This window comes from Burkholderia sp. L-4 (genome assembly GCF_056856535.1).
This window is the reverse complement of the sequence record NZ_JBXEOX010000002.1, coordinates 2,153,655-2,376,825: the sequence shown is the minus strand read 5'-3', so window position 1 is coordinate 2,376,825 and position 223,171 is coordinate 2,153,655. Positions and strand designations below refer to the sequence as shown.

General features: G+C 66.1%; 229 protein-coding genes, 4 pseudogenes and 1 riboswitch (2 of these 234 only partly in view). Of the genes and pseudogenes, 107 read left to right on the top strand and 126 right to left on the bottom strand.

Annotated elements, in window-relative coordinates:
- The 8 genes from AC1VVG_RS27625 to AC1VVG_RS27590 form a co-directional block, all read left to right on the top strand.
- Positions 1-131 carry the 3' end of an ABC transporter ATP-binding protein gene (locus AC1VVG_RS27625; RefSeq protein ID WP_226227475.1) on the top strand. The gene continues 784 nt to the left of window position 1, outside the view, so the window shows 131 of its 915 coding nt (coding positions 785-915); its start codon lies off the left edge, out of view; it ends in the stop codon at positions 129-131.
- A gap of 2 nt (positions 132-133) precedes the next feature.
- Complete coding sequence (locus tag AC1VVG_RS27620; RefSeq protein ID WP_059556583.1) at positions 134-1,264, top strand: ABC transporter permease; 1,131 nt, start codon at positions 134-136, stop codon at positions 1,262-1,264.
- Positions 1,265-1,270: 6 nt separating this feature from the next.
- Complete coding sequence (locus AC1VVG_RS27615) at positions 1,271-2,740, top strand: efflux transporter outer membrane subunit (RefSeq protein ID WP_482836872.1); 1,470 nt, start codon at positions 1,271-1,273, stop codon at positions 2,738-2,740.
- A 425-nt stretch (positions 2,741-3,165) separates the two neighbouring features.
- A complete protein-coding gene (locus AC1VVG_RS27610) occupies positions 3,166-3,414 on the top strand; it encodes a hypothetical protein (protein ID WP_049036319.1) in 249 nt (82 codons plus the stop codon).
- Between the two features lie 216 nt (positions 3,415-3,630).
- Positions 3,631-3,930 carry a hypothetical protein gene (locus tag AC1VVG_RS27605; RefSeq protein WP_034191297.1) on the top strand — a complete coding sequence of 100 codons (300 nt, stop codon included), beginning with the start codon at positions 3,631-3,633 and terminating at the stop codon, positions 3,928-3,930.
- Positions 3,931-4,097: 167 nt separating this feature from the next.
- A complete protein-coding gene (locus tag AC1VVG_RS27600) occupies positions 4,098-4,742 on the top strand; it encodes a DUF1326 domain-containing protein (protein ID WP_049036321.1) in 645 nt (214 codons plus the stop codon).
- Positions 4,739-5,530, top strand: coding sequence for a DUF2182 domain-containing protein (locus AC1VVG_RS27595; protein WP_034191299.1), 792 nt, complete (start codon positions 4,739-4,741; stop codon positions 5,528-5,530). Before AC1VVG_RS27600 ends, AC1VVG_RS27595 begins: the two co-directional genes overlap by 4 nt.
- Positions 5,531-5,615: 85 nt before the next feature.
- A complete protein-coding gene (locus AC1VVG_RS27590; RefSeq protein WP_124669953.1) occupies positions 5,616-5,963 on the top strand; it encodes a copper-binding protein in 348 nt (115 codons plus the stop codon).
- A 90-nt stretch (positions 5,964-6,053) separates the two neighbouring features.
- On the opposite strand, the gene AC1VVG_RS27585 is transcribed toward AC1VVG_RS27590, so the two are convergent.
- A complete protein-coding gene (locus AC1VVG_RS27585; protein ID WP_482836870.1) occupies positions 6,054-6,773 on the bottom strand; it encodes a hypothetical protein in 720 nt (239 codons plus the stop codon).
- Positions 6,774-6,795: 22 nt separating this feature from the next.
- Here AC1VVG_RS27585 and AC1VVG_RS27580 point away from each other — a divergent pair, with 22 nt between their 5' ends.
- Positions 6,796-7,602, top strand: coding sequence for a collagen-like triple helix repeat-containing protein (locus tag AC1VVG_RS27580; RefSeq protein ID WP_059556579.1), 807 nt, complete (start codon positions 6,796-6,798; stop codon positions 7,600-7,602).
- A 120-nt stretch (positions 7,603-7,722) separates the two neighbouring features.
- Here the strand turns inward: AC1VVG_RS27580 and AC1VVG_RS27575 are convergent, their stop codons facing one another.
- Complete coding sequence (locus tag AC1VVG_RS27575) at positions 7,723-8,184, bottom strand: Lrp/AsnC family transcriptional regulator (RefSeq protein ID WP_034191303.1); 462 nt, start codon at positions 8,182-8,184, stop codon at positions 7,723-7,725.
- A 114-nt stretch (positions 8,185-8,298) separates the two neighbouring features.
- On the opposite strand from AC1VVG_RS27575, the gene AC1VVG_RS27570 reads away from it, so the two are divergent.
- Positions 8,299-8,931, top strand: coding sequence for a LysE family translocator (locus AC1VVG_RS27570; protein WP_034191304.1), 633 nt, complete (start codon positions 8,299-8,301; stop codon positions 8,929-8,931).
- On the opposite strand, the gene AC1VVG_RS27565 is transcribed toward AC1VVG_RS27570, so the two are convergent.
- The 8 genes from AC1VVG_RS27565 to AC1VVG_RS27530 form a co-directional block, all read right to left on the bottom strand.
- Complete coding sequence (locus AC1VVG_RS27565; protein ID WP_482836869.1) at positions 8,928-9,335, bottom strand: DUF6331 family protein; 408 nt, start codon at positions 9,333-9,335, stop codon at positions 8,928-8,930. The genes AC1VVG_RS27570 and AC1VVG_RS27565 overlap by 4 nt on opposite strands.
- A 7-nt stretch (positions 9,336-9,342) precedes the next feature.
- Positions 9,343-10,338 (bottom strand): alpha/beta hydrolase, encoded by a 996-nt coding sequence (locus AC1VVG_RS27560; RefSeq protein ID WP_482836867.1) that lies wholly within the window; start codon positions 10,336-10,338, stop codon positions 9,343-9,345.
- Between the two features lie 22 nt (positions 10,339-10,360).
- Positions 10,361-10,933: a TetR/AcrR family transcriptional regulator gene (locus tag AC1VVG_RS27555; protein ID WP_069704728.1), complete on the bottom strand. Its 573-nt coding sequence runs from the start codon at positions 10,931-10,933 to the stop codon at positions 10,361-10,363.
- A 130-nt stretch (positions 10,934-11,063) separates the two neighbouring features.
- The gene (locus AC1VVG_RS27550; protein WP_226252185.1) at positions 11,064-12,992 is read right to left on the bottom strand and encodes a TonB-dependent receptor domain-containing protein; all 1,929 of its coding nucleotides are present in this window, start codon (positions 12,990-12,992) and stop codon (positions 11,064-11,066) included.
- 215 nt (positions 12,993-13,207) lie between these two features.
- Positions 13,208-13,400, bottom strand: a riboswitch (cobalamin riboswitch).
- Positions 13,401-13,816: 416 nt separating this feature from the next.
- The gene (locus AC1VVG_RS27545; protein WP_034191309.1) at positions 13,817-14,065 is read right to left on the bottom strand and encodes a hypothetical protein; all 249 of its coding nucleotides are present in this window, start codon (positions 14,063-14,065) and stop codon (positions 13,817-13,819) included.
- A gap of 116 nt (positions 14,066-14,181) precedes the next feature.
- A complete protein-coding gene (locus tag AC1VVG_RS27540) occupies positions 14,182-15,156 on the bottom strand; it encodes a threo-3-hydroxy-L-aspartate ammonia-lyase (RefSeq protein ID WP_482836865.1) in 975 nt (324 codons plus the stop codon).
- Positions 15,157-15,206: 50 nt separating this feature from the next.
- Entirely contained in the window at positions 15,207-15,845 is a 639-nt protein-coding gene (locus tag AC1VVG_RS27535) for a helix-turn-helix transcriptional regulator (protein ID WP_049034881.1), read from the bottom strand.
- The gene (locus tag AC1VVG_RS27530; RefSeq protein WP_049034883.1) at positions 15,842-16,363 is read right to left on the bottom strand and encodes a YbaK/prolyl-tRNA synthetase associated domain-containing protein; all 522 of its coding nucleotides are present in this window, start codon (positions 16,361-16,363) and stop codon (positions 15,842-15,844) included. Before AC1VVG_RS27530 ends, AC1VVG_RS27535 begins: the two co-directional genes overlap by 4 nt.
- 404 nt (positions 16,364-16,767) lie before the next feature.
- On the opposite strand from AC1VVG_RS27530, the gene AC1VVG_RS27525 reads away from it, so the two are divergent.
- The 3 genes from AC1VVG_RS27525 to AC1VVG_RS27515 all read left to right on the top strand — a co-directional run bounded on the left by AC1VVG_RS27525 (position 16,768) and on the right by AC1VVG_RS27515 (position 21,162).
- Positions 16,768-18,354: an isocitrate lyase gene (locus tag AC1VVG_RS27525; protein ID WP_034191313.1), complete on the top strand. Its 1,587-nt coding sequence runs from the start codon at positions 16,768-16,770 to the stop codon at positions 18,352-18,354.
- Positions 18,355-18,509: 155 nt separating this feature from the next.
- Entirely contained in the window at positions 18,510-18,677 is a 168-nt protein-coding gene (locus AC1VVG_RS27520) for a hypothetical protein (RefSeq protein WP_420913111.1), read from the top strand.
- Between the two features lie 619 nt (positions 18,678-19,296).
- Entirely contained in the window at positions 19,297-21,162 is a 1,866-nt protein-coding gene (locus AC1VVG_RS27515; protein ID WP_482836862.1) for a phosphoenolpyruvate carboxykinase (GTP), read from the top strand.
- Between the two features lie 287 nt (positions 21,163-21,449).
- Here the strand turns inward: AC1VVG_RS27515 and AC1VVG_RS27510 are convergent, their stop codons facing one another.
- Positions 21,450-23,114, bottom strand: a complete 1,665-nt coding sequence (locus tag AC1VVG_RS27510) for an acid phosphatase (protein WP_034191315.1) — start codon at positions 23,112-23,114, stop codon at positions 21,450-21,452.
- Between the two features lie 479 nt (positions 23,115-23,593).
- Here AC1VVG_RS27510 and ftsH point away from each other — a divergent pair, with 479 nt between their 5' ends.
- The 3 genes from ftsH to AC1VVG_RS27495 all read left to right on the top strand — a co-directional run bounded on the left by ftsH (position 23,594) and on the right by AC1VVG_RS27495 (position 26,119).
- A complete protein-coding gene (gene ftsH / locus AC1VVG_RS27505; protein ID WP_367188446.1) occupies positions 23,594-25,567 on the top strand; it encodes an ATP-dependent zinc metalloprotease FtsH in 1,974 nt (657 codons plus the stop codon).
- 85 nt (positions 25,568-25,652) lie between these two features.
- Positions 25,653-26,030 (top strand): OsmC family protein, encoded by a 378-nt coding sequence (locus AC1VVG_RS27500; protein ID WP_482836859.1) that lies wholly within the window; start codon positions 25,653-25,655, stop codon positions 26,028-26,030.
- Positions 25,997-26,119 carry a hypothetical protein gene (locus AC1VVG_RS27495; protein WP_343727147.1) on the top strand — a complete coding sequence of 41 codons (123 nt, stop codon included), beginning with the start codon at positions 25,997-25,999 and terminating at the stop codon, positions 26,117-26,119. Before AC1VVG_RS27500 ends, AC1VVG_RS27495 begins: the two co-directional genes overlap by 34 nt.
- 15 nt (positions 26,120-26,134) lie before the next feature.
- Here AC1VVG_RS27495 and otsA read toward each other — a convergent pair whose 3' ends face one another.
- The 3 genes from otsA to AC1VVG_RS27480 all read right to left on the bottom strand — a co-directional run bounded on the left by otsA (position 26,135) and on the right by AC1VVG_RS27480 (position 32,119).
- Positions 26,135-27,541, bottom strand: a complete 1,407-nt coding sequence (gene otsA / locus AC1VVG_RS27490) for an alpha,alpha-trehalose-phosphate synthase (UDP-forming) (RefSeq protein WP_034191319.1) — start codon at positions 27,539-27,541, stop codon at positions 26,135-26,137.
- A gap of 420 nt (positions 27,542-27,961) precedes the next feature.
- Positions 27,962-29,581 (bottom strand): methyl-accepting chemotaxis protein, encoded by a 1,620-nt coding sequence (locus tag AC1VVG_RS27485; RefSeq protein ID WP_367188444.1) that lies wholly within the window; start codon positions 29,579-29,581, stop codon positions 27,962-27,964.
- A gap of 459 nt (positions 29,582-30,040) precedes the next feature.
- On the bottom strand, positions 30,041-32,119 hold the full coding sequence (locus AC1VVG_RS27480) for a TonB-dependent receptor (RefSeq protein ID WP_226227486.1): 2,079 nt from the start codon (positions 32,117-32,119) through the stop codon (positions 30,041-30,043).
- A gap of 401 nt (positions 32,120-32,520) precedes the next feature.
- Here AC1VVG_RS27480 and adhP point away from each other — a divergent pair, with 401 nt between their 5' ends.
- The gene (gene adhP / locus AC1VVG_RS27475) at positions 32,521-33,549 is read left to right on the top strand and encodes an alcohol dehydrogenase AdhP (protein ID WP_059556564.1); all 1,029 of its coding nucleotides are present in this window, start codon (positions 32,521-32,523) and stop codon (positions 33,547-33,549) included.
- A 69-nt stretch (positions 33,550-33,618) separates the two neighbouring features.
- On the opposite strand, the gene AC1VVG_RS27470 is transcribed toward adhP, so the two are convergent.
- The 3 genes from AC1VVG_RS27470 to AC1VVG_RS27460 all read right to left on the bottom strand — a co-directional run bounded on the left by AC1VVG_RS27470 (position 33,619) and on the right by AC1VVG_RS27460 (position 36,865).
- Positions 33,619-35,064, bottom strand: coding sequence for a sialidase family protein (locus AC1VVG_RS27470; RefSeq protein WP_034191323.1), 1,446 nt, complete (start codon positions 35,062-35,064; stop codon positions 33,619-33,621).
- A gap of 455 nt (positions 35,065-35,519) precedes the next feature.
- Positions 35,520-35,951: a MarR family winged helix-turn-helix transcriptional regulator gene (locus tag AC1VVG_RS27465; protein WP_034191324.1), complete on the bottom strand. Its 432-nt coding sequence runs from the start codon at positions 35,949-35,951 to the stop codon at positions 35,520-35,522.
- Positions 35,948-36,865 (bottom strand): alpha/beta hydrolase family protein, encoded by a 918-nt coding sequence (locus tag AC1VVG_RS27460; RefSeq protein ID WP_049035347.1) that lies wholly within the window; start codon positions 36,863-36,865, stop codon positions 35,948-35,950. The genes AC1VVG_RS27465 and AC1VVG_RS27460 overlap by 4 nt, the downstream gene beginning before the upstream one ends.
- 319 nt (positions 36,866-37,184) lie before the next feature.
- Between AC1VVG_RS27460 and AC1VVG_RS27455 the strand changes: the two genes are divergently transcribed.
- Both AC1VVG_RS27455 and AC1VVG_RS27450 read left to right on the top strand, forming a co-directional pair.
- Positions 37,185-38,132, top strand: coding sequence for an ABC transporter substrate-binding protein (locus AC1VVG_RS27455; protein WP_049035346.1), 948 nt, complete (start codon positions 37,185-37,187; stop codon positions 38,130-38,132).
- Positions 38,133-38,193: 61 nt separating this feature from the next.
- On the top strand, positions 38,194-39,288 hold the full coding sequence (locus tag AC1VVG_RS27450) for an LLM class flavin-dependent oxidoreductase (protein WP_301740960.1): 1,095 nt from the start codon (positions 38,194-38,196) through the stop codon (positions 39,286-39,288).
- A gap of 70 nt (positions 39,289-39,358) precedes the next feature.
- Here AC1VVG_RS27450 and AC1VVG_RS27445 read toward each other — a convergent pair whose 3' ends face one another.
- Genes AC1VVG_RS27445 through AC1VVG_RS27420 form a run of 6 tightly spaced genes read right to left on the bottom strand, consistent with a single transcriptional unit; the run spans position 39,359 to position 46,210 of the window.
- Positions 39,359-40,291 (bottom strand): ABC transporter substrate-binding protein, encoded by a 933-nt coding sequence (locus AC1VVG_RS27445; protein ID WP_059556561.1) that lies wholly within the window; start codon positions 40,289-40,291, stop codon positions 39,359-39,361.
- A gap of 34 nt (positions 40,292-40,325) precedes the next feature.
- On the bottom strand, positions 40,326-42,122 hold the full coding sequence (locus tag AC1VVG_RS27440) for an amino acid ABC transporter permease/ATP-binding protein (protein ID WP_124609821.1): 1,797 nt from the start codon (positions 42,120-42,122) through the stop codon (positions 40,326-40,328).
- A 59-nt stretch (positions 42,123-42,181) separates the two neighbouring features.
- The gene (locus tag AC1VVG_RS27435; protein ID WP_482836854.1) at positions 42,182-43,534 is read right to left on the bottom strand and encodes an LLM class flavin-dependent oxidoreductase; all 1,353 of its coding nucleotides are present in this window, start codon (positions 43,532-43,534) and stop codon (positions 42,182-42,184) included.
- Positions 43,535-43,541: 7 nt separating this feature from the next.
- Positions 43,542-44,591, bottom strand: a complete 1,050-nt coding sequence (locus tag AC1VVG_RS27430; RefSeq protein WP_482836853.1) for an LLM class flavin-dependent oxidoreductase — start codon at positions 44,589-44,591, stop codon at positions 43,542-43,544.
- A gap of 52 nt (positions 44,592-44,643) precedes the next feature.
- Positions 44,644-45,591 (bottom strand): ABC transporter substrate-binding protein, encoded by a 948-nt coding sequence (locus AC1VVG_RS27425; protein WP_482836851.1) that lies wholly within the window; start codon positions 45,589-45,591, stop codon positions 44,644-44,646.
- A gap of 58 nt (positions 45,592-45,649) precedes the next feature.
- Positions 45,650-46,210 (bottom strand): GNAT family N-acetyltransferase, encoded by a 561-nt coding sequence (locus AC1VVG_RS27420; RefSeq protein ID WP_124609823.1) that lies wholly within the window; start codon positions 46,208-46,210, stop codon positions 45,650-45,652.
- Between the two features lie 528 nt (positions 46,211-46,738).
- Between AC1VVG_RS27420 and AC1VVG_RS27415 the strand changes: the two genes are divergently transcribed.
- Both AC1VVG_RS27415 and AC1VVG_RS27410 read left to right on the top strand, forming a co-directional pair.
- Complete coding sequence (locus AC1VVG_RS27415; RefSeq protein WP_482836849.1) at positions 46,739-47,140, top strand: hypothetical protein; 402 nt, start codon at positions 46,739-46,741, stop codon at positions 47,138-47,140.
- 257 nt (positions 47,141-47,397) lie between these two features.
- A complete protein-coding gene (locus AC1VVG_RS27410; protein WP_482836847.1) occupies positions 47,398-48,468 on the top strand; it encodes a hypothetical protein in 1,071 nt (356 codons plus the stop codon).
- 96 nt (positions 48,469-48,564) lie between these two features.
- Here the strand turns inward: AC1VVG_RS27410 and AC1VVG_RS27405 are convergent, their stop codons facing one another.
- From AC1VVG_RS27405 to AC1VVG_RS27395, 3 genes are all read right to left on the bottom strand, one after another.
- A complete protein-coding gene (locus tag AC1VVG_RS27405; protein WP_049030612.1) occupies positions 48,565-49,488 on the bottom strand; it encodes a recombination-associated protein RdgC in 924 nt (307 codons plus the stop codon).
- A gap of 156 nt (positions 49,489-49,644) precedes the next feature.
- Complete coding sequence (locus tag AC1VVG_RS27400) at positions 49,645-50,523, bottom strand: SDR family oxidoreductase (RefSeq protein ID WP_185732937.1); 879 nt, start codon at positions 50,521-50,523, stop codon at positions 49,645-49,647.
- Positions 50,524-50,548: 25 nt separating this feature from the next.
- The gene (locus tag AC1VVG_RS27395) at positions 50,549-51,265 is read right to left on the bottom strand and encodes a GNAT family N-acetyltransferase (protein WP_049030610.1); all 717 of its coding nucleotides are present in this window, start codon (positions 51,263-51,265) and stop codon (positions 50,549-50,551) included.
- 112 nt (positions 51,266-51,377) lie between these two features.
- Between AC1VVG_RS27395 and AC1VVG_RS27390 the strand changes: the two genes are divergently transcribed.
- The 3 genes from AC1VVG_RS27390 (at position 51,378) to AC1VVG_RS27380 (ending at position 54,076) form a co-directional block, all read left to right on the top strand.
- A complete protein-coding gene (locus tag AC1VVG_RS27390) occupies positions 51,378-52,349 on the top strand; it encodes a GlxA family transcriptional regulator (RefSeq protein WP_059556559.1) in 972 nt (323 codons plus the stop codon).
- A 333-nt stretch (positions 52,350-52,682) separates the two neighbouring features.
- Positions 52,683-53,090, top strand: coding sequence for an MAPEG family protein (locus AC1VVG_RS27385; protein WP_482836845.1), 408 nt, complete (start codon positions 52,683-52,685; stop codon positions 53,088-53,090).
- Between the two features lie 11 nt (positions 53,091-53,101).
- A complete protein-coding gene (locus AC1VVG_RS27380; protein ID WP_241510309.1) occupies positions 53,102-54,076 on the top strand; it encodes a PLP-dependent cysteine synthase family protein in 975 nt (324 codons plus the stop codon).
- A gap of 117 nt (positions 54,077-54,193) precedes the next feature.
- On the opposite strand, the gene AC1VVG_RS27375 is transcribed toward AC1VVG_RS27380, so the two are convergent.
- Together AC1VVG_RS27375 and AC1VVG_RS27370 are read right to left on the bottom strand one after the other, a co-directional pair.
- On the bottom strand, positions 54,194-55,228 hold the full coding sequence (locus AC1VVG_RS27375) for a succinylglutamate desuccinylase/aspartoacylase family protein (RefSeq protein ID WP_034191340.1): 1,035 nt from the start codon (positions 55,226-55,228) through the stop codon (positions 54,194-54,196).
- 77 nt (positions 55,229-55,305) lie between these two features.
- Complete coding sequence (locus AC1VVG_RS27370) at positions 55,306-56,211, bottom strand: LysR family transcriptional regulator (RefSeq protein WP_034191341.1); 906 nt, start codon at positions 56,209-56,211, stop codon at positions 55,306-55,308.
- 118 nt (positions 56,212-56,329) lie between these two features.
- Here AC1VVG_RS27370 and AC1VVG_RS27365 point away from each other — a divergent pair, with 118 nt between their 5' ends.
- Together AC1VVG_RS27365 and AC1VVG_RS27360 are read left to right on the top strand one after the other, a co-directional pair.
- A complete protein-coding gene (locus AC1VVG_RS27365) occupies positions 56,330-56,911 on the top strand; it encodes a flavodoxin family protein (RefSeq protein ID WP_482836842.1) in 582 nt (193 codons plus the stop codon).
- An 81-nt stretch (positions 56,912-56,992) separates the two neighbouring features.
- The gene (locus AC1VVG_RS27360; RefSeq protein WP_124669975.1) at positions 56,993-58,048 is read left to right on the top strand and encodes an aldo/keto reductase; all 1,056 of its coding nucleotides are present in this window, start codon (positions 56,993-56,995) and stop codon (positions 58,046-58,048) included.
- A 208-nt stretch (positions 58,049-58,256) separates the two neighbouring features.
- Here AC1VVG_RS27360 and AC1VVG_RS27355 read toward each other — a convergent pair whose 3' ends face one another.
- Positions 58,257-58,532 (bottom strand): hypothetical protein, encoded by a 276-nt coding sequence (locus tag AC1VVG_RS27355; RefSeq protein WP_034191344.1) that lies wholly within the window; start codon positions 58,530-58,532, stop codon positions 58,257-58,259.
- A gap of 263 nt (positions 58,533-58,795) precedes the next feature.
- Positions 58,796-60,343, bottom strand: a complete 1,548-nt coding sequence (locus AC1VVG_RS27350) for a sensor domain-containing diguanylate cyclase (RefSeq protein ID WP_069704746.1) — start codon at positions 60,341-60,343, stop codon at positions 58,796-58,798.
- Between the two features lie 470 nt (positions 60,344-60,813).
- Between AC1VVG_RS27350 and AC1VVG_RS27345 the strand changes: the two genes are divergently transcribed.
- The 3 genes from AC1VVG_RS27345 to AC1VVG_RS27335 are packed head-to-tail and all read left to right on the top strand — an operon-like array spanning position 60,814 to position 65,647.
- Entirely contained in the window at positions 60,814-63,693 is a 2,880-nt protein-coding gene (locus tag AC1VVG_RS27345; protein ID WP_482836840.1) for a xanthine dehydrogenase family protein molybdopterin-binding subunit, read from the top strand.
- The gene (locus tag AC1VVG_RS27340; protein WP_482836838.1) at positions 63,690-64,391 is read left to right on the top strand and encodes a (2Fe-2S)-binding protein; all 702 of its coding nucleotides are present in this window, start codon (positions 63,690-63,692) and stop codon (positions 64,389-64,391) included. The genes AC1VVG_RS27345 and AC1VVG_RS27340 overlap by 4 nt, the downstream gene beginning before the upstream one ends.
- The gene (locus AC1VVG_RS27335; RefSeq protein WP_034191348.1) at positions 64,388-65,647 is read left to right on the top strand and encodes a cytochrome c; all 1,260 of its coding nucleotides are present in this window, start codon (positions 64,388-64,390) and stop codon (positions 65,645-65,647) included. The genes AC1VVG_RS27340 and AC1VVG_RS27335 overlap by 4 nt, the downstream gene beginning before the upstream one ends.
- A gap of 85 nt (positions 65,648-65,732) precedes the next feature.
- Here AC1VVG_RS27335 and AC1VVG_RS27330 read toward each other — a convergent pair whose 3' ends face one another.
- On the bottom strand, positions 65,733-65,888 hold the full coding sequence (locus tag AC1VVG_RS27330; RefSeq protein WP_034191349.1) for a hypothetical protein: 156 nt from the start codon (positions 65,886-65,888) through the stop codon (positions 65,733-65,735).
- Positions 65,889-65,953: 65 nt separating this feature from the next.
- Here AC1VVG_RS27330 and AC1VVG_RS27325 point away from each other — a divergent pair, with 65 nt between their 5' ends.
- On the top strand, positions 65,954-66,565 hold the full coding sequence (locus AC1VVG_RS27325; protein WP_482836836.1) for a hypothetical protein: 612 nt from the start codon (positions 65,954-65,956) through the stop codon (positions 66,563-66,565).
- A gap of 147 nt (positions 66,566-66,712) precedes the next feature.
- Here the strand turns inward: AC1VVG_RS27325 and pal are convergent, their stop codons facing one another.
- The 5 genes from pal to AC1VVG_RS27300 all read right to left on the bottom strand — a co-directional run bounded on the left by pal (position 66,713) and on the right by AC1VVG_RS27300 (position 71,249).
- Complete coding sequence (gene pal, locus AC1VVG_RS27320) at positions 66,713-67,204, bottom strand: peptidoglycan-associated lipoprotein Pal (protein WP_034191351.1); 492 nt, start codon at positions 67,202-67,204, stop codon at positions 66,713-66,715.
- A gap of 373 nt (positions 67,205-67,577) precedes the next feature.
- Entirely contained in the window at positions 67,578-68,789 is a 1,212-nt protein-coding gene (locus AC1VVG_RS27315) for a porin (RefSeq protein ID WP_082744611.1), read from the bottom strand.
- Between the two features lie 239 nt (positions 68,790-69,028).
- Positions 69,029-69,370 (bottom strand): hypothetical protein, encoded by a 342-nt coding sequence (locus AC1VVG_RS27310; RefSeq protein ID WP_482836835.1) that lies wholly within the window; start codon positions 69,368-69,370, stop codon positions 69,029-69,031.
- 264 nt (positions 69,371-69,634) lie between these two features.
- Positions 69,635-70,081, bottom strand: a complete 447-nt coding sequence (locus tag AC1VVG_RS27305) for a VOC family protein (RefSeq protein ID WP_482836834.1) — start codon at positions 70,079-70,081, stop codon at positions 69,635-69,637.
- A 97-nt stretch (positions 70,082-70,178) separates the two neighbouring features.
- Positions 70,179-71,249 (bottom strand): AraC family transcriptional regulator, encoded by a 1,071-nt coding sequence (locus AC1VVG_RS27300; protein ID WP_482836832.1) that lies wholly within the window; start codon positions 71,247-71,249, stop codon positions 70,179-70,181.
- A gap of 158 nt (positions 71,250-71,407) precedes the next feature.
- On the opposite strand from AC1VVG_RS27300, the gene AC1VVG_RS27295 reads away from it, so the two are divergent.
- The gene (locus AC1VVG_RS27295) at positions 71,408-72,205 is read left to right on the top strand and encodes a hypothetical protein (protein WP_482836830.1); all 798 of its coding nucleotides are present in this window, start codon (positions 71,408-71,410) and stop codon (positions 72,203-72,205) included.
- Between the two features lie 231 nt (positions 72,206-72,436).
- Here the strand turns inward: AC1VVG_RS27295 and AC1VVG_RS27290 are convergent, their stop codons facing one another.
- Entirely contained in the window at positions 72,437-72,748 is a 312-nt protein-coding gene (locus AC1VVG_RS27290) for a hypothetical protein (protein ID WP_367188430.1), read from the bottom strand.
- Between the two features lie 738 nt (positions 72,749-73,486).
- Here AC1VVG_RS27290 and AC1VVG_RS27285 point away from each other — a divergent pair.
- Complete coding sequence (locus tag AC1VVG_RS27285) at positions 73,487-73,774, top strand: hypothetical protein (protein ID WP_080288006.1); 288 nt, start codon at positions 73,487-73,489, stop codon at positions 73,772-73,774.
- Positions 73,775-73,805: 31 nt separating this feature from the next.
- On the opposite strand, the gene AC1VVG_RS27280 is transcribed toward AC1VVG_RS27285, so the two are convergent.
- The 3 genes from AC1VVG_RS27280 to AC1VVG_RS27270 form a co-directional block, all read right to left on the bottom strand.
- Positions 73,806-73,952 carry a hypothetical protein gene (locus AC1VVG_RS27280; protein WP_154233829.1) on the bottom strand — a complete coding sequence of 49 codons (147 nt, stop codon included), beginning with the start codon at positions 73,950-73,952 and terminating at the stop codon, positions 73,806-73,808.
- 354 nt (positions 73,953-74,306) lie between these two features.
- Positions 74,307-74,621 carry a hypothetical protein gene (locus AC1VVG_RS27275; RefSeq protein ID WP_034191355.1) on the bottom strand — a complete coding sequence of 105 codons (315 nt, stop codon included), beginning with the start codon at positions 74,619-74,621 and terminating at the stop codon, positions 74,307-74,309.
- 244 nt (positions 74,622-74,865) lie between these two features.
- Complete coding sequence (locus AC1VVG_RS27270) at positions 74,866-75,729, bottom strand: SDR family oxidoreductase (RefSeq protein ID WP_034191356.1); 864 nt, start codon at positions 75,727-75,729, stop codon at positions 74,866-74,868.
- 111 nt (positions 75,730-75,840) lie between these two features.
- Between AC1VVG_RS27270 and AC1VVG_RS27265 the strand changes: the two genes are divergently transcribed.
- From AC1VVG_RS27265 to AC1VVG_RS27255, 3 genes are all read left to right on the top strand, one after another.
- A complete protein-coding gene (locus tag AC1VVG_RS27265) occupies positions 75,841-76,740 on the top strand; it encodes a LysR family transcriptional regulator (protein WP_482836828.1) in 900 nt (299 codons plus the stop codon).
- Positions 76,741-76,996: 256 nt separating this feature from the next.
- Entirely contained in the window at positions 76,997-78,292 is a 1,296-nt protein-coding gene (tcuC, locus tag AC1VVG_RS27260) for an MFS transporter (protein ID WP_034191358.1), read from the top strand.
- Between the two features lie 52 nt (positions 78,293-78,344).
- A complete protein-coding gene (locus tag AC1VVG_RS27255) occupies positions 78,345-79,127 on the top strand; it encodes a substrate-binding domain-containing protein (protein WP_482836826.1) in 783 nt (260 codons plus the stop codon).
- A gap of 40 nt (positions 79,128-79,167) precedes the next feature.
- Here the strand turns inward: AC1VVG_RS27255 and dctA are convergent, their stop codons facing one another.
- Both dctA and AC1VVG_RS27245 read right to left on the bottom strand, forming a co-directional pair.
- Positions 79,168-80,484: a C4-dicarboxylate transporter DctA gene (dctA, locus tag AC1VVG_RS27250; protein WP_473376063.1), complete on the bottom strand. Its 1,317-nt coding sequence runs from the start codon at positions 80,482-80,484 to the stop codon at positions 79,168-79,170.
- A gap of 30 nt (positions 80,485-80,514) precedes the next feature.
- On the bottom strand, positions 80,515-81,438 hold the full coding sequence (locus AC1VVG_RS27245; protein ID WP_034191665.1) for a LysR family transcriptional regulator: 924 nt from the start codon (positions 81,436-81,438) through the stop codon (positions 80,515-80,517).
- Positions 81,439-82,098: 660 nt separating this feature from the next.
- Here AC1VVG_RS27245 and AC1VVG_RS27240 point away from each other — a divergent pair.
- On the top strand, positions 82,099-83,247 hold the full coding sequence (locus AC1VVG_RS27240; protein WP_034191366.1) for a porin: 1,149 nt from the start codon (positions 82,099-82,101) through the stop codon (positions 83,245-83,247).
- A 303-nt stretch (positions 83,248-83,550) separates the two neighbouring features.
- On the opposite strand, the gene AC1VVG_RS27235 is transcribed toward AC1VVG_RS27240, so the two are convergent.
- A complete protein-coding gene (locus tag AC1VVG_RS27235) occupies positions 83,551-84,009 on the bottom strand; it encodes an Lrp/AsnC family transcriptional regulator (protein WP_482837224.1) in 459 nt (152 codons plus the stop codon).
- 183 nt (positions 84,010-84,192) lie between these two features.
- On the opposite strand from AC1VVG_RS27235, the gene AC1VVG_RS27230 reads away from it, so the two are divergent.
- Together AC1VVG_RS27230 and AC1VVG_RS27225 are read left to right on the top strand one after the other, a co-directional pair.
- Positions 84,193-85,290, top strand: coding sequence for a branched-chain amino acid aminotransferase (locus AC1VVG_RS27230; RefSeq protein WP_482836824.1), 1,098 nt, complete (start codon positions 84,193-84,195; stop codon positions 85,288-85,290).
- A 100-nt stretch (positions 85,291-85,390) separates the two neighbouring features.
- The gene (locus AC1VVG_RS27225) at positions 85,391-87,352 is read left to right on the top strand and encodes an FUSC family protein (RefSeq protein WP_482836822.1); all 1,962 of its coding nucleotides are present in this window, start codon (positions 85,391-85,393) and stop codon (positions 87,350-87,352) included.
- A 132-nt stretch (positions 87,353-87,484) separates the two neighbouring features.
- Here the strand turns inward: AC1VVG_RS27225 and AC1VVG_RS27220 are convergent, their stop codons facing one another.
- The 8 genes from AC1VVG_RS27220 to AC1VVG_RS27185 form a co-directional block, all read right to left on the bottom strand.
- Positions 87,485-89,017 carry a mannitol dehydrogenase family protein gene (locus AC1VVG_RS27220; protein ID WP_260435874.1) on the bottom strand — a complete coding sequence of 511 codons (1,533 nt, stop codon included), beginning with the start codon at positions 89,015-89,017 and terminating at the stop codon, positions 87,485-87,487.
- 24 nt (positions 89,018-89,041) lie between these two features.
- On the bottom strand, positions 89,042-89,770 hold the full coding sequence (locus AC1VVG_RS27215; protein ID WP_069704755.1) for an HAD family hydrolase: 729 nt from the start codon (positions 89,768-89,770) through the stop codon (positions 89,042-89,044).
- 55 nt (positions 89,771-89,825) lie between these two features.
- Positions 89,826-91,232 carry a sugar porter family MFS transporter gene (locus AC1VVG_RS27210; RefSeq protein WP_482836821.1) on the bottom strand — a complete coding sequence of 469 codons (1,407 nt, stop codon included), beginning with the start codon at positions 91,230-91,232 and terminating at the stop codon, positions 89,826-89,828.
- Positions 91,233-92,042: 810 nt separating this feature from the next.
- The gene (locus AC1VVG_RS27205; protein ID WP_034191370.1) at positions 92,043-92,618 is read right to left on the bottom strand and encodes a DUF308 domain-containing protein; all 576 of its coding nucleotides are present in this window, start codon (positions 92,616-92,618) and stop codon (positions 92,043-92,045) included.
- A 191-nt stretch (positions 92,619-92,809) separates the two neighbouring features.
- The gene (locus tag AC1VVG_RS27200) at positions 92,810-93,109 is read right to left on the bottom strand and encodes a hypothetical protein (RefSeq protein WP_069704756.1); all 300 of its coding nucleotides are present in this window, start codon (positions 93,107-93,109) and stop codon (positions 92,810-92,812) included.
- 131 nt (positions 93,110-93,240) lie between these two features.
- Entirely contained in the window at positions 93,241-93,549 is a 309-nt protein-coding gene (locus AC1VVG_RS27195) for an EthD family reductase (RefSeq protein ID WP_482836819.1), read from the bottom strand.
- Between the two features lie 50 nt (positions 93,550-93,599).
- Complete coding sequence (locus tag AC1VVG_RS27190; RefSeq protein ID WP_059556539.1) at positions 93,600-95,081, bottom strand: MFS transporter; 1,482 nt, start codon at positions 95,079-95,081, stop codon at positions 93,600-93,602.
- Positions 95,082-95,131: 50 nt separating this feature from the next.
- Complete coding sequence (locus AC1VVG_RS27185; protein WP_482836817.1) at positions 95,132-95,728, bottom strand: TetR/AcrR family transcriptional regulator; 597 nt, start codon at positions 95,726-95,728, stop codon at positions 95,132-95,134.
- 200 nt (positions 95,729-95,928) lie between these two features.
- Between AC1VVG_RS27185 and AC1VVG_RS27180 the strand changes: the two genes are divergently transcribed.
- The 6 genes from AC1VVG_RS27180 (at position 95,929) to AC1VVG_RS27155 (ending at position 100,927) form a co-directional block, all read left to right on the top strand.
- On the top strand, positions 95,929-97,413 hold the full coding sequence (locus tag AC1VVG_RS27180; RefSeq protein WP_482836815.1) for an HD domain-containing phosphohydrolase: 1,485 nt from the start codon (positions 95,929-95,931) through the stop codon (positions 97,411-97,413).
- 218 nt (positions 97,414-97,631) lie between these two features.
- Positions 97,632-98,177: a thioesterase family protein gene (locus AC1VVG_RS27175; RefSeq protein WP_482836813.1), complete on the top strand. Its 546-nt coding sequence runs from the start codon at positions 97,632-97,634 to the stop codon at positions 98,175-98,177.
- 29 nt (positions 98,178-98,206) lie between these two features.
- Entirely contained in the window at positions 98,207-98,377 is a 171-nt protein-coding gene (locus AC1VVG_RS27170; RefSeq protein ID WP_482836811.1) for a hypothetical protein, read from the top strand.
- Between the two features lie 484 nt (positions 98,378-98,861).
- A complete protein-coding gene (locus AC1VVG_RS27165; protein ID WP_069704761.1) occupies positions 98,862-99,455 on the top strand; it encodes a cytochrome b/b6 domain-containing protein in 594 nt (197 codons plus the stop codon).
- A 2-nt stretch (positions 99,456-99,457) separates the two neighbouring features.
- On the top strand, positions 99,458-100,249 hold the full coding sequence (locus tag AC1VVG_RS27160) for a molybdopterin-dependent oxidoreductase (protein ID WP_034191378.1): 792 nt from the start codon (positions 99,458-99,460) through the stop codon (positions 100,247-100,249).
- A gap of 63 nt (positions 100,250-100,312) precedes the next feature.
- Positions 100,313-100,927, top strand: a complete 615-nt coding sequence (locus tag AC1VVG_RS27155; RefSeq protein WP_034191379.1) for a hypothetical protein — start codon at positions 100,313-100,315, stop codon at positions 100,925-100,927.
- A gap of 124 nt (positions 100,928-101,051) precedes the next feature.
- Here the strand turns inward: AC1VVG_RS27155 and AC1VVG_RS27150 are convergent, their stop codons facing one another.
- On the bottom strand, positions 101,052-101,882 hold the full coding sequence (locus AC1VVG_RS27150; protein WP_049031687.1) for an oxidoreductase: 831 nt from the start codon (positions 101,880-101,882) through the stop codon (positions 101,052-101,054).
- 142 nt (positions 101,883-102,024) lie between these two features.
- Positions 102,025-102,771 carry a glucose 1-dehydrogenase gene (locus AC1VVG_RS27145; RefSeq protein ID WP_482836808.1) on the bottom strand — a complete coding sequence of 249 codons (747 nt, stop codon included), beginning with the start codon at positions 102,769-102,771 and terminating at the stop codon, positions 102,025-102,027.
- 138 nt (positions 102,772-102,909) lie between these two features.
- Here AC1VVG_RS27145 and AC1VVG_RS27140 point away from each other — a divergent pair, with 138 nt between their 5' ends.
- The gene (locus tag AC1VVG_RS27140; protein ID WP_034191382.1) at positions 102,910-103,779 is read left to right on the top strand and encodes a LysR family transcriptional regulator; all 870 of its coding nucleotides are present in this window, start codon (positions 102,910-102,912) and stop codon (positions 103,777-103,779) included.
- Between the two features lie 160 nt (positions 103,780-103,939).
- Here the strand turns inward: AC1VVG_RS27140 and AC1VVG_RS27135 are convergent.
- The 8 genes and pseudogenes from AC1VVG_RS27135 to AC1VVG_RS27100 form a co-directional block, all read right to left on the bottom strand.
- A pseudogene (locus tag AC1VVG_RS27135) lies at positions 103,940-104,404 on the bottom strand (helix-turn-helix domain-containing protein); the annotation flags it as partial.
- Positions 104,405-104,693: 289 nt separating this feature from the next.
- Complete coding sequence (locus AC1VVG_RS27130; RefSeq protein ID WP_034191383.1) at positions 104,694-106,139, bottom strand: NAD-dependent succinate-semialdehyde dehydrogenase; 1,446 nt, start codon at positions 106,137-106,139, stop codon at positions 104,694-104,696.
- Between the two features lie 150 nt (positions 106,140-106,289).
- Positions 106,290-107,588 (bottom strand): c-type cytochrome, encoded by a 1,299-nt coding sequence (locus tag AC1VVG_RS27125; protein ID WP_482836805.1) that lies wholly within the window; start codon positions 107,586-107,588, stop codon positions 106,290-106,292.
- Positions 107,589-107,602: 14 nt separating this feature from the next.
- On the bottom strand, positions 107,603-109,822 hold the full coding sequence (locus tag AC1VVG_RS27120) for a xanthine dehydrogenase family protein molybdopterin-binding subunit (RefSeq protein ID WP_034191385.1): 2,220 nt from the start codon (positions 109,820-109,822) through the stop codon (positions 107,603-107,605).
- A gap of 1 nt (position 109,823) precedes the next feature.
- Positions 109,824-110,279 (bottom strand): (2Fe-2S)-binding protein, encoded by a 456-nt coding sequence (locus AC1VVG_RS27115; protein ID WP_021162722.1) that lies wholly within the window; start codon positions 110,277-110,279, stop codon positions 109,824-109,826.
- A 134-nt stretch (positions 110,280-110,413) separates the two neighbouring features.
- Entirely contained in the window at positions 110,414-110,713 is a 300-nt protein-coding gene (locus AC1VVG_RS27110) for a putative quinol monooxygenase (RefSeq protein WP_034191386.1), read from the bottom strand.
- Positions 110,714-110,806: 93 nt separating this feature from the next.
- Positions 110,807-111,865 carry an NADP-dependent oxidoreductase gene (locus AC1VVG_RS27105; RefSeq protein ID WP_059556529.1) on the bottom strand — a complete coding sequence of 353 codons (1,059 nt, stop codon included), beginning with the start codon at positions 111,863-111,865 and terminating at the stop codon, positions 110,807-110,809.
- A 222-nt stretch (positions 111,866-112,087) separates the two neighbouring features.
- The gene (locus tag AC1VVG_RS27100; RefSeq protein WP_034191388.1) at positions 112,088-112,708 is read right to left on the bottom strand and encodes a TetR/AcrR family transcriptional regulator; all 621 of its coding nucleotides are present in this window, start codon (positions 112,706-112,708) and stop codon (positions 112,088-112,090) included.
- 296 nt (positions 112,709-113,004) lie between these two features.
- On the opposite strand from AC1VVG_RS27100, the gene AC1VVG_RS27095 reads away from it, so the two are divergent.
- Complete coding sequence (locus AC1VVG_RS27095; protein WP_482836804.1) at positions 113,005-114,576, top strand: hypothetical protein; 1,572 nt, start codon at positions 113,005-113,007, stop codon at positions 114,574-114,576.
- 132 nt (positions 114,577-114,708) lie between these two features.
- On the opposite strand, the gene AC1VVG_RS27090 is transcribed toward AC1VVG_RS27095, so the two are convergent.
- Positions 114,709-115,728 (bottom strand): DNA-binding protein, encoded by a 1,020-nt coding sequence (locus AC1VVG_RS27090; RefSeq protein WP_482836803.1) that lies wholly within the window; start codon positions 115,726-115,728, stop codon positions 114,709-114,711.
- A 372-nt stretch (positions 115,729-116,100) separates the two neighbouring features.
- On the opposite strand from AC1VVG_RS27090, the gene AC1VVG_RS27085 reads away from it, so the two are divergent.
- On the top strand, positions 116,101-116,766 hold the full coding sequence (locus AC1VVG_RS27085; protein ID WP_482837222.1) for a cation diffusion facilitator family transporter: 666 nt from the start codon (positions 116,101-116,103) through the stop codon (positions 116,764-116,766).
- 263 nt (positions 116,767-117,029) lie between these two features.
- Here AC1VVG_RS27085 and AC1VVG_RS27080 read toward each other — a convergent pair whose 3' ends face one another.
- A complete protein-coding gene (locus AC1VVG_RS27080) occupies positions 117,030-118,157 on the bottom strand; it encodes a 4-hydroxyphenylpyruvate dioxygenase family protein (protein WP_482836802.1) in 1,128 nt (375 codons plus the stop codon).
- A 356-nt stretch (positions 118,158-118,513) separates the two neighbouring features.
- On the opposite strand from AC1VVG_RS27080, the gene shiA reads away from it, so the two are divergent.
- A complete protein-coding gene (gene shiA, locus AC1VVG_RS27075) occupies positions 118,514-119,821 on the top strand; it encodes a shikimate transporter (protein WP_034191393.1) in 1,308 nt (435 codons plus the stop codon).
- A gap of 202 nt (positions 119,822-120,023) precedes the next feature.
- Positions 120,024-121,325 carry a UDP-N-acetylglucosamine 1-carboxyvinyltransferase gene (locus tag AC1VVG_RS27070; RefSeq protein ID WP_034191394.1) on the top strand — a complete coding sequence of 434 codons (1,302 nt, stop codon included), beginning with the start codon at positions 120,024-120,026 and terminating at the stop codon, positions 121,323-121,325.
- A gap of 92 nt (positions 121,326-121,417) precedes the next feature.
- Here AC1VVG_RS27070 and AC1VVG_RS27065 read toward each other — a convergent pair whose 3' ends face one another.
- Entirely contained in the window at positions 121,418-122,032 is a 615-nt protein-coding gene (locus tag AC1VVG_RS27065; protein ID WP_175027504.1) for a hypothetical protein, read from the bottom strand.
- A 115-nt stretch (positions 122,033-122,147) separates the two neighbouring features.
- Between AC1VVG_RS27065 and AC1VVG_RS27060 the strand changes: the two genes are divergently transcribed.
- Entirely contained in the window at positions 122,148-122,918 is a 771-nt protein-coding gene (locus tag AC1VVG_RS27060) for an IclR family transcriptional regulator domain-containing protein (RefSeq protein ID WP_034191396.1), read from the top strand.
- Positions 122,919-122,942: 24 nt separating this feature from the next.
- On the opposite strand, the gene AC1VVG_RS27055 is transcribed toward AC1VVG_RS27060, so the two are convergent.
- From AC1VVG_RS27055 to AC1VVG_RS27035, 5 genes are all read right to left on the bottom strand, one after another.
- The gene (locus tag AC1VVG_RS27055) at positions 122,943-125,243 is read right to left on the bottom strand and encodes an ATP-dependent DNA helicase (protein WP_482836800.1); all 2,301 of its coding nucleotides are present in this window, start codon (positions 125,241-125,243) and stop codon (positions 122,943-122,945) included.
- Positions 125,240-126,937 carry a VRR-NUC domain-containing protein gene (locus tag AC1VVG_RS27050; RefSeq protein WP_301740893.1) on the bottom strand — a complete coding sequence of 566 codons (1,698 nt, stop codon included), beginning with the start codon at positions 126,935-126,937 and terminating at the stop codon, positions 125,240-125,242. Before AC1VVG_RS27050 ends, AC1VVG_RS27055 begins: the two co-directional genes overlap by 4 nt.
- A 95-nt stretch (positions 126,938-127,032) precedes the next feature.
- Entirely contained in the window at positions 127,033-127,914 is an 882-nt protein-coding gene (locus AC1VVG_RS27045; protein WP_034191399.1) for a MipA/OmpV family protein, read from the bottom strand.
- Positions 127,915-128,117: 203 nt separating this feature from the next.
- Positions 128,118-128,429, bottom strand: coding sequence for an ATP-binding protein (locus tag AC1VVG_RS27040; protein ID WP_034191672.1), 312 nt, complete (start codon positions 128,427-128,429; stop codon positions 128,118-128,120).
- A 304-nt stretch (positions 128,430-128,733) separates the two neighbouring features.
- Positions 128,734-129,033 carry a hypothetical protein gene (locus AC1VVG_RS27035; RefSeq protein ID WP_482836799.1) on the bottom strand — a complete coding sequence of 100 codons (300 nt, stop codon included), beginning with the start codon at positions 129,031-129,033 and terminating at the stop codon, positions 128,734-128,736.
- Between the two features lie 143 nt (positions 129,034-129,176).
- Here AC1VVG_RS27035 and AC1VVG_RS27030 point away from each other — a divergent pair, with 143 nt between their 5' ends.
- The 3 genes from AC1VVG_RS27030 (at position 129,177) to AC1VVG_RS27020 (ending at position 130,729) form a co-directional block, all read left to right on the top strand.
- Complete coding sequence (locus tag AC1VVG_RS27030) at positions 129,177-129,425, top strand: hypothetical protein (protein WP_482836797.1); 249 nt, start codon at positions 129,177-129,179, stop codon at positions 129,423-129,425.
- A 338-nt stretch (positions 129,426-129,763) separates the two neighbouring features.
- Positions 129,764-130,195: a CBS domain-containing protein gene (locus AC1VVG_RS27025; protein WP_034191673.1), complete on the top strand. Its 432-nt coding sequence runs from the start codon at positions 129,764-129,766 to the stop codon at positions 130,193-130,195.
- A 30-nt stretch (positions 130,196-130,225) separates the two neighbouring features.
- On the top strand, positions 130,226-130,729 hold the full coding sequence (locus AC1VVG_RS27020) for a PRC-barrel domain-containing protein (RefSeq protein ID WP_034191402.1): 504 nt from the start codon (positions 130,226-130,228) through the stop codon (positions 130,727-130,729).
- 6 nt (positions 130,730-130,735) lie between these two features.
- On the opposite strand, the gene AC1VVG_RS27015 is transcribed toward AC1VVG_RS27020, so the two are convergent.
- Genes AC1VVG_RS27015 through AC1VVG_RS27005 form a run of 3 tightly spaced genes read right to left on the bottom strand, consistent with a single transcriptional unit; the run spans position 130,736 to position 133,844 of the window.
- Positions 130,736-131,359, bottom strand: a complete 624-nt coding sequence (locus AC1VVG_RS27015; protein WP_124608348.1) for a DUF4142 domain-containing protein — start codon at positions 131,357-131,359, stop codon at positions 130,736-130,738.
- Positions 131,360-131,411: 52 nt separating this feature from the next.
- The gene (locus AC1VVG_RS27010) at positions 131,412-131,819 is read right to left on the bottom strand and encodes a BON domain-containing protein (RefSeq protein WP_124608349.1); all 408 of its coding nucleotides are present in this window, start codon (positions 131,817-131,819) and stop codon (positions 131,412-131,414) included.
- A gap of 36 nt (positions 131,820-131,855) precedes the next feature.
- Positions 131,856-133,844: a hybrid sensor histidine kinase/response regulator gene (locus AC1VVG_RS27005; RefSeq protein WP_482836794.1), complete on the bottom strand. Its 1,989-nt coding sequence runs from the start codon at positions 133,842-133,844 to the stop codon at positions 131,856-131,858.
- 381 nt (positions 133,845-134,225) lie between these two features.
- On the opposite strand from AC1VVG_RS27005, the gene AC1VVG_RS27000 reads away from it, so the two are divergent.
- On the top strand, positions 134,226-135,263 hold the full coding sequence (locus tag AC1VVG_RS27000) for a sigma-54 interaction domain-containing protein (protein ID WP_034191405.1): 1,038 nt from the start codon (positions 134,226-134,228) through the stop codon (positions 135,261-135,263).
- A gap of 28 nt (positions 135,264-135,291) precedes the next feature.
- On the opposite strand, the gene AC1VVG_RS26995 is transcribed toward AC1VVG_RS27000, so the two are convergent.
- A complete protein-coding gene (locus AC1VVG_RS26995) occupies positions 135,292-137,091 on the bottom strand; it encodes a methyl-accepting chemotaxis protein (RefSeq protein ID WP_034191406.1) in 1,800 nt (599 codons plus the stop codon).
- 245 nt (positions 137,092-137,336) lie between these two features.
- Entirely contained in the window at positions 137,337-137,591 is a 255-nt protein-coding gene (locus tag AC1VVG_RS26990) for a DUF3562 domain-containing protein (RefSeq protein ID WP_034191407.1), read from the bottom strand.
- A 561-nt stretch (positions 137,592-138,152) separates the two neighbouring features.
- Here AC1VVG_RS26990 and AC1VVG_RS26985 point away from each other — a divergent pair.
- A complete protein-coding gene (locus AC1VVG_RS26985; protein WP_473376408.1) occupies positions 138,153-138,587 on the top strand; it encodes a hypothetical protein in 435 nt (144 codons plus the stop codon).
- A complete protein-coding gene (locus AC1VVG_RS26980; RefSeq protein WP_482836792.1) occupies positions 138,563-138,748 on the top strand; it encodes a hypothetical protein in 186 nt (61 codons plus the stop codon). The genes AC1VVG_RS26985 and AC1VVG_RS26980 overlap by 25 nt, the downstream gene beginning before the upstream one ends.
- A gap of 391 nt (positions 138,749-139,139) precedes the next feature.
- Here the strand turns inward: AC1VVG_RS26980 and AC1VVG_RS26975 are convergent, their stop codons facing one another.
- The 5 genes from AC1VVG_RS26975 to AC1VVG_RS26955 all read right to left on the bottom strand — a co-directional run bounded on the left by AC1VVG_RS26975 (position 139,140) and on the right by AC1VVG_RS26955 (position 144,607).
- Positions 139,140-140,075 carry a universal stress protein gene (locus tag AC1VVG_RS26975; protein ID WP_482836791.1) on the bottom strand — a complete coding sequence of 312 codons (936 nt, stop codon included), beginning with the start codon at positions 140,073-140,075 and terminating at the stop codon, positions 139,140-139,142.
- 208 nt (positions 140,076-140,283) lie between these two features.
- On the bottom strand, positions 140,284-141,666 hold the full coding sequence (locus AC1VVG_RS26970; protein ID WP_124669336.1) for an amino acid permease: 1,383 nt from the start codon (positions 141,664-141,666) through the stop codon (positions 140,284-140,286).
- A gap of 442 nt (positions 141,667-142,108) precedes the next feature.
- A complete protein-coding gene (locus tag AC1VVG_RS26965; protein WP_034191410.1) occupies positions 142,109-143,134 on the bottom strand; it encodes a DedA family protein/thiosulfate sulfurtransferase GlpE in 1,026 nt (341 codons plus the stop codon).
- 187 nt (positions 143,135-143,321) lie between these two features.
- Positions 143,322-143,828, bottom strand: a complete 507-nt coding sequence (locus tag AC1VVG_RS26960) for a cupin domain-containing protein (RefSeq protein ID WP_482836788.1) — start codon at positions 143,826-143,828, stop codon at positions 143,322-143,324.
- Positions 143,829-144,136: 308 nt separating this feature from the next.
- Positions 144,137-144,607 (bottom strand): universal stress protein, encoded by a 471-nt coding sequence (locus AC1VVG_RS26955; protein WP_034191412.1) that lies wholly within the window; start codon positions 144,605-144,607, stop codon positions 144,137-144,139.
- Positions 144,608-144,928: 321 nt separating this feature from the next.
- Between AC1VVG_RS26955 and AC1VVG_RS26950 the strand changes: the two genes are divergently transcribed.
- A complete protein-coding gene (locus AC1VVG_RS26950; protein ID WP_226227529.1) occupies positions 144,929-147,043 on the top strand; it encodes a PAS domain-containing sensor histidine kinase in 2,115 nt (704 codons plus the stop codon).
- A complete protein-coding gene (locus AC1VVG_RS26945) occupies positions 147,040-147,687 on the top strand; it encodes a response regulator (RefSeq protein ID WP_006483707.1) in 648 nt (215 codons plus the stop codon). Before AC1VVG_RS26950 ends, AC1VVG_RS26945 begins: the two co-directional genes overlap by 4 nt.
- Before the next feature lie 39 nt (positions 147,688-147,726).
- Here the strand turns inward: AC1VVG_RS26945 and AC1VVG_RS26940 are convergent, their stop codons facing one another.
- Positions 147,727-148,131 carry a lysozyme inhibitor LprI family protein gene (locus AC1VVG_RS26940; RefSeq protein ID WP_034191414.1) on the bottom strand — a complete coding sequence of 135 codons (405 nt, stop codon included), beginning with the start codon at positions 148,129-148,131 and terminating at the stop codon, positions 147,727-147,729.
- A gap of 325 nt (positions 148,132-148,456) precedes the next feature.
- Between AC1VVG_RS26940 and AC1VVG_RS26935 the strand changes: the two genes are divergently transcribed.
- From AC1VVG_RS26935 to AC1VVG_RS26925, 3 genes are read left to right on the top strand one after another with little or no spacing between them, the layout of a single operon-like run.
- Entirely contained in the window at positions 148,457-149,059 is a 603-nt protein-coding gene (locus AC1VVG_RS26935) for a DUF1326 domain-containing protein (protein WP_034191415.1), read from the top strand.
- 23 nt (positions 149,060-149,082) lie between these two features.
- The gene (locus AC1VVG_RS26930) at positions 149,083-149,871 is read left to right on the top strand and encodes a DUF2182 domain-containing protein (RefSeq protein WP_059556514.1); all 789 of its coding nucleotides are present in this window, start codon (positions 149,083-149,085) and stop codon (positions 149,869-149,871) included.
- A gap of 8 nt (positions 149,872-149,879) precedes the next feature.
- Positions 149,880-150,773 (top strand): DMT family transporter, encoded by an 894-nt coding sequence (locus AC1VVG_RS26925; RefSeq protein WP_051701101.1) that lies wholly within the window; start codon positions 149,880-149,882, stop codon positions 150,771-150,773.
- A gap of 100 nt (positions 150,774-150,873) precedes the next feature.
- Here the strand turns inward: AC1VVG_RS26925 and AC1VVG_RS26920 are convergent, their stop codons facing one another.
- The 6 genes from AC1VVG_RS26920 to AC1VVG_RS26895 form a co-directional block, all read right to left on the bottom strand.
- Positions 150,874-151,203, bottom strand: coding sequence for a DUF4148 domain-containing protein (locus AC1VVG_RS26920; protein ID WP_034191417.1), 330 nt, complete (start codon positions 151,201-151,203; stop codon positions 150,874-150,876).
- 224 nt (positions 151,204-151,427) lie between these two features.
- A complete protein-coding gene (locus tag AC1VVG_RS26915; protein ID WP_124608356.1) occupies positions 151,428-152,303 on the bottom strand; it encodes a PilZ domain-containing protein in 876 nt (291 codons plus the stop codon).
- Positions 152,304-152,382: 79 nt separating this feature from the next.
- Entirely contained in the window at positions 152,383-154,959 is a 2,577-nt protein-coding gene (locus AC1VVG_RS26910; protein WP_482836784.1) for a penicillin-binding protein 1A, read from the bottom strand.
- Between the two features lie 173 nt (positions 154,960-155,132).
- A complete protein-coding gene (lhpH, locus tag AC1VVG_RS26905) occupies positions 155,133-156,140 on the bottom strand; it encodes a trans-3-hydroxy-L-proline dehydratase (RefSeq protein ID WP_049033612.1) in 1,008 nt (335 codons plus the stop codon).
- Between the two features lie 69 nt (positions 156,141-156,209).
- Positions 156,210-157,331, bottom strand: a complete 1,122-nt coding sequence (locus AC1VVG_RS26900) for a branched-chain amino acid ABC transporter substrate-binding protein (RefSeq protein WP_059556510.1) — start codon at positions 157,329-157,331, stop codon at positions 156,210-156,212.
- A gap of 126 nt (positions 157,332-157,457) precedes the next feature.
- A complete protein-coding gene (locus AC1VVG_RS26895; protein ID WP_034191422.1) occupies positions 157,458-158,195 on the bottom strand; it encodes a FadR/GntR family transcriptional regulator in 738 nt (245 codons plus the stop codon).
- A 262-nt stretch (positions 158,196-158,457) separates the two neighbouring features.
- Between AC1VVG_RS26895 and lhpI the strand changes: the two genes are divergently transcribed.
- From lhpI to AC1VVG_RS26880, 3 genes are all read left to right on the top strand, one after another.
- Positions 158,458-159,393 (top strand): bifunctional Delta(1)-pyrroline-2-carboxylate/Delta(1)-piperideine-2-carboxylate reductase, encoded by a 936-nt coding sequence (gene lhpI, locus AC1VVG_RS26890; protein WP_482836782.1) that lies wholly within the window; start codon positions 158,458-158,460, stop codon positions 159,391-159,393.
- A gap of 151 nt (positions 159,394-159,544) precedes the next feature.
- A complete protein-coding gene (locus AC1VVG_RS26885) occupies positions 159,545-159,949 on the top strand; it encodes a response regulator transcription factor (protein WP_034191423.1) in 405 nt (134 codons plus the stop codon).
- A gap of 16 nt (positions 159,950-159,965) precedes the next feature.
- Positions 159,966-160,742, top strand: a complete 777-nt coding sequence (locus AC1VVG_RS26880) for a helix-turn-helix domain-containing protein (RefSeq protein ID WP_034191424.1) — start codon at positions 159,966-159,968, stop codon at positions 160,740-160,742.
- A 14-nt stretch (positions 160,743-160,756) separates the two neighbouring features.
- On the opposite strand, the gene AC1VVG_RS26875 is transcribed toward AC1VVG_RS26880, so the two are convergent.
- The 6 genes from AC1VVG_RS26875 to AC1VVG_RS26850 form a co-directional block, all read right to left on the bottom strand.
- Positions 160,757-161,083: a hypothetical protein gene (locus AC1VVG_RS26875; protein WP_034191425.1), complete on the bottom strand. Its 327-nt coding sequence runs from the start codon at positions 161,081-161,083 to the stop codon at positions 160,757-160,759.
- 155 nt (positions 161,084-161,238) lie between these two features.
- Entirely contained in the window at positions 161,239-161,478 is a 240-nt protein-coding gene (locus tag AC1VVG_RS26870; RefSeq protein ID WP_034191426.1) for a hypothetical protein, read from the bottom strand.
- Positions 161,479-161,494: 16 nt separating this feature from the next.
- Entirely contained in the window at positions 161,495-161,785 is a 291-nt protein-coding gene (locus AC1VVG_RS26865; protein WP_034191427.1) for a DUF1488 family protein, read from the bottom strand.
- 111 nt (positions 161,786-161,896) lie between these two features.
- Complete coding sequence (locus tag AC1VVG_RS26860) at positions 161,897-162,295, bottom strand: DUF488 domain-containing protein (RefSeq protein ID WP_034191428.1); 399 nt, start codon at positions 162,293-162,295, stop codon at positions 161,897-161,899.
- A 169-nt stretch (positions 162,296-162,464) separates the two neighbouring features.
- Positions 162,465-163,667 carry an amino acid aminotransferase gene (locus AC1VVG_RS26855; protein WP_482836779.1) on the bottom strand — a complete coding sequence of 401 codons (1,203 nt, stop codon included), beginning with the start codon at positions 163,665-163,667 and terminating at the stop codon, positions 162,465-162,467.
- 45 nt (positions 163,668-163,712) lie between these two features.
- A complete protein-coding gene (locus AC1VVG_RS26850) occupies positions 163,713-165,098 on the bottom strand; it encodes an amino acid permease (protein WP_034191430.1) in 1,386 nt (461 codons plus the stop codon).
- Between the two features lie 322 nt (positions 165,099-165,420).
- On the opposite strand from AC1VVG_RS26850, the gene AC1VVG_RS26845 reads away from it, so the two are divergent.
- Both AC1VVG_RS26845 and AC1VVG_RS26840 read left to right on the top strand, forming a co-directional pair.
- A complete protein-coding gene (locus AC1VVG_RS26845) occupies positions 165,421-165,894 on the top strand; it encodes an Lrp/AsnC family transcriptional regulator (RefSeq protein WP_049032428.1) in 474 nt (157 codons plus the stop codon).
- Positions 165,895-166,293: 399 nt separating this feature from the next.
- A complete protein-coding gene (locus AC1VVG_RS26840; protein WP_482836777.1) occupies positions 166,294-166,926 on the top strand; it encodes a type VI secretion system amidase effector protein Tae4 in 633 nt (210 codons plus the stop codon).
- Between the two features lie 458 nt (positions 166,927-167,384).
- Here AC1VVG_RS26840 and AC1VVG_RS26835 read toward each other — a convergent pair whose 3' ends face one another.
- A complete protein-coding gene (locus AC1VVG_RS26835; protein WP_034191678.1) occupies positions 167,385-168,242 on the bottom strand; it encodes an EamA family transporter in 858 nt (285 codons plus the stop codon).
- 404 nt (positions 168,243-168,646) lie between these two features.
- Between AC1VVG_RS26835 and AC1VVG_RS26830 the strand changes: the two genes are divergently transcribed.
- Both AC1VVG_RS26830 and AC1VVG_RS26825 read left to right on the top strand, forming a co-directional pair.
- On the top strand, positions 168,647-170,320 hold the full coding sequence (locus AC1VVG_RS26830; protein ID WP_034191434.1) for a phospholipase C: 1,674 nt from the start codon (positions 168,647-168,649) through the stop codon (positions 170,318-170,320).
- Positions 170,321-170,415: 95 nt separating this feature from the next.
- The gene (locus AC1VVG_RS26825) at positions 170,416-171,837 is read left to right on the top strand and encodes a cytochrome-c peroxidase (protein ID WP_034191435.1); all 1,422 of its coding nucleotides are present in this window, start codon (positions 170,416-170,418) and stop codon (positions 171,835-171,837) included.
- Between the two features lie 24 nt (positions 171,838-171,861).
- Here AC1VVG_RS26825 and AC1VVG_RS26820 read toward each other — a convergent pair whose 3' ends face one another.
- From AC1VVG_RS26820 to AC1VVG_RS26800, 5 genes are all read right to left on the bottom strand, one after another.
- Entirely contained in the window at positions 171,862-172,593 is a 732-nt protein-coding gene (locus tag AC1VVG_RS26820; RefSeq protein ID WP_482836776.1) for a class I SAM-dependent methyltransferase, read from the bottom strand.
- A 79-nt stretch (positions 172,594-172,672) separates the two neighbouring features.
- On the bottom strand, positions 172,673-173,983 hold the full coding sequence (locus tag AC1VVG_RS26815) for an NAD(P)/FAD-dependent oxidoreductase (protein ID WP_059556506.1): 1,311 nt from the start codon (positions 173,981-173,983) through the stop codon (positions 172,673-172,675).
- Positions 173,980-174,735: an amino acid ABC transporter ATP-binding protein gene (locus AC1VVG_RS26810; RefSeq protein ID WP_059556505.1), complete on the bottom strand. Its 756-nt coding sequence runs from the start codon at positions 174,733-174,735 to the stop codon at positions 173,980-173,982. The genes AC1VVG_RS26815 and AC1VVG_RS26810 overlap by 4 nt, the downstream gene beginning before the upstream one ends.
- The gene (locus tag AC1VVG_RS26805; RefSeq protein ID WP_034191439.1) at positions 174,732-175,388 is read right to left on the bottom strand and encodes an amino acid ABC transporter permease; all 657 of its coding nucleotides are present in this window, start codon (positions 175,386-175,388) and stop codon (positions 174,732-174,734) included. The genes AC1VVG_RS26810 and AC1VVG_RS26805 overlap by 4 nt, the downstream gene beginning before the upstream one ends.
- An 88-nt stretch (positions 175,389-175,476) precedes the next feature.
- Complete coding sequence (locus AC1VVG_RS26800) at positions 175,477-176,253, bottom strand: ABC transporter substrate-binding protein (protein ID WP_034191440.1); 777 nt, start codon at positions 176,251-176,253, stop codon at positions 175,477-175,479.
- Positions 176,254-176,414: 161 nt separating this feature from the next.
- Here AC1VVG_RS26800 and AC1VVG_RS26795 point away from each other — a divergent pair, with 161 nt between their 5' ends.
- Positions 176,415-177,206, top strand: coding sequence for an IclR family transcriptional regulator (locus AC1VVG_RS26795; protein WP_034191441.1), 792 nt, complete (start codon positions 176,415-176,417; stop codon positions 177,204-177,206).
- Positions 177,207-177,386: 180 nt separating this feature from the next.
- On the opposite strand, the pseudogene AC1VVG_RS26790 reads toward AC1VVG_RS26795, so the two are convergent.
- Positions 177,387-177,434 (bottom strand): annotated as a pseudogene (locus AC1VVG_RS26790) (hypothetical protein); the annotation flags it as partial.
- 180 nt (positions 177,435-177,614) lie between these two features.
- On the opposite strand from AC1VVG_RS26790, the gene AC1VVG_RS26785 reads away from it, so the two are divergent.
- The 3 genes and pseudogenes from AC1VVG_RS26785 to AC1VVG_RS26775 all read left to right on the top strand — a co-directional run.
- On the top strand, positions 177,615-178,325 hold the full coding sequence (locus AC1VVG_RS26785; protein WP_034191442.1) for a GntR family transcriptional regulator: 711 nt from the start codon (positions 177,615-177,617) through the stop codon (positions 178,323-178,325).
- A gap of 58 nt (positions 178,326-178,383) precedes the next feature.
- A complete protein-coding gene (locus tag AC1VVG_RS26780) occupies positions 178,384-179,190 on the top strand; it encodes an SDR family oxidoreductase (protein WP_034191443.1) in 807 nt (268 codons plus the stop codon).
- Positions 179,191-179,225: 35 nt separating this feature from the next.
- A pseudogene (locus AC1VVG_RS26775) lies at positions 179,226-179,660 on the top strand (beta-keto acid cleavage family enzyme); the annotation flags it as partial.
- A 115-nt stretch (positions 179,661-179,775) separates the two neighbouring features.
- Here the strand turns inward: AC1VVG_RS26775 and AC1VVG_RS26770 are convergent.
- The 25 genes from AC1VVG_RS26770 to AC1VVG_RS26650 form a co-directional block, all read right to left on the bottom strand.
- A complete protein-coding gene (locus AC1VVG_RS26770; protein WP_482836775.1) occupies positions 179,776-180,117 on the bottom strand; it encodes a DUF2513 domain-containing protein in 342 nt (113 codons plus the stop codon).
- A 38-nt stretch (positions 180,118-180,155) separates the two neighbouring features.
- A complete protein-coding gene (locus AC1VVG_RS26765; protein ID WP_482836774.1) occupies positions 180,156-180,728 on the bottom strand; it encodes a phage virion morphogenesis protein in 573 nt (190 codons plus the stop codon).
- Positions 180,725-181,555, bottom strand: coding sequence for a phage head morphogenesis protein (locus AC1VVG_RS26760; RefSeq protein ID WP_482836773.1), 831 nt, complete (start codon positions 181,553-181,555; stop codon positions 180,725-180,727). The genes AC1VVG_RS26765 and AC1VVG_RS26760 overlap by 4 nt, the downstream gene beginning before the upstream one ends.
- Entirely contained in the window at positions 181,542-183,146 is a 1,605-nt protein-coding gene (locus AC1VVG_RS26755; RefSeq protein ID WP_482836772.1) for a DUF935 domain-containing protein, read from the bottom strand. Before AC1VVG_RS26755 ends, AC1VVG_RS26760 begins: the two co-directional genes overlap by 14 nt.
- Positions 183,146-184,657, bottom strand: a complete 1,512-nt coding sequence (locus AC1VVG_RS26750) for a terminase large subunit domain-containing protein (protein WP_482836771.1) — start codon at positions 184,655-184,657, stop codon at positions 183,146-183,148. Before AC1VVG_RS26750 ends, AC1VVG_RS26755 begins: the two co-directional genes overlap by 1 nt.
- A 17-nt stretch (positions 184,658-184,674) precedes the next feature.
- Positions 184,675-185,211: a DUF3486 family protein gene (locus AC1VVG_RS26745; RefSeq protein ID WP_482836770.1), complete on the bottom strand. Its 537-nt coding sequence runs from the start codon at positions 185,209-185,211 to the stop codon at positions 184,675-184,677.
- A gap of 1 nt (position 185,212) precedes the next feature.
- Positions 185,213-185,497 carry a VpaChn25_0724 family phage protein gene (locus AC1VVG_RS26740; RefSeq protein ID WP_482836769.1) on the bottom strand — a complete coding sequence of 95 codons (285 nt, stop codon included), beginning with the start codon at positions 185,495-185,497 and terminating at the stop codon, positions 185,213-185,215.
- Positions 185,494-185,874 (bottom strand): DUF2730 family protein, encoded by a 381-nt coding sequence (locus AC1VVG_RS26735; RefSeq protein WP_482836767.1) that lies wholly within the window; start codon positions 185,872-185,874, stop codon positions 185,494-185,496. The genes AC1VVG_RS26740 and AC1VVG_RS26735 overlap by 4 nt, the downstream gene beginning before the upstream one ends.
- Positions 185,850-186,089: a TraR/DksA C4-type zinc finger protein gene (locus tag AC1VVG_RS26730; protein ID WP_482836766.1), complete on the bottom strand. Its 240-nt coding sequence runs from the start codon at positions 186,087-186,089 to the stop codon at positions 185,850-185,852. The genes AC1VVG_RS26735 and AC1VVG_RS26730 overlap by 25 nt, the downstream gene beginning before the upstream one ends.
- Positions 186,082-186,603: a hypothetical protein gene (locus AC1VVG_RS26725; RefSeq protein ID WP_482836765.1), complete on the bottom strand. Its 522-nt coding sequence runs from the start codon at positions 186,601-186,603 to the stop codon at positions 186,082-186,084. The genes AC1VVG_RS26730 and AC1VVG_RS26725 overlap by 8 nt, the downstream gene beginning before the upstream one ends.
- Entirely contained in the window at positions 186,600-186,827 is a 228-nt protein-coding gene (locus AC1VVG_RS26720) for a hypothetical protein (RefSeq protein WP_482836764.1), read from the bottom strand. The genes AC1VVG_RS26725 and AC1VVG_RS26720 overlap by 4 nt, the downstream gene beginning before the upstream one ends.
- A 2-nt stretch (positions 186,828-186,829) precedes the next feature.
- Positions 186,830-187,150 (bottom strand): hypothetical protein, encoded by a 321-nt coding sequence (locus AC1VVG_RS26715; RefSeq protein ID WP_482836763.1) that lies wholly within the window; start codon positions 187,148-187,150, stop codon positions 186,830-186,832.
- Positions 187,147-187,638 (bottom strand): lysozyme, encoded by a 492-nt coding sequence (locus tag AC1VVG_RS26710; protein ID WP_482836762.1) that lies wholly within the window; start codon positions 187,636-187,638, stop codon positions 187,147-187,149. Before AC1VVG_RS26710 ends, AC1VVG_RS26715 begins: the two co-directional genes overlap by 4 nt.
- The gene (locus AC1VVG_RS26705) at positions 187,619-187,873 is read right to left on the bottom strand and encodes a DUF7940 domain-containing protein (RefSeq protein WP_482836761.1); all 255 of its coding nucleotides are present in this window, start codon (positions 187,871-187,873) and stop codon (positions 187,619-187,621) included. Before AC1VVG_RS26705 ends, AC1VVG_RS26710 begins: the two co-directional genes overlap by 20 nt.
- Before the next feature lie 233 nt (positions 187,874-188,106).
- Entirely contained in the window at positions 188,107-188,463 is a 357-nt protein-coding gene (locus AC1VVG_RS26700; RefSeq protein WP_482836760.1) for a Mor transcription activator family protein, read from the bottom strand.
- Positions 188,464-188,553: 90 nt separating this feature from the next.
- On the bottom strand, positions 188,554-188,937 hold the full coding sequence (locus AC1VVG_RS26695; protein WP_482836759.1) for a regulatory protein GemA: 384 nt from the start codon (positions 188,935-188,937) through the stop codon (positions 188,554-188,556).
- A gap of 139 nt (positions 188,938-189,076) precedes the next feature.
- Positions 189,077-189,298 (bottom strand): hypothetical protein, encoded by a 222-nt coding sequence (locus tag AC1VVG_RS26690; protein ID WP_482836758.1) that lies wholly within the window; start codon positions 189,296-189,298, stop codon positions 189,077-189,079.
- Positions 189,299-189,330: 32 nt separating this feature from the next.
- Positions 189,331-189,948 carry a DUF3164 family protein gene (locus tag AC1VVG_RS26685; protein ID WP_482836757.1) on the bottom strand — a complete coding sequence of 206 codons (618 nt, stop codon included), beginning with the start codon at positions 189,946-189,948 and terminating at the stop codon, positions 189,331-189,333.
- 31 nt (positions 189,949-189,979) lie between these two features.
- A complete protein-coding gene (locus tag AC1VVG_RS26680) occupies positions 189,980-190,285 on the bottom strand; it encodes a hypothetical protein (protein WP_482836756.1) in 306 nt (101 codons plus the stop codon).
- Between the two features lie 30 nt (positions 190,286-190,315).
- Positions 190,316-190,663, bottom strand: coding sequence for a hypothetical protein (locus AC1VVG_RS26675; protein WP_482836755.1), 348 nt, complete (start codon positions 190,661-190,663; stop codon positions 190,316-190,318).
- 28 nt (positions 190,664-190,691) lie between these two features.
- Positions 190,692-191,882 (bottom strand): ExeA family protein, encoded by a 1,191-nt coding sequence (locus AC1VVG_RS26670; protein WP_482836754.1) that lies wholly within the window; start codon positions 191,880-191,882, stop codon positions 190,692-190,694.
- On the bottom strand, positions 191,876-193,663 hold the full coding sequence (locus tag AC1VVG_RS26665; RefSeq protein WP_482836753.1) for a hypothetical protein: 1,788 nt from the start codon (positions 193,661-193,663) through the stop codon (positions 191,876-191,878). The genes AC1VVG_RS26670 and AC1VVG_RS26665 overlap by 7 nt, the downstream gene beginning before the upstream one ends.
- Positions 193,644-194,645, bottom strand: coding sequence for a hypothetical protein (locus tag AC1VVG_RS26660; protein WP_482836752.1), 1,002 nt, complete (start codon positions 194,643-194,645; stop codon positions 193,644-193,646). Before AC1VVG_RS26660 ends, AC1VVG_RS26665 begins: the two co-directional genes overlap by 20 nt.
- A gap of 9 nt (positions 194,646-194,654) precedes the next feature.
- Positions 194,655-194,966 (bottom strand): helix-turn-helix domain-containing protein, encoded by a 312-nt coding sequence (locus AC1VVG_RS26655; RefSeq protein WP_482836751.1) that lies wholly within the window; start codon positions 194,964-194,966, stop codon positions 194,655-194,657.
- Between the two features lie 106 nt (positions 194,967-195,072).
- Positions 195,073-195,315 carry a DNA-binding protein gene (locus AC1VVG_RS26650; protein ID WP_482836750.1) on the bottom strand — a complete coding sequence of 81 codons (243 nt, stop codon included), beginning with the start codon at positions 195,313-195,315 and terminating at the stop codon, positions 195,073-195,075.
- Between the two features lie 120 nt (positions 195,316-195,435).
- Between AC1VVG_RS26650 and AC1VVG_RS26645 the strand changes: the two genes are divergently transcribed.
- From AC1VVG_RS26645 to AC1VVG_RS26550, 20 genes are all read left to right on the top strand, one after another.
- Positions 195,436-196,236, top strand: coding sequence for a helix-turn-helix domain-containing protein (locus AC1VVG_RS26645; RefSeq protein WP_482836749.1), 801 nt, complete (start codon positions 195,436-195,438; stop codon positions 196,234-196,236).
- A gap of 123 nt (positions 196,237-196,359) precedes the next feature.
- A complete protein-coding gene (locus AC1VVG_RS26640) occupies positions 196,360-196,836 on the top strand; it encodes a hypothetical protein (RefSeq protein WP_482836747.1) in 477 nt (158 codons plus the stop codon).
- A 377-nt stretch (positions 196,837-197,213) separates the two neighbouring features.
- Positions 197,214-198,344, top strand: coding sequence for a phage protease (locus AC1VVG_RS26635; RefSeq protein WP_482836746.1), 1,131 nt, complete (start codon positions 197,214-197,216; stop codon positions 198,342-198,344).
- A gap of 39 nt (positions 198,345-198,383) precedes the next feature.
- Positions 198,384-198,785, top strand: a complete 402-nt coding sequence (locus tag AC1VVG_RS26630) for a hypothetical protein (RefSeq protein WP_482836744.1) — start codon at positions 198,384-198,386, stop codon at positions 198,783-198,785.
- Between the two features lie 17 nt (positions 198,786-198,802).
- Positions 198,803-199,693, top strand: coding sequence for a Mu-like prophage major head subunit gpT family protein (locus tag AC1VVG_RS26625; protein WP_482836743.1), 891 nt, complete (start codon positions 198,803-198,805; stop codon positions 199,691-199,693).
- Between the two features lie 12 nt (positions 199,694-199,705).
- Positions 199,706-199,930 carry a hypothetical protein gene (locus AC1VVG_RS26620; protein WP_482836741.1) on the top strand — a complete coding sequence of 75 codons (225 nt, stop codon included), beginning with the start codon at positions 199,706-199,708 and terminating at the stop codon, positions 199,928-199,930.
- Entirely contained in the window at positions 199,927-200,211 is a 285-nt protein-coding gene (locus AC1VVG_RS26615; protein ID WP_482836740.1) for a hypothetical protein, read from the top strand. Before AC1VVG_RS26620 ends, AC1VVG_RS26615 begins: the two co-directional genes overlap by 4 nt.
- A 3-nt stretch (positions 200,212-200,214) precedes the next feature.
- Positions 200,215-200,493 carry a hypothetical protein gene (locus AC1VVG_RS26610; protein ID WP_482836739.1) on the top strand — a complete coding sequence of 93 codons (279 nt, stop codon included), beginning with the start codon at positions 200,215-200,217 and terminating at the stop codon, positions 200,491-200,493.
- 13 nt (positions 200,494-200,506) lie between these two features.
- Positions 200,507-201,607 carry a hypothetical protein gene (locus AC1VVG_RS26605; protein ID WP_482836737.1) on the top strand — a complete coding sequence of 367 codons (1,101 nt, stop codon included), beginning with the start codon at positions 200,507-200,509 and terminating at the stop codon, positions 201,605-201,607.
- Positions 201,608-201,654: 47 nt separating this feature from the next.
- Positions 201,655-201,882, top strand: a complete 228-nt coding sequence (locus AC1VVG_RS26600) for a hypothetical protein (protein ID WP_482836735.1) — start codon at positions 201,655-201,657, stop codon at positions 201,880-201,882.
- Entirely contained in the window at positions 201,875-202,201 is a 327-nt protein-coding gene (locus AC1VVG_RS26595; RefSeq protein WP_482836734.1) for a hypothetical protein, read from the top strand. Before AC1VVG_RS26600 ends, AC1VVG_RS26595 begins: the two co-directional genes overlap by 8 nt.
- A gap of 2 nt (positions 202,202-202,203) precedes the next feature.
- Complete coding sequence (locus tag AC1VVG_RS26590) at positions 202,204-203,250, top strand: hypothetical protein (protein ID WP_482836732.1); 1,047 nt, start codon at positions 202,204-202,206, stop codon at positions 203,248-203,250.
- Between the two features lie 35 nt (positions 203,251-203,285).
- On the top strand, positions 203,286-203,945 hold the full coding sequence (locus AC1VVG_RS26585) for a hypothetical protein (protein ID WP_482836731.1): 660 nt from the start codon (positions 203,286-203,288) through the stop codon (positions 203,943-203,945).
- 57 nt (positions 203,946-204,002) lie between these two features.
- The gene (locus AC1VVG_RS26580; protein ID WP_482836729.1) at positions 204,003-204,557 is read left to right on the top strand and encodes a DUF4376 domain-containing protein; all 555 of its coding nucleotides are present in this window, start codon (positions 204,003-204,005) and stop codon (positions 204,555-204,557) included.
- On the top strand, positions 204,554-205,024 hold the full coding sequence (locus tag AC1VVG_RS26575; RefSeq protein ID WP_482836728.1) for a gp436 family protein: 471 nt from the start codon (positions 204,554-204,556) through the stop codon (positions 205,022-205,024). The genes AC1VVG_RS26580 and AC1VVG_RS26575 overlap by 4 nt, the downstream gene beginning before the upstream one ends.
- A complete protein-coding gene (locus tag AC1VVG_RS26570) occupies positions 205,024-205,533 on the top strand; it encodes a Gp37 family protein (RefSeq protein ID WP_482836727.1) in 510 nt (169 codons plus the stop codon). Before AC1VVG_RS26575 ends, AC1VVG_RS26570 begins: the two co-directional genes overlap by 1 nt.
- Positions 205,534-205,553: 20 nt before the next feature.
- On the top strand, positions 205,554-205,769 hold the full coding sequence (locus AC1VVG_RS26565) for a hypothetical protein (protein WP_482836726.1): 216 nt from the start codon (positions 205,554-205,556) through the stop codon (positions 205,767-205,769).
- 2 nt (positions 205,770-205,771) lie between these two features.
- A complete protein-coding gene (locus AC1VVG_RS26560; RefSeq protein ID WP_482836725.1) occupies positions 205,772-207,205 on the top strand; it encodes a phage tail sheath subtilisin-like domain-containing protein in 1,434 nt (477 codons plus the stop codon).
- A 2-nt stretch (positions 207,206-207,207) separates the two neighbouring features.
- Positions 207,208-207,729 carry a phage major tail tube protein gene (locus AC1VVG_RS26555; protein WP_482836723.1) on the top strand — a complete coding sequence of 174 codons (522 nt, stop codon included), beginning with the start codon at positions 207,208-207,210 and terminating at the stop codon, positions 207,727-207,729.
- A 3-nt stretch (positions 207,730-207,732) separates the two neighbouring features.
- Entirely contained in the window at positions 207,733-208,044 is a 312-nt protein-coding gene (locus AC1VVG_RS26550; protein ID WP_482836722.1) for a phage tail assembly protein, read from the top strand.
- A 79-nt stretch (positions 208,045-208,123) separates the two neighbouring features.
- On the opposite strand, the gene AC1VVG_RS26545 is transcribed toward AC1VVG_RS26550, so the two are convergent.
- Entirely contained in the window at positions 208,124-208,399 is a 276-nt protein-coding gene (locus AC1VVG_RS26545) for a hypothetical protein (RefSeq protein WP_482836721.1), read from the bottom strand.
- Here AC1VVG_RS26545 and AC1VVG_RS26540 point away from each other — a divergent pair.
- From AC1VVG_RS26540 to AC1VVG_RS26470, 15 genes and pseudogenes are all read left to right on the top strand, one after another.
- Positions 208,374-210,611, top strand: a complete 2,238-nt coding sequence (locus tag AC1VVG_RS26540; RefSeq protein WP_482836720.1) for a phage tail tape measure protein — start codon at positions 208,374-208,376, stop codon at positions 210,609-210,611. The two genes, AC1VVG_RS26545 and AC1VVG_RS26540, sit on opposite strands and share 26 nt — an antisense overlap.
- Before the next feature lie 2 nt (positions 210,612-210,613).
- Positions 210,614-211,252 carry a phage tail protein gene (locus AC1VVG_RS26535; RefSeq protein WP_482836719.1) on the top strand — a complete coding sequence of 213 codons (639 nt, stop codon included), beginning with the start codon at positions 210,614-210,616 and terminating at the stop codon, positions 211,250-211,252.
- A gap of 1 nt (position 211,253) precedes the next feature.
- Complete coding sequence (locus AC1VVG_RS26530) at positions 211,254-211,490, top strand: tail protein X (protein ID WP_482836718.1); 237 nt, start codon at positions 211,254-211,256, stop codon at positions 211,488-211,490.
- Positions 211,478-212,551 carry a phage late control D family protein gene (locus AC1VVG_RS26525; RefSeq protein ID WP_482836716.1) on the top strand — a complete coding sequence of 358 codons (1,074 nt, stop codon included), beginning with the start codon at positions 211,478-211,480 and terminating at the stop codon, positions 212,549-212,551. The genes AC1VVG_RS26530 and AC1VVG_RS26525 overlap by 13 nt, the downstream gene beginning before the upstream one ends.
- Positions 212,541-213,197, top strand: coding sequence for a phage baseplate assembly protein V (locus tag AC1VVG_RS26520; RefSeq protein WP_482836715.1), 657 nt, complete (start codon positions 212,541-212,543; stop codon positions 213,195-213,197). The genes AC1VVG_RS26525 and AC1VVG_RS26520 overlap by 11 nt, the downstream gene beginning before the upstream one ends.
- 53 nt (positions 213,198-213,250) lie before the next feature.
- Positions 213,251-213,676, top strand: a complete 426-nt coding sequence (locus AC1VVG_RS26515; RefSeq protein ID WP_482836713.1) for a GPW/gp25 family protein — start codon at positions 213,251-213,253, stop codon at positions 213,674-213,676.
- Positions 213,673-214,845 (top strand): baseplate assembly protein, encoded by a 1,173-nt coding sequence (locus AC1VVG_RS26510; RefSeq protein WP_482836712.1) that lies wholly within the window; start codon positions 213,673-213,675, stop codon positions 214,843-214,845. The genes AC1VVG_RS26515 and AC1VVG_RS26510 overlap by 4 nt, the downstream gene beginning before the upstream one ends.
- Position 214,846: 1 nt before the next feature.
- Positions 214,847-215,569: a phage tail protein I gene (locus AC1VVG_RS26505; protein ID WP_482836711.1), complete on the top strand. Its 723-nt coding sequence runs from the start codon at positions 214,847-214,849 to the stop codon at positions 215,567-215,569.
- A gap of 15 nt (positions 215,570-215,584) precedes the next feature.
- Positions 215,585-216,817, top strand: coding sequence for a tail fiber protein (locus AC1VVG_RS26500; RefSeq protein WP_482836710.1), 1,233 nt, complete (start codon positions 215,585-215,587; stop codon positions 216,815-216,817).
- A gap of 7 nt (positions 216,818-216,824) precedes the next feature.
- Positions 216,825-217,616: a hypothetical protein gene (locus AC1VVG_RS26495; RefSeq protein WP_482836709.1), complete on the top strand. Its 792-nt coding sequence runs from the start codon at positions 216,825-216,827 to the stop codon at positions 217,614-217,616.
- Between the two features lie 20 nt (positions 217,617-217,636).
- Positions 217,637-218,437, top strand: coding sequence for a hypothetical protein (locus AC1VVG_RS26490; protein ID WP_482836708.1), 801 nt, complete (start codon positions 217,637-217,639; stop codon positions 218,435-218,437).
- Positions 218,438-218,453: 16 nt separating this feature from the next.
- Complete coding sequence (locus AC1VVG_RS26485; protein ID WP_482836706.1) at positions 218,454-219,248, top strand: DNA adenine methylase; 795 nt, start codon at positions 218,454-218,456, stop codon at positions 219,246-219,248.
- A gap of 20 nt (positions 219,249-219,268) precedes the next feature.
- A complete protein-coding gene (locus AC1VVG_RS26480; RefSeq protein WP_482836704.1) occupies positions 219,269-219,550 on the top strand; it encodes a Y16D family protein in 282 nt (93 codons plus the stop codon).
- Between the two features lie 104 nt (positions 219,551-219,654).
- Positions 219,655-220,158 (top strand): annotated as a pseudogene (locus tag AC1VVG_RS26475) (beta-keto acid cleavage family enzyme); the annotation flags it as partial.
- Between the two features lie 221 nt (positions 220,159-220,379).
- Entirely contained in the window at positions 220,380-221,708 is a 1,329-nt protein-coding gene (locus tag AC1VVG_RS26470; protein ID WP_034191445.1) for an MFS transporter, read from the top strand.
- A gap of 271 nt (positions 221,709-221,979) precedes the next feature.
- Here the strand turns inward: AC1VVG_RS26470 and AC1VVG_RS26465 are convergent, their stop codons facing one another.
- Positions 221,980-223,171: the 3' portion of a chloride channel protein gene (locus tag AC1VVG_RS26465; protein WP_124669419.1), read on the bottom strand. The gene runs 143 nt beyond the window's last position; 1,192 of the gene's 1,335 nt are visible here — the last part of the coding sequence; its start codon lies beyond the right edge, outside the window — the gene reads right to left on this strand; the stop codon is at positions 221,980-221,982.

Genomic DNA, 223,171 nt, shown 5'->3' with positions numbered 1-223,171 from the left:
GTGACGAGGCCGTGCTTGGAGCGAGTCTCGCAGCAGTTTGCGGCGCGGGTGTCGAGATTCGCAGAATCGAGACGAATATCGAGCACGTCTTCCTGCATTTGATGAAGGGCACATCCGGGGAGTCCGGCTGATCATGATCCGCATCTCGATTTCCCGCTGGTGGAGCATGGTGACGAAGGAGTTCTTGCAGATCCGCCGCGATCGCGTGACGCTCGGGATGATCGCCGTGTTGCCGATCGTGCAGCTGGCGCTGTTCGGTTTTGCGATCAACAGTGATCCCAGGCATCTGCCGACGATCGTGCTCGCCGACGACACAAGCGAATTTTCGCGATCGCTCGTCGCCGGCATGCGCAACACGGGGTATTTCGACGTCCAGGGCGGCCTGTTTTCCGAACGCGCGGCCCGTGACGCGCTGCAAAAGGGCATCGTGCAGTTCGTGGTCAGCGTGCCGCACGACTTCTCGCGACGGCTGGTGCGCAACGAGCATCCGGAAATTCTGGTCGAGGCGGATGCGACCGATCCCGCCGCAACGGGAAATGCGATCGCCGCTCTCAATACGATGACGCAGACGGTGTTGAACAAGGATTTGATCGGAGCCTTGGTGAGAACCGCGCCTCCGCAAGCATTCTCGGCCCGGGTGCACCGGATCTACAATCCCGCCGGCATTACGCAGTACAACATCATCCCCGGATTGATGGGCGTCATCCTGTCGATGACGATGGTCATGATGACGAGCCTCGCGATTACGCGCGAACGTGAACGCGGAACGATCGAGAACATCCTCGCGTCGCCGGCAACCTCGATCGAGGTGATCTGCGGAAAAATCGTGCCGTACATCCTGATCGGGCTCCTGCAGTGCACGATCATCCTGCTGGCGGCCCGGTTCGTGTTCAGCGTGCCGTTTGAGGGCAATCCTGTAACGGTCTACTGCCTCGCATCGTTGCTGATCGTCGCGAACCTGATGGTCGGCATCGCCATATCGTCGGTCGCGCGGAGCCAGTTGCAGGCGATGCAGATGACGTTCTTCTATTTCCTGCCGAGCGTCCTGCTCTCCGGATTCATGTTTCCGTTTGCCGGCATGCCAGGCTGGGCGCGGCTGCTCGGCAACGGATTGCCGCTGACCTATTTCAACCGGGCCATTCGCGGTGTTCTCCTGAAGGGGAGCGGATGGAACGAAATATGGCCCGATGCCGCGACGATGGTCGTGTTCGCTCTGGTTGCAATGACGGTCGGCCTGCTCGCGTACCGCACCACGCTCGATTGAACGACGATGGCACAACGAACCTATCCACGCCGCCGTGCCTGCCGCGCGATTGCGGTTCTGTCGATCGCGGTCGTCATCGTCGCGGGGCAGGGGTGCAGCCATCCTGCGTTTGTCCCCCGATCCACGAGCGACCTGGCATTGCCGGCCACCTTCATGGGGATGAGCGTCCGCTCGACCGATCGCGACGAGGCCGGCATGCCTGTCGAACGCGACCCGCGCTGGTGGCGGCACTTTGGTTCGTCGGCGCTGGATGCGCTCGTCGAGCAGGCGATGCGGGACAGTCCGTCGATACGGAGCGCGGAGTCGCGGTTGATCGAGGCGACGAAGTATCTTGCGGGACAACAGGGTGCCAGTCGCTATCCGCAGGTCGACGTCGGCGCGTCAGCCAAAAGGGAGCAGTTGAATACTGCGGCCGCCGGTCTGCCGATGATTCCCAACCCGTCCCCGTTCATGCTGTACAACACGAACGTGAGCGTTCGATACGATTTCGATTTCTTCGGCGCACAGCGCCATCGGGTCGAGGCGAAACGGTATGAAGCAGCGCTGAGAAGGCATCAGGCCGACGCCGCGCGCTTGACACTGGTCAGCAATATCATCGCTGCGGTGGTCCGGGAAGGGCGGCTGCGTGACGAAATAGACGTGAACGACGCAGTGTTGCGGAACCGGCGAGCCGTTGGGAAGATGCTGCGCGAACGGCATGAAATCGGCAGCGTCGCGCATCGGGAAACGATCGATGGCGATTCGGACGTCGATCGAATCGAAGCGGAACGGGCGGCATTGCATGCGGAACTGCTGAAAATCCGGTTTCAACTCGCGGCCTATGCCGGTGTTCCATCGCCCGAGTCGCTGCCTCGGTTTCGCCTGGACGACTTGCAATTGCCGCAAGACTTGCCGTCGACGGTGCCGTCGGGGCTCGTGCGGCAACGGCCCGACATTCTCGCAGCGGAGGCGCGCCTGCATATTGCCGGCGAACTGGCCGGCATCGCCACGGCCAATCTTTACCCGCGGATCGAACTGGGGGCGAGCATCGGGTCGTCGCCGCTGGCGCTCGGTCAGTTGTTTGCCGGCGGCGCGACGATCTGGAATATCGGTGCCCAGCTTGGCGCACCGGTTTTTCGCGGTGGAGAATTGCCTGCCGCACGGGATGCGGCGATCGCCGCCTACGATGCCACGTTCGAGGACTATCGGACGGTCGTGCTGGGCGCGTTGCAGAGCGTCGCCGATGCGATGATCGAAATCGATCGCGACGCGATCGCGCTGCAAGCGCGTCGAGCGGTCGCGCAACGGCAACGGACCGTTCTGGAGATGACCCGGCGTCAGTTCGAGAACGGCAGTTCGGATCGGCTTCATGTGCTGCGCGACGAGTATGCATATGATCTGGCGCGGCTCGAGATGATTCGCGTTCGTGCGGCCAGGATGGCCAGTACGGTTTCCTTCTTTGCCGCCGTCGGTGGCGATGCGTATCGTCGGGATTGACTGCCCGTGCGCCGAGCGGGCGTCGGAGTGGGTGACCGCCGGGATGCAGGCCGGGCGGTTCCGTCCCGCGTCAATGCCGAGGCGAGACAGGGCAAGAACCTCCGTTACGCCATCCCCCCGCGTCAGCGCATCGCGGTCGGGGCGGGATCGGCGCGTCCATGATCGGCACGACGAAATCCTCGATGTCGCTCGTGACGACCCACGTATGCCGGGCGTGCGCGGCGACGTCGCGAATCCGCTCGCCGCTTCCGGGATCGACGATCAGCGCGATCGTGTTCTGTTTCGTCATGAGCGTTCCCCGTTGTGGTTACCCGGTCGACACTGTTTCACGCGTACCGGTCAATCGGGACGATACCCGGGCGATTGCGTCACGCATCGCCATTGGCTTAAGATCGACGGGAGTTCACCACACGCGTCCAGCACCAATGAAAAAAAGCATGAGCCTGCGGGTCGCCGTCATCGCCTCGGCTGTTGCGGTATACAGCGTCTACATGCACATCGACCAGCTGATCAGCGGCTGCATGTGGGTCAGGGGCCGTCAGCGCTGCAGTTTCGAAAACAGTGCGAATTTCGAAGGCTGGATGAATCTCGACTTGCTGGTCACGTGCTGCTGGGTCGCCGCGGCGGTGGTGGGCTGGATTTCCGTCGCGCAGGTCGCGAAGAAGCCGGAGTAGCGGCGTGACGTACGTGCCCGATTGGATCGGTACGAAATGTCGGCTTGTCTGGCTGAATCTGTCAATCCGTGACAACGCGTATTCGTCGAGCGGCAGCGGGGGCGCGCTTCGTCCTTTCGAGCGGGTCATGAATCCGTGACCGGTCGATAGCCGGCGCGATCGTGGCGATCCCTGGCGAGAAGCGTTGCATCGCGCGCTGCGCGAAGGGAGGTTCCCATGCAGTTTCCGACGGGATCGGTGGTCGCGCTCAGCTCGGCCTCCGCGACGATGTTCTCGATGGGCATGCTGTTTCTCGGTTACTGGGGATTGCACGAACCGCTGCCCTGGCGGTTCGGCGACTATGTCGTCGTGGTGCTCGCGCTGGCGGGCTTCGCCTGTCTCGCGTGCGTGCCGTTTCTCGCCACCTCGCCGATGAAGACCCCCGGTGACGAATCTCGGATGCTCGTCGCACGGCGCGCGTTTCTGGGCGGCGCGAGCGCGGTGTGGTGTGCGATCGTCGCGTCGTTGCTCGTGTGACGCGACGGGGCGGAGACAGCGACCGGAATGCCGATGCGCACGCGGTTCGATAAGTCATATATGAGGCGCGGAAACACCGATTTAACGCGGGCATTCCTGCTTTGATTTCCCCGATAGCGTGCACTAGATTCGAAGCGTTCATGTGTCACAGAGCGCGAGGTGGAGCCATGACGCCGTGGGAGATTCAGGGCACCGAAATGATCAGCTGCAATTGCTCATACGGTTGCCCATGCCAGTTCAATGCGCTGCCGACCAACGGCAACTGCGAGGCGATGGGCGCGATTTCGATCGACAGCGGTCACTACGGCGACGTGGTGCTCGACGGTGTCCGGATCGCGGTCGTGTTCCATTGGCCGGGCGCCGTCCACGAAGGTCACGGAAAGTGCCAGCCGATCGTCGACGAACGCGCCAGCCTGGCGCAGCGCGATGCCGTGCTGAAGATCATGACCGGTCAGGATACCGATCCGTTCGCGACGATGTTCTCGGTGTACGCGTCGACGCTGGAGCACGCGTTCGATCCGATCTTCGCGAAGATCGATTTCGACGTGGATGTCGATGCCCGGCGCGGCCGGATTCACGTCGATGGCGTGTTCGACCTCGCGGGCGACCCGATCCGCAATCCGGTGACGGGCGACGCGCATCGCGTGCGAATCGACCTGCCGCACGGTTTCGAATACGAACTGGCCGAGATCGGTTCGGGCACGGGGCGCTCGCACGGCAACCTCGCGCTGAATCTCGACGGCACCTATGCGCAGTTCGCGCGGCTGCACCTGAACAATCACGGACTGATCCGGCATCGCGTCGCGGCATGACTCCGCTCGGCATCTGGCTCGGGCGCGAGCGCGTCATCACGCTGCTCGGCATGGCCGCGCTCGTCGCCGTGTGCTGGTTCTACCTGTGGACGGGCGCGGGTACCGGCATGTCGGCGCTGGAGATGACGACGGTCGCGCTCTTTCCGCATCGGCTCGCGGACGACCCGGGCAGCATGGAGCCGTCGCTGCCGACCGTGATCGTGATGTGGTGGGTGATGATGATCGCGATGATGACGCCCGGTGCGGCGCCGCTCGTGATGCTGTACCGGCGCGTGTTGCGGCATCGCGGCAACGGGGAAGCGGGCTCGGCGTTCACGTCGGTGTCGCTGCTGGCCGGTTATCTGACGGCCTGGCTCGCGTTTTCGATCGGCGCGGCGTGGCTTCAGGCACTGCTGCAGCCGGCGGGGTTGATCTCCGCGATGATGCTGTGGTCGAAGAGCGCGGCCCTTTCCGCGTTCGTGCTGGCGCTGGCCGGGCTCTATCAGTTCTCGCCGCTCAAGCGCGCGTGTCTGCGGCAATGCCGCGCGCCGGCCGCGTTCCTGGTCGCGCACTGGCGTCCGGGCGTCGCCGGCAGTTTCCTGCTCGGCGCGCGCCATGGGGCGTACTGCGTGGGCTGCTGCTGGCTCCTGATGGCGCTGCTGTTCGTCGGCGGCGTGATGAACGTCGTGTGGATTGCCGCGTTGTCGCTGTTCGTGTTTGCGGAAAAGATCCTGCCGGGCGGAGAACGTGTCGGCCGCGCGCTCGGCGTCGTGCTGATCGTGTGGGCCGGCGCGACGTTGCTGGTCTGATCGTCCGCGGCTGGCGCCAGCGGCCGTGTACCGGCCGTGATGGTGCTCGCACCGGCAACGCAGCCATGTCAACGGGAGACGATCGATGAAGATCCGCTTTCATGCCGCTGCCGTCTTGTGTGCGGTGGCAACCGTTGCGATGCCGGTATTGGCCGCCGGCGACATGGCCGGCATGGACATGGGCGGCAGGAAGATGGCGGCACCGGACGCCGCGCTGACCGATGCCGAGGTGAAGAAGGTCGACACCGGGCGCGGGATGGTCACGCTTCGGCACGGCGCGCTCGACAACGTCGGGATGCCGGCGATGACGATGGCGTTCAAGGCCGGCGATGCGGTGACGATCGGGGCGCTGCGCGCCGGCGACAAGGTCAGGGTCCGGATCGAGCGCGTGGACGGCGTGCTCACGATCGTGAAGCTGGTGAAGGGTCCGTGACGACGGGCGGTGCGGACAGGTTCGCCGCGGGCCGACGATGCGCGGCCCGGCATGCTTTCGCCATTCATGCTACGTAACGCAAGGCCGATGTTACGTCCGCGTTGCCGGGACGCAGGTGCGGATCGGCAAGGTCGAGCCGGCGCCGAAGCGATGCGCCGTACCCGAACGCGCCGCCGGCAGGTCATCGCGTCCCGATCGAAAGACTGTGAACGGGGCCGACGGAAATGGCACGGTAGATGCTTGATGGAAGGATCGCGCTGAATAGCAGACGGGGGCTTCCATGCAACATCCATTCATCAAGGCGAATGTCGCGTTCGCCGCCATTGCCGCGGCATGCACGCTGGCTGCGTGTGGTGGCGGAGACATCACGGCACCGCCGCTGGCCGGCAACACCATCGGGACGAGTACCAGCGGGACGACCAGCGGTACCAGTGGGTCGAGCGGTTCGAGCAGCGGTGGTACCAGCGGGTCGAGCGGTTCGAGCAGCAGTGGTACGAGCAGCAGTGGCACGAGCAGCAGTGGCACGAGCAGCAGTGGTACAAGCAGCAGTGGTACGAGCAGCAGCGGCACGAGCAGCAGCGGCACGAGCAGCAGCGGCACGAGCAGCAGCGGCACGAGCAGCAGCGGCACGAGCAGCAGTGGCACAAGCAGTAGCGGCACGAGCAGTAGCGGCACGAGCAGCAGTGGTACGAGCAGCAGTGGTACGAGCAGCAGCGGCACAAGCAGCAGCGGCACAAGCAGTAGCGGCACAAGCAGTAGCGGCACGAGCAGTAGCGGCACGAGCGGCGCGCCAGGCACGAACGGCATCATCAGCTCCGTCGGCGGGATCGTGATGGACGCGGGCACCACGCTTGCCGGCGTGACCCTCCCCGGCGTCAGCAGGGGCGTCACCGTCGGGCCTGCCGACACGGTGACCGGTGTCGGCACGATCATCAGCCAGACGTCGAACGTCGTGAGTGCCGGTCTCGGCCAGATCGGCATCGTACCGAACCCGGTCGGCACGACGGTCGCTGGCCTCGGCAACATCGTCGCGTCGACCAGCAACCCCGTCAGCGGCCTCAGCGAAACCGTCAAGGCGCTCGGTACCGGCCCGCTCTCGCCGCTTTCACCGCTTACGACACCGATCAGCGGGCTGCTCGACACGGTGTCCAGCGGTTTGAGAACGGGCGGCACGACGCTCGGCGCGGCGTTGTCGTCGGGCCCGGTCCAGCAGGCGACGCAGGCGATCAGCACGGCGATCACGCCGCTCGTGACGACGGCGGGCCAGCTCACGCAGCAGGTCGGCACCGCCACCGGCCTCGGGCAGCCGGTGGCCGGCCTGCTCGGGCAGGTCGGCGCGGCGGTCACGTCGGCCGGATGGAAGGTGAGCGCCGCGTCGCCTCAGCCGCTCGTCGGCGGCGTCGGCACCCTTGTCCGGGCGGTCGGCAACACGGTTACCAACGTGGGCGGCCTCGTGAATCCGGGCGGCGCGAACGGCGCGGTGCCGATCTCCGGGCTGGTGACGAGCGTGGTCGGCGGCATCCCGGCGACCGTGCACGATGGTCCCGCGACCGGCACACCGGCGGGTGGTCTCGCCAATCCGCTTGCGCCGGTGACGTCGCTGGTCGGAGGCCTGCTCGGCGGCCTGGCCGGCAAGTAGCCGGTCTGCGTCGATCGCGGTGGCGGACAGCCGGCCTGTCATTGACAGGCCGGCTGGCGCCACGCGTGACCGGTCGATGGCGTTCGACGCGCGGCCGGTCGTCTGGCCCTGATCGACGCATCATCCGCGCGTGTCGCCGAGCTTCGATGGCGGTCGTGCGAGCCCGCGCGCCGGCAGCGGCGTCGACATCATGATCGACGTGCGCGTTTCGCCGTACAGGTTGATGCGTTCGATCAATTGTTCGAGATGGGTCATGCCGATCGCGACGAGCCGCATCACATACGAATCCGCGCCCGTCACGTGATGGCACTCGACGACTTCGGGAATCGTCTCCAGCAGCTTGAGGAACTTCGCTTTCGCCGGCTGCGGCACCGTGATGCCGATCAGCGCGCTCACCGGATAGCCGGCCGCGGCCGGATTGATCCGCGCCGTATAACCCTCGATGACGCCGGCCGATTCGAGGCGCTTCACGCGCTCTGTCACCGCCGGCACCGACAGGTGTACCTGGCGCGCCAGTTCCGTATAGCTGATGCGGCCGTTGGCCTGCAGCAGCGACAGTACCTTCCAGTCCAGATCGTCCATTGCGGCGGAGTTTTTAAGGTAGAGCCGCCATTTTTCCTTAAAAACCGCATTCAGCGGTGACCGGACTTTCCCTACGATGCCTGTTCAACCCGTGGATGCCACAAGGAGCAGGCGATGCTGTTCATCAAGTCCGTCGTGATGGGGCTGTCGATCGCGGTGCCGGTCGGCCCGATCGGCATGCTGTGCATTCAGCGCAGCCTGAGCCGGGGTTTTCGGGCGGGGTTCGCGACGGGCATCGGCGCCGCGTGCGCCGATGCGATCTACGGCCTGCTCGGCGCGCTGGGCATCGCAGGCATCGTTACCGCGTTCCCGATGCTGACCGTCGGCCTGAAAATCGGCGGCGGCGCATTTCTCGTCTGGCTCGCGTGGACCATCTTGCGTCAGCCGCCGGCCGAGGCGGCGCTGCAGCGCGACCTGCCGCGTACGACCGTGCTGCGGGATTTCCTGACGACGTTCGGCCTCACGCTGTCGAACCCGATGACGATCCTGTCGTTCGTCGGGATTTTCGCGGCGCTCGGCCCGCTGTCGGGCACGCCCGGCAGCTCGGTCGGGCCTGCCGTGGCGTGGATGGTCGCCGGTGTGTTCGTCGGCTCCGCCGCGTGGTGGCTGTGCCTGAGCAGCGCGACCGCCGCGCTGCGCACGAAGCTGTCGCTCGCGTTCATGCACGGGCTGTCGCGCGTATCGGCGGCCGTCATCGCGGTATTCGGCGCGGTCCAACTGGTCGCAGGCGCGCGCGCGATGATCTAGGCGTCGTTCGACCGGATGGCGTCGATCGTCGTCCGGATATGGGCGAGCAGTTCGAGCATCACCGTTTTCCGAAAGTACTGGTTCATGCGCGTGCTGACGACGACATCGGCCGGCAATGCATCGATCGCACGCTGGACCGACGGCAGATCGTCGATGAGGCGTGCCGGCGCATCGGGCGGCCACCGGTCGAGCGCCGTGGCGATTTCGTCCGGCCAGAAACCGAACGCGTCGATGCCGCAGCATCCGGCGACGCAGTTCGTCTCCAGCGCATCGAGCAACGGCATGACCGCGGTCAGATGCGGGTCGATTTCGACCGCGCGCCCCTGGCCGCCCGCCAGATCGCCGACTTCGATCCAGCGATCCTTGCCGATGCTGATGTCGTCCTTGTGCGGTTTTCCGTTCATCGCCGGCTCAATTCAAGGCCCGGAAACGGGCATGCATGAAGCGTGCGATCTCCCGGGTGAGTTCGATATCCTCCGGCGCGCCCATGAACCCGCCGTGCGGCATGCCTTCGAACACATGCAGTTCGGTCGGCACTTGCGCGCGCCGCAACGCGCGGTGCAGGCGAACCGCGTTCGACAGGAACAGGTCGCGCGTACCGCTCTGGATGAACGTCGGCGGGAAGCCGGCCGAGAAATCGCCGAACAGCGGCGACAGATACGGATGCGCGAGATCGGCGCCGTTGGCGTAGAGCAGGTTGTTCGGCATCAGCGACGCCGGCAGCACGACGTCGACGAGCCGGTTGGTCTCGAAGCTGTCGCCGGATTCGGTCAGATCGGCTTCCGGCGACAGCAGGACGAGCGCGGCTGGTAGCGGCAAGCCTTCGTCGCGGGCACGCAGCACCATCGCGGCCGCGAGATTGCCGCCGGCCGAGCGGCCGCCGATGACGATGTTTTCCGGCGCGTGGCGCGCCAGCACGAACGCATAGGCCGCGATGCAATCGTCGAGCGCGGCCGGATACGGATGCTCGGGCGGCATGCGGTAATCGACGCCGTAGCAGCGAACGCCCAGGCGGTCGGCATGCATCTGCGCGCCGGCGCGGCATGCGGCGCCGCCGCCGACGATCAGCGCGCCGCCATGCAGGTCGATGTACGCGCATTCGTCGGAAGCGGCCGCTTCGGGCGTCGCGACGTGGAGGTCCACATCGCCGGCCCGGATCGTCTCGACGCTCGAACGCAGATGGCCGGCCAGTTGCCCGACCGCGGCTGTGTAATGCGCGTCGGCGGCCGCCTTCACGCGCATCCACGCGTCGACATCGTCCGGCGCGGGCATCACGTGCAGCGCATTCAGCGGCACGCCGTCGTCGCCGACCAGGCGTTGCAACGCGGCTCGCGCTTCGTCGCTGATCGAGGTGGGGAAGGGCACGACGCGGCTCGGCAGCACGACGCCATCGGGTTTGTCGTTCATCGCTTGAATTCCATCAGGCCCGTCATGCGGCCGAAGGCCAGTGGCGCAGCATCACGTCGAGCGCATCGAGGCTGCGCGACCACGATGCGTCGGAATCCGGTGTGCCGTGCGAGAAACCGCCGGCGCCTTCGAGCGTCACGTAGCCCATGAAGAAGCCGCCGAGCAGGCGGATCGCATGGGCCTGCTCGGCTTCCGGCAGGTCGTAGCTGCGCAGCACGGCCGAGGTCATCCTGACGAGCCGCCCGCCCGCGCTTTCGGCGGCGCGCTCGGGGCTCACCGGATGGCGCGCAGCCGCAAAGCGACCGGGGTGTGCGCGCGCATAGTCGCGATAGACGTTCGCGAGCGCGGTCAGCGCATCCTTGCCGGTGCGGCCGGCCAGCGCATCGGCGGCGCGATCGGCCAGCTCCTGCAGCGCGAACAGCGCGATCCGGCTCTTGAGATCGTCGAAACTCGGGACATGGGAATACAGGCTGGCCAGCTTGACGCCGAAATGCCGCGCGAGCGCCGCGCCGGTGAGCGGCTCGAAGCCGGTTTCGTCGGCGAGCCGCGCGCCGGCTTCGACGAGTCTGTCTACGGTAATGCCGGCACGCGCCATGACGAATGCTATGTGAATTAGTCAAAAAACTAATTCTATTAGTTTTTGCCGCGAAGTCAATTTCCCGTACGGTGCCGGCCATGCCGATCCGCCCCGGCGCCCGCGACGCAGGCGCCGGCGCGACCGGTCGTCAGAACGTGTAGGTGACCTTGCCGAACGCCGTGCGGCCGAGCGTGTTGTAGCCGTACGCGGTCATGTATTGCCGGTCGAACAGGTTCGACAGCGACGCCGACACCGTCAGGTGCGAATTGATCCGGTACGACGCGCGCAGGCTCACCGTCAGGTACGACGGCAGATACGTCGTGTTGGCCGGATCGTCGAACGTCGTGCCGCCGTAGAGCAGCGATGCGCCCGTGCTCAGCGCGTGGAGCTTCAGTTCGTCCCACGTGTGGTCGACGCTGAGGCTGACCGTCTGGCGCGGCCGGCGGTTGAGCCAGGTCTGGTTGGTCTCGTCCTGCGGATTCAGGAGGCCGACGGCCAGACTCACCGGCGTCGAGCGGCCGATCGTCCCCTTGTACGACAGGTCGATGCCGCGAATGTGCGAACGGCCGATGTTCATCGGCGAGAACGTTGCCGGGTTGTACGCGATCAGGTTGTTGACGTGCGTGTCGTAGACCGCCGCCGAGAACGTGCCGTACGACGTGTTCGCGTCGAGCGCGGCCTCGACCGACGTGCTGCGTTCCGGGCTGAGGTTCGGATTGCCGTAGCCGGGGTAGTACAGGTCGTTGAAACTCGGCAGGCGGAATGCGTTGCCGTACGACACGCGCGCGGTGTAGACCGGCGTGATCGCCCACGACAGCGCGGCGTTGCCGGTGTTCACGCCTTGCCCGGCGATGATCTCGCGACGCCCCGCGAGGAACAGCGTCACGCTGCCGAGCGTGGCCGACTGATGCAGCGAAAACGCCGAGTCGTTGCGCGTCGGTATGCCGCCGGGCGCGTCGATCGGCAGGAATGCCTGTTCGCGCGTGAAATCGTAGGCGAGCTTCGTTTCGCCCGACAGCGGCAGGCCGAACAGGCGGAACCCGTGCGCCTGATGGGTCAGCGACGTCGACGTGCTGATGCGCTGCGAATTGATCTGGTCGGTTGCGAGGGCCGGATTGTCCGCGTAGATGAACTGGCGGTCGTTCGCATAACCGAACGACTGGTCGAACTGCGTATCGGGCGTGATGTCGAGATGAAATGCGATGCCGGTCGTCAGCTGGTGATCGAGCTCGCGATTCGCATAGCCGCTGTTGTCGTAGGACAGGTCGGAGCGGTGATACAGCGCGAACGTCGAGATCGACCAGTTGTCGCGCGCATAGCCGAGCCGCGCATCGAGATCCTGCGCGTGATACGGATTGCGGCCGGCTTCGTGACCGTAGAAGAAGGGCCGCGTCGCATCGATGCCGGCCGTGTTGTAGTCGTGCAGCCCCAGCGAGTAGGTGACACCGCCGAGCGCGGCCAGCGGCCCTGTCGACGGCAGGGTGCCCGACGTGCGGAACTGCGTGTCGAACGTCTTGTTCGATCCGCCGCCGAACGACACGGTGGTCTGGTTCGGCCGGTTGGCGGCGCGGCGCGTGAAGAGCTGCACGACGCCGCCCATCGCGTTGCTGCCGAACGATGCGGCGGCCGGGCCCGAAATCACTTCCACGCGTTCGAACGCGTCGGCCGGCAGGTCGGCCCACGGCGCGATGCCGGTGGTCGGCGAGCCGATCCGGATCCCGTCGATGAACACGGCGACCTGGCTGGCCGACGAGCCGCGGATGCTGACCGACGCGGACGAGCCGGGGCCGCCGCTCTGCGAGACGGTCACGCCCGGCAGCGTCGCGAGCGCCTGCGTGATGCTCGGGTCGGTCGACGACAGCCGGTCGAGATCTTCTCGCGTAAGCACCTGCGTCGACGCATAGCGCCGGTCGAACGATTCGGGCAGGTGCCGCGTGTCGGTCACGCTGATCGTCGGCAGATCGGCGCCTTCCGCGGGCTGGGCGGGCGGCTGGAGCGCGGTATCGCCGGCGGCGTGGGCGAGCGGGGTGAGCAGCGCGGTGGCGGCGGATGTGGCGAGCAGGTAACGAAGGTTCATCAGACAGCGAGAGAAAGCGTGTGGCGCGTAGGGCGGTCGCGAGCGAAGGGCGACCAGGTTGCGCATGCCGACGGCGTGTCGGCGCGACGCTTGCGGCAGGGAAGCGGATTCGGGAACGAAGGACATCTGACGGATCCTGAGGTCGGGTCGTCCATGCAACGGGCGACCGCCAACGGCGGCGCTTGCGCATCGGGACACCCCGCCCGGTGCGGCTGCTGGACCTCGGGTCGATGGCAGGTCTCCTGGCTCGCGGGTCGTCATCCGTGCGGACCTTCCCGGTTTCCCAGTGGCGCGCAGTGGCACGGATTCGCCGCTCACAGTTGCGGGGGCAGCCGCAGATTCGAGTCGTTGCCCGTCCTGCGTTCCCTTTTGATCCCATCGCTGGGAACCATCAGCGCGCAAGGGTAATGGCGTGCGCTCCCGCACGTCAATTGCCGCGCCGCGCGAGGGTGCGAAAAAACGTCATTCTCCGGCAAGCGCTTTCCGAATCCTTTCGCTTGTGTGTTGGTGTCGCGTTTCTCGTCTGATGAATCGGGAGGGGCAAGCGGCATGCGAGCCGCGTCGTATCGAACGCGAAACCGTAGGTTGTCCGGTCGACGTCAGCCGGCGCGTTGAGCAGCCCGGGCAGCGGCACAGCGTCGTCGCGGCGCGGATCGCCGAGCCGCATGCCGGTCGGTCGCCGCGGTTGCACGATCGGCCAGCCGAACAGCTGCAGATCGCGGAACAGCCCGCACCGACGACATCCTCGCCGCACGCGACCCGTCGCTGCCGGCGTTCTGATTGCCGGCGGGGCCGGGCGCGGCAGCGGCGCCCGGCGCGCGCCGTTACATGTGCGTGCCGGCGTGCGCGCGGCCGCCCGGGTCGCCGCCCCGATCGGGCGGCGTATTGTTCTGATCGATCTTCGCGAGCACGAAGCCGGCGTGCGGCAACGCGCCGGGCGAGCGGTGCATCGCCTGCGCGACGACGTCGTGCGGCGATGCGGCGGGGAAACCGGATGACGTCGCGCCCGGTTGGGCGAACGCCGGAAGGGAGGCGACCGCCAGGGCGGCGGCGACGATCGCGTGCGTGTTCATGGTGGCTCCTTCACGACTGACTGCGGGCAACGTCATCAGTCTAGGGCGCGAAACTTAACGCGTCGTGAAGGTGCCATGGCGCACGGATGACAGGATGTTCATGTGCGCCGCGACGCTTAGGCCGGCGTCGACACCAGTGCGCAGAAGTTCTCGAGATCGACGTTGCCGCCGCTGATCACGACGCCCACGCGCTTGCCCTGCAGCGCGTCCTTCATCCGTCGCACGGCGGCGAACGCCAGGCAGCCGGTCGGCTCGACGACAATCTTCATACGGGTGGCGAAGAAGCGCATGCAGTCGATCAGCTCCGCGTCGGTCGCGGTCAGGATGTCGTCGACGTCGCGGCGGAGGATCGGGAACGTCAGGTTGCCGAGGTATTGCGTCTGCGCGCCGTCGGCGATCGTGCGCGGCGTGTCGATCCGCACGATCGCGCCGGACCGGAACGATTGCTGGCCGTCGTTGCCGGCTTCGGGTTCCACACCGTACAACTTCGCGTGCGGCGACAGCGCGCGGGTCGACAGCGCGGTGCCCGACAGCAGCCCTCCGCCGCCGAGCGGCGCGAACACCGCGTCGAGCGGGCCGACTTCGTCGAACAGTTCCTTGGCGGCCGTGCCCTGGCCGGCGATCACGTCCGGATGGTCGTAGGGCGGCACCAGCGTGAGTCCGTGCCGTTCGGCAAGATCGCGCCCGATCTGCTCGCGGTCCTCGGTGTAGCGATCGTAGGTCACGACGTTGCCACCGTAGCCACGCGTCGCGGCCATCTTCGCGGCCGGCGCATCCTGCGGCATCACGATCGTCGCGGGAATACCGAGGATGCGCGCCGACAGCGCGATCGCCTGGGCATGGTTGCCGGACGAGAACGCGACGACGCCGTGGCGGCGCTGTTCGGCGTTGAAACGCGACAACGCATTGAACGCGCCGCGGAACTTGAAGGCGCCCATGCGCTGCAGGTTCTCGCACTTGAAGAACACCTGCGCGCCGAGCGCTTCGTCGATCGTTCGCGACGTCATCACCTGCGTGCGGTGCGCATGGCCTTCGAGCCGGGCCGCGGCCGCGGCGACGTCGTCGTACGTGGGGAGGGTCGGAGAGTTCATGGTTGCTCGAGAGTCGGAAAGGTCAGTCAACTGGAAAGCAGGGCCCCGCGTCACTTCGCGTCGTTGTAGACGGTCGCGCGCGAGACGCCGAGATGCTGCGACACGATCTCCATCGCGCGGCGCACCTCGAGGAAGCCGTCGGCCTTCAGCGTCTGCAGCAGCTCGCGGCGCTGGTCGGTCTTCAACTCGCGCGGCGTCGTCGCGAGGCGCGTCGCGAACGCGTCGATGCGCTGCCGGATCGCGTCCGCCCCGGCCGGATCGAGCGTGTCGACGACGGCCTCGCCGTCCGTGCGGCAAAACTGGTTCAGCATGCCCTGGAAGCCGCGGAACAGCGTGACGTCCGCATTCAGGCACAGCGCGGCCACGTAGCGCCCGGTCGAATCCTTGATGCCGATCGACGTGCTTTTCGCGGTGCGGCCGTCCGCGAAGCGGTTCGGGTAGTTCGCGAGCACCTGCGGGAAATCGTCGTCGGCGATGCGGGCGAGGCCGAGTTCGGTCGCCGGATCGCCGACCGCGCGCCCGGACAGGTTGTTGTGGATCGCGAGGATCGCGTGTTCCGGCGTGCGCAGATCGTGTACGACGACCTCGGTGAACGGCGCGAACATCTCGCCGAGCCCTTCGGCGATGCGCTGCACCTGTTCGATCAGCGACGCCTGTTCGGACGACGGTGGCGTGCGGCGCGTGCTCATGCGTTTTCCCGGGGCGACGGGGCGTCGGCCGTTTCCGGCCGCGTGATGTCGGCCAGCAGCGGCCGGGCGATCCGCACGTAGTCGGCCGAGTCGAGCACGACCGAGCGGTCGAGGCGGCCCGCGTTGAAGGCGATCTCCGCGTTGCGTTCGACCAGCGCGGGATCGACGACGAGCGTGACGTTCGCGTCGAATACGAACGGCGGCACGGCGCCCATCACGCAGCGCGTGACGGCGGCCGCGACATCGGGCGACGCGAGCGTCGCCTTGCGGCGGCCAACTGCCTCGGCAACCTTGCGGAAGTCGATCTTCAGGTGGCCCGGGATCACGGCGAGCGCGGTCGCGTCGCCGCCGTCCTTGAACGTGCAGAGCATGGCCTTCGCCCCCTGTTCGGGGCGCGTGCCGCGGATCGCGGCGATCACGTCGGATTTACCTTCCGCCGGATGTTCGAGCACGCGGAAACGTGCACCGGACGTATTCAGCAGATCGCACAGCGTGTCGAAAACGGGAGAGTCGTTCATGTCGCTCCGGGCGGGAAGGCCCGCATCGCCGCGCGCGGGGAGCGAGCGTGCCGCTCGCTATCGATGGATTGTCCAAGTATAGACGTTTTGTCATGAGATAGGGCAACAGCGGGTGCGCCCGTGCGGGGTCTTTCTCCAACTGCGAAAGGCCGTTTCGTATTGCGAAATCTCCGCGGAGTTCCCGTCGCGTCGCCTTTCCGCCGCTTGAAAACTTGTTTTGCATCGCAAAATCGATCTGCTATCTCATTGAAAAACAACGAAAATTTATATCTTATGTCTTATATAAGAGTTGGCCGAAAGCGCGCCGGACAGGATTAATATTGAGTCCATGCAGTTCGCTTCGTCACACGAAGCGGGCACGCTGAACCCTTTACTCAAATGCGCTTCGTTCCCAGGAGATAGACATGTCCCAATATCAAGACGACATCAAGGCAGTGGCTGGCTTGAAGGAGAACCACGGCAGCGCGTGGAACGCCATCAGTCCCGAGTATGCCGCCCGCATGCGTGCCCAGAACAAGTTCAAGACCGGCCTGGACATCGCGAAGTACACCGCGAAGATCATGCGCGCCGACATGGCCGCGTACGATGCCGATCCGGCCAAGTACACGCAGTCGCTGGGCTGCTGGCACGGTTTCATCGGCCAGCAGAAGATGATCTCCATCAAGAAGCACTTCAACAGCACCGAACGCCGCTACCTGTATCTGTCGGGCTGGATGGTCGCCGCGCTGCGCTCGGAGTTCGGCCCGCTGCCGGACCAGTCGATGCACGAAAAGACCTCGGTCAGCGCGCTGATCCGCGAGCTGTACACGTTCCTGCGCCAGGCCGACGCCCGTGAGCTGGGCGGCCTGTTCCGCGAGCTGGATGCGGCGAAGGACGCGACTGCCAAGGCCGCGATCCAGGAAAAGATCGACAACCACGTGACGCACGTCGTGCCGATCATCGCCGACATCGACGCGGGCTTCGGCAACGCGGAAGCGACCTACCTGCTGGCCAAGCAGTTCATCGAAGCCGGCGCCTGCTGCATCCAGATCGAAAACCAGGTGTCGGACGAGAAGCAGTGCGGCCACCAGGACGGCAAGGTCACGGTGCCGCATGAGGATTTCCTCGCGAAGATCCGCGCGATCCGCTACGCGTTCCTGGAACTGGGCGTGGACGACGGCGTCATCGTCGCGCGTACCGACTCGCTGGGCGCCGGCCTGACCAAGCAGATCGCCGTGACGACCACGCCGGGCGACCTGGGCGACCAATACAATGCGTTCCTCGATTGCGAAGAGCTGTCGGCGGATCAACTGGGTAACGGCGACGTCGTCATCAAGCGCGACGGCAAGCTGCTGCGTCCGAAGCGCCTGCCGAGCAACCTGTTCCAGTTCCGCGCCGGCACGGGCGAAGCGCGTTGCGTGCTCGATTGCATCACGTCGCTGCAGAACGGCGCCGACCTGCTGTGGATCGAAACCGAAAAACCGCATATCGCGCAGATCGGCGGCATGGTCAGCGAGATCCGCAAGGTGATCCCGAACGCGAAGCTGGTGTACAACAACAGCCCGTCGTTCAACTGGACGCTGAACTTCCGTCAGCAGGCGTACGACGCGATGAAGGCCGAAGGCAAGGACGTGTCGGCCTACGACCGTGCGCAGCTGATGAGCGTCGAGTACGACGAGACCGAACTGGCCAAGCTCGCCGACGAGAAGATCCGCACGTTCCAGGCCGACGCGTCGCGTGAAGCCGGCATCTTCCATCACCTGATCACGCTGCCGACGTACCACACGGCCGCACTGTCGACCGACAACCTGGCCAAGGAATACTTCGGCGACCAGGGCATGCTCGGCTACGTGGCCGGCGTGCAGCGCAAGGAAATCCGCCAGGGCATCGCCTGCGTGAAGCATCAGAACATGTCCGGTTCGGACATCGGCGACGACCACAAGGAATACTTCAGCGGCGAAGCGGCGCTGAAGGCGGCAGGCAAGGACAACACGATGAACCAGTTCTCGTAATCGCCGGTCCCGCAGCACGACGCCAGCCCTTCGGGGCTGGCTTTTTTTTATTCGCTCGATTCCCGCGCCTTGGCCGCGCATGGCCTTCAAGACGTACTGGCCCGTCCACTACATCGATCTGGTCGAAATCGACGAAGCGTCCGCAGCTGTCCATCATGTCAGCCACGTTGCGCTGGAACGGCGACGTTCCGCACGTAGCGGAAATTGTCCGGCGTATCGATCGCGACGCGCGCGTGATGACCGTGCCACACGTCGCGAACGTGCCGCTGCAGCGTGTCGGCCTGCCGGACGAAATCGCGCGCAACGCTGTTCCTCGCGCGTGATGACGTGTCGTATCGCAACGGCGCCGGACTGGCCGTCGACGACGGGATGGCGGCGGGCGCGTATTACCCCGGATTGCCGGGCGCGCCGTTTTGAGCAGGGGCGTGCGCCGGGCATTCGACCGGGATGTTTGTGTGCGCAACCTAATTCAGGGTTTGCCTGAGTAGCGAAAACGTGAATTCGCCGGGCCTGCATGCGCGTTTTTCATGTGCGCGGCCAGCGGGCCATTTGTTCCGTTTTCACCAAACCCTTGCCCGACGGACGTTTCGTGCGATTCGTCCCCGGCCGCGCTCGGACCGGCGCAGCCGACATGACCTGCCGGCAACGCATGTACCCGCGCATCGTCACAATTGTTTCTTGTTGCAACGCAACGCCCGCCCAATATCGGCGATGGTATGCTGACCGGCATGGAAGTTGTAAGGCAGGTTGCATGCATGGCGAAACTCGCGTTCGCATCTTCTAACGAGACATCACATCCTCTCGCCCGCCTCGCGGCATCGACACGCGCCCCGCGCGCGTGCTCCGCGTCGCGCGTTGCTGCGACCTGCGCGCCGATCGCATCCCCCATCTCGCGGGCTCGCCCGCATCCCCATCCTCGCCCAATAATCTGGAGACATTTCCATGTCGCAAAACACCATGGCCGAAGCGACGCACGGCCCGCTGATCGCTCCACCGGCTTTCGTCAAACATCCCAAGCTGATCGACTGGGTGTCGCGCATCGCGGCGCTCACGGAGCCCGAACGCGTCGTGTGGTGTGACGGTTCGCAGGAAGAATACGACGCGCTGTGCCAGGCGATGGTCGACCAGGGCACGCTCACGCGCCTGAACCCGGCGAAGCGCCCGAACTCGTATCTCGCGCAGTCGGATCCGTCGGACGTTGCGCGCGTCGAGGATCGCACGTTCATCTGCGCGGCCTCGCGCGACGACGTCGGCCCGACCAATAACTGGATCGAGCCGGCCGAAATGCGCGAGACGCTCAACGGGCTGTTCCGCGGCTCGATGCGCGGCCGCACGCTGTACGTCGTGCCGTTCTCGATGGGCCCGCTCGGCTCGCCGATCGCGCACGTCGGCGTCGAACTGTCCGACAGCCCGTACGTGGCGGTGAACATGCGGATCATGACGCGCATGGGCCGCGACGTATACGACGTGCTCGGCGAGGACGGCGAATTCGTGCCGTGCGTGCACAGCGTCGGTCATCCGCTCGAAGCGGGCCAGCAGGATGTGCCGTGGCCGTGCAACCCGGTCAAGTACATCGTGCATTTCCCGGAAACGCGCGAAATCTGGAGCTTCGGCTCGGGCTACGGCGGCAACGCGCTGCTCGGCAAGAAATGCTTCGCACTGCGCATCGCGTCGACGATGGGCCGCGACCAGGGCTGGCTCGCGGAACACATGCTGATCCTCGGCGTGACGTCGCCGGCCGGCAGGAAGTATCACGTCGCGGCCGCATTCCCGTCCGCGTGCGGCAAGACCAACTTCGCGATGCTGATTCCGCCGCAGGGCTTCAACGGCTGGAAGGTCACGACGATCGGCGACGACATCGCGTGGCTGAAGCCCGGCCGCGACGGCCGCCTGTATGCGATCAATCCGGAAGCCGGCTTCTTCGGCGTCGCGCCGGGCACCGGCGTGAAGACGAACCCGAACGCGATCGCGACGCTGACGAAGAACGTGATCTTCACGAACGTCGCGCTGACGGAGGACGGCGATGTGTGGTGGGAAGGGCTGACCGATACGCCGCCCGCGAAGCTGACCGACTGGCAGGGCAATCCATGGACGCCGGAGATCGGCAAGGAGACGGGCCGCAAGGCCGCACATCCGAATTCGCGCTTCACGGCGCCGGCCGCGCAGTGCCCGTCGATCGACGACGACTGGGAGAACCCGGCCGGCGTACCGATCGACGCGTTCATCTTCGGTGGCCGACGCTCGACCACGGTGCCCCTCGTGACCGAGGCGCGCGACTGGATCGAAGGCGTGTACATGGCCGCGACGATGGGCTCGGAGACGACCGCCGCCGCGGTCGGCCAGCAGGGCATCGTGCGTCGCGATCCGTTCGCGATGCTGCCGTTCTGCGGCTACAACGTCAGCGATTATTTCGCGCACTGGCTCAAGCTCGGCAAGCAGCTCGAAGCCGCGGGCGCGACGTTGCCGAAGATCTACTGCGTGAACTGGTTCCGCAAGGACGCGAACGGCAAGTTCGTGTGGCCGGGCTTCGGCGAAAACATGCGCGTGCTGAAGTGGATGCTCGATCGTCTCGAAGGCACGGGCGGCGGCGGCGAGCACGCGTTCGGCGTCTCGCCGGCGTATGAAGACCTGCATTGGGACGGCCTCGATTTCACGCGCGAACAGTTCGACGCGGTGACGTCGATGAACGCGGACGAATGGCGCGAGGAACTGAAGCTGCATGCGGCGCTGTTCGACACGCTGAAGCTGCGTTTGCCCGCTGAAATGACCGACACGATGAAGAAGATCGAGGCGCGCCTCGGCGTGTAACGATCCGGATCGTCGTATCGACGTACCAGCGCTGACGTCCCGCCGCCGGCATGCCTCGCCGGCGGCGGGACGTTTTTGCATCCGCGTCGCTTGCTGCGCGCTGCAATGCGCGACGACTTCGTCGACCGCGCATTGCACGTCGCCGCGCCCCGTGTAGATCGCGACATCGGGCAACCGCGGATGCTCGCGGTCGAGCGGGGTACGTCCCGCGGGTTGCCGGCTCTGTGAACGATCGCCGCGAAACAGTCGGCGACGCCCACGTTCTCGTCGCAGACTATCGCCAGCCTTCAGCCGAGATCGAGCGCGTTCGTCAGGTCGCCCGGCGGCGTCGCGCCGCGTGCGGCGAACGCGTTGTTGCGCAGGACCACGCCGTCGAGCGGTGCGAGCCCGTGCACGCGGCTGATGAAACGCAGGATCGAGTTCGTGTCGTACAGCGTGTGATCGACGAAGCCCTGCTTCGCGAACGGCGAGATCACGAGCGCCGGAATCCGCGAGCCGGGGCCCCAGCGGTCGCCGACCGGCGGCGCGACATGATCCCACCAGCCGCCGTTCTCGTCGTGCGTCATCACGATCACCGTGTTTTCCCATTGCGGACCGCGCCGGATGTGGTCGATCACGGTCGCGATGTGACGGTCGCCCGATTCGATGTCCGCGTAACCCGCATGCATGTTCAGGTTGCCTTGCGGCTTGTAGAACGTGACGGCCGGCAGGCGGCCCGCGTCGATGTCGGCGATGAAGTGATTGGTCGACGGATCGTCGCCGAGCCCCGCGTCGCGCAGATGCCGGCGGCGGGCTTCGGTGCCCGGCGCATAGTTCGCGAAGTAGTTGAACGGCTGGTGGTGGTACTGGAAATCGGGCACGGTGCCCGTGTCGCGATGCTCGAGCGCGTACTGCCACGCGCCGCTGTACCACGCCCAGTCGACGTTCTTCTCCGACAGGCGGTCGCCGATCGTCGCATAGCCCTGCGGCGGCATCACGCGATGGTCGGCCGGGTCCGCATACGCGGCGTTGCCCGGGTCGGGCGGCGGCACGTAGCTCGGCTGGTACGGCGGCGCCATCGTGTTCACGCCGTAGCCGTCCGGCGTCAGCGGGCCGTCGGCCGCGAACTTCGGCGGGCCGTCGAGCGCGGACGCGGGCGAATCGTCGGCGAGCTTCAGGCGCGTGCCGGCCGGATCGTCGCCTTCGACCTTCGACAGCAGTTTTGCCGCATGCGGGTGCTTGTGCGCGTCCGGATACAGCGGCGGCTGCGCGGAGATCAGGAACATGTGGTTCATCCACGAACCGCCGAAGGCCGCCATGAAGAAGTTGTCGCACAGCGTGTATTGCCGCGCCAGATTCCACAGCCGCAACGAATCGGCCGAGTTGCGGTAATGACCCATCACGAGGCCGCCCGAATCGGCCCACGCGGCGAACTGGTTGTTGCGGCCGGCCGCGATCTGCATCTGGTTCTGGTAGAAACGGTGCCACAGGTCGCGTGTGATCACGCCGTTCGGCAGCGGCCGGCCCTGCGCGTCGGCGATCCGGAACGGCGCGTTCGGCAGCCGGTCGATGTCGCGCTCGGCGATCGCATAGCGCTTGCCGTCCACTTCCTGCGCCTGCGGCACGAGCCCGCCCCAGATCTTCGGCAGCACCGGCAGCGGCGTCTTGCCGTCGCGATCGAGCTGCTGCGCGTGTTCGGGCCGCACGTCGCTGAGCGGGTACTGGACGCCGGGGAAATCGCCGTACAGGTTCGCGAAGCTGCGGTTTTCCGCGTAGATCACGACGATGTGGCGCACGCGCTGACGCAACGCCTCGTCGATGCGCAGGTCGGCGGCCGAACGCGGCGCGGTGCCCGCGGTGGTTTCGCAGCCGCCGAGCGCGACACCGGCGCCGAGCGCGGCAAGGCCGCCGAGCAAGCGGCGGCGGTCGGGGTCGGCGGGAAGGTCGTCGGGGCGATCGGGGGTATCGGTCACGTCGTGGGCTCCTCGATTGGGCGGGTGGGCGGTGTCGTTCTATGCGCGGCGGCGTCGCTCGGGCTGCCGCGATGCGTGACGGGAGGCAATTGCCGGTCGTGGCGCGGAAAGCGCAGGTGACCGAATTGTCATAAAAATGTCACGAATGCGACTATACCGCGCCGAGTGCCGCGAATGAAAGCCGTTTGTCGGACGCGTCGACGCGCGCGGCAGGCGATGCGGGACGCCCGCGCGCGAGCTAGACTGGATTCAGGGGCGGCGCGTCGTGGCGCGGCGTGCCGCCCGGGTGACGATCGCCCGGCGGCGCCGGCCGACGGCGTCGTCGCGGCGTCGTCGATCCGATGCAGCGAGGCGACCCAGCGAGGCGATGATGGTGCGAATGGCCGTCGTGTTCGCACGGCTGCCGATGCCGCGTGCCGGTTGCGCGCGCGTGTCCGCGTGAGCGCACGCCGCGCAACGCAAGAGGCCGGCCCGATGTCATGGACAGGAAATTCGACTATCCGGGATTGCTGATCGCGGCGGGCTTCTTCGTGCTGTTCGCTGCGCAGTTGCTGATGCTGCATCCGGCGTCGGCGCCGATTGCATACAGCGATTTCCACAAGCTCGTCGCCGCGCGGCTTGTCGACGATCTCGAGGTCGGCCCCGCGTCGATCTCGGGCACGCTGAAGATGCCGCGGGCCGGCGCGATGCTGCCGGCATCCGAAGCCGCGGCCGTGCAGCAGGCCGGCGCGCCGTGGCGCTTCACGACCAACCGCGTGACCGACGAGCACCTGACCGACACGCTGACCGCCGCCGGCATCCGCTATCACGGCACGCCCGACACGGGCTGGATCGCCGCGCTCGCGTCTTGGCTGCTGCCGCTCGTGCTGCTCGTGTTCGTGTGGAACATGATGCTGCGCAGGCGCGGCGGGCTGCAGGACTTCACGGGGATGGGCAAGAGCCGCGCGCGCGCGTACGTGCAGCAGGAAACCGGCATCACGTTCGACGATATCGCGGGCATCGACGAGGCGAAGGCCGAGCTGCAGCAGCTCGTCGCGTTCCTGCGCAATCCCGATCGCTACCAGCGGCTCGGCGGCAAGATCCCGAAGGGCGTGCTGATCGTCGGCGCGCCGGGCACGGGCAAGACGCTGCTTGCGCGCGCGGTGGCCGGCGAGGCGGCCGTGCCGTTCTTCTCGATCAGCGGGTCGGCATTCGTCGAGATGTTCGTCGGCGTGGGCGCGGCGCGCGTGCGCGACCTGTTCGAGCAGGCGCAGCAGAAGGCGCCGTGCATCGTATTCGTCGACGAGCTCGATGCGCTCGGCAAGGTGCGCGGCGTCGGCCCGATGTCGGGCAACGACGAGCGTGAGCAGACGCTCAACCAGCTGCTCGTCGAGATGGACGGCTTCCAGGCAGGCTCGGGCGTGATCATCATGGCCGCGACGAACCGCCCCGAGATCCTCGATCCCGCGCTGCTGCGGCCGGGCCGCTTCGATCGCCACATCGCGATCGACCGGCCCGACGTGAACGGCCGCCGGCAGATTCTCGGCGTGCACGTGAAGCGCGTGAAGCTCGCGGCCGACGTCGACCTCGGCGAACTCGCGTCGCGCACGCCGGGCTTCGTCGGCGCCGATCTCGCGAACGTCGTCAACGAGGCCGCGCTGCACGCGGCCGAACTCGGCAAGCCGGCGATCGGCATGGCCGATTTCGACGAGGCGATCGACCGCGCGCTGACCGGACTCGAGCGCAAGAGCCGCGTGATGAACGCGCAGGAGAAGCTGACCATCGCGTATCACGAAGCCGGTCATGCGCTCGTCGCGGAAAGCCGCGCGCATTGCGACCCGGTGAAGAAGGTGTCGATCATTCCGCGCGGTGTCGCCGCGCTGGGCTACACGCAGCAAGTGCCGACCGAGGATCGCTACGTGCTGCGTCGGAGCGAGCTGCTCGACCGGATCGACGCGCTGCTCGGCGGGCGTGTCGCGGAAGAGCTCGTGTTCGGCGATGTCTCGACCGGCGCGCAGAACGATCTCGAACGCGCGACCGCGATGGCACGCCACATGGTCATGCAGTACGGGATGAGCGAGAAGATCGGGCTCGCGACGTTCGACGACGGCGAGGCGCGCCAGGGCATGCCCGGTGCGTGGCAGACAGGCGCGGGTCGCTGCAGCGAGCATACGGCACGGATGATCGACGACGAGGTGCGCATGTTGCTGGCCGACGCACATGCGCGGGTGGTCGCGACGCTCGGCGAGCGCCGCGACGCGCTCGAGCGTATCGCGCGACGGCTGCTGCAATGCGAGGTGCTCGAGCGCGACGCGCTGCAGGCGCTGATCGACGGGCGCAGCGAACCGCCGCCGCCGGCAGCAGCGCCCGACGGCGCCGCCGGACCGCGCGGCGATGCGCTCGCGCCGGAGCAGGCGTCGGCGGTCGAGCGCGATTTCGTCGCGTGCGGGCCGCCGCGCGAACCCGAACGCTGAATGCGCGTCGCGGGCCCGCGAACGGTGCATGCCGCTGCGGCGATGCGCCGGCCTTCCTGTTCCCCTTTCCAGACACGGAGCCGCCATGAGCGAGGCGCACCTATCCGTCGATGTCGCGCAGCAGGCGCGCTTTTGCTTCGAAGTCAGGTTTGCCGGCACGACGCTGTCGCCGGTGCTCACCGACGAGCGGCCCCCGCTCGGCGACGGGCGCGGGCCGAACCCGGTCCGGCTGCTGGCCACGGCGGTCGCGAGCTGTCTCGCGGCGAGCCTGCTGTTCGCGCTGAACAAGCAGCACGTCGATCCGCAGCCGATTGCCGCGCATATCGACGTCGCCATGGTGCGGAACGAAGCAGGGCGCGTGCGCGTGGGCGCGATGAACGTGCGGTTGTCGATCGGCAGGACATGGGCCGATCTCGGGCGGCGACGCGCGTGCTCGATCAGTTCGATGCGTATTGCGTGGTGACCGAGCGCATGCGCGCGGGCATTCCGATTTCGGCCGACGTGTGCGACGCGAACGGTACGACGCTGGAATGCGCGGCGACCAAGGCGTGACGGTGTGTCAGTGCGTCACGATTCGGTCGCGGCCGCGACTTCGGCCGCTTCGGCGAGCGCGTCGAGAAAGCGGGTGCGCCACCAGTGCACGTCGGTCTGGCGCACGATCGCCATCAGCGCCGAGTGACGCTGGCGGCGCTCTTCGAGCGGCATCGTGAGCGCGCGCTGGATCGCCTGAGCGGTGCCTTGCGTGTCGTACGGATTGACGAGCAGCGCCGGCTTCAGCTGCTCGGCCGCGCCGGCGAAGCGCGACAGCACGAGCACGCCCGGATCGGTTGCGTCCTGTGCGGCGAGGAATTCCTTCGCGACGAGGTTCATGCCGTCGCGCAGCGGCGTGACGAGCGCGACGCGGCTCGCGCGATAGAGGCCCGGCAGGCGCTTGCGCGCAACCGTGCGGTGAATGTAGCGCATCGGCATCCATTCGAGTTCGCCGTAGTCGCCGTTGATCGCGCCGCACAGGCTGTCCATTTCGCGCCGCAGGTCGTCGTAGGCGCCGAGATTCTCGCGGCTCGGCGCGGCGATCTGGATCAGCGTCGCGCGATCGCGGTTCTCCGGATATCGTTCGAGCAACTGGCGGAACGCATGCACGCGCTGCGGCAATCCCTTCGTGTAATCGAGCCGGTCGACGCCGACGAGCAACTGGCGGCGCGAATATTCGTCGCGCATCCGGTCGAACATGTCGAGGCCGTCGCGATCGCGTGCGAGTGATTCGAATTCGTCGACGTTGATGCCGATCGGGAATGCCCCGGCCGACAACGTGCGGCCGAACGCGCGCAGGCGGCCGTCCGGCAGCCGCGCGGCACCGGCTTCCGCTTCGACGTAATGCTCGAAGTGCAGCAGATCCGATTCGGTCTGGAAGCCGACGAGGTCGTACGCGAACAGCGAGCGCATCAGCCATTCGTGTTCCGGGATCGCGGCCATGATCGGCGGCGGCGGCATCGGGATGTGCAGGAAGAAGCCGATCGGGTTCGTGCAGCCCATCGCGCGCAGCTCGGCCGCGAGCGGAATCAGCTGGTAGTCGTGGACCCAGATGGTGTCGTCGGGCCGCAGCAGCGTGCGCAGCTTGCGCGCGAACAACTGGTTCACGCGCCGGTAACCGTCGGCGAAGCGCCGGTCGAACTGCGCGAGATCGAGCCGGTAGTGAAACACCGGCCACAGCACGTTGTTCGAGTAGCCGAGGTAGTAAGCGTCGTAATCCTGCGGATCGAGATCGATCGTCGCGAGCTGGATGCCGCCGACGTTCTGGATCTGCACGTCGTCGCCGTGCGCCGGCTGATCCTCGTCGCCGCGTAGCCTGCCGCTCCAGCCGAACCATACGCCGCCGGTTTCCTGCAGGCTGTCTTTCACGGCGACGGCGAGGCCGCCGGCCGCGGCTTTACGGGGATCTGCGATGCGATTGGATACGACGACGAGTCGGCTCACCAGCTCTCCTGACGATTGTTGGGGGAAAGGTTCGTGCGGCCGAGGCGCGAGAAGCTGACGCCGCCATCGACGCGCCGTGCGCGATGCGATGGGGCCGCAGTGCGATCGGGCGGGAGTCAGGGCATGCGATTCGCCGTCCGGTCGAGGGTGCTCTTTTTAGGATACTCGTCATTCGCTCGTTTTAAAAGTCTCCATCGACGAGCGGCGCGGGAGGCAATGCAGCGCGATTTCCATGATGGCGGAATGGCCATGCGCACCAGGCGGGCGGGATCGAAACTTGCGCGACACGGCCCATGCGGCGCGCGTCATGCCATGCGGAGCGTCCGTCCGCATGCGTGCCGTGAACGCGCGGCGCGGACCGGCGACGCGCGAAACGGCGTGCGCGTCGTCGTCTCCCGGGCGGATCGGCTATACGGCGGGTTACACGGCGGCCGGTTGCCAGTGACGCATGTCGGCCTCGTGCGCATGTACGCCGTGCGACGTCACATGCGCACCGGACGGCATCCGGAATGCGGCGACCGTTTCGGACAGTTCGCGGCCCTGCGCCTCGAGCGACTTCGATGCGGCCGCGGCCTGCTCGACGAGCGCCGCGTTCTGCTGCGTCGTCTCGTCCATCTGCGTGATCGTCAGGTTCACCTGGTCGATGCCGCGGCTCTGCTCGGCCGAGGCGGCCGCGATCTCGCCCATGATGTCCGTCACGCGCGCGACGGCCTGCGTGACGTCGGACATCGTCTTGCCGGCTTCCCCCGCGAGCGCCGAGCCGTCCTGGATCGTCTGCACCGACGCGGAGATCAGCTCCTTGATTTCCTTCGCTGCCGTCGACGAGCGTTGCGCGAGACTGCGCACCTCGCTCGCGACGACCGCGAAGCCGCGACCCTGTTCGCCCGCGCGTGCGGCTTCGACAGCCGCGTTCAGCGCAAGGATGTTGGTCTGGAAGGCGATGCCCTCGATGATGCCCGTGATGTCGGCGATCTTCGACGAGCTTTGGCCGATTTCCGTCATCGTGTCGACCACGCGGCCGACCACCGAACTGCCGCGCTGCGCGACGTCCGATGCATTCGCGGCGAGCGTGCTTGCTTGTTGCGCATTCTCCGCGTTCAGCCGCACCGTCGACGTGAATTCCTCCATCGTCGCGGCGGTTTCCTGCAGCGACGCGGCCTGTTCCTCGGTGCGCTGGCTCAGGTCGAGGTTGCCCGACGCGATCTCGCTCACCGCGTGCGCGATGCTGTTCGACGAATCGCGCACGCGCCCGACGATGCCGATCAGCCGCTCGTTCATCGTTCGCAGCGCGTCGAGCAGGTCGCGCGTTTCGTCGTTGCCGCTGACCTCGATGCGGCTGCCGAGATCGCCGTTCGCGACCGTGCGTGCGACGTCCACCGCCGAGCCGATCGGCACCGTGATCTTGCGCGTAAGCCACAGACCGCCGGCCACGGCGACCGCAACCGCGATCAGGCAGATGCCGGCCAGCAGGTTGCGCTCCATCGCGTAGCGGTCCGCGAACTGCTGCGCGAGCGCGAGTTCGCGTTCATGCGTATAGGTTGCATACGCATCGGTCGCGCGCACCAGCTGCGCGAGCAGCGGGCGGCAGTTGTCGTCGATGTCGGCGGTCGCCTCGTCCTTCTTGCCGGCCTGCGCGAGCCCGACGATGCGCAGCGCGACGGGCCCGTAATTGCCCTCGATGCGCACGATGTCGCCCACCAGTTCGCGTGCGCGATCGGAGGTATCGGTTGCGTTCGCCATCATGTCCTTGAGCTTCGCGAGACGTTCCTGGACGTCCTTGTGCGCCTGGTTCACTTCGGCGAGTTCGGCTTCGACGTCGGACGGCTTGGTCACGAGCACGAGGTTGCGCGCGGCGATCGCGCGACGGTCGACCGCGGTGCGGATTTGCGCGGACAGGTTCGCCCGCGCGCTGATGCCGTGCATGTAGCGGGAGAACTCGGCGTTCGTATCGGACAGTGCCTTGAGGGCCATGCCCGACACGATCACGACGACCGCGGCGAGCAGGCCGAAGCCGCCAAGGAGTTTTGTCTTGATGCTCATTCTGGCGATTTTCACGTTGTGCCCCTGCGTGAGTAGTTGGCAAATGGAATTTATTGTTCGACCAGATACGGGCTCGTGCCGGAATTAACGGGTATACCGGATGATTCTTTACCCTTCGAAAACCCTGATATTCGTTTTTTTAGCGCTGGAAGCGTTGTCCGGAGGGGATTCTTGATCCAGATCAAAAAAACGCGGATCGCCCGTGATTCAAGGGTTTATACATGGAATCTGAAACCGGTTTTATTGGTGAAACAAGAAACTTCTATTTTATTTGCAATCGTATGACGATTTTGATTCGATTTACGGGTGAATAACGGAATTTCGTTTTCGGAAAATCGGGGAGAGCGCCGATCCGGGTGTGCGTCGCTTGATTGGCGCAATGGGCGGGTGAACGGAAACGGGCGCGCCCTGCAGGCGCGCCGGAGCGGCCCGCGGCGGACGCCGCGAGCCTTGGGAGGGTCAGAACGTGGTGCGCAATCCGGCCATCACGCTGCGCCCGCCTTCGGGCGCGAAGCCGCGCACGACCGACGTCGAATAGCGGATGTCCTGGTTCGTCAGGTTGTCGCCGCGCAGGTACGCGAGCCAGTGCGTCGGGCCGACGCGGAACTTGTAGGTCAGCATCACGCCGAGCGAGGTATAGCCGTCCGTCGAAAAATCGTTGTCCGGCACGCGATGCTGCGACCACGCGTGCGTGACCTGCGCGCGCGCGCCGAACGGCCCGTAGCCGTAGTCGGCCGCGAGCGTCGCGCGCAGCGGTGCGATGCGCGGCAGCGGCTGGCCCGTGTCGACGTTGCGCGCGTGGGTGTAGTCGGCCGTCAGTTCGAGGTCGACCGTGTGGCCGCGCCGCGAGAACGCGCGCCACTTGCCGTCCAGCTCGACGCCGTAGAACTCGGCGCGCACGCCGCGATAGATCGCCTCGTTGAGCGAGCCGTCGGTGCCGGGCGCGACGGGGTCGCCGTCGTCGTCCACGACGCGGCCGGTGTTGTACTCGGTCAGGTAGTTCGAGAAGCGGTTGTAGAACACGCCGACACTGCCGCGGTTCGGGCCGCTCGCGTAGCGCAGCGACAGGTCGGTCGACACGGCTTTTTCCTTCGACGCATTCGGGTTGCCGATCAGGAACTGGCCGGTCGCATCGTGCGGGCCGTTCGAATACAGCTCGTAGAAGGTCGGCGCGCGTTCGGTGTACGCGACGTTGGCCGCGACCGACCATACCGGCGTCAGCGAGAACAGCGCGCCGGCCGACAGGCTGCCCGCGTTGAAGTCGCGCGGTTGCGCGCCCGCGAATTTCTCGACGCCGGCCGGATCGGGATCGACCTTCACGTGCTCGAAGCGCCCGCCGAGGCTCAGCTTCAGCGCGGGGACGACCTGCCATTCCTCGAGGCCGAACAGCGCGACGCTGTTGGTGCGCGTGGACGGCACGAGCATTTCGTCGCCGAGCGCGGAGAACGTGTTCTGGCCGAACTGCACGCCGATCGCGCCTTCGAACGGGCCGATCTTGCGATGCCGCGCCTCGATGCGCGCCTCGTAGCCGCGATTGCGGAAGGTGGTCGCCGTCTCGCCGTTGTCGACTTCCTTGTGGCGATAGTCGGTGTACGCGAAATCGAACTTCAGCTTCGTAAACGGCCCGCTCAGGTTGCGCACCTCGGATGCGAGCGCCAGGCGTTCCTGGCGCATGCGCAGCCGCACGTCGCTTTCCGCGACGGAACCGTAGTTCGATTCGTAGCCGCTATAGGACAGGCCCGCGAAGCCGTCGGCCCACGTGTACGACGCGCCGACCGCGCCGCCGTGCACGCGGCCGTCGCTGTTCGGCACGCTGCCTTCCGGCTGCGGCGTGTCGGGGCCGTCGATCGCGCGTTGCTGGCTGCTGCGCGCGTAGCCGGGAATCCGCAGCTTGCTGGTTTCTCGGTCGAACGCGTCGACGTGGAACGCGAAGCGGCCGTTGCCGCCTTCGACTTGCGCGGCGCCCGCGCGCACGGAATTCGCGCCGCCGTAGCGCGCGTCGAGCGCACCCGTCACGCCCTGGATCGCTTCGCGCGGAATGCGGTTGTCGATCGTGTTAACGACGCCGCCCACCGCGTTGCCGCCGTACAGGAGCGCGGCCGGGCCGCGCACGATTTCGACGCGTTCGATCGACAGCGGATCCTGCGGCACCGCATGGTCGTACGACAGCGACGACGCATCGTAGGCCGCGACGCCGTTCTGCAGCAGCCGGATCCGGTCGCCGTCCATCCCGCGGATGATCGGGCGGCCGACCATCGGGCCGTAAGTCGTGGTCGACACGCCGGGCAGCCCGTTGAGCGTTTCGCCGAGCGAATCGGCCTGGCGGCGCGTCAGCGCATCGCCGGAAAGCTGGACGGTGGGCGCGATCAGTTCGGTGTCGCCGAGCGGGTTCGCGGTCACGAAGATCGGCGCGAGCGGGGCGGCGGCGGGCGTGCCGGACGAAGCGGGCGCATCGGTCTGCGCGTGGGCGACGGCGGCGAACACCATCAGCGACAGGGACGAGAGCGGGCGAAGCGGTAAGCGAGGGAGGTCGCGCATGGTCGGTGAATCGGTTGGAATCGGATCGGATAACGAGCGATGCGGATCACGGCTGGATACGATATATTGTTGCGTCAATGACGCGCAGTGACCCGTTGAAACATGGCTCGACGAGGCCCGGTCGCTCAACGCGGGATGGCGTCGGGCGGACGAGTTCGCGAAATGATATGTTATATCATTACAAAATCCAAGCTGAACGGCTGTCGTCGCGGGGCTTCAGCCCGATCGCCGGGAGGGCGGCGGCGAGCGGGCGGTGTCCGCCGCTGCGAGCTTCGTCCCCGCTGCGACCGTGGCGAATCCGCGCCGGTCGACGCATCCGTCCCGATGCGTTGACCCGTATCAACGTGCTCCGACGCCGAAACCGGATACTGGGTCGCTCATCGACCAGACAGGAGCAACGCATGACCCAGACCATGAAAGCGGCCGTGGTACACGCGTTCGGCGAGCCGTTGCGCATCGAGGAAGTCCCGATCCCTGCGCCGGGGCCCGGCCGGATTCTCGTCAACATCAAGGCGTCGGGTGTCTGCCATACCGATCTGCACGCGGCGGACGGCGACTGGCCGGTCAAGCCGTCGCTGCCGTTCATTCCGGGCCATGAAGGCGTGGGCATCGTTGCCGCGGTCGGCGCGGGCGTCACGCACGTGCGCGAGGGCGACCGCGTCGGCGTACCGTGGCTCTACACGGCATGCGGCCATTGCGAGTACTGCTGCACGGGCTGGGAAACGCTGTGCCACGGCCAGCAGAACACCGGTTATTCGGTGAACGGCAGCTACGCGGAATACGTGCTGGCCGATCCCGATTACGTCGGCCAGTTGCCCGCGCAGGTGGCATTCGACGAGATCGCGCCGATCCTGTGTGCAGGCGTCACGGTCTACAAGGGCATTCGCGTCACCGATACGCGCCCGGGCCAGTGGCTGGCGATCTCCGGCATCGGCGGTCTCGGGCACGTGGCCGTGCAATACGCGCGTGCGATGGGCCTGCACGTCGCGGCCGTCGACATCTCGCCCGACAAGCTCGCGCTGGCACGGCAACTGGGCGCGCAGCTGACGATCGATGCGTCGGTCGACGACCCCGCGAAAGTGATCCAGAAGGAAATCGGCGGCGCGCACGGCGTGCTCGTCACGGCCGTGTCGCGCAGCGCGTTCGCGCAGGCGCTCGGGATGGTCCGGCGCGGCGGCACGGTGGCGCTCAACGGGTTGCCGCCGGGCGATTTCCCGTTGCCGATCTTCTCGACCGTGCTGAACGGCATCACCGTGCGCGGGTCGATCGTCGGCACGCGGCGCGATCTGCAGGAGTCGCTCGATTTCGCGGCGGACGGCCTGGTGCGCGCGCACATCCACCGCGACCGGCTCGCCAACATCAACGACGTATTCGCGAAGCTGCGGGAAGGAAAGGTCGACGGACGCATCGTGCTGACCGACATGCAGTGAGGCCGTGACCCTGCGCGTGCCGCCGCGCGCCGACCGGCATCGTGCGGCGGCGCGGCGGTCAGCCTCGCATCACGGTGCGAAGAACACGTCGGTGCGGTTCGTCAGGTTGCCCGCGTTGGTCTGCACGAAGAACGGGTGGAACGACGATGACGGGAGCACGTCGAGCCCCTGGTAGTCGCCGATGAAGAATCCTTCGGCGTTGGGGGCGAGCTTCATGTCGAACGGGCCGCCGACGCGCCGCTCGTCGGCGAACGTCGTGCCGCCGTCATGCGAGATCTTGCGCCAGAAGCCGGTCGGCAGCGTCGTCGTGTTGCCGGCCTGCAGATCGCGGAAGTCGTAGTAGGTGACCATCACGGCGCCCGTGTTGTCGACGCGCACCGACGGATTGAACGCGGGGCGCCCGGTCGGCGTGTTCAACTGCTGCGGCGTGCTCCACGTCGCGCCGCCGTCCTTCGACGTCGAGACGGCGATCTCGTCGTACTTGCCGCCGTTGAAGCGGCTGTCCTGCCACACCACGTAGAGCTGCCCCGAGGCCGGATCGATCGCGGGTTCCGGAATGATGTCGCCGGTGCGCACGGGCTCGCCGGTGTTCGGGTCGGTGACGCCGACCGTCTGCAGCCCCGCGATCACCCGTGGCTTCGTCCACGTCGCGCCGTCGTCGCTCGACTGGATGAACGCGACCTTGCCGGCGGCCTTGCTGAACGGCGGTTGGATCAGGTCGAAGAAGTCGTAGAGCGTGCCGCTCTTCGGATCGACGACGATCTGGTTGCCGATCGTCTGCTGACGCGACGGCACGTTGACGATGACTTTCGCGGCGCTCCATGTCTTGCCGCCGTCGGTCGTCTTCGAGAACAGCGTCGGTCCGCGGAACGCCTGCGTATGCAGGTTCGCGTACGGGTTGCCGTTCGGCAGCTCGAGGCGGTCCCATACCGCATAGGCGGTGCCGGCCTTCACGGGGTTCGCCGTCACCGATTCCTTGTCGTTGAAGAACTGCGTCGTCGGCTCGTCGTTCGCGATCAGCACGGCCGGGCTGCTCCACGTCTGTCCGCCGTCGGTCGATACCGACGCGGCCACCGCGTTGGCGTTGTTCGACTGGTTGAACGAGATCGATACCGAATACGCGGTGCCGTCCGGCCCGAACGATACCCACGGATCGGACGCGCGCTCGTACTTCAGCCCGCCCGGCGCGCATGCGCTGAACGGCTGCGGCGTGCGGGCCCAGGTCGCGCCCGCGTCGAACGTGTAGCCGGCGACGAGCCCGTGGGCGCCGCCGTTCGACCAGCGGTCCTGCTGCCACACGCCGATCATGTTCGTCGGGTTCGCGGGGTTGACCGCGAGCCACGGCTCGACTTCGGCATTCACGTAGTTGGTGCCGGGGCCGCCGATGGTGCACGCGACGAACGGGCTCGGGCCGGACACGACGACAGGCTCGGCGTGCGCCGCGGCAGCGGCGGCCATCGCCATCGCGGCGGACAGGCGGGTGACAAGCGAAGGGGACACGATCGTGCGTCGCATGGACTGCTCCTCGTTGACGGGCGGTGGCGACGAGATGGCGCGCGCACGGCCACGCGAGCCGGGGCGCGGCGAATCGTGCCGCGCCCGCCGCTGCGTGCCGTTCAGGATGCCGCTTCAGTCATCGCGATCCGCGTGCGCTGGAATCCGCCAGCACATCGGTTAAGACTCCTCTTCATTTTCATTGCTTGTCGGGTGTGCCTGGGAGGTCGACTCGGCGGGAAGGCCGGTCCGGGCATGCGACGAATGTGTCGAGGTGGATTGCAATGTAGGTGATTCGAATGCTGCCCGACAGGCAGTTTTTTGTAACAGTAAGTAGCCGGAAAGCGTTGCCGGCGGTGTGTGCCGGCCACGCAAAATTTGCCGTCGCGACGGCATGGAAATCGAATCGATAACGCGAATCGCAATTGCTTCGATTGATGCCGGTGCGGCCCGGTGACGGACGGGGAGCGCGCCGTTCAGCGCTCGGCCGGAAACCGGTCCTGCAACGCGTGCAGCCAGCGGGCGACGACATCGAGTTCGTCGTCGGAAAACCCGTCGCACAGCTTGCCGTTCAGTTCGCGCAGCAGCACGCGCGCGCGCTTGAGCGCCGCGTGGCCGTCGTCGGTCAGGTACAGCCGCGTTGCGCGGCCGTCGTCCGAATCGGCGTGACGCGCGATGAGGCCGGCCTTCGCCATGCGGTCGGCGAGGCCCGTCATCGCGGACGGCGCGAGTTGCAGCGCGGCGCCGACTTCGCCGATCAGCGCGCCGTCCTGCTTCGCGAGACAGAACAGCGCGCCGGCCTGCGCGGCGCTCGCGCGCGTCTCGGTTTCGGCCTTGCGGTCGATCCAGCGCTGCACGCGCCGCTGGCCGATGTTCAACATGAAAAAGAGTCGTCGGTCTTCGCTCAAGCTGGGTTCCCGGCTGCAATGGAAAGGGAGGGACGGCCCGCGGTGCGCGGCGTGTCGAGTGCCCGCGCGAGCCAGTCGGCCACGTCGGGCCACAGCACGGTGCCGGGCCGGCTGCGAAAGAAGCCCATGTGCCCGACCGGGCCGCTGCCCGCCGCGTGCGGATCGATCTGGCGGCGTTCGACCTGTGCGCGGGTCAGATAGCTTACCAGCAGGCCGATCGCGGCCGGGTTCGCCCACGGATCGTCGTCGAAGCCGAGCGCGAGAATCGGCAACCGTTGCTTCGCGAAGCGCTCGGCCGCGCCGAGCGTCGGATCGTCGAAGAAATAATGCGGCAGCGTCGTCCAGCGGCTCCATTCGCGGAACACGCCGGCCGGCAGATCCTCGCCGAGCCCGAGCCGCTTGCCGGGTACGTAGCCGAGCAACATGGACGTCAGCGGGCCGAGCACGCGCAGGATCAGCCGCACCTTCACGCGTTCGGCCGCCCGCGCGATCAGCCGCGTGCTGCCCGCATGCGCGGCGACGAGCACCGCCGCGCGCAGGTGCGGCGTCGCGGCGGACAGTCCGATCGCATGCCCGCCGACACTGTGGCCGACCGCCAGCAGCGGCAGACCTTCGTACGCCTGCCGCGCCCATGCGGTCGCGGCGCCGACGTCGAGCTCCATCCAGTCGCGCATGCGCGAGCGCAGCGCGGCCAGGCGCGCGGGCCGCGACGCGCCGATGCCGCGGTAGTTGTAGGTCAGCGCCGCGAAGCCGCGTTCGGTCAGGAAGCGCGCGAAGCCCGCATACAGCCGTTCGGGCACGGCCGTTGCCGGATGGATCAGCACCAGCGCGCGCGGCGCGGCGTCCGGCGACCACAGCGTGCCGCGCAGCGTGTAGCCGTCGGCGGCGGAAAACTCGATGGGTTGGGAGGTCATGGCCGTGCTTGTTCCGGGTAGTTGTTTCGCATACGAAATATAGTCCCGGATTTATTTCGCGCACGAAATATCTATCGAGTAATCATTCGAACGGCGAACGGCGGCGGTCCGGGGCGAGCCCGGTGCGATTGCGCTCGCTTCATAAAATATTTGCATCTTTACAAAGCAGAATATTGCGTTTGTCTCATAAAGCAGATCGACGTATCGTCACCGGTTTCATCCGGTCCGCCTGTCGTTGCACTCGGCGGACGACGCGGCGCCGCCTTCGCGGGGCCGCCTGCCAACCTTCCGGGAGATCACGTTGTCGAGCCGAATCGTCATGGCGCTCTTGCTGGCGCTTGCCGCCCAGCCGGGCTTTGCCAAGGACACCGTCACGCTGCGCGTCGGTGAACAGAACTACTTCAACATCCAGGCGTCGATGGAGGCGTCCGGCGCGCTGAAGGACCTGCCTTACACGATCGAGTGGAAGCACTTTCAGGCCGCCGCTCCCGTCGCCGAAAGCCTGAACGGCAATGCGATCGACGTCGGCTTCCTCGGCGATTCCGCGCTGCTGACGCTGGCCGCGCGCGGCGCGCCGGTCAAGGTCGTCGCGGTATCGCGGCAAAGCCTCGACGGCGTCGCGATCCTCGTGCCGAAGGATTCGCCTGTGCGCACCGTGGCCGACCTGCAGGGCAAGACCATCGCCGTCTGGCGCGGCGCGTGGAGCCAGCAGCTCGTGCTGCGCGCGCTCGAACACGCGGGCCTGCGCGCCGATTCGGTCAAGTACGCGTACCTGATGCCGATCGATGCGACCAACGCGCTCGCGAACGGCTCGGTCGACGCCGTGTCGCTGTGGGAGCCGTTCGTCAGCACCCTCGCGCTGCGGCAAGGCGCGCGGACGGTGACGACCGCGCAGGGGTTGATGCCCGCGCTGAGTTTCGTCGCCGCGAACGAGCAGGCCGCATCGGGCAAGCGTGCCGAGATCACCGACTTCCTGCGGCGCGTGGTGGCCGCGCGTCAGTGGGTCGACAGCCATCCGCGCGAGTACGCGGACCTGTGGGCGAAGCGCGCGAAGCTCGAACCGGACGTCGCGTACCGCTGGCTGAACAACGCGAAGCAGCGCGTCGGCCCGGTCGACGAAACGGCCGCGAAGGACGCGCAGAATACCGCCGACTTCCTGCACAAGGCCGGCGTGATTCCGGTCGCGTACGACACGTCGAAACTGCTCGACCGCTCGTATGCGGGCGCATTCGCGGTGCCCGCGCAGAAGACGGCCGCCGCGCAGTGACCGTCCGGCCATTCCGGCGATTTTCCCGATTCCCGATCGATCCACCCAAGGACATTCCGACATGCCAGTCGACATCATCGGCATGATCACCGCGACGCCCGGCGCGGAGGTCGACGTACCGGGCGGCGCGGCCGTCCAGCCCGATTACGTGCGCCGCTTCGCGCAGGCGCACGAGGCGGCCGGCTTCGACCAGATCCTGGTCGGCCATTTCAGCAACGCGGCGGACGGCTTCATCGTCGCGTCGTTCGCGGCCGCCGCGACCGAGCGCATCCGCATCCTGCTCGCGCATCGGCCGGGCGTGATCGTGCCGTCGGCCGCCGCGCGGCAGATCGCGACGCTCGACGTGTTCAGCGGCGGCCGGCTGGCGCTGAATGTCGTGTCGGGCGGCGACGACGCGGACCTGCAGCGCGACGGCGATTTCGTGCCGCACGATGCGCGCTACCGCCGCACCGGCGAATATCTCGACGTGCTGAAGCGGATCTGGCTGGCCGACGCGCCGGTCGATCACGACGGCACGTTCTACCGGCTGCGTGGCGCGTCGCCGCTCGTGAAGGGCACGCAGCGGCCGCATGTGCCGATCTATTTCGGCGGGTCGTCGCCGGCCGCGCTGGCGGTCGCGGGCGAGCATGCGGACGTCTACATGACCTGGGGCGAGCCGCTCGAGGCGGTGCGCGAGCAGATCGCGCGCGTGCGGGCCGCCGCCGCGCCGTTCGGGCGTGCACCGCGTGTCAGCGTGTCGTTCCGGCCGATCGTTGCCGATACCGAGGCGGCCGCCTGGGAGAAGGCCGAGGCGATCCGCGCGCGCGTGCGCGCGGCGCGGGTCGCGAACGGCCAGCCGATTGCCGGACATGCGCCGCAGAATGCGGGCTCGCAGCGGCTGATGGCAGCGGCCGCACAGGGCGACGTGCTCGACGAGCGGTTGTGGATGGGGGTCGCGAACCTGACCGGCGCGCGCTGGAATTCGACCGCGCTGGTCGGCACGCCGGAACAGGTCGCGCGGGCGCTGGGCGCGTATTACCGGCTCGGCGTGTCGACGTTCCTGATTCGCGGGTTCGATCCGCTCGACGATGCGCTGGCCTACGGGCGCGACCTGATTCCGGCGATTCACGCGCATGTTGCGGAACTCGACCGGCATCAGGCAGCCGTGCCGGCATAGAAGAACAGCCCGCACGTCGAATCGCCCCGGCAGGTCCCTCGCGGCATGCCGGGGCGATTGCATGGGCGGTTCAGAACGACGGCAACCCCGGCGGATTGGTTTCCGCGCGCGCGATCGCCTCGCTCTGCAACCCCCAACGCGCGAGCGCCTGCCCGTAACGACCGCTGCCGATCAGCGCATTCGTCGCGAGCGTCAGCGCCGGTGCGAGCCCGCTGCCGCGACGCGTCGCGATCGCGACATCGGCATTGGCCGGCCAGCCCGCATTGACAACGCCGACGCGGCGGATCTTGCCGCTGCGCGCGGCCTCGTACGCGAGCGACGCGTTCGGGTTCAGCTCCGCATCGGCGCGGCCCGACAGCAGCGCGACGCGCGCCGTCGCATCGTCGTCGAAGTAGAGCAGTTCGGCCGGCTTCAGCCCCTGCGCGACGTTGCGCTTGCTCCATTCGAGCAGGATGCGCTCCTGGCTCGTGCCGGCGCCTGTGATGATCCGCAGGCCCGCGACGTCCTTCGGCTCGGCGATCTTCGCGATCGGGCTGCCGGTGCGCACGTAGAAGCCGTGCAGCCCGAGCCGGTAGGTCGTGAAGTCGTATTTCTCCTTGCGCTTCTCGGTCACGCCCACGTTCGAGATCACCGCGTCGTACTTGCCGGACGTCAGCCCGAGCGGCCAGTCGGCCCAGGCGATCGGCACCAGCACGAGCGTGCGACCGAGCGCGTCGGCGACGAGCTGCGCGTAATCGGGATCGGCGCCGACCACGGTGCGCGCGTCGGTCGCGTAGGTCGACACGGGCGGCGCGTGCGGCGAAATCGCGACCGTGAATGCGCCGTCGCGCACCCAGCGGTAGGCGGCCGCCGCGCGGATCGCCGCGTCGTCGCGGTCCGCGCGCAGGCGGCCGGCCTGGCGCGGGTCGAGATCGGCGGTGGCCGCCGCCGCGTGCGCGGCCTGCCACGGCAGGACGGTCGCCGCGGCCAGCGCGGCGGTGATGAACTGGCGCCGGTCGGTCATCGTGCGGCTCCTTGCAGGGGGGACGCGGCGCGCATCACAGCACCCGCGACAGGAACGCGCGTGTGCGCGGATGGGCCGGCGCATCGAGCACGGCGGCCGGCGGTCCGGCCTCGACGATGCGCCCGCGCTCCATGAACAGCACGTTGTCGGCGACTTCGCGCGCGAAGCCGATCTCGTGCGTGACGATCACGAGCGTCGTGCCCGAGCGTGCGAGTTCCTTGATCACGTCGAGCACTTCGTTGACGAGTTCGGGATCGAGCGCCGACGTCGGTTCGTCGAACAGCAGCACCTTCGGACGCAACGCGAGCGCCCGCGCGATCGCGACGCGTTGCTGCTGGCCGCCCGACAACTGGCGCGGGTACGCATCGGCCTTGTCGGCGAGGCCGACTCGCGCGAGCAGCGTGCGCGCGGTGCGCTCGGCATCGTCGCGCGTGACGCCGCCGACGGCGACCGGCGCTTCGATCAGGTTCTCGAGCACCGTCAGGTGCGGGAACAGGTTGAAGTTCTGGAACACCATGCCGACGGCCGTGCGCCGCTTCAGCACGTCGCGCTCCTTCAGCTCGTGGAGCACGTCGCCGTCGCGGCGATAGCCGATCAGTTCGCCGTCGATGTCGATGTAGCCGTCGTCGACGCGTTCGAGATGGTTGATCGTGCGCAGCAGCGTCGACTTGCCGGAGCCCGACGGCCCGACGATCGCGGTCACGCTGCCGCGCGGCGCGACGAACGACACGTTGTCGAGCACGCGCTGCATGCCGAACTGCTTCGATACACCGTGCACGGCCACTTCGCCGCCGGTGCGCGGCGCGGCGTCGGCAGCGACATCTTCGCGGATAACACTTGCGGCCGGCGCGATCGCCGCCGCGCGGCGCGCCGCGGCACGCCGCCACAGCACGCCGATGCGCGCGAGCGCGAACGTGAGCACGGACGGCGGCGGATTGCGCAGCGCACCGCGCGCATAGTGCCGCTCGACCTGCACCTGGATCGCCGACAGCACGGTCAGGATGATCAGGTACCAGACGGTCGCGACCATCAGCAGCGGAATCACTTCGAGATTGCGGCGGTAGATCACCTGCACCGTGTAGAACAGCTCGGGCATCGCGAGCACGTACACCATCGACGTGCCTTTCGCGAGCGAGATCAGGTCGTTGAACGCGGTCGGCAGGATCGCGCGCATCGCCTGCGGCAGCACGATCCGCGTGGTCTGGCGGCCGCGCGGCAGCCCGAGCGCGGCCGCTGCCTCGAGCTGCCCCTGGTCGACCGCGAGAATGCCGCCGCGTATCACTTCCGCGGAAAAGGCCGCGTGGTTCAGCGTGAGGCCGAGCACGGCCGCGAGGAACGGGCTGATCAGGTCGGTGGTCGGCGCCTCGAACCACACGATGTCGGTGAACGGCACGCCGAGCCGCACGTGTTCGTACAGGTAGCCGAGGTTGTTCAGGATCAGCAGCAGCACGATCAGCGGAATCGAGCGGAACAGCCACACGAAGGTCCAGGCGCTGGCGGACAGCAAGCGCGAACGCGACAGCCGGGCCAGTGCGACGAACGCGCCGAGCGCGAAGCCGAACACCGCACCCAGCAGCGTCAGCAGCAGCGTGCGCGCGAGCCCCGACAGCACCGGCGGCGACAGGAACCATTCGGCGAACACCGGCCAGCCCCATTGCGGATTGCCGAGGATCGAATGCAGCGCGATCGCGATCAGCACCAGCGCGAGCACGGTGCCGGCCGTGCGCGACCGGTGGCGCGCGGGCACGATCCGCAAACGCGTGCCGGCGTCGCGCGCGCCGGGGGAAGAGAGCGGCGGCAGTGCGCCGCCGAGATGGGTCGTGTCGCTCATGTCGTTGGAAATCCTCGAGTCGTCGGGCAGGCGCGCCGCGCACGGGCGGCGCGGCGGCGTCAGGCGTGCGCTTCGGCCGCCGTTTCGTGCGGCGCGCCGGGCGTCGCATGGCGGCTTGCCTTGCGCGGCAGGCCGAGGTGGTCGCGCAGCGTTGCGCCGGGCAGGTCGCGGCTGTAGCGGCCGCGCGCCTCGAGCACCGGAATCACGAGTTCGACGAAATCGTCGACGCCCTGCGCCTGCACCGGAAAACCGAGGATGAAGCCGTCGCCGGCGCCTGCGTCGTGCCAGCGGATCAGTTCGTCGGCGACATGCTCGGCCGTGCCGATGAAGTTCGGGCGCGGCGTGGCGACCGCGAGCGCGGTTTCGCGCAGCGACAGGCCTTTCCGCTTCGCGTCGGCCTTGATCCGGTCGGTGGTCGAGCGGAAGCTGTTGCGGCCGAGGTCGCCGAGTTCCGGGAACGGCGCGTCGAGCGCGTACTGCGTGAAGTCGTGGTGATCGAAATAGCGGCCGAGGTACGCGAGCGCCTCGTCGATCGTCAGCAGGTCGCGGATCGCCTGGTATTTGTCTTCCGCCTCGGCGGCCGTGCGGCCGACGATCGGCCCGACGCCGGGGAAGATCTTCACGTCGCCGGCTTGCCGCCCGTGCTCGATCGCGCTCTGCTTCACGCGCCGCGTGAACGCGGCCGTTTCCTCGATCGACGGCGAATGCGTGAACACCGCGTCCGCATACTTGCCCGCGAGTCCGATCCCGGTGTCGGACGAGCCGGCCTGGAAGATCACCGGCTGCCCCTGTGGCGAGCGCTGGATGTTCAGCGGCCCCGCGACCTGGAAGAAGCGGCCGTGGTGGTTGAGCGTGTGGAGCTTGTCGCGATCGAAGAAACGGCCGGTCGCGCGGTCGCGCACGAATGCGTCGTCGTCCCAGCTGTCCCACAGGCCTTGCACGACGTCGAGGTATTCGTCGGCGATCTCGTAGCGCAGTTCGTGATCGGGATGCGCCTTGCCGAAATTCCTCGCGGTGCCTTCGAGCGGCGTCGTCACGACGTTCCAGCCCGCGCGGCCGCCGCTGATCGCATCGAGCGACGCGAGCTGGCGCGCGACCGTGAACGGCTCGCTGTACGACGTCGAGATCGTGCCCGCGAGCCCGATCTTCTTCGTCGCGACCGCCAGCGCCGACAACACGGTCAGCGGCTCGAAGCGGTTCAGGAAGTGCGGGATCGACTTCTCGTTGATGTAGAGGCCGTCCGCGACGAACGCGAACGCGATGCCGGCGGCTTCCGCCTTGCGCGCGACGCCGATCGCGAAGTCGAGGTTGATGCTCGCGTCCGGCGGGTTGCTCGGATGCCGCCATGCGTTCATGTGGCTGCCTGCGCCTTGCAGCATCAGGCCGAAGGGGATCGATCGTCGGGTCGTCATGGGAGCGTCACGCGTTCTGGTCAGGGGAGAGGGCGCGGTCGGCCGCGAGGGCCGCCTGCAACGGGGTGGCCGACAGCGCGCCGCCGAGCCATTCGGCCGACGCGAGCCGCGCCGCGTAGTCGGTCACCGGCGAATCGATCACGAATGCATCGACGTCGAGCCGCCGGCTCAACGCGTCGAGCGCGCGGTGGATGCGCTCGGGCGTATCGGCCAGCACGGTCGGGCGCAGTTCGTCGATCCGGTAGTCGGACGCGCCGCTTTGCCGCGCGAATTCGGCGGCCGCCTGCGCGCTGGCGAGGTTGAAGCTCTGCCCGCCCGCGAACTGCAGCTTGAAGATCTTCAGCGGCCCGATCAGTTGCTCGGCTTCGTCGCGCGTCGACGCGGCGACCGCATACAGCGCGACGAGCGGCTTCGTGCCGCCCGCGCCGCGGTATGCGTCGAGCGAGCGTTCGAGATTCGCATCGTCGCCGTTGAAATGGCCCGCGTAGCAGAAGCGCCAGCCATTGCGCGCGGCGAGCGCACCGCTTTCCGGCGAACCGCCGAGCAGGATGCGCTCGGGCGGCTGCGGCGCCACCGGCATCGCGACCGCGCCGGCGAGCGGATGATCTTCGGCGACGCCCCAGCCGAGAAACGCGTCGAGCTCCGCGAGCTGGCCCGCGAAGTCGGGCTTGCGCGCCTTGTCGTGAAACCACTGCAGCGCGCGTGTGGTCAGCGGCAGGCCACCAGGCGCCTTGCCGATGCCGAGATCGACGCGGCCGGGCGCGAGCGCGGCCAGCAGCTTGAACGTCTCGGCGACCTTGAACGGGCTGTAGTGCTGCAGCATCACGCCGCCCGAGCCGATCCGGATCCGGGACGTATGCGCGAGCAGGTGCGCGACGACGATTTCCGGTGCCGAGCTCGCGAAGCCCGGTGTGCCGTGATGCTCGGCGACCCAGAAACGCGCGTAGCCGAGCTGTTCGGCGCGCCGCGCGAGTGTGGTGGTGAAGCGCAGCGCGTCGGCGGCGGTCGCGCCGTCGGCGATCGGACTCTTGTCCAGCAGCGAAAGCGAATAAGACATGATGGGCGGCGTTCCTGCGTGAGCGTGGATGGGCGATGGTGGCGCGCGGTGTTCAGCTCTTCGGCAGCCCCGGCGGATTCGTGCGTGACTGGTCGATCGCTTCGGACGCGAGGTTCCAGCGGTCGAGCACCTGCTGGTAGCGGCCGTTCTTGATCAGCCCGTTCAGCGCGACGGTCAGCGGATCGGCGAGGCCGCTGCCGCGACGCGTCGCGATCGCGATGTCGGCCGTACGCGGCCAGCCGCCGCTGATCGCGCCGACGAGCCGCGTCTTGCCTTGCTGCGCGCTCTGGTACGCGAGCACCGAGTTCACGCTGAACACCGCATCGGCCCGGCCCGACTGCACGGCGACGATGCGCATCGCCTGGTCGTCGTAGTACTGGATCTGCACCGGTTTCAGCCCGTGCGCGACGTTCTCGCGATCCCGGGCGAGCAGGATCTTTTCCTGGTTGGTGCCGGCGTCGGTCACGATGCGCAGGCCGGCGACGTCCTTCGGCTCGCGGATCGCCTGGATCTTGCTGTCGTTGCGCACGTAGAAGCCGACCTGATCCTTGCGATACGTCGAGAAATCGAGCTTCTGCTTGCGTTCCTCGGTGACGGTCACGTTCGAGATCACCGCGTCGACTTTCCCCGATTCGAGCGCGAGCGGCCAGTCGGCCCACGCGAGCGCGACGATCTTCAGCTTGCGGCCGAGGCTGTCGGACACGAGCTGGCCGATGTCGGCGTCGAAGCCGATCACCGTGCGCGCGTCGGTCGCATACGAGCTGATCGGCGGCAGGCTCGGCGCGATGCCGATCGTCAGCGTGCCGGGCTCCGCGAACTTGAACGACGCGGGCACCGCGCGCTCGACCGCCGCGTCCGCCGTGCCGCGCGGACGGCCGCGCTGCTCGGGGCTCAGGTCGAACGTCGCGGCGGCTGCCGCGGCAGCGAAGGCGGTGAGGCCGATCAGCGCGGCGGCCAGCGTGCGCACGGTGCGGGAAGAAAGCGGTACGGCTCGGTGCATGAAAACGTCCTGTGGTGGAAGGTGGAAGGCGAGAAATGAGGTGTCCGGCGCGGCGCCTTCAGCGCGGCAGCACCGGTTCGGGCACGGGCGCCCACAGGTCGGCGAGCGTCGAGGTGCGCGACGGATCGACGAGATCCTTGCCGAAGCGCAGGTGGAAATACGCTTCCGGGTCGATCGACGCATCGAACAGCCGCGTATAGCCGGTGCGGTCGTACAGCGCCCACGCTTCGGGCTGGCGAAAGCCGGTGGTCAGGTAGAGGCGGCGGTAGCCCTGCCGCGCGGCGCGCAGTTCGAGCGCTTCGACGATGCGTCGCGCGAGGCCCTGGCGGCGCAGGTCGGTGCGCGTCCAGATGCGTTTGAGTTCGGCGGTCTGCGCGTCGTAGCGCTTGAACGCGCCGCCGCCGATCGTCTCGTCGTCGCGCAGCAGCAGGACGAATGCGCCTTCGGGCGGCGCGAACAGGTCGGCCGGGTAGCGCGCGAGTTCGTCGCGCGCGGACGCGCGGCTGTCCGGGCGGTATGCGTCGTAACGGGTCGAATACTCGTCGATCAGCGCGTCGATCAGCGGTTGCGCGCGGACGTCGAGCGGCGTCGTGTCGATGATGCGGTCGTTCGTGGCCATGGGCATCGCGAAGGGCGCGCGATGCGGACGTTCCTGGCGGGGTGCGGGCACGCGGCCCATCCGGTCTGTTCCGTTATCGCGGCGCGGTTGTCGTGATGGCGGCGGTTGCTGCGCATCCTGCGATGCCGGGGGCGCGCCGCCGCCGTTTCGAACACGTTAGCGGCGCGACGGGCAAAGGCGAACGAAGCAATTTCGATAAGGATTTCGCAGGCGGCGTCAGAAGGCTCGCAACCGGCGTGGGGTGGGGCAACCGGGTGCTGCGCGAAGCCACGCCCGTTTGGCGGGTGACCGACGAACAGGAAGGCGGGGGATTTGCCGACAGGAGCAGGTGGCGTTTCGCCGCGATCGGCTTTCCGGGCGCCGATCTTGCCGGTAGTATTGCCCCATGCTCCCGCTATCGCCCGGCTTCTACGGCGCACGGCCAACCCATCCGTGACGAGGGCGGCAAGCTCCTTGAAGGTCAACAAACCGTTTCGACGATACGTGTGGTGGCGTGGGCCGGGACAACGGCATTGACGGGAATGCATCATGGCATCCGAGTGGCAGCACCGCGTCAGACTGTTTGCGCAGCGTTTCTGGCAGCCGACCAGCGCATGCATGACCTGCATGCCGGGAAGCTGGGGCAATATCATGAGCGTTGCCCACTGGACCATTGCCTTTCATACCGGCCTGCTTACCGGACTCCTGGCCGTCCTCCTGACTTTCACGCCCGCGGCGAAACTCTACGCGCACCGATTCGGCAACGCGCTGGTCGTCGGCATCCTGACGACGCTGGGCGACGCGTATTCGCACACGAGTCACTACCGCATCCCCTATGTCGAGCACATCCTGACGGGCGTCATTTCAGGGCTCTTTGCGCTGGCAGCCTCCTATCTCCTCGAAGACCGCGCGCGACGCCTTCGTGCGATTTTGGCGCGCGTTTTCGGATAGCTTGCGCGCCGGCATGCCGAACCTGCCCGGCCGAGCGGAGCGGCGCCGACCTGACGACACGGGTACCTGGCTGCCGTGCCGGTCCGAACGGCGTTCAGGGGCCGCTTGAACATGCGATATTCTTCAGTGGCCGTCGCGCGCGGATGATCGGCCAGCGCGCGTGCCGTCCGTCCCTGTACAAGACGTGGCGGCAATACCGGCGCAGCCGAAAGGGCTGACTCAAATCCGGTCATGACCATTCCAACAAGGGCAAAACAATGAGGATTTCGAGCGATGGCCTGACCCGTCCAGCGCGGCTGCTGCGACTCGCTTCATGGGTGATTGCAATCGTCTTCGCCGTTTTTCTGAACATGCTCGGCAGTCTCGTGATTCGCGACATGGCGTTCGCCCCGAGCGGCGGGCCGCCCGTCATCGAGCAATTCGCCGATGCGCCGACGAAAGCGCGCCTGGACGCGGCGCGGCGCGATCTGCAGGCCCGGCGCGACGCGCTCGCCGAGCAGGCGAGCACGATGGAAGTGGCGCGCGGCCGCGCCGCGAAGGCGTACGCGGCCGAGAAGGAAAGCTTCCGCAACTGGCTGGCAACCCGCTCGGCGACGGGAGACAGTGCGAGGGACCCGGACATTCTGGCGAGAACCCGCAAGCTCGATACGCTCCAGGCGGTGGTGACCAACTGGCAGCATCAGATCGACGCGATCGGCGACCAGCAACGGGCACTGGCATCGCGGCAGACTGAAGTCGACACGCAGATCGCCGACGCGGACGCCGCAGCCGAAAAACGCTTCGACGCGGCGACCCGGCATTACGAGTTGCAGGTGTTCGGACTGCGGCTGGCGCTGACGCTGCCGATCCTGCTGATCGCGATCGGGTTGTTCATCCGCTACCGCAACGCGCGCTATTGGCCTTTCGTCTATGGTTTCGGCCTGTTCGCGCTGAGCGCGTTTTTCATCGAACTGGTCCCGTACCTGCCGAATTTCGGTGGCTACGTCCGGGTCCTGGTCGGCATTGTGCTCACGGTATTCGCCGGCCTCTACATGATGAAGGCCTTTCAGCGTTATGCCGAACGCAAGCGGCTCGAACTGCAGCAGGACCAGGGGGAACGTGCACGGACGATCGGATACGAAAAGGCCGTTCGCTCGCTCGAGAAAAAGCGCTGCCCGTCATGCGACAAGCAATGGAATCTCGGCGGCGACGATGCCACGTTCTGCGTGCATTGCGGATTGCGGCTCTTCAACGTATGCGGATGCGGCGGCCGGAATTTCTATTTCTTCCCGCATTGTCATCAGTGCGGTGCGCCGCAGGGAAACACGTCGCCGGCGTCGTCCGATTGACGGCCGGCGTGCGGGCAACCCGCAATCGCAGCGGCGCCGACGCCGGCCGGCGGCTGCTTCGGCGCGCGGCCGACGAGCGTCGCCCCGCGAAGGCGTTCAGGCCGCGGCCGCCCGTTGAATCGCGTCCTGCTGATCGCCACCCAGGATATCGACGAGATCGGTCAACATCCGCGCGAGTTCACCGGTCATCAGCGCGACGTCCGAGTCGAAGCGTTCGTCGTCGTTCTGGGCAGTGGGATCCGCGGCTTCCTTGATCACGTCGAGCGGCGTGACACGCTTGATCGTCAGTGACGGTGTCAGCACGAACGAGATCCTGTCGTTCCAGGTCATCGCGAGGCGCATGCATTGCTTGCCGGCCTCGATGTGCCGGCGCATGTCGTTCGTTTCCAGCGCGTGGCCGACGTATCGCACGGTGGCGCCGCCTTCGCCGGTCGAGCGCAGCTCGGCGTCCTGGTCCACGGTGAATCCGCCCGGCGCGTCCCCCGACAGCAGCCAATCCGTCATCGCGGCGACCGGCGACAGCGCCACCTGAACGCCGGCGAGCGGCAACTGATCGATCGATTTGACGAGCAGGCCGCGCACGTCGTCGGCGAGCGCCTGTGCTGCCGCATCGATGACGAGCCAGCCGTTCGCCGTATCGATCCACACGCGGGTGTCGCGGCGAATGGTGAACGCGCGCGGCAGCAGCTCGTCGGTGACCTGCTCCTTGAGTTCGCGCATCTGCTTTCGCCCGACCTTGAAGCCCTGCTGTTCCTCGACTTCAAGCGCCCGCGCCTTGGTCACCTGGTTGACGACGGATGCCGGGAGCAGCTTCTTTTCGGCGCGAAACACCAGCAGCATCTGCCGGTTGATCGAATACACGAGCGCGCCGTCGTCACGCGGCGACGCCCAGCCGTGGCGCTGCATCTCGAGGCTGTTGGCCGGCTGGAACGCGTGGGGCGCCAGCCATTTTTCCATCTGATCGGGGGTAACGGCCCAGGGCGCCGGAAGACGATGAAGCTGAAGGTTCTTGAACCACATAGGTGTACGGGCAAAGCGCGTCATTCTATATGACAGGGACGGCTTCAGCAGTGAGTAGCCGTCATCGCCCTCGACGGAAATGACGGCCGTCGGCCGGCGCGAAGCTGACGAGGGCAGTGCCGCTGGGCGATATGGGCTTCTGCGTCGGCCGCACCCTCAAGCCGCCGCGGATCGTCTTTTCGGCTCGGCGAGGTGCGCCAGTCCGAGGCCGTCGAGCACCTGCGCCTGAATCGAGGCCGATTGGGCATTGAGGGCGTCCGTACCGAATGACTGTCCGACGACCCAACGCGGTGGGCGCGTACCGTTTGCTTGTTCGACCAACTGCACGATCGCTTCGGCGACGTCGTGCGGATTCGGTGCGTCGTCGCTCGCGAACAGCGTCATCAGGGTCTCCACCATCTTGTCCGGAATCGCACCGACTTCACCGTAGCCGGGGGCGCGCGCGGCGTCGGAGGGCCGTTGCGCGCTCGCGAAGATATTCGTCGGATAGTTGCTGGGTTGAACGAGAACGACGTCGATGCCCAACGTCGACAACTCGTAACGATAGCTGTCGGTCAGCGCTTCAAGCGCGAACTTCGATGCGCCATAGAGACCGAAGAACGGAAACGTCACGCGGCCGAGTATCGAGCCGATGTTCACGATCAGGCCTTCGCCCTGTTTCCTGAAAGTCGGAAGTACTGCCCTCGACGTTCGCTGGATGCCGAATACATTCACGTCGAAGAGTGCCTGTACCTGCTTCGTCGTGAACGCCTCGGAAATACCCGCCGATCCGATACCGGCGTTGTTGACCAGGACGTCGAGATGCCCGGCATCGTCCAGCACGGAAGCGACGGCGCGCTCGACGGACGCGTCGTCCGTCACGTCGAGTTCGACGACGTGCACGCCTGTTGCCCGAAGGGCGTCGGCATGCGGCCGATTGCGGCCGGCGATGTCGCGCATCGACGCGAATACGCGGTGCCCGGCCGCCGAGAGCGTCTCCGCCGTATCGCGGCCGAAGCCGCTGCTGGCGCCGGTGATCAGAATGGTTTTGGACATGTCGAGTGTTTTCCAGCAAGCAAGGTTAGAGAGCCGCAACCGAATCGGCGTGAGCCTGTCCGATGCGGTTGAGATGAAACGTGCGACGTAATTGGAACCCCAGGCCCTCATACAGCCGAATCGCGGAAACGTTGTCGCTGAATACGTGCAGAAACGGTGTTTCGCCGCGCTGCCCGATTTCCCGCCGCAAGACGTTCACGAGCCGCCCGGCGAGTCCGTTGCCGCGATGCGCGTCATCCACGCAAACGGCGCTGATCTCGACGTATCCGTCGATGCGCATGCGTTCGCCGGCCATTGCAACAAGACGCCCCCGTTCGCGAATGCCGATGTAATTGCCCGTTGCGACGGTCCGCTTGCCGAAAGGTCCCGGCTTGGTTCTCCGGGCCAGTTCGAGCATATCGTTCGCGTCGGCGGCGCCTAACCGAACGATTGCCTCGTTATCGCTCCTTCCCGCATCGAGAGGCGAGGCGACCATTTGATGGATCACGCCCGCTTGCTCTGTTTGAAGTCCGTCGACCGGGCCAATCGGTTCGACGGATAGCAAGGCGAGTTGCTCGCGAGGCCGTAAGAGGGCTTGGAGCGCCCGGTATGCGGCGGGCGTTTCGGCGGCCAGCGCGGCAAAAGGCGCCACATCGGGATGGTATCGACGCGCGAGCGCGTCACCTTGTCCGAGGTGCGCCTGCTTCGTCGTGAGGGCCAACCAGACGGGATGGTCGAGGCCGACAGGTTCCGAACCGCTCATGCTTTTCCCCTTTGCCAGGCAGCTGGAATCTTCGCTGCAATGCTGTGCAGTCTAGGTTTTCCCCGGAAAGCGGGCTATAGTCGTAAATGACATTAATGGATGTGTTTGCGACATGAGATTATCCATTCTGGCCCTTGAAGGGCTATTCGACACCGGCCTTACGGTGCTTCTGGATACCTTCGCGATGGCCAATGAACTGGCTGCTGCCCGGGGCTTTGCCGTGCCGCCCTTCGACGTCGGGGTAGTGGGCGTACGCAGACGCGTCCGGACCGCGCACGGACTGTCCATGCTGGCGGAGCCGGCAAGCAGCGTACGCCACGTCGACTGGGTGGTCGTGCCCGCGCCTGGCATCAGACAGCCGGAGCGCCTGATCGAGGCACTGGAGCGTCCGGATGTGCGCGATGCAATGGCGCACCTTCGGGCGTGGCATGCCGATGGCGTCGGCGTCGCCGCCGCTTGCATCGGTACGTTCGTGCTGGCGGAAGCCGGGCTTCTGGATCATCGCGAGGCGACGACCACCTGGTCGCTCTCGCCGTTCTTTCGTCAACGTTATCCGGCCGTGGACCTGAACGATTCGCGCATGGTCGTCGCTGCGGATCGTCTGGTGACGGCAGGATCGGCAATGGGGCATCTCGACCTTGCGCTCTGGTTGCTGCGTCAAGCGAGTCCCGAACTGGCCACGCTCGTTGCGCGTTTCATGCTGATCGACAAGCGTTCGTCACAGGCCGAATACGTCATTCCGGATTACCTTGCGCACGCGGATCCGCTGGTCGCTCGATTCGAGCGATGGGCTCGCGAGAATCTTTCCGTGGGTTTTTCGCTTCAGACGGCCGCCGCCGCCCTGGCCGTCGGGCCGCGCACGTTGCAGCGCCGTACCGAGGCGGTACTCGGGAAGTCGCCCTTGGCGTTTTTCCAGGATCTCCGGATCGAACGGGCGCAGAATCTCGTGTCGATGGGGTACGACCTGGAAAGGATCGCAAGCGAGGTCGGCTATGCGGATGCGGCGACGTTGCGGGCATTGTTGCGCCGCAGGCTCGGCCGTGGGGTGCGGGAGCTCCGGGCCAACAGCCGGCTGGGTCGTTGACCGTGAGGCGTCGACGAAGGCTGGATCAATCTCGAAAGCAATCCTGAAGAAATCCTGCGCGGTCATGTCGCACTGGGCCCGGTCCCGGGCAAGCTGGTGTCGCGTACGGCCTGAATGAATCCGATGGGCGACGCGTGGCCGTTTGCGCGACGTTTCGCCGATGCATCGTCCCGATCAAAAAGACGGGTGAATTCCATATCGATGGGATGTCGCGATTGTCGCTATTAATGTCATTTATGACTATGGCGAGGGCCTCGTCGCGCGTCTAGACTGCGAAGCATTTCCGGCAACCGCAGATCCGTCCTGCACCTTCAGTCCGACAGGGCCCATCCGATGACACGCTCGCCCGAACTCCACCTGCTGACGCTTACTGCGATCGCGACGCTGCTGATGTGGATCCCCTACATGCTGGCCAGAATCACGACGCATGGCCTGATGGCGGCCTTGAACAATCCCGACCCGTCCGCTCCGCCCGGTCCGCCGTGGGCAGAACGTGCACGGTGCGCGCATGCGAACGCGATCGAGAATCTCGCCGTGTTCGCCCCGCTCGTGCTGATGTGCGCGATGACGGGGGCGAGCAGCCCGGCGACGGTGTTCTCGGCCAGGCTCTATCTGGGCGCTCGGCTGATTCATTACGTCGTCTACGCCGCAGGCATTCCTGTCGTGCGCACGATCGCTTTCCTGGCCGGCTTCGCGGCGACGCTCACGTTCGCCGTGGTGTTGCTCGGACACGCGAGCTAACCGCCGCCTGTTTGCGTTTTACCCGTTCGCTTCTTTCAGAGGTCACCATGAAATCGACGCCGAGCAATCTCCTCGACACGATTGGCAACACGTCACTCGTCCCGTTGCGCAACGTTGTTCCAAAGAACGGCGCGCGCCTTTTCGTCAAGCTGGAAAGTCAGAATCCGACCGGCAGCATGAAGGACCGGATCGCGCTCGAGATGATCGAAGCGCCCGAACGCGATGGGCGCTTGAAGCCTGGCGGCGCGGTGGTCGAATACACCGGCGGCAGCACGGGCGTATCGCTTGCGCTGGTGTGCGCCGTCAAGCGGCATCCGCTCCATCTGGTGTCATCGGACGCGTTCTCGAGGGAGAAACTGGATCACATGCGTCTGCTCGGCGCGAAGCTGACACTCGTTCCCAGCGACAACGGCAGGCAAACCGAGAAGTTGACGAAGGACATGATTCGCGAAGCGCATCGAATTGCCGGCGAGACGGGCGCATACATCACTGCGCAGATGGAAAATACCGATCAGCTCAATGCCTATACGAAGATGGCCGACGAGATCTGGGAACAGACCGGCGGGCGTCTCGACGGCTTCGTCCAGAGTGTCGGTACGGCTGCGTCGCTGCGCGGGATTTCGCGGCGCTTGCGCGAACACGATGCACGCATTCGGATCGCCGGCGTGGAGCCGGCCGAATCCGCGGTGCTGTCGGGCGGGGCGACCGGGGCGCACAAGATCGACGGGATCGGCGCGGGTTATGTCGTGCCGCTTTGGCGCGACGGCATCGCCGACGAACTCGAGCGGGTGTCCACGGAGGACGCGAAAGCGATGGCGTTCCGGCTGGCCGCCGAGGAGGGGCTGTTCTGCGGTACGTCGACCGGCGCCAACGTAACCGGCGCATTGCGCGTTGCCGAACGGCTCGGCCCGGACGCCACGATCGTGACGATCATGTGCGACACGGGCATGAAGTACCTGAAGTCGTTCGCGCAAACGCTCGCCTGACGGCCATGCATCGGCGCCGCATCGTTTTGCACCGGGCGGCAACCGCCTGCATTCGCGGCGCGTGTCGCGGGCAGGCCATCCGGTATCCGCGACTTCCCCGGGCGCCCGTCGCGTCGATCACTCGACGACACGCGGCGGCGTCGACAACTCCGCCAGCTGAAACATGCAATCCCCCCGCTGCACCTGCGCGGGCACGCGCTTGCACACCACCTCGCCATCGCCCTTGAACCGGTGCAGCACCGGTTCGCGCAACGGCGTATCGGGGAAATGCACCCATGCCGCCGGCTGCCCGGCCTTCACCTGGTCGCCGAGTTCGACGAGCGGCTCATACAGCCCGCGCTCGTACGCATAGACGAAATGACGATCGCCGTCGACACGCATGAAGCGCGTGACGGTCGGCGGCGCGTCGGGCACGAGCGCGCCGTGCAGCAGGCCGATATAACCGAGGTAATGCAGCAGCCCGTGGCGGCCGAGCCGGATCAGCGACGGATCGGCCATGCCGGCGCCGCCGAGTTCGGTCACGATCGAGATCGCGCCTTGCCGGCGCGCGGCCGACGCCGAATGCACGGGATTCGGCGCATGCAGCAGCGCATTCTGCAACCCGAACGCGACCAGCAGCCCGTTGAGCTTCGCGGCCTCGTCGGCGTCGAGCGGATCGATCGCGAGCATGTTGCCGCCCTGGTACAGCAGCGAGCTGCCGCCCGAATGCAGGTCGACCAGGTACTGCGCGCGCGACAGCAGCGCGTGCTCGATGTAGTGGGCGATCATCTGCGTCGGCGTGCCGGTCGGGTCGCCGGGGAAGCTGCGGTTCAGGTTGCCTTCGTCGAGCGGCGACACGCGCAGGCCGGCATCGGCCGCCGGGAAATTCGCCATCGGCAGCAGGATCAGTTGCCCGCTCACCATCTCGGGTTCGATCTCGCGCATCAGTTGCGACACGATGATCTGGCCTTCGTATTCATCGCCGTGGTTGCCGGCCATCACGAGCGCGACCGGGCCGTCGCCGTTGCGGATCGACGCGATCGGGATCGGCAGCCAGCCGTATGCCGAGCGGTGCACGGAATGCGGCAGCCGCAGGTAGCCCGCGTGCTTGCCTTGCGCGTCGAGATCGATTTCGCAGTGAATGGGATTGCGGTGTGAAGAGGAGGCGGTCATGGCAGCTTCGTTCGATGAACGGAATCTGCCATCTTATCGGGAAACGGCGGTGTGCCGCGCCGAACCTCCACGTGCCCTCAATCGAAATACGGCGCCAGTACCCGTTCGATCCAATCCATGAACGCCCGGACGCGCGGCGACAGATTGCGCCGATGGGCCACGACGAGCGACGCGGCGAGCGGTTCCGGCCGCAGGTCGGGCAGCACTTCCACCAGCGCGCCGCTGGCGACGTGAGTCGCGACCCCTGAATAACCGGCCTGGATCAACCCGATGCCGGCAAGCCCGGCCGCATGATAGGTCTGCACGTTGTTGACCTGCATCGCGCTCGGCAGCGCAAGCGTCGCATAACCGTCGCCGCTCGGATATTCCCAGCCGGCATGCCGGGCGCCGAGCGTCAGCGAGTACTGGACCATCCGGTGGCCGTCGCGGAGCAGGTCGTCGAGCGTATGCGGTACGCCATACCGCGCCAGATAACCGGGACTTGCCGCATTGATCATGCGCAGCCGGCCCAACGGACGGGCGATCAGCGTTTCGTCGACGATCGGACCCAGGCGGATCACGCAATCGAATCCTTCCTGCACGAGATCGACGCGCCGATCGGTGCTCGACAGCTCCAGTTCCAGCTCCGGGTGTGCCGCCATCAGTTGCGGGAGCGCGGGAACCACGACGCTGCGCGCCAGCTCGGTCGGCATGTCGACGCGCAACCTTCCCCGCAGGCGGGCGCCGTCGGCGGCGAACATCGATTGCAGCTCCTGGACGTCGGCCAGCAGGTCCCGTGCGCGCGAATAGAACGCGCGGCCGTCGTCGGTCAGCTGCACGCTGCGCGTGGTTCGATGCAGCAGCGCCACGCCGACGTCGCGCTCGAGTTGACGGATCACCATCGAGACACGGCCTTTCTGGATGCCGAGACTTTCGGCCGCCCGCGTGAAGCTCGTCATTTCGGCGACACGCGCAAAGATCAACAGCGCATCGAGGTTTTGCATTGTTCACTCACGGAGTAACAGAACGTTCAATCGGCCATCATTTATAACTCAGTTGCGACTCAGTAGAGTGCTTTCCGACGTCGTCACCCGACGACGACCTCGATGGAAGGGCACCACCATGACGCAACACGTTTCTCCGGCCAGGACGGCCGTGGTCTACCACTCCGGCTATGGCCATACTCGACGGCTGGCCGCGGCGGTCGCCGAGGGCGCCGGTGCCGTACTCGTCGCGATCGACGCCGACGGCAACATCACGGAGGACGCGTGGGACACGCTGGCCGGCGCCGACGCGATCCTGTTCGGCTCGCCGACCTACATGGGCGGCCCCAGCTGGCAGTTCAAGAAGTTCGCCGATGCGTCGTCGAAGGCCTGGTTCGACGGCGCGTGGCGCGACAAGATCTTCGGCGGCTTCACCAACAGCGCGAGCATCAACGGCGACAAGCTCAATACGCTCGAATACTTCGTTCTGCTGGCCGGGCAGCATGGCGGCATCTGGGTGAGCATGGACATCAAGCCGGCGAACCTGAAGGCATCGGCACGTGACGACCTGAACCGCATGGGCTCCTATATCGCGCCGATGGCGCAGACGCCGGCCGACGCGTCGCCCGACGAGATGTCGCCGGGGGATCTCGAGACCGCCCGCCGCTACGGCGCACGCATCGCGACGATCGCGGGACGGTTTCGGACCGGGCAGCGCTGAGTCATCCGAAGTCCTTGCATGCGCGGTGCGTCCGGCAGGACGCCACCGCGTTTTTTCAGCCGATCCTGAAGGAAAACAACCATGAAATACAAGCGACTGGGCCGCACCGGCCTGTATGTTTCGGAGCTGTGTCTCGGCACGATGACGCTGGGCGGCAATGCGGATGCCGGCATGTGGGCGGCGATCGGCGCACTGGATCAACGCGATGCGACCCGGCTGATTGCCCGCGGGCTGGACGCGGGAATCAACTTCATCGATACCGCCGACGTCTACTCGTTCGGCCAGTCCGAACGCCTCGTCGGACAGGCGCTGCGGGACATCGGCGTCCCGCGCAACGAGATCGTGCTGGCGACCAAGACGGCCGGCGCGATGAGCCCGAAGCCCAACGACCAGGGCGCGTCGCGCGGCCACATCATGGACGCCGTGCAGCGCAGCCTGGAACGCCTCCAGGTCGACCACATCGATCTTTACCAGATACACGCCAGCGATTCCGTCACGCCGGTCGAGGAGACGTTGCGCGCGCTCGACGATCTGACGCGCCAGGGACTGGTTCGCCATGTCGGTGTCTCCAACTGGCGCGCGGGAAAAATCGGCAAGGCGCTCGGCCTGAGCCAGGGGCTCCATGCGACGCGCTTCGAGACGCTGCAGGCCTACTATTCCATCGCCGGACGCGACGTGGAGCGCGAACTGGTGCCGCTCGCGATCGACGAGCAGATGGGGTTGCTGGTCTGGTCGCCGCTTGCCGGCGGGTTGCTGTCGGGGAAGTTCGGTCCCGGTGCGTCCGCCGAGGACGGCTCGCGACGCAGTCATTTCGACTTTCCGCCGGTCGACCTCGAGCGCGCGTGGCCGTGCGTTGCCGCGATGCGCTCGATCGCCGACGCGCACGGGGTCTCGGTCGCGCGGATCGCGCTGGCCTGGTTGCTGGCGAAGCCGCATGTCACGAGCGTCATCGTCGGCGCCAAACGGATCGAGCAGCTCGAAGACAATCTCGGCGCGGTCGATGTCGTCCTGACCGAGGATGAACTGGCCGGCCTGGACGCCGTGAGTGCGTTGCCGCCCGCCTATCCGGGCTGGATGATCGATCGTCAGGACGCGAGCAGGGTGCCGCGGCCTTTTACGGGCGTCGCGTCGAAATAAGCCGGCACGCCTCGCGGGCGTTCGAGCGGGCCAGGCGACCTCGTTGCTTCGTCAACCGCGACAGGTTCATTTCGATCGACGAGAACGGCAACGCGAGATCGCGCGGATGTTGCAGCGTTGAATGCATGCGGCGCGTGGCGGGCCGCATCCGGGCATCGAATTTCGCGCCGGTCCCTTGTCGCGACAGGGGCCGGCGCGTGCGACCGGCTTATCGGCCCGATGTTTCAGCTTCGAGACGTCCTTCTTCCCACAGTGCCCAGAAACGGCTGCCGGCGCGATACGGATTCGCGCGTCGCGTGCCGTGATCGGCGATGCCCTGGCGAAACGCGCCGTACAGCGTCAGCGGCGGATTGTCGACGCAGGCGGCTTCGCGCGCGGCCGGCATGCGGCGCTCGGACACGAGTCGGCGGATCAGCGATGCGCCGTCGATCACATCCAGTTCGTCGATGGTTTCGCTGCGGCTGAGGACTTCGACGGTATTCATGTTGGGTCTCCCTGACAACCTGTTTCCCTGACAGGGAGCAATAAGGGTGCCAACCATGAAAAGCCTTGCACTGCGTCGAACGTGCCGGCTTCTGCCGTCAACATGATGCGCGGCACGCGGCGATGTTACGGAACATGTCACGTGACACGCGAATGCGCGACGTCACGCGCGAACCCGTCATGCGTTTCGGAATTGACTCATCGGGACGATACGACGGGCAGGGAAAGGACGGTGAGGCGGCGGGCGGCGCAGGCGCTGCCCGGTCAGCTCGCGGCGGCCGGCACCACGCGGCGGCTGCCGCTCGAGTAGAAGCAGTAGATGCCCTTGCCGGCGGACTTCGCGTCGTACAGCGCGCTGTCGGCCTGCCGGATCAGTTCGTCGGGCGAGCCGTGGCCGTCGTCGAGCGCGATGCCGATGCTGATGCCGATGCAGACGGTCTCGCCGATCGACAGCGCGTACGGCGCCGAGACCTGCCGGATGATGCGCGCGGCGAGGACCGAGCACGCCTGCATCGTCGTGTCGTCGATCGCGACGATGAACTCGTCGCCGCCGATGCGCGCCGCGAGCTCGCCAGGCGGCAGCGTCTTGCCGAGCCGCTCGGCGACCTGCGTGAGCACTTCGTCGCCGGCCTGGTGGCCGAAGCGGTCGTTGATCGCCTTGAAGCCGTCGAGATCGAGATACATGACGGCGAAGGCAGGGCCCGGCAGGCGCGGCCGGCGTGCGAGCCGTCGCGTGAGCTCCGCATGCAGTTCGTGGCGGTTCGGCAAACCCGTCAGCGCATCGTGCCGCGCGAGGTGGCGGATATGTTGTTCGGTCTGGCGGCGCGCGGTGACATCCTCCACGATGATCACCGCATTGCCGTCCGGCACGCGATGGCGCGTCAGTTCGAGCTGGCGGCCGTCGGCCAGCGCGATGTCGAACGGCTCCGGTTCGGCGCGGCGCAGCCACGCGTTGCACTGCGCGGCGAGGCCGGCGCCGGAATCGGCCACGGCGTTCGCGCCGAGCGCGGCAACGACGTCGGGCAACGGCGCATCGAGCATGATCTCGCGCGGCGATCCGAACAGCTGCGCGGTGCGCCGGTTCGCGACGATCACGCGGCTGTCGCCGTCGATCATGCACAGGCCGTGCGGCATATAGGTGAGCGCGGCGTCGAAGCGCGCGACGAGTTCGGCGTTGCGCTGGCGTGCGGCGATCAGCGCGACGAGCACGCGGTAGTGTCGCTGGACGACCGTGCGCATCGCGGCGAGGTAGATCACGAGCGGCGGCACCAGCAGCCAGGCGCCCGACCGGTGGGCGAGCAGGGCGCCGACGCCGATCGGCAGCACGCCGAGCGTGACCTGCGTCATCGCGAGCCGCGGCAGCGCCGAATTGCGCGACGCGATCCCGCCGAACACGCCGCCGGCGACCATCACCGACAGCGTGCCGAGCTCGACGTCGACGGCCTGCACGCAGCCCATCACGCCGAGGCCGAGCACGAAGCACGCGACGAGCGAGACGGGCGCGTAGCGCATCGCCCAGTATTCGGCGCGGTCGTCGCCGGCATCGCGCCGCACGGCGTACGCGCGTGCGATCGCGAGCCGCGCGATGAGCAGGCCGAAGTCGGCGACGAGCCAGGCGAGGCACCAGAGCTGCTGCAGCCGAAGCAGGGCGACGGCCGCGACGAAGCTGCTCGCGAGCCCGGACAGCGCCATCGGGCGCACGTCCTCGAACAACGTCACGAGCATCGACGGGCGCAGCGCGGCCGTCACGCGGTGGTTGCCGGAGGGAGGAGTGGCGAGAACGGAGTTCAGGAGGGATGTCCTGACTGCCATGGTCTTTTTACCTCGACACGATGTCGCGATGGCTGGCGGTGCCCGCACGGCACGTGGCGGAAGCACCGGCCGGTGCCGGATGCGCACGACATTACCATGAAAAATGCGCGATGCGGGCCGGCCGGCAGCACCGCGCACCGCGTCGGAGGTGGGGCGTCAGCGCTGCCTGCGAAAGTCTTGCGCATTCGCCGGCGCGCGGGCCGCATCGCTGCGAGCGGAACGATGCATCGCGCATGCTTGCCGCATGCCGCCAGGATGGCCGGGGCCGGAGCGAACCCGCGGTCGACGCGGACGAATGTGCGCCGCGACCGCCCGCCGCAGCCCGGCTGAATCCAGTTATAAGAAATTCAATAAGTATTTCATGCGGGAAATACTATAGGCGATATATCTAAAACAATGCCAGAATGCGCGCCGCTCCGAACGTCGCGACACCCGATCGCCGTCCGAGCCGCATCAGGAGGTTCCCCCCAATGAAAAACCACGGCCTGTCACGGCGGGGTTTTCTGAAAGCCAGCGTGCTGGCGGGCGTCGCGGTGTATGTCGCGCCCCTCGGCAGCCGCGCATTCGCGGCGCTCTTCGAAGAAAAACTCCTCACCCCTGTCAAATGGGATAGCGTCACCGGCATCCCCCAATTCCGCATCGACGGCATCGCGAAGGTCACGGGCGCGAAAGTGTTCGCCCGCGACGTGCGCGCCGCCGACATGCCGCACTGGCCGCAGCAGCAGTCGCATGCGCTGATCCTGCGCGTCACGCAGGCCGACCGTGCGTACGAGGGTTTCGACCTGTCGCTGCTCGGCGACGACCTGAAGCCGGACCGCGTGGTCACGGCCGACGATCTCGCGCGCGACGGCGTCGCGTTCCCGGCGTTCTACGGCGACGACATGCTGTTGCCGGCCGGCAAGACGCCCGCGTACCTCGGTCATGCGGTCGCGATCCTCATCTATCACGACTTCGCGCGCTTCCGTTTCGCGAAGAACGCGCTCAAGTTCCGCGACGACGTGATCCGCTACGGCGCGGTCACGGGCCCGCTCGAGCGCGACCCGTGGGGGACCTTCCGCTACGTGCGCGTGGGCGGCAAGACGGCCTATGACGACGATGTCTATTCGAGCCTGAAGGACGCGCCGATCTTCCCGAGCATGATGCGCAAGCACCTGCCGGTGTGGCCGGACGGCAAGGAGCACGGCAAGCTCGACGAGCAGGGCATGTTCCTGGCCGGGCAGATCGCCGACGAGCTCGACCATCCGTCGGCCGACTGGCTCGTGTTCGAGCGCGAATACAACACGCAGTCGGTCGACACGGCCGCGCTCGAACCCGACAACGCGAACTGCTGGTACGACGCCGCGACGCAGGCGCTGCACCTCGTCGTGCCGACGCAGTCGCCGCTCGAAGTGTCGGAGAACGCGGCCGCGATGGTCGCGAAATGCCGCTTCCCGGTGAAGAAGCTGTTCGTGCATCCGTGCTACACGGTTGGCTACGGCTCGAAGGATCACTTCAACGTGCCGTTCTACGGCCTCGTCTGCGCGCTGTACGCGGACGGGCGTCCGGTGCGTTTCGCGAACGATCGCTACGAGCAGTTCCAGACGTCGCTGAAGCGTCACGCGTTCAAGATGCGCTACCGGATCGCGGTCGACCGCAACACGGGCCTGCTGCAGTCGTTCAAGGGCGACTTCGAGGCGAACGGCGGCGGGCGCTCGAACTTCTCGCCGTCGGTCGCGATGGTCGGCGCCACGGCCGCGCAATCGATCTACTACTTCCCGAAGAGCGACCTCGCCGCCGTCGCGATCGCGTCGCGCGCGATCGACGCCGGCTCCGCACGCGGCTACGGCACGCTGCAGAGCATGGCCGCGACCGAGATGGCCGTCGACGAGATCGCCGCGCAGCTGAACATCGATCCGATCGATTTTCGTCTGCGCAACGCGCTGCGTTCGGGGATGAAGAACACGCAGGGGGCGATTCCCGCCGGCGCGCTGCGCGTCGACGAGGTGCTGGAGCGCGCGAGGCAGCATCCGCTGTGGACGCGTCGCGTCGCGCGCAAGGCCGAATTCGAGGCGGCGCACCCGGGCCAGCGCTACGGCGTCGGCTTCGCATGCGTGCAGAAGGATTTCGGCACGGGCGCGGAAGCGTCGTTCGCGAAGGTCGAGTTCGACGAGAACGGCAAGGTGTCGCTGCAGCACACGGCAGCCGAGATCGGCACCGGGATGTCGACGTCGCAGGCCGTCGCGGTCGCGAAATGGCTCGGTCGTCCGGCGACGGACGTGCGTGTGGCCGTGACCGAATGGCCGGACCTGCCGGTCGAGACGAGCGGCGATCCGTACCTGATGTCGCAGGCCGACCAGGATCGCCTGAGCGCGAACCCGCGCTGGTCGCCGGGCTACGCGTCGCCATCGAGCGCGACGAACTCGGCGTACTACTTCACGCACAGCACGCGCGAAGCCGCACGTGCGGTGTTCCGCTACGGCCTGTGGCCGGCCGCGATGTCGATCTGGACGCGCGGCCTCGGCGGCGGCCAGGCCGCGCCGTACACGATTCGTATCGAGGACGCGCGCTGGGTCGACGGCAAGCTGACCGCCGACGGCCTCGAGCCGCTGACGTTCGAACAGCTCGCGAAGCAGGCGCATGCGCTCGGCCTGCCGACCGGCGCCGTCGTGCACGTGTTCAACCGCTGGCAGTGGACCGATGCCGAGTTCGAAGTGGGCGGCACGGTCGAACGTCTGCCGATCGACGGGCTGTCGCTGCGTGTCGGCGCGCCGAAGACGGGCGCCGACAGCGGCCCGGTGCCGGGCACCGCCGCGCCGGCCGGCGCGACCGCGATGCACGGCACGCTGGCGCCGACGGCGAACGGTTATCGTGTGCTGGACCGCAAGCGCGTGTTCATCCCGCCGACGAGCCGCAACAACGCGGCCGTCACGTACTACACGGCGGTCGGCACGCTCGTCGAGCTGGCCGTGCATGAAGCGACCGGCAAGGTCGAGCTGCTCACGCACCACTCGATCATGGAATGCGGCAACCAGATCTCGCCGCAGCTCGTGTCGGGCCAGTTGCAGGGCGGCCTCGCGATGGGCATCGGCCATGCGCTGCACGAGTACCTGCCGCTCTACGAGGACGGCCCCGGCAACGGCACGTGGAACTTCAACCGCTATCAGTTGCCGCGCGCGTCGGACGTCGCCGTGTGGACGCAAACGGGCGACGTGCTGCCGCCGCTGTCCGAGACCGATCCGCCGAAGGGCGTCGCGGAAGTGGTGATGATTCCCGTCGTCGGCGCGATCGTGAACGGCATCGCGCACGCGATCGGCCATCGTTTCACCGACCTGCCGGTGACCCCGCAAAAGATTCAGGAGGTGCTCGCATGACGACCGCCCAAACCGCGGCTTCGGCCGCGAGCGCCGGCGCGGCTGCGACCGGCGCTTCCGCACCGGCCGCGGCTTCGGCCGCACCGGCATCCGTTGCCGCCGCGCCCGCCGCGCCGGCTGCGCCGGCCGCCGTCGAGCGGCCGCTCGTCCGGTTCCAGCAGAAGCCGCTGTCGGTCAATATCAACGGCAAGTCCGTCGGCCCGATGCAGGTGCCGGAAGGGCTGATGATGATCGAGTTCCTGCACGAGTACGCGGGTCTGACCGGTTCGCGGCTCGGCTGCGGGCAGGGCATTTGCCACGCATGCGTCGTGATCGTCGACAAGCCGGACGGCACCAGCGAGGAGATGCGCACCTGCATCACCGGCGCGCACTTCTTCCACGGCCGTTCGATCCGCACGATCGAAGGCCACGCGAAGCGCAACGAAGCCGGCGAAGTGGTCGAGCTGTCGCCGATCCAGCAGAAATTCCTGGAGCACTTCAGCTTCCAGTGCGGCTACTGCACGCCGGGCTTCGTCAACGCGGCGACCGTGCTGATCGAACGCCTGAAGCGCGAGCCGATCGCGAAGGCCGACGTCGAGCGCACGATCACCGAGGCGCTCGACGCGCACATCTGCCGCTGCACGGGCTATGTCCGTTACTACGAAGCCGTCAAGGACGTGGTGCTGGCGACGCCGGGACTCGTGAAGGACGCCGCATGAAACGCACATTCGCTTTTCGTGTCGCGCGGGCCGCGGGCCTGCCCGCGCTCGCGGCGGCCTGCGCGCTGCTGCTCGCGGCGTGCGGCGGCCACGACACGCCGGTCCCGAGCGCGGCTACCGGCGCGCCCGGCGCCGACCAGGTCGCGCGCGGCCGCTATCTCGTCAAGGCCGCCGACTGCGCGGCGTGCCACACCGCGAAGGACGGCGCGCCGTTCGCCGGCGGCGCGGCGCTCGAATCGCCGTTCGGCACGTTCTACGGCTCGAACATCACGCCCGACAAGGATCACGGGATCGGCAGCTGGAGCGCGGACGATTTCTACGCCGCGCTGCACGACGGCAAGGCGCCCGGCAAGCGCCTGTATCCGTCGATGCCGTACACGTCGTACCGGCAGCTCACGCGCGCCGATGCCGATGCGATGTACGCGTACCTGATGACGGTCAAGCCCGTCGCGCAGGAAAACCGCGCGCACGACCTGAAGTTCCCGTACAACCTGCGCTTCGGCATGGTCTTCTGGGACATGGTGTTCCTGAAGGACAGCCTGCCGGACGCGTCGGTCGGGCAATCCGCCGACTGGCAGCGCGGTCGCTATCTCGCGGGCGCGCTCGGCCACTGCGCGGAATGCCATACGCCGCGTGCGTTCACGGGCCAGCTCGACGGTGCGAAGCCGTTCGCCGGCGCGGCGCTCGGCCGCGTGGCCGCGCCCGACATCACGCCGGCCGGCCTCGCCGCGCGCGGCTGGACGGGCACCGACCTGCAGACGTTCTTCGGCGTCGGCATTGCGCCGCAAGGCTCGGCGTTCGGCGAGATGTATCCGGTCGTGCACCTGAGCACGCAATACATGACGAAGGACGACCTGCGCGCGCTGTCGGTGTACCTGCTCGGCGATACGCCGCCTGCGCCGCAACCGGTGAAGCCGGTGTCCGCCGATGCCGCGCAGCTCGCGGCGGGCCGCTCGGTGTATCTGGCGGTCTGCGCGGGGTGCCACGGCTTCAACGGCGAAGGCAAGCCGCACGTCGCGGTGCCGATGAACGGCAACTCGACGGTGCGCCAGGGCGATCCGCGCAACCTGCTGGTCGCGATGCTCGACGGTATCGACGAGCAGAAGTTCGCCGGCTTCGAAAACCTGCAGGCGATGCCGGGCTTCGCGCGTACGCTCAGCGACGAAGAGCTCGCGCAGCTCGCGAACTACCTGCGCGCGACGTGGGGCGGCCAGCCCGCGAGCGTCACGCCGGCCGACGTGAAGGCGATGCGTTAAGTCGTGCCCGGGGCGGGGCATCGTGCGCGAGGCAGCCGGTTTCCGGCGCTCGCGCGCGATGCCCCGCCCCTTTTCCGGCGGCGTTTCAGTAACCGCCGCCGCCGCCTCCGCTTCCTCCCGAGCCGCCATAGCGGCTCATGCCGGGTCCTTGCGACACGCCGCTGCCCGACGACGTACATCCCGCCGACAGGACAAGCATCAGCGCCGCGATCAGCATCGCGGCCAAGGTTGCCGATTTCATCGCGATCTCCTTGCAGCGCGCAGGCCGCCGGACAGGCCGGTTCGCATGAACCGCGCGTCTGCGCGATGACGAAACGCGTCGGGCGGGGCGTTTATTCCATGGTTTTTGCCTATCGCCGTGCGCGAAGCGGCCGGATCGACGGCGGCGGGCGTCGCCTTGGTACACTCCGGCACGCCGTCATTCCGATTCCGACTACAAGAACCATGAGTGCTACCGTCGAGCGCCCGCCGCGCCATTCCTCGCGCCTGTCCCGCCGTGCCGTACTCGGCTGTCTGTCGTTTGCCATCGGCGGCCCGCTGGTCGCGTCGCTCGTCTGGCCGGCGGTGATGCTGATCGCATGGTCGCTGATCGACGGCCCGTCATGGCACGTGCTGACAGTCAGCGCCGGCATGGTGCCGCTGATTTTCTTCGCGTCGTTCGTGTTCGGCTACTTCCTGCCGGCGATGGCGACCGGCGGGATCATGGGCGCGATCGGCCCGCAGGTCCGGCGGCGCTGGTTCGTGCTGCTGGGCACGATCGTGGGCGCCGGCGCGATGATCGGTTATGTCCTGCTCGTGGCCTGGATGATCAAGGCCGACAAGGTGGGCGACATCAACGCGATCGCGACGCTCGATGCGATCGTGACGTCCGCGGTGATGTCGCACTGGCTGCACCGGCGGCTCGAACGGCGGCGTTGAAGGCGACGTGCCGCGCGACGAGCGCCTGCGCGGTGACGCGCATGAGCCGGGCAAGCCGGACGGCACCGGGCGGCCGCGACTGCGGCCGGCGGCCTGCGTTGCCTTCCCTTGGCACGAATGCCGCCCGCGCGGCGGTGGATCAACGGATCAACGATAGACGAGATCGGCGCGGCGGTTCTGCGCCCACGCATCCTCGTCGTGGCCGAGCGCGACCGGCTTTTCCTTGCCGAGGCTGACGGCCTCGAGCTGCGTGGCCGGGACGCCGAGCGTCTGGAGCGCGCTGAACACGGCCTGCGACCGGCGCTGGCCGAGCGCGAGGTTGTATTCGGACGTGCCGCGTTCGTCGGTGTTGCCCTGGATCAGCACGCGGCGCGCGGGATGGCTGCGCAGGTAGTCGGCGTGCGCCTGCAGCAGCGACTGGAACTCGGGCTTCACGGTGTACTGGTCGAAATCGAAGTAGATGCTGCGCTTGGCAAGCGGGCCGTTCGGATTGTCGAGCTCGTCGGCAGACACCGTCGCGACGGCTTCGCTCGAAGGCGTGGGCGCCGCGCCGGCATTCTCGGGCGTTTTCGCCGCGTTGTGGCAACCCGCCAGCAGTACGAAAATTGACAGGACCGCAAATCGGTTCATTTTGCTCATCGTTCGTCTCCAGCGGTTGACTGCGTTGAAAGCGCGGCGCGTGCGGGCTGCACGCAGCTGTACGGCCGCCATGGCGCGAAAGGGTCGGCTTCGTCGACGTGATGCAGGTTCGTAAGCCGGTGGTGCGCCAGATGAAAGAGTGTTGCGGCCGGAACGCCGAAATACGGCGTCGCTGCAAACAGATTAGGAAAAATGTCACATCGTGACCAGTTTCTTCGCATTTTTTGCGCAAACGCGACAGTCGAGCGGCATTCCTGTTCCCGCCCGCCGCGCGCGGTGAGCCGAGCCACAGCGATCAGGTCGCGCTTTTGTGCGGCCTGATCGCGCGGCTCACGGCGATCGGGCGTGCGGGATACCGTCCGCCGCCGCCTCGTCAGAACTTGTGCCGCAGCCCCAGCGCGACGACCACCTGGTTGCTGTTCGCCGACGGCGTCAGCGTCCAGACGGTCGCATTGAACGCCGGATTGCCGTTACCGCCGCTCACGCTCTGGTAGACGCCTTCGAGATAGGCGTCCGTGCGCTTCGACAGCGCATAGTCGGCCTGAGCGACGACCTGGTTCCATTTCGGGCGCGTCTGGCCCGTGCGTGTGTCGAAGCGGCCCATCGTATACGTGTATGCGGCGGCGACGCTCAGCGCACGCGTGACGAAGTAGCGGCCGTCGACCGTGAAGTTGTCGAACACCAGCGATTCCCCCTTCAGCGGTGCGATGTTGCTGCCCTGAAGCACGCCCGTCACGCCGTCGGTGGTCGAGTGCGACCACGCGGCGCCGACCGAGTGCGGCCCGAACGCATAACGTCCGGCCATCGCCCAGATCTGCTGGTTGCCGCCCGTGATCGTCGCCGAGCCGTCGGCCGTGCTCAGTGCGCCGTCCGGGTTCGGCGCATTGCGGTCGCGGCTGATCTTCAGGTAGCCGGCGCCGAGCTTCAACGGCCCGTTCGCATACGACACCCCCGCGCTCCATGCCGCGTTGTTGGAGAACTGGCCGGCCGTGTTCGAGAAGCCGAACATCGCGCCGAACGTCAGCCCGCGATACGTCGGGCTCGTGTACTTCACCGCGTTGTTGATGCGGATGTTGCGGTTCGAATCGTCGTTGTCGTACGGGTGGACCGCGAGGTTGCCGCCCCAGCCGGGGCCGGACGCGCCGAGCGGCGTCACGAAGTCGAGAATCAGGTCGTACTGGCGGCCGAAGGTGAACGTGCCGGCCGTCTTCGAACTCACGCCGACCCAGGCCTGACGGCCGAACAGGTCGACGCCTTTCTGCGACAGCTTGCCGTTCGTGCCCGAGAAGCCGTTCTCGAGCGCGAAGACCGCGGCCATCCCGCCGCCGAGGTCCTCGCGGCCGCGCAGCCCCCAGCGCGATGCGTTCAGTGCGCCGCTCGTCAGCGCGACGGTGCCGCTGCCGGGCGATCCCGCGCCCTGCGTGCGCTGGTTGGTCGCGTAGGTGATCGACGTATCGATCAGGCCGTACAGCGTCACGCTGCTCTGGGCGTGCGCGATGCCCGGTGCGATGCCGGTCAGGCAGGCGGCAATGACGGTCCCCGCGACGCATGCGCCGGCATGCTTGTTCATCTGGTAGGAGTGCATAGGAGTTTTTATCGTTGATCCGGCGCGATGGCCGGCGGGTCGCATCGGCGTACCGGCCGACGGATCGAGCGGCCATTATTGGAGATCGTGCGGCCGTCGATTAAGGCGTTGCACAGGAAAGGTCCTCTGCGAAATCGAATGGAATCGCGAGGGCGGCTGCGGGGATTCAGGCCGGAGCGGGACGTGTGTCGCGGCGTCCGGCGGTTCGAGCCGGGGGCGCGTGATCGTTCGTCGAACGCTTAACGGCGGGCCATCGCCAGCGCGGTGTCGAGGCCGCCATTCCGATACGCGGCCCGCACGGCGCTCGCCCGGGCTTCGAGCGCGTCGGGCGTGAGTCCGCGTCGCAGCCGGACGGTGACGCGCGGCAACGCGGCGAGCTGGTTGCGCAACTGCACGATCGATCGGCAGCAACGGAAGGCCGACGATCGCGCATCGGGGCACGACGCGGCCTCGGCTAGCTCGGCTGCCCATTCGACACCGCGATGGCGCCTGGCTTCGTCCAGATGCGGCAGATAGCGCGCGTCGCCCGATAGCGCGATCAGCAGGGCTGCCCAGTGCGCGCCGCGCCATCCGAGTGGCATGTCGCCCGTCAGGTAGCAGCGTGTCGTCGAGCACGGACAGGCTTTGCTGGCACAGGGAGTGGAAGTCGAGCGGCCGATAGCGAACCCGCGGGTAGTCGCGCAGCACATGCTCGAGTTCGTAGCCGGCATCGACGGCAGCAGCCAGGAACGATTCGGCCGGCGCAGGGCGGTTCAAGTGCAACGTCGGCGCGCACAGGAAAAGCCGGCTGATGTCGTCGGGGTAGTAGTGCATCGCGAATGTCGGGCGGGGGCGGCGCAAACCTGCTACTGATCGCCCGACAACAGCGCGGTGTAACGCCGCTGCATTTCATCGGATTCGACCGCTTCGATCGTCTGTCCGATCAACCAGTCGTAACCGAACGGGTCGCGGATCCGGCCGGAACGCTCGCCGTAGAACTGATCCTGGATCGCGCGTGTCAGGCTGGCGCCGGCCGCGATGGCGGCGGCGATCGTCGCGTCGGCGTCGTCGACATGAAGATGGAGCGCCATCGGCGCGTTGCCCGCCGGGTCGAGGGCGAAGAGATCGTATTCCGGGAACTCGTCCGAGATCATCAGCGTGCACGGCCCGAGCTGCAACTCCGCGTGACCGATGCGTCCTGACGGTTCGACCAGACGGAATTTTTCGCGCGCGCCGAATGCCTTCGCATAGAACGCGATGGCATCCTCCGCGCGTTTGGCGCGCAGATACGGAAAGACTTCGTGAATCGCCATGGTGCCCTCCGATCAACGGCGAGAGTGTGGCCCGATCCTATCGGGCATTTCGCGTCCGGTCTTGAACAAAATTGACCGCCGCCGTGGCGGCAGCGCGTCAGAGCGGTACGTGAAAGCCGTTCGCGCTCGCGCGTCGCCGGTACTGTTCCGGCGACAAGCCGGTGAATTCGAGGAACTCGCGATTGAAATGCGGTTGATCGGCATAGCCTGCGAGCGCGGCGGCATCGGCCCACGAGGCGGCCGGTTCGGCCGACAGCCCGTCGAGCATCTGCCCGAAGCGGCGCACGCGGCCGTAGCGTTTCGGCGGCATGCCGACCGCGTCGCGAAATCGTGCGACGAAGTGACGGTGACTGCAGCCGATCTGCTGCACGATTGCACGTACCTCCGTGCCGCGATTCAATTGCGCGATCGATTCGGCGATGGCCGGGTCGATGCCGGCCACACGCGGCAGCCGCGCCGTCAACAGCGTTTCCCAGAGATCCAGCCGCGCAGCGGCGGAATCGATTTCGCCGAGCCGGTCGCGTAGGCCGGAAGCGGCGGCGCCCCACAAATCGTCGAGCGACAGGTGCAGGCCGTAGAGAGACGATGCCGGTACACCGGTGACGAGCCGGACCGCGCCCGGCCGAATCAGCGCGCCGACGGTCGGTACCGGAACGGCGACGTCCTTGATATACGGGGCCGCCCGTGGGCCGCCGATCACGGCGACGCCGATCGTTCGGCCGGTCTGGTCGGCGGCGTGATCGAAGAGGCGCAACGGATCCGCGTCGAGCCGGATCGCGAGGTGGACCGCGCCGGTCGGCAGCACGCGCTCGCGGCAATGTTCGTTTCGGATCGGAAACGGCGGATACGAGGCCCACACCGAGTCGATGAAGAGCCGCAGATATCCGCCGGGGCGGCGGCTGAGGATCATGGGTTCCCGTGATCGTCGGCGGCACGGCGCGCGGGATGCGCGGCCAAGCCGTTCGGTGCTGATCACGCGGATTCTACTGCGGATGGCGGATGGACGCCGACGTTGTCGGCGTTGCCGGGAGGCATGGATTGACGCCATCGGCGGGAGGCGCGCCGCGGATGCGACGGCGCCTGCGGACGGAGGAAGCCGCGGGTTCGGGCTCGATGCCAGACCGTTCGCGGGAATGACAGTGCCGCTCGACGAACGGCGGGTGCCCATGCGCCCGCGATCCCGAGGCCGGAATCCACCAGGACGAGACGCAAATCCACCGGGAACGGCGAGGGGGCGGGGCAGAATAGGGCGAGCGTGGCGACTGCCGGCCGGCGTCGGCAGATCGCCGGTTCACGACAATTCCACTACTCTTCACTGCGTTCCCGATGCCCAATATCTTGCGTCGACTCCTGTCGGCACCACGAACGACGGCGAGCGTCGCATTCGTCGCCAGCCTGCTCACCGGATGCGCTGCCGTGACTTCGTCCGCTCCGGCCGATCCTCAGCAGCAGTTCGTTGCCCAGCAGCGAAACGACAACATGCGGTACCTCGATAGCCTCGCCGCGTACAAGCCGTTGTTCGAGAATCCCGGCGGCTATAGTCGCGCGCAAGTGCTGGAAAAGTACGACGCGATGCTCTATCAATACTCGGTCGCTGCGGTGAGCTGGGTGCGCGCGATGTATCCTGCCGCCCGGCAAACGCTGCCGCCCGCTCTTCAGCCGTTGCCCGCGCCGTCCGGGTCGCTCGGTATCGCGGACGTGAACCGGCACTACGAGCATGCGCTCGGCATGAACGTCGGCATGTGGGAGATCAGCATGGCCGCGGATTTCGGCAAGCCGTCGAAACTGGCGGTGCCGAGATATGACGGTCCGGTGCTCTTCATGCCGGTTGCGCCGCCTTTCCCGCCGCTTCAGGATGTTCGCGATCCGCAGTTCGCACGGCTGGTGATCATGACGAAGAAAGTGGATGCCGAGCAGAAGGCGGACCTCGCTCGACAACGTGCGGAGACCGCGAAACAGATGGCGGAGACCGCCGCGAGGCACGCGGCAAACCATCCCCCGGGACCGAATCCGCTCGACTCGATCGATCCGCGGACCGGATTGCCGTATCCGCAGCCGCAGGTAGAGACCCAGCGCTGGTGCACGATGATGGGCAATGGCGTTGGCGGGCGGGTGCCGTGTTGACGCGCGGGGACAAGCGGATGTGAGCGGTCGACTGGAATCGATCAAGCTCGCGCATGCTCGACGGGATGACGAAATGGGTCAAAAGTCGCCGGTCGCGCACCGGAGGGCGACGCCCGGGCGATTTCACGAATCGTCGCTCGTGGCGTCGTGGATCAAGGCATACCTGACTTCGGGCCGCAGCGAGTGATCGACCAGCCGCTGGCACGGCGCGTGAGCGCCGGCAAACCGCTGTCACCGGTGCTTCATTTCCTCGGCTTCCACCGCGGCGAGCCGTTCCTCGCTTGCGGAAACGGATTCCATGGCTTCGTCGATCGATGCCAATGCAAACTCGCAGGCCAGTTTCGTTTCCTCGAAGGTACGCTCCGGCGCATCATCGTCGCTTGGCGGAGGGGCAAGCATGTCTCCGAGCATCATTGCCAGCTCGGGGGTATCCCATTGCTCGCCCCTTTGCTTTTTCCGCTTGATATAGTGCCGGATTTCCGTGTCCTGCTCCGGCGAGAGTGGGAGATGTCGAAACGTGTTGCTTGGGCTGGCGTCGATCATGATGTTGCTCCCGAGTTTGAAGTCGGCGGGTGACGAAACAGGGGCCTATTTGCCGCAGCGCGCCCCTTGAATTCCCGCGAGGCGCCCTAGCAGCTCGTCCACTTGGAGTTCAAGGACCTTGTTTCGATCAGATTGCCTGCGGAGTTTGTCGAGCCTGACTCGCCAATATGCAGGATCGCTTACAGACGATTTGTTGATGAAGGCGTGCTGTGCTCGTTCAAGCAGCCCGATGGCTCGCCTGATATGGACCAGCTCGCGTTCCACATCGCAGTACCAGTTCATGTTCGCCGCCTTTTGATTAAGATTTGCATCTCGACTTGATGCCCGGCGAGAACACGTGGATTCCGAAAAGCGGTACAAGAACCGGTTCTGTGCGGTGCAGCTGCCGCACGGCGCGACGAGTTGAAGAGATTGGGAAATACGGTGCCCAAGCCATGGCAAGGCCCAAGCTGGAGGGGGGAGTCGGCGGTTCGCGCATACGGCCCGGATGAACCCATCATACGCGTATCGCCGGGCGCGCAACCGTTTTATTTCGGCCGCGACGAGGCGTGCGGGCTCGATGTTTTCTCATCACGTCGAGAGGCGACCGGGCAGCTTCGGCTCGATGTCACGGGCACGCCAGAGCGCGACCATCGCGCGGCGGGCGCGGGTACCTGCAGTCGGCGCGCTTCGAAAATCTGCGTCACCCTGCGCTACCTGTTCCGTGTATAGTGGGTCTCCCCTTGTGGAGTCACCAACATGCCGACATATCCGCTTCTTCTCTACAAGGGGTACGAACTTCATCCTCTTGTCTTCGCCCGCACGTTCATCCGCTTCGACAGGCATTCGCGTTATGCCGAAGGGTATGACATTGCGGTGCGCATATGCCGTCCGTCCTCGATAGCAAGCTCCCCCGCAAGCCGCGTTTTCCGGCTGAACCAGCCGCACACGTTCTCCGATTTCGGAGTGGCACGGCGTGCGGCACGACAGCAAGGCAAGGACATCATCGACGGGAAGGTGAGCGGGGCTTCGGTCGTGGATTTCTGAAAGCGGTCTTTCCCCGTTCTCCCGGACGGGTTCACTCGCCCGTCATACGTCGCTCGAACTGAGCCGGGCTGACGAAGTTCGGCGTCGACCGTCGACGGTGCGGATGGCGGAAGCGCTCGATGTAGTCGAATACACCGGCACGCGCTGCGTCACGCGCGCGATAGACGCGTCGGTTCATGCGCCCGATCTTCGGGGTGCTAACAAACCGCCCACGGCGGCATTGCCCCGGCAACCGTGTCGACGGTTCGTGCTACAGGTAATGGCTGCTTGCCCGAGTAGCGACCGGAAGCCTTGACGGGTGTGCCGGGCGGATTCAAACGGTCGTCGCCACACTCAATCGTCAAACTGATTTCGGGTACGCGTCCCGCGCTTCCGCCGGTGTCTTCGGGCATCGCGATCGCGCGTCGATTCAGGCCAATGAGCAAGCCGCCCGTCCCAACGCGCGGTATTCAGCAACATTGGCTGGATATCCGGACGGGCCGGGCGCCAGAGCAGACAAGACGCTCCCGTCGGTTTCCGCGCCGGCCGCCTTTTACGCGTCTTTCAGCCAGGGCATTTCGACGGGCGACACGACCAGTTGCCGGAATTCGCGTTTCAGATCGAAGATGAACCCGACCAGGATCATGGATTCGGCGTAGGGAATCGGAAAGACCTGCGGATTTTCCGGCGTCCGCAGGGGACGCTCGGGCGTGTCCGCTGTCGCCGCGGCGTTCTCGCGCACGCTTTCCAGTTCGTCCGCCATGGGGAAGCCACCGACTTCCAGCACACGGCTGCGCAGATCGCTGAAGGGCTCGACGCGCGCAGCGTCTTCGTGATATTCGGGCACTTCGTAAACGAACCAGGACATTGTCGTCTCCCATGAGAAGGGGCGCTATTCTAACGCCGCGCGACGATCCGGCGAAGATCGGTCATGTCGTGCGATGGCCGCGGGTGCCGCGAGGCAGTCCGGCAGAGGCGATTTCTGACGAGGCGGGCCGCTGCCGAGGCGCCGACAGCATGGCGGTCGCGGGGAACCGGCCCGGCACGGCGACCGGTTCCCCGCGTGCAACAGCTCGCACGGCCGCACGGAGCTTGAAGGCCCGGTATCGCGCTCAGCGGACGAGGGCTGCCGCGAAGTCGCGATACGTCCGCAGCGGGCGGCCGAGGATCGCGGTCAGCCGCTCGACATCGCCTGCTTCCGGCACCATGCCGTCGCTGACGTACCGCTCGGCCATCAGCCGCATTTCGTAGGCCATCCATTTCGGCATGAACTGCGCGAAGTTGTGTTCGAACGGCGAGGGATCGTCGCCGCCATAGGCAATCGGGCGGCCGAGCGTGTCCGACCAGACGGCCGCCAGTTGCGGGCCCGTCAGCGTGTCCGGCCCGACCAGGTTGAGCGTCTCGACCGGCAGCTTGCCGGGCGCGTCGTGGCGGCGGATCAGTTCGAGTGCCGCCACTTCCGCGATGTCGCGCACGTCGACCATCGCGACGCCCTTGCTGCCGATCGGGATCGGGTAGATGCCGTGCTCGACGATCACGTCCTTGACCATCGATTCGTTATCCATAAAATACGCCGGCCGCAGGATCGTCGCGCTGAAGCCCATCTGCTCGATCATCCGCTCGGCGCCGGATTTCACCGCGAAGTGCGGCACGTTCACGAAACGGTCGGCGTGCAGGACGGACAGATAGACGACGCGCTCGATCCCCGATTCGCGCGCGAGGTTCAGCGCGATCAGTGCCTGTGTGAATTCGTCGCCCGCCACGCCGTTGAGCAGAAACAGCGTGCGTACGCCGGAGAAGGCCGTGCGAAGCGCGTCGATGTCGAGCATGTCGCCCTGCGCGACGGTTACCGCGGCGGGGAAGTCGGCTCGGGACGGATCGCGTACCAGCACGCGCACGTCGACGCCGCGATCGACGAGTTGACGGACGACCTGGCGGCCCACACGGCCGGTGGCGCCGGTTACGAGAATGGTCATGATGTTCGCTCCTGGAATTTCGGTTGGGTTGACCTGCCCACGTAAGGTAGGTGATCCACAAACGATCCGGAAGGTGTGGTAAATAGACGTATCGTCTCACTGGTGGAACACATGGACCTCCTTGCGCTCGCCGATTTCAATCTCGTCGCCCGTCATGGCAGCTTCGGCGAAGCCGCGCGGGTGGCGGGGCGCCCGAAGGCGACGCTGTCGCGCCGCGTCGCGGAGCTGGAGAACAGTCTGTCGCTGCGCCTGTTCGAGCGCGGCTCGCGCGGCGTGAAGCTCACGCAGGAAGGGCGCGTGCTCTACGAGCGGACGGGCACGCTGCTCGCGGAACTCGCGGACAGCGCGTCGGCGATTGCGTCGGGGAGCGAGCGGCCGCGCGGCCGGCTGCGCATCAGCGCGCCGATGCTTTTTTCCCAGTTCGCGATGGGGAAGCTGGTGGCGACGTTCGCGCTGAAATACCCGGAGATCCGGCTCGAGGTGACGACGGAAGACCGGCCCGTCGACATGATCGAGGAAGGGTACGACCTCGTGATCCGCGTGAACCCGGACCCCGACGAAAGCCTGATCGGGCGCGTGTTCCTGCGCGACCGGCTCGTCGTCGTCGCGAGGCCCGAGCTGGCGCGGCCCACCGGCGATGCGCCCGTACCGGCCGTCGTGCGCGGGGGCGACGGCCGGCGCACCGCATGGGACGTCACGGGGCCCGCCGGAGCATCACGCATCGCGATCGAGCCCGTGGCCCGGCTGTCGTCGCTGGTCATGGTGCGCGATACGGTGCGTCTGGGACTGGGCGCGGCTTGCCTCCCGGTATCGCTCGTGAGCGGCGATCTGGCCGCCGGCACGCTCGTCAGCTGGGGCGACGTACCGGGCCCCGAAATCGCGCTGTGGGCGCTGTATCCGTCCCGGCGATTGCTGAGCGTCCGCGTTTCCGCATTTCTCGATCACCTGAAGGATGCGTTCCCGTCCGGAAAGCCGGAAGAACTGGCTGCCTATACCGAACCGGCGCGGTGAAACGGCGCCGGCCTCGGTTCGCACGCCTTGCCGCACGAGGGCGAGCGAGGGATCGTGACGTCCCGCCTCCGCGCGGCGCGACGTTCGGCGGACAGGCGCTGACCGAAACCGGCGAGGCCACGCCGATTGATAACCTTGTTGCATCAATCCTTCCAAAAATCGCACTTATCGTTTGATCGATGCCGGGCGAACATTCGACAAAACGACAATCCACCATCCCCTCCCGCGTATTTCAGGTTTTTCAGGAGACACCCAGATGCACCCCTCGTCCAGCCTTCCGGCCGAACGTTCGAAGGCCGCTGCGATCTTTCGCGTCACGGCCGGCAATTTTCTCGAGCAGTTCGACTTCTTCCTGTTCGGCTTTTACGCCACGCAGATCGCCAATGTCTTCTTTCCCGCGCAAAGCGAGTTCGCGTCGTTGATGATGACCTTCGCCGTGTTCGGCGCCGGCTTCCTGATGCGGCCGCTGGGCGCCATCGTGCTGGGCGCGTACATCGACGAGGTCGGCCGCCGCAAGGGCCTGATCGTCACGCTGTCGATCATGGCGAGCGGCACCATCCTGATCGCGTTCGTGCCGGGCTACGCGACGATCGGCCTGCTGGCGCCCGCGCTCGTGCTGATCGGGCGGCTGCTGCAGGGCTTCTCCGCGGGTGCCGAGCTGGGCGGCGTATCGGTCTATCTCGCCGAGCTGGCGACGCCCGGCCGCAAGGGCTTCTTCACGAGCTGGCAGTCGGCCAGCCAGCAGGTCGCGATCGTCGTCGCGGCGGGCCTGGGCTTCGCGCTCAACCAGTGGCTGAGCGCATCGGCGATCGCATCGTGGGGATGGCGCGTGCCGTTCTTCGTCGGCTGCATGATCGTCCCGTTCATCTTCATGCTGCGCCGCAACCTGGAGGAAACCCAGGAGTTCAAGGCTCGCAAGCATCGTCCGGGCATGAAGGAAGTGTTCGGTACGCTGGTCCAGAACTGGGGCATCGTGATCGCCGGCATGATGCTGGTCGCGATGACCACCACGAGCTTCTACCTGATCACGGTGTACGCGCCGACCTTCGGCAAGACGGTGCTGCATCTGAGCACCGCCGACAGCCTGCTCGTGACGCTTTGCGTCGGTGTGTCGAATTTCGTATGGCTGCCGATCGGCGGTGCGCTGTCCGACCGGATCGGCCGCCGTCCGCTGCTGGTCGGCATGACGATGCTCACCGTCGTGACCGCCTACCCGGCGCTCTCGCTGCTGGCTCACGCGCCGTCGTTCGTCAACATGCTGCTCGTCCTGCTCTGGCTCTCGTTCATGTACGGGATCTACAACGGTGCGATGGTCGTCGCGCTCACCGAAGTGATGCCGGTGCAGGTGCGCGTCGCGGGCTTCTCGCTCGCCTACAGCCTTGCGACGGCCGTATTCGGCGGCTTCACGCCGGCCATCTCGACCGCGCTCATCCACATGACGGGCGACAAGGCCGCGCCGGGCTACTGGATGAGCTTCGCCGCGGTGTGCGCGCTGCTTGCGACTTTCGCGCTCTATCGTCACCGCACGGCGACGCTCACGCCGGCGCATTGATGTCCGGCCCATCCGGAACTTCACTCACACACGAATTCGCATGACCACGACCATGAGAAATCCGCTCCTGAAATTTTGCGTCACCGCGCTCGTCGCCGCCTCGGCGTTTGCTGCCAACGTACAGGCGGCCGAGCTCCACGTGATGAGCTCGGGTGGCTTCACCGCCGCCTACAAACTGCTCCGCCCCCGTTTCGCGGCCGCGACCGGCAATACGCTCGACACCGCGCTCGGCCCGTCGATGGGCCAGGCGCCCCAGGCGATTCCGAACCGGCTCGCGCGCGGCGAGCCGGCCGACGCCGTCATCATGGTCGGCTACGCGCTGGACGAACTGATCAAGCAAGGGAAGGTCATCCCCGGCTCCCGCGTCGAGCTGGCCGACTCGCGCATCGGCATGGTGGTGCGCGACGGCGCGGCAAAGCCGGACATCAGCACCGCAGAAGGTCTCAAGCAGGTGCTGCTGCACGCGAAGTCGATCGCCTATTCGGACAGCGCGAGCGGCGTGTATATCGAACGCGAACTGTTCAAGAAGCTCGGCATCGAGGAGCAGGTGAAGTCGAAGGCGAAGATGATCCCGCGGATTCCGGTGGCGTCGGTCGTCGCGAACGGCGACTATGAAATCGGCTTCCAGCAGGTCAGCGAGCTGCTGCCCGTCCCCGGTGCGACCTTCGTCGGCAAGATTCCCGAATCGCTGCAGTCAGTCACGCGCTTCGCTGCCGGCATCCCCGTCGGTGCGCAGCATCCGAAGGAAGCGAAGGCGCTGCTGGACTATCTTGCGTCGCCCGACGTGCAGGCCGACGTGAAATCGACCGGGCTGGATTCCGCATCCGCTCATTGAGCCCGATCGGCGGGAAGGCCTGCGTCAGACCGCCTTCCCGTCACCGCCGGCCGGCATCTGGCGTGGCCGTGTTTTGATCGGGCCCGCCAGGGGAGGCCGGCCCGGCCATGGCGAGCCGCTGCGCCAGGCGTGTCCGATCGCACGCGCCTTCCCACGACGACACGAAGATCACCGCGCAGGCATTGCTGATCACGCTCGTCAGCGCTCGCGCCTCGGACATGAAGCGATCGATGCCGACCAGCAGCGCGACCCCGGCGACGGGCAGGTCGGGCATGACGGCGAGCGTCGCGACCAGCGCGACGAGCCCGCTGCCGGATACGCCGGCCGCTCCCTTGGAGGTAAGCAGCATGATCGCGAGCATCGTCGCGATCTGCGACGCGGAGAGGGGCACGTCGCACGCTTGCGCGATGAACAATGCCGCGAGCGTCAGATAGATCGCCGTACCGTCCAGATTGAACGAATAACCCGCCGGCAGCACGAGTCCCACGACGCCTTTGTCGCAGCCGAGCGCTTCCAGCTTGACGATCAGACGCGGCAGGACCGGCTCCGTGGACGATGTCGCGAGGACGATGAGCAACTCTTCGCGCATGTAGCGCAGAAGCCGCCACAGCGCGAAACCGTGCAGTCGCGCGAGCGGTGCGAGCACCAGCACGACGAACAGCACGCAGGCCACGTAGAAGGACGCCATCAGCTTCGCAAGCGAGCCGACCGACCCGATGCCGAATCGGCCGACCGTGAACGCCATCGCGCCGAATGCGCCGAGCGGCGCGAGCCGCATGATCATCCCGAGCACGCGAAAGACGACCTGGGCGACACCGTCGATCAGCGCAAGCACCGGCCGACCGGCCCGCGGATGCGCATTCAGCGAGAAACCGAACAACAGCGACAGCAGCAGCACCGGCAACACTTCGCCTTTGGCAAACGCGCCGAGCATCGTGTCCGGAATCATGCCGAGTCCGAACGCCACGAGGTCGCGCGGCTCCGCATGCTTCGCATACGGAGCGAGGATGCTCGCGTCCAGGTGGTGGACATCGATGTGCATGCCGGCGCCCGGTTGCAGCACGTATGCGGTGACGAGCCCGAACGCGAGCGCGGCGGCGGTCAACAGATAGAAGAGCGCCAGCGCCCGCACGATCGTGCGGCCGATGGCCTTCCCGTCCGCCAGCGACGTGATGCCCGAGACGATCGTGCAAAAGACGATCGGGGCGATGGTCATCTTCACCAGGCCGACGAATGCATCGCTGAGGGGCTTGAGCATCGCGCCCGCCGCCGGCCATGCGTGACCGATGCCGATGCCGAGCAACATCGCGAGCAGAACCTGCACGTAAAGCGATCCAAGCAGTCTGGCCAACCTCACCATCCGTTCCTTCGTGTCTCTCTGTGGTCGTTATGCCGATGCGCCGCTGCTGGCGATACCGCCACGCCTGGCCTCGATGACCATCTGATGGAATGCCTCGGCGGCCGGCGTGAGGGGGCGTCCGCGCCGCTTGACGATGCCCACGCGTCGTTTGACGACCGGTTCGACGAGCGGCACGCTCGTGAGTATAGGGTGGTCATGCCCGGGCATCGCCATCGAAGGCACCGCGGCGACGCCGAGCCCCGCTTCGATCAAGCCGAGCAGGGTCGTCACGTGGCGTGTCTCGCAGACGCTCGGCGTGCGCGGCGCGACGGCAGCCAGCGCCTGGTCCAGCAGCAGACGGTTGCCGGAAGTCTTGTCGACCGACACATAATCGTGCTCGTAAAGCTCGCTCCAGGTCACGCGCTTCTTGCGAGCGAGCGGGTGATCGCGGCGACAGGCGGCAACGAACCGCTCCTGGAGCAACACCTTGAACTCGATCTCCGCTTCCTGGCTGCCGATGAAACTCACGCCGAAATCCGCCTCGCCGCTGATGACGGCCCCGAGCACCTCGTTGGCGCTTGCATCGAGCAGTTTCACCCTGATGCGCGGAAAGCGCTGATGATAGCGCGCGATGACGGCGGGCAGGAAGTAGTAGGCGACCGACGGCACACAGGCGATCGTCACATGGCCCAGGCGACTCGATGACACGTCGCGAATGCCGAGCAGCGCGGCATCGAGGTCGTCCAGCAGTTGTTCGGCACTCTGCGCGAACACGCGACCGACGGTGGTGAGCGAGACACTGCGCGTGGTGCGCTCGAAGAGCCGCACGCCGAGCGCTTCCTCGAGCTTGTCGATCCGGCGGCTCAGGGCCGGCTGGGAAATACTGACGGCGTCCGCGGCCTTTCGGAAGCTGCCCGTTTCCACGACGGCGCGAAATGCCTGCAAGTCGGTTAAATCGAAGTTGATCGCCACGCACAAGTCTCCACCACGCTAATGGCGAGCATTGTGCATGATTCCGCTCGCGCCATGCGTGTCCCGCTGTCCACGCGGCAACGATAACGCGGCGCGGCGTGCTGCCCGGCCGCGCCGCGAACCGATCTTCCTTGAGGCGCTTCCTAACTGGCGGATGCGATCAAGGCGCGCTGTTCGGAGCTTGCGGCGCAGTTGATCCGCGATGACCGGTTCGCGATCAAGCTGTTCGATGCGATGGTGAGGAAGATGCGGCACGGTCCACGGAGGTGACGGCAAGGCGTTGCCGGCCGAACGAGGCGGTCGCACGGAAAGTGGCGCGGCCGCGGCAAGCGCTCGTTCGAGCCAGCTGCGGGCGCACCGCCGCTTCGCGTCTCCGCGGCGGCTGGCTACGCATCGTATGCGGTTGATAGATCTCGCGCTTCTCACGAGATCACGGCTGTCGTGGCGGGGGGGTGGTCCACTTTCCACCAGCCCGCTAGCCCTATTTCGCGCCGACAAATATCCCCCATTCTGGAGAGCACCTTCCCACCGCGAGGGGCTAACAGAAAAAAATCGGCTCATTACACTGCGCCCGTCGCATCGCCGAGCAGCCTCGACGCGGCACATACGGAGCGCGGAAGCGTTACGACCGGAAAACGAAAGACCTGGGGGTAAATCGTCATGAGAATGCGTTGGGGGATCATCGCACCCGCCACCTTGCTTGCTGCCACCGCGCATGCGCAGAGCAGCGTGACGCTCTACGGCAAGATCGAGGACGGTATCAACTACACGAGCAACGCACGCGGCCACGGAACCGTGCAATTGCAAAGCGGCTATGACTACGGCAGCCGCTGGGGTATCAAGGGCACGGAAGATCTTGGCGGAGGCTACCAAGCGATTTTCACGCTCGAAAGCGGTTTCGACGTCAACACCGGCAAAATGAACCAAGGTGGCCGGGAATTCGGCCGCCAAGCCTTCGTCGGCATCGCGTCGGATCGGTACGGCACCCTGACGTTCGGTCGCCAGTACGATCCGAGCGTCGACATCTTCTCGCCGCTCACCGCCAACGGCAACTGGACCGGCTACCTGTTCTCGCATCCGTACGACAACGACAACACCGACTACTCGTTTCGCGTGAATAACGCGGTCAAGTACGTGTCGCCGGTGTGGCACGGCGTCACCGCGGAGGCGATGTACGGATTCAGCAATCAGGCGGGTGGCTTCGCGAACAACCGCCTGTATGGCGCCGCGCTGCAATACCAGCAGGGCGGGCTGACGGTCGGCGCGTCGTATTTGAAGATCAATCACGCAAGCAATGCCGATTCGACCGGCGCGATCACCGGCGACAATACGTTCGACGCATCGTCGCAGCAGAACATCGGCATCGGCGTGAATTATGCGTTCTCGAACGCGCTGGTGGGATTCACGTATTCGCACGTCGACGTCTACGATCCGACTTCGAACGCGTATTTCACCGGTACGACGCAGCCGGCGGGCGGTGCGTGGAAATCGTGGAAGTTCGACAACTTCGAGGTGAACGGCCTCTATCACTTCACGACCGCGTTCTACATCGGCGCGGCATATACGTACACTCAGGCCCGCGTCGCGTCGACGGTCGGCGCGTTCAATCCGAAGTGGCATCAACTGAGCACGAAGTTGAATTACGACTTGTCGAAACGCACATCGGTATTTGTGGAGGGCGTCTATCAGCATGCGATGAACGCGCACACCGGAACCGACTTCGACTACGCGTACATTCCGGGCGCCGCCGATATCTCGTCAGGCCCGAATCAATATGTCGCGCGTATCGCGCTGCTACATCATTTCTGACACCAATGCCGTTCGCGGAGTCATGCAGCCTCCGCGACCCCCATCTCACCCCTCAATCGCCGACACGAGATCCGGTTCGACAGGAACCGACCGATCTTGCTGCGGCGGGTTACCGACCCGCTGTCGTCGGCGATACACCGCCAACCGCCGCGTGCCGCATCGCGCGCGCGAAACTGCCTGACGGTGTCCGCATCACGGGCCAAGACCTCGCCATGACGCGCCCCATCGATCGTCGCTTTCGTGGATCTCCATGCACTGCCGGCCCGGGGCGGTACCGATTCACTTTCGCAGCGGCGTGCGCGATCAAAGCGGCAGCACGGAAGTCTGCTTGATCTTCTGCATCGGAATCTCGGTTTTCACGCTCTGCACGCCGTCGATCCGGGTCAGGTGGTCGATCTGGAATTTCCGATAGGCGTCGATATTGGCGGTCACGACGCGCAGCAGGCAATCGCAATCGCCCGCCATCAAGTGGCATTCGAGAACCTGTGGAAGACGTTGGACCACCTCGGTGAAATGGTCGACGGTTTTCGCGTCCTGGCTTGTCAGCCAGATGCGGACGAAGACAGTCAGCCCCGCACCGATCTTCGATGCGTCGAGCAGCGCCGAGTAGCGCTCGATGACGCCGGCCTGTTCCAGCTGCTTGACTCGACGCAGGCACGGCGACGGCGACAAGCCCACCTTCTGCGCCAGTTCCACATTCTGGATTCGCCCATCTTCCTGAAGCACGCTCAGAATGCGACGGTCCATTTCGTCCAGTTCGATCACGGCCATTGACCCAGCTTGTTCGATTGAGGCACACGATGCCTGAATGTTCGACTTTTGAAGCATTGAATTGCCAAAGCGGTTTCATCTTAGGTCGAACACGCAACCGGAAATTATTTTTTCTACGATAAATTTTTGTCCGTAGCAGCCGGAACGGTCCCGCTGCCGATCAAGGAGCAAAAGATGAGCGCCAGTCCTGTCCAGGACTTCGAATTCGAAAGAAATCCTCACCCTGTCGAGGCCGCCGAGCGCACCGCGCTGCTCGACAATCCCGGTTTCGGCCGTGTCTTCACGGACCACATGGTGACGATCCGGTACTCGGCGGAACAAGGGTGGCATCACGCGAAAATCGGGCCGCGCGAGTCGTTTCGATTCGATCCGGCGACGCTCGTGCTGCACTACGCGCAGGAAATTTTCGAGGGCTTGAAGGCCTACCGGTTGCCGGACGGCGGCGCGGCCTTATTCCGTCCCGATGCGAATGCGCGGCGCTTTCGCCATTCGGCCGAACGGCTCTCGATGGCACCGTTGCCGGAGGCGATGTTCGTCGAATCGGTACGCGCGCTGGTCCGGGCCGATCGTGACTGGATTCCGGCGTTCGACGGGGCGGCCCTGTATTTGCGTCCGTTCATGATCGCGACGGAGGCGGTGCTCGGCGTGAAGCCGTCGCCCGAGTACCTGTACTGCGTGATCGCGACGCCGGTCGGCGCGTACTTCAAGAGCGGCGCGTCGGGCGTGACGCTGTGGGTGTCGGAACACTACACGCGGGCGGCACCGGGCGGCACGGGCGACGCGAAATGCGGCGGCAACTATGCAGCCAGCCTGGCTGCCCAGGCGGAGGCGATCCGCGAAGGCTGCGAGCAGGTGGTGTTTCTGGATGCGGTCGAACGCCGCTGGATCGAGGAACTGGGGGGGATGAACGTGTTCTTCGTGTTCGACGACGGGTCGATCCAGACGCCGCCGCTGAACGGGACGATTCTGCCAGGCATCACGCGCGCGTCGTTGATCACGCTGGCCCGGGATATGAATTACACGGTGCGGGAGGAGGGCTACACGATCGAGCAGTGGCAGGCGGATGCACGCAGCGGCCGTCTGGTCGAGGCGTTCGCATGCGGCACGGCGGCGGCCGTGACGGCGATCGGCCGGGTGAAGGGCCGTGCGTACGACTTCACGATCGGCGATGGTGGCGCGGGGCCGGTCACATTGCGCCTGAAGGCGGCGCTGCTCGATATCCAGAACGGGCGCGAAGCCGACCGCCACGGCTGGGTGGACCACGTGTTTTGAGTTCGGCAACGCGGCCCTCACGACTCGCGAGGGCCGTCATGAAAGCCGCGGCCGGCGTTTGGCCGGAAGCTGCCGCGCTGCCTCTTGGAATTCTTCGATCATGTCAGCTGTTTCGTTGTCGCGTGCCATTGACCGCCTGTTTATTGTCGACCCCGGTCTTCATCGGCTGCTGGGCGGTGTGCGCGCCGCGCTGGCGAGCTTGCTCGCCGGCGCGTTCGGCATTGCATTGGCGCTTCACCTCGGTTTTGCGATCACCACCGGCGCCGTTGGAATACTTTTTGCGATGATCGCACCGCTTTTCCTGCGTGATGCTCATCGGCTGGGCTGGTACGAATCGCTTGCATGGCAGTACGGCGTCGCCTGCGCGAGTTTCGCCGCGGCTGCCTTCGTGAGCGCTTGGCCAGCCGTTGGCAAGGCAGGTTTCGTGTTCGTCCTGTTCTGTTCGATGCTGTGCCAGACCCGGGGGCCGCGCACGATCGGATGCGCGTTCCTGGCGATTGCCATGTACTACCTCGGTCTCTATCTGCATCCGATCGCGCCGCAGGTCGGCCGCATGCTGGTGATGTCGATCGCAGGCCTCGCGAGTGTCGTATTCGTCTGCCGGACGCTGTTGCCGATGCATGCGGCGCGCACGCCCCGGCTCATCGCGCGCTCGGTATCGCTGCAAGCGGCATGCATCGCACGGAGTGACGTGCCGGCCGCCGGCGCATCGGACGCGATGGCGCATTTACTGGCGCTGAACGAGGCCGCCATCGCACTCGAGCATCACGCATCGACACTCGATGAAGGCGACGCGCACGCGTTGCACGCCGCGCTCGTCGCATTGGAGATCGCGGCGGCTCGACGCGTGCTGAACCACGATCGGACCGACGTTGCCGCCGCGGCGCTACGCGCCGCGATTGCTCGCTTCGATACCGTAGCCGGCGAAGTGGTGGCGCGCATGACCGTCACACGTCCGCCGGTGACGCCGCAGCGCGCGCCCGTGGTTCCGTGGATCGCCGGATGGCGCACGCTCGCATGGTTGCCGGCGATCCGCGCCGCGGCGGCTGCGTTCGCCGCGATGTTGATCGGCGAGACGCTGTCGTCGGAGCGGTGGATGTGGGCGGTGCTCAGCACATTCGTCGTGTTCTTTGGCACGTATTCGTGCGCGGACACGATCTATCGCGGCGCGCAACGTGTCGCCGGTACGCTCGCCGGCGCGCTCGCGAGCGTACTCGTCGTTGGTGCCATTCATCATGCGAATGCACTCGTGGTCATCGTAATGGGCGTTTGTGTGTTTGCCTGGGCGTACCACATCCTGCATGCATACGGGCGCGGTGTTTTTTTCCTCACGGTGCTGATCGGCCTCGTCTATGCGCAACTGGGGTTCGAGATCGGCCCGCTTGCCGAACTGCGTATCGGCGAGGTGTTGATCGGCTGTGCGGTGTCGCTCGCGGCGGCGATGCTGGTGATGCCGCTGGCGGCGTCGCGCCACATTGCGACGCGCTCGCACAGCCTGTTGGCGGCGCTGCGCGAACTCGTGCACGAACGCGACGACGGCACGCGGCCGGGGTCGGCGCAGACGCGCGCGGCCGATCGCCGTTTTCACGAGGTGCGCCTGGCCATCAGGCCGCTGGCCGCGTGGCGCATGCGCCGGGTATCCGGCGATGCGCGACGGTTGTCGGACACGCTGCGCTACTGCTGGCTGTATGGCCGAATCGTAGCGACACGCCTGCCTGTTGATGCCGATGACCCGGTGGTCGCATTCGAGCGGCATGCGCGCGCGGTCATCGTTACACGAATCGATGCGTTGATGCGCGATCTGGATCGCAGCGGCTCGATTCGACTCGATGCGGCCGCGCACGTCGCGCACGGGCCGCTCTCAATGTCCGGTGATCATCCGTTACCGCCCCAGCGGGACCTGGCCCGGCTCGACGCGAAGTTGATCGAACTCAATCGGGTATTCGAGGACGCGCTGTTCGGAAAGAGCCGGGCAAGGAACGATGGTCGGGACAACTGCGGCTCTCGCATCACTCCCCCCTTGCTCGCCGACACGAGTGCGGGTGCGACCGGAACCGGCTGATCTCGCCGGCGCGGGCCGCCGACAGGCCGTCGTCGGCGGTACCCGCTATCCGCAGATCATTCGGACGATCGTCCAGCGCATTGCCCGGACGGGAGCATTCGCGCGACCGATGTTCCGGTCGCGATACGTCGTTCAAGCATCCGGATCGAGCGCGAGCCGGATCGCATCGCGAGTCCTGCCTCGTGCCACGGCGGCCTGCATCGTGCGGAATGGCTCGATGAATCTCGCGTGGGCATCGAGGCCCAGAGCGGCGAACGGCTTCGAGTTGAGGATCGCGAGCGGATCGCCGCTTCGCACGCGATCGAGATCCGCTGCATCGAACCGCGGTTCGCTGACGGCGAACGGGTGGCCGAGATCGTCGATACCCTTCAGGTAATGCTGAAAGCAAGCCAGCAGCAGTGCTTCACGGCGCATGTCGCCGTTGCGCGCGATCAGTGCCCCGATGGTCTTTTCATGAAACACCGGGATCTTCGACGTGCCGTCGTGCGCGACGCGCAGCAACTGGTCGCCCAGTGCGGCGTTGCGGAAGCGCGCGAGCGTATCTTGAGCATAGGCGCGCGCGGACACGCCGTGCGGCAGCGTGAGGATCGGGCCGACGTCCCGGGTAAGGAAGGTGTCGAGCAGCGCGGCGAGATCGCGATCAGCCATTGCGTCATGGACGAAGCGATGTCCCAACAGAATCGCCGGATAAGCGAGCAACATGTGAGAAGCGTTCAGCATGCGCCCCTTCATTGCCTCGTACGCATGGACGTCGTCGCGCAATTCGACACCCGCGGCGTCGAATGCCGGGCGTCCAGCGCTGAAACTGTCCTCGACCACCCATTGCGAGAACGTTTCGGCAACGACGGGCGCCGTATCGTCAATGCCTGACGACCGGTTGGCGCGCAGGCGAACCGCGTCCGTCACCTGCGGCGCGATCCGATCGACCATGCTGTTCGGGAACGCGACGTAACGCTCGATCCAGGCAGCGAGATCGACGTCGACCGCACGCGCGAAATCGAGCACCGCGCGTCGTGCGGTATCGCCGTTACCGCGCAGATTGTCGCAGGACATCACGGTGAAGGGCAGTACGTTCGCGGCACGGCGCCGTCTGAGCGCTTCGACGATAAACCCGAACGCGGTACGGGGTGGCCCACCCAGGAGATCGTATGCGACGTCGGGCGCATCGAACCGAAATGCGCCGGTCGTCTCGTCGAGGTTGTAACCACCTTCCGTGATCGTCAGCGATACGATCCGGATCGCTGGATCGGCAAGCCTGGCCAGTACCGCCTCGGGATCGCTCGGTGCGTGCAGATACTCGATCATGGCACCGATGACGCGCACGGTTGTCGTGCCGTCGCTCGAGAACTCCGTCAGCGTATAGAGGCAATCCTGTGCGCGGAGCGCATCGGCCTTTGCGATCGAGGACCGGCTGTTACCCAGCCCGATTCCGCATATTGCCCAGTTTTCGTGACCGGGCAGATGCAGCAAATGGTCGATGTAGCGCGCCTGATGTGCGCGGTGGAAATTGCCGACACCGATATGCGCGATGCCCGCCGTCAGGCGATGATGATCGTATCCAGGAACGGCGACGTGCGGCGCGGCCCGTCCGATGGTGGCATGGGAGAGCGGCTGGAGCGCGGCATCCTCGCGCTCCAGCATGGAAGCGTTGTCATTCATGATCATGGGGGGTTTCCTGGTCGAGGGAGGTCAGGCGCGCACGCGCAAATCGGGCGTCGCTTCGTGCATCTGTTGCAGCCAGCGTTCGACGAGGGACGGCAGCGCGGCCATGTCGTCGAAAACGACGGACGCACCTGCAGCGCGCAATTTGTCCGTTTGCGTTCGTGCCGCATGCGCGGCGCCCACGAAACCGAGTACGGTCATGCCGGCGGCGATCGCGGCTGCGGTACCCGTCGCGCTGTCTTCGATGACGATGCAACGTTCGGGCGCGACGTGCATGCGAACGGCGGCGGCCAAATAGACATCGGGGGCGGGCTTCGGCGAGGGCACCTGGTCGGCCGTCAACAATCGTTCGCCGAAAATGTCGGCCAGGCCGATCCGGTCGACCACGCTGCGCACGTAGGAAAGATCGCTGTTGCTCGCGCACGCCTTGACGAGCGGAATGGCGTCGAATGCGTCGCGCACGCCGTCGATGGCCGGCGCATTCACCGCGCTTGCGTGGACGTCCATGCGAATCGCCTCGACCGTGTCGTCGTCGAGAGGCCGATCGACGATGGTTGCGACGGCGCGCAGCAGTTGCTCGGCGCGCATGCCGAGCATGGGGCGCACGACGTCGCGAAGGCCGGCGAGCGCCCACCGGTGCTCGAGGCGAGTCACGATGATGCGTTCGGCGATTGCCTCGCTGTTGACGAGCACGCCATCGCAATCGCTGATGAGCGCATAGTCCGAAAGTCGACGAGTGGCAGTGAGTTCGTTCATGTCGGTTTCCGTGATGGGAGGACGGGATCGATGCGACTGTCTTGACTGGGGGCGATCATGAATGGCGCGGTCCGAAGGTTCCGCGCTTCAATGCGCGCTCGATGTCCTCGAGACTGCGACCGCGCGTTTCCGGCACCATCAAGTAGATGAACACCCATGCGAGCGCGTTGAGACCCGCGTATGCCCACATCGCGCCGCCGACACCGAGCCATTGGGTCACGGTCAGCGCAGTTCCGGTCAGCAGCAGGTACAGCATCGCGGCGTGCGCGCCGGTGGCCTGGTTGCGAATCGCGACGGGATAGATTTCCGCGCCCGTCAGCCAGCCGATCACCTGGATACCGCCGGCGTTGAACACCATGAACGCGATCAGGCACGCGACGATCCACAGTTGCTGCATGGGCGAAACGACGTCGCCGCGCAGCAGGCAGCCAAGCAGGACAAGGCTGGCTGCCGCGACGGGCAGCGTCGCGAGGCTGAGCGTGCGGCGGCCGACATGGTCGACGATCAGCTTGCCGATGAAGGTCATCACGAGATAGGTGACCGCGACGCCGAGTGCGGCCCAGAGCGATGCCGACGCCCCGAATCCCGCGTCGCGCAGGAACGTCGGCGTGTAATAGATCATCATCTCGATGCCGCTGAGCTGGGTGAACGCGGCGACGCCGAGGCCGGCAACGAGGGCGGGGCGTACCCAGGGCTCGCGCATCGTGCGCCAGCCCGATGTTGCGCCGTGCTGTTGTCGCTCGACCACATCCCGGATATCGGCAATCTCGTGCCGGACGGCTGCTTGAGATTCCCGAACCTTCGACAACTCGCCATGCGCGTCGGCGATGCGATCCTGCTCGACGAGCCAGCGCGGGCTGCGCGGCAGTCTGGTCATGCCATACATCAGGATCACCGACGGGACGACGGCGATGCCGATCATCGCCCGCCAAGGAAACAGGTCGTTGCCTGCGACGCCGATCAATGCCGCGAGCAGGATGCCGATGCCGATCGATACGTTGAAGTAGGTCACCAGGCGACCTCGCTTGTCCGGCTCCGCGAGCTCCGCGATGTAGGTCGGCACGATCTGCGTCGAGCCGCCGACCGCGAATCCGAGCACGAGCCGCGATGCGGCAAGGGACCACACGTCGGGCGATAGTGCGGCAGCCAGCACGCCGGCCGCATAGATCGCCGAGACGATCGTGATGGTCTTGCGGCGTCCGAGTGCGGCCGACATGCGGGTGCCAGCCAGTGCACCGATCACTGCGCCGAGCAGGATCGCCGCGGCGACGAGCTCTTGAGCGCGGTAGTCGAGCTCGAACTCACGCGCGATGAGGGGCAGGGCGCCCGAAATGATGCCGGTGTCGTATCCGTAGAGCCCGCCGGCGATCGCCGCGATCGATGCGACGGTACGCATGTAGGCGGACGGGGTGGGCCGGGGGCGGGCCGCGGGTGTGCCGGGAAAGGCAGAATCAGAAGCCATGACGGTTTTCCTTGTAATGCGTGCGTCGCGCGGGTTGAACGAACGCGTAACGTGACGACATGCGCCCGCTCCGGTAAAAGGCGCCGCCGCACGAGTGGCAACGCTTCACTGAAGTCGCGGAGCAGGACGGCGCAGACGGAAGCTCAGGTGAGCGCGTGGACGTGGCCGGGCGGCATGCCGCCGTGTCGGGCAAATGGAACGCGCCGATAGGGTGGACTTCCGGTTTGTACCCGGGGGGATTGCCTGGTCATGTCGGTCACCGAGTGTGGAAACCGTTCGCGGCCCATCCAAACCGGTTTGGATCGAGGGCGTGACGATTCCTCTGGTTGAGCACGATCTGGAGCCGCACTTTGGAGCAAGGCGCCAGTGTCTCCTCTGGCGCTTCACGGCCTGCGTGGCAGGCGAACGATTCCGCCGTTGCCGGCTGGAGTCGTGAGGGTATTTCGGCGGACTCAACAATGAGGTGCCGAAAAAGGGGATGCCAGCCGAGGGAGGCTGGCGGGCTAGGGTCTCGTGGCGAAATCTACAAGGAGCTTGTCGCCCGAGTCATGAACAATTATCCAGAAACGGAGCAAAAGATCAAGTCTACGAAATCATGTTGGCTACATGCCCGCAATCTGGCGGCAAGCTGCGGGTGAGAGTCGGGGCGGCACATTTCTCGTTGCTCGGCTCGCGGCCGTCGATACCGCCACCTTCGCGGATCTGATCGCACCGATCCGCGCGCGGCGCCTCCGAGGTCATTCCAGACGCCGCTGATCCATGCGTTGAGCATGGGAGGGCGCTGCGGGTGCACGGAGATTTATCCGGTGCTCACGACTTGCTGCGCGGCATCCGCCGCACCTGCAGCCAAACGGCCGATATCAGGAAATAGAGGGCGCCGATCGCCGCGTAGCCTGCGATCTTCACGATCGCGGGCGGCATGGATGCGTGGCTTTGGACAATGAAGAACAAACCGGCCAGCGCTGATTGCGCACCGCTCAGGACCATCACCCACTGCGCGCCGACTTGCTTCCAACGACGCACGGCGGTGCCGAGCTGAAGCGCACCGGAGAGAATGGCCCAGATGCCGAACACCGTGAGTACCGCGTGCATGCCAGCATTCAACGCCGCTAATACCGCCAGGGTCGCGACGGCGCTGATCGCGACGTTGACCGCCTGCGTACGATTTGCTGCCGTCCCGCCGCTGCGAGCCAGGTCGACGAAATTGGCGAGCGCGTCCCAGGCGGGATAAACGACCAACAGGATCGCTGCGCAGGCCGCGCTCTGCCGCCCGACGGAAAATGCCAGCGCGACCCAGATCAGCGAGAATATCGCCCTGGAAAAGTAGTACCGTTTCAGCCATCGACCGTCGGCTGGAGCATGGAATTCGGGGCGGCTGTTAACCATTTGCACTCCTTTGTATATCGAATCATCGCTCCGGTCGGCGGGCAGGGGCGCAGCTGACCGGATCTGCAATGCGCCGAGTATCTCAATCGTCGGGGGCTGCCGCTATCGGTCGGATGTCCGATGGTGAAGGTCCGGCGGTTGCCCAGGCCGATGCAGGGTATCTCGCGTATCGACAATGACGGTTGTGCCGTTCAGGTCGGCCCGTCGTTCTCCCGTGCCGGGCGATCTGGCGCAGGCGCGCCGGCGTCCGCCCATCGGTCGCCCAGCGCCGCGATCGCGAAGTAGACGGCACCCATCGCTTCGCAGGAAAGCAGCGCGCCGGCCAGTGCCGTTCGCGCGCCGGCCGAAATCGTTCGCCATGACGTATCGGCATCTCGCCGGCGCGCCACGGCGATGCCGATCCGCAGCACCCCCGACAGCACGGCAAATACGCCGAGCGCCCGGGGCAGGCCGCTCGCCAATGCAACGATGAAGCGCTGACGTTCCGACATGGCGGCCGCCCTCACGGTTCGGTCACTCGCGTGACGGTTGCCTATCCTGGCATCCGGCCGTTCGCGGGGGCCATCGGACAAATAACCGATGGAGCCGGCCAGAACTGACGCATGGCGGCGCGCAACCGCCGTTACTGCGCGTACGAGACGACATCCGTGATGTGCCGATCGGGCGCGATATCGGTGAACGCGTCGATGTCGGCCATGACGTCCGCCGCCTCCGCCGACGCGAACGCGGCGTCCAGCGCGGCCCGATCCGCGAAGCGGCACATCGCCACGACGATCAGTTCGCTGTCCTCTCTCGAGGGGAAGAAGGCATCGACATATTCGAGCCCGTACCGTTTCCAGGATTTTTCCACCAGCGGAATGTGTTGCTCGACGTAGTAGCGAACAGCGAACCGGGTGCCCGCGGCTCGGCGATAGGAAACGACGAAATACATGAGGCCTCTCCAGGTCGGACTGATGCAACGATGAATGTCGAGACGGGCGACTACGGCCGATTGCGTTCAGGGCCGAAGCCCGGCCGGACGGCCGCCCGCACCGAGGTCGGCGCGGCGGGCGCGCGGGCGAGCGAGATGCCCAGCGCGGCGCCGGCGGCGAGGAACAACGAAATCGAGAGAAGCGCGACGATGAACGCGTGCGCAATGGCCGCCGGATCCTGGCGCGTGCCGAGGACCGTATAGAAAATTCCGCCGATGATCGCGACGCTGAGCGACGTGCTGACCTGCAGCGTCGAACTGGCAATGCCGGCGATCATGCCGGAAAGCGCCGGTGCGACGCGCCCGGTCACCATGCGCATCAGCGTGGGCAGCGCGAGCCCCTGTCCGAAACCGATGACGAACAGCGCGGCGGCGAGCGGGACCGACGCGAGCGGCATCCCGATCGGCGTGGCGTCGATCAACCACGCGAGGCCGACGAGCCCGACGACCTCCAGCCCCATGCCGAACGGATTGACGTAAGCGCCGATGACACGTGTGCAGAAAGGCGTCGACAATGGCCCGAGCAGGAACCCCACGCCGAACGGCAAGAACACGAGGCCCGCGCTCAGCGCGTCGACGTGCAACGCGTTTTGCAGATACACCGAAAACAGCAGGAAAAACCCACCGATCGCATACAGCAGCAGCGCGATCAGCAATGCCCGTCCCAGCCCTGGCGCGCGCAGCGCGGCCGGATCGAGCAGCGGTGCGCCGCCGCGGCTGCCCAGCCGGCGCTCGTAGCGCCAGAAGCACGCGGCGAGGGCCGGCACCGCGAGCAGCGACACCCATGCCCAGACGGGCCAGCCCGCTTCGCGTCCCTCGATCAGCGGCACGATCAGCGCGCCCAGCGTCAGCATCGACAGCGCGGTGCCGCCGAGGTCGAGCTTGCGCGCATGCTGCGCGCGCGTTTCCTTCAACAGCGGAATCCCGAACAGCACGACCAGAATCGCCAGCGGCAGATTGACGAGGAAGATCGTGCGCCAACCCAGGTTCAGCAGGTTCAGCGAGATCAGGATCCCGCCCAGCGCCTGCCCGACCACGGCGGCGAGGCCGAACACCGCGCCATACAGGCTGAGCGCGAGCGGCTTCTCCGCTTCCGGGAAGATCGCCTGGATCGAGGCGAGTGCCTGCGGCGCCATGATCGCGGCCGTCACGCCCTGCAATGCGCGACCGACGATGAGCGTCCACGGCGAGCTGGCGAGGCCGCACAGCATCGAGGCCGTCGCAAATCCGATCAACCCGAGAAAGAACATGCGACCGCGGCCGAACAGGTCGCCCAACCGCCCGCCGGTGATCAGCGTCACCGCATACAGTCCGGCATACGACGAAATGACGAGTTGCTCGGCCGACGACGAGGCGCCCAGCTCCGCGCGGATCGACGGCAGCGCGACATTGATGATGAAGAAGTCCAGCGGCGGCAGGAACGCGCCGACGAGCAGGACCGAAAACATCGCCCAGCGACGCGGGTCGGGCGAGACGGGATCATTTTGTGACATCAACGGCTCTCCATACGGAACCGATTGGTTCCAAATTGGGTAAAAAAAATTCAGTCGAGGAGGCGCATCGTGCGGTCGACCAGCGCGAGCATGTCGCGCTCGGGTACGCCGGTTTTCCCCAGCACGCGCATGCCTTCGACCTGGCAGACGAGCAGACGCGCCAACACCTGTTCGTCCTGCTCGGCGATCTCGCCGCTCGCCTGGCCGCGGACGATCGCGCCCGCATAGAGCTGCTGCAGGCGCCGGAACATGCGCCCCGTGCGCTCCGCGACATCCGCGTCGCGCGCGGCCAGTTCGGTGGTCATCGCGACCGCGAGGCACCCCCGCCGGCCCGCCTCGCCGGCGGACAGGTGCGCATAGCGCAGCAGCGAGTCGCGAATCGCATCCTTCACGGGGCCGGGTTGCGACAGGATGTCCGCGGTCGCCTTGAGCCCGTCGGCCATGTACAGGTCGAGCGCCGCCAGCAGCAGCGCCTTCTTGTCGCCGAATGCCTTGTAAAGACTGCCGCGCGACAAGCCGGTGCCGGCCATCAGGTCGGGCAGGGACGCGCCTTCATAGCCGTGGTCCCAGAAAACCTCCATCGCGTCGCGCGCGGCATCGCCAAGTTCGAATTCGCGGGGGCGGCCCACGCCAGCCGGATTTGCCATCGGTCAGTATCGCAAATGATGCGGTGCTTGAAAGTGGCCTTCATTATATGGACCGACCGGTTCCGATGTCAATGTGCATGTAACGGCAGGGCGCCTGTTCACGCGGACGCTGCGCACCGTCGCGGGGGGCGAAGCGCAGCGTACATCGCATCGTAGGCCTCGCGTATGATCTGCGGTGATCTCCACGATTTTCCGTGTCCATGCCCACGTTCGACGTCGATGCAAACCAGAACACGCTGCGGGTGTTCGATTCGGTAAGAGCGCTCGCGTTCGTCGGCGACCTCAGCATGGGACAGCCGACCGACCATTCATTGCGCACCGGATGGCTGGCGGCGCGACTCGCGCGCGCGGCCGGGCTCGATTCGCAGACTTGCGATACGGTGCGCGAGGTGGCGCTGCTGCGCTGGTCGGGCTGCACCGCGAACGCGGCGGGCTTCGCCGACGTGTTCGGCGACGACATCGCGATCAGGCTGGCGATGCTCGAGGGACGATCCGACTGGGCGGCGCCGCTGGAGGCGCTGGGTGGCGCAGCGTCCGTCATGTTGCCGCTCGCGCAGACTCACTGCGAGGTATCGGGAGAGATTGCGAGCATGTCGGGCCTGTCCGGCATGACGGCAACGTCGCTCCGTCACATCTTCGAAACGTGGGATGGCGCGGGGTTTCCCGCGAACATGGCTCGCGACGCGGTGCCGATGCCCGTGTTTGTGGTCGCGCTGGCGGGCGACCTGGAGGTTTTCGGTCGTACCCATGGCATCGAGCGGGCGCTCGAGCTCATCGAGCAGCGTTCCGACAGTCGATATCCGGCCCATCTCGTCGGAACGGCCGTCAGGAACGCAAGCGGCTGGCTGGAGGAGGTCGGGCGTGCGACGCTCGACGATTTCGACGCCGCGCTGATCACGCCCGACATGCAACGGATGACCTCGGCCGAACTGATCGCCGATGTGATCGATCTCAAGTTGCCCTGGATGACGGGCTTTTCGCGTGCGGTCGCGGCGACCGCGGCGGCAAGCTGCGAGCGGCTTGCACTCGATCGAACGGCGCAGGCGCGCGTCTACGAGGCTGCGTTGATTCACGGTATAGGCCGTGCCGCCGTCCCCAACGCGGTGTGGAATCAGCGCGAGACGCTGCCGGCCAGCGCGTGGGAAAAGATTCGGCTGGTGCCGTACTGGACGGCGCGCGCCGGCAGGCAAACCGGGGCCCTCGCCGAGGCCGCCGAGCTCGCTTCCCACGCTTACGAGCGGCAGGACGGATCGGGATACTTCCGCGGGGCAGCCGGCCGTGCGTTGACGCTCGAGGCGCGTGTGCTGGCCGCCTCGGTAGCGTGGGTGGCGCTGCGTTCGCCACGGCCCTGGCGCGACGCGCTGTCGGCCGAAGCCGCCAGGCAGGTGTTGCGCGAAGAGGTCGAGCGCGGCCGGTTGAGCAACGAAGCGGTCGATGCGATCGTGGAGCCGGCGCCCACGGGCGGACGGTTCGCGAAACGCGCCACGCAGGGGGCGCGGCTGTCGGCGCGGGAGATGGACGTGCTGCGCGTGATCTCGCGCGGCGCGAGCAACAAGGAAGCCGCGCGCGCGCTCGCGATGAGCCCGAGCACCGTGCGCACCCACGTCGAAAGCATGTTTCGCAAGCTCGATTGCTCGACGCGCGCGGCAGCCACACTCAAGGCGTCGGCGATGGGGCTGCTGTAGCGATAGAGCCTTGCCCGGTCGCAACGTATCGTGATTCGGCGATGTCGCCGTCGCGCGAGCGGGCCGCCAGCGCCGGGCGGTCACTCCAGCCGTATCGGTCGCTCGACCGATACGCGTGGCATGGGTTGTCGCGTAATCTGGGGCGCTTCGATGGCTTCCCCTTCGGTACGAATGCCGCGACGCGCGCGCTGCCCCGGCACCGTCAACCCCCACCATTCATGAATCTACTGTTGCGTTTGTGCGTTACGTTCCTGCTGAGCCGGCGACGTCGGCGACTGCATGTCCTCGACACCTGCGTCACGCCGTTCCGCGTGTGGCCCAATGACCTCGATGTGCTGCGCCACATGACGAATGGCCGCTACTTCGCCATTCTCGATCTGGGGCGGGTCGATCTGTTGCTGCGCTCGCGGGTCTGGCAACGTGTCAATGCGCAAAAGTGGTATCCCGTCGTGACGCTCGAGACGATACGATTTCATCGATCGCTGCATCTGTGGGAGCGTTACGACGTCACGACGCGTGTGATCGGTTGGGACGAAAAACATGTGTTTCTCGAGCAGGGGTTCAGGCGTGGCGGGACCGAGGTCGCGCTCGGCGTCGTGCGAACGCGGTTCCTGAAGCGCGGCGGCGGCACCGTGCCGACCGACGAACTACTGGCGCGGATCGGCGTGACCCAGCCATCGCCCGATCTGCCCGAATGGGTCGTGCAATGGAGCCGGGCCGAGGGCGGGATGGCGGTGCGTGCGGAATCGGTCCTGCAGACCTGACGCACCGCGATGCGTAGCCGGGCGCGGACATGCTGTCAGCGGTCGCCATGGCCTTCGTCGGCGCCGGCAGTATGGCGGTCGGCGTGGCCGACGACATGATCGTCCTGGGGGCAGGGCAGTTCGGTTGCGGCGCGGTGCATGCGCTCGGCAGTTGGGACACGAGGGTGACCGCCACGCCCCCAAAGACGCGGGCAAGCTGACCATCCGGGTCCTGCTCACGAACCCGGGAGCGTCAACAAAGGCGTCCAGGTGCCGGCGCCGCCTGGCTGAGCCCGTCGAGCGGGTCACCGGCCGCGTCTTCGTGAAGACGGCATGGAGTCTCGACACACTGAACGCCGACCTGGCCGCCGCCCCCGACGACGTGATGGCGCGCTATCGGGTCGCTTTCGGGCACGGGGACGGCATGTGGCGGGATAAATCCGCGCACCTTCAATGCGTGCGAGGGGCTGAGCGTGCTCGACGTCGAAGCGTACCTGCGGCTGGCCAGCCCGCGCTGACGCGTCCCTCGGCGGCCTGCCGCCGTTGTTCCGGCCGGCCGCCTGTACATCGGCTCGGCAGGAGTCCGACCGGGGTCGGTCGTTCGACCGATACCGGCGCGTCGCGGCAATTGCGATCCTTCTCGTCACGCCCATGTCACCACGGCATGGCCCGCGCACCATCCGCAAGGTTACGAGGAAGTTCGCTTTGAAGCGCTCGACGATTCATCCGCTGTGGGTTCGTCTTTTCCACTGGCTCAATGCCGCCGCAGTCATCGCCCTGTGCCTGAGCGGCTGGCAGGTCTACAACGCATCGCCGATTTTCAGGACGGTTACGTTTCCGCCTTCCATCACGCTTGGCGGCTGGCTGGGCGGTGCGCTCCTGTGGCACTTCGCGGCGATGTGGATCCTGGCCGGCAACCTGTTCGCCTATCTCGTGCTCGGCATTGCAACCGGGCGGTTGCGCAGGAAGCTGCTGCCGCTCGGCATGCGGGCGGTCTTTTCCGACCTCGCCGCCGCGCTGCGCGGAAAGCTGGGTCATGACGATCCGGCACGGTACAACGCCGTGCAGAAGTTCGCGTATCTCGGCGTGCTCCTCGATATCGGGCTGCTCGTGCTGTCGGGGCTCGCTATCTGGAAACCGGTGCAGTTCCCGGTCCTGCGGACATTGATGGGTGGATTCGACAACGCGCGCGTCGTTCATTTCGTCGCCATGAGCGTGCTCGTCGGTTTTTTTGCCGTTCACATCGTGATGGTCGCGCTCGTTCCGCGCTCGCTGCTGACGATGATTCGAGGGCGCTGATCATGCATGAGCCAAAACGTTCCCCCCACGCCGATCGCGTCTCGCAGCTCGATGCGGATGCGATCGTCAAGGATGCGCGCAACGCACTCCAGTCGACGCAACGCCGCCTGTTCGGCAAGCGAATCCTCACGCTTGGCGGACTGATGCTGCTTTCCGGCTGCGAGCTGACCGACGACCAGTCAGTGAACACGATGCTGCGCCGCGTGTCGTCGTTCAACGACGACGTGCAGGCGTTGCTGTTCGATCCGCGCAAGCTTGCGCCGACGTATCCGGAGTCGATGATCGCGCGGCCTTTCCCGTTCAATGCGTATTACGACATCGATCAGGTGCCGGACGTGGATGCGGCGAGATATCGGCTCCAGGTCGGCGGACTGGTCAAAGGCAAGCGTGCGTGGACGCTCGACGAACTCCGTGCGCTGCCGCAGGAAAGCCAGGTCACGCGGCATATCTGCATCGAAGGGTGGAGCGCGATCGGGAAGTGGGGCGGCGTGCGATTTTCGGACTTCCTGTTGCGCGCCGGCGCCGACACCACCGCGAAGTACGTCGCGCTGCATTGCGCCGACAACTACTGGACGAGCATCGACATGCCGACTGCGCTCCATCCGCAAACGCTGCTGACGCTCACCTATGACGGCAGCGTCTTGCCGGCGAAGTACGGCTTCCCGATGAAGCTGCGCATGCCGACCAAGCTCGGATACAAGAATCCCAAACATATCGTCGCCATCACGGTGACCAACGCATTCCCGGGCGGTTATTGGGAAAACCAGGGATACAACTGGTTTGGCGGTTCCTGAGCCCTTGGCCCTGGATATCGCGCCGGTGACATTCTCGATCGCAACCTCTTCAAAGGAGCATTCATGTCCATTCGACTCAAACTCGTCGCTTCCGTCGTCGCGGCCACGCTGGCCGGCAGTGCGCTCGCGCAATCCGCTGCGAGCAAGCCCGAGCGCATTCGCGGCGACATCGTCTCGTTTTCCGGCAGCAGCCTGAAGGTACACCGCCGCAGCGGCGAGACCGTGCTCATCAATGTCGCACCGTCGGCCAACGTGAACGCGGTGAAGGCGATTCAGCTTTCCGATATCAAACCCGGTTCCTATGTCGGCGCGGCGGCCATGCCGGGCGAGAACGGCAAGTTGATCGCGAAGGAAGTGCTCGTGTTCCCCGAAGCCGCGCGCGGCATGGGTGAAGGCCACTATGCATGGGATCTCGCCGCGAACAGCACGATGACGAACGCCAGTGTCGATACGGTCGTTCAAGGCACGAGCGGGCGCGATCTCAAGCTGTCGTACAAGGGCGGCAGCAACACGATCACGGTGCCGCCCGACGCACCGGTCGTGACGCTCGTCCCGGCGACGCGCGCCGATTTGTCGACGGGCAAGAAGATCTTCGTCGTGGCCACGCCGGGCAAGGACGGGGCCTACGACGGACGCCAGATCGTGGTCGAGAAGGATGGCGTCGCACCTCCGATGTAAGCCGGCCGCCCGGCGGGCGACACGTCGTTCGCCGGCGTGCAACCCGATCGAACCGATGTGCGAGGACCGGGCGACGCGTCCGCGATTCCGTGTTCGGGCCGACCGTCACGTCGGCCCGGCGCCATCAATCGAAGTCGGTTGCGATGGACAGCGCACGCCACGCGTCGATGTCCTGGCGGAACGCCTTCAGCTTGCGCTCCGCAATGGCATGAGCGTTCGGCCCGATCGGCAGGTGCAAGGGCGGATCGTCCGAGTCGATTGCCTGAATCATTACCGCGGCGGCTTTGGCAGGATCGCCTGCCTGATGTCCGTCGTTGCTGTCGCGGTAGCTGCGCGCGGAGCCGGCGGTTGCCGCATAGTCGCTGATCTGCTGCCTGGCGACCGCGATCGAGCGCCCCAGGAATTCGGTTCGAAACGGACCCGGCTCGACGATGATCACGCGAATGCCCATCGGTTCGACTTCCTGCGCGAGTGCCTCCGACAGGCCTTCGACCGCAAACTTCGTCGCGTTGTAATAGCCGCGGCCACCCGAACCGGCGATACCGGCACCGGACGACAGGTTTACGATCCTGCCGCCTCCGGTGCGTCGCATCAGCGGCAATGCCGCACGCGTCGTCTCGACGAGTCCGAAGACGTTCACATCGAATAACGGCCGGTATTCCTCCGGGGTGCCTTCTTCGATCGCCCCCATGAATCCATGCCCGGCGTTATTGACCAGCACGTCCAACCTGCCGAACGTTTCGGCCGTCAAGGCAATGGCCGCTTGTATCGTCTCCGGCTTCGTCACGTCCAACGCTGCAACACGCAGCGTGTCCGGGTAATGCCGAGCGAGATCGCGTAGCGTTTCCGGCGCACGCGCCGTTGCCACCACGTGGTCGCCGCGCGCGGCCGCCATGCGTGCGAGATGCAGGCCGAAGCCGCCGGAGCAGCCGGTGATCAACCAGGTTTTGTTCATGCGTTTCTCCTTTCACTTGATGCTGTGTTTCGATTCGCTCGACGGGGCATGCCAACATGCGCGCCGGTGCGGAACCGACATGTTTCTCGTGGAAGCGCTCATGTCTGTTGCGCACGGCGTGCATGCCCGCGAGCAGGCCGCGTCAGCGCATGCCGCCCGACGCAAGGACGATCTCGCCCGTCATCCACCCCGAGTCGTCCGACGCGAGAAATGAAACGATCGGCGCGATGTCCCGCACCTGGCCGATACGGCCAAGCGGTGTCTGGTCCGCGTTCCACGTTTCGAAGTCCGAGCCGATCACCGCGGCAGCATGGGTGCCCTCCGTTTCCACCAGGCCGGGGTTCACGGCATTGACCCGGATGCCGCGCGGGCCGAGCTCCCGCGAGAGCACGCCGGTGATGGCGTCGATGGCGCCTTTCGTGCCGCTGTAGATCGCACTTTCGGCCGGCAGGACGCGCGTCACGTTGGAACCGATGTTGACGATGCTGCCGCCTTTGCCGAGATGCGGCGCCGCGGCCCCGACGACCAGCAGCGGGCCGAGAACGTTGATGTCGAATTGCTCGCGGTAGCGCGCCTCGGTGGTCTCCTCGATCCTGGCGAACTGATAGACGCCGGCGTTGTTCACCACGATATCCAACCGTCCGAAATGGTCGACGGCTACGTTGACGAGCGCCTCGACCTCCGTCTCGTTCGTCACGTCGGCGCGCACCGCCAATGCCTGCCCACCGGCGGCCTGAATGTCCGCGACGACCTTTTCGGCATTGCTCGCGCTCGATGCGTAGTTGACGACGACCTGTGCGCCGTCGGCCGCCAGCTGGCGCGCGATGCCTGCGCCGATTCCTTTCGATGCTCCCGTCACGATCGCGACCTTGCCCTTCAACTTGTCCATGACTTCACGCTCCGCAGACGTTGGCCCCCGGCGGGGCGGTTCGGTTGATGAAAGTCACCATCGTGAGGCTCACACAATTGTTTGTGAATGGTCGTTCTTGTATATTTGGCGTACATTTTTGAACGACGATCCATCGCAATGGAATGGAGTGATGTCCGGGTCTTTCTGGCGGTCAAGCGGGGCGGATCTTTCGGTGCGGCAGCCCGAAGCCTGGGCGTGAGCCATCCGACGATCGGCCGCCGGATCAAGGCACTCGAGGATGAAGCCGGGCAGGCGTTGTTTCGCAGGACCGCGGATGGGCTCGTGCTCACGGACGCCGGGGATACCGTGCTGAGCCTGGCCGAAGCCATGGAAAACGCGGCGCTGGCCATGGAACGGCGTCTGGCCGGTAATCAAGACCGCCTCGAAGGCATCTTGCGTATATCGTGCGCGGAGTGGTTCGCCGGCTACGTGCTCGCGCCGGTTCTGGCGGAACTGGTGCGCCGTCATCCGGCCGTGGTGCCGGAAGTGATCGCGAGTTACCGATTGCTGAGCCTGTCACGCCGCGAGGCCGACCTGGCCTTCCGGATCGTTCCTTTCACCGAACCGGACATCGTTCAGCGCCGCCTGATGAGCGTTCCGTACGGTCTTTACGGCACGGCCGAAACCGTACGTGCGTTGCGGCATGATCCTGCTTCGGTGGGGTTGATCGTGATGAACACGGCGCAATCTCACTTCCCCGATGTCGCCTGGCTGCTCGACAGGTTCCCTCGGTCGCGGCGTGTCTTCACCAGCACGAGCCGCGCCGTTCAGGCCAGGATGTGTGGGGCAGGCATGGGCATGGCGGTCCTGCCACGGCCGCTGGGCGACGCGACATCGGCACTGCTGCGCATCGAAACGCCGGAGCCGCCACCGTCCAGAGACATATGGGTGGGTTATCACCATGACCTTCGGCATATGGATCGCTTGCGCGCGATGCTCGATATCGCCGATACGATGCTGAGCGAATCCCGGATTCAGATGTCGTAGCGCCAGCTCAATACAGATGTCGCATGTTTCATCGGCCTTTGCGTCATTCAGCGTTGAAGCACCGAGCCTGAAGCAGCAGGGCGCTTGCGTTTATCCACGGGCCTTGGCGGACCGCTGGTTCGATTCCGCTCGAGATGTAACCTGCAGAATTGCGGCATCCATGTCTGCCGCCTGAAACGGCGTGGCTCAGTTCACCCAGACACGCCCGACGCGCTCGTGGCTGATAAACCTTCGGCGGTCGCTGCCGGCGCGGAATCCACAAGCCAGCCTCCGTCATCAGCTTCCGGACCGTCTCCTTGGCCAGCCGAATGCCGTGACATTCCCAGCGCTTCTCGCAAGCCAGTGTCGGTCCGAAATCGGCGTAGCGATCACGGATGACCGATAGCGCCCGGTCGGCGGCTCCTGGGTCCAGCCGACGGTTGCCGGGCTTCGATCGGTGTCCCGATACCAAACCCGCCGCGCCATGTTCCCGAAGTCGGGCGACCAGCCGGCGAATCTGCCGGGTCGTCAGTTCCAGCCGTTCCGCTGCACGCCACGGCTTGAGCTTGCCATCCGCCACGTCCTGAATGACCTTGAATCGGTCCAGCTCGCGCATCGTCATCGTGATCCGCTCCGTTGCAGCCATCGCAGCCTCCGGCGCCGGACACCCGGCGGCCGAACAGCTTACGCGGCACGAAAGCGGACATTTCAATCTAGCCACTACAATCCAAACTGTCGATAATTCACGTTATGTAAAATCAAATACTGGATGACGGCTACCCCGTTTTCCCGCACGTCCCGACGATCTTCGATCGTGATAAATCCTTCCGACAAAGCGCTTAAGCAATTATCGGGCGCATGCCGTGCATGGCATGCGCCCGGTGACACGCGAAACCTGAAAAAATGCCCGCCGTAGCGGGCACACGCGACACGCGTCAGACGGCCATCACCGTGACCGACTTCGTGACGAGGTACGGCTCGAGCGCTTCCGGCCCGCCTTCCGACCCATAGCCCGAATCCTTCACGCCGCCGAACGGCATTTCCGGCCACGGCGTTGCCGGCTGGTTGATCCACAGCATCCCGACTTCCAGGCGCTGCGTGAGCAGATGCACGTTCGCGAACGAACGCGTGAACGCATAGCCGGCCAGCCCGAACGGCAGACGGTTCGCTTCGGCGATCGCGTCCTCGAGCTTGTCGAAGCCGCGAATCGCCGCGACCGGGCCGAACGGCTCGTTGTTGAACACGTCCGCTTCGAGCGGCACGTCCGCGATCACGGTCGGCGCGAAGAAGTTGCCTTCCGAGCCGATCCGCTCGCCGCCGGTTTCGATGCGCGCACCGACCTTGCGTGCGTTGTCGACGACCGACGCCATCGCGGTGAGGCGGCGCGGGTTCGCGAGCGCACCGAGCGTCGTGCCTTCCTCGAGACCGTTGCCGACCTTCAGCCCTTCCGCATGCTTGACCAGCGCACGCGTGAATTCGTCACGGATGCTGTTGTGCACGAGGAAGCGCGTGGGCGAAATGCAGACCTGCCCTGCGTTGCGGAACTTCGCACCGCCGGCGGCCTTCACCGCGAGCGCGACGTCGGCGTCTTCCGCGACGATCACCGGTGCGTGGCCGCCCAGCTCCATCGTCGCGCGCTTCATGTGCAGGCCGGCCAGCGAGGCAAGCTGCTTGCCGACCGGCGTCGAACCGGTGAACGTGACCTTGCGGATCACCGGATGCGGGATCAGGTACGACGAGATTTCGGCCGGATCGCCGTACACGAGGCCGATCACGCCGGCCGGCACGCCGGCGTCGACGAACGCGCGCAACAGCGCGGCCGGCGACGCGGGGGTTTCTTCCGGCGCCTTCACGAGGAACGAACAGCCGGTCGCGAGCGCCGCGCTCAGCTTGCGCACGACCTGGTTGACCGGGAAATTCCACGGCGTGAATGCGGCGACCGGGCCGACCGGTTCCTTCACGACCGTCTGCTGCGCGCCGAGGTTGCGCGGCGGCACGATCCGGCCGTACACACGGCGGCCTTCGTCCGCGAACCATTCGATGATGTCGGCGGCCGACAGCACTTCGACGCGTGCTTCGGTGAGCGGCTTGCCCTGCTCCTGCGTCATCAGCTGCGCGATCGCGTCGGCGCGTTCGCGCACGAGTGCGGCGGCCTTGCGCATCGTCGCCGCGCGCTCGTGCGCGGGCACCTTGCGCCACGTTTCGAAACCGCGCTGCGCGGCGGCGAGCGCACGGTCGAGATCGGCGATGCCCGCGTGGGCCACCTTGCCGATCGGCTTGCCGGTCGCCGGGTTCACGACGTCGATCGTCTTGCCGCTCGCGGCGTCGACCCACTCGCCGTCGATCAGCAGTTGCGTATCCGTATAAGTCACGTTAGCCATCCAGACACCCCTACATTGCGTCGATTGAAGGCGCGCTGCCGCGAACGGCCGCGCGCCGGTTGACAGAAAGAGCCAGGCCGCCGGGGCAGGCACGCACCCGGCGGTGTCGACGACAGGCGCGGCCCGCCGTCGTCCCGCATCGCGCCGCGCTCAGTGCGCGGCCGCCGTCGCCTTGCGGAGTTTCGCGACGTCCGCCGCCTGCACGGCCGGCGCGCCGTTGTTCCAGCCGGCGCGCATGAACGTCAGCACGTCGGCGATCTGCTGGTCGTTCAACTGGTTCGAGAACGCCGGCATCGGATAGGCGGACGGCACACCGCCGATCACGAGCGTGTCGCTGCCGTTCAGCGTCACGTTGATCAGCGACGATGCATCGGCCTCGAGCACGTTCGGATTGCCGGCGAGCGGCGCGAGCAGCGGCGCGTAGCCGCGCCCGTCCGCACCGTGGCAATGCAGGCAGTAAGCGTTATACACCTTCGCGCCCGGATCGGCTGCCGGCCGGCCCAGCGCCGCCTGCGTCGCCTTCGGATCGTAGCTGTATGGCGGCGCACCGGTGCCGCCTGCGGCCGGCAGCGATTTCAGGTAGCGCGACATCGCGGCCAGGTCGTCGTCCGTCAACGCCTGCGTGCTGTGGTTGATCACGCTCACCATCGAGCCGAACGCGGTCGCGTGACGGTTCGCGCCGGTCTTCAGGAACTGCGCGACCTCGGCCTCGTTCCAGCGGCCGAGCCCCGTATTGTGCTCGCCGGTCAGGTTCGACGCGAACCAGTTGTCGATCGACGCACCCGACAGGAACGCCGTGCCGCGTTCGTCGAGTGCCTTCTCCTGGAAGCCGACACCGCGCGGCGTGTGGCACGACCCGCAGTGCCCGAGCCCCTGCACGAGATAGGCGCCGCGGTTCCACATCGCGTCCTTGTCCGGCTTGTCGGCATAAGGCGTCGAGTCGAGGAACACCATGTTCCACAGCGCGAGCGGCCAGCGCATGTTGAGCGGCCAGGGAATGTCGGACGGCCGGTTCGCCTGCTTGACCGGCTCGACGCCGTGCATGAAGTACGCATACAGCGCCTTCACGTCGTCGTCCTTCAGCTTCGCGTACGACGGATACGGCATCGCCGGATACAGGTTGTGGCCGTCCTTCGCGACGCCCTTGCGCAGCGCGCCCGCGAACTCGGCTTCCGTATAGCCGCCGATGCCCGTCTCCGGATCGGGCGTGATGTTGGTCGTGTAGATCGCGCCCATCGGCGTGACCATCTTCAGGCCGCCCGCGAAGGGCGTACCGCGCGGCGCGGTGTGGCACGCAACGCAGTCGCCGGCTTTCGCGAGATAGGCGCCGCGCGCGACGAGCGCGCTGTCGGTCGGTGCCGTTTCCGCGGCATGCGCGGTCGTGCCGGCCAGCAGCGCGGACAATGCAAGCAGCGATACACTGAGCGTGTTCAGGGTGAGGTTTCGCATGGTCGTCGCCTCCCTCAAGCCGTCTTCAGCTGGTTGCCGACCGGCAGCTTGCGCAGCCGCGTGCCGGTCGCCGCGAAGATCGCGTTGGACAGCGCCGCCGCCGTCGCCGCCGTGCCCGGCTCGCCGATCCCGCCCGGCGCTTCGCCGCTCTTCACCAGATGGACCTCGATCGGCGGCGTTTCGTTGATCCGCATCATCCGGTAGTCGGTAAAGTTGCTCTGCATCACGCGGCCGTCCTCGATCGTGATCTCGCCGTACAGCGCGCCCGTGATCCCGAAGATGATGCCGCCCTGCACCTGCGCCTCGATCGTGTTCGGATTGACGACCATCCCGCAATCGACCGCGCACACGGCGCGCTTGACCTGCACCTCGCCGCCGTCCACCGCGACGTCGATGACGATCGAGAAGAAGCTGCCGAACGCGTGCATCACCGACACGCCCCGCCCCTGCCCCTTCGGCAACGACGCGCCCCAGCCGGCCGCCTTCGTCGCGACGTCGAGCACGTTGCGTGCGCGCGGCGTCTTGTCGAGCAGCGCGCGGCGATATTGCACGGGGTCGGTCTTGGTCTGCGCGGCGAGTTCGTCGATGAAGCTCTCGACGACGAACGTGCCTCGAGTCGGCCCGACGCCGCGCCAGAACGCGGTCGGTACGTGGCGCGGCTCCTGGCGCACGTAGTCGACGAGCTGGTTCGGCAGGTCGTACGGCAGTTCGGCCGCGACCTCGACCGCGTCGGGATCGACGCCGTTCTGGAATGCGGGCGGCGCGAAGCGTGCCATGATCGACGAACCGACGATCCGGTGCTGCCATGCGACGGGCTTGCCGTTCGCGTCGAGGCCGGCCGAAATCTTGTCGTAGTAGCACGGCCGGTACATGTCGTGCTGAACGTCTTCCTCGCGCGTCCAGATCACCTTCACCGGCGCGTTGACCTGCTTGCCGACCTTCACGGCCTGGCCGATCATGTCGGTCTCGAGCCGACGCCCGAAGCCGCCGCCGAGCAGATGGTTGTGCACGACGATCTTGTCGGGCGACAGGCCCGTGAGTTGCTGCGCGGTGTCAACCGCGCGCGTCGGCACCTGCGTGCCGACCCAGATCTCGCAGCCGTCGCCGCGCACGTGCACCGTGCAGTTCACCGGCTCCATCGTCGCGTGCGCGAGCAACGGCTGTTCGTAGACGGCGTCGACACGCGTCTTCGCGTTCGCGAATGCCTTGCCGACGTCCCCTTCCTTGCGTGCGACCGCGCCCTTGCCGTTCGCCGCCGCCTGCGCGAGATCCGCGAACAGATCCTTGGTCGACACCTTCGCGCCCGCGCCCTCGTTCCACTTCACGACGAGTGCCGATGCGCCGCGCTTCGCGGCCCACGTATGATCGCCGACCACCGCGACCGCGTTGTCGACGCGCACGACCTGGCGCACGCCGGGAATCTTTTTCGCGACCGTATCGTCGACGCTCGCGACCGTGCCGCCGAATACCGGGCTGTTCACGATCACCGCGTACAGCATGCCGGGCAGGCGCACGTCGAGCCCGAACTGCGCGGTGCCGTCGACCTTCTCCGGCGAGTCGAGGCGCTTCGCGGGCGTGCCGATCAGCTTGAAATCCTCGGGCTTCTTCAGGACGACGTCCTTCGGCACCGGCAGTTTCGCCGCGGCGTCGGCCAACTGGCCGTACGATGCGCGCCGGCCGCTGGGCGGATGCTGCACTTCGCCGTTCGCCGCGCGGCAGGTGGCCGGATCGACGTTCCATTGTTTCGCGGCCGCCGAAACCAGCAGCGTGCGCGCGGTGGCGCCCGCGCGACGCATCGGTTCCCACGCGTAGCGCACCGACGTCGAGCCGCCGGTGAGCTGGCCGCCGAGCAGCGGATCCATGAACAGTTTCTCGTTCGGCGGCGCGTGGTCGAGCGTCACGTTCGACAGCGGCACTTCGAGCTCCTCGGCGATCAGCATCGGCAGCGCCGTATAGACACCCTGCCCCATCTCGACTTTCGGCATCACCAGCGTGACCTTGCCGGCACGGTCGATCTGCACGAACGCGTTCGGCGCGAACACGCCGGGCTGCGCCGGTTCGGCCGCGTCACCGCCGATCACCGAGCGCCGCGCATCGTCGCCCGCCGCCGGCAGGCTGAAGCCGAGCAGCAATCCGCCGCCGGCCGCCGCGCCAAGCGACATGCCGAGTTTGAGGAACGAACGGCGCGACACGCCCGCGCCGGCCCGACCTGCTTCGATCAATCCTCGCGACATGTCAGGCCTCCTTCGCGGCTTGCTTCACGGCCGCGCGAATCCGGTTGTACGTGCCGCAGCGGCAGATATTGCCGGCCATCGCCGCGTCGATGTCGGCGTCGCTCGGGTTGGGGTTCGACGCGATCAGCGCGGTGGCCGCCATCACCTGCCCCGACTGGCAGTAGCCGCACTGGACGACGTCGAGCTCGCGCCATGCCTGCTGGACCTTGTGGCCGGCCGGCGTCGCGCCGACGGCTTCGATCGTCGTGATCTTGCGGCCCGCGACGGCCGCGACCGGCAGGACGCACGAACGCGCGGCGACGCCGTCGAGATGCACGGTGCACGCGCCGCATTGCGCGATTCCGCAGCCGAACTTGGTGCCGGTCAGGCCGACGACGTCGCGCAGTACCCAGAGCAAGGGCATGTCGTCGGGGGCGTCGACCGTGCGGGTTTCGCCGTTGATGTTGAGGGTGACCATTCAGCCTCCGGGCCGGTGTATTGGGGAAGCGGCGCGAACGACGTTGCGCCGTGTTTTCTTCATGTCCGCTGCGTGGTGCGCAACGGATGCCGCGCGGCCCTGATGGGGGCGAGCCGCGTGGGGGTACTGCATCGTTACTCGGCCACGTCGATGCCCGACAGCACCTTGATGACCGGCGGCGCCGTGAACCAGTCGGCCGACTTCACACGGAATTCGCCGAAATACGGGCTCGCGAGGTGCGCGTCGAACGCGGCCTGGTCGTCGTAGATCTCGTACAGGTGCAGGTTCGGCGAGCCGTCCTGTTCGCGGAACAGGTCGTAGCGCCGGTTGCCCGGTTCGGTACGCGTCTTCGCGACCATGCTGCGCAGTTCGGCCTCGGCGGCCTGCGCATGTTCGGGTTTCACGAACAGCGAAGCGATTACGTGAAGCGCCATGTCGTCACTCCTTTGGAAACGGAATCGAGCATGCCACAAGCTGGCGGCGCGCGACGCCAGCGTGCAACGCATGCGGGTGGTCGTACCGCGAGATCAAGCCAGTTCGTCCGGGCCGACGCGCACGACGACCTTGCCGAAATTCTTGCCGGCAAGCAAGCCGATCAGGGCTTCCGGTGCGTCGGCAAGCTCGGGAACGACGTCCTCGCGCGTCTTCACCTTGCCCTGCGCGACCCACTCGCTCATGTCCTTCAGGAATGGCGCATAGCCGGTCGCATAGTGATCGAGGATGATGAAACCCTGCATCCGGATGCGCTTGCGCAGGATCGTGCCCATCAGCGCCGGCACGCGATCGCGGCCGGTCGACACGGCCTTGTCGTCGTATGCCGTGTCGTTGTAATGCGCAATGATCCCGCAGACGGGCACGCGCGCATGGTCGTTCAGCAGCGGCCAGACCGCGTCGAACACCGCGCCGCCCACGTTCTCGAAATAGACGTCGATGCCGTTCGGGCACGCGTCCTTCAGCTTCGCGGCGAACGCCGGATCGCGATGGTCGACGCATGCGTCGAAGCCGAGCGTGCCGGTCACGTACGCGCACTTGTCGGCGCCGCCCGCGACGCCGACCACGCGGCAGCCCTTCAGCTTCGCGATCTGGCCGACCACTGCGCCGACCGCGCCGCTCGCTGCCGCGACGACCACCGTCTCGCCGGCTTTCGGCTCGCCGATCTTCAGCAACCCCGTGTACGCGGTGAAGCCCGGCATGCCGAGCACGCCGAGGGCAAACGACGGATGCGCGAAATCGCGGCCGAGCGGGATCAGGTCGCGTCCGTCCGACAGCGCATAGTCCTGCCAGCCGGCTCCGGCGACGACGAGATCGCCTTCGCGGAAGGCAGGCAGGTTCGACGTTACGACTTGGCTGACCGTGCCGCCGACCATCGGCTGGCCGAGCTCGGCAGGCGGCGCGTAGGACGGCGTGTCGTTCATCCGGCCGCGCATGTACGGATCGAGCGACAACCAGATCGTGCGCAGCAGCACCTGGCCGGCGCCCGGCGTCGGCACGTCGCCGGTTTCGGCGCGGAAGTTGTCCGGTGTCGGGGCGCCGACCGGGCGCGAATTCAGGATGATCTGGCGGTTTGTGGTCTTGCTTTGCGGCATGTGGGCCTCCGTCGACAGGAATGAAGGTGCTTCGTGAGCACGATCGGATCAGGGGTGGATCAGCAGAAGATGCGCGCCGGCGTTCACGCCGGCGTGGGCGCACACGGGCGGTTGGGACAATCGGGACAGCGTAACGCGGCGTGAAGCATTCGTCATGCGGATTTGAGTAGACCAGTCGTCTAGAATCAGGGCAAAAACAAGGCGCGCGGAAGCGCGCCCGGCTTACGACGGCGCACCGCCCTGCGCGGCCGGCGGCAGGTTCAGCATGCGCCGCGTTTCGACCATCGCTCTTTCGAGCGGCTGGCGGTTGCGGTGAATCTTTTCCAGCAGCGTCGCGCCCAGCCACAGCTCGTACAGGATCGCGGCCGTGTACGCCGGATCGTCGACCGCGCGCAGCGAGCCGTCGGCCAGCCCGGCCTCGATGCCGCCCGCGAGCCGTTCGATGATCTGGCTCGTGCCGCGTCGCAGCACCGCACGCATCGCCTCCGACAGGTCCGACACTTCCGCGCCGAGTTTCACCGCAAGGCACTTGCCTTCCGGATCGTCCGCGCACTGCGTGTGCAGCCAGTTGCCCCAGTACGTCATCAGGCGCTCGGCGCCGGTGCCGGCCTGCTGCTTGAGCAGGTTGTCGAGATGCGCGAGATAGCCTTCGAAATACGATTCGAGCAGCGCTTCGCCGAATGCCTCTTTCGAGCCGAAGTAATGGTAGAACGAGCCCTTCGGGATGCCCGCCGCAGCGAGAATCTCGTTCAGACCGACCGCCGAAAACCCCTTGTGGAGCATGATCGGCTTCGCGATATTCAGGATGTGCTGGCGAACTTCCGCGCCTGAAGATGCATTCATGATGGCGTATGGTAGCAACGATTAGACCGGTCGTCTAGCGACGTCGAACCGGCATGTTGAGCGGCACTTTACCCGATCCCCGGCGCGCGCCCAATGCCCGGCGGCGTTCCCCCCCGCCACGGCGTGCGCGGCGTCACACGGGCGACTCGGTTTCGTCGCAGGCGTTTCATCGATCTCCCGCTTAAATACGCGCGGCGCAAGTGCCGGCGGTGGCCCAACAGCAGCCGGCATTGCACACGTGTGCAATGCGCCGGACCGTCGTTGCCTCCTCTCGAACCCGTGACCAGGAACGCCCCATGACCGCCTCGAAACCCGCTCGCCCGCCCGCGCCGACCCGCCGGCGCTTCATCCAGCGCGGCGCCGCGCTGACCCTGTCGCCGCTCGTCGGCACGCTGGCCGCTTGCGGCGGCGACGGCAACACGACATCCGCGCCGTCGTTGGCCGCGACCGGCGGCGCGAATCCGGCCGCGCGCAGCTACGGCATCGCCGACCGCTCGATCACGATCAACGTCACCAATGCGATCCCGTCGACGTCGCTCGCGTTCGGCAATGCGGCGAGCCAGAGCGGCTCGACGCCGCAGGCATCGCAAGCGTTGGTCGCAACCGGGCAATCGACGGCCGTCCGCGCATCGAACAGCTGGGGCGATTGCACGGGGTCGTTCAGCCTCGCCGGCGGCGACGCGTCGTTCGCGATTGCCTACACGCATCCGTTCGGCTCGCAGCCGACCACCGTCGGCGTCACGCCGTCGGCCGGCTACGTGTCGGGCGCCGACGCCGCGACGTTTCCCGGCCACGACTCGGTCGCGAATCTCACCTTGTATCGGGGCGTCGCGACCGCGAACGGCGCATGGGTCGTCCCGCTCGCGCAACTCGCGACGCCGCCGTCCAACAACTGCCAGGATTTCGCGAACAGCATGTTCGGCAGCGGCGTGCGCACAGCCGCGGCCATCCAGTCTGCGTACCAGGGCACCGGGCCGCTCGGCTATGTGCCGCCTGCCGACTTCACCGGCGGCCAGCTCGCAGGCTTCGTCGCGCAATGGGTGCAGCGCTGGCAGAAAGGCGTGTCGTACACCGTGCTGCCCGGCGCCGATGCGCAGCTCGTCGATGCGCTGAAGCAGTACGTGTCGAGCGCGTCGAACGCCGGCCCGCTGACGATGTGGGTGCCGCAGATCGCGTGGCAGGCCGGCACGGATCCGGCGGTTTTCTCGCTGACGGGCTATCGCGCGTTTCCGTTCGTCGACGCGCAGGGCAACTGGGTCGCGGCGACGTTGTCCGCGTTCCTGACACTGCTGGCGGCCGGTTCGCACCTCGTCGCGATCAGCGCGACGAGCGATCTGCCGGCGGGCGTCACGATGCAGGCGTTCGACAGCTTCATGGGCGCGAGCGGGCTGACGACGTCGACGGATATCGGCAATTCGCACTATGCGTCGGTCGTGAACACGACGGGCCGTTACTACCTGAGCGTCGGCAACGATTTCGCGCCGATGAACTGCGGGCTGATCCTGTCGTTCCTGTACGGGCGCACCGTGAACAACCTGCTCGCGGGTGCCGGTACGTACAACACGTTCATCCAGCTCGAAGGATGGCAGGCAGGCGGCTCACGTCACAACGCCGACTACGCGACGTATCAGCAGACGCTGTGGAACATCTCGACGTACGGCGCGTCCGCGTACAGCGAGAAGCGCGCGACGTCGATCTTCCTCGCGCCGGCCGGCTGGACGCCGCAGGTCTACCAGACGACGCGGATGATGCCGTACGTCGGCGCCTATGCGCAGTCGAACGGTACGCCGCAGGGCTGGCTGAATACGTCGCTCGTGACGATTCCGGCCGATGCGCCGCCGTTGCCGTCTCGGTATGTGACGAGTTGAGCGGAGTCGGGAGCGAGCTGTTTCGCGTTCGAATGCGTTGCGTTGCGTTGCGTTGCGTCGGGGCGGGCCGGCTGCCGGCCGGCGCTCGAGGCGTGCGTCGAAATCGGTCGGCACATGCTCGCGGGTAGGCGGTCAACCCGCCGCTTCGCCGGTGCGCTTTCTCGTGCGGGCCTTCCGCTCTTCCCGCTGCGCGGCAGGTTCCGTCTTGACGCCGCGCAGCGGCGCCCGGCGGGCGAGTACCGCCATCTCGCGCCGCAACGTATCCAGTTCCTTGACGCGTGCCGCATCGGTCGCCTGCGCGCCGTCGAGTTGCCCCTGAAGCACGCCGCAACGATGCAGCGCGTCGCCGAGTTGCGTCTGCAGGTCGGCGATGTCCTTTCGGTGCCGCGCATCGCGTTGCTCCATGCGCGATGCGGTCGCGTCGAGTTCCTTTTGCAATCGCGCGGCCGCGAGCCGCTCGCGATCGATCTCCTGAAGCGCCCGTTTTTCCGACGCGCGCAGGCGTTCCTCGGCGCGGCCCGCGTCGTCGCGCAACCGGTCGAGCTGGGTCGTGAAATCCGCACGTGCCTGCGCGAGTGCGCGGTCGGCTTCCGTGTTGTCGGCCTTCAGGCGTTCGATATCCGCTTGCAGCGCTTGCCGCGAGGCTTCGTCGGCCGCCCTCGCCTGCTCCAGTTCCTGAATGCGTACCTGCGCAGCCAGCAACGCAGCCGTGCGTTGCTCCAGCGCGGTTTCGGTGCGGGCCAGCTCGGCCTGCCGCGTCGTGACCTCCGCTTTCGCCGCGGCGCGCTCTGCTTCGACTTCCGCGCGCAGCGCATCGAGCGCGGCAGCGGCATCGGTGCTCGACCGGCTCCATAGTGCGGCGACTAGCTCGCCGGCTGCCGCCTGCAGATCGGCCGGCAAATCGGGATGCTCGATGCGCACGCGGCTCTTCTCCCGCAGCTCGGCCCAAAACTCGCCGAGGACGGCCGTCGGCGTGCTCATGCTGCCCTTGCGGACGAGCTGATACAGGCGGTTTGCCGTAGGCGTGATGCCGAAGCGGAAGAACAGCAGCGCGCAGGCTTCGCGGTAGAGCTCGCGGGTTTTCGGGAAGTCGGCCTTGAGGCGCTCGATTTCGGCGTTCAAGCGTGGTTCGTCGGCAGCGAGGTCGGACATGGCGGTGTTCGTCGGAAATTTTGTAAATAATATAACGTAAACCGTTAAATATCAAATCAATCACGGACTTTAATTTGACATTATTTCTATAATGTTGAATTCAGTCGGCGTCGCTCTCCTGTTCGATATCGCGGCACATGATCGACTGCCCCGCTTTCGCCTTGCCCAGGCTGCATGGCAAACACGCTGCTACAGCTGCGCTGGAAAGCCGGCCGCCCTGCCTTGCGGTGTCAACTGAAAAACCGAAGATCGCGGAACCCGGCCGATGCACGCGCAGTGCAGACCGGTGATGCCGCATCGACTGTCATGGATCTGCCACCGTCGACCGGTAGCGTTCGGGGCTGACCCACGCTATCGACAGACGAATCCGCCATTCAGCGCACGTCTCGCGCCACGCCCCATCTTTATGCGGCCACGTCGCGCGCCCTCGCCGTCAGCCTCGCGATCAACCTGATGCTGCTCGCCGCCGAAACGGCCGCGGCGTGGTCCGCGCATTCGTCGGGGCTGCTCGCGGATGTCGCGCATGCCGCGATCGACCTCGCGGCCGATGCGCTGATCCTCGTCGCATGCCGGCTCGACGCACGCCTGCCGCCGGAGCGGCGTCCGACCTACGAACCGCTCGCGCTCGCGGGCCTCGGCGCGCTGCTCGTCGCGACCGGCGCGCAGATGATCTGGCAGGCGATGAACCGGTTCGATGCGCCACCCGTCGTGCAGCCGGGTGCGGCGACGCTCGCGCTCGTTGCCGTCACGCTCGTCGGCAAGGCCGCGTTGTCGCACTGGATGCTGCGCAAGGCGCGCGAGACCGGTTCCGCGCTGCTCGAGGCAACCGGCTGGCATGTGCGTACCGATGCGCTGTCGTCGTTGCTGGCGGCGCTCGCGATGAGCGCGGCGCTGGTCGGCTTCGCCCGCCTTGACGACGTGGCCGCGCTCGCGATCGGCGCGCTCGTGATCCGCACGGGCGTCGGATTCGTCCGGCGCGGCTGCGCGCAATGGCCGGCGCTCGTCGGGTGGGCGAATCGATCGACGCGCGGATCGTGAACGCGGCGGGGTGAACGTCCGATACATGCCCTCGGCGGCACGGAATGAAGAAGAGGCTCGCACGGTGCGAGCCTCTTTTGCAGAAGGCCGTCGCCACCGCGCAATTCACGACCCCTCGCCCGATGCCGATAGCCCGGCCACTTCCCCGAGCGGCACCGCACTTCCGAGCGGAATCCGCATGAGCGTTGCCTGCCGCGTGACACCCGTCTTCGAAAAGATCGCGCGCGGGTGCGTGCGCGCCGTGTGCTCCGGCGCCTGACCGCTCAGCCGGCGGCGCGCGCGCGGGCGAGCGCCGCGAGGTTTCCTTCGCCGAACCCGTGGTGCCCCTGGCGCTGCACGATCTCGAAGAAGATCTCGCCGCGCCGGCGCTTCACGAAGGTCTGGAAGAACAGCTTCGGCACGCCGTCGCTGCCGATCTCGCCGTCGACCAGCACCGCACGGCGGCGCAGCGCATCGAGATCGACGCCGTGCCCCGGCAGCCGCGCATCGACGTCGTCGTAATAGCGCGCGGGCGGCTCGATGAATTCGACGCCGTTCGCACGCAGCGCATCGACGCACGACAGGATGTCGTCGGTGGCCAGCGCGACGTGCTGCACGCCCTCACCCGGATGATCGGGCAGATACGCGTGCATCAGCTCGGTGCGCCGCGTGCCTTCCTCGTAGACCGGAATCCGCACCGCGCCGCACGGCGACACCATCACACGCGATTCCTCGGACACATGCCAGTGGGCATCGATTTCGTGGATCTCGCGAAAATGCAGCAGATCATGGTAGAAATCCAGCCACTCCCGCATGCGCCCGGCGCCGACGGTTTGCGTGAAGTGGTCGACCTGCTGCAGGCCGACGCCGACGCAGTCGAGATCGGTGTGCGCGGTGGCGATGTCGATCGGCCGGAAATCGATGTCGAAGATCGAGATGTCGCCGACGCCGCCGCGCTGGCCGCCCCGCCCGCGCCAGCGGTCGACGAAATACAGGTGCGAATCGCCGATGCCCTGGATCGCCGGGATCTTCAGCTCGCCCACGCCGACCTTTTCACCCTCGAACGCCCACGCGCCGAGCTCGATCGCGCGTTCGAACGCGCGCCGGGCGCTCGCCACCCGCAACCCGATCGCGCAGACGCCCATCCCGTATTCCTCCGCATAGCGCGCGGCGAACGAATCAGGCTCGGCATTGATCAGGAAGTGCATCTGCCCCTGCCGGTACAGCGTGACGTTCTTGCTGACGTGGCGTGCAATCGCCTTGAACCCGAGCTGCTCGAAGCGCTGCGCGAGCGCCTCCGGCACGGGCGCAGCGAATTCGACGAATTCGAGGCCGGCCATTCCGAGCGGATTGGCGGCCGGATCGGCAACGGGCGGCGTATCGCTGGGCAGGGGGTGGGAATTGCCGGGCATTCCAGTCTCCGGGGGCATGCGGTCGATGGGGATGGCGCCCGTCGCGTGCGGCGTGCGCGGCTGATGGTGGGCCACGCATCCGCGCCGAACGGGCGAATTGTCGATGCTGCAGATTTTAACCAGATCGTTCACGACGGCACACCCTGGCCGCACGGGATATCGTCACGACGCCTAGTGCAAACCCGAAAAGCGTTCGATAATCGCACGAATTTGAACGATAATCGCGCATTTCGTCCGTTTGGCCAATTGCCGCCATGCGGCGCGCACCCTATTCTCCGTTCACCCATCGACTTCAATGCAGCATCGAACGCGGCGCCGCCACGATTCCACGATGCGCCGTGCCAGGAGACACCGCCATGACCCCAACCTTCGACACCCTCGACGCCGCGGCCGGCGCCCGAGCCCGCAACCAGGCCCGCAAGGCCGCGATCGGCAGCTTCGTCGGCGCCGTCGTCGACTGGTACGACTTCCTGCTGTACGGGATCGTCGCCGCGCTGGTATTCAATTCCGAGTTCTTCCCGAAAGTCAGTCCGACGATGGGCACGCTCGCGGCGTTCGCGACGTTCGGCGTCGGCTTCCTGTTCCGGCCGCTCGGCGGCGTCGTGTTCGGTCACTACGGCGACCGGCTCGGGCGCAAGCGGATGCTGGTGCTGACCGTGATGCTGATGGGGCTGTCGACGGTCGCGATCGGCCTGCTGCCGACATTCGCGACGATCGGCTGGTGGGCGCCCGTGCTGCTGGTGCTGATGCGCGCGATCCAGGGTTTCGCGGTCGGCGGCGAATGGGGTGGCGCGGCGCTGATGGCCGTCGAGAGCGCGCCCAAGCAAAAGAAGGCGTTCTACAGCAGCGGCGTGCAGGTCGGCTACGGTGTCGGCCTCGTGCTGGCAACGGGCATCGTGTCGATCCTGAGTCATACGCTCGGCGAGGCCGCGTTCAAGTCGTGGGGCTGGCGCCTGCCGTTCGTGTTCAGCATCGTGCTGGTGCTGATCGGGCTGTGGGTCCGCAAGAACATGGACGAGTCGCAGGAGTTCGTCGAGAAGGTCGAGCACGGCAATCGCAAGCTTCGCCTGCCGGTGCTGGAAGCACTGACGCGCCATCCGAAGGCGTTCCTGCTGATCATCGCGCTGCGGCTCGCCGAACTGTTCACGATGTATATCGTCACCGCGTTCGCGCTCAGCTATTCGACGACGAACCTCGGCATGTCGCGCGACCTGTTCCTGAACATCGGCCTGCTGGTCGGCGCGGTGAGCTGCGTGACGATCCCGTGCTTCGCGTGGCTGGCGGACCGTTACGGCCTGCGCCGGATCTACCTGATCGGCGCGCTGATCGGGCTGGCGTCCGCGGTGCCGTTCTTCGTCGCGCTGGAGGCGCGGTCGATCGCCTGGATCGTGATCTTCTCGATCCTGTTGGCGAACGCCGCGCACGACATGGTCGTAAGCGTCCAGCAGCCGCTGTTCACCGAGCTGTTCGGCGCCGAGTACCGCTATAGCGGCGCGGGTGTCGGCTACCAGTTCGCGAGCGTCGTCGGCGGCGGGTTCACACCGTTCATCGCGGTCGGCCTCGTCAGCCTGGCCGGCGGTTCGTGGCACCTGGTCGCAGGCTATCTCGCGGTGGGCTGCCTGATCTCGCTGGTGGTCGCCGCGCGAATGCGCGCGGCGCGGTGATGGAATGAGTGCGTGGCCGGCCCGACTCGCTGCCGGCCATTTTTCGTGCGTCGGCGGGCAATCGACCGCCGTATCGCGGGCCAACGTCAAACACCGTCAATCGCGCGCCCGATTCCCCCTTTTCCCCTCTGAACATTCCACGCCACCGGCCGACCAATGGCATCATATGGGCCTACGTCAGTCACCGATACGCCCCCATATCATGTCGAATCTCATCGTCCACGGCGGCACTCCGCTGCGCGGGGACATCAAGCCGTCCGCGAACAAGAACGCCGTCCTGCCGATTCTGTGCGCCACCCTGTTGACCGATCAGCCGTTGCGCCTCGTCGGCGTGCCGGACATCACCGACGTGCGCAAGATCCTCGACATCTTCCGCACGCTCGGCAGCGACGTGTCGGTCGACTTCACGACCGGCCTGCTCGAACTCCACCATCGCAACACCAGGTTCGATCCGGCCGTCCACCGGCTGCCCGAGGCGATGCGCTCGTCGATCATGCTGATTCCGCCGCTGCTCGCGCGCTTCGGCGTCGCGCGCCTCGAGAACGACGTGAAGGGCTGCACGCTCGGCGTGCGCGAGATCGACCCGCACGTCGAGGTATTCGAGCGCTTTGGCGCGCACATCGAGCGCACGCCCGATTCGCTGATCGTTCGCACCGACGGCCCGCTGACGGCCAACGATCACTGGTTCGACTACGCGTCGGTGACGACCACCGAGAACTTCGCGCTGTGCGCGACGGCCGCGAGCGGCACGTCGACGCTGATGAACGCGGCGTCCGAGCCGCACGTGCAGGAGTTCTGCCAGTTCCTCGCGATGATCGGCGTCTCGATCGAGGGCATCGGCACGTCGCGGCTGTGCGTGACGGGCGGCGGCAAGCTCGGCGGCGGCGAGTTCCGCTTCGCCGAGGATTTCCACGAGATCGCGACGTTCCTCGCGCTCGGCGCGATCACCGGCGGCGACATCACGGTGCGCAACTCGTCGCCCGAGCATTTCCCGCTGATCGATCGCACGTTCGCGAAGTTCGGCGTCAACGTCACGCACCGCGACGGCTGGTCGCGCGCGGAACGCGACGGCCCGCTGCGCGTGCGCCGGCCGTTCACGCAGAACATCCTGACCAAGGTCGAAGCCGCGCCATGGCCGTACCTGCCGGTCGACCTGCTGCCGATCTTCATCGCACTCGGCGTGCGGGCGGAAGGCAGCGCGATGTTCTGGAACAAGGTCTACGACGGCGCGCTCGGCTGGTCCGGCGAGTTGTCGAAGTTCGGCGCGCACGTGCTGCTGTCCGATCCGCACCGGCTGATCACGTTCGGCGGGCTGCAACTGACGCCGGCACGCGTCGAGAGCCCGTACATCATCCGCGTCGCGATCGCGCTGCTGATGGTCGCCGCGAGCATCGAAGGCCGCTCGGAAATCATGAACGCGCTGCCGATTCGCCGCGCGCATCCGCATTTCGTCGAGAACCTGCGGTCGGTCGGCGCGAACGTCGAGTGGACAAGCAGCGAGTAACGCGCTGAAGCACGCGGCGCGCGCGATTCGGGCGCCACGTTCACCTGGCGGCTTTGACCGGCCGCCGGCCTCTGCCAGGCCCCCTTCCCGCGTTACTCGCCGCCACTGCAATCGGCGTCGCCGGCGCCCATGTGGTCGAATCCATTGAGCATCACGGCCGTCGTGCCGCGTGCAGGGTTGCTCGGCCGCTTCGCGAGGCGTTCATCGAGCGCGGCCGACGGATACTGGACGCTCGTATCCATCACATTGCCCGGCTGCGACCGCAGTTCCGCCTCGGTCAGCTTGCTTCCCTCCGCACGCGGCAGCCCGAATGCCTTGCGCACCTCCGCTTCGTTCCACGTTCCCTTCAGCGTGACCGTGACCATTTGCAGGTTGCCATGCTCCCAGTCCAGGTCGACCTTCGTCGCGAGCGGATGCACGCTGGCCGCGAGCCGGTCGGGGAACGCCGGGCCTTCGTAGTACGCCTTCGTGTTCTTGCATGCGTCGCCCGCGTTCCGGTACTTCTTGAGCGCGCAATTGAAGCGTTTGTCGCGGTAACCGAACGTCGTTTCGACGTAGCAGCCGAATGCCGGCGACGCCATGCGGGGCCACGCACGGATGTCGACGGCCGGTTTGGAGAGGGTTGCGTCGCCAGTCGCGGGATTCGCCGCGGCAAGCAGCGGCACGGCCGCGGCGAGCGCGGCCAGGGCGGATTCTCGGATTTTCATTGTTCTGTTCCAGTCGGAGCGGCGATTCTAGCGCGGCTTCGCCAGCCCGGTCGATCTGCGCGATAATCGCCCAATTCTGCGCGCTCACCGCGCACACGCGTTCCGCCATCCACCGATGAAAAAGCCCGAGCTCGACCGACGCGACTGGATTGCCGGCCTCGAAAAAGGCCTGATGATCCTCGAAGCCTTCGACAGCCAGCACGCACGCATGACGCCCACGCAGGCCGCCGCCCGCACGGGCCTCACGCGCACGGCCGCGCGGCGCTACCTGCTGACGCTCGAATCGCTCGGCTACGTGTACACCGACGGCAAGCTGTACGGCCTCACGCCGCGCGTGCTGCGGGTCGGCTGGTCGTACTTCGATTCGGCGCGTCTGCCGCGCACGGTCCAGCCCTATCTGCAACAACTGAGCGCGTCGCTGAACGAATCGGCGTACGTCAGCGTGCTCGATGGCTGGGAACTGGTGTTCATCGCGCGCAATGGCGTGTCGCGGGTGATGACGACCGGCTTCGTGCTCGGCGCACGCGTGCCGGCGCCGCTGACGTCGCCGGGGGTCGTGCTGCTCGCCCATCACCCCGATCGCGAGGCCGTGCGCGCGTGGCTCGACGAAACCGAGCTGCCGCCGTTCACGCCGCATACGATCACCAACAAGGCGCGGCTGCTCGAACAGGTGGACCATGCGCGCGACGCCGGTTTCGCGGCGATCGAGCAGCAATTGCAGGTCGGCGTGCGCGGGATCGCGGTGCCGCTGAAGAACCGTCACGGCGAAGTGGTCGCCGCACTGAGCACGAACATGCCGATCGGCGCGGAGACGGCCGACGCAGCCGTGCGGCGCGTGCTGCCGCACCTGCAGGAAGCCGCACTCGCGATGCTCAACGTGCTGTAGCGGCGGGCAACCCCACCTGCTCCGTCATCCGATCCGCCACCATCGCGGCAGCAGGTCGCGTACTTCGCGCCTGCGATACCGGTCGTCGATCAGGTGCACGACACCTTCGTCGTGCTCGGTGCGGATCACGCGCCCGGCCGCCTGCACGACCTTCTGCAAGCCCGGATACAGGTACATGTAGTCGTAGCCGTTGCCGAAACGCGCCTCCATCGTGCGCCGCATCTGCTCGTTGATGTCGTTGACCTGCGGCAGCCCGAGCGTCGCGATGAACGCGCCGATCAGCCGCTCGCCGACCAGGTCCACGCCTTCCGAAAACGCCCCGCCCAGCACGGCGAAGCCGACGCCGCGCCCGCCCGCGTCGAAGCGCGCGAGAAACGCGTCGCGCTCGCTTTCGGCCATGCCGGGCGCCTGAGCCCATACGGGCACGTCGGGATGGCGCGTTTGCATCAGCGCGACCACGCGCCCGAGGTAGTCGAAGCTGCTGAGGAAACCGAGGTAGTTGCCGGGCCGCGTCGCGTATTGCGCGGCGATCAGGTCGGCGATCGGTTCGAGCGACCGGTCGCGATCGCGCCAGCGCGTCGACACGTGACTCGCGACGCGCACCGTCAGCTGCTCGGCGCGGAACGGCCCGTCGACGTCGAGCCAGCCGGTATCGCTCGGCAGCCCGAGCGTGTCGCGATAGAAATGGAACGGGCTCAGCGTGCCCGAGAACAGCACGGTCGCGCGTGCGGTGTCGTAGCGCGCGGCCAGAAAGCCGGCCGGAATCACGTTGCGCACGCACAGCGTCGACTGGACGCGGCGGCGGCGGCTCGCCGAGGCGACGCCATCGAGCGCCGGCTGGCGCGGCATCGGTTCGCCATGCAGCGTCGCGTCGAAGATCGATGCGCTGTCGAACGCTTCGGCGAGTACGCCGAACTGGATCGCGTCGAAATGAAATCGCAGCAGCGCATCGCCGTTCGCGCGCGGCGCGTCGGTCAGGTGTTCGCCGATCACCGCGACAAGGTTCTGCACGGCCGACACGATCGGGCCCGGCACGTCCGGATACGCGGCATAACGCTCGGTCTGCGCGCGATTGACCGTGCCCCAGGCACGAGCGAGCCGGTCGAACGCCTTGCGCAGCGCCGCCGGCGCAGCTTCGCGGGCGGCCGCGAACGCGAACGGATCGAGCGACGCGCTGTACATCCTGCGCGCGCGGTCGAGCAGGTTGTGCGCTTCGTCGACGAGCACGCCGACGCGCCACTGGTTCTGCTGCGCGAGCGTATGCAGCATCGCGCTGCCGTCGTAAAAGTAGTTGTAGTCGCCGATCACCATGTCCGACCAGCGCGCGAGTTCCTGCGACAGGTAGTACGGACAGACGTCGTGAGCCCGCGCGGCCGTGCGCACGGTATCGCGATCGAGCAGCCCGGCCTCGATCGCCGCATCGCGCGCGGCCGGCAGCCGGTCGTAGAAGCCTTTCGCGAGCGGGCACGATTCGCCATGGCACGCGCTGTCCGGATGCTCGCACGCCTTGTCGCGCGCGACGAGTTCCAGCACGCGCAGCGGCAGCGCGCGCGTGCCGGCGCCGAGCGTCGTCGCCGCTTCGAGCGCGAGCGCCCGGCCGGGCGTTTTCGCGGTCAGGAAGAATACGTGGTCGAGTTCGCCCTCGCCGCACGCCTTCAACAGGGGAAACACGGTGCCGAGCGTCTTGCCGATGCCGGTCGGCGCCTGCGCCATCAGGCAGCGCGCGTCGCGCGCCGCGCGATAGACCGAGACCGCCAGCTCGCGCTGGCCGCTGCGGAACTGCCCGTGCGGAAATGCCAGCGCACGCAGCGCCGCGTCGCGTGCGGCACGATGAGCCGTTTCGCGCTCGGCCCAGCCGACGAAGCATGCACATTGCTCGGCGAAGAACGTGGCGAGCGTGCCGGCATCGAGCGTCTCGGTCAGCACGGTCTCGCGCTCGGACACGATGTCGAAATACACGAGCGCGACGTCGATTTCCTTCAGGCCGCGCGCGTCGCACATCAGGTGCGCATAGACCTTCGCCTGCGCCCAGTGCAGCGTGCGGTGGTTGGCCGGCATCGCGTCTAAGCTGCCGCGATAGGTCTTGATTTCCTCGATGCGGTTCGCCACGGGATCGTAGCCGTCCGCGCGGCCGCGCACGGTGAGCGTGCCCCACGTGCCCGTCAGCGCGATCTCGGTTTCGTAGCGCGCGCCGCGCTTCGACGTGACCGCGCCGTGGCCGGCGATGCCTTCGAGCGCGGTCGGCGCGGGCGTGAAGCGCAGGTCGAGATCGCCGCGCCGCGCGGTGAACTCGCACATCGCACGCACCGCGACGACGTAGCTCATGCGGACAGCCCCGCCGCTTCCGCGCGCGCCACGCCCTCGCCGGCCCATGCCACGTCGACGACGCGCACCGGCATGCCGTGCGCGACGCAGTAGGCGAGCCAGCGCGTCTGGTTGTCCTGCAACCGGTCGCCGGGGCCTTTCACCTCGATCAGCTCGTAACGGCGCTCATCGGGCCAGAAGCGGACCAGATCGGGCAGCCCCGAGCGGTTGCTGCGGATATCCGCGAGCAGGCGCGTGAACCACAGCCGCAGGTGCTCGGGTGGCAGGCACGCGAGCGCCTCTTCGAGCAGCGCGTCGGTCAGCACGCCCCAGAATACGAACGGCGACTGCAACCCCGCCTTCGTCGCGAAATGCCGGCGGATCGTGTCGCGGTACGCGCCCGAATCGAGCTGCGCGAAACAGGCGTCGAATGCGTCCGCCCGGCGCACGGCGAAATCGGGCGCGTGCAGGTCGGCCGGGCCGCGCTGGAACGGGTGGAAGAACGCACCGGGCACGGCCGCGAACACGGGCTCCCAGCACAGCAGGCCGAACAGCGAATTGATCAGCGTGTTTTCGACGTAATGGACCGGCGCCGCCGGCTGTGCGAGATGATCGCGCACCGCGAATTCGACGCTGACGAACGCGTCGGGACGCGCGAGCACGAGCGTCTCGCGCGGCACGTCGGCCGCGGCTGCCGCACGTTCGACGCGCTGGCCGGCGCGGCGCAGCAGACGCGGCAGCATGCGCTCGACGCGCTGGCGTTCCTCGTCGCTCTCGAAGCGGCCGCGCGCATCGAGCGCCAGCGCGAGCGCGTCGGCGTCGCGCCCGCAGCGCTCGAGCACGCGGATGCGCCGGTGGCGGCTGCCGGGCCACGCGCTGCGCGCATACGCATCGAGCGCGGCGTCCCAGTCGGCCCGCCGCTCGCAGGTCTGCCCGAGCGCGAACAGCAGTTTCGCTCGACGCGTCGCGAGCCATGGCTGCGCGCAGCCGACCGCATCGATCGCGCGCGTCAGGTCGTCGAACGGCACGTCGTCGGGCCACGCATCGAGCGCGTCGCGGCACGTCTGAAGCGCGAGATACGCGTCGACGTCGCCGCGCTGCTGGAACGCGCGCGACGACGGCGCGATCGGCACGCTTTCATACTGGAACACGCCGAGATCGGCGAGCACGAACTCGCTCCAGTCCTGATGGAGATTGCCGAAGAACATCAGCCGCAGCCGGTCGCACAATGCGCCGACCGTCACGCGCAGCACACGGTCGCCGGCCTGCGCGCACCACGCGTCGAGCGGCTGCGCGGTGTCGTCGTACGTGGCCCGCAGCCGTTCGAGCCATTCGGGCTTGCGCTCGCCCGCATGCGCCGCGAGCGACGGGAAGATGTGCAGCAGGTCGGCCTTGGTCGACAGCGCGAACAGCGCGTCGAGCGTGAGCGCGGGCGCCGGGTCGACCCAGCCGAGCGCGACGAGCGGCGCGGCCGCGTCGAGCGTGCAGCCGATTTCGTCGTACACGAGCTTGCTCGCGCGGAAGTCGGACCCGCTGCGCATCAGCATCCGCACGAGCAGCGCGCGCGACGGCTGCGGCAGCGTCGCGAACTGCCGGACGAACGTGTGCTCGTGCGCGTCGAACAGGTCGTCGTAACGCTCGCCGAGCCAGGCCAGCGCGCGTTCGAAATTGGTCAGGTAGTAAAACGCCGGGGGCGTCGGCGAAGCAGGCGTCACGGAGATCGATCACTGTACGTTTGTACAGGTCGGAATCATATCAAATGTGACGGCCGATGCCGCGTGCGGCATCGGCCCTCCGCGGCCCGGCGCGGTCAGAACTGGTAATTCACCGACATGTCGAACACGCCGTTGGTCGACTGCTGCGTGATCGGGCTGCGCGCCGCGCGGCCGACGAGCTGCTCGAGCGCGCCGTCCATCGTGACGAACCAGTGCTTGTTCACGAACCACACCATCGTCACGCCGACGCCGGCCGACTTGATCCCCGCGCCCGACGAATAGGCCGGCAGCCCGGAGCGCGCGGCGGCGCCCGGGTTCACGCCGAACCAGCTGTTCATGTAGCGCGAGTCGGCGAACGACACGGTCGGCCCCGCGAACCAGAAGAAATTCTCGTTGCTGCCCGGCATCGGCATGTACGCGGAGAAATCGCCGGTCCAGCCGTTCGAGCCGCCGATGCTGCGCCGGACATCCGCACGCAGCACGAGCGGGAAATCCTTCGAGATCACGTAATCGGCCGCCAGTTTCATCACGGGCGCCGCATTGATGTTGTCGAGGCCGTTCAGGTGGCCGAGATCGTCGGCCGAGCGGCGCCCGAGGTCATAGCCGACCGACAGGCTCACGCGCCAGTTCGGCCCGCGCAGCACGTTCGCGCCGAGGCCTTCGCCCGTCGACAGGAAAAACAGGTCGCGGTAGCGGATGTCGACGTTCGGGCCGCCCATCACGCGATAACGATCCGAGCCCGCGTAGCGGGGCTGCAGCGTCATCGCGGCGCCGAGGCTGACCTGCCAGGTCGGAATGTTCGGGTCGAACAGTTTCTGGAGCGGCACGCCCGCCGAGTATTGCCATTCGCCGAGCGGCGAAGGCGTCTGGGCCGACGCTTCGCGGGCGCCGGACGCGGCGAGCGCCGCGAATGCCGAAAGACCGGATACGAACCGGCGGGTGCCGGGTGACAGCAACAGGCGAGCAACTGTGGCCAAGGTGGTCTCCGTCGGTTGCGCGAAACGAACCTGGGGGAAAGCGCATCGCGCGTCGTCGGCGGCACCGGCCGGCAGCGTGCTGCGCGAACGTAGCGTGCGCTGAATTAACGGACATCCTACGCGACACGCGCGCAGACGCAAAGCGCCCGTTGTGCGCGGGCACTTTGCCGGATTCCGGCACGCGCCGGTGTTGGATGGCGGAATCAGAAACGCTCGACGTGATAGTCGCCGGCCAGCGCGGCCGGGCTGCGCGACGACATCATTCGCGAGAAGCCGTCGGCGAGCCGGCCGAGCGCCAGCTGTTTCTGGCTGGCGTCCCAGTGCGTATAAGCGTCGTACGCGGCATCGTCGAACGACACGGTGACGGCGGCCGGGCGGCCGCTGGCGCGAAAGCCGATCTGCAGCACGCCGCCCGGCAGTTCCTCGATGTGATAGCGCAGCGAACGCGATTCGAAATAGCGGCCCAGCACCTGAGCGATCGCGCGCTTGTCGGGTGATTGCACGTGAATGTCCATGACGGTCCTCCTTTTCAGTGTTCGCGCGGCCGGTTGTGGCGCCCCGCTTCCGCCCGGCATCCGCATCGGCGGCGGGTTCGACGGCGGGTCGCCCTGCGGCAGCCCGTCGGGCACGGGCGGGTCGACCGGATCGTCGGGTCCGGGCGGTACCGGATGCGGGTCGACGTCGGGGGTCGTCGGTTCGGGGCGGTGCAGCGTGGATGGCGTCTTCATGTTTCTCCTGCGCGACGGCGCGCGCCTCTCGATGGCGCCGCGAGCGCGCGCAAGCGGCGTGCCCGCTCTTACCCGTCATGCATGCGGCCGCTCAGTCGTCATAGGCCGCCATCACCAGCCACATCATGCGCCCCTCCGCGTTCAGCCGAACCGCGAGCGCGAACGGATCGGACGGCGCGCGATGCGCGACGAGCGCCCGCTGCGCACGCTCGGGGCCGTCGTAGACGGTGTCGTTCAGTTCGCGTACCTCGTCCTTGCCGTCGAACATCCGCCGCTCGGGCCGATAGACCAGCGATTCGCGCTTCCACGCGGAGAATCGCGCGCGCACGCTGGCGAAATCGCCGCCGCAGACGTTCGCGTCGTAACGTATCCTTTCCCTGGTTGCATTCATCACGATGTCCTCTTGTCCATGCGGACGGCACGCGACTCATGTCCCGCGTGCGCGTCCGGATTCCCCGGCGCGCAAGCGTCGTGCCGTCGGCCCGTCACGGGCACGGCGCTTGCGCGTGCATCCATGACCAAGGAGGTTCGACCATGACCGCTTACGCCACCGGCCGCCGCGACGCCGTGTCACCGGCTGCCGGACCGTTCCGTCTCGCCCCGTCGCGCCCACCGTCCGAAGACAAGACGGAGGAACGCATCGACGAAGGGCTCGAGGAGACGTTTCCGGCCAGCGATCCGCCCGCCGTCGGCGGCGCGACCCGTATCGACCCCGCCAAGCCGTCCGGCAAGCACGAACGTCGCGCGCCGCACGCCCCTTCCCCGCCCCACGATCACGGCTGACGGCGGCACCCGGCTCGCGATGCGCACCGCCGCATCGGCGGGCGGGATCCATTCGGAGCGATCTGATGAAACACCTCGAACGCAGATGGCATGAGATCAGCGGCGCCGCCGGCGTCGCCGCGCTGGCCGCCATCGAGAGCGCAGTGGTGCTGGCCATCGTCGTCATGACGGGCGTCGGCCACTGACGTTTCGCGCCGCCCGTCGCGGCAGCCGCCGTGGAAGATGTACAAGCGGGCTGGCAAATTTCTCCGTTGCGCGGCCGTCGAGGCCCGGCGCATGCGCAGTGCGCGCGGCACGGCATCTGCTCCCGTTTCGTCCTGCTCACGAAGGAGGCGTTCATGTATCGCGTCAACGAGATCATGTCGCGCGACGTGGTGTGCGTCGCACCGACCGACACGATTCGCCATGCAGCCGAACTGATGCAGCGCTTCGATATCGGCGTGCTGCCCGTTTGCGACGGCACCGAACTCGTCGCGATCGTCACGGACCGCGACCTGGCGGTGCGCGGACTGTCGCACGGCCATGCACCCGATACGCCGGTGCTGGCCGTCGCATCCGCGCCCGTGCAGTGGTGTGTCGAGGACGACGGCGTCGGCGACGTTCAGCAACGGATGGCCGACGTGCAACTGCATCGCTTGCCGGTGCTCGACCGCGACCGCCGGGTGGTCGGCATCGTGTCGCTCGGCGACATCGCGACACGCGCGGGCGGCCCCGAACGCGACGAGCTGGCCAATACGCTCGAGGACGTGTCGCTGCCGCGCCGGCGCTGACCGCCCGCGGCTTCGACCAGGAGAAGATCGATGACTATGGACAGAGCGTCGCGCGGCGACACGCGCATCGTGGGCGGCGATCGCCGCCCGACCGGCCGCGGGCCGGGGCCTGACGTGATGGCCGCCCGGACGCTCGCGGGCGATCGCGTGCTGACGATCGAAGGCGACGACATCGGCCAGGTGGCGAACATCATGCTCGACGTGCGAGCCGGCCGCGTCGCCTACGCGGTCGTCGCGTCGGGCGGCATACGCGGGCTCGGCGGCAAGCTGCTCGCGGTGCCGTGGAGCATGCTGGTGCTCGACGTCGAGCGCACATGCTTCGTGCTGCCGGTCGCGACCGAACTCGTGCGCGACGCGCCCGGCTTCGACCCGGACTGCTGGCCCGCGATGGCCGATCCGGACTGGGCCGGGGCGCTGCATGCGTACTACGGCAGTGCGCCGTACTGGCTGATCGAGGAAGGCGAAACGGCGCTCGACTCGCCGCCGCACGAGGCGTCGCCGGACGGTCCCGAGGACGCCAAGCGGCGCCGTTGATGCCGGTCAGTGCGCGGCCGCGACGGTCCGCGCGAGTTGCCGCGCGGCGGCCAGATGCGCGTTCAGCGTCGCCAGCGTGCCGGCCGCGAACGCGCGAAGCTGCGGATCACGGCCGTTCCTCGCTTCGGCTTCGTACAGCCGGATCGCCTCCTCATGCGCTCGCGGGCCCGCCAGCGCGACATATGCCGTGTCGAACGCATGGCCCTCCTTCGTCCGCAATGCCGTCACCGCCGGATCGACCAGCATCCGCGCCTGTACCGGTACGCCCTTTTGCGCGCCGAGCTGCCGCAATTCGCCGGCGATGCGGGCGTGATCGTCGATCATCCGGCGCGCGAACGCCTTCACGGCGGGATTCGACGCACGGTCGAGCGCGAGCTGGCTGGCTTGCCGTTCGACCTTGTCGAGCATGCCTGCCTTGTCGACGAACTCGGCATCGATGCCGGTGGGCCGCTGCGTCATGCCGGCCTCGTCGGCGGTCGTGCCGGGGCGGACGACGCCCGGCGCGACCTGTATCGACGACGCGGGCGGCGTCTGCGCGTGCGAATACGCGAGCGCCAGTACGCCGACGGCGGCAGCCAGCGCGAGGGTCACCCGCGGGCGACCGTGCCGTTTTCTCGGGCTCCTGGTCATCCTGACCTCCGTGTGCCGCGACGGAGCGGGCCGGCGCTGCCCGCGCGTCACGTTACTTCCGGCGGATCTGCAGCTTGTCGCTCACCCCGCGTACGCCGTCGACGTCGCGCGCCACGCGGATCGCGGTCGCGCGCTGCCGTTCGTCGGGCACGCTGCCCGACAGTTCGGCGACACGATGACGAACCTGGACGTCGATGTCGCCGGACGCCAATCCGCGTTCGGCGACGAGCGCGGCCCTGACGCGGGACGCGAGCGTCGCATCACGGATCTGGCCGCCGACGGCCGACGCCTGGCTCGCGAGCTTCGCACCGACGCTCTCGTCGGCCGCTGCATGACGGGGTGTCGCGATCCATGCACACGACAGCATCAGCAGGCTCGCGATCGACACGACCGGCCGCATGCGCCGCCGCGCCTGCTTGCTGCCCGCGCCGTTGCACCGCCTGGTTTCCGTTGCATCCATCGATGCCTCCCTCGTTCCGTTGTCGCCGGGCGGCGCTCAGCCGCGCCGTTTCCCGCGCTGCGCATCGTCCGGCGCGACGTCGACGATCACGCTCGCGAGCGTCGGCATGTCGACCGGCTTGCACAGATACGCATCGAAGCCGGCGGCCAGCACACGGTGGCGGTCGGCCTTGCCGGCGTGCGCGGTGACCGCGACGACCGGCAAGTGCCCGCTGCCGCCCGGCAAATGGCGAATCCGGTCGAGCAACCAGAAACCGTCGCCGTCCGGCATCGCAAGATCCGACAGCACGACGCTCGGCGGATGCTGCGCCACCGCGTCGAGCGCGTCGTGCCCCGACTGCGCGGTCGACACCTGCGCGCCCATCGTTTCGAGCGCCGCGGCGAGGCTCGCGCGCGAGGTGGCGTCGTCGTCGACAACGAGCACGCGCTGGCCGTCGAGCGCGACCGAGTCGGGCCCGCCTGCGCGGCGCGCCCGATTCTCGGCCGGGTCGTCGGCGTCCCAGCCGGCCGGCAGCGTGACCGTCACGGTCATCCCGCGTCCGGGGCCGGCGCTCGTCGCGACGACGTCGCCGCCGTGCAGCTGCGCGATGTTGCGCACGATCGACAGGCCGAGCCCGAGGCCGCGCTTCGGCGACGCGAACGCGCCTTCGGGGCGGCTGAAGGTCTCGAACAGATGCGGCAGGTATTCCGGTGCGATCCCTTGGCCCGTATCGGCGACCGACAGCCGCACGCGTTCGCCCGCACGCGTCAGCGATACGGTGACGCGGCCGCCCGCCGGCGTGAACTTGATCGCGTTCGACAACAGGTTCGACAGCACCTGGCGCACGCGCTCGCCATCGGCCGGAATCACGCAGGCGGGCATCGTGTACGCCGCCGACAGTTCGAGGCCGTTCGCCTGCGCGGTTGCAGCGAGCTCGCGCGTTGCATCGCGCACGACGCGCACGAGATCGACCGGCACGCGCTCGAGACGCAGCCGGCCCGTCGCGAGCGACGACGCGTCGAGCAGGTCGCCGACCATGTGCGACAGCGACCGCGCGCTGCGGTCGATCGCGTCGATCGCCTGCTCCGCGAGCCCATGCCCGTCCACGTTGCGCAGCACCTCGACCCATCCGTAGATCACGTTCAGCGGTGTGCGCAGCTCGTGCGACACCGTGGCGAGCAATTCGTCCTTCAGCCGGTTCGCGGTGTCGGCCTGCGCACGCGCGTCGCGGGCGCCGCGCAACGAGCGCAGGTCGCGCCGCTCGCCGCGGCGGCGTTCGCGCGCCTCGCGCAGCGTCATCGACAGGCCCGTGCAGTTGCCCTGCGCATCGACGATCGGCGACGCGGCGAAGGTCGCGCGAAAACGGCCGCCGTCGCGCCGCACGCACAGCACGTCGAGCGGCCCGACCGGCGCATGCAGGTTCGCGAACGTCGCGGGCACCGGATGCCGCCGCAGCCAGCGCGGCGTGATCATCTCGGCGACGTCGCGCCCGCTTGCCTGCGCCGCGTCGAGCCCGAAGAGCCGGCGCGCGGCCGGGTTCCAGCTCGTGATCCGGCGCGTGGTGTCGACGCCGACGATCGCATCGGGCGACGCGTCGACCACCCGGCGCAAGAGGCTGTCGTCGGGATCGCGTGCGAGCGGCGCGGGCTCGCGATGCAGCGGGCGCGCTTCGGTGTTCGCGTCGTCATCGTCGTCGACTGCGTGCAGGCGATCGTTCGCGATCAGCGGCTTCACCGCCGCCACCAGCACGCACTCGACGAAGCTGATCGCGACGAACGCGCCGGCCTGCGCGAGCAGCGTGGCCAGCGGCGCATCGCGCCACCACAGCGTGCCCATCACGGCCACGCTCGCGACGGCCGCGGCAAGGCCGCCACCGAACGACGTCAGCCATGCGGCAGCCGCAACCCCCGCATAAAAAGGCAGCGGCGCAAATGGCGCGTGCCCGCCGACGGCGTGAATCGCCCACGCCTGCAGCGCGGACGCCAGCCCGACGGCCAGCACGACCCATGCACCCTGCCGCAACAGCTCATGGGTCAGGGTCTTCATTGCATCCTTGCCTCGCGCCGGTTCCCGTCGTGCGGCGTCGTACCGTTCGGCCATCCGAGATACCGTCGAGCGTGCCGGGCGGGCCCGGAGACATCCGCAAGCCATGTGCCCGGGACGGGCGTGACGCGGTGATCCGGCGAGGATGGCGGGACGGTGCATGAGCGCAGGCGGTCCGGCGCCGATGCAGGCTGGCCGCTGCTTCGGCCGAAAGCGGTCGCGACCGCCTTTTTTCATCGGCTTTCTGTAAAAAGGCGCGAGTCCGACCCTCGATCGAGCCGCCTTTCCCGGTGAGCCCGGACACCGATGGGCGAATTCTTCCGTCCCCGTCGCGGACATTGGAAATTACTATTCCGCGGCACCTTCGCGGCCGTTTCGCTGTCGATGATAAATATTGCAATGAACGGAACGCGTGATGCCGAATTTCAAAACGGCCCGCCTATGCCGATGAATGAAACCGCAAACCGGTCGAAGCAGCGCGCAGACGGCCGCCGGCTGTCCGGCCGGTCCTCCGCGATGCGCACGCTGCTCGGCCGCATCGAGAAAATCGCGCCGACCCGCGCCAGCGTGATGATTGCCGGCGAAAGCGGGGTCGGCAAGGACATCGTCGCGCGCCGGCTGCACGATCTGAGTGCGCGGCGCGACGGCCCGTTCGTGCCCGTGAATTGCGGCGCGATTCCACCCGATATCGCCGAGTCGCAATTGTTCGGGCACGAGAAAGGCAGTTTCACGGGCGCGATCGCGCAGCGGGAGGGCTTTTTCGAGGCCGCGCGCGGCGGCACGCTGCTGCTCGACGAGATCGCCGAGATGCCCGCGGCGCTGCAGGTGAAGCTGCTGCGGGCGATCGAATCGAACGTGATCGTGCGGGTGGGCGGCACCGAGCCGATTCCGCTCGACGTGCGCATCGTGTCGGCCACGCGCCACAACCCGGCCGACGCCGTGCGCGACGGCCGGCTGCGCGAGGACCTGTTCTACCGGCTCGCCGCGTTCGCGCTGTACGTACCGCCGCTGCGCCAGCGCGACGGCGACGTCGAGACGATCGCGCAGGAATTCGTCGACACGCTGAATGCGCGGCACCGCTCGCACAAGCGGCTGACCGACGCGGCGATCGCGGCACTTCGCGCATACTCGTGGCCCGGCAACGTGCGCGAGCTGCACAACACGATCGAGCGTGCGTACATCCTGTCGGACGACGGCATCGACGTGACGCTGCCGAAGCAGCCGATGCCGCCCGACCGCACGTCGGAGGGCGCGATGGCGCTGCCGCTCGGCGCGACGCTGCACCATGCGCAGCAACGCTTCATCGCCGCCACGCTGCGCCACTTCGACGGCAACAAGCCGCGCGCGGCCAAGGCGCTCGGCATCAGCCTGAAAACGCTCTACAACCGGCTCGCGCTGATGCGCGACGGCGGCTGCTCCTGAGCGCGGCGGCGGCGCTTTCCGGCCGCGGTTACGCGACCTTGAACCGCCCGACCGTCGTCGCCAGCGCATTCGCCTGCGACTGCAGCGCGGTCGCCGCGGCGGTCGACTGTTCGACGAGCGCCGCGTTCTGCTGGACCATTTCATCGAGCTGCGTGACCGCGCGGTTCACTTCCTGGATGCCGCGCGTCTGCTCGTTCGCGGCATGCGTGATCTCGGAGATGATGGTCGTCACGTTCGACACGTTGGACACGATCTCGCGCATCGTGTCGCCGGCCTGGCGCACCTGCCCGGAGCCGGCCGACACGCTCGCGACCGTCGATTCGACCAGCACCTTCACTTCGCGCGCGGCCTGCGCGCTGCGTTGCGCAAGGCTGCGCACTTCCTGCGCGACGACCGCGAAGCCGCGACCTTGCTCGCCCGCACGCGCCGCTTCGACGGCCGCGTTCAATGCGAGGATGTTGGTCTGGAACGCGATCCCGTCGATCACGCCGATGATGTCGCCGATCCGGCCGGACGCTTCCTCGATCTTCTCCATTGTCGCGACGACGTCCGACACGACCACGCCGCCGTGCGACGCGATCCGCGAGGCCGCCGCCGCGCGCTCGTCGGCCTGGCCGGCGGCGGCCGCCGACTGGCCGACGGTCGCGGTGATCTCTTCCATCGACGCAGCCGTCTCCTCGAGGCTTGCCGCGGCCGATTCGGTCCGCGACGACAGGTCCTGGTTGCCCGCCGCGATCTCGTTCGCGGCCGTGCGCACCGATTCGCTTGCGTCGCGGATCTCGCGCATCACGTCGTTCAGCTTGTCGACGAAGCTGTTGAACGAGCGCGCGATGTCGGCGACTTCGTCGCGGCCTTCGGCCGGCAGGCGCTGCGTCAGGTCGCCGGCGCCCGAGCCGATCGCGGCCATCGCCTGGCGGACCTGCGACAGGCGGCGGAACGCGGTCGCGGTGATCGCGCCGATGATCAGCGACGCGACGCCGACGATCACGACCAGCGTGATCAGCGACGCGGTCAGCAGCGAGCGCATGCCGGCCGTCGCCTCAGCCTTGTCGAGCAGCACCAGCGCATACCAGTCGGTGCCCGGCACGGGGCGCGCACGCACCAGCTTCGCGTCGCCGCCGACGCTCACCTCGACGGGGGCCGTCGCGGCCGCGATCGTCGCCGCGCCCGTCGCGCCGAGTTCCGGCGACACGTCGGCGACCGGCTTCAGCGTGAGCTTCGGGTCCGGATGCGCGACGACGTGGCCGCTGCTGTCGACCAGCATCCCGAAGCTCGCGGGCGTCGGGCGGATCGACTTCACGTTGGCGATCACGCTGTCCATCGCGACGTCCGCGGCAACGACGCCCTTCAGCGCGCCGTCACGCAGGATCGGCACCGCGAACGTGACGACGAGGTTGCCGGTGCCGGCATCGACGTAAGGCGGCGTGACGACCGGCTTGCCGGCCTGCGCGGCCTGCTTGTACCACGGGCGGCCGGTCGGATCGTAGTCGGGCGGGATGCCGGTCGGGTCGGAGAAGCGGAACGCCTTGTCGGCATAGCCAGCGTAGACGTTCGTGAAGCCGCCGGCCGTGGCCATCTGCTTGAACACCGGCAGCGGATCGGGCGCGAGCGCCGCATCCTGCAGCGACGCGATCATCCGGCTCCGGGTCGCGACCCAGTCGGCGATCCCGACCACGTGGCCGCTCGCGACGGAGGTCAGGTTGCGGTCGATCGCGTCGTCGTTGTACGAGCGCGCGATGAAGTAGTTGATCAGTGTGCTGGCGACGAGCGCGAATACGACAATGGCGACGCACGCGGCAAGGATGCGGGCGCGGATGGACGAAAACATGGCAACGACTCGGTAAGGGAGCGCGAACGCCCGGTGGACGAATTCACCGGGTAAACGGCAATCGCGCCACTTACTTGAGGCCGTTGTGACAATTCAATGAAATGGATGGCGAAAGAGGTGGGCAGCTGTCAGCGGATCGTCAGGTTGCGCGCTGCGAAACCGAGGCGGCTGGCCCCGCTTGAAAGCGGTCGAGCGCGATTCGGCCGCGGCCGGCGACGGTCCGTGTCAGCCGCGGCAATCGCCTGTCACAGGCGGACGCTCGGGCGCGGATCGGCTTCCGCCGGCGCCGCGCGGGCCTGCGTGTCGGCGTCGAAATCGTCCCGCTGCCGCATCCGTTCGCGCAGGTTCCGGATCGCGAACACGTGGATGTAGTCGTGCACGCGTGCGCCGGACGACAACACACGCACCTCATCGTCGAGCATCGCACGCAACTGATCCGCGCCGATCGCACGCTGCTCGGCGATTTCCTTCAGTGAATCGAGCAAATTGTCCCTGGACATCGACAGACTCCTGACAGTCGAGGAATAAAGAAACGACGGTACTGGAAGCTTAGACACGGGTCGGCCGCGCGGCGTGCGATGCGCCGGCGCGTGTTTGCGCGCGATCAACGGCACGTTGCGTGCCGCCGTGCCGATCCGTTCCCGAACCGGCCGCGCTTGATTCGCGGCGCAAACGGCCCGCGAACGAGACTGGACGTGCTGCCACGCCACCCCGGGGCGCGGCACCGGCGACAGGCGGGCGATGGTCCCCCGCTCGACGCAGATGCACGGCAGACCATAGACCGGCAGAAAACCTGAGTCAAGCGACGCCCGCCCCCCGGTTCATTCGTCGGAACGAATGAGCCGGATCGACGGCCGGCGGACGAACGGCCAATTGGCCGCGATGCGTGTCAGCGGATTCCGATACGCGCCGCGCAATACCTGACAACGACTTCAGCGCGCGCCGCTTGGCAGCCTGCTGCCGCCACACGATACTGATGCCATGAACAACGCGTTCATGCCGGATCATCGCCCAGCCAGCCATCGAGCGAGGCACGCGGGGCCTGGCGCAGGAGACCAACCATGGCACATCGCAACTTCCCGGGCCGGGACGGCCAGCGGCGCGCGTCGGGCAACGCGCGCGCCCTGCCCGCCCGGACCGTATTGGCCGGCAACCGTCCGTCCGACGATCTCGACACCTTGCTCGCGCTCGCTCGCGAAGCCGGACTGCTCGTCACGCTCGACGGGCAGATCGGCCGCGAAAAGTACCAGAGCGTCGCGGGGTCGATCCTCGCGCTGCAGCGGTTCGCCGCGGCGCTCGGCGCGCGACAAGCGGGCGACGCGCCGGACGAGTCGGAGCCGCGCCGCAAGGCTCGCCCCGGCTGGCCGCATGCGAACCGGCTGCGCAGCCGCGCGTGCAACGCATGCGGGCCGATGCACGTCGTGCACCCGCGCTCGCACGTGCGACGCGGCGTCGTCCGCCGGCACGACCTGTGCTCGATTCTTCGGACCACCTGAACACGCCTGCAGTCGATGCACGGCACGCGGCCGTGCGATGGCTGCGCGCCGCGACACTTCCGCCGCGCCTGCTGCCGCCGCATGAATGCGGCGGCGCCGCGCCCGGCTCGACCTTCGCCGCGATCGGCGTCGACATCGCGCGCCCATACGTGCCGTTCTGAACGGCCGCATGCAAAACAATACCTGCGGGGAAAGTGATCCGACGGGGCCAGCCAGGCGGAAAGCGGACGGGGTGCGTGCACCCCGCCCGTCCTCCAAGGCAGCCGCGGGCTGCCTACCCTCGTGCCAGAGAGTTCTCGGTCGGATGACACGCCATGCAGTCGATGGCGCGGCTCCGGAAATGGTTGCGACGATTTGAACGCGCCGTCGAGCGCGGCCGGCGAGATCGGCGATTTCGATGCTTGTCATGCAGGCATGGCTGTCGTTGCCCCTGCACGAAAGACCATCGTCGCGGCCGGTTGTTCCATTACTGTCTCACGCGAAGCGCATGCCGTTTCTGATGCAGGTCAATCGACATCGGCTTCGTGCAAGATGTCGCATCGTTCTTGCCATTCACGCGGCGCCCCGCACGAGCAACACGGGCACCTGGGCAAGATGCGCGACACGGCGTGCGACGCTGCCGATCAGCCAGGCGGCGATGCCGCGCCGGCCATGCGTGCCGATCACCAGCAGCTCCGCTCGCCAGTGCACGGCATCGCGCATCAGTGCATGCGCCACGTCGTCGCTGGTCGGACGCGTTTCGACGATGCCGCGCTTGGTCGGATTCCCGGTCGCATGAAACAGCGGCGCGACTTTCGCGAGCGCCTCCTCGCCCTCCGCACGGTACGCATCCTCGAGCGCACGCACCGGCACGATATCGGTCAGACGAATCGCGCGATCGATCACGTAGGCGGCGTACAACAACGTCGTCGGTGCCGCGAAGCCGAGCCCGACGCGCACCGCGTGCAGCGACGGCTCGCTGCCGTCGACCGCGAACATCAGCCGTTGCAGCTCACCCTCCGACGGCCGGGCGTAGGCAGCCGGTACGATCAGCAGCGCACAGCGCGCACGCTTCGACAGCGTGTCCGACCTCGCGCCCTCGACGAGCCGCAGCAGCCCGTGGTGCGGATTCGCACCGACCACCAGCGCGTCCGCCTGCCACGCCGACGTGTCGTTCACCAGCGCATCGGCGACCGTGCCGCCCGTGACCGATGTATCGATGACGGCCTGCTCGACCTCGATGCCGCTGTCGGCAAACAGCGCCGCGATCCGCGCGTTGATGGCGTTCGCTTCGCCGATCATCTCCTCGCGCGCGGAGGTCAGCAACGCGTCGATGCGCGGGATGTCCGGCAGGACGAGCCGCGGGTTGTCGATCACGCAGACGATGCGCAATCGCATGCCGGGACGCAGCAGCGTGTGCACGTAGCGTGCGGCGGACAGCGATTCGGGCGTGGGATCGACGGCCAGCGCGATCCGCGTGAGCGTCGGGATGGACTGGGCAGGCTGCATGGCGAAGGCCTCCGTGCGTGCGCGTCGTCGCGGAACGACGACGGGAGCCTCGCGCGGCAGCGGCGCGCGGCGGCCGGGTGGACGCCGCGGTCGCGGGGATCGGCGGATAGCCACGCGAAGCGCGGACAAGCGATTCGTTCAGCATAGGTCGTCCCGCCCGCCGGTGCATGATCGCGATCAACGATCGCGCGGCTCCCTGCCCCGGCGCTTACGGCTTCGTCGGTATCGAGGCGGCCGGACGGTTCGCGTAGAACAGCGCATACGCGATGCCGAGCAGCACGATCCACACGGGCCCGATCACGAGCGCGACGCGTGTATCGGGCGTCAACGCCATCAGCAAGACGACCAGCACGAGAAAACCGAGCGCGACGAACGAACCGAGCGGATAGAACGGCACGCGGATCGGCAGGCGCGCGATCTTGTCGGCCGACAGCGTGCGGCGAAAGCGCATCTGCGCGATCAGGATCACGCACCACGTCCAGATCGCGCCGAACGTCGACACCGACGTGAGCCACGTGAACACGTGTTGCGGCGCGAGATAGTTGAGCAGCACGCCGATCAGCAGCAGCGCGACCGACACGATCACGCCGTACACCGGCACGCCGTTGCGGTTCACGCGGCCGAGCATGGCCGGCGCCTGCCCCTGCTGCGCGAGGTTGTAGAGCATCCGCGCGGTGCTGAACAGGCCGCTGTTGCACGACGACAGCGCCGCGGTCAGCACGACGAAGTTGATGATGCCGGCGGCCGCCGGAATGCCGAGCCGCGAGAACGTCATCACGAACGGGCTGCCCTGCGTGCCGATCTGGTCCCACGGATACAGCGACATGATCACGAACAGCGCGCCGATGTAGAAAATCAGCACGCGCCAGAACACCGAGTTGACGGCTTTGGTCAGCGACTTTTCCGGGTTGCGCGCTTCGCCGGCCGTGAGGCCGAGCATCTCGACGCCCAGATACGCGAACATCACGATAGGCAGCGCGGCGATCACGCCGTTGATCCCGTTCGGCATGAAGCCGCCGTGCGACCACAGGTTCGAGATGCCGGTCGCGACCCCGCCGTTGCCGATGCCGAACGCGATCATCAGCCCGCCGCCGATGATCATCAGTACGATCGTGACGATCTTGATCAGCGCGAACCAGAACTCGAATTCGCCGTACAGCTTGACCGCGATGAAGTTCACCGAGCCCATCGCCATGAGCGCCGCGAGCGCCCAGATCCAGTTCGGCACGCCGGGGAACCACATGTGCATGTAGACGCCGACCGCCGTGATTTCCGCCATGCAGGTGACGATCCACACGAACCAGTAGGTCCAGCCGGTCAGGTAGCCGGCGAGCGGTCCCAGGTAGTCGCGCGCGTAACGGCTGAACGCGCCGGCGACCGGATTGGTGATCGCCATTTCGCCGAGTGCGCGCATGATCAGGAAGATCGCGATGCCGCCCAGCAGATAGGTCAGCAGAATGGCCGGGCCGGCCGTGCGGATCGCGGTGGCCGAGCCCAGGAACAGGCCGACGCCGATCGTCGCGCCGAGCGCCATCAGGTTGATGTGCCGCTCCTCCAGCCCGCGGTGCAACTGGTCTTCTGGTTGTTTCAAGTCCGTCTCCTGGCAGCCGCGAGCGGGCCGCCGTCATTGTGTCGATGTCAATGCGCGACCATTCATGCCTATTTCGGCAACCGAAAACGAAATAATCTCCGCCGTCATTTTCCGAATGAGAAACGACGCGGATATTGCGTCAATCCGATGGGAATCGCCGCGGATTATCCGTATGCTCCGGAGCAATCCGGAAAACGGATCGGGCCTTTCACGGAATACGCCCGTGCGGCCCGTCTGACGCGGCTGTGCGCGTGGCGGGCGACGACGGGATCAATCGCTTTCGGCGTGAACGGACACGCGTCGAATGTGCGCGATCATGCGCACGCAATATGCAGGCGGGATTATAGGGAGGTTCGGAGGTTTCGCGCCAGCCGATTTTCGTAAAAATCGCGGCGCGTGAAATCGGTGGTCGGATTTGAATACGCGCGTCACGGCACGCGCATTATTTCGATAACGTCGCCCGCACCGTATATTCGCCTTCGAGCGCACCATGATCCGGCCGCACGAAATAACGCGACGAATCCAGATCGGCCGGCAGCGGCTCGACCGGATAACCATGCTTTTCCCACGCATCGAGGCCGCCCTTCAGCGCCCGGATGTTGTGGATCATCTTCTTGCGCTGCATCTTCGCGATCAGACGCTTGGCCGTGGCCTCGTTCGGACACACGCAATAGACGACGATCGGCCGTTTCAGCATTTCCGGGTCGAGCAGGTCCGGCGAATCGAGATCGACCGGCACCGCGCCGGCGATCCGGTACGGCTCGCGCTCGCGGATCGCCTTCGGCCGCGCGTCGAAGATCAGCGGCGGCTCGTCCGACGTCATCATCTCGACGAGCTGCGGCGGCGAGATGCGCACCTGCGCGAGATAGCGGCGGAACTGCACGCGGCGCACCCAGCGGTACAGCAGGAACGTGATGAAGATGGCGAGGAACGCATCGAGGATCGTGCCGCCGCTCGCGCGCACCCACAGCACGAACTGGACGATCTGGTCGTGAATGGCCGCGCCGCCGACCAGCCAGAACGCGGCCCACAGCGACGCACCGGCCAGATCCCAGAACAGGAACACGCCGACGCCGATCGCGGTCGTGCCGAGCAGCGGTGCCGATACGAGGCCGAGGCCGGGCAGGAATTTCGACAGCACCAGCAGCGGCGCACCGTATCTTTCGAATACGTTACGGGCAAAGCGCAGCGTCGTGTCGAGCGACAGCGAGAAGCGCACGAGGCCGTTCAGCAGGCGCCGGCCGCGCGTACGGCCCATGAAGAACCACATCGAATCGGCCAGCATCGTCGCGCCGATCGCCGCCGCGAACATGCTGGCCCAGGACGCCTGCCCCATCGCCGCCATCGTCCCGCCGAGAATCAGCATCGGCACGGCCGGCACCGGCACGCCGAGCTGCGTGATCAACACGCTCGCGAACACGGCCCACGGGCCGAGCGACGATGGAATAGCGATGGGAAAGTGCCACACGGCGGCGCTCCTGGAAAGCATGCGGGCCGCGCGACGGGGGCCGTCGGTACGGCAGTGCAACGGCCACCGCGGCACGTCCGCAGCCGACCACGTGCATCACCGGCATTCTAAACGGGTTTGGCCGCGCTCGCGCGGAACACGCACCGTCGGCACGGGCTTCGCGCCGATGGTTGCACAACCGTGACGGTCACACGTCGGCGCGCGGCGCGAGCCGGGCGACGTGTTCCGCGTAATCGGGAAACGCGGCCGCCAGCGCGGCCGTGTCGGCCAGCTCGAATTCCGCAAACTCGAACCCGGGCGCCACCGTGCAGCCGACGAGCGCGACGTGCTCGGGCGACGCGCAGCGCGCGCCGAACCAGCGCCCGGCCGGCACGACCGCCTGGAACACCGTGCCCGGATGCGTGAGCGGGTTGCCGAGCCGATGAATCGTCAGCCCGTCGCGCGCGTCGAGCACCCACACTTCGATCGGGTCGCCCGCGTAGAAATGCCAGACTTCGTCGGAGCGGATCCGGTGCCACGACGAATACGCGCCGTCGCACAGCAGGTAGTAGATCGCGGTCGACGCGGCGCGTGGCGCACCGTCGGCCGGCCACACGACCGAATCGGTCGCGCGGTAGGTTTCGCGGAAATAGCCGCCTTCGGGATGCGGCTGCAGGTCGAACTGGCGAATCAGGTCGGGGGCGGAGATCGGCATGGCGGATGACGTCGGTAAGGTAGGTAACCGGCATCCGGCGGCCGGCCCGGTTCATCGCCCGTGCGACCGGTTCCAGCCGGATGCCCCTGCGTCGATCGCCGCGGCCATGCGCGCGGCGATCGAGCGGACTCCGGTCGATGCTGCCAGAACTGCATGTCGGGATGCAACCGTGCGCGTGCAATCGCGGACATTCGGGTGCGCGCGATGCGCCGCCAAGGACATCGTGCGTTTCAGCGGACAGACTGCCGGTGCACGTGCGCTGCCGCGTTCCGTTCGCGGCAGCCCATGCAGTTGCGCCGGACCGCGTGCTACGCCGCCGCCGGCGTACCGGGCTCGTCGTGCCGCACCAGCAGCACGGGCCGGTCGGCCGCGCGCAGCAGCGATTCCGCGACGCTGCCGAGCAGCAGCCGGCGCAGGCCGTGCCGGCCGCTCGTGCCCATCACGATCAGGTCCGCGTCGGCTTCGGCCGCCGTGCGCATCAGCACGGTGGCGACATCCTCGCCGTATGCGTCGAGCGCACGCACGGAGCCGGTCACACGCTGCTGCGCGAGCGCCGCTTTCGCGTCGTCGAGCACCGGCGTCACGGCATCGGTCGCGGCCGCATCGCCGTCGTGCTCGGCCGCGAAGCCCGCGTCGACGTCGACGAGTTGAGGCCGGTGCTCGACGACATACGCGCAGGTGACTTCACCGCCGGACGCCGCCGCGATCCGGATCGCCTCGTTCAGCGCGAGACGCGCGCTCGGGCTGCCGTCGAGCCCGACGAAAATCCGCTTGTACATGGTCCGTCCCTCCGACCGGGCACGCGTCGCGCATCGCGCCGCGGCGGCCCGTTATCGCCAGCCGGCCCGGTGCCGGCTGGCCTGCCGAACAGTCTGCCCCACGTGCCGACGCGCCACTTGACGCGCGTCAAGCGCGGCCGGCGGACTCGCTGCTTCACGCCGCCTGCCGCAATTTCAGGTGACCCTATTACAAAAAATGCGTAAACCGCGCACAATTTCATCTCGAAAACAGACGCTACACGCAACCGGTGCGAGTTTTCCCCGGTTTTGCTGCGCTGCCCGAGTGCCCCGGGCAGCCCGAACAACAGTCATGGCCATTGAATGACCGCCAGTGGAACCCCGACGCGTGACGCCCGAGGGCCCACGCGCCTCCCGACCATGTTACGCCAGCCGCTCGCGGCTGGCGTCGTTGCGCTGTGCGCCGGCGCCCTGCTGTCGCTGTGCGTCGCGCTGCTGGTGCGCGAGCAGTGGCAAGGCGCGGTGCATGCGCGCTTCGAACGCCGCACGACGCACGTGAGCGCGATGCTGCGCCACGAGCTGCAGACCGGTGTCGCCGTGCTCGAAGGCGCGCGCGGCGCGTTCGGTCTCGTCCCGGGCATGACGCCCGAGCAATGGCGCCGGTACGCGGAGACGCTCGATCTCGACAGCGCCCGCTCGCCGGTCCGGCAGATCGGCTATGCGCCGCTGACGCCCGCCGCCCGCGGCGCCCTCGCCGGCGCGAAGCCGTTGCCGGCCGGCCCGCTCGCGGCCGCGGCGCTCAGCGCGCCCGCCTCGAACTCGCCGGTCGTCCGCTTCGGCGCATCCGACGCGGCGCCGCTCACACGCGCGCTGCGGAGCGGCGACATCGCGCTCGGCGTCCACCCGGTCGACGACGATACCTCCCGCGACGCCCGCACGCTGACGCTGTTCCTGCCCGTGACCACCTCGCCGCATGCGGCCGTCACGCCGTCCGGCACGCGCGAAGCCGGCGTCGACGGGGTGCTGTTCGCGGCGCTGAGCCCGCGGCGCCTGGTCGAGCGCGCGCTCGACGCGGAACGCGGAATCGACCTGCGGATGACGGCCGGCGGCGATCCGCGCGCGATCGCCAGCGTCGAGTCGACGACCGACGAAGCGTCGGCATCGCCCGACCTGATGCGGCGCACCGACGTGCTGAATTTCGGCGGCACCGCGCTGTCGCTCGCCTATTCCGCGGACGGCCGCCCGAGCGCGACCGGCGCGCAGCGCGCGGCCGGCACCGTGCTCGCCGCGGGGCTGATCGCGTCGTTCGCGTTCGCGGCACTCGTCCATGCGCTGCTGCGCGGCCGCGCCGGCGCGGCCGCCGATGCCGGCGCGAGCAGCCGCGGCATCCTCAACGAGGCGCGGATGATGGGCATCATCCGTTCGTCGATGGAAGCGATCATCACGATCGACGAGAAGCAGACGGTCGTGATCTTCAATCCGATGGCCGAGCAGGTGTTCGGCGTGTCCGCGATGGAGGCGATCGGCGCGCCGCTGTCGCGCTTCATCCCCGAGCGGTTCCGCGCCGCGCACGCGAAGCACGTCGACCAGTTCGGCGTGACGGGCGTCTCCGAGCGGCAGATGGGCCGCCAGCGCGTGCTGTTCGGGCTGCGCGCGAACGGCGAGGAATTCCCGATCGAGGCGTCGATCTCGCAGATCCGCGACGCGTCGGGCAAGCTCTATACCGTGATGCTGCGCGACATCACCGAGCGGCTGCGCGCCGAGAACGCGCTGAAGCAGTCGCGCGAGGAATTGCGCGAGCTGTCGGCGAACCTGCAGAACGTGCGCGAAGAAGAAAAGACGCGGATCGCACGCGAACTGCACGACGACCTCGGCCAGCAGCTCACCGCGCTGAAAATGGACTTGTCGGTCGTCGAGCAGCAATTGCGGATGCCCGGCCGCGCGCAGCCCGACGCGGGCGTGCAGACGCACCTGCAGGGCATGCGGCGGCTGATCGACGCGACGGTCGCGTCGGTGCGGCGCATCGCGGCCGACCTGCGCCCGGTGATGCTCGACGATCTCGGCCTCGTGCCCGCGATCGAATGGCTCGCGAACGATTTCACGAACCGCTACGGAATCGATGTCGAACGCCACATCGAAACGGGCGGCCTCACGTTCACCAGCGCGGGCGCGACCACGCTGTTCCGCATCGTCCAGGAAGCGCTGACGAACGTCGCGCGTCATGCGGACGCGACACGCGTCGCGCTGCGGCTCGACATCGAGGAAGGCTTCTGCGTGCTGCGCGTCGCGGACAACGGCCGCGGCGCGGCCCACGGCGCGCCGGCCCACGAGGACAAGTCGTTCGGCCTGATCGGGATTCGCGAACGCGCACACATGCTCGGCGGCACCGTGACGATCGACACCGCGCTCGCGCGCGGCTTCTCGATTACCGTCGCATTTCCGCTCAGTACCGTTCAACAGGAAACGCTCATCACATGATCAAGGTGCTCATCGCCGACGACCATACGCTCGTACGCGACGGTCTGCGGCACATCCTCCAGAACGCCACCGGATTCGAGGTGGCCGGCGAGGCTTGCGACGGCCCGTCGACGATCGCGCTCGTGCGCGCGACGCCCGCGCAGGTGCTCGTGCTCGACCTGTCGATGCCAGGCCGCAACGGCGTCGAGCTGATCAAGCAGATCAAGGACGAGAAACCCGCGCTGCGCGTGCTCGTGCTGACGATGCATGCGGAGCAGCAATACGCGGTGCGTGCGTTCCGCGCGGGTGCGTCGGGTTATCTGACGAAGGAAAGCGCGAGCGCCGAGCTGGTCGGCGCGGTCACGAAGGTGGCGTCGGGCGGCGTCTACGTGAGCCTCGCGATGGCCGAGCAGTTCGCGCAGAGCCTGAACGAGCCGGCCGAGACGCTGCCGCACCAGCGGCTGTCCGATCGCGAATTCGACGTGTTCCGGCGGATCGCCGCCGGCCAGACGCTGACCGAGATCGCGAACGCGCTGTGCGTGAGCGCGAAGACCGTCAGCACCTACAAGACGCGAATCCTGGAAAAGATGCAGATGCCGCACGAAGCGGCGCTGGTGCGGTACGCGATGCGGCACAAGCTGCTCGACGAGACGGACGACGTCTAGCCGGCGCATCGCGGGCCCGGCCGGGCCCGCGCCTGCTCTTTACTTGCCGGGCACCGGGCACGCGAGATCGCCTTCCTCGCAGGACAGATAACCCTTCAGCGTTTCGGTACGCACTTTCGTCAGATCGTCGAGGCAGGTCGATACGACCATCGGATACGCGCTGCCGCCCTCCGCGTTCGCGCTGGAGAAACCGCATTCGGCATCGCGGTAGGCAATCCACGCGCGCTGCGCGTTCACGAGCTTGTCGGCGAGCGGCCGCGCATCGCGCAGGCGCGCGGTGACGGCCTGGTAGGTCCGGTTCAGCTCGCCGTCGGATTTCCTGTACGCGCGATCGGCACATGCCGTCATCGCCGCCTGATCCGCCGCGTCCGCACAATTCGCCTGTGCATGGGCGACGTTCGCCAGCAGCGCCAGCGAGCACAACAGACCGGTCAAGACACGCATGGATGCTCCTTGTTGTTCGTTGAAATGCGGAACCCGGTGCCGGGCCGGTTGCCCTGCCGCGCCTCGGCGCGCGGCGACACCGTCCGCGATGCTAGCGCACGCGCAGACGCTTGTCAGCCGGCGCCTTGCATATCGGCCCCGCACGCCTACACTGGAAAATCGATACGCCGTTTCAGGCCGCGCTATCGCATCCATCCCGTCTTCGCTTCCGCCGCATTCCTCAGCGCATTTCGCGTTCGCGACGCCGAGCGGTCGTGACGTTTCGTCAGCCGGTTTCCTCCGCCCAGCACAACGCGCAAGCGCCGTCGCTCCCCTGGAGGAAATCATGAGCTATCACCTGGAAGGCCGTCTGCTCGAGGTCTGCAACTGTCGCGTACTCTGCCCGTGCTGGATCGGCGAGGATCCGGATTTCGGTGTCTGCGACACCATCGTCGCGTGGCACGTCGACAAGGGCACCGTCGACGGCGTCGACGTCGGCGGCAACACGATCGCCGCGGTGTGCCGCGTGCCGGGCAACATCCTGCAAGGCAACTGGACGGCCGCGATCTACGTGAGCGACACCGCATCCGACGCGCAGGAGCAGGCGCTCCTCAAGGTCTATACGGGCCAGGCCGGCGGCCCGATCGCCGAGCTCGCGAAACTGATCGGCAAGGTCGTGTCGGTCGAACGCGCGCCGATCACGTTCGATGTCGTCGGCGCCCGCGGCACGCTGTCGATCGGCACCGACTACCACGCGGAACTCGAACCGTATCTCGGCCCGAGCGGCGCGCAGACGACGCTGGCAGATACCGTGTTCTCGACGGTACCCGGCGCCCCCGTGTTCGTCGGCAAGGCGCCCGTCTACCGGTCGAAGAACGCGGCGATCGGCATCGACGTCGATCTGAAGAATCACAACGCGCTGCAGAGCACGTTCCAGTTCGACGCATGAATCGCGGCCGCACGTAACCGACCATGGCCGCGCGGCTGCACCGGCGACTGTTTCCGTTCGTGCTCGCGAGTCTCGTCGGGTTCGCGTGGGTCACGCTGTGGGCGTGGACGCGCAGCCCGTACGGGCGCTATCTCGAGCACGGCGAGAACGCGTCGTCGTTGCCGTTCAGCACGCTGTGCCGCGCGCTGCCGGGCGGCGCGCTGTGGCTGCCGGCCGCGTTCGACGCGGCCGCCTGGACGCTGATGATCCTCGCGATGATGCTGCCGACGACGCTGACGCTGTTCGACACGTTCTCACGCGTCGTGGCGGGGCGCCCCGACCGCGCGCGGCTGCTCGCACTCGTCGGCCTCGGCTACGTCGCGGCATGGAGCGGCTTCGGTCTCGTCGCGCATGGCCTGCACGCGCTGCTGCTGGCGGGCGTCGCGCACGTGCCGGCGCTGGCGTGGCGCGGCTGGTTGATCGGCGCGGCCGTCCTTGCGCTGGCCGGCGCGTTTCAGTTCAGCGGATTGAAGGCGCGCTGTCTCGAACGTTGTCGCACGCCGCTCGGTTTCGTGATCGGCCACTGGCGCGGCCGCTCGCCGTTGCGGCACGCGTTCGCGCTGGGCGCCAGTCACGGCCTGTTCTGCGTCGGCTGCTGCTGGGCGCTGATGCTGCTGATGTTCGTCGTCGGTGCGGGCAGTCTCGGCTGGATGCTGTCGCTCGCCGCGCTGATGGCCCTCGAAAAGAACGCCGTGTGGGGCCGGCAACTCACCGCGCCGCTCGGTGCCGCGCTGTTCGGCGCGGCCGTGCTGATCGTCGCCGGTCACGCGTGAGGCCCGCGATGCGCCCGCCCGCCTCCGCACTCGCGTCGCACGTGCGGCCGGGCGCACGCGCCGCCGTGCTGACGTCGGTCGCGATGCTTGCGTTCGCATCGAACTCGCTGCTGTGCCGGCTTGCGCTGCAGGCCGGCCGGATCGACGCGGCCAGCTTCGGCACCGTGCGCCTCGTGTCAGGCGCGCTGATGCTCGCGCTCGTCGCACGCGCGGGGGCGCGGCGGGCCGCCCAGCCGGCGGACTGGCCTGCGGCGGCGATGCTGTTCGCGTATGTCGCATGCTTCTCGTTCGCGTACCTGACCGTCAGCGCCGCCACCGGCGCGCTGATCCTGTTCGGCGCGGTGCAGCTGACGATGTTCGCGGCCGGCTGGCGCGCCGGCGAACGGTTTGCTCCCGCGGGCTGGGCCGGATTCGGCGCGGCGCTGGCCGGGTTGCTGTATCTGGTCTCGCCGGGGCTCGCCGCGCCGACGCCGGGCGGCGCCGCACTGATGACGGTCGCCGGCATTGCATGGGGCATCTATTCGATACGCGGCCGTCGGACCGCCGATCCGGTCGCGGCGACCGCCGGCAATTTCATGCGGGCCGCGCCGCTGGCACTCGCGTTGAGCGCCGCGCTCGCCGGCCGCCTTCACCTGACACCGGCCGGCATCGCGCTCGCCGTGCTGTCCGGCGCGCTGACTTCGGGCATCGGCTACGTGATCTGGTACGCCGCGCTGCGGCACCTGACCGCGATGCGCGCCGCGGCGGTCCAGTTGTCGGTGCCGCCGATCGCCGCGTGCGGCGCCGTGCTGTTCTTGTCGGAGCAGCCGACCTGGCGTCTCGCGCTCGCGTCGGCCGCGATCCTCGGCGGTGTCGCCGCCGTGCTCGCGAGCCGTGCCCGCCATGCGGGCGCCGGGTCGTGATGCCGATCGGCCGCCCAAATGCAAAACCCGCGCACGGCGGACACCGTGCGCGGGTTCAGCGGAAGCGGCCAGTCCGGCACCCTCGCGGGCGCCTGCCGGCTTAGTGGCCGAAGTACACCGACGAGCGATCGGCGGCGGCCGGCACGACCACGCGCTGGCCCGACTGCGACGTGGCGGCGGCATTCGCGCCGTAGCCCGTTGCGTCGGCTTGCGCGCCGGTGTTTTGCGCGGCGGCGATCTTCGCTTGCGCGGCCTGGATGTTTTCCGGGTAGTTCATCCAGTCGTTCGGGTTGTAGCCGGCCTTTTCGAGCTGGACCAGCTCGGCGCGCACTTGCGCGCGCGTCAGCGGCTGCTGGTTCGATTGGGCGAACGAGACGACCGGTGCGGCCACGAGGGCGGCCAGTGCAACTGCCTTGATCAGCGATTTCATGATGCGTTACCTCCAGGATTGTTTTGTCAGGCGCTTCGGACTCGGGGTCGTTGCGCATGAGTAGAAGTCTAGGAGTCGCGGCTATCAGGGTAAATACTTAAATCGCAAATTCACTGTTGACGGAAACCGTACAATCTCGCGGGAATAAGCCGATTCATCAGATGATTATCGGCGTTCGCGCACCGAATACCTCGATGCGCTATCCGCCGTGCGCCGGCCCTCCGTCAGCGCAGGCGATCGGTATCCGCCGACGCCATCAGCCGGTCGAACAGCAGCGCCTTCAGGCGGACCCGGTCGCCGTCGGCGGGTTCGCCGAACGCCGTGTGATGCAGCGTCAGCGCCGGCGTCGCCGGATCGGCATGGACGGCGCGCACCGTGCCGTCGAGCGCCAGCAGTTCGACCCGGTCGGCGGCGGCATACGGGAGCAGCACGCGCAACGGCTCGCCGGTTGCGGCGATCGTCCGGTCGACGGCAATCGACAGCCCGTTCAGGCTGATGTCGCGCACCATCCCGATGCCTTCCGCAGGGTCCGCTCCGCCCGCGCAGCAGGCCGCGATCCGCACCGGCACGCGCGGCTCCGCGCGCGTGCGCAGCCGGTCGACGAAGCCGGGAGGCGACAGGATCATGAACGGCGCGGCCCCCGACGCCTGCACCGCCTCGATCGTCGCACCGAAACGGGACACCGCGGCACGGCCGATCGCGACCGCCTCGATGTCGTCGCCGCGCGCGAATTCCAGCACGGCCGCCGGCTGCGGCTCGACGAACAGCGCGCCCGATGCGGCGACGCCGATCAGCCGGCAGCGCTGCAACGCGCGTGTCGTGCCGACCCGGCGGCGGATGCCGATCGCGGCACCCGCCGACAGTCCCATGCGCGTGGCCGGCGGCATCGCGGCCTGCGCGCGCGGATCGGCGTCGGCGTCGTCGCGACGGCGCATGGGCCGGAAATGGTCGAACAGGAAAGCGTGCTGCGCGGCATCGCGCAGTGTCGTGCCGGCCGGCAGCAGTGCGGCGCCGTCGGCATCGTAGAGATCGAAGCCGAGCGGAACGCCGGCGCAAAGATCGTCGCGCGCGAGTGCGACGTAGTCGGGGGAAAGCCGCATCGGAGAGGCGCGGAGCGACCGCGCGAGCTGTCGTGACAACTTGATTACGGCAGCATCGCACGAAATCTGAACGGCTTCGTTACTGGGAAGCGCCGCTCGCGTCGGGCGCGGACGGCGCCGGCGGCTGCAGCGGCGCGGCGGCAGGCGCCGCACCAAGGCCCGCGCTGCCGCCGCTCGTCGTGCCGGCGCTCGCCGGCGGCTGCGCGGGCTGCGGTTGGGACGCGCCCGCCGACAACGCGGCGGCCGATGCGGCCACTTCGGACGCCGGCACCCATTCCTCGACGAGACCGCCGGACGCGGCCTCGGGTGCCGATGCGGCCGACGCATCCGAAGCCGCACCTTCGTCGACCTCGGGCGGACGCTCGATACGCTGTGTCCTGACGGGCGCGGACGCCTTCTTCGATTCGGGCGGGAACCACGTGTCGAACAGGTCCGTCACACGCTCGCGCAGCGACGCGAACCAGCCGGGTGACGGCTCGGTATCGAACTTCGCCTTCGCGTCGACGAGGCGGGCGCGTTGCGCACGCTGGAAGAAATCGCCGACGATCGGCAGCGCGCTGTGCGCGCCCTGCCCCCAGTAGTCGCTGCGCAGCGTCACGCGGCCGTCGTCGAAGCCGACCCACGCGCCGGCGACGAGGCCCGGCTGCATCAGGATGAACCAGCCGTCCGCGTTGTCCTGCGTCGTGCCCGTCTTGCCGGCCACGTCGCCGCGGATCCCGAAACGCGTGCGGATGCTGCCGCCCGTGCCGCGCGTCACGACGTCGCGCATCACGCCGAGCAGCGTCTTGTCGGTTTCGGCGTCGAGCGCGCGTTCGGGCGGCGCCGGCGCGTATTCGGCGAGCACCTCGCCCTGGCGGTTCTCGATGCGCGTGATCATCTGCGGCTCGACGTACAGCCCGCCGTTCGCGATCGTCGCGTAAGACGCGACCATCTCCTTGAGCGTGACCGGGCTCGTGCCGAGCGCGAGCGACGGCACGCGTTCGAGCGGGCTTTCGCGCACGCCCATGTCGCGCGCGAGCCGCGCAACCGCGGCCGGCCCGACCTGCTCCATCACCTGCGCGGTGATCCGGTTGCGCGACAGCGCGACCGCGTCGCGCAGCGTCATCGGCTTGCCGGTCGGCGGCACGTCGTCGTTCGGCCGCCAGATCTCGCCGCCCTTCAGCGGGATCTCGACCGGCTGGTCGATGAACGTGTCGTCCGGCTTCATTCCCTTCGCGAACGCGACACCATAGACGAACGGCTTGAACGTCGAGCCGGGCTGGCGCCGCGCCTGCGCGACGTGGTCGAACGGCTCGCGGGCGAAATCGCGGCTGCCGACCCAGGCGCGGATCTGCCCGTCACGCGGATCGATCGCGAGGAAACCCGCCTGAACGTCGGTCTTCGCCTTGCACAGCGCGCGCATGAAGCCGCGGTCGGCCGCGAGCAGCTTCATCGCGGCCGCGTCGTCCTTGCCGGCGTCCTGCGCGGCCTTGTACTCGGGCGACTCGCGCATGAAGGTGCGGAACACCTCGTTGTCGGTGCCGCAGCCGTCGCGGCCGCTCCATGCGCCGTTCGCGATGCCCTGCAACTGGTTGCCCTGCAGCGTGAGCGCCTGCGTCGCCATCTGCTGCAGCCGCGAGTCGATCGTCGTGCGCACGATCAGCCCGTCCGAGTAGATGTTGTAGTCGTTGCGGTCGGCCCACGCGATCAACCACTTGCGCAACTGCTGCGCGAAGTGCGGCGCCGGCCCCGGCGGCTCCTTCTGGCGCTCGAAATCGATGCGCAGCGGCCGGCGCTGCAGCTGCGCGAACTGCGCCGGCGACAGCTTGCCGTACTTCACCATCTGGCCGAGCACCGTATTGCGCCGCTGCAGCGCGCGCTCCGGGTTCAGCACCGGGTTGTAGTAGCTGTTGCCCTTCAGCATCCCGACGAGCGTCGCGCTGTCGAGCACGTCGAGCTCGTCGGCCGACTTGTCGAAGTAGGTGCGCGCGGCCATCTCGACGCCGTACGCGTTGTACAGGAACGGCACCGTGTTCAGGTAGGTTTCGAGGATCTGGTCCTTGCTGTAGACCGCCTCGATCTTCAGCGCGGTGATCGCCTCCTTCACCTTGCGGGTGAGCGTCGGCGCGCGGCCGATCTCGTCCGGATACAGGTTGCGGGCGAGTTGCTGCGTGATCGTCGAGCCGCCCTGGCGGCTGCCGGAGAACGTATGGAGCGCGGCCGATGCCGTGCGCTTCCAGTCGAGGCCGTGATGCGCGTAGAAGCGGTGATCCTCGGTCGCGATCAGCGCGTCGACCATGTGCGGCGAGATCTGCTTGAGCGGCACCCACTCGCGGTTGGACGGCTTGAATTCGGCCAGCAGCTTGCCGTCGGCGGACAGCACCTGCGCCGGCTGGTCGACGCGCGCCTTGCGGATGTCGCCGATGCCCGGCGTGAACGGGATCAGCACGACCACGTACGCCACGAACAGCGCCGGCACGGCGGCGCCCGTGAGCAGCACGCCGCGGCGCGTCGGGTGACGGAGATGGCGCCACGCGGTGGCGGCGAGAGGCTTGACCCGCGCCACGGCGGCAGCCGCGACGGGTTGGGCGCGCGCGACCCATCTGGCACAGAAAGCACGCACTGACGACACGTTTCGGCGATTCACGCGGGTGGAGCTCGGCTGAAAAGGCTGCATCGTACCAAACTCGCGCGGCCCCACGGCCGCGGCGGCGTTGCGCGGGCGCGCGCCGCGCGGCTGCGCCCGTGTTGCGCACGCAAAAAAGGCGCGTGCCCCGCAACGGGAACGACGCGCCAAACCTGGTACGACAACCGGGAAACGGCTCGACGGCGGCTGATCGGCGCCGCCGTTCAGCGCACGAGGAAGCCGTAAGTCAGCGGATCGCGCTCGTCGACGATCCAGTTCGCGAACCCGCAGATGTGCGCACTGCCCTCCACCTCCGGAATCACGGCCGGGATGTCGCCGACCGTCGTTTCGCGCAGCACGCGCCCCTTGAAGACCGTGCCGACGATCGATTCGTTGACGAGCGTGTCGCCGGCCGCGAGCAACCCGCGCTGGTACAGCTGCGCGACACGGCCGCCGGTGCCGGAGCCCGTGGGCGAACGGTCGACCTCGCGATCCGCGAACACGCAGCAGTTCGCCTGCGTCGAGCCCGGATGGCGCGGCGCATTCGCGATGATCGTGCCGTAGATGTGGTTGATCTCCGGGATTTCCGGATGCACGACCGGGTACTTCGCGTTCGCGGCGGCCTTCGCTTCCGCGCCGAAGCGGATCAGTTTCTCGACCGCCGACTCGCGCACCGGCAGGTCGAACGGCGCACCGTCGACGTAGAAATAGAACGCGCCGCCGTACGCGATGTCGCCGGTCACGGTGCCGAACGACGGCGTCTCGACCGACACGTCGCGCTGCCAGATGAACGACGGCACGTTGACGAAGCGCACGGGCCCCGCATGCTCGCCGTCCCACCGGACGAAGGCCTCGATGAAGCCGCACGGCGCGTCGATGCCGACCCGCGTTTCCGGCACCGTGCGCTGCACCCAGCCGAGCTCGACGGCGGCGGTCGACAAGGCGATCACGCCATGCCCGCAATGGTCGCTGTAGCCTTCGTTGTGCACGAAGATCACGCCGAAATCGGCATTCGGCGAGACCGGCTCGGTCAGGTAGCCGCCGTACATGTCGGCGTGGCCGCGCGGCTCGAACATCAGCGCGCGGCGGATCTCGTCGGCGTGCGCCTTGAGCCACGCGCGGCGCTGGACGATCGTGTCGCCGGGCAGGCGCGGCAGCCCGCTCGTGACGATGCGGAACGCCTCGCCGCCCGTATGGACTTCGACGGTGGAAAGGGATCGGGAAATTTTCATGTCGAATCGGATGCGTTGAAACGAAGGACGGCGGCCGCGCCGCCGTCCGGTGGCAAGCGTGGGCGCCGGTTACTTCGCGTACGGCTCCGGCAGGCCGTTGCGGATCACGTAGACGGTCGTCGGCGCGCCCTTCAGGTCGCCGTTCGCGTCGAACGAATAGGTGCCCGCGACGCCCGCATAGTTCGACTTCGCGAGCTGCGCGATCAGCTTCGCCTTGTCGGTGGTCGTACCGGCCTTGACCATCGCGTCGGCGAGCAGCTTCATCCCGTCGTAGTAGTTGACGCCATAGACCTGCGTATCGGTGTGATAGGTGTCGTGGTACTTCTTCAGGAACGCGCGTCCGGCCGCCGTCTTCTCGAGCGCGACGCCGCCCTGCGCGCAGTAGACGATCGATGCCGCGTCGCCCGCGACCTTGCCCATGTCCGCCGAGCAGATGCCGTCGCCGCCGAGCAGCTTCGCGCGCAGCCCGCGCTGCTTCATCTGCTTGGCCATCGGCGCGCCCTGCGCCGCATAACCGCCGAGGAAGATCACGTCGGGGTTGCCGGCCTTGATCTTGGTGAGGATGCCGAGGAAGTCGGTGGCCGACGAGTTCGTGTACTCCTGGTCGACGATCCGGATCCCGTTCGCCTTCGCGACGTTCATGAACTGCTCGGCAACGCCCTGCCCGTAAGCGGTGCGATCGTCGATCACGGCGGCCGTCTTCGCGTTCAGCGTCTTCGCGGCGAACGTCGCCATCGTGCCGCCGAGCTGTTCGTCGCTCGCGCCGATCCGGAAGATGTTCTTGAAGCCCTGCTTCGTCAGCGCCGGGTTCGACGCGACCGGCAGGATCGGCACGCCGGCAGTCGAGTACACGCGCGACGCGGGGATCGCGACGCCCGAGTTGTACGGTCCGAGCACCGCGACGACGCCCTTGTCGACGAGGTTCTGCGCGACCTGCACGCCGGCCTTCGGGTCGGCCTGGTCGTCTTCGGAAACCAGTTTGAACGTGACGGCCTTGCCGGCGACCTTGATGCCGGCCTTGTTGAGTTCGTCCACGGCGAGCCGCGCGCCGTTTTCGTTGTCCTTGCCGTTCGCGGCCTGCGGCCCGGTGAGCGGCGCCGAATGGCCGATCATCACGACTTCCTGCGCGTGCGCGGAAGTCAGCGCGCCGGCGGCAACGGCCACCGAGAGCGCGGTAACGAGGTGTCGCATGATGTCTCCTGATTGGTTTTGAGTGAAACCAATGTAGGACACACGTGGTCACATCGCAAGCAATTTCAAAATAATTTCGGAATTTTGGTCATATTTAAGACCAGAATGCATTCGCGCGGATTCGTTCTACTTCGGCGCGATGTCGCGCCGCACGCGGCGGATGTGCTGTTCGACGTAGAACGCGGCCGCATCGGCATCGCCCGACACGATCGCCTCGTAGATCAGCCGGTGCTCGGACACGTAGAGCCGGATCCGGCCCGCGTCGTAGATGCCGTCGTCCTTCAGCCGTTTCCACAGCGGCTGGTCCATCGTCTTCGCGACTTCGTCCGCGATCTTCACCATCAGCGCGTCGCCCGTCATCAGCGCGAGCTGCCGGTGGAACAGCCGGTCGCTCTCGTTCCAGAGCGCGCGCTGGTGCGGATCGTCGACGTCGGTGATGGTTTCCATCTGCGCGAGATAACGCTCGGCACCGGGATCGGCGCGGCCATGGGCGGCCGCGAGACGTGCGATCGCGGGCTCCAGGATCAGCCGGACGTCGAGTGTCGACGTCGGGCTGAAGTCGGCCTCGGACGCCATCGGTGCGTCGCCGCGCCGCGCGAGCACGTCGAGCGGCGCCGCGACGACATAGGTGCCCGAATTGCGCTTCGTGAACACCAGCCCTTCGTTCTGCAGCGCGCCGAGCGCCTCGCGCACGGCCGGCCGGCCGACCTGGAACAGCGCGGCGAGCTCGCGCTCGGACGGCAGGCGCGACTCGGCCGCGTAGCGCCCGGCGCGGATTTCGTCGCGGATCTTCTCGGCTACCTGCTCGTAGATCTGCAGCGGCCGGAAACCGCCTTCGATTGATTCGGGACGCGCGGACATCATCGTATGGCTCCTGCCCGGTCGCGGGCGTGGATCTGGAATGGGTTCGCACTATACCGGAGCGGCGCCGGTATCGCGCCACGGCAACCCTTCTGGACAGATATTAGAACCAAAACCGGCTCGACGCTTTATTTTCTGGGTTGCGGGTGCGCCAGAAAGTGGTATAGATTCGATCCACGCTGCCTGGTGTCGCGGTATCCGGCAGCCCCGTGGCGGGCGCGGCATGCGCCCGCCGTCCACGCTCACGACGCATACGACGTACACGATGACCGCCCTTTCCCCGATTCCCGTTTTCGATGCGGCCGACACGGCCGCATTGCTCGACTACCCGGCGCTGCTCGCCACGCTCAGGCAAGCCGTTGCCGAGTATGCGGCGGGCGAGATCGTCAGCCCCGAGCGCCTCGTCGTGCCGCTGCAGGCCGGCGGCGTGATGCTGTCGATGCCGTCGAGCGCGCGCGACCTCGCGAGCCACAAGCTCGTGAACGTCTGCCCCGGTAACGGCACGCGCGGCCTGCCGACGATCCTCGGCCAGGTGAGTGCGTATGACGCGACCACGGGCGAGCTGCGCTTCGCGCTCGACGGCCCGACGGTCACCGGCCGCCGCACGGCGGCCGTCACCGCGCTCGGCATCGAGGCGCTGCATGGCGCCGCGCCGCGCGACGTCCTGCTGATCGGCACCGGCAAGCAGGCGGCCAATCACGCGGAAGCGCTCGCGGCGATCTTCCCGGAAGCGCGCCTCCACGTGCGCGGCACGCGCGCCGACAGCGCGGCCGCGTTCTGCGCGACGCATCGCGCGCAGGCGCCGCGGCTCGCACCGCTCGACGGCGAAGCGATTCCCGACGCGATCGACGTCGTCGTCACGCTGACGACGAGCCGCACGCCCGTCTACCGGGAAGCCGCGCGCGAGGGCCGGCTCGTGGTCGGCGTCGGCGCGTTCACCGCGGATGCCGCCGAGATCGGCGCGAACACCGTGCACGGCAGCCGGCTCGTCGTCGACGATCCGGCCGGCGCGCGCCACGAGGCCGGCGACCTGATCGTCGCGCAGGTCGACTGGCAGCACGTCGCGTCGCTCGCCGACGTGCTGAACGGCACGTTCGCGCGCGGCGGGCCGATGCTGTTCAAGAGCGTCGGCTGCGCTGCATGGGATCTCGCCGCGTGCCGCACGGCGCGCGATGCGCTCGAGGCACGCGGCGCCGGCTGACCGCGTACCGGCATATCGCGGCAACATCGGAGCCGCGCCGGCGGTTTCCCGGACGCGTTGTAGGAAACGCCCTACAACGCGTCGAAGCGGCCTACACGAACTTCCAATTCGGCCGATTTCAATTTCGGCGGCGCAACACGATACTGCCGGCATGAATGCCAGCCTGTCACCCGCCGCGCTCAGGGTGTTTCTCGTCGATCACGCCGTCGCCGTCCGTCAGCGGATCGCGCTGCTCGTCGGCGCGATCCGCGGCGTCGCCGTCGTGGGCGAGGCGGAAGACGGCCAGGACGCGTGGACGCACATCCGCAGTTGCCGGGCGGATGTCGTGATCGTCGACGTGCGGCTCGCGGACGGCAGCGGCCTCGCCCTCATCGGGATGCTGTCGAAGGTCGCACCGCGCATCGTCACGATCGTGCTGACGAATCATTCGGCGCCGGCATTCAGAGAGGCATGCGCGACGGCGGGAGCCGACTACTTCTTCGACAAGACCGTCGAATTCGACGCCGCATGCCGTGTCATCGAATCCCTGGTGCACGCTCGTGTGCACCACCCCTGACGAGCCGGAGTGACTTATGTCCACAGCCACCGCCTGCGCCGCCGACGTGTCCGTCGTACCCCGGCCAACGATTCCGCTGCGCGCGGCCGCGCGCGCCGACGCCGCCAAACATCCGGCCGCACGCTGCTCGGCCTGCGCGATGCGCTCGATGTGCCTGCCGCACCTGACGGCCGCCGAGTACGGCCGCCTCGACTCGATCATCTGCACGACCCGGCACGTTCGCCAGGGTGACGCGCTGTTCCGCATCGACGATCCGTTCCAGAGCATCTATGCGGTGCGCGCGGGTTCGTTCAAGACGGTGATGATGCATCGCGACGGCCGCGAGCACGTGACGGGCTTCCAGATCGCCGGCGAAACGCTCGGGATGGACGGCATCGGCAGCGGCCAGCATTGCTGCGACGCGATCGCGCTGGAGGACAGCGTCGTGTGCATCATTCCGTTCGGCGCGCTCGAAGCCGCCTGCCGCGAGATCAAGCCGATGCAGCACTTCCTCTACCAGATGCTGAGCAGCGAGATCGTTCGCGAATCGAGCCAGATGCTGCTGCTCGGCACGATGTCGGCCGAACAGCGCGTCGCGCATTTCCTGCTGAACCTGTCGTCCCGTTTCGAGGCGCGCGGTTATTCGGCGACCGAATTCAACCTGCGGATGACGCGCGAGGAAATCGGCTGCTATCTCGGGATGAAGCTCGAAACCGTCAGCCGGATGTTCTCGCGGTTCCATCGCGACGCGCTGGTCGAAACGCGCGGCAAGCGCGTGCGCATCCTCGACGCGCACGCGCTCGCGCAGGTCTGACGCGCGACGCCGGATCATCGGCGCAGCGCCGCCCTTGCGCCGCTCGCCTGCCACGCGATCAGCGCCTGCTCGGCCTGGGCGAATGCGCGGCGCAGCGCGTCGTCGAGGTCGTTTCCCGCGCATGGCGGCAGCGGCCTGAGCGCCGCGTCGTGCATCACCAGGTCGAGCCGCACGTCGTACAGCCGCACGCCATCGGTCGCCACGCGCGATTCGATCGCGAGGTGGCAGCCGCCGATCAGCGCGCGGAACCGCTCGAGCCGCACCAGCTGCGCGCCGGCCTCGGCTTCCACCGCGGCGGACCCGGTGAATCCCCGGCAGGCGATCTGCATGCCCACGCCCATGTCCTACTCTCCCGACGGGGCCGCCCGCTCGTCGACCGCCTTGCATGCGCCCGCCCGCACACGATGCGGCGGCACGCGTTTCCCGTGGCGTGGCGCGATTCTGCGATCGCGGCCCGGCCGACAATCCTCCCCGCGCCGTCCTGGCGCGGGTCCGTTCATACGTTGAAGACCTGCGACGTCTTCATCTCGATCCAGGTCATGCCGGCGCGCAGCCCTTCGATCATGGCCTCGCGCTCGGTCGGATACGCGTGACTGTGCTCGAACGTATGATGAAACCGAGCGGCACCGGCGCCGTGCTCGACGGACACGCGGCAGCGGAATTCGCCCGATTCGCACGGTCGCGTCTCGACTTCGACCGACCAGTCGCGTTCGTGAATGTTGCCCTGCAGTGTCATGCGCCCTCCTGCGGTATCAGCCTTCGAGCCGGAAGTGGCCGCTGTGCAGCAGCACCGGCCGGCCGCCGATTTCCTCGAGCATCCGTCGCGCCATCGCCTCGATCGCCGGGCGGTGCCCGTCGAATGCGGTCAGCAGGTCGCTTTCGAGCAGCGACCGCGCGCCGAAATGGTCTTCCAGCGCCTCGGCCGTGACCGCGCACTGTACGCAACGTCCGTCGACCAGCGCCGAAAACGCGACGACCAGGTCGCGCGCGCAATATTCGGGCGGCTCGGGCGGAAAAGTGATGTGCATCGGTCGGCCTGTCATCGTCGTGATGGCTCCATGACGAGAGCATAGTGGCGCGCGCGGCCGCGCGCTTGACCCACGTCAAGCGGTCCGCTGCACCGCACGATCCCGGTGCAGCCGCGCGACGCGGCTTCAGCCCGCGTCGGGCTCGATCGCCGCGCCGCGCTGCGCGAGCAGCTCGCGCAGCACGCTGCGGTGGCAATGGCGCTCGTCTTCGCAGTAGCAGCCGATCGAGAACGCCGTGGTGGCCGACAGCGCCGCCAGCAGGTCCAGCACCTTCGCCGGGTCGCCTTGCGCCATCTCCGCGCGAAAGTGGCGCTTGAATGCATTCCATTCGGCGTCGGTTTCGGCGGCCTGTGCCTGGGCAACGAGTTCGGCACTCGGCGACAGCGTCGGCAGCCATACATCATAGTAGTCGCGCGACGCGAATTCCGCCTTAGGTACGCCGCGCGGCGGCCGCCGCACCGTGCCGATCCGCAGCCCCTCGCCGGCCGCGCGCGGCGTGCCGAGCCGGATGATCCGGATGCCCATGTCGCTCCCTTTTCGTGTTGCGTCCGATGCCGCATCGTACCGCCGCACGCGCCGTCGCGTCTGTCTTCCGGCGCACGTTGCCGCCGCGCAAGAAAAAACCGGCTGCCCCCGCGACGGGGGACAGCCGGCTCATCCTGCCTCGTTCGGTGCGCGCCGGAGCGCGCCGCGCTCAGACGCCGCTCTTCAGCACCTTGCCGATCGCGTCCGCGACGATGCCGACGTTCGAGTCGTTCAGGCCCGCCACGCACATCCGGCCCGAACGCAGGATGTACACGCCGTGCACTTCGCGCAGCGCGTCGACCTGCGATTCGGTCAGGCCCGTGTACGTGAACATCCCGCGCTGCTTCACGTAGCGCGTGAGCGCCTCGCCGCCGACGTGGTCGCGCAGGCCGTCGTGGATCGACTGGCGCATCCGCGCGATGCGGCGGCACATGGCCGACAGCTCCTCTTCCCATTGCTTGCGCAGCGCCGGCATGCCGAGCACGGCCGCGACGACCTTCGCACCGTAGGTTTGCGGGTTGCTGTAGTTCGAGCGCACGGCGCCGGCCAGCTGGCCGAGCACGCGCTCGGCCGCGGCTGCGTCTTCGCAGACGACGCTCAGCCCGCCCACGCGCTCGCCGTACAGCGAGAAGTTCTTCGAGAACGAGTTCGCGACGAGCGTCGGCACGCCGCGGCGGGCCAGTTCGCGCACCGCGAACGCGTCCGCGTCGAGACCCGCGCCGAAGCCCTGGTACGCCATGTCGACGAACGGCAGCAGCCCGCGCGCCTCGATCACGTCGATCAGTTTCTCCCACTGGCCTTCATCGAGGTCGACGCCGGTCGGGTTATGGCAGCACGCATGCAGCAGCACGATGCTGCGCGCCGGCAGCGCGTCGATCGCCGCGAGCATCGCGTCGAACTTCAGGCCGCCCGTCGCCTCGTCGTAGTACGGGTAGGTATTCACCGTGAAGCCGGCGCGCTCGAAGATGAAGCGGTGGTTTTCCCAGCTCGGATCGCTGAGCCACACCTGCGCATCCGGGAAATAGCGCTTCAGGAAATCGGCGCCGACCTTCAGTGCGCCCGAGCCGCCGAGCGTCTGCAGCGTCGCGATGCGGCCGGCCGCGCGGGCCGGGTGATCGGCGCCGAACACGAGCGATTGCACGGCGTCGCGGTACGCGGCCAGGCCGACCATCGGCAGGTATGGCTTCGGGCCGCTGTCGCGCTGCAGCGCGGTTTCGGCTTCGCGCACGGCGCCCATCACCGGAATCCGGCCTTCGGCGTCGAAATAGATCCCGATGCTCAGGTTGACCTTCTGGTCGCGCGGATCTTTCTGGAAGTTCTCGTTGAGCGTCAGGATCGGGTCGCCCGGGTACGCGTCGATGTGTTCGAACATGGCTATGTCGGTCTCGTTTAGAAGAATGATCGGTCGTGGCCTGCGTCAGCGTGCGGAGGCGCCGTCGTGCATCGCAAAGCCTGCATTCTTCTGACGGAAGCGATACCCGATCGCGAGCACCGCGAGCCATACCGGGATCAGGTACACCGACAGGCGGAGATCCGGCGTCAGGTACATCACGACGAGAATGCCGGCCATGAATGCCAGGCACAGGTAATTCGTGAAAGGATAGCCCAGACTGCGGAAGGAAGTCTTCTCCCCGGCCGCGCGCTTGGCCTGGCGGAACTTCAGGTGGATCAGGCTGATCATCGCCCAGTTGATGATCAGCGCCGACACGACGAGGCCCATCAGCACCTCGAACGCCTTGCCCGGCATGAAGTAGTTGACCAGCACGCACACGCCGGTCGCGAGCGCCGACGCGCCGAGCGCGGCGAGCGGAATGCCTCGCTTGTTCACCGAGCACAGCACCTTCGGCGCGTTGCCCTGCTGCGCGAGGCCGAACAGCATCCGGCTGTTGCTGTACACCCCGCTGTTGTAGACCGACAGCGCGGCCGTCAGCACGACCACGTTCAGCACGTTGGCGACCACGTTGCTGCTCAGCGCGTGGAAGATCAGCACGAACGGGCTGCCGCCGGTGACGACCTTTTCCCACGGATACAGCGACAGCAGCACCGCGAGCGCGCCGATGTAGAAAATCAGGATCCGGTAGATCACCTGGTTGGTCGCGCGAGGAATGCTGTGCTTCGGATCGTCGGCCTCGGCCGCGGTGATGCCGATCAGCTCCAGCCCGCCGAACGAGAACATGATCGCGGCCATCGACATCACGAGCCCCGACACGCCGTTCGGGAAGAAGCCGCCGTGCTGCCACAGGTTCCGCACGCTCGCCTCCGGCCCCGCGTGGCCGCTCGCGAGTAGCCAGCCGCCGAAGCCGATCATGCCGACGATCGCGGCGACCTTGATGATCGAGAACCAGAATTCCGTCTCGCCGTACGACTTCACGCTCGCCAGGTTGAGCAGGTTGATCGCGACGAAGAACACCAGCGCCGACACCCAGGTCGGCACGCCGGGCCACCAGTACTGCACGTAGATCCCGACGGCGGACAACTCGGCCATGCTGACGAGGATGTACAGCACCCAGTAGTTCCAGCCCGACAGGAAGCCGGTGAAGTGGCCGACGTACTTGTTCGCGAAAAAGCTGAACGAGCCGGCGACGGGCTCGTCGACGACCATCTCGCCGAGCTGGCGCATGATGAAGAACGCGACGATGCCGGCCACCGCATAGCCGAGCAGCACGGACGGGCCGGCCATCTTGATCGTCTGCGCGATGCCGAGGAACAGCCCCGTGCCGAGCGCGCCGCCGAGCGCAATCAGCTGGATGTGCCGGTTCTTCAGCCCGCGCTTCAGGCCGTCGCTCTCGTTACCAGAAACCATGTCTTCTCCACTCTGTCCGCCTCCGCCTGACGCGGTGCGGCGCGCCTCGGTGTGCCGGGCGCTGTTTTACTGTGCCGGCGGCCGTTCGTGGGGGCGCCGGGTTGGGGACTGCAATCTTCGCGTGAGGCGGCAACCGATTTGCGTCGGCGTGCCGGCCACACTGGCCGCCGACTCCTCCGCCCACGCCGCGCTGCCGCGGCCGCATACGAAAATCCGGGGTCAGTTTAGCGTCGCGACCGCGAAATCGGGTTGCGTAACCCGCTCATGCAAACCCTACATTATGAGATAAGATTGCATCCAGGAGACGAATGAGGAAACAAAAATGCCTGACCCGGTTCTCGATCGCATCGATCGTCACTTGCTGTCGGTGCTGCAGGAGAACGGCCGCGCGTCGAACCTCGATCTGGCGAAGGCCGTGGGACTGTCGCCCGCGCAGACGTTGCGGCGCCATCGCCGGCTGGAGGAAATCGGCGCGATCCGCCGTTACGAAACCCGGCTCTGCGCCGACACGCTCGGCTTCGGCGTCACCGCGTTCGTGCACGTGACGATGGAGCGCGGGCATATCCGCGATTTGTCGAAGTTCCAGAAACTCGTGTCGGATCTCGCGCAGATCCAGGAATGTTTCTCGGTGACGGGCGACATCGACTACGTGCTGAAAGTCGTCGCGCACGATCTGAAGGGGCTGTCGCGATTCCTGCTCGAGACGCTGATGCGCATCCCCGGCGTGAGCGGCGTGCATTCGAGCGTGTGCCTCGACGAAATCAAGTGTACGAGCGCGATGCCGGTGGAAGCGTAACACCCGCGCGGGCGAGGTGTTCACGCGAAGGTCGCCGGTGCCGCAGGCATCATCATGGTTCCGGCTGCGTCAGGCAGGCGTTGAGCAGCTCGCAGGGCCACAGGCTGCGCTTTCCTGCGCAACGTAGCTGTCGCGGCGCGTCTGTCGTGATCGACATTGCCCGGAAAACGTGTTCGACTGCGGCATCGTGCGAGGGCACCGATTAATGGGACGCCCATCAATCGGTAGCAAATTTCACGAGAAGTCGTACAAGTCTAATAGGCGACTTGTTTCTAATCAGCGATCGTCTTCGATTCCTTAATGCATCAGGAATCGACTATGCAACCCGCCGTAGCAACAGCCAGCGATCCGACCGCTTCCGTCGGATTCGTCATCGCCGCCACATATGGGGCGTAGCCGATGCCGAACCCGTCCACGAAAGTCCGCACCAATGACACGCCGCATTCTCAAAAAACGGTACAGCTCAAAACACTGACATTTCGGGAGCTTTGGAACGCATATCCGAAGAAGGATCCATATGATGACCCGACCGGCGAGTATAAAAATCAATGCGCGATCCGGATGAGCGTAACTTTCCACGCAATCGGCAGCGGCATGAAGTCGTTTTCTCAGAAAGTATTGAAGCCCATGCCAGGAAAACGAACGCTCGGACGCCTCATCCTCGATGGGAAGGCAACTGCGACCCGCGCCTACGAACTAGCAGAATGGTTGAAGCTTCGCCCATTCCTTGGCTTGGGCAAGCCGGAAAATATCACCGGACAGGATTGGCAGGACAAGGTAAAAGGCCGAACCGGTATCGTCTATTTCTTCGGTTATTGGCGGCAGGACGGTGATTCGGCTGACGCATTCAGCGGCCGACATATCGATCTGTGGAACAAGGACACGCTCACACCCTCGGCTGCGTCGTTCTGGCGATTTCGCATTGGCGTGCCGTCCATGATTAACCCGCTCGATTATCTTCGGGGCCGACGCGGAAACTGGTACTCGGACCTCGCCAATTCGAACGAAATCCTTTTCTGGGAAGTTGAATGAAACGGCTGGCCGTCACCCTCGGCGGATTCATATGGGGCTTGCTCGTTACCTGGGCATCCCTTTACACGTTCAGCCGAATTCATTGGCCCACTACACCGTCACATTCGACCGGCTGCAACGACATGGAGCACTGCGCTCCTCAGGCGGTATTCGTGGTCGGTCTGCTCGCACTCACGTTGTGGCCCTCGGTCCTCTTTGCCGTCATCAATGCGTTCGCTTATCGGCGCTGGTCGTCGCGTAGATGGGGAAACGTGTTCGTTATGGCTACGCTATTCGTCGTCGTTTTTCATCTCGCGAGCTACGCGGCGCCTGCGCTAGGTCTCTTCAGCTAGGCCGGATCACCGGAGCGGCGCAACGCAGTTTGTGCGCCGCCTCGCCCCGTCAAGCGACAGCCCGTTACATCGGTGCGTGTGACGATTTCGTCTGCAACCGCCTAAACTTGCGACTATCGTCAATGCTCACCGCACCGCCTCGAACGCACTGATCAACAACGCCCCGCAAGCAATCACCATGCACCCTGCCGCTCGGCGCGGCGTCAGCCGCTCGCCGAGATACACGCGCGCGATCAGCGCCGCGAACACCACGCTCGTCTCGCGCAGCGCCGACACCGGCCCCATCGGCGCCCGGTCCATCGCCCAGATGACGATGCCGTACGCAAGCGCGGCGAACACCCCGCCGCATGCGGCCTTCGCCGTTTCGCCGACCTCCTGCGTCAGCCGCAACGGCCCCGCGCGCAGCCGGTAGTACGCGGCCATCATCGCCCCCGTCAGCACGAACATCCACGCGGTATAGCCGACCGTGTTGCCGCTCTCGCGCACGCCGATCCCGTCGACCACGCTGTACGCCGCGATCGACACGCCGGTCGCGAACGCGGTCGGCAGCACCCTCGCGATCGGATGCGTTGCGCCGCGTCCGCGATCCAGCCCGATCGCCAGGATGCCCGCGCAGATCAACACGAGCCCGCCTTGCGCGCCGACGTTCAGCCGCTCGCCCGCGAACGCCGCCGCGCCGAGCGTGACGAGCAGCGGCGCGGTGCCGCGCGCGACCGGATACGCGACGGTCAGGTCGCCATGCTCGTACGCGCGCACGAGCAGCAACGTGTAGACGACGTGCAGCACCGCCGACGCGACGACGCACAACCAGCTCGACGCTGAAATGGGCGCGGCGGCCGGCAGGAACAGCAGCGCGAACAGCCCGATCGCGATCTGCAGCACGGTGGCCGAACGCAGCCGGTCGCCGCTGCCGCGGACCAGCGCGTTCCACGCCGCATGGAGGAACGCGGCGCACAGCACGGCAAACAGGACGGGAATCGGCACGATGAATACTCGCAGACGCGCGGCGACGTCGATCGTCGCCGCAGGGCGTTCATCGTATGAATCCGTCACCGGATTGTCAAAAACGTCGGCGTGTACGGCGGCGCGAACGCGCCCGCCGGCCGTGCGCCGCCCCGCCCGGCGCGGCATCGGCGGCAGCGGCCCGCCGCGCCGCGGCACCTGCCGCGGCGGCCGCACGCGGTCTGCCCCTTTCCGTTCTCTTTCGCGCCTCGTGCCGGCGTAATGGAATCGATACCGCGGTGCAACCGTCACGAAACCACTCCGTCCCCATATCTTCATATGCGGCTGTTTCAATGCGCGTGCTCTCTCACGCGCTCCGCGCCGACCGACACGCCACGGCGACGGAGCCGCGCCCCACCCTCGAAGACCTTACCTGGAGTTTCCCGATGTTCCGTCAAGCCTTGCTCGTCACCGCCTGCGCAGCCGCGGCGCTGGCGCTGTTCGCCTGCGGCGGCAGCGACGATCCCACGTCGACGCCCGCCGTGTCGTCGCAGGATGCGCTGCAGACCGCCACGCCGATCAAGCACGTGGTCGTGATCTACGGCGAGAACATCTCGTTCGACCACTACTTCGGCACCTATCCGAACGCGACGAACCCGTCGGGCGAACCGGCGTTCACCGCGAAAGCGGGCACGCCGACGTCGAACGGGCTGACGGGCACGCTGCTGACCGCGAACCCGAACTTCACGAACACGGCCAACGGCACCGACGCGGCGAACCCGTTCCGCCTCGACCGCACGCAGGCCGCGACCGCCGACCAGAACCACGCGTACACGGCCGAGCAGCAGGCCGAGGACAACGGCCTCGCCGACCTGTTCCCGAAGTACACCGGCAAGGGCTCGTCCGGCGGCGCCGGCGCGTTCGGCACGAAGGGCCAGGTGATGGGCTACTTCGACGGCAACACCGTGACCGCGCTGTGGAACTACGCGCAGCGCTTCGCGATGAGCGACAACACGTTCACGACGGTCTACGGCCCGTCGACGCCCGGCGCGCTGAACGTGGTATCCGGCCAGACCAACGGGATGCAGATCGTCAAGACGTCGAAGCAGCCGTCGACGCTCGCGGCCAGCTCGTACTACATCAATGACGGCCAGGGCGGCTTCACGATGATCAACGACGTCGACCCGGGCTTCGACGTGTGCTCGAGCACGACCGACCAGGCGATGATGACGGGCAAGAACATCGGCGACCTGCTGAACGGCGCGAAGATCACGTGGGGCGGCTTCATGGGCGGCTTCAACCTGTCGACGACGAACGGCAACGGTACGACGGGCTGCGCGCGCAGCACGGTCGCCACCGCCGTGAACGCCGCGACGGCCGACTACATCCCGCACCACAACTGGTTCCAGTACTACGCGTCGACCGCGAACCCGCAGCACACGCGCCCGAGCTCGGTCGCGGCGATCGGTTCGAGCTTCCAGGCCGACGGCAAGACCGCCGAGCCGGCGAACCACCAGTACGACACGGACGACTTCTTCGCCGCCGTGAAGGCCGGCAACTTCCCGTCGGTCAGCTACCTGAAGGCGCCGGCCGCGCAGGACGGGCATGCGGGCTATTCGGATCCGCTCGACGAGCAGGCGTTCGTGACCAAGGTCGTCAACTTCCTGCAGCAGCAGCCGGACTGGCAGAACACGGCCGTGATCGTCACGTACGACGACTCGGACGGCTGGTACGACCACGTGTACACGGCGCCGACGCACGCATCGTCGGACCCGGTCGACCAGGTCAATGGCGCCGGCAAGTGCGGCACGGGCGGCACCACCGGCGTGAACGGCGCGACCGTGAACGGCCGCTGCGGCCCGGGCGTGCGCATTCCGCTGGTCGTGATCTCGCCGTATGCGAAGCAGAACTACGTCGACCACACGATGCTCGACCAGGCGTCCGTCGTGCGCTTCATCGAGGACAACTGGCTCGGCGGGCAGCGCATCGGCGGCGGTTCGTTCGATGCGACCGCGGGCGACCTGCGCAACCTGTTCGACTTCACGTCGAAGCCGAACACGACGCCGCTGTACCTCGACCCGACGCTCGGCACCGCACTGAGCGCCGCACCGGCGATCTGAGCGTCGCCTGCCCGACCGCATGGCCGGCGCCTCGCGCGCCGGCCGTTTCCATTTAACGCGCCGCGTCGAGCGGCGCCCGAGTTCCGATCGACAGCATGACAGCCCGACCCGCGTTCCCCTCTTCCGACGCCTCCGGCCCCCCCGCGCCGCGCGCCCCTTCCCGCCTGCCGCGCCGCGCGGCGTTCGTGTTCGGCGCGGCCGTGCTCGGCTACGGCGCGTTCGCGATCGCGTTTCCCGCGCGGGTGCCGGCGGCCATCGGCACCGTCGTCGCCGACTGGACCGGCGCGAACCCGCATCCGGTCGTGCTGCAGCGGCCCGCCGCGCAGCCGCTGTCGGCGGTCGCGCAGCTCGGGCGCGCGCTGTTCCACGATCCGTCGCTGTCCGCGTCGGGCAAGCAGTCGTGCGCGTCGTGCCACAGCCCCGACCACGCGTACGGGCCGCCGAATGCGCTCGACGTGCAGCCGGGCGGCCTCGCGATGACGCAGCAGGGCTATCGCCCGCCGCCGTCGCTGATGTACCTGTACCGCCAGCCGAACTTCAGCATCGGCCCGGATGCCGGCGAAAACGACGCCGCGCCGAGCGTCGCGCAGCAGGCCGCGTCGGCGGCCGGCGTCGTCAAGGCGCAGAAGGTGGCCGGCACGTCGGCCGCGCCGCAGCTCGTGCCGCAAGGCGGGATGTTCTGGGACGGCCGCGCCGACACGCTGCAGCAGCAGGCGTTCGGCCCGCTGCTGAATCCGGTCGAGATGGCGAACGCGAGCATCGACGACGTGGCGCGCAAGCTCGCGCAGTCGTCGCACCGCGCGCAGCTGGTGCAACTGTTCGGCGCGCGCGTGTTCGACAGCCCGCAGCTCGCGGTGTCGGAGGCGATGTTCGCGATCGCGCGCTACCAGGTCGAGGATCCGTCGTTCCATCCGTACAACAGCAAGTACGACCGCTGGCTCGAAGGCCGCGCGCGCCTCACGCAGGCCGAGCTGCGCGGCCTGCGCCTGTTCAACGATCCGGACAAGGCGAATTGCGCGGGCTGCCATCTGTCGAAACCCGGCAAGGACGGGTTGCCGCCGATGTTCACCGATTACCAGTACGAGGCGCTCGGTGCGCCGCGCAACCAGGCGCTTGCGCAGAACCGCAACCCGGCGTTCCACGATCTCGGCGTGTGCGGACCGTTCCGCGACGACCTGAAGGACCAGACGCAGTATTGCGGGATGTTCCTGACGCCGACGCTGCGCAACTCGGCGACGCGCCGCGTGTTCTTCCACAACGGCGTGTTCCATACGCTCGACCAAGTGATGGCGTTCTACAACGAGCGCAGCATCTCGCCGCAGAAGTTCTATTCGCGCGGCGCGGACGGCAAGGTCGACGAGTACGACGACCTCCCGCCGAAATATCGCGCGAACGTCGACGTGACCGACGCGCCGTTCGACCGCAAGCCGGGCGACAAGCCCGCGATGACCGCGCAGGACATCAAGGACATCGAGGCGTTTCTCGGCACGCTGAACGACGAGCCGGCACGGCACTGAACGCCGCGCGGGCGTCGCGCCGCATCAGCGGCGCGCGCGGATGCACAGGAAGGCCGGCGCCAGCGACAGCTCCGCGTGGAGCCGTTCCGACGCCGCCTTCATCTCCGGCAGCGGCTTCGGTTCGACGAATCGGTCGAGCCGCCAGCCGCCGTCGGCGAGCGCATTCAGGATGTCGGCCAGCGGCCGCCGCCAGGCTTCGACGTAGGGCCTCGGCTCGCCGAACCCCGACCAGTGGAAACCGAAGCGTGACGTGTCGAAGTACGTGCCTTCCCCGCGCGTCCGTTCGTCCATCCAGTCGCGCATCGGATGCGCCATCGAGAACACGAGCGTCGCGCCGGGGCGCGCGACGCGCCTGAATTCGCGCAGCGTCGGCGCGAGATCGCGCACGTAGTCGAGCGCGAGCGAGCACAGCACCTTGTCGACCGCATGATCCGGCAGCCACGCGAGCGGCGCCTCCAGGTCGCCTTCCACGATGTCGACCGCGAGGCCGTCGCAGCGCGTTCGCGCGAGCGTGACCATCTCCGGCGTGACGTCGAACGCATGCACGGTCGCGCCGCGGTGCGCCAAGTGTTCGCTGCAGATGCCGGGGCCGCACCCGGCGTCGAGCACCGTCAGGCCGTCGACGTCGCCGAGCAGCGCCAGCGTCGCCGGCCGTTCGTACAGCGCGTTGTGCGCCTTCGTCGGCGCGATGTCCGCGTAGCGTTGCGCGAAGCTCGCATAGGCGCGGCGGCCGGGCGATTCGTTCGGATCGGTCATGCGGCATCCGTCGGCTGAAACTGGGAGTGTCGATTCTGACCGATCGGACGACGGTTGGCGATCCTGCTTCCCGCCTGCGTTACGACAGGCTGTCGAGCAGCCGGTACCAGGCCACGCCGGCCGCGATATAGAAGCGCTGCAGCCCGTGAAACGGAATCGGCCGGATCGGCGTGACGCGGAACGGCAGCGGCAGTTGCGCGTCGCCCGACAGGTGCGCGGCCAGATGCTTGCCGAGCGTCGTCGCCATCGCGATGCCGCGCCCGTTGTAGCCGAGCGCGATCGTCACGCCCGGCGCCGGCTCGTGCACGTGCGGCATGAAATCCGCGGTGATCGCGACGCGTCCGGCCCAGCGGTATTCGAACCGGACGCCCTTGAGTTGCGGATACAGCAGCGTCGCCGCACGCTCGAGATGGCGCCAGTCGCTCGCCGCACGCGGTTCCGCGAACGGGCCGCGACCGCCCATCAGCAGGCGTCCCGCCGCATCGCGCCGGAAGTACAGCAGCAGGCGCCGCGCATCCGATGCGACTTCGCCGCCGGCGAGAATGTCGCGGCCGAGTTCCGGCGCGAGCGGTTGCGTCGCGACGATGAAGCTGTTCGCGGCGATCACCGACTGGCGCAAGCCGGGCCACAGTCCGTCGGTATAGCCATTGGTCGCGAGCACGACGCGGTCGGCCGATACCGTCGCGCCGCCGGCGGTCGCGACCTGCCAGCGACCGCCGGCACGCGTCAGCCCGACGGCGCGCGTCAGCCCGTGCACGACCGCCCCGCTCGCCTGTGCGGCGCGCACGAGGCCGCGCGTATAGCTGAGCGGCTGCACGCTGCCCGCGCGGCGATCGATCCAGCCGCCCGCGTAGGCGCCGGTGCCGAGTCGGCGCGCGACGTCGTCGCGACCGAGCAGTTCGACCGGCGCGCCCCGCGCGGCCCATTGCTGCGCGCGCCGCGCGACCGTCTCGAGCATCGCGGCGGTCGGCGCCGGCTGGATCCAGCCGTGGCGACGCGCGTCGCAGTCGATCGCGTGCCGCGCGATCAGGTCGAACACCGTGTCGGCCGCCCCGCCGACCACGCCGGCAAGCTGCTCGCCGGCCTCGTCGCCGAACCGGCGGATCAGTTCGTCGGGATCGTATTTCAGGCCCGGAATCACCTGCCCGCCGTTGCGGCCCGACGCCCCCCAGCCCGGCTGCGCGCCGTCGATCACGCGCACGTTCACGCCGCGTTCGGCCAGGTGGAGCGCGGTCGACAGGCCGGTGAAGCCGGCGCCGACGATCGCGACGTCGCACGACGCGGACGCATCGAGCGCGGGGGTATCGGGCGCCGGCGCGGCGGTCGCCGCCCACAGCGAATCGGGCCACTGCGTGTCGGGCCATCCGGGTGCCGCGTTCCTTGCACTCATGTTCGATCCGGGTTGGCGGCGTCGTCCGACGCCAGCAGGCGACGCAGGAATTCCTGCGTGCGGGGATGCTTCGGCTGCGTGAGCACGTCGCGCGCGGCGCCGCTTTCGCAGATGGTGCCGTCGTGCAGGAAGCACACGCGATCGGCCACCTCGCGGGCGAACGCCATTTCGTGCGTGACGACTACCATGGTCATGCCGTCGCGCGCGAGCCCGCGCATCACGCCGAGCACCTCGCCGACGAGTTCGGGGTCGAGCGCCGAGGTCGGTTCGTCGAACAGGATCGCCTGCGGCTCCATCGCGAGCGCGCGTGCGATCGCGACGCGCTGCTGCTGCCCGCCCGACAGTTCGGACGGGTATGCGTTCATCCGGTGCGCGAGCCCGACCTTGTCGAGCAGCGCGCGGGCCTGCTCGCGCGCTTGCGCGGCCGGCCTGCGCCGCACGTGGACGGGCCCCTCCATCACGTTCTCGAGCGCCGTGCGGTGCGCGAACAGGTTGAAGCGCTGGAAGACCATGCCGACCCGCATCCGCAGCTCGTGAATGCGTTTCGAATGCGCATCGACCTTCACGCCGTCGATCGTGATCGACCCTTCGTCGTAAGTCTCGAAGCCGTTGATACAGCGCAGCACGGTCGACTTGCCCGAGCCGGACGGCCCGATCAGGCACACGACCTCACCCTGCTGCACGTCGAGGCTCACGCCCTTCAGCACGGCGTGCTGCTGGAAACGCTTGTGTATCGCATCGATCCGGATCATGTGCTTCTCCTCAGCGAGAGCCGCTTGCCGAGCCGGTTCACGCCGAACATCAGCGGCAAGCCCAGCGCGAGGTACAGCAACGCGACGAGCGTATAGACGCTCATGTTCTGGAACGTCGACGACGCGATCAGCTGCCCGGCGCGCGTGATCTCCGCGACCGTGATCGTCGATGCGACCGATGAATCCTTCAGCAGCATCACGAGCGTGTTGCCGTACGGCGGCAGCGCGATGCGGAACGCCTGCGGCAGCACCACGCGCCGCATGATCATCGGGCCGCGCATGCCGATCGCGTGCGCGGCCTCGATCTGGCCGCGGTCGATCGCCTCGATGCCGGCGCGGAAGTTTTCCGCCTGGTAGGCGGAGTACGCGATGCCGAGGCCGAGCACGCCGGCCTGGAACGCCGACAGCTGGATGCCGAGATCGGGCAGCACGAAGTACATGTAGAACAGCTGCACGATGATCGGCAGCCCGCGGATCACGTTGACGACCGTGCTGCCGGCCGTCGCCACGACGCGGTTGCGCGACACCTTCAGCAATGCGAGGATCAGCCCGAGCACCGAGCTGAGCACGAACGCGCATGCGGTGATCTCGATCGTGACCACCGCGCCCTTCAGCAGGATCGGCAGGAAATCGATCGCGTTCTGAAAAAACATGAGGTCTCCTATGCGACGGCCTGGCGACGCGCCGCAGTGGGTGCCCGCGACACGCGGGCGATACCGTCCGGGCCTCCCGGACGGGCGCTCAGCTCATGTGCCACTTCTGCAGGATCTGCTGCAGCGTGCCGTCGCTCTTCATCTTGCGGATCGCGCCGTTGAGCTGCTCGAGCGTTGCCGTGTCGCCCTTGCGCACGATGAAGCAGACCTGCCCCTTCACGACGCTCTGGTATTCGGGCACGAGCCGCACCTGACGGTTGACGCCGTGTTCGATCTGGTACGCGACGATCGGCTGGTCGGCGAAGCCGGCCTTGATGCGCCCGAGCGCGACGTCGCGCATGATGTCCGCGATCGAATCGTAGGTCCGGACTTCCTTGAAGATGCCCTTCTTGTTGAGCGCGTCGACGAACGCCGTACCGACCTGCGCGCCGACCACCTGCCCCTTGAAATCGTCCATCGACGTGTAGCGGCCCGGGTCGTCCGCCTTCACGATCAGGCCTTCGCCGAACGAATAGACCGTGTCGGAAAAGTCGACGACCTGCTGGCGCGCCGGCGTCTTCAGCATCGCGGCCGAGATGATGTCGATCTTCTGCGTGGTGAGCGACGGGATCAGCGCCGAGAACACGGTCTGCTGCACGTCGACGCGAAAGCCGGCCGACTGCCCGGCCGCGGTGATCGCATCGACCATCATCCCCTGGATCGAATTGCTCTTGACGTCGAGAAACGTGAACGGCACGCCAGTGGCCGTCGCGCCGACCTTCAGCGTCGGCTCGGCCGCGGCGGCGCCGGGCGATGCCGCGCCGAGCGCGATGCAGGTGGCGAAACCGGCGGCCAGTGCGCCGAACCGCTTGATGAACGAAACCATGGTGCCTCCTTCTCGAATACTTCGGTGCGCCGACTGGTCGCGGATCGACACTGCGACGATGACTCGATCTTAAAACGAATCAAAAATATCGATAAAAGATTTTTTAGTATCGATATGCGATACGCTATGATGCGTTATCGAATCGATTCGGCCCCTTGCCCATGGAAACGTCGCCCGATCAGTCAAACGACCTGCTGTTCAACCAGTCGCTGGAGAAAGGGCTGAACGTGTTGCGCGCGTTCAGCGCGAAGCGGCGCACGATGACGCTGGCGGAAGTGGCCGACGCCGCGGGCATGACGAAAAGCTCGGCGCAGCGGATGGTCTATACGCTCGAGAAGCTCGGCTACATCCGCAAGCATCCGGTCACGCGGCGCTACCAGCTCACGCCGCACGTGATGCGGATCGGCTTCAACTATCTCGCGGCCGATACGCTGATCGACGTGGCGAATCCGTTTCTGTCGGAGCTCACGAACCTGACCGGCGAAACCACCAACCTCACCGAGCCGGACGAGGACGAGATGGTGTACGTCGCGCGTTTCGTGTCGACGAAGTTCGTGCCGATCCACATGCCGATCGGCAGCCGCATCCCGATGTATTGCACCGGCTGCGGCCGCGCATTCCTGAGCGCGCTGCCGCCCGGCGACGCGCGCGCGCGTCTCGACGCCATGGCGCGCCCGCCGCACACGCCGCGCACGGTCACGGCGCTCGACGAACTGGTCGCGCTGCTCGACGGCGCGCGGCGCGAAGGCTACGCCACCAACCAGGAAGAACTGTTCATCGGCGACATGTCGATCGCGGCGCCCGTGCTCGGCAGCCAGGGGCAGCCGGTGGCGGCCGTGCACGTGGTTGCGCCGACGAGCCGCTGGACCTTCGACGACGCGCGCCGCAAGCTCGCGCCGGCCGTGATCGACTGCGCGCGCGGCATCAGCAATTCGATCAGGACGCTCGAGTAGGGTTCGAGGCGCGGAAGGCGCGGTGTACGACGGCGTTTGATCGTCAGCGCGGCTTCTGCGGCTTCTTGATCCGATAGGTACCGTTCGGGTGCACACGCGTTGTTTCGCCGCGGCGTCCCGTGCTCTGCCGTGGTACAGATCGACGCACTTCAGGTAGTCGAACTTCACGTCGCCGACATCCGTTTCGACGACCGGATGTCGATAATCCCGCGCCAGATGCTTCGCCACCCGTGCGTGAATGACGTCCGGCGCATGCTCCGAAGCGGTACCCGGCCTTCAACCTTCGTCCGCCCTTCCTCGGCGTTTTCCCCGATCCCGTTCGTCTTGACTCCGCCCGCCGCATCGTCAACACTTCGCCTATCTCAAGTGTGATCACAGATCGCAGATCAAACCCAGGAGAACCCCGCCTTGGCGCCTCGTATCGTCCCGCCCGCACTGAAAGCCATCGAACAGGAAACGATGGCCGACAAGGTCTACCAGCAACTGCGCGAAGCGCTGATGAGCGGCCGTTTCGCGCCCGGCCAGGCGTTGAGCCTGCGCAGCGTCGCCGAGGCGGTCGGTTCGTCGACGATGCCCGTGCGCGCCGCGCTCACGCGGCTGCGCGCCGAGCGCGCGCTGGTCGACGGCCCGAATCGCGCGCTCGTCGTGCCGCCGATGACGCTCGACATGCTCGACGAACTGCGCGACGTGCGGATCGCACTCGAGGGCTGCATCGCCGAGCGTGCGTGCGGACGAATGAGCGACGCGCAGATCGCGGCCGTGCGCAAGACCTGCGAGACGATGCAGGCGCACGTCGAAGCCGGCCGCTCGCGCGCTTACCTGCAAAGCAATTTCGCCTTCCACAGCGCGATCTACGCGCACGGCGCCAGCGAAAGCACGCTCGCGATCGTCGAGAACTTGTGGATGCGGGTCGGGCCGTTCCTGAACATGGTCGCGCTCGACATCCCGCACATGCGGCGCTCGATGGACGCGCACCGCGCGATCGTCGACGCTCTCGAACGGCGCGACGGCACCGGCGTGCGGGCCGGCATCGCGCTCGACATCGGCGGCGCCGCACACGATCTCGCCGAAACCTTGCGGGCCGAACAGGCCCCGCGAACCGTGAACGCAAAGCCATAGCGGCCGCCCGCCGCGGGCGGCTGCGATCCTACAACATCAACGATGGAGACAACCCGGCATGACAGCTTCCGACCTGCTGAAACCCTATGACGGCCTGCGCGTCCTCGTGACGGGCGGCGCATCGGGCATCGGCCTCGACATCGCCGACGCGTTCGCCGAGTGCGGCGCCCGCGTGCATGTGTGCGACGCGTCGCCAGCCGCGCTGGCCGCACTCGCCGACCGGCCGCCGCGCGCCGGGGCCGGTGCGATCAGCGCGACGCTGGCGGACGTATCCGATCCGGCCGCCGTCGAACGCGTGTTCGACGACGTCGCGGCAACGCTCGGCGGCCTCGACGTGCTGGTCAACAACGCGGGGATCGCCGGCCCGACCGGCGGCATCGACGAGATCGACCCCGTGCAGTGGGAACAAACCGTCGCGATCAACCTGAACGCACAGTTCCAGTTCGCGCGCCGTGCGGTGCCGCTGCTGCGCGACGCGAAACATGGCGGCGCGATCATCGCGTTGTCGTCGGTCGCCGGGCGGCTCGGCTACGCGTTCCGCACGCCGTACGCCGCGACGAAATGGGCCGTGGTCGGCCTCGTGAAGAGCCTCGCGATCGAACTGGGCCCGCTCGGCATCCGCGTGAACGCGATTCAGCCCGGCATCGTGCGTGGCCCGCGGATGCGCCGCGTGATCGACGCACGCGCGCAGCAACTGGGCATCGGTTACGACGAAATGGAGAAGCGCTATCTCGAGAAGATCTCGCTGCGGCGCATGACCGACCCGGCCGAAATCGCCGCGACCGCGCTGTTCCTGTGCTCGCCGGGCGGGCACGGAATCACGGGGCAGGCCATCTCCGTCTGCGGCAACGTCGAAGTGCTGTGACGCACCCGGCATCGTTCACCGAAAGGAATCCATCCGTGGCAAACGCTCGCAAAGTCATCATCACCTGTGCGCCCACCGGCGCGATCCACACGCCGTCGATGTCGCCGTACCTGCCCGTGACGCCGCACGAGATCGAAACGGCCGCCGTCGCGGCCGCCGAGGCCGGCGCGGCGATCCTGCACCTCCACGCGCGCCATCCGTCCGACGGCAAGCCGACCCAGGATCCGGCGGTGTTCGCCGAATTCCTGCCGCGCATCAAGGCGCAAACCGACGCGGTGATCAACCTCACGTCGGGCGGTAGCCCGCACATGACGGTCGACGAACGGCTGCAGCCCGCGCTGCATTTCCAGCCCGAGGTCGCTTCGCTGAACATGGGCTCGATGAACTTCGGGCTGTACCCGATGCTCGAGCGCTTTCGGGAGCTGAAGCATCCGTGGGAACGCGAACACCTCGAGAAGAGCCGCGACCTGAAGGGGAGTGAGATATTTCCCCAGAGTCCGGTGAGATAAATGGGTCTTGCCGGGTCAAGGCGGGCCGATCCTGGACAACCGGCGCGCAATTCGCTTGCAGCATACGCAAGTAACGTCAGATAAGCTTTTCAACCAGTTTCGCACCGGTGCTCACGATCACATCGAACGACAATTCGATCTCACGCTCCTGAGCTGCCCGCGAAATTCGATGGAAGAAGTTACGGTCGCGCAGGTTCCGGATGAACTGATGTCCTTCCCACGTCAGACGACGAGCGAACATCGGATTGCCGGGTGCGAAGCCCTCGATCAGCCGGGCTTCGGTCAGCAGACGGATGTGCTCAATTACGACGAACTCGGGGAAATTGTCGAACGTGCCGGGCGCAACGGCGTCGTCGGCCCCCGGCAGCGCCTCGGCGGCCAGCATTACCGCTCGCACGCATTCCCAGTCCAGTTTCATGCAGTTCTCCGCCACGATCCGAGATAGTCGAAGCCCGATTATGGCTCAAGATAACGCTCAAGAATTTCGAGCACCGACCGCTCGGCCGTGCCAGTCAGGGCAAAGTCATTGCCTTCTGCCTTGACCGGGAAAAACACCCGCCCCGGAATATCGCCCCACGGAAGCGGATGGTTGCGCCGGTCGCGTCCGAACTGCCCCTTCTTCGCCCCGAAGAACATCGTGCCGGCGTAGACGCGGTTCGTCGTGAGTCCGGCTTCGTGCGCGTTCGCCACGGGCTGGATACTGGCAGCGAGCTTGCCGCTCACCTGCAGAATTTTCATGACGCCGCTTTTGGCGTTGGCGTAGCTCGCCAGCTCTTTGCCGTTCTTGCCATACTGCCGGCCGCGCGATTGAGCCAGCGCTCGCTGGTGCTTGGTGACCTCGCTCAATGCCGGCCAGTCACGCGCGAGGCCGACGCCTTTACCTTCTCGATCGAAAATCCGCTCCGTCTCTCTCAACAGCGCTTGCGAAACCGACTCCATTGCCGGCCGCGCGTCCGTCGCTCGTTCGGCGAGCTGCCGCAGAGCTGCGCGCAGCACATCTTCGCCGATGATTTCGGTCCTGAAGGTCATGGTTTGATCGCCGGGTAGTCGGCCGCTGCATTGTAATCCCAGCCTGGATCAGGACGGAACGGTCGAGCCATGCCAGGCAACCGAATCTGTTTGACGGTCATTGGCTGCCCGTCCGGGAGCGCGCGCGGATTGCCTTCACGATCGAGCACCGGCACCTCCTGAACATGACCGGCCGCGCTTTCGACGGCCAGGTCGTCGTTCTTCAGGTCATAGTCTGACAGCGGCACCGCTCGACACCGACAGTTCCAGCCGCAGGGCGGGTAGGCGACGGTCCATGCCTCGTCGTCGTAGCGAAACAGACGCCCGTGCATCACGCGATGTGCCGGGCGTGTGCGGCTGTCCATCACTGCGGTGTATTGCCAGTATGGATGTGTGCCCACCGACGCCCTCATTGAGCGATACCGGCCGGCCATATAGGCCGTCTGCAGGTTCTGCTCGTAAATGAGGCGCAACCTCGACGGCGTCCCGTATTCCACGACACGCGTCGTGTTCGGATACATCTTCAGGATCTCGCCGGTCTCCGGGTCGATCGCCTTGCCCCACCAACCCTTCGCGCGCAACATCGGCTCCAGCTCGCTTCTGAATTGCTCGTATGTCTGGCCTTCATCGAGCGCTTTGAGCAGCGCGCCGCGAATATCCTCAAGGATGTCGAAACCGGCCGACTGCGCGACCGTAAAAGCACGCGAATGAGCCTGGCGCCACAGATCCATCCAACTGTCCGACACGACAACGCCCTTGGCCCGCAGAAATGCGATCGCCTGCTCCGGTGGCATCTTGAATGCCGCATAGAGCGTCGGTGCGTTGACGGGCAGCTCAGCGTCCGGCACGGTTGATCTCCCGCTGTACAGCCTCAGCACCCACGACGTCGCAGACGAACATCGCGCGCGCGATCGCTTCGATCAGCACCGTGTCGTCTACCTGGATATGCCCGGCCGAGAGGGCTGCGAGTGCTTCCGAAAAATCCTTCGCTTCGGAAACTGCCTTCAGCGCGGCGCGTGCAAGATCCTGCCCCTGGGCCGGCATGTCACGTCCGAGCATGTCCAGCGCCTTGTCGAGCGCAAGCTGCGTCGGGTCGACCACGTTGGCCGGCGGGGTCGCCGACGGCATCGACGGCTGCGCCGTTGTTGCAGCAATGCTTTTTACTTCGCGCATCGGCTGCACGTCGGCAACGTCGACTCGCAGCACATCCTCACCGTCATTTGGCATCGGAATATGCAGCTTGTCGTGCGCCCAGGCACGCGGAATCTGCATGCCGATCGCGACCAGCTTGGGAAGCGCATCGCCATAGACTTTGACGTCTTCTGCTTCCGCGTTGTCGAACACAAAGCGCGGGCAGCGACGAACGTCCGTGAAGCCCTTGTTGAGCGCGAGAATCGGATAGATCAGCTGCTGCGTGATCGTCGACGCAAGCATCTTGCAGTCCGCATCGCGGATGTCGGAGCGCACTTCGCCGTGGAGCTTTGCGTTGCCGCTGCCCAGGCCGCTGGCATGAGCTTCAGCGCTCATCGTCTGCCCGATGATCGCCTTGCTCTCCGCTCGCTCGCACCAGCCCATCATGGCGAGGAACGGCGCGTCGGTTCCCTTCGCTGCTTCCTCGAATTCGATCGCCATCGACTGCGGGATGATGCCGGCAGCATTATGGCCAATGCCCATCACGGCGCGCATCAACGTGGCGCGCTCATCCGGCGTCGCGTTTTGCGGGAACTTGCCGACACGCATTGGCATGCCATAGATGTCGAGGAACTCGGCGAGGTCGCCAACCGCGTAATTCTTGAACAGATATGGCCACACCAGCACGCGCATCAGCGCCTGGCGCGCGGTGTAACCGGACATCGCCTTGTGCCGATGCAAGATCCAGCCGAACGGTAGCAGCGGCGCGCCATCCGGTGTCCCATCGCGGAGATTGATCTCCATGCGCGTTTCGTGGTCCAGCTGGAACCAGTATTGGGGTCGCCAGTGGTGTTTTTCCACCAGCCACGTGCTGCCGACGCGAGTCCACTGCAATTCCAGTGCCGAGAAACCGTTACCCACGGCGTCCAGCACATCAAAGAGCAGATCTTCGAGGTCAGGCATGTCGAGCATCTGCTCGCGCGCAAAGGCCGTGAGCTTCTCTTCTTCCGCGCTCGCATTGCGCGGCGGCTGCAGGTCCCAGTTCAGCTTCACAACCGCCCGCTTGCGTTTCATCATCTCCGAATGGATATGACTGTCCCGCTCCTCCATATCCCGAAAGAGCTCATGCTGATGAATCAGGAACCCGAATTCCGCCTGCTGCAGGATGTCGTTCAGTCGCTGCGGCGTCAGATGCCGGGCCGGGTGCTGCGCAATCTGGTGCGTGAGCCACGGGATTTTCGTGCTCTGTTGCTCATCGAGCACCTCGCGCTCGATCGGTCTGCCGAACTGGTCGACGATCTTTCCCATTACCAATCTCCACGCCCCGCCATGCGGGGCAAATCGTCTTCACCGGGTGCATGCATAAAATGCTGCGCGGCACCGCCGCGAGCGCGTCGCGGCACCTCGATGTAATCAATCGGACCGCCGTCCTGTGTGCTGGCGAACCAGGCAAGCGCGAGCGCAATCGCTGCATCGCCATGACGCTGGCCACCATCGGATGACTTGGTGCGCGCCTTCTCCGCAAGCTTGGGAATGCCCTTGTCGACGACGATTGCCCGCAAATCAGCCTTGACGTCCAGGTCTTTCGGGATGCTCGACAGCGTGCCATCCTCGAACGCGGCCTTGAGCTTGGGCATGTTCTCGAGATACCACGCATTCGAGAGCATCACTTGCTCAATGCTCGACGCGCCGTAGCGCTGCATGGCGACCTCGGCCAGGTACTGACCATTGCCGCGTGCATCGAGCGCACCGAACGAAAAGCGCGGGATGCGGTCGGCCACCCAAAACAGGATCTGCTCCTGCTGCTTGAAAGGCACGTTGCGCATTTCGATCAGGAATGGACAGATCCGGCGCAGCGCCTGCAGTTCAAGTAGCGGCGCGAGCACCGACAAGTCACCGCTGCGTCCGAAGTCGAGCCCAAAGCTGCTGCGCGCGGTGCGCGGCAGCTTCTCGATGAGCGGGGCGACTTCCGCTTCTAGCCAGTCGAGCGTATCGGCTTCGCGTACGTGGTCCGGAAGCTGCTCGAAGCCATCTTTGCACGTGAAACGCAGCACCTTGCTCTCATCGGACATGCGCGATTCAATCAATGCGCTCGACAGATAGGCCCCACCGCTGCTCGACGGCACGCAGTCGAGTTCCTCGGCATCGTTCGGGCGGTAGAACGCGCGAATGCTCTCACACCAATCAATCTCAGCCTGCGGCGTCCAGACTTTCTTCGTGCTTTCGAATACGCGCTTGCACAAGCCTTGCTCGACCGCGTCATCGAACGTAATTCGGTGCAGGCTGTACGGTTTTCGGCCCTCGCGGATGTCCTTGATCAACTCGTTAAACGCGTTATCGACGCCGTTATGCGTAGAGATGACAGAAACCGACCCGCCCCAGATCAGCAGCGCCATCGCGGACTTGAGCAGCTCGGCAAGATTGTCGTGGAACGCGGCCTCGTCGATGATTACGCGGCCTTGCTTGCCGCGCAGGTTGGACGGTCGCGATGACAGCGCCGTTACACGAGCGCCGCCGGCAAAGCGGATGCGGAACGCGAGAATGTCCTTGCCTTCGTCCTCAATGGCAAGCTGCTCCATCGCCTCGGCGGCGACCTGAAAGTGCCGTGCCCAGAACGCACAGTCGAGGATGAATTCCTCGGCCATGTCCTTGTTGTAGCCGACATACCACGTGTCCTGGCCACCCTGTTTCGAGCCTTCGAGCGCAGTGTAGGCCGCTTCGCCCCATGACAAGCCGACACGACGCGATTTTTCACATACGCGTACGGGCGACGTATCGTCTCCCCAGCGTTGCTGGTACGGAAGCAGGACTGCGCCCATTCATCGACTCCGATGTATCAAGCGGCTTTGCCGAGAATGCGGTTCTTGATCTGTTCGACGGCGTCTTCGGTAAGGCCCAGCCCCTTGGCCGCGTCCCCGGCATTTTGTGCCGCGTCTTCGAGCGCCTGCCGGCGGGCTTCAGCCTGCCAGCGTTTTTGCGCGACCGATGCCTTGCCCAGCTCCGCAACCGCTCGCGCGAGCTTGGCCAGATCGATGGAATCGGGATCGACGTTCATCTCCATCAAGATCCCGAACATCTTTTCCTGCGTCAGGCGGACCAGCGCGTCATTGACCGCGCCGTCTTCGTCCGGCGACGCCTGAACGACCGCGCGCGCCTGCTCCGTGACCGCTTTCAGCGACTTGAGCCGCTCGTCGAATGATTGCCCGTACCGCTGCAGTCCGCTCTTGCTGACCTGCAAGCAGTAGGGCTCCAGCATGCGGTTCAGCTCCGTGACCGCGCCACGATAGTCCGAGAAATTGCTCTCGACCAAGTATTTGTCGAGCCATTCCTTGATCGCCTTGGGCAGCTTCTCGATTTTCGAGCGCGGCGGCATCTTATTCTCCCGGTCGCAGCTTGCGCACGCCCGGCACGCTCGATCGGCCAGTCGCAACATCGCCGCCGCGCGCCGTCAGTTTCACTGCGCCGTCCTTGACTTCGACCAGGCCGAGCTCCGCGAGCCACGCGACGTCGCTTGCCACCATATCAGACGACACCGAATGCCCCCCCGAGTCCAGAAAACACTGAATCAGCGTCACGTTTGCGCCGTAACCGGAGGTCTCGCCGAGTGCCCGAAGAATCATCAGACGCCGATCAGCCGTCACTGCCTCGAGGTAAGTCATTTTGCCGTGCCCCCGTTCAGAAGATATTGATGGATCAGGTTGAGCGTGGTGTGCATGCCGTTGACCTCGCCCGTGAGCGTGCTGAGTCCTGCCGCGACGTCGTTGATGCGCGTGTGAATATCACCCAGATCTTCGTGCGTCGGCACGTGCTGCACGGCCTCCTCGAGACGGGCAAGGCGGTCGCTGTGACTGTCGAGGCGCTTGTCGACACCGTCCTCGAGGTTGGTGATCCGGTCGTTGGTGACCTTATCCCTATTGGTGAGGTAGACATAGATACCCACGCAGGCGGTGGCCACCGACTGGAATACCTCAAAGCCGAAATTGAGTAGTTGGAAGTCGATCGACACGATGTCTAGCGCATGGAAAAGGCGCGACATGCTCGCTCGATATCGAACTGGCAGTCCACGCAGGTTTGTACGCCGGGGACAGCCTCACGGCGCGCCTCGGGGATAGGTTCGCTACATACCCGGCATTCGATCCGGCTATCCGCTACCGTTTTGCCGTCCAGTCCGGCGCGGCGCTGCTGCGCCGCAAGCGCATCGTCGCGGAACCTGGCTTCGCGCTCGCTGGCGGCGTCAAGCGGATCAGGCACTGCGCACCTCCAGTGTCGGCCCAATGCGCAGCGCACGCACAACATCGTCCGGCGCAGGAATAGTCGGCAGGGCGCTGGGTGCCCAGCCGCTCTTCAGATAGATGGTTGCCGTCAGCGCCGAGCAAATCATTTCGCCCGGCTCAGGCGACGGCAACGGAACATCCAGAATGCGATTGGCCGCGATTCGGAACAGGTCGCCGAAACTGTAAGCGATCGGCGCGCCGATCAGATCCCACAGCGAGCGGCAGGCAGTCCGTCTATCGACCGGGCAATCGAACACGTCGAAGTCAACAGCCTCGTAGTGCGAAAGCGGCGATAACGAGCAGCCACCGGCGTTGCTTTCGGCAACCAGCAGGCGGCGAGCGTAATCGGTACCGGTCCAGACCGCGACGGCCGTATGCGTGTAAGGTGAGCGCGTCACTCCGCGAATAAGCGCCGGCATCAAGCCATTTCGCGCCCGCACGGCAATCAAATCGCCGTCCAGAATCTGCTCACGAGCCATTGCGTAGTTCATGGTTCCACCGCCGCCGCGTGTCCGCAATTTTTCGTGAAGGCGGTGTCGTGGGCCAGAATCTGGCGCTTGGTTTCAAGCGTGTCCAGCGGACTGCCGGTGATCAACCTGACCCAGTTGCACGCGGTATCGATCAGACGCGTTGTCGTGACGGGCGGGGGCGGCGGCGGACATTGCGCAGCACAGCCGGCGAGCAGCAGCGCCGCGAGCAGGACGGGCAGCCGCATGCTCACTCCTTGCGCAGGCCGCCGACCGAAGCCAGCTGGGTGTCGATATCGGCGCTGGTTGCGGCTTGCGCCGCCTGGTCCGCCTGAGTCGCATTGGCGGCGGCCTGTTCACCTGCCTGTGCGGCGGCTGCGTTCGCCTGCGCCTCGGCGCTTACGGTATTTGCGACGGTGGCCTGCGCCTGCGCGACCTGCTCGCCGGCCTGGGCGACCTTCACGTCAGCTGAGCGCGTTTTGGTAAAGACGGCGAGCGCACATGCGCCAAGGCCGAGTACGCCGGCAATGATGGGCCAGAATTTTGCAACCAAGGCGGTGATGATGGTCATACGATTTTCCCCTCACAGATCTGGCGCTCGATGCGCCGACGATTGACAAGACCGGGCAGCACTCGGCCGCCCGCATACACCCAGCGGGAAAACTCCGCACATGCTCCCGCATAGTCGTGCTCGTTGAATCGGCGTGCGATGGTCGACCCGCAGAAGCGCGCCACGCCCTCGTTGTAGGCAAAGGAGATCGCCGCTGCGCGCTGATAATCGGTCAGCGGTGCGGTGATGCACCCGTCGACACCATCCGCTGTCGTCAGCAAGCTCGCCGAGAGCTTGCCGCGGCATTGTTGAGGCGTATATGTCGCCCCCCACACCGCGCCTTGCGTCTCGCCGGTGCAATAGGTCAGGACGCCGATCGGGTCGCGATACGTCTTGAGCGAGATGCCCTCGAAACGCGGTACCCACGTGAGCAGAAGTGCCGCAGCCGACACGCCGACTACCGAAGCGAGGGTGCGCGTCGCCGGACGGTTAGCTTGCGGGGCCGCCATTCGTGCCTCGCTGTTCGATCGTGAAGATGCGTGCAAGCAGCACGAGCACGAAGCCGCCGACCGCGATCGCTTGCGCCCACCCGTGCGGCAGCGCCTGTTTCAGATCGTCGGGAATATCACTCCACGCGCTGAGCACCGACGGCCCAATGCCGAACAGGGTGGCCATGGCAGCGGACAGTCGTACGCTGCCGAATCGGTGGGCGTGCCGCCATTCGTCGATCAGCTTCAGCCGCATATGCGCGCTCCACCGATCGGGCTGGCGACGGCCGCACTGATGCCGTGGCTATCCCGGACGCGGCATGATGCAGGTGCGCCTGGAAGCGGTGAATTGAAAACTCGGAATGGACTCATGATCCGGTTGGCCGCAGGGTTGGGATGCCGTCATGGTGACGGGGACCCATGCTGCCTGGCGACTAAAGCGCTTTACTATTTGCGCCGCGTCTGCCCGGTGGTGCTGCAGGAGGAAAGCTAGAAGAGGTTGCCTTGCTTGACCAGACGCTCGAACTCGAGGCAGTCCTTGATGATGCTGCGCACCCGCACTTCGGTGAGTTGGTATTCGCGTGCGAGCTGAGCGTAGTTGTCGCCCTTGAACTTGCGGAAAATCTCGGCATCGCGTTGCGAGAGCCGGTAGCTCACGCCGCGCGGAACGTAGATCTGTGAGCCGCCGAACTCGCGACCGACTGAATCTGTCGTGCCGATCGCGATCTCGGCGCTCTTTTCTCGACAGATGCCGTGCGCGCGCAGCTCCCGATAGACGATCTGCCCGATGTGCTCGAGCACATCGGGATAGTTCGACGGAAAGCGAAACGCGTCCGGCTCATTCATCGCAGCCCTCCCGTTGCATCCAGTACGACCAAGCAATTGTTGATCCCAACATCGACCAGTGATGCGACGTCGGCACCAGGTCAACGACCATTACGACACGGTTTCCTGCTGTCCCGCACGCGTCTTCCATTTCTTGAGCGCCTCAATGATCAGGCTCGCCTGCGCGCTGGAAAGCCATTGAAGGGCTTCTACGCCGGTCTGGCGTTTGACATATGCGCCGAGCGCAGCTTCCGATGCGTTTCGGACCACGCCAAGGCTGTGCAGTTCCAGCCATAGGGCACGAATCTTGGTGCTCTGCGCATCCTGAGCGAGTGCCCGTTGCGGCAGCGCAGCCGCACCGGGCTTACGCACCGGCTTGAATCCGCACTGTTCCAGGTGACGCAGCACGCGGCTCGCGCCTGCCGTGGTCAGATCGCGAGATGACGCTGCCCCGCCTACCGAGCGCAGCATCGCCCGGTAGGTGTCGTCATCCATGGCAAGTTGCTTCTTTGCGATATGGATCTTTGCGAGGGTCGATTTTGCGAGCATTACTTGCCTCTGATCACGCGCCACAATTCCTTGCGGCACAGGAATGCAAAAAACAGCAGGCCGAGAATGATGATCGTGGTGTCGGTCATGCTTGCACCTCCGTCGCCATTTCACTGATCATGCGCGCCGGCCGTCGCTGCATCGGCGAGGCGTAGAACGCCACATCGGCACGCGCGATCGAAGCGTCGAGCGTGTCGCCGTTTTGGCCGGTTAGCCGGAACTCGGTCGCCTCGACTTTCAGCTCGCCGAGCGCATCTGTCAGTGTACCGATCGCCTGCATCAGCTCGGTAGTGTTTCGGGTCGTCATATCGTGTTTTCCAATGCGTTCGCGATCAGGGGCTAAACCGCCGCTATATCCAGACTGATCGCCTGGTATTCGTCGGAGTCGCCGACGCGCTCATAAAGCCGGATATACGGCTTGGTGCCCGTCACGCGGATACCATCAACGATCGCCTGCATGGCGGTGTCCCATTTCTTGTCGTCAATGCGAAGGCGCCGCAGGCCAAGAATGCGCCCGGTGTTCACCTTACCTTCCTTGTCGACCTGGAACGCTTCGTTGATCAGCGCCTTGATCTTGTCATCGCTTCCCTGCGTCCAGACGCGTAGGCATTCGTCGATCAGTTCCTTCGCGGCCTGCAGACGTTCATCGAACTGGATGTGTTCAGAAATCTGGCGCACGATCTTGTAACGACCGTCGAACGTTACGAGCGAGATGTTGCCTTTCGTGCCGCCGACCCGCACGCCATACTGTTCGTTGCTCACCTCGACGAACGTGCTGATGTCGCCAAACGCATCGGCCTTGAACTCGGCCAGTTCCTGGGCGAGTGCCTTGCCACGTGTCACAAGCCGCATGATCGTTTGATCGCGCAACTGGTCGATCGGCTTGAGCATTGTCTGCGGAACAAGACGACCACGCGAGTCTTTTACGTAGCCATCCGGAATATGCTGCTGTGTCATTTTGACTCTCGATCAGATTGGAAGCTTGGAATCAGTGAGCGTTGCGAATGCGCGTGGATTCGACGCATTCCTCGAGCTTCTCGCGAAGGCGAGGCCGCTCGTTCAGGTAGGCTTCGAGACAGCTCTTGATGCCATCCGAATTGCCGGCAATATGTGCCAGGAGCACATTGTTGTGAGACACGACCAGCTGATTGATCAGGTCGTCGCGCTGGGCTGAAAGCAGGAACTGATCAAACAGGATTTCATTGGCTCGCGTGAGCTGCTCACGCAATTCTTCGACCGTATTGAACGCTGCGGGATTGGCAAGGGTCGGGCCTTGCAGAATGCTCGATTTCATCGTGGAATCCTTCAGATAGGTATTCGATATTCAGGCGTGTTGAGGCGTGCTTGCCGCTGCGTTGCCAAGCTCGCGCCAGCACACAGTTATGCCGTCCAACACACCCCATACTTCGGTTGCGTCGCCATCGGGCCGGAACGAACGGGCGCCCATCCGGTCCAGCAGCGGCGCGATCGATTTCGTGGCATCGCGCTCGATACGAACGACCGGGCGTGACTCGCCCCACGACACCTGCACCACGCGCAGGCCCATGCTGCGCAGCTCACGCTCCGCATGATTTAGTTGCGCGAGGCGTTCGAGAACAGTGGCGGTGAACACCCGCGATTCGTGACTGCGGGGCATCTCTTCAGTGCGAACCAGTTGCAAATGCGCTTCCATCAGAATTCTCCCGTTCAGTGATGCGGAATCAGTAGGACCGGTATTCACGCACGATCTCGGCGTGTGCGGCTTCGATTGTCTCGGCGCTCACGTGACGAGCACCAATCTTCGCGGCAACATTCATCGCTGCCGCCGTCCAGTTGTCGACGGCCAGCGGATACAGATAGGAGCGTTCACCATCGGCATCGGTCAGGCGCGCCGAAAGGGCCTCGATCGCATCAGGCTTGAACGCGGCGGCAGCCGAACCGAGCCGAAACTTCAGGTAGTCGGGCAATTGCTTGTTAAGCGGCTCGAGCTTCACCATTTCGCAGCGCTGCCACACTTCGCGGATCTCAAAATCGAGAGGCGACAGACGACGCGCGAGTTCGGGTTGACCGAGCAGCAGAATCGAGATCAGTTGCCGCGAGCCGGCTTTCAGCTCATAGAAATTCTTCAGATGCTTGAGCGTCGGGATCGGCAGGCGATGGGCCTCCTCGATCACCAGTAGGTGCCGACGTTTGGGGTTGTCCTTCATGGCGCGTATCAGGGCGTCGCGAATCTGTACCCCGCGAGCCTCCAGCGAACGTTTCGGCCGTTCGTATGGGGCGACCTCACGCAGAATGGCCTCGGCGATATGCGCCGCCTTCAGCGTTTTTCCCTTCGTGTCGTTTTCTTCCATCCCGATGATCATCGGCTCGATCACGACCACTTCCGCGCGGTCGGCCAGTTCCTCGATCAGCACATCCTTCAACGTAGTCTTGCCCGCGCCAGATTCGCCCACGATCGCAAGGAAGCCGCCATACCGCGCCTTGGTCATCATGTGCTCGTAGCCGACACGCAAGGCGCGCCCCATGAACACCTCGGCGCGGGTCTGCGGCGGAACCAGCGGATCGCGCTTCATCTGAAAGAAGTCGAGGGTATGCGGGTTGAGAGAGATTTTTCGGATTAACATATGGGCGTTCTCACTTTGAATGTCGTGTTTGGGTGGGACAACTGGCGGAATCTCGTTAGCGCGGGATTCCGCCGCTTCGTTGAATGCGCCTGCGACTTCTTCTGTGCTCGCACCGAGCTCGATCAGTGCAGCGCGCAAGACGCGCTGCACGTCATGCCGGGGGCGACTTGCCGGGTACGTTCCGTGGTTCGCCAGAAGGCTCACGGCGGTACGCGAGAGTCCGACACGTCGACCGAGTTCGCTACGCTGAATCCGGTGCTTCTGGATGATCTCCCCGAGCCTCAGCATGCCTTTGCCTCCCGCACCGAGCCGTCATCCGACCATTGCGCGGCCAACCGCTCAAGCTGGTCTTCGCTTACGCCATCCGGAAACCGCTGGTCCAGCCACGCGAAATATTCCGGCTGCCACGCATCGCCCAGCTTTTCTTGCAACCACAGCGCGGCACGCGTCGCCGTCAGTTTCTTCGCCACGACCACCGGCGTGTCGACGTCAAGCGGCGTTCCTGCTCGCGGCAGACGGACAGGCTGTTGCGTCTCACGAGCCGTCTTGTACGGATCAAATGCGCCGCCGAATGGCGTGTATCCGGGCGATTTCCTGACCGCATCGGCCTCGGTGATCTTTGCCTCGCCGCTCGCCAGCTTCGCGACCTCCTTGCGGTTCGTCTCGAGCGCCGTGTCGGGCATCGCCTTGTAGCCACTGGCGATCTCGATCGCCGTGCTCGGAAAGCCGTTACTGTCTTTCGTGACCTCCGGCAACGGCAGATGCACTTCCCGGCCGTCGGCACCGGTAACAACGGCCATCGCGGTGTCCGCCACGAAGGGATGCCAGTGAACGTGTACCGTGCAGCCGCGCGTCACGCCCGGCACGTCGATCACGTTCCAGATCCGATTTTTGAAGCGCACGGTCATGTCGCCATCCACGCGCCGCGATTCCGGCTCGTCGGTCGCGAGGGTCAGCAATACGTCCTCGGCCGGCGTGATACGCAGCTCCTCGGGGCGAATCTCCATCCATTTGTCCAGACGCGTCTTGCCGTGGCGCGAGTGAATCGCGGTGGCATTGAAATGCGTCTGGTAGATGTCCGCGAGGCGGTTCAAATCCTCGAATGAGCGCACCTGCTGACGTACGAATTTCAGTCCTGACTCGAACTTGCACTCGATGATGTCCTGACCTTTTTCGACGCTACCCTTGGCGCGGGCGTTACCTGGCCGATTGACAATCAGGTCGATTTCAAGCCGGCGGCAGAAACGCTTCACCAGCCCGGCAGCCGTCGCCCCCGGATCCACCATCAGATGCAGGGGCGCACCGTGAAACGGATCAGACGCCAGAGGCTTCTTTGCCATGGCCCAGGCCATGAAACGCACTGTGTGCTGGCCCGACTCCGAGTGCGGGTAGTAGCGCCAGCGCAGGGTCCCTGAGCAATGATCGGCCACCACATATCGGATCACCCGGAATGCCTCAATCGCTTTGAGATTCTCGGGCTTGTTTTTGTAGTGAACGCCGTCTTTCAATTCCTGGATACCGATGCCGCCTTGCGGCAGGTAATACACAACGCACACGGACGCGTCGGCCTCCCACGTGTGGTTCGGATGCGGACTCGACAGGCGGACATGCGACGTCGGCGTGCGTAGTTGCTCGGGGTGAAGCTGATAGGCCCGAAGCGCGCGCGCGATGCTCGAGTCGGACAGCGCCGTGATCTCGCCGCTCGACGCGTCGGTGCGCTCGGCCTGGATCATGCCGGCCGCGCGAAGCTGCGCGACCAGGTCGGTCAGCTTGCCGCGCTGCTTGCCGTTCGCGCTGAAGCCCTCCATCAACGCTGCGGACACAACGCGCGCCTCCTCCAGAGTCAGCGTGAGCGAACCGGCATCACTGCGGCGCTTGCGGTCGCGCGCCATATGCGGTTCGAGCCATCGGTGCGCAGTCTGCTTCGACGTGCCGAGATCGGCGGCGAGAGCATCGATCAGCGCGCCCTTTGCACCGTGCGCGGCCGACTCGATGCGCGCCGCATAGTCGGCGAGGATCGCCTGCTGTTGCGGGGTAGCGGGCATGGTTTCAGGCGTCGTGTTTTCCATTACCTTCGCCGGCAGCGTTTTGCGCAGCCAGCGCCTCGTTGACTGCGGCCCAGCTCGCGTCACCCGCGACGCTCGCATCGATCTGCTCACCGTCCTCCGGCAGGATGCCGAAGTCCGCGACGAGCCCGCGTGCAGCGGCAAAGATGCGGCCAAGTGCGGCGGCGCATGCCTGCTCGATAATGTGTCGGTCGGCCCCATGCTTATCGATCGTCACCATTGCCTGGGTCATTTTTGAGCGCAGGCCGGCGGTGATGCTCGCGGCGCATTGCAACGCTTCGCTATCTAGGTGGGTCAGCGCTTCCTCGGCCAGAAACTCCGGCGTCGGCGCAGGGGTGCGAGCGATTGTTTCCTGTAGTTCTTGAATGGTCTGCTGGTTCTTGGCGGCAACCGCGTCCTTGGAATCAATTTTGGCCTTCGCTTCGCGCAACGCGGCCCGCAGCTCCTTGACCGACATGGTTGCTACGTCGTCGAGTGTCAGTTCGCCTGTCTGACCGTTCAATTCGAGTTCTTCGATCTGCTCGTCGTCGAGGACCAACATTTCAAAAAGCTTCGACTGGCTACCGATAGCCTTGGTCAAATGTGTCGACGTCGACACATTTGAGAACTTGGTGGCGGCGTGCATAAATTTGGCCGCGACACAACGATCCAGTCCCAGCACGTCAAGTCGGGCGACAAAATTTCCATGCCCGCACGCCGATTTGAGCACCATGAGGCCCCGCCCGACCTCGAGACAGGCTTCCACGCTTCTGCGCATGTTCGCGGCGATATCACGCTGGATCAGGTCCGGATCGGTGGCATCGGCCGGCAGCTGGTACCCCAGGCGCGTGGCGATCGAACGGACCTCCGCTTCACGTTCGGCAAGCTCGGCCGACTGGTTGGCGTTATGACTATCGAGCGCTGCAACTGCACCCGGCAGTCCGGGCATCTCAACTTCGGAAACGACGATTGCGGCGGATTGGGTGACAGCGGGTTTGCGAGCCATGGAAGCTCCTTACAGAGGGGTGGTAAGGGAGCGCTGGAGCGACTCCAGCGCAGACTTGGCGGCGTCGAGCGAACGCAGGATCGATACCGCATGACGTGCGAAAGAGGATGACGGCCGGATGCGACCGGTTTCCGGGATGCGTTCGGCGAATCCTTTTTCCTCAAGAGTGCAGACGTATCGGGTGATGGAGCTGGGATCAAGACCGGTCGCTTTGGCGATTTCCGACGGAGTCAACCCGTGCGCAAAGTGGTTCAGCAGTACGCTCAATACGTCGAGTACTTTGCCGGCGGACTGACTAGTAGTTTTTTGTTCGGCAGCCATGCGTCTCCTCAATAAATTCAGGGGATACTGGTGGTTTTACCAGCGGAAATGCGATTGCAACATGTGGGATGTGAGAGGCATAATCCCGGGCCAGAACGTTCGAACGTTAAGCTGCGGCTCGCTGCTGGACCGACGGCAAAGCCTTTGTTGGATCGGGGCAAAGTTCACCCTCCTTCAGGCCAAGCTTGATGGCGATTTCGTGTGCTTGGCCGCGGATACACTTCTTTCGTCCGCCTAGCACCTCGAAAACCATCGTTGGCGAAAAGCGGTTAGCGATAGCCCATTGGGTGATGGAGATACCCTTCAGGCGAAGTTCCGATCGGACTTCTTCGGGCGTGCGTAGTGACATGGCGTGGCTCCGTTTCAGGTGCGCGTTGCACCGGGAAAGGTGACTGTTAAGTAGCCGTTCGTTGTCAAACGGCGCGAACCAAATATATACCAAAGATCTTTGGTATAGCAAGGAAATTTGATGTCTATCGAGCGCGCAGATATCGCAATCCGCTTGGTCGAGGAGCGTGGACGAATCGGGTACAGCCGTGTTTCGTTCGCCCGCGAGCTAGGGATCAGCGGGGAGACTCTTAGGCTTTACGAGATCGGTAAGAGCGCATTGAACGCAGAGGTCCTGGCGAAGGCTGTCGCCCTGGGGGTCGACGTTCAATATGTTCTGGCCGGGATTAGATCGAACAACGTCGCGGAAGCCGAGAGAGCGGCTCAGCCGACGGTTCATCAAGCGCATGGCGGGGCGGGCAACGTTCTGCATCTCGCGAACATTCATGGCGGCACATTCAATGTCATCCACTCACCACGCGATGCACCGGCCAGCAACTCGCCCACGAAGTCAGCGGAAAATTATGTGAGCGAAAGCCAAGCCGACCAGCTTAGCGATCTCGTGCATGAAGTCGTGGACCTGGAAGCGAGATTCAAAGCTAAACCGAGCAGCTATCGAGCGGTATGGGCCGCACTCAATGCGCATTGCAGCGTAACCCGTTATACCCAGATAGCGTCAAGCGACTATCCCAAGGCGGAAAAATATCTGCGCCAATGGATTACTCGTCTAAATGCACTTGCTCCTTCTCCACCAGCTGATAACAAGGCGTGGCGTACGCGAAAAATTGCATACATCAAGATCAACACGAAGGACGATGAAGTCTGGCTGAGTACATACCTCGAGAAGATCCGCAAAGATGCGACCCTCGCCGATCTATCGGACGAAGATCTTGACAGGACATACCGTGCTGTATCGGCGCGGAAGCGCACTCGTACCAGATAGAGCTACCGCTACGATACGCACAATATGCTCGCACCTATGCCTCGGTTTCCGGACATTTGTCGGACGGCAGCGATATGATCTAGTGCCGTTATCCCGCAGAGATCGATAACTTGAAGGACGAAAATGACAGCCCGTTCTACTATCCGAAGATTAGTTACTTCAGTGTTGTTTCTGGCCGCCAGCTCAACTATGAGCTGGGCAGGTAGTGTTGTTGGACAACAGTTACCCGCGCCGCTCCAGAAAATCGTTGATGTATTCAACAACCGAGGAGGCACTCTCGAAAACGGCGCGTTTAGGATCATCATGGACAGAGTGACCGTTAATCATGAAATTTTTTACGCGGCCATTGAGGCTACATGTGGAGCAATCTGGCTAGATCCGAAGCGTGGGTGGGGAAACGCGAAGGTCGATCGTATTGAGGTCGTAAACAGAACACAAGGTCAGGGCTTTGCGATCGTCAATGCTCGCAAGTCTTGCGACGAATTTGGCGTATTCAAAGGCGACACAGAGAAACTGATCGTATCGAAGGCATGGGTTTGCGTTGCCGGCTTCCCGTGTCGAGCGAGACGGTCCGGCGAAATTACGGCTGGAGATGAATGACCTCACTGCCACACTCAAGGTTTCCATCGCACCATGTGCAATTGGTTCGACGGTGCTGCAGTCCGTCGATATCTCGTTTGTATCCCCGCATTTCTGGGCGTTCTAAACGATTCTCTCGCGCGATGCGCCCGACATACCCACTCGCCGTCGCCAGCCTGTTGTAACGCCGTTAAACAGGCTGGCTATGCCACGAAATATCGGCATGCCAACTATCGCTGCCAGTCGACGTGACCGACGTGGGACGCGCCACGCCGACACCTCAAATTCCCCGCACTTCGGTCAATCTTTGCACGGTGCCCACTGTAGTGCGCGCGCCAGCCGATAAACACTAAAAGCCTTTACTGGCTGCTCGCAGCGCGCCCCGGCAAAGTGGGCGCATGAAACCGAACGCCTCCTCATCCCGCACGCCGACCGTCGGCTTTGCCGCTTGCGCACTCGACGTGCAGGCGTCTCTCGCGGGCCGTGCGCAGATATTCCCGATGGGCGAGTTTCGCTCGGACGACGGAAGCGGTCGTCCCACCGATTGCCGCGCCTGGAAAATGACGCCGGAGATCGGCCAACGCCTCGTTGCTGCAGCAACTGCACGCACCACGCCCTACTGTTTCGACTACGAGCATCAGGTGCTTCGCGCCCAGGACAACGGCAAGCCAGCGCCAGCGGCCGGCTGGTTCCAGACGCTCGAAGTGCGCGACGACGGCATCTGGGCAACCGATATCGAATGGACGCCAGCAGCGCGCCAAATGATCGAGGCCGGCGAGTACCGCTATACGAGTCCGCTTTTCGCGTACAGCACGAAGACGGGCGAAGTCTCCAACATCGTCAACGTCGCGCTTACCAACACCCCCGCACTGGATGGCATGGCCGCGCTCGCGGCAGCCAGCGCGATCGCCGCACTTTCCATTCACCCCTCTGAGGAGAACCCCATGGACGAGCTGCTCGAGCGGCTTCGCTATTTGCTCAACCTGCCTGTGACGGCGACAGCCGACGACATCAGCACGCACCTGGACAAGATCAAATCGATGATCGCTGGCGATACGGCGACGGCTGCTGCGGGGGTGTCGCTCGTCGACCATCTCGCATCGCTTCGCCAGAACCTGGCCGACACGCAGACGGCGCTCGCAGCAGCCAGTTCGAAGACCCCGACAGGCGGTGCTCCTGATCCCGCGAAGTTCGTGCCGATGGATCAGTTCGTCACGATGCAAAACCAGGTGGCCGCGCTCACACGACAACTCGAAGATGGCGAGCGCAACGATCTGATGGAGGCGGCGCTGTCGGATGGTCGCATCCTCGCCCCGCAGAAAGACTACTGGAGCAAGCAGCCGATTGCGGCGCTCAAGTCGTACCTCGAGGTCGCGCAACCGCTCGCCGCGCTCGGCAGCATGCAGACGGGCGGCGTTGCCCCGAGTGGCGCATCGACCGCCGCGCTTTCGGCCGACCAGAGCGCAATTTGCAAGCGCCTCGGGCTCGACCAGGCGAAGTTCGCCCAATCCCTCGGCAAGGGCGTCTGAGCACACCCTCACGATTCTCACGAAACAGGAGCAGGACACATGACTGCAGCGATTAGTGACCGCGATACGCCCCGGCGTGAAGCGGTGACCTTTGACTATCCGGCCAAGGCCGCGAAGCTCTTCTTTGTTGGTGCGATGGTCGCCGTCGACAGCACGACCGGTTTCGCAGCGCCATGCACGGGGGCAGCGACGGAAACGGTAGTGGGCGTGAACGAAAAGCGCCTCGACAACACGCTGCAGCTGGTCGACGGCGCAGTCACGATCAAGGTGCGCAGGGGGTGCTTTCGCTTCACGAACGATCCCAACAATGCGTACACGCTGAAGGACCTGGGCAGCGCGGCGCACGCGCTCGACGACTCGACCGTCAGCAAGGCCGGTCAGGCACTCGCTGGCGTGCTGCGCGACATTGACGCGAACGGCGACGCCTGGATCGAAATCTAACGGGAGACTTCTACAGCATGGAACTTAATCAAGCCAATTACGCTGCGCTCACTCAGGCGTTCAACCTGGTCTTCCAGGAATGGTTCACGCAGACCGACACGCAGTGGGATCGTTTCGCGATGCGTACGGAGTCGAACACGTCCCAGTCCGTTTATCCGTGGCTCGGCCAAACCACGGCGTTCCGAGAATGGCTCGGCGATCGTGTGATCCAGAACCTGACGCAACACGGCTTCTCGATCACGAACAAGTCGTACGAGAACACCGTGGGCGTCTCGCGCGATTCGATCGACGACGACCAGTACGGCGTCTACAAGCCACTGTTCGCTCAGCTCGGCCAGGATGCAAAGCGCCATCCCGACATGCTCGTCTATAGCCTGCTGAAACAGGGCACCACGAGCCTGTGCTATGACGGCCAGCCGTTCTTCTCGACCGATCACCCGGTGGGCGCGCAAGGACACGAGAAGTCGTTTTCCAATGACATGGGCGGCACGGCAACGCCCTGGTATCTGATCGACGCAAGCAAGGCGATCCGTCCGATGATCGTGCAGATGCGCCGCGATTATCAGTTCGTGGCGCTCGACAAGATTGACGACCTGCGCAATTTCATGGCGAAGGAGCTGCTCTACGGCGTTGACGCACGGATGAATGTCGGCTTCGGTCTGTGGCAGCTCGCCGCTCGCAGCGCCCAGCCGCTGAACACCGACAGCTATGCGCACGCACGATCGAACATGATGAGCATCAAGTCCGACGCTGGTGCTGCGCTCAACGCGAAGCCCTCGTTGATGATCGTGCCGCCTGCGCTCGAAGAACAGGCACTGCAGACCATCATGGTCGAGCGGCTCGCCAACGGTGCATCGAACCCGTACTACAAGAGCTGCGACGTGCTCGTCGCACCGTATCTCGCTTAACAGGAGGAGCAGATGGCCAAGACGATCGTCAAGATGCTGCGCGTGGTGCCGACGACCGGACGTGACACCTACCGGGCAATCGGCCGCGCATTCGGCCGCAAAGCAACGGACATCCCGCTGAGCGAACTCACGAAGCCGCAAATCGAGTCGCTGAAGTCGGATCCGTGGCTCTCCGTTTCCGAAGTCGACGTGCCGGTCGAAACGGCGGAGCAGCCTAAAGGCCAGGACAAGGCATGAGCGCGCTGCAGGCGTGGGACCCGATCAATGCGTGTTACGTCGACGTTATTGTCGACGAGACGGGTGCATTGAAGACGACCGCCGCCGGCGCCAGCGGCGCGCTGGAATCCACGCAGCAGCAGATCCTGATCGCAGTAGAGGACTATGCCATTACGGAGATTTCCTACGACAGCAATAACAATCCGACATCAATGACACGGCTGCTGAACGGTGTGAGCCAGACGAAGACATTGACGTGGGATGCGTCCGGGAATCTGCTATCCACCACAGCGTGGACGTAATCCATGTCGATTGAGAAGACCCTACTTGACGCCGCCGCGCTCGGGATATTTCGACGGCTTTTCAGGCTGGAGCGACAGAGGCAGCACGAGTTCGATTTCACCGCGACTGCCGATGGTCCCCAGGCCATCCCAATTGACGTGGCGGCGCACAGCATCTCTGTGTTCGTGAACGGTGTCCGGCAGTCGGGAAGCTCGCTTCTGGCTGGCTCAGGGAGCGTCAAAATCCCTGTCCAAATGGGCATCGTTTCGGGCGACGTGTTGACAATAACCTACTGGAAGTAATCAAGGAGAGATCGTGTCACTTACTCTTATTCGCGGTACTCAGCTTCGCCCCGGCACTGTGCCTTGGAGCGCCATGGCTGCCGGCGCGATTGTTCCAACGGCAAGCCTCATCGACGGGCCGCTGTTCGTGAAGTCGGACGGCTCGGTCCCTATGGCAGCCGCGCTGAACATGGGCGGCTTCGGGCTCAATAACCTGGCTGTGCCGGTTAACGGCTCGGATGCGGTGACGAAGACATATGTCGACAGCCTGGCGAACGGTCTGACGTTCAAGAATTCGGCTCGCGTGATTGCCATTTCGGACGTTGCGCTGACCGGTTTGCAAACGATCGACGAAGTAACGCTGGCAGCTGGTGATCGCGTGCTGCTGATCGGTCAAAACAACGCGGCACAAAACGGTCTTTGGGTAGCGGCGGCTGGTGCATGGGCACGTTCGGCCGACTATGCGTCGGGCAGCACGCAGAACGAAGGCACATACGTGATCGTCGACGAAGGCACGAGCGGCGCAAGTACGAAGTACATCTGTATGCCGGTCGCGACCAACGAACAGATCATCGTCGATACGACGGCGACGATGTGGACGCAGGATACCTCCGGCAACCAGATTACCGCTGGAAATGGTCTTTACAAGAGCGGCAATCAAATCCTAGCGAATATCACGGGTAACAGCGGTATAACGCTGAATTCGGCCGACGAGATCATTGTCAAGGCAGATCCGGGTGGTCTGCTTGGTGTCAGCGCGTCTGGCGTTGCTCTCTCGGGCGGTTCCGACGGCCAGATCATGGTCACGAATTCATCGAACAAGCCGACGTGGGTAACCGCATCGGGCGACGCGACGGTCGCGGATACCGGTGCAATTACCGTCGACAACACGTCGGGCAGCGGCTTCGTGAAATACGGCGACATCGTCGAAAACGAAACGCCGGCCGGTGTGATCGATGGGACCAACACGTCGTTCACGCTCGCCAATCCCAACGCCTATGGTCTCCAGTTGCAGTTGAACGGCCAGACGCTCGAGCCGGGCGTGGGTAACGACTACACGATCTCGGGCAAAGACATCACGACGCTGTTCGCGCCGGTGACGGGCGACAAACTGCGCGCCTACTACTTCAAGTAACGCTCTGGACCCAGCCTCCGGGCTGGGGCTTTTCCATGGAGTCGTAGATGAGCAATTCCGACATCAATAGCCTTTGGCTTGGCCGCATGCAGACGGAACTCGGCACGCTGCAATCCAACGTGATGCTGCTTGAAATCCGGTGCGACCAGTTGCAGCAGAAGGCCACCGAAGACGCAGCCCTGATCGAGGCGTTGAAGACGCGCGTTCGTACCGCGGAATCCGCACGCGCCGAGCTCGCCTCCCAGGTGCGAGCAAGGAAGCCGAAACATGTCTAGAACAGGTTTTAACGCCTCCGAGCAAATTGACGGGCAAGTCGCGTTTGGGAAGCAGGTCGAGATCGACGTGGGTCCCAGTTTCGTCGTCGATGCGACCGTCACCGCAACCGATCCAGAGGTAACGCCGTCATCGCTCGTTACCGCTCAGGTGATTGGAGTGACACCGTCGGACGGCCGTTCGACACAGGAGATCTACCTCGAGCAGGTGAACGTCTTCGCAACGCCGATGGAAGGCCACATTCGGTTTGACCTGCAGCCGAAGATGGGCAAGTTTCAGGGCAGATTCGTTATCGGGTATCAGATCGGAAAAGGACTGTAAAAATGACTGCGCTAGTACAGCTGATTGATCAGAACGGCAACTCGCTAGGCACCAGCGGAAACCCGTTGAGTGTCGAGGCGGCGGCCGCAGCAGGCCCCCTCGCACTCGACGCTTCGGTTCAGGCTGTCACGGCCGCCGTGAACGCAGCAACGACGGCCGTGTCTGCCGTGCAGGCCGCCGTCGCGCAATTGCATGCCGATCTGACAAGCTCGAACTCGACGCTGACCACCATCAATACGGCAGTGGGCAACGTGACGACTGCCGTCAACGCGGTAACGAGCGCGGTCAACGCGCTCCAGTCGTCAGTGGCAAGCGGCGACGCCTCGGAGGCCACTATCGCGGCCCAGACGGCTTCGCTGTCCACTGCCCTCGCAAACATCCAGACCCTAGTCTCGACGGGCAATACGGCGCTTGGGACGCTGCATGCGGACGATCTGAACCTGCAGGGGTTGGTGACGACCGGAAACACCGCACTTGCCGCGATCGAGACCGCGACGCAGGCCGGCGCGACAGCCGCCAGCCAAGCGACCATGATTTCGAGTCTGGCGTCCCTGAACACGGCGGCCACGACCGAACTGTCGACGCTGAGCACCATTGCGACGAACGTCACCGCGCTCGGTACCACGCTGGGCGGCGGTGCGACGCTTGCGCAAATTGTCTCGGCATTGAATCCGCTCGCGACGAGTTCAAACATCAGCGCGCTCCAAACCGCGCTTGCCACCATCGAGAACAGCGAGCTGACGCAGCTTAACGCGATTGCTGCACTCCAACCGGCGCTCAACGCCGACGGCGGCGCACTGGCTCACGTGACCAATTTCCCGGCGACGCAACAGGTCGGCGGTTCCGTGGCTGTCTCGAATCTGACGACGGGAGGGGCACAGGGCAATTCGAGTACGGCAGTGGTGATCAGCTACGAGCAGTTCAACGTTGTGATCGATCTGCTTTCCCAGATCCTCCAGGAGGTCTCAGTCTCCAACGCAATGTGGGCGAATGAGCTACGCCTGAAGGACGACCCGTCAACGCTGAGGCAGGATTTCAGCGCGATCTAGTAATCCACTTTTGATTTTTCAGCGAAGGAGTAGTCATGCTTTTACAAGGTCAGGTAGGTCAGCAAGCGGTTGCGAAGGGTTCAAATCCGACTGTCCGCATGTCGGCGCAGGGTGAGTTGGTCGTGTCCGAGCTGCACGGTCGTTACGCGGAGTCCTCACTCAATGGTAATAACTTTCACGCGAATACCGCTGGCGCGGGCGTGACGCTGGTTGCCGCGAATGCAATCGGCGCGGCGCTTCCGGCAGCCGGTGCAGCGATTCCGGTGCTCGGCCTGCTGAACCCGGTCAACTCGGGCGTCAACCTCGTTATCAATCGCGCGAAGGTACTGACGCTCTCTGGCACGCCGGGTGGTGGTTTCATCTACGGCTACCTCAACGGCCAGGCGGCCAACTACACCGGCGCGAGCAGCAAGGGCGTCCAAGCCTCGACGCTGCAACAAGGTGGCAAGGCGCAAGTGATCGCGAACGCCGCCCTGGCTGGCACGACCCTCACGGTGTCGGAGCTTCGCCAGATCGGCGGTCCGGCGGCAATCGCAGCTGGTGCGGGCATCTACACGACGGACGAGGAAACCGCAGGCGACGTCATCGTCCCGCCGGGTGCAATCCTCGGCATCTTTGCCCAGGCAACCGGCACCACGCACATCGTGAAAGCCAGCCTGTCTTGGGAAGAAGTGAGCGTGTCGCTCGGTCAGTAATGGCGTGACGTAGCTCCGAGTCGACATGAGCTTGGAGCTACGCCCGGACCATCAACCATGACGAAATACCTCTACTACCCGGACACACTGCGGTACGCAGGCGAAGTGGCCGATACGGCCTCGGCGCAGTTCTGCCTCACGGTTGCGCCGCCGGTCAATAGCGACCCGAATTCGATTGTTGTCGCGGACGTCGCGAACAATGCGTGGATCGTGCGTCTGATGAACTCGACCGAGCTGGCGTCGGCACGGGCCGCACGGAATGCCGAACTGCGCGCCGCATACGACAACGCGATCCTGCAGCCGGTCAGCTACACCAGTCAGGGCGGCGTGACGCAGACGTATCAGGCCGATCCAGACAGTGTCGGAAACCTGATGCAGATGCTGGCCGCGTTCCAGTCCGTCGGAGCCACGCCAGCAGGCTTCTATTGGGTCGCGGCAGATAACACGCATGTTCCATTCACCTATGCGGATATGCAGGGACTCGCGCTGGCGATGGCTGCTCCCGGCGTGGTCGCATTTGCGCACTTGCAGACGCTGAAGGCTGCCGTGAATGCCGCCGCGACGTACGCCGCAATTCAGTCGGTGCAATGGACGGAGGCATCTCCATCATGAGCTATGCGAGTGTCGCCGATCTGCAGACGCGCTATCTCGATCGTGATCTGATTGCCGTTACGGACGAAACGAACCAGGCCGTGATTCCGGAGCGCTTGCAGGCGGCGCTCGACGATGCGAGCGCGGAGATCGACGGGTATCTGGCGATGCGCTATGAGTTGCCGCTCACGGACGCCGTGCTGCTGACGCCGCTTGCCACGCCCACGGTGCTGATCCGGGCGTGCTGCGAGATCGCCATCTACTGCGCACAGACGCTGCGGCCTCACGACGACATCAAGGACGCACGGCAGCGCTACGAGGACTGGATCAAGATGCTCAAGCTCATGAGCACGGGGGACATTCAAATCAATGGCGCGCTGCTCAAGGGCGGCCAGGCCGTCGAACCTAAGGATGCGTCGCAATCGCCAGGTGCTGCGCAGTTCAGCGTTGGCCGTTGCAGCGATCCGTTCGCGAGGAGACATCGGTAATGGGACTGCTGGCAGAGATCGAAGCCGGGCTGATCGCGCAGCTGACACCAGCCTTCACGAATCCCGGAGATGCGCGGCCGTGGCTGAAAGTCGAGAGCTGGCCGACCCGGCCAGAAGGTTACAAGCTCACGGGTGCGGGCGACGTGTTGGTGATCTACAAGGGCGCGCGTTACAAGCCGGAAAGCACCTCGTCGGTGTTCTACCTTACGCAGCTTGAATTCGAGATCACGATCCGTTCGCGAACACTGCGCGACAACGCGGGCGCATATGACTTGATCGAAACCGCCCGCCGGGCCACCTGCGGCAAGCGCCTCGAGGCGTCGGCGGGGATCACGCTGGCGGTACGTGATGACTTCATCGACTACGGCGAGGGCGTCTTTGCCTATGCGCTTGTCGTACAGGTTCCGGTCGTAATCGTCCAGGACGTTGACGAGCCCGCCGGGCCATGGGTCGACAGCAGCAGCGGTGCAGGAACCCCGCTTTCGGACATCAACTACGTACCTGCTTGAATTTTTTACTGGAGGGCGCAATGCCGAGTTTCATCTATAAGGGTCCTGCAACCGGACTCACATTTACCGGCGGTAAGGAAATCATGCTGTTCGACGGAACTCAGGTTGAGCTGCCCGACTGCGAAGAGGTACAGACCTTGAAGGCGCTTGGTCGGCTCACTCCCGTTCGCGTGGTCTCGGGCCAGCCGGCCACGATGCCAACCGCGTCGGCATCTGACGACAAAAAAGGAGCGTAAGCATGGCAGCGAACTATCTGCATGGGGTGGAAACGATCGAGGTCGACTCCGGTGGCCGCCCGGTGACGCTGGTGAAGACGGCCGTGATCGGCCTGGTCGGTACGGCCGTGGCCGGCGCGGTGAACAGCCTGATCACCGTGACCAGCGATCGCGATTTCGCGCAGTTTGGCCCGCACGCTGCCGGCGCAACGATTGTCGATGCGTTGAACGCGATCTTCGACCAAAAGCCGACCGTGGTGCAGGTCATCAACGTACTGGACCCGACCGTACACAACACGGCGGTAACCGCCGAACCGATCACGCTAGGCGCGACTGACACGGCAACGCTCGCCCATCCGGGCGTTGTCACGTCGCTGCCTTCCGACATCAAGAGCGCCGATGGCAAAACAACGTACGTATCGGGCACTGACTATGCGCTTGATGCCGTGAGCGGGATCGTCAGTCGACTGCCCGGTGGCGCGATCGCGGCAGGCGCATCATTGCTGGCCGACTATAGCTATGCCGATCCGACGCAGATCACGGCGGCCGACATCATTGGCGGCGTGAATGCAGCGGGCAATCGCATCGGCATGCAGTTGTTCCAGGACGGCTACTCGCTGGTCGGCTACTTCGCGAAGCTTCTGATTGCGCCGGTGTTCTCGACCCAGGCGTCGGTTTCGGCCGCGCTTGAGGTGCTTGCCGGCAAGATCCGCGCGATTCAATTCTCCGATGCGCCAGCGGGCCTCACCGTGCAGCAAGCCATCAACGCGCGCGGTCCGGCTGGCACGATCAACTTCTACACGTCGAGCGAGCGATCGGTTCTGTGCTACCCGTACGTGAAGGTCTACGACGCCGCGAGCGATTCGAATGTGCTCGCACCGCTGTCGGCACGCGCAGCGGGATGTCAGTCCCGCAAGGATCAGGAAAACGGCTACTGGTGGTCGCCGTCGAACACCGACATTCAAGGAATCGTCGGTCTTGAGCGCAACATTTATTCGATGATCAACGATCCGAACTCCGACGCCAACCTGCTGAACGCGGCCGGCATCGTGACGGTGTTCTCCTCGTTCGGCACAGGTTACCGTCTATGGGGTAACCGCTCGGCCGCCTTTCCTTCGGAAACCGGGCCGAAGCAGTTCATCAATATCCGCCGTACCGCCGACATCATCGAGGAGAGCCTCGAGTATTTCACGCTGCAGTATGTCGACGGCCCGATCTCGAATGCGCTCATTGATGCCGTGGTCGAATCAGGTAACGGCTTCATTCGGAAGTTGGTCGGCGACGGCGCGGTAATCGACGGGCGCGTCTGGTACGACAAGACGCTCAATCCCGTGACCGAGCTCGAGGCGGGACACCTCACGCTCTCCTATGACTTTATGCCGCCGCCGCCGGCTGAACGCATCACGTATCAGGCGTCGGTCAACATCAACTATTTGAGCGAGCTGGGAGGTAACTAAATATGGCCGGCATCCAGATCAACCGCATTACCAACGCGAACATCTACCTGAACGGTAATAGCCTGCTTGGCACCGCCGACGAGGTGTCGCTGCCGGACGTCTCCGTAAAGGAAACCGACCACAAGGCGCTCGGCATGGTCGGGACGCTGATTCTCCCGTCAGGCTTCGACAAGCTCGAAGGCAAGATCAAGTGGAACAGCTTCTATCAAGATATCTGGCTTCAATTCGCCAATCCGTTCACGCCGGTGTCGTTGCAGTGCCGCTGCTCGGTCGATACCTACAACAGCCAGGGCCGCGTCATGCAGGTGCCGCTGGTGACGTTCGTGACGGCGACGATGAAGAAGCTGCCGCTCGGCACGTTCAAGCAGCATGACAACGCCGAATTCCAGTCTGAGTTCACGGCTACCTACGTCAAACAGCAGATGAACGGTGTCGACGTGATCGAACTCGACGTGATGTCGAACATCTTCAAGGTCGGTGGTGTCGACCAGCTCGACATCTACCGCACGAACATCGGAGGCTAATGTATGGAAACCATCGTTCTCGAATATCCGTTCAAGCTGGCAGATGGCCGCGAACTGAAGCAGGTTAGTCTGCGCCGGCCGAAGGTGCGTGAGCTGAAAGCAGCACAGCGCGCCGGCACTGGGGCCGACGATCACGAGCTGGCGCTGATTGCGTTGCTGTCCGAAGAGAAGTTGACGCCTGAAGATCTGGAGGAGATGGACCTGGCGGATTATTCCGTGGTCCAGCAGACCTTTCGACGCATGGCAACTCGACAGCCAAACAATCCGAAAGCTGTCGGGGCTGCTGGCCAGGTGGTTCAGGTTTCAGCCAAGTGAGATTGATGCGCTAGCCGTTGACGAATTCATCGCGTGGTGCGAAACGGCTAGCGAGCAGATGGAGGCAGTGCCGAAGTGATCAACGCTTCGGCCTGTCGCTTGTATCGGTGAAGTGAATCAAGCGACTGCCGAGCGCAAGCCCGAGATCAATGGCCCATAGCATCACGCCGAGCAGTAGCACGACCACCGTGATGAACGTGCTGACGACTATCACGGTGTCCCAGAAACCGTGCGCCTCTCGCCAGATATCCGGCAACGCGAAACAGCAGAGAAGACCCGCGAGCAGGTAGCAAACCGTATAAGCGAAGGCGCGCACAGGAGTGTCCTTGATGGGCAAGATGATCGAGTTAGGCATTCTACTCAGCCTCGTCGACACGGCAAGTTCGCCGCTGCGCATGTTCGGCAGCGCGCTCGAACAGACGGCCCAGCGTGGTGGGAATGCCATGCAGCGCCTGGGCGATCATTTCGACCGGATGTCGGCAAAGATGACCTTGATCGGCGCGTCTGCAGCCGCGCTTGGGGGCGAACTCACGCACCTCGCTGAAAAGCCGATTCACGCGTTCATGGAAATGGACTCGGCGATGAACGATCTCGCCGTTGCCACGCTGGACAAGACCGGCAAAGTTGGCGCGGGTTTTGATGCGCTTCGTTCGAAAGTTTTCGAGATTGATAACCGCCTGCCCGTCACCTCAGCGCAAGTCGCTGAGATCGGCACGGCGCTCAAGAGCGCAAACGTCACGACGGAACAGATGCTCTCTGGTGCGTACGATGCTGCCGCTAACCTTGCGGTCGTGCTCAGAATGCCCGGCGAAGAAGCCGCCACGATGGTTGCGCGGACCCGCGAAGCCTTTGCATTGGCCGGCAGCGAGCTGCCGAGGATGGCTGACGAAATTCAGCGCGCACGCTTTGCCTTCGGTATTACCCCCGGCGAGATCAAAGACGCAAACGCCTATAGCGCCCCGAGTCTCAACATACTTGGTCTAACCGGCATCGAAAATGCCAACAAGATACTGGCATTGCAAGGCATGGGTGCCGGTTGGAACTTTCAAGGTGGGAGCTTCGGAACTAACTTTGCGATGTTCCTCACGCGCCTTTCGAAAGGGCCTGAGATGGTCGAGATGGCAAAGAAGGGACTGAAAGGACAGGCTCGGAAAGCAATTGAACATGCGCATGTGAAATTCGATTTTTACGATAAGAAGGGGCAACTAAAGAGTGTCGAAGATATGGTGTCGATACTCCAAATAGCACGCGAAAAGCTCAAGGCTGCCGGCGGCGACAAGATGGTAATAGACGTCTTCTCCAGCATGTTTGGCATGGAGGCCGGCCGTGTGGCGGAGATGCTCGCGACAAAAGGAACGGCAGGATTTCAGGATTCTCTCAAGCGCATGTCAGACCAAGCGACTCTTGATCAACGCGTCGCACAGACCATGCAAAGCGCACAAAACATCTGGACGGTCTTCACGACCAACGTGACGAATGCGCTGGGTACGCTCGGTGGTCCTGCTGTTCAATGGCTGGAGCCGATGGTGATGAAGCTCGGTGACGCTGTTGCGGAAACCCGGAAGTGGTCAGAGGCGCACCAGACATTTGCCAGATGGCTCGTTGTCTCGGTAGGTGGCGTGGGTGCCCTGCTCACCACCTTCGGCGCACTCGCTGTGGCTGGAGGCATCTTCGCGAAGGTCGCTGGCGGCCCTCTGCGTCTGCTCGGCGGCCTGCTCGGAAAGAAGGGAGGAACGCTCGGCACCATTGGACACGCCCTCGAAGGCGTCGGGGTTCAGAGAGTGTTTGTCGTCAATATGCCGGGCGGCGGCCTGGGGGGAATCGGCGGCGGTCTGCGCGGCGCAGGCCGCTCGGCGGACGAATTGTTCTGGGGCGGCAGCGGTAAAAAGGCGGCCCAAGCGCTGGAAACAGCTGCAAAGCCGGTCGGCCGATTGGGGCGCGTCTTTGCAGCGGTGAAAGGAGCGCCTGGCGCTGTGCTCTCGAGGATGCCGGGGCTGGGCTTGCTCGGAAAAATTCCCGGACGCGGGCTGCTTCGCAAAGTGCCATGGCTGCGCACGGGCATGATGGCGCTCGACGTGATGAGCGTGGCTTCATCAGACGCCTCGGCTGCATCGAAGCGAGCGGCCTACACCGGCATCGCGGGCGGTGCGGCAGGCTCGGCCGTCGGCGGTCTGGTCGGCGGCGCAATCGGCTCGGTCGTTCCGGTATTGGGCACCGCAGTCGGCGGTTTCCTCGGCAGCATGATCGGCGGCTGGGCCGGCCAGAAACTGGGCGATTGGGCTGGCGGCAAGATGTTCGCCCAGAAGGCTGCCGATCACGTTGGCGAGCGCGTCAAGCAAGCGATGAATGGCGACGGTGCAAAGGCCGCCGGAAAAGGCCCTGACAAAGGCGTCCCAAAGCCCGCTGACATCAAGGTCGAGTACAAGCCGCAGATCATCATTCAGGGTGATCCACTGCCCGGCACGGCAGAGAAATTCGAGGCCATGCTTCGCCAGCACCAGGCGACCATCGCGAAGATGATCAGAGACATTACCGCCGGCCAGCAGCGTACGGCGTTTGGAGGTTGACGATGGCACTGAGTCTGACCGCGATCGGTGCGGGCGCGCTTCAGCGCGGGTTTGGCGCGGGGAACGTACGCGCGATCGCCGAGCAGTATGTGAATGATCTGCTGCGCTCCCAGTATCCCGCGTACCAGCATGCGTTGCTGGGCGACGTCGCATTCGACCTGATCACCTACTTTTCCGGTAGCGAAACGAAGTCAGCAGCGGAGTTCGCGGAACACAAGCTCATCGACGGCAAGCCGCGTCTGCAATGGGTGGGCGACAAGCTCGATGAGATCAACTGGAGCCTCGTGTTTCATGCCGGCTTCTGTGATCCGGAGGCCGAGCTGCAGAAGCTTAAAAAGCTGATCGCGGGTCATGTCGCCGCGCCGCTGCACTACTCGAGTGGCGACTACAAGGGCACCTTTGTGCCGACCGAATGCACGGTCACCAATCGACAGACGATGCGCGACGGCACATTGGTGTGGCTCGAGGCCAGCGTGTCGCTGAAGGAATACGTTCAGCCGCCCGTACTGGTTGAACAGACGCCGTCGCAACAACCGGTCGCGGCGCAAACGCGTGCGGCCGATGGTACGCGCAAGCCGCCGCGTACCGTAAAGAAAGCGCCGAAAGCCCGACCGATCACGTCTCCAATCTGCCGGAACTGATATGACGACGCCCATCGAAGCGATTGAGCACGTGACTGTCGACGGCGAGCGCTGGGACACGATCGCGTGGAATTACTACGGTGACCCGACCGCGTATGGCGCGATCATCGAGGCGAACCCGTCCGCCGATATCAAACCGACGTTGGCCGCCGGCGTGTTGCTGCTTATACCCGTGCTCACGCTTGATCAACAGGATGCCCAGCAGGTCAGCCAGGATTTGCCGCCTTGGAAACAGTAGCTCCCCAATCAGCCGCGACGCTTACCGCGACGGCGAGCCCCGAGCCGGTGCCGCATGGCACCGTGGTCATCAAATATCAGAACAAGGACATTACGGCGTCGATATCGCCGTACCTGACCGATGTCGTCTACGTCGACCGGATCGGCGGTCAGTCTGATTCGGTCGAGATCACTGTCGAAGATAGCGAGCAGCGCTGGCAAAACGCCTGGTATCCGACGCAAGGCGACACGTTGACGGTATCGATCGGCTACGCTGGACAAACGCTGCTGCCATGTGGCGTCTTCGAGATCGACGAAGTCACCCTCGAGGGGCCGCCCGACACGGTGCGTATCAAAGCGCTCGGCGCGGGCGTGAAGCGCTCGGTGCGCACGCGTAAGGGCCGTTCGTACGAAAACACGACGCTGGCGAATATTGCGGCCACCGTCGCGCAGCGCAACAAGCTGAAACTGGTGGGAAAAATCGAGACGATCCACATCACGCGCGTGACGCAGGCGTTCGAAAGCGATCTCGCATTCCTGCAGCGGATCTCGCAGGAGTATGGGTACTGCTTTTCGGTACGCGGCGGAAAACTGACCTTATATAAGCTCAGCGATCTGAAGGCTGCGAAGAACGTGCTCGTGATCAATCGAACCGATGTGACCCGCTATCGCTATCACGACAAGGTTCACCAAATCTACGTCGCGAGCACCGTGAGCTGGCATGATCCGCACGCCAAGCGAACGCATACCAAACGCGTGAAGGACCCGTCCTCGCATCTCTCGATGTACGACCACTATAGCGCCGACGAGCTCAATCTGAACGTCCGCGCGGAGAACGATACGCAGGCCAACCTCAAGGCGCAGGCCGCGCTCGAGCGTGCGAACGACGACCAGACTGGAGCGGATCTCACGCTCTATGGCAATACGAAGCTGGCAGCCGGCGTGAATGTGCTGGTGCAGGGTTTCGGCAAGATGAACGGGAAATACAACATTGCGCAGTCGACGCACCGGTTCTCGCGTCACAGCGGCTATTCGACGGAACTTGAAATGAAGCGTGTTCGGGAGGCGGTCAATGGGGCATGAAGCGAATCGCCCTGCGACGGGCGGAGTAAGGTTCAAGACCGGCGTCGTGTCGGCGATCGATGGCGCAGGCAACGTCAAGGTGACTTTCGACGACGTCGGCATCACCAGCTACTGGATCTCGGTCTGCTACCCGAAGACCAGCCAGGACAAGTTTTACTGGACGCCCGACGTCGGTGAGCAGGTGCGCTGCATTATGGACGAGCATCTCGAGGACGGGGCCGTGCTTGGCGCGATTTACTCGAGCGCCGATGCCGTACCGTGGGCATCCGCCGACAGATGCGGCGTACAGTTCAAGGACGGCGGCGGATTCTCCTACGATCGCTCGACTGGCAAAATGATCGTCGACACGATCAGCGACCTGACCGCGACCGTCGGTGGCGCGCTTGACGCAACGGTAACGGGCACGGCCACGGTAGTCGCCGCCGGCATCACCCTAACGGCCCCGGAGACCGTGATCGACGGCAACCTGCGCGTCAAAGGCGCAACGATGCTGGAGGGCGGCGTCGGTGGCGCGCCTGGTGCAGGGACCGCCATTCCCGGCAACGTGGTCGCCGAGCAGGACGTCATTGCGGGCACAATCAGCCTACAGGGCCACGATCACGACGATCCTCAAGGCGGAACGACCGGCCCGGCAAGACAGCCTTAAGCTTTTAAAGCGCTTTCCTGTAGCGCATGCGTTGATGTCGGCACACTGCGGTCATGCTGCCATCCGACATCAACGCCATCCCCACGCGATTCTTTCAGCCTGCGCTGTCTAGCGCGGTGAACGGTAGCCCGTCCGGCTATTTTTCAGACGCTCTCGGGATGGTGATGACCGATGTCGAAGACATCGAGCAGTGCATCACGATCATCCTGCATACGCCACTCGGCAGCGACCCGCACCGGCCCACCTTCGGTGCCGATCTCGATCGCTATGTGGATTACCCACTCGACTCGGCGCGCCCCTTCGTTGCACGGGAGATCCGGCGAGCGCTCGGCCTGTGGGAGCCGCGCCTCGATCTCGTCCAGGTGCTGGCGCAAGCATCCGACATCGCGCAGCTCGGCGTGGCCATCTATTGGCAGATCTCCGCTGATTACAGCAACCAGATTTTCGTGACCAACCTCGCTTTTGGGCAACTCGCATGACGAGCTTACTTGACCGCCAGCTGCCTGAGCCGGACTTCATCACGCGCGATCCCGCGCAGGTCACCGCCGACATGGTGTCGATGTATGAGGGGCTGACCGACAAGACGCTGTACCCGGCGCAGGTCGAGCGGCTGCTCATCAACACATTTGCCTACCGGGAAAGCCTCATTCGCGAGGCAATCCAGGACGCGGCGAAGCTCAACCTGGTGCGCTACTCGCGTGCGCCGATGCTGGATATGCTCGGCGAAAACGTCGATTGCGGCCGCATACTCGCAACGCCCGCAACCTGCACATTGCAGTTCGTCTTCGATGCGCCAGGCGTGGCGACCGTCTTGCCTGCCGGCACTGAGGTCGGCTCCGACGTGATATTCGCGACGACCGCTGACGTCAACGTGGCCGCCACGGACACGAGTGCCTCGATCAATGCGGTATGTACGGTGGCGGGGACTGCCGCGAATGGCTTTGTCGCAGGGCAGATCAGTGGGCTGGTCGGCACGGTCGCCGGCCTGAACATCACCGCTGCGCAGAATACGACCACGACCGGCAACGGCACCGACGACGAGATCGATGACAACTACCGCGAGCGTATCGTGCTCGCGCCGGAGAGCTTTTCGACGACGGGACCGTCGGATGCCTATGTCTACTGGGCAAGGTCGGCCAACTCCAGCATCGTCGACGTGACTGTGCTATATCCGGAGGTAGCACTGAGCGGCTCGCAGGTGATATCGAAAAATGGCGTGCCGCCCGGTTGCGTGTTCCTGTATCCGCTCACCTCAACCGGGCTGCCGACGCAGGTCGTCAAGGATCAGGTGCTGGCCAGCTGCACGGATCTGAAGCGCCGACCGCTCACCGACTATGTGCAGGTGCTCGATCCGGTCGAAGTCGATTACCAGATCGTCGCGCAGCTCACGCTCTTCAACACCGCTGACGAGGAGGTCGCACTCGCCCAGGCCAACACGGCGATCGCCGCCTACGTTGCCGCGCGTGAGCAGCAGCTCGGGCTCGATATCGTGCGCGAACAGATCATCGGCGTGCTCAATGGGCCGAGCGCCTACGGTGTCTACAGCACCAACTTGATCCAGCCAGCTCTGGACCAGGTGCTGTCGAACCAGCAGTGGGGGCACTGCACATCCATCCAGATCAGCATCGCCGGCACTACGGACGGCTGATATGACGAGCTTCGTCATTCCATCGCTGCTGCCGCCGCCGCTTGCCCGCGATCTGAACTGCCGGGCGATGGAAACGCTCGCCGGCCGGCTGTCGACGCTCGATCTGACGCCGTTGGTTGTCTACGACTTCGATACGGTGCCTGCATCCGCGCTGCCGTCGCTCGCCGAGCAGTTCCGTGTGCTGGGGGATGCAGGCTGGAATTTGGCCACGACCGAAGCACAGCAGCGTGCCCTGTTGAAGGAAGCCGGCGCACTGCACCGCATTCGCGGAACGCCTTACGCGGTGAGCCGCGTGCTGGAAATCCTCGGCCTGACCGCTTCGCTTGCCGAGTGGTTTGCGACTGCGCCACCGGGCGTGCCATACACCTTCACGATCACTGCCGACACGCTGGATCAGCCGGATGGCTCGCCACCGCTCGATCCCGTTCGCTGGGGGCAGATCGCGCGGGTGGTGAATTTCTGGAAAAACGCGCGTAGCGGCTTCGGCTTCATGGCCACGAGTAACTCGATTGCGCTCGGGACCGGTGTGGCGATGTTGGCCTATGGCGAGGAAACCGAGGCAATTGCGGCGAATTTTGATGGCGACGCCATTGGCTTGCCGATGCTGCAGGCCGCGATCGCGGTTGGCTCCGAGGCCGCTGCGATCACCGCCACGATGGTCGATACCGGCCCCTCGGTGCTGGGCATGCCGCTGCCCGTCACCATGAACACAGGCACCCCATAACGGAGCAATTGATTCATGACGCAACGAACCATTACGCTAACGCTTACCGATGTCGGACGCGCAGCCCTAATCAATGCCGCGCAGCAGAGCATGGACGTGCAGTTCACGGCGGTCTCTTTGGGCTCGGGAACGGTCGCACTTGACAACGCGGCCACCGCGCTGACGAATCTGCAAGAGCAAAAGCCGATTTTTGAAGCCAAGCAGCTCGCACCGGGCCAGTTGCGTATCAGTGCGCTGTTCGATACCGACCCGACTACCGCCTATACGGCGACCGAACTGGGTCTGATCGGCGACGGCGTGCTCTTCGGCGTGTGGAGCACGACCGACCCGACGCAAGCTCTCGTCGTGCGAACGCCGGGCGTGCCCTATACGGCGACGATTACGGTCGGGTATGGTCAACTGCCATCACAGAACATCTCGGTGGTGATTCAGCCTCTCGATAGCGCCGTGCAAATGATCGTTTCGGATGCAATCAACGCGTTGCTGGCTGAATCGGACCCGTTCCCGCAGTACCTGAATAACCCCAGAGGCGACGCTCGCTACGACCCGCTGGGAAGCGCTGCCGCCGCAATCGCGGCGCATGATCAGGCCGCCGACCCTCATCCCGAGTATTTGACTGACGCGCGCGGCGATGCTCGTTACGACCCGCTCGGCAGCGCCAACTCAGCGCTTGGATCGCTCACCGGATTCATGTTCCCGTTTGCGGGGGCGTCGGTTCCCTCGGGCTTTTTGCTTGCGAATGGTGCAGCTGTTTCACGCGCCACATACGCCGGCCTGTTCGGCATCATCGGTACGACCTACGGTGCTGGCGATGGAGCCACGACGTTCAACCTGCCAGATACACGCGGCGTCGGCCTTCGCGGCTTCGACAACGGACGCGGGCTCGATCCGGGCCGGGCGCTGGGCTCATATCAGGGTGACGCGTTCGCATGGCATGGTCACGGTGTCAGCGACCCGGGCCATGCCCACGGCATTGCTGATCCTGGGCACAGCCACGGAGTCAATGATCCAGGGCACGAGCACTCAATACGTATTGCCGTCGGCGGTGGCGATATCGGGCTGATCAACATCAATGGCGGTCAACTGACGTCCGAAAATACGGATGCTGCTACGACTGGCATTTGGCTATCTGGAAGCGGCACCGGCATCGGTGTCTACGGCTCTGGGACTGGCATATCAATTCAAGGTGCCGGGGCATCGGAGACGCGTGGCAAGAACCTCGCCGTGAACTTCGTGATCAAATACTGAGACAAGCATGACCACCACCAAAACAGCATACCAGTGTGATTCTCGCGGCGTTTTGATCGGAGCGACCGTGGTACAAGAAGACGCGTTCGAGCCCGGCATGTTTCTTCTGCCCCCGAACTGCACGCTTGTTGCCCCGCCGGCATTTGATCCGTCGGCGCAACAAGCGGTCTGTACGAACGGCGAGTGGACAATACAGGCACTCCCAGCTACGACTGCGCAGCCTGCATCAATTGCTCAGCCGCTTCCTACTGCAGAGAATAAGCCGGAAGCCGGAGAGAATCAGATTGCAGTGATCGTCGATGGACAATGGCAACTCCTGGCCGACTATCGGGGCACGACATATTGGCTGCCGGACGGGTCCAAGCACCAAATTCTTGTCATCGGCGAAACGCCTCCTGAAAATGCATTACCGTCCGCGCCTCCGGCACCTGCACTGACGCTTTCTCAGGCCCAGTCCGAACAGATCGTGATTCTGCGGGCCGCTTATCAGTTCGCGATCCAGCAGCCTGTCGAATTTACGACCGAAGGTGGCCATACCGATACTTTTGCGGCCGACACGCAAAGCGTGAACAACCTCGAGGCAATGCTTTGTGCCTACGCAAAATCACTGCAATTCCCTCTCAACCTGTGGCTGAACGCGGCGGGCGTCCCTGTGACCCCGTTCACGTTCGCTGATTTGCAAGGGCTTGCGCAAGCTATCGCGAATCAAGCGACGCCGGATTATCAGGAGCTGCTTGCCAAGATCGCTGCCGTCATGGCGGCAACGACAGTCGATGCAGTCAGCGCGGTAACGTGGTAACGGCGTAGGAGGCAAAAGAAATGCAGCTTTTCCCGAATGGCGGCGTGGCGACGCCCCCCAATGTCGTGAATGGACAACCGATCCCGCCAGGCGGCTCGGGCGGCTGGGGGCAAAATCGCGCGCCTGGCGTCAACGGTACGCCGGCAGACGCCGACACGCTCAACGACATTCTCGGCAATCTGCTGCGCGTCCTGCAGGCGGCCGGCGTCACGCCTACGCCGAATCGGTATGACGACTTGCTCCAAGCATTGACCGCGCTTTACACGCCGGTCAATGCAGACTGGAACGCTACCTCCGGCCCAGCGAAGATTCTGAACAAGCCCGCGCTTGATATCGCGGTCTGTCCTTCTCTAGTGGTCGAATTCGGCAACAACGGGCAGTCCAACGGCGGCAGGGGAATCGATCAAGGCAACTGGTATCAGCTCAATTTCAACATCGGAGCGAATTCGTACAACGGCTTTCCGTTCACACCAAACCCGGACGGTACCGCCCAGCTTGAGGAGGGTGGCGTATATCTAGTTTGTTGTAACGCGAAAATCATTTCCTCGAATAGCGATGCATATCCGATTCCGGTGCAGATGGCGGTAGCCACCGGGCAAGCCTACGCCTATCCCGGCATCTACCAGTATGCGGTTCAGAAATTTCCCGATCCGCCAGTCGGCAACCAGAGCGTTTCGGGCGTCGTCGGAAATGTCTCCTTCAGTGGCGTGATCGCGAGTTGGGGCGCAGGGCCACTCTGGCTTGGTTTTTCCAAGGTCGTCGGCGCGTCGGGCGCAGCGCTGTCCCTGCAGGGAACCATCTCCTACACGAAGATCGGCTAATTACATACGAGGAACCATGACCCACCCGATAATCCCGTGGCTCGGTGGAAAACGGCGTCTCGCCGATCAGCTCATTCCGCTCTTTCCGCCACATGAGTGCTACGTCGAAGTGTTCTGCGGTGGGGCTGCGCTCTATTTCCTGCGGCCGATTCCTGCGGACGTCGAGGTGCTTAACGACATCAATGGGGATCTCGTCAACCTATATCGGGTCGTGCAGAACCACCTCGAGGAGTTCGTTCGGCAGTTCAAGTGGGCGATTTCCAGCCGGCAGGTATTCAAGTGGCACCAGCAGACGGTCCCGGAAACCCTCACCGATATCCAGCGGGCAGCCCGGTTTTTCTACCTTCAGCACCATGCTTTCGGCGGCAAGGTCAGCGGTCAGTCGTTCGGGACAGCTACGACGTCGCCGACGGTGAACCTTCTGCGCATTGAGGAAAGCCTGTCGTCGGCCCATTTGCGGCTGGCCGGCGGTACGACGATCGAGAATCTGCCATGGGAAGATTGCCTGCGGCGATACGATCGCCCACACACGTTCTTCTATATGGATCCGCCGTACTGGGAAACGGAGGGCTATGGTGTGCCCTTTGAATGGTCCGAATACGAGCGCCTGGCCCATGCGATGCGAACCTGCAAGGGCCGCGCCATGCTGTCAATCAATGACCATCCCGCCATTCGCGCCTGTTTCGATGGGCTGATAACGCACGAGATCGGTATCAAGTACAGCGTCGCGAACAGTCAGGGCAAGCCGAAAGAAAGTGGAGAGTTGGTCATCACCAACTATGAACCGATGGCCACGGGCGGTCTATTTTGACTTTACCGAAGGAAAATGAGATGGAAATTCACCACGATCAGTCCTCCAGTCGCGTTGTTTGCGCCGCGAATCGAAAGCGATTCACCGGTGAGGTTGTGCTAGGTCTGCGCCATTGGGATGCTTTCATGAAGAAATTGGATACGGAAGGTGACCCTGTAGATCAGGGTTTCGTCGACAGCAGGGGCACGTTTTTGAGCCGCACCGCCGCATGGAAAGTTGCTTATGCTGCTGGCCAGATTATTCGTCGTGTCGGTGGTGACGAAGCGGACGGCGGAACGCTTTATTCTGAGAATCTCTACTGACGCGCTCCTAGCGCACCGTATGCAATTATGTTGTTGCGGATGCAAGCCCGGATTGATTCAAATATCTCACCGTAGTCGCGCTATTTATCGCGGCGCGCTTCAGCGACCTGGTGTTCAAGAACACTTTCGCCGACATCGAGACGATCCTCACGCGCTGCGGAGCGAACGGTACGCGTTTCGAATTCGAGTGCTACGACATTTCGCACCTGTACAACCTTGCGCATTTTGTCGACCGCGGGCTCGCGAAGCCGCCGTTCTTCGTGCAAAGCGTGTTCGGCCTGCTCGGCGGGATCGGTGCCCATCCGGAAGACCTGATGCACATGCGCCGCACGGCCGACCGCCTGTTCGGCGGCGACTACGTGTGGTCGATCCTCGGTGCCGGCCGCAACCAGATTCCGCTCGCGACGATCGGCGCGGCACAAGGCGCGAACGTGCGCGTCGGGCTCGAGGATTCGCTGTGGATCGCGCCGGGCAAGCTCGCGGAATCGAGCGCCGCGCAGGTGCTGAAAATGCGCCAGGTGCTCGAAGGCCTGTCGCTGGAGATCGCGACACCGGCCGAAGCGCGCGCGATGCTCGCACTCAAGGGCGGCGACGCGGTGAATTTCTGACCGCGGGTCGCGCCCCGACACCCGAACCCGCAAGCGCAGTGACAAGGCGCCGGCCCGAGCCGGCCGGCGCCCGGACGCCCATCATCGCCCCGCTCCGTTCGAGCGCCGCCGGCGCGGCTCCGTCGTCTGCCCATCCGCTGCATGCCCCGCAGCGGCATTTGCCGAACGCGGCGCACCGTGCTTGCCGTGCGCGCCGGTTCGCCCTTACCGGAGTCGTCCGCATGTCCACTCATCACGCCCAGGCCCTGCCTTCCGCCGCCGGCGACGCGAGCGCGTCGCTGAACCGGCTGCTGTTCCGCAAACTCATGCCGTTGCTGATCGCCGCATACGTGATCAGCTTTCTCGACCGCACCAACATCGCGTTCGCCAAACATTCGATGGGAGTCGATCTCGGCATTTCATCGGCCGCGTACGGACTCGGCGCGGGGCTGTTCTTCCTGACCTATGCGCTCTTCGAAATCCCGAGCAACCTGATCATGCATCGCGTCGGTGCCCGCTTCTGGATCACGCGGATCATGATCACCTGGGGCGCGCTGTCGATCGCGATGGCGTTCGTCCGCGGCGAGACGTCGTTCTACGTGATGCGCCTGCTGCTCGGGGCCGCCGAAGCCGGGCTGTTTCCCGGCGTGATGCTGTACCTGACGTACTGGTTCGGCCGCGAGGAGCGTGCGCGCGCGACCGGCTACTTCCTGCTCGGGGTGTGCATCGCAAACATCGTCGGCGGCCCGCTGGCCGGCGCGCTGATCGAACTCGACGGCACGCTCGGTTTCCACGGCTGGCAATGGCTGTTCGTCGTCGAAGGGATTCCGGCGATCCTGCTCGCCTTCGTCGTGTGGGCACGGTTGCCGGATCGTCCGGGCACCGCGCCGTGGCTTGCCCCGGAGACCGGACGCGCACTCGAACGCACGCTGGCCGCCGAGCAGGATGCGGGCGTCGGCACGCACGGCGGGCATGCGTTCGGCGCGGCACTGCGCGATCCGCAGATCTGGCTCGCGATCTTCGTGTACTTCTGCCACCAGTTGACCATCTATACGGTGATTTTCTTCCTGCCGGGCATCATCGGCGCCTCGGGACGCTTCTCGCCGTTCGCGGTGGGGTTGTTGACCGCGCTGCCCTGGCTCGCCGCCGCATGCGGCGCCGCAACGCTGCCGCGCTTTGCACGCGAGTCACGGCATGCGCGCCGGATGCTGTGCGCGGGGCTGGTCGTGATGGCGGCCGGGATGGTCGGCGCGGCGCATACGTCGCCGGTTGCGGGGCTCCTGTGCGTGTGCGTGGCCGCATCGATGTTCTTCGTCGTGCAATCGATCGTCTTCACGTTTCCCGCGTCGCGGCTGGCCGGTAGCGCACTGGCGGGCGGACTCGGGCTCGTGAATACGTGCGGGTTGCTCGGCGGCTTCGTCGGGCCGACCGTCGTCGGCGCGATCGAACAGGCCACCGGCAATGCGAAGAACGGGCTGACCCTGCTGGCCGCCGCGCTCCTCGTCGCCGCGTTCGCGAGTCTCGCGTTGCGTCACGGGCACGAACGCCGGGCCGCACGATCGCACGGCTGACGGCGGGCCGGATCCGGGATGGCGAGATGCGGACGGAGCACGCCGCCCGGATCTCGCCCCGCTCGATCAGAACAGATCCATCCGCGCCACACACCCCGCGCCCGAAAACTGGCGCGTCGTCACGACGTATCCCATGACCTCGAGCGCGGGCCCTTTTGCACGAAACGCAGCGCGAGGAACCCCGCGCACCGCGCCGCGACACCTCGGCGCCCCGGTAAGCGGCGCCGAATCGACACAGAGGACGTGGCCCGCCCTCAGCCGCTCGGGCGCGTCAGCGTGCCGTCGTCGCAGGCGCGTTCACGGCGGCAACCGCACTCGCCCGTCGCTCCGCCAGCCGCTGCGCGAACCGGTACGCAACGAGCGAGCCGGCCACGGCCAGCAGCATCGGCACGAGGCTGTCGTGATTCGCGCGCGTGAATTCGAGCAGCAGCACCACGGCCGTGATCGGCATCTGCATCGACGCGGCCAGGAACGCGGTCGCGCCGATCAGCGCACACCCGCCGATCGATGCGCCCGGCCACACGAGGCTCCACAGACCGCCGAGCACGACGCCGATCAGTGCGCCGTTCGCCAGGCCTGGCGTCAGCAGGCCGCCCTCCGCGCCGGCCCGCAGGCTGCCTGCCTCGATCAGCACCTTCAGCACGAGCAACGCAGCGGCCAGGCCGATCGTCAGCGTGCCGTCGAAACCCAGCGACGCCGGCCCCTTGCCGTTGCCGAGCAGTTGAGGAAACCCCATCGCGAGCACACCGATCACGACGAAATTGACCAGCGCGAACAGGGGCAGCCGCCAGTCTTTCGGCGCGTTCGCCCGCGCGCGGGTCGTGAGCCGCACGAAACCGTATGCGGCGAAACCGAACAGCGGCCCGCAGACGATCGACCACGCGACGAGCGGCGTGCTCAGCACGAACGGCGGCACCGTGTACTGGTGCTCGTTGCCGAGGCCGATCCACGCGACGGCCGCCGCGATCGCCGAGGTCACGACCGCGACGACCAGCGCACGCAGCTCGAACGTGCCGAGCAGCACTTCGAGCACGAAGATCGCGCCGCCGAGCGGCACGTTGTAGACCGCCGCGAGGCCCGCGCCGGCGCCGCACGCGACCATCAGCCGGCAGTCGTCGGGCGTGAGCCCCGCGGCGTGCGCAAACCGCCCGGCCAGCAGCGAACCGATCTCGCGCGGTGCGACTTCGCGGCCCAGCGGCGAGCCGAGCGCAACGGTGACGATCTGCAGCAGCGCGTGAACCGTCGTGCTGACGAACGGCATCCGCGGATCGGCCGCACGCACCGCGCGGCGGATGCTGACGAGCGGCCGGCCATACCGGTAGAGCGCCCACCAGCCGCCACCGGCGACGATTCCGCAGACGGTCAGCACCGCGACCCGGCGCAGCGGATCGGCGCCGGTCACCCCGTCGAGGAAGCTCTCGGAACCGATCACGTGCGCGATGCTGTAGCCGTACGCGATGTGC

Coding starts and splice junctions, on each gene's coding strand:
- AC1VVG_RS27145 (WP_482836808.1), bottom strand. CDS start 102,771: ATGGACAAGTTGAAGGGCAAGGTCGCGATCGTGACGGGAGCATCGAAA.
- AC1VVG_RS27185 (WP_482836817.1), bottom strand. CDS start 95,728: ATGGCAAATCCGGCTGGCGTGGGCCGCCCCCGCGAATTCGAACTTGGC.
- AC1VVG_RS26755 (WP_482836772.1), bottom strand. CDS start 183,146: ATGGGAAAGATCGTCGACCAGTTCGGCAGACCGATCGAGCGCGAGGTG.
- AC1VVG_RS27035 (WP_482836799.1), bottom strand. CDS start 129,033: ATGAATGCAACCAGGGAAAGGATACGTTACGACGCGAACGTCTGCGGC.
- AC1VVG_RS26865 (WP_034191427.1), bottom strand. CDS start 161,785: ATGACAGGCCGACCGATGCACATCACTTTTCCGCCCGAGCCGCCCGAA.
- AC1VVG_RS26920 (WP_034191417.1), bottom strand. CDS start 151,203: ATGAAATCGCTGATCAAGGCAGTTGCACTGGCCGCCCTCGTGGCCGCA.
- AC1VVG_RS27390 (WP_059556559.1), top strand. CDS start 51,378: ATGAGATTATCCATTCTGGCCCTTGAAGGGCTATTCGACACCGGCCTT.
- AC1VVG_RS27500 (WP_482836859.1), top strand. CDS start 25,653: ATGAGCGAGGCGCACCTATCCGTCGATGTCGCGCAGCAGGCGCGCTTT.
- AC1VVG_RS27225 (WP_482836822.1), top strand. CDS start 85,391: ATGTCAGCTGTTTCGTTGTCGCGTGCCATTGACCGCCTGTTTATTGTC.
- AC1VVG_RS26860 (WP_034191428.1), bottom strand. CDS start 162,295: ATGGGCATCCGGATCATCCGGCTCGGCACGCCGCGCGCGGCCGGCGAG.
- AC1VVG_RS26885 (WP_034191423.1), top strand. CDS start 159,545: ATGAATGCCAGCCTGTCACCCGCCGCGCTCAGGGTGTTTCTCGTCGAT.
- AC1VVG_RS27255 (WP_482836826.1), top strand. CDS start 78,345: ATGAGAAATCCGCTCCTGAAATTTTGCGTCACCGCGCTCGTCGCCGCC.
- AC1VVG_RS26765 (WP_482836774.1), bottom strand. CDS start 180,728: ATGACCTTCAGGACCGAAATCATCGGCGAAGATGTGCTGCGCGCAGCT.
- tcuC (WP_034191358.1), top strand. CDS start 76,997: ATGCACCCCTCGTCCAGCCTTCCGGCCGAACGTTCGAAGGCCGCTGCG.
- AC1VVG_RS27275 (WP_034191355.1), bottom strand. CDS start 74,621: ATGTCCTGGTTCGTTTACGAAGTGCCCGAATATCACGAAGACGCTGCG.
- AC1VVG_RS26750 (WP_482836771.1), bottom strand. CDS start 184,657: ATGGGCGCAGTCCTGCTTCCGTACCAGCAACGCTGGGGAGACGATACG.
- AC1VVG_RS27555 (WP_069704728.1), bottom strand. CDS start 10,933: ATGGCGCGTGCCGGCATTACCGTAGACAGACTCGTCGAAGCCGGCGCG.
- AC1VVG_RS27485 (WP_367188444.1), bottom strand. CDS start 29,581: ATGAGCATCAAGACAAAACTCCTTGGCGGCTTCGGCCTGCTCGCCGCG.
- AC1VVG_RS27095 (WP_482836804.1), top strand. CDS start 113,005: ATGACCGCCTCGAAACCCGCTCGCCCGCCCGCGCCGACCCGCCGGCGC.
- AC1VVG_RS27385 (WP_482836845.1), top strand. CDS start 52,683: ATGACACGCTCGCCCGAACTCCACCTGCTGACGCTTACTGCGATCGCG.
- AC1VVG_RS27005 (WP_482836794.1), bottom strand. CDS start 133,844: ATGAAGACCCTGACCCATGAGCTGTTGCGGCAGGGTGCATGGGTCGTG.
- AC1VVG_RS26820 (WP_482836776.1), bottom strand. CDS start 172,593: ATGACCGATCCGAACGAATCGCCCGGCCGCCGCGCCTATGCGAGCTTC.
- AC1VVG_RS27100 (WP_034191388.1), bottom strand. CDS start 112,708: ATGAATGCATCTTCAGGCGCGGAAGTTCGCCAGCACATCCTGAATATC.
- AC1VVG_RS27000 (WP_034191405.1), top strand. CDS start 134,226: ATGATAAATATTGCAATGAACGGAACGCGTGATGCCGAATTTCAAAAC.
- AC1VVG_RS27280 (WP_154233829.1), bottom strand. CDS start 73,952: ATGAACCGACGCGTCTATCGCGCGCGTGACGCAGCGCGTGCCGGTGTA.
- AC1VVG_RS26535 (WP_482836719.1), top strand. CDS start 210,614: ATGGCACTGAGTCTGACCGCGATCGGTGCGGGCGCGCTTCAGCGCGGG.
- AC1VVG_RS26635 (WP_482836746.1), top strand. CDS start 197,214: ATGAAACCGAACGCCTCCTCATCCCGCACGCCGACCGTCGGCTTTGCC.
- AC1VVG_RS27130 (WP_034191383.1), bottom strand. CDS start 106,139: ATGGCTAACGTGACTTATACGGATACGCAACTGCTGATCGACGGCGAG.
- AC1VVG_RS26645 (WP_482836749.1), top strand. CDS start 195,436: ATGTCTATCGAGCGCGCAGATATCGCAATCCGCTTGGTCGAGGAGCGT.
- AC1VVG_RS26870 (WP_034191426.1), bottom strand. CDS start 161,478: ATGACACTGCAGGGCAACATTCACGAACGCGACTGGTCGGTCGAAGTC.
- AC1VVG_RS26740 (WP_482836769.1), bottom strand. CDS start 185,497: ATGACTTACCTCGAGGCAGTGACGGCTGATCGGCGTCTGATGATTCTT.
- AC1VVG_RS26640 (WP_482836747.1), top strand. CDS start 196,360: ATGACAGCCCGTTCTACTATCCGAAGATTAGTTACTTCAGTGTTGTTT.
- AC1VVG_RS26490 (WP_482836708.1), top strand. CDS start 217,637: ATGCAGCTTTTCCCGAATGGCGGCGTGGCGACGCCCCCCAATGTCGTG.
- AC1VVG_RS26480 (WP_482836704.1), top strand. CDS start 219,269: ATGGAAATTCACCACGATCAGTCCTCCAGTCGCGTTGTTTGCGCCGCG.
- AC1VVG_RS26700 (WP_482836760.1), bottom strand. CDS start 188,463: ATGAATGAGCCGGACGCGTTTCGCTTTCCGTCGAACTATCCCGATGTG.
- AC1VVG_RS27295 (WP_482836830.1), top strand. CDS start 71,408: ATGCCCAATATCTTGCGTCGACTCCTGTCGGCACCACGAACGACGGCG.
- AC1VVG_RS27565 (WP_482836869.1), bottom strand. CDS start 9,335: ATGAACGGAAAACCGCACAAGGACGACATCAGCATCGGCAAGGATCGC.
- AC1VVG_RS26910 (WP_482836784.1), bottom strand. CDS start 154,959: ATGCAGCCTTTTCAGCCGAGCTCCACCCGCGTGAATCGCCGAAACGTG.
- AC1VVG_RS26580 (WP_482836729.1), top strand. CDS start 204,003: ATGACGAAATACCTCTACTACCCGGACACACTGCGGTACGCAGGCGAA.
- AC1VVG_RS26975 (WP_482836791.1), bottom strand. CDS start 140,075: ATGCAGCCTGCCCAGTCCATCCCGACGCTCACGCGGATCGCGCTGGCC.
- AC1VVG_RS27020 (WP_034191402.1), top strand. CDS start 130,226: ATGACTATGGACAGAGCGTCGCGCGGCGACACGCGCATCGTGGGCGGC.
- AC1VVG_RS27425 (WP_482836851.1), bottom strand. CDS start 45,591: ATGCACCGAGCCGTACCGCTTTCTTCCCGCACCGTGCGCACGCTGGCC.
- AC1VVG_RS26840 (WP_482836777.1), top strand. CDS start 166,294: ATGCCGAACCCGTCCACGAAAGTCCGCACCAATGACACGCCGCATTCT.
- AC1VVG_RS26935 (WP_034191415.1), top strand. CDS start 148,457: ATGAGCTATCACCTGGAAGGCCGTCTGCTCGAGGTCTGCAACTGTCGC.
- AC1VVG_RS26500 (WP_482836710.1), top strand. CDS start 215,585: ATGACGCAACGAACCATTACGCTAACGCTTACCGATGTCGGACGCGCA.
- AC1VVG_RS27480 (WP_226227486.1), bottom strand. CDS start 32,119: ATGCGCGACCTCCCTCGCTTACCGCTTCGCCCGCTCTCGTCCCTGTCG.
- AC1VVG_RS26695 (WP_482836759.1), bottom strand. CDS start 188,937: ATGGATGACGACACCTACCGGGCGATGCTGCGCTCGGTAGGCGGGGCA.
- AC1VVG_RS27030 (WP_482836797.1), top strand. CDS start 129,177: ATGACCGCTTACGCCACCGGCCGCCGCGACGCCGTGTCACCGGCTGCC.
- AC1VVG_RS26590 (WP_482836732.1), top strand. CDS start 202,204: ATGACTGCGCTAGTACAGCTGATTGATCAGAACGGCAACTCGCTAGGC.
- AC1VVG_RS27230 (WP_482836824.1), top strand. CDS start 84,193: ATGAGCGCCAGTCCTGTCCAGGACTTCGAATTCGAAAGAAATCCTCAC.
- AC1VVG_RS27060 (WP_034191396.1), top strand. CDS start 122,148: ATGAAAAAGCCCGAGCTCGACCGACGCGACTGGATTGCCGGCCTCGAA.
- AC1VVG_RS27155 (WP_034191379.1), top strand. CDS start 100,313: ATGTCCATTCGACTCAAACTCGTCGCTTCCGTCGTCGCGGCCACGCTG.
- AC1VVG_RS27315 (WP_082744611.1), bottom strand. CDS start 68,789: ATGCACTCCTACCAGATGAACAAGCATGCCGGCGCATGCGTCGCGGGG.
- AC1VVG_RS27070 (WP_034191394.1), top strand. CDS start 120,024: ATGTCGAATCTCATCGTCCACGGCGGCACTCCGCTGCGCGGGGACATC.
- AC1VVG_RS26815 (WP_059556506.1), bottom strand. CDS start 173,983: ATGAGTGCAAGGAACGCGGCACCCGGATGGCCCGACACGCAGTGGCCC.
- AC1VVG_RS26520 (WP_482836715.1), top strand. CDS start 212,541: ATGGGGCATGAAGCGAATCGCCCTGCGACGGGCGGAGTAAGGTTCAAG.
- AC1VVG_RS27405 (WP_049030612.1), bottom strand. CDS start 49,488: ATGTGGTTCAAGAACCTTCAGCTTCATCGTCTTCCGGCGCCCTGGGCC.
- AC1VVG_RS27595 (WP_034191299.1), top strand. CDS start 4,739: ATGACTCCGCTCGGCATCTGGCTCGGGCGCGAGCGCGTCATCACGCTG.
- AC1VVG_RS26550 (WP_482836722.1), top strand. CDS start 207,733: ATGGAAACCATCGTTCTCGAATATCCGTTCAAGCTGGCAGATGGCCGC.
- AC1VVG_RS27365 (WP_482836842.1), top strand. CDS start 56,330: ATGACGCAACACGTTTCTCCGGCCAGGACGGCCGTGGTCTACCACTCC.
- AC1VVG_RS26620 (WP_482836741.1), top strand. CDS start 199,706: ATGGCCAAGACGATCGTCAAGATGCTGCGCGTGGTGCCGACGACCGGA.
- AC1VVG_RS27400 (WP_185732937.1), bottom strand. CDS start 50,523: ATGTCCAAAACCATTCTGATCACCGGCGCCAGCAGCGGCTTCGGCCGC.
- AC1VVG_RS27570 (WP_034191304.1), top strand. CDS start 8,299: ATGCTGTTCATCAAGTCCGTCGTGATGGGGCTGTCGATCGCGGTGCCG.
- AC1VVG_RS26830 (WP_034191434.1), top strand. CDS start 168,647: ATGTTCCGTCAAGCCTTGCTCGTCACCGCCTGCGCAGCCGCGGCGCTG.
- AC1VVG_RS26925 (WP_051701101.1), top strand. CDS start 149,880: ATGCGCCCGCCCGCCTCCGCACTCGCGTCGCACGTGCGGCCGGGCGCA.
- AC1VVG_RS27115 (WP_021162722.1), bottom strand. CDS start 110,279: ATGGTCACCCTCAACATCAACGGCGAAACCCGCACGGTCGACGCCCCC.
- AC1VVG_RS27110 (WP_034191386.1), bottom strand. CDS start 110,713: ATGGCGCTTCACGTAATCGCTTCGCTGTTCGTGAAACCCGAACATGCG.
- AC1VVG_RS27170 (WP_482836811.1), top strand. CDS start 98,207: ATGCTGTCAGCGGTCGCCATGGCCTTCGTCGGCGCCGGCAGTATGGCG.
- AC1VVG_RS27065 (WP_175027504.1), bottom strand. CDS start 122,032: ATGAAAATCCGAGAATCCGCCCTGGCCGCGCTCGCCGCGGCCGTGCCG.
- lhpI (WP_482836782.1), top strand. CDS start 158,458: ATGACCGCCCTTTCCCCGATTCCCGTTTTCGATGCGGCCGACACGGCC.
- AC1VVG_RS27395 (WP_049030610.1), bottom strand. CDS start 51,265: ATGAGCGGTTCGGAACCTGTCGGCCTCGACCATCCCGTCTGGTTGGCC.
- AC1VVG_RS26655 (WP_482836751.1), bottom strand. CDS start 194,966: ATGGCTGCCGAACAAAAAACTACTAGTCAGTCCGCCGGCAAAGTACTC.
- AC1VVG_RS27585 (WP_482836870.1), bottom strand. CDS start 6,773: ATGATGCCGTTCGTGCCTGGCGCGCCGCTCGTGCCGCTACTGCTCGTG.
- AC1VVG_RS27215 (WP_069704755.1), bottom strand. CDS start 89,770: ATGAACGAACTCACTGCCACTCGTCGACTTTCGGACTATGCGCTCATC.
- AC1VVG_RS26660 (WP_482836752.1), bottom strand. CDS start 194,645: ATGGCTCGCAAACCCGCTGTCACCCAATCCGCCGCAATCGTCGTTTCC.
- AC1VVG_RS27450 (WP_301740960.1), top strand. CDS start 38,194: ATGCCAGTCGACATCATCGGCATGATCACCGCGACGCCCGGCGCGGAG.
- AC1VVG_RS26705 (WP_482836761.1), bottom strand. CDS start 187,873: ATGCGGCTGAAGCTGATCGACGAATGGCGGCACGCCCACCGATTCGGC.
- AC1VVG_RS27615 (WP_482836872.1), top strand. CDS start 1,271: ATGGCACAACGAACCTATCCACGCCGCCGTGCCTGCCGCGCGATTGCG.
- AC1VVG_RS26515 (WP_482836713.1), top strand. CDS start 213,251: ATGCTGCCATCCGACATCAACGCCATCCCCACGCGATTCTTTCAGCCT.
- AC1VVG_RS26950 (WP_226227529.1), top strand. CDS start 144,929: ATGACCGCCAGTGGAACCCCGACGCGTGACGCCCGAGGGCCCACGCGC.
- AC1VVG_RS26875 (WP_034191425.1), bottom strand. CDS start 161,083: ATGGGCGTGGGCATGCAGATCGCCTGCCGGGGATTCACCGGGTCCGCC.
- ftsH (WP_367188446.1), top strand. CDS start 23,594: ATGGACAGGAAATTCGACTATCCGGGATTGCTGATCGCGGCGGGCTTC.
- AC1VVG_RS27285 (WP_080288006.1), top strand. CDS start 73,487: ATGCCGACATATCCGCTTCTTCTCTACAAGGGGTACGAACTTCATCCT.
- AC1VVG_RS27620 (WP_059556583.1), top strand. CDS start 134: ATGATCCGCATCTCGATTTCCCGCTGGTGGAGCATGGTGACGAAGGAG.
- AC1VVG_RS26735 (WP_482836767.1), bottom strand. CDS start 185,874: ATGTCGCGCCTTTTCCATGCGCTAGACATCGTGTCGATCGACTTCCAA.
- adhP (WP_059556564.1), top strand. CDS start 32,521: ATGACCCAGACCATGAAAGCGGCCGTGGTACACGCGTTCGGCGAGCCG.
- AC1VVG_RS27290 (WP_367188430.1), bottom strand. CDS start 72,748: ATGATCGACGCCAGCCCAAGCAACACGTTTCGACATCTCCCACTCTCG.
- AC1VVG_RS27025 (WP_034191673.1), top strand. CDS start 129,764: ATGTATCGCGTCAACGAGATCATGTCGCGCGACGTGGTGTGCGTCGCA.
- AC1VVG_RS26985 (WP_473376408.1), top strand. CDS start 138,153: ATGGCACATCGCAACTTCCCGGGCCGGGACGGCCAGCGGCGCGCGTCG.
- AC1VVG_RS27325 (WP_482836836.1), top strand. CDS start 65,954: ATGACGAAACGCGTCGGGCGGGGCGTTTATTCCATGGTTTTTGCCTAT.
- AC1VVG_RS27460 (WP_049035347.1), bottom strand. CDS start 36,865: ATGACCTCCCAACCCATCGAGTTTTCCGCCGCCGACGGCTACACGCTG.
- AC1VVG_RS26585 (WP_482836731.1), top strand. CDS start 203,286: ATGCTTTTACAAGGTCAGGTAGGTCAGCAAGCGGTTGCGAAGGGTTCA.
- AC1VVG_RS26780 (WP_034191443.1), top strand. CDS start 178,384: ATGACAGCTTCCGACCTGCTGAAACCCTATGACGGCCTGCGCGTCCTC.
- AC1VVG_RS26930 (WP_059556514.1), top strand. CDS start 149,083: ATGGCCGCGCGGCTGCACCGGCGACTGTTTCCGTTCGTGCTCGCGAGT.
- AC1VVG_RS26510 (WP_482836712.1), top strand. CDS start 213,673: ATGACGAGCTTACTTGACCGCCAGCTGCCTGAGCCGGACTTCATCACG.
- AC1VVG_RS27360 (WP_124669975.1), top strand. CDS start 56,993: ATGAAATACAAGCGACTGGGCCGCACCGGCCTGTATGTTTCGGAGCTG.
- AC1VVG_RS26725 (WP_482836765.1), bottom strand. CDS start 186,603: ATGAACTACGCAATGGCTCGTGAGCAGATTCTGGACGGCGATTTGATT.
- AC1VVG_RS27545 (WP_034191309.1), bottom strand. CDS start 14,065: ATGAACACGCACGCGATCGTCGCCGCCGCCCTGGCGGTCGCCTCCCTT.
- AC1VVG_RS27590 (WP_124669953.1), top strand. CDS start 5,616: ATGAAGATCCGCTTTCATGCCGCTGCCGTCTTGTGTGCGGTGGCAACC.
- AC1VVG_RS27600 (WP_049036321.1), top strand. CDS start 4,098: ATGACGCCGTGGGAGATTCAGGGCACCGAAATGATCAGCTGCAATTGC.
- AC1VVG_RS27530 (WP_049034883.1), bottom strand. CDS start 16,363: ATGAACGACTCTCCCGTTTTCGACACGCTGTGCGATCTGCTGAATACG.
- AC1VVG_RS27140 (WP_034191382.1), top strand. CDS start 102,910: ATGGAATGGAGTGATGTCCGGGTCTTTCTGGCGGTCAAGCGGGGCGGA.
- AC1VVG_RS26495 (WP_482836709.1), top strand. CDS start 216,825: ATGACCACCACCAAAACAGCATACCAGTGTGATTCTCGCGGCGTTTTG.
- AC1VVG_RS26795 (WP_034191441.1), top strand. CDS start 176,415: ATGGAAACGTCGCCCGATCAGTCAAACGACCTGCTGTTCAACCAGTCG.
- AC1VVG_RS26485 (WP_482836706.1), top strand. CDS start 218,454: ATGACCCACCCGATAATCCCGTGGCTCGGTGGAAAACGGCGTCTCGCC.
- AC1VVG_RS27125 (WP_482836805.1), bottom strand. CDS start 107,588: ATGCGAAACCTCACCCTGAACACGCTCAGTGTATCGCTGCTTGCATTG.
- AC1VVG_RS27270 (WP_034191356.1), bottom strand. CDS start 75,729: ATGACCATTCTCGTAACCGGCGCCACCGGCCGTGTGGGCCGCCAGGTC.
- AC1VVG_RS26650 (WP_482836750.1), bottom strand. CDS start 195,315: ATGTCACTACGCACGCCCGAAGAAGTCCGATCGGAACTTCGCCTGAAG.
- AC1VVG_RS26850 (WP_034191430.1), bottom strand. CDS start 165,098: ATGGTTTCTGGTAACGAGAGCGACGGCCTGAAGCGCGGGCTGAAGAAC.
- AC1VVG_RS26600 (WP_482836735.1), top strand. CDS start 201,655: ATGAGCAATTCCGACATCAATAGCCTTTGGCTTGGCCGCATGCAGACG.
- AC1VVG_RS26665 (WP_482836753.1), bottom strand. CDS start 193,663: ATGGAAAACACGACGCCTGAAACCATGCCCGCTACCCCGCAACAGCAG.
- pal (WP_034191351.1), bottom strand. CDS start 67,204: ATGAGCAAAATGAACCGATTTGCGGTCCTGTCAATTTTCGTACTGCTG.
- AC1VVG_RS27515 (WP_482836862.1), top strand. CDS start 19,297: ATGTCGCAAAACACCATGGCCGAAGCGACGCACGGCCCGCTGATCGCT.
- AC1VVG_RS27120 (WP_034191385.1), bottom strand. CDS start 109,822: ATGTCGCGAGGATTGATCGAAGCAGGTCGGGCCGGCGCGGGCGTGTCG.
- AC1VVG_RS26940 (WP_034191414.1), bottom strand. CDS start 148,131: ATGCGTGTCTTGACCGGTCTGTTGTGCTCGCTGGCGCTGCTGGCGAAC.
- AC1VVG_RS27375 (WP_034191340.1), bottom strand. CDS start 55,228: ATGACCGCCTCCTCTTCACACCGCAATCCCATTCACTGCGAAATCGAT.
- AC1VVG_RS26565 (WP_482836726.1), top strand. CDS start 205,554: ATGCCGAGTTTCATCTATAAGGGTCCTGCAACCGGACTCACATTTACC.
- AC1VVG_RS27240 (WP_034191366.1), top strand. CDS start 82,099: ATGAGAATGCGTTGGGGGATCATCGCACCCGCCACCTTGCTTGCTGCC.
- AC1VVG_RS27080 (WP_482836802.1), bottom strand. CDS start 118,157: ATGCCCGGCAATTCCCACCCCCTGCCCAGCGATACGCCGCCCGTTGCC.
- AC1VVG_RS27350 (WP_069704746.1), bottom strand. CDS start 60,343: ATGGCAGTCAGGACATCCCTCCTGAACTCCGTTCTCGCCACTCCTCCC.
- AC1VVG_RS27535 (WP_049034881.1), bottom strand. CDS start 15,845: ATGAGCACGCGCCGCACGCCACCGTCGTCCGAACAGGCGTCGCTGATC.
- AC1VVG_RS27455 (WP_049035346.1), top strand. CDS start 37,185: ATGGCGCTCTTGCTGGCGCTTGCCGCCCAGCCGGGCTTTGCCAAGGAC.
- AC1VVG_RS27410 (WP_482836847.1), top strand. CDS start 47,398: ATGAGGATTTCGAGCGATGGCCTGACCCGTCCAGCGCGGCTGCTGCGA.
- AC1VVG_RS27055 (WP_482836800.1), bottom strand. CDS start 125,243: ATGAGCTACGTCGTCGCGGTGCGTGCGATGTGCGAGTTCACCGCGCGG.
- AC1VVG_RS26845 (WP_049032428.1), top strand. CDS start 165,421: ATGCCTGACCCGGTTCTCGATCGCATCGATCGTCACTTGCTGTCGGTG.
- AC1VVG_RS26810 (WP_059556505.1), bottom strand. CDS start 174,735: ATGATCCGGATCGATGCGATACACAAGCGTTTCCAGCAGCACGCCGTG.
- AC1VVG_RS27355 (WP_034191344.1), bottom strand. CDS start 58,532: ATGAATACCGTCGAAGTCCTCAGCCGCAGCGAAACCATCGACGAACTG.
- AC1VVG_RS26710 (WP_482836762.1), bottom strand. CDS start 187,638: ATGGCGGCCCCGCAAGCTAACCGTCCGGCGACGCGCACCCTCGCTTCG.
- AC1VVG_RS27345 (WP_482836840.1), top strand. CDS start 60,814: ATGAAAAACCACGGCCTGTCACGGCGGGGTTTTCTGAAAGCCAGCGTG.
- AC1VVG_RS27205 (WP_034191370.1), bottom strand. CDS start 92,618: ATGGTTAACAGCCGCCCCGAATTCCATGCTCCAGCCGACGGTCGATGG.
- AC1VVG_RS27210 (WP_482836821.1), bottom strand. CDS start 91,232: ATGGCTTCTGATTCTGCCTTTCCCGGCACACCCGCGGCCCGCCCCCGG.
- AC1VVG_RS26690 (WP_482836758.1), bottom strand. CDS start 189,298: ATGACGACCCGAAACACTACCGAGCTGATGCAGGCGATCGGTACACTG.
- AC1VVG_RS27540 (WP_482836865.1), bottom strand. CDS start 15,156: ATGAACTCTCCGACCCTCCCCACGTACGACGACGTCGCCGCGGCCGCG.
- shiA (WP_034191393.1), top strand. CDS start 118,514: ATGACCCCAACCTTCGACACCCTCGACGCCGCGGCCGGCGCCCGAGCC.
- AC1VVG_RS27040 (WP_034191672.1), bottom strand. CDS start 128,429: ATGGACATTCACGTGCAATCACCCGACAAGCGCGCGATCGCTCAGGTG.
- AC1VVG_RS26720 (WP_482836764.1), bottom strand. CDS start 186,827: ATGCGGCTGCCCGTCCTGCTCGCGGCGCTGCTGCTCGCCGGCTGTGCT.
- AC1VVG_RS27160 (WP_034191378.1), top strand. CDS start 99,458: ATGCATGAGCCAAAACGTTCCCCCCACGCCGATCGCGTCTCGCAGCTC.
- AC1VVG_RS26470 (WP_034191445.1), top strand. CDS start 220,380: ATGTCCACTCATCACGCCCAGGCCCTGCCTTCCGCCGCCGGCGACGCG.
- AC1VVG_RS27525 (WP_034191313.1), top strand. CDS start 16,768: ATGTCCCAATATCAAGACGACATCAAGGCAGTGGCTGGCTTGAAGGAG.
- AC1VVG_RS26955 (WP_034191412.1), bottom strand. CDS start 144,607: ATGTACAAGCGGATTTTCGTCGGGCTCGACGGCAGCCCGAGCGCGCGT.
- AC1VVG_RS26715 (WP_482836763.1), bottom strand. CDS start 187,150: ATGACCATCATCACCGCCTTGGTTGCAAAATTCTGGCCCATCATTGCC.
- AC1VVG_RS26505 (WP_482836711.1), top strand. CDS start 214,847: ATGACGAGCTTCGTCATTCCATCGCTGCTGCCGCCGCCGCTTGCCCGC.
- AC1VVG_RS26630 (WP_482836744.1), top strand. CDS start 198,384: ATGACTGCAGCGATTAGTGACCGCGATACGCCCCGGCGTGAAGCGGTG.
- AC1VVG_RS26615 (WP_482836740.1), top strand. CDS start 199,927: ATGAGCGCGCTGCAGGCGTGGGACCCGATCAATGCGTGTTACGTCGAC.
- AC1VVG_RS26800 (WP_034191440.1), bottom strand. CDS start 176,253: ATGGTTTCGTTCATCAAGCGGTTCGGCGCACTGGCCGCCGGTTTCGCC.
- AC1VVG_RS26825 (WP_034191435.1), top strand. CDS start 170,416: ATGACAGCCCGACCCGCGTTCCCCTCTTCCGACGCCTCCGGCCCCCCC.
- AC1VVG_RS27575 (WP_034191303.1), bottom strand. CDS start 8,184: ATGGACGATCTGGACTGGAAGGTACTGTCGCTGCTGCAGGCCAACGGC.
- AC1VVG_RS27435 (WP_482836854.1), bottom strand. CDS start 43,534: ATGACGACCCGACGATCGATCCCCTTCGGCCTGATGCTGCAAGGCGCA.
- AC1VVG_RS26805 (WP_034191439.1), bottom strand. CDS start 175,388: ATGTTTTTTCAGAACGCGATCGATTTCCTGCCGATCCTGCTGAAGGGC.
- AC1VVG_RS27415 (WP_482836849.1), top strand. CDS start 46,739: ATGGCATCCGAGTGGCAGCACCGCGTCAGACTGTTTGCGCAGCGTTTC.
- AC1VVG_RS27010 (WP_124608349.1), bottom strand. CDS start 131,819: ATGGATGCAACGGAAACCAGGCGGTGCAACGGCGCGGGCAGCAAGCAG.
- AC1VVG_RS27105 (WP_059556529.1), bottom strand. CDS start 111,865: ATGCCGCAAAGCAAGACCACAAACCGCCAGATCATCCTGAATTCGCGC.
- AC1VVG_RS26770 (WP_482836775.1), bottom strand. CDS start 180,117: ATGAAACTGGACTGGGAATGCGTGCGAGCGGTAATGCTGGCCGCCGAG.
- AC1VVG_RS27190 (WP_059556539.1), bottom strand. CDS start 95,081: ATGTCACAAAATGATCCCGTCTCGCCCGACCCGCGTCGCTGGGCGATG.
- AC1VVG_RS27090 (WP_482836803.1), bottom strand. CDS start 115,728: ATGTCCGACCTCGCTGCCGACGAACCACGCTTGAACGCCGAAATCGAG.
- AC1VVG_RS26625 (WP_482836743.1), top strand. CDS start 198,803: ATGGAACTTAATCAAGCCAATTACGCTGCGCTCACTCAGGCGTTCAAC.
- AC1VVG_RS26675 (WP_482836755.1), bottom strand. CDS start 190,663: ATGGAAGCGCATTTGCAACTGGTTCGCACTGAAGAGATGCCCCGCAGT.
- AC1VVG_RS26995 (WP_034191406.1), bottom strand. CDS start 137,091: ATGTTTTCGTCCATCCGCGCCCGCATCCTTGCCGCGTGCGTCGCCATT.
- AC1VVG_RS27470 (WP_034191323.1), bottom strand. CDS start 35,064: ATGCGACGCACGATCGTGTCCCCTTCGCTTGTCACCCGCCTGTCCGCC.
- AC1VVG_RS26855 (WP_482836779.1), bottom strand. CDS start 163,667: ATGTTCGAACACATCGACGCGTACCCGGGCGACCCGATCCTGACGCTC.
- AC1VVG_RS27330 (WP_034191349.1), bottom strand. CDS start 65,888: ATGAAATCGGCAACCTTGGCCGCGATGCTGATCGCGGCGCTGATGCTT.
- AC1VVG_RS26990 (WP_034191407.1), bottom strand. CDS start 137,591: ATGTCCAGGGACAATTTGCTCGATTCACTGAAGGAAATCGCCGAGCAG.
- AC1VVG_RS27445 (WP_059556561.1), bottom strand. CDS start 40,291: ATGACCGACCGGCGCCAGTTCATCACCGCCGCGCTGGCCGCGGCGACC.
- AC1VVG_RS26555 (WP_482836723.1), top strand. CDS start 207,208: ATGGCCGGCATCCAGATCAACCGCATTACCAACGCGAACATCTACCTG.
- AC1VVG_RS27520 (WP_420913111.1), top strand. CDS start 18,510: ATGTCAGCCACGTTGCGCTGGAACGGCGACGTTCCGCACGTAGCGGAA.
- AC1VVG_RS26545 (WP_482836721.1), bottom strand. CDS start 208,399: ATGCCTAACTCGATCATCTTGCCCATCAAGGACACTCCTGTGCGCGCC.
- AC1VVG_RS26900 (WP_059556510.1), bottom strand. CDS start 157,331: ATGCGACACCTCGTTACCGCGCTCTCGGTGGCCGTTGCCGCCGGCGCG.
- AC1VVG_RS26680 (WP_482836756.1), bottom strand. CDS start 190,285: ATGAAATCGAGCATTCTGCAAGGCCCGACCCTTGCCAATCCCGCAGCG.
- AC1VVG_RS27220 (WP_260435874.1), bottom strand. CDS start 89,017: ATGATCATGAATGACAACGCTTCCATGCTGGAGCGCGAGGATGCCGCG.
- AC1VVG_RS26560 (WP_482836725.1), top strand. CDS start 205,772: ATGGCAGCGAACTATCTGCATGGGGTGGAAACGATCGAGGTCGACTCC.
- AC1VVG_RS27015 (WP_124608348.1), bottom strand. CDS start 131,359: ATGACCAGGAGCCCGAGAAAACGGCACGGTCGCCCGCGGGTGACCCTC.
- AC1VVG_RS26915 (WP_124608356.1), bottom strand. CDS start 152,303: ATGCGGCTTTCCCCCGACTACGTCGCACTCGCGCGCGACGATCTTTGC.
- AC1VVG_RS26540 (WP_482836720.1), top strand. CDS start 208,374: ATGGGCAAGATGATCGAGTTAGGCATTCTACTCAGCCTCGTCGACACG.
- AC1VVG_RS27370 (WP_034191341.1), bottom strand. CDS start 56,211: ATGCAAAACCTCGATGCGCTGTTGATCTTTGCGCGTGTCGCCGAAATG.
- lhpH (WP_049033612.1), bottom strand. CDS start 156,140: ATGAAAATTTCCCGATCCCTTTCCACCGTCGAAGTCCATACGGGCGGC.
- AC1VVG_RS26945 (WP_006483707.1), top strand. CDS start 147,040: ATGATCAAGGTGCTCATCGCCGACGACCATACGCTCGTACGCGACGGT.
- AC1VVG_RS26570 (WP_482836727.1), top strand. CDS start 205,024: ATGGGACTGCTGGCAGAGATCGAAGCCGGGCTGATCGCGCAGCTGACA.
- AC1VVG_RS27340 (WP_482836838.1), top strand. CDS start 63,690: ATGACGACCGCCCAAACCGCGGCTTCGGCCGCGAGCGCCGGCGCGGCT.
- AC1VVG_RS27195 (WP_482836819.1), bottom strand. CDS start 93,549: ATGTATTTCGTCGTTTCCTATCGCCGAGCCGCGGGCACCCGGTTCGCT.
- AC1VVG_RS27175 (WP_482836813.1), top strand. CDS start 97,632: ATGAATCTACTGTTGCGTTTGTGCGTTACGTTCCTGCTGAGCCGGCGA.
- AC1VVG_RS27420 (WP_124609823.1), bottom strand. CDS start 46,210: ATGGCCACGAACGACCGCATCATCGACACGACGCCGCTCGACGTCCGC.
- AC1VVG_RS27335 (WP_034191348.1), top strand. CDS start 64,388: ATGAAACGCACATTCGCTTTTCGTGTCGCGCGGGCCGCGGGCCTGCCC.
- AC1VVG_RS26880 (WP_034191424.1), top strand. CDS start 159,966: ATGTCCACAGCCACCGCCTGCGCCGCCGACGTGTCCGTCGTACCCCGG.
- AC1VVG_RS26575 (WP_482836728.1), top strand. CDS start 204,554: ATGAGCTATGCGAGTGTCGCCGATCTGCAGACGCGCTATCTCGATCGT.
- AC1VVG_RS27560 (WP_482836867.1), bottom strand. CDS start 10,338: ATGAACGACAAACCCGATGGCGTCGTGCTGCCGAGCCGCGTCGTGCCC.
- AC1VVG_RS27550 (WP_226252185.1), bottom strand. CDS start 12,992: ATGAACCTTCGTTACCTGCTCGCCACATCCGCCGCCACCGCGCTGCTC.
- AC1VVG_RS27610 (WP_049036319.1), top strand. CDS start 3,166: ATGAAAAAAAGCATGAGCCTGCGGGTCGCCGTCATCGCCTCGGCTGTT.
- AC1VVG_RS27150 (WP_049031687.1), bottom strand. CDS start 101,882: ATGAACAAAACCTGGTTGATCACCGGCTGCTCCGGCGGCTTCGGCCTG.
- AC1VVG_RS26595 (WP_482836734.1), top strand. CDS start 201,875: ATGTCTAGAACAGGTTTTAACGCCTCCGAGCAAATTGACGGGCAAGTC.
- AC1VVG_RS27300 (WP_482836832.1), bottom strand. CDS start 71,249: ATGGGCACCCGCCGTTCGTCGAGCGGCACTGTCATTCCCGCGAACGGT.
- AC1VVG_RS27310 (WP_482836835.1), bottom strand. CDS start 69,370: ATGCCACTCGGATGGCGCGGCGCGCACTGGGCAGCCCTGCTGATCGCG.
- AC1VVG_RS27305 (WP_482836834.1), bottom strand. CDS start 70,081: ATGGCGATTCACGAAGTCTTTCCGTATCTGCGCGCCAAACGCGCGGAG.
- AC1VVG_RS27580 (WP_059556579.1), top strand. CDS start 6,796: ATGGACGCGGGCACCACGCTTGCCGGCGTGACCCTCCCCGGCGTCAGC.
- AC1VVG_RS27265 (WP_482836828.1), top strand. CDS start 75,841: ATGGACCTCCTTGCGCTCGCCGATTTCAATCTCGTCGCCCGTCATGGC.
- AC1VVG_RS26530 (WP_482836718.1), top strand. CDS start 211,254: ATGACGACGCCCATCGAAGCGATTGAGCACGTGACTGTCGACGGCGAG.
- AC1VVG_RS26745 (WP_482836770.1), bottom strand. CDS start 185,211: ATGCCGCCGCGCTCGAAAATCGAGAAGCTGCCCAAGGCGATCAAGGAA.
- AC1VVG_RS26685 (WP_482836757.1), bottom strand. CDS start 189,948: ATGACACAGCAGCATATTCCGGATGGCTACGTAAAAGACTCGCGTGGT.
- AC1VVG_RS26610 (WP_482836739.1), top strand. CDS start 200,215: ATGTCGATTGAGAAGACCCTACTTGACGCCGCCGCGCTCGGGATATTT.
- AC1VVG_RS27180 (WP_482836815.1), top strand. CDS start 95,929: ATGCCCACGTTCGACGTCGATGCAAACCAGAACACGCTGCGGGTGTTC.
- AC1VVG_RS27605 (WP_034191297.1), top strand. CDS start 3,631: ATGCAGTTTCCGACGGGATCGGTGGTCGCGCTCAGCTCGGCCTCCGCG.
- AC1VVG_RS26895 (WP_034191422.1), bottom strand. CDS start 158,195: ATGATGTCCGCGCGTCCCGAATCAATCGAAGGCGGTTTCCGGCCGCTG.
- AC1VVG_RS27440 (WP_124609821.1), bottom strand. CDS start 42,122: ATGAGCGACACGACCCATCTCGGCGGCGCACTGCCGCCGCTCTCTTCC.
- AC1VVG_RS26960 (WP_482836788.1), bottom strand. CDS start 143,828: ATGCCGATCTCCGCCCCCGACCTGATTCGCCAGTTCGACCTGCAGCCG.
- AC1VVG_RS27200 (WP_069704756.1), bottom strand. CDS start 93,109: ATGTCGGAACGTCAGCGCTTCATCGTTGCATTGGCGAGCGGCCTGCCC.
- AC1VVG_RS26670 (WP_482836754.1), bottom strand. CDS start 191,882: ATGCTGAGGCTCGGGGAGATCATCCAGAAGCACCGGATTCAGCGTAGC.
- AC1VVG_RS27430 (WP_482836853.1), bottom strand. CDS start 44,591: ATGTCTTATTCGCTTTCGCTGCTGGACAAGAGTCCGATCGCCGACGGC.